Genomic DNA, 226613 nt, shown 5'->3' with positions numbered 1-226613 from the left:
GGTCCTGCGGGAGGAACGCCATGCCGATGGCGTAGTGCCCGGCGGGCGGGAGCTCGGCGTCGACCACGTCGCGCACGAAGGCGTCGGGGATCTGCGTGAGGATCCCCGCGCCGTCGCCGCTGTTCTCCTCGGCGCCCACCGCGCCGCGGTGGTCCAGGTTGAGCAGGGCCGTGAGCCCCGCGTCCACGATGTCGCGTCCGGGCGTGCCGCGGAGCGTCGCCACGAAGGCGACGCCGCACGCGTCGTGCTCGGCGGCGGGGTCGTACAGACCGGATGCCGTGGGAGGGGCGGACAGGGCGGGTGCCCGGTGCGCGTCCCGATACTGCGGCGTGGTCATCAACACCGTCCTCACAGGCGCCCGACCGAGACGGCCGGGCTGGTTCCAGCTGGGGGGGTTCGGGACGTCGTCGGCCCTGGTGGACATGACGGAACCACCGGGCGGTCGCCCGGCGGATTCGCCGTTGAGTGACGGAGGCTCAGCGACCGGGGTCTGGTCGCGCGGCATCTGCCTGCTCGGACTCCTCCGAGTCGTCGGAGTCCGCGGTCTTCTCGGGGTCCGCGGCGTCGGTCGACTCCTCGACCGGCTCCGTGGGCTCCGTGGCGGGCGCCTCGCCCGGCGCGTCGAGGGACACCGTCTCCTCGCGCCCGGGGTGGCGACGCCCGACAACGATAAACGCTACCAACGCACCGACACCGACCAGGATCGAGGTCCAGACGTTCAGCCGGAGACCGAGGACGAGCTCGGCCTCGTCGATGCGCAGCATCTCGATCCACACCCGACCGAGCGTGTAGACGAAGACGTAGAGCCAGAATACCCGACCGTGACCGAGCCGGAACCGACGGTCCAGGTAGATCAGGAGCAGGGCAGCGGCGATGTTCCAGACCATCTCGTAGAGGAACGTCGGGTGGAACAGCGTGCCCGGCGGGTAGCCGGCCGCGGCGGCGACCGAGTCGTCGACCCGCAGGCCCCACGGCAGCGTCGTGGGCGAGCCGAACAGCTCCTGGTTGAACCAGTTGCCGAGGCGGCCGACGGCCTGCGCGAGGAGCAGCCCCGGGGCGAGCGCGTCCGCGAACGCCGGGAAGCTCACGCGCTGGCGACGGCACCCGATGTACGCGCCGACCGCGCCGAGCGCGACCGCGCCCCAGATGCCGAGGCCGCCCTCCCACACGTACAGCGCGCGGACGGGGTCCCCGTTCGGGCCCCAGTACGGGTCGGGCGTCGAGAAGACGTGGTAGAGCCGCCCGCCGACGATCCCGAACGGGACCGCCCAGAACGCGATCTCCAGGACGTCGTCGGCCTCTCCCCCGCGCTCCACCCAGCGACGCCGCGTGAGCCACAGGGCGACGCCGATCCCGGCGAGGATCGCGAGCGCGTAGGCGCGGATCGGGAACGGCCCGAGGTACCAGGTGTGCTGGGGCGGGCTCGGGATCGCCGCGGGCAGGACGCCCGCGGCCTCCACGAGCTGCCCGACGGCGAGCGCGGCGCTCATGCGACCACCCCGCCGGGCGCCGTCGTGCCGGGCTGCTCCTGACGGGCGGACCGCACCCCGGCCGCCAGCGAGGCGGCGACCGTGCGGAGCGCGGCGAGTCGCTCGTCCCACGGGGCGTCGCCCAGCAGGGGCCGGACGAACGCCGAGCCGACGATGACGCCGTCGGCGTAGCGCGCGACCTCCGCGGCCTGCTCGGCCGTGGAGACGCCGAGGCCGACGCACACGAGCTCGGCGCCCGCCGCGCGCGTGTCGGCGACGAGCCGCGCGGCCTGGGGCCCGACGGCGGCGCGCACGCCCGTGACGCCCATCGTCGAGGCCGCGTAGACGAAGCCGCGCGACGCGCGCGCGGTGAGCCGGAGGCGCTCCGGCGTCGAGCTCGGCGCGACGAGGAACACGCGGTCGAGACCGTGCGCCTCGGCGGCGTCCAGCCACGCGCGACCCTCGTCGGGGACGAGGTCGGCCGTGATGAGCCCGGCTCCCCCGGCCGCCGCGAGGTCGCGCGCGAACGCGTCGACGCCGTAGCGCAGCACGGGATTCCAGTACGTCATGACGAGCACCGGCACGCGCCCGCCCGTGCGCTCGGTGACGGCCGCGACGACGCGGAAGACGTCCGCGACGCGCGCACCGCCGTCGAGCGCCGCCTGGGCAGCGGCCTGGATGACCGGTCCGTCCATGACGGGGTCCGTGTACGGGATGCCGAGCTCGAGCACGTCCACGCCCGAGTCCACGAGCGCGAGCGCCGCCTCGACGGAGCGGTCGACCGTCGGGAAGCCGACCGGCAGGTAGCCGACGAGCCCCGCGCGACCCTCCGCGCGCAGCTCGAGCAGGCGGCGTGCGGTGGCCGACGCCGTCCCCGGCGTCGACGCCCCGGGTGCGTCCTGGGTCTGGGCGGCGCTCACAGCTGTCCCTCCGTGCCCGTCGCCGTCTCGGCGATCGCGTCGTCGTCCACGAGGTCGAACCACCGGGCGGCGGTCGCCACGTCCTTGTCCCCGCGCCCCGAGAGGTTCACGAGGATCACGTGGTCGGTGCGGCCCGCGGCCGCGGCCTCGCGCCCGATCCGCAGCGCGCCCGCGAGGGCGTGGGCCGACTCGATCGCGGGGATGATCCCCTCGGTGCGGCACAGCAGCCGGAACGCGTCCATCGCCTCGGCGTCGGTCACGGGCAGGTACGTCGCGCGGCCGAGGTCGTGTAGCCACGAGTGGGCCGGCCCGACGCTCGGGTAGTCGAGACCCGCGGACACCGAGTGGCTCGGCAGGGTCTGGCCGTCCTCGTCCTGGAGGAGGTACGAGCGTGCGCCGTGCAGGACGCCCGGCGCGCCGCCGCTGAAGCGGGCCGCGTGGCGGCCCGTCTCGATGCCCTCGCCCCCGGCCTCGAAGCCGAAGAGCTCGACGCCCTCGTCGTCGAGGAAGGCGTTGAAGAGCCCGAGCGCGTTCGAGCCGCCGCCCACGCACGCGGCGAGCGCGTCGGGCAGGCGCCCGATGCGGTCGAGGATCTGCGTGCGCGCCTCCTCGCCGATGACGCGGTGGAACTCGCGCACCATCTCGGGGAACGGGTGGGGCCCGGTCACGGTGCCGAGCAGGTAGTGCGTCGTGTCGACGTTGGCGACCCAGTCGCGCAGCGCCTCGTTGATCGCGTCCTTGAGGGTGCGCTGGCCGATCGTCACGGGGACGACCTCGGCGCCGAGGAGGCGCATGCGCGCGACGTTCAGCGCCTGGCGCCGCGTGTCCTCCTCGCCCATGTAGACGACGCACTCGAGGTCGAGCAGGGCGGCGGCCGTCGCCGTCGCGACGCCGTGCTGGCCGGCGCCCGTCTCGGCGATCACGCGCTTCTTGCCCATGCGCTTGACGAGCAGCGCCTGGCCCAGGACGTTGTTGATCTTGTGCGAGCCGGTGTGGTTGAGGTCCTCGCGCTTGAGGAAGACGCGCGAGGCGCCGGCGTGCTCCGCGAAGCGGGGCACCTCGGTGAGCGGGCTCGGGCGGCCGGTGTACTCGCGCTGCAGGCGCGCGAGCTCGGTCACGAACGCCGGGTCGTCGAGCGCCTTGCGGTACTCGGTCTCGAGCTCGTCGAGCGCGGCGACGAGCGCCTCGGGCACGTAGCGCCCGCCGAACTCGCCGAAGTAGGGACCCTCCTGGGTCGCGAGGGAGCGCGTCAGGTCGGCGCGGACGGAGTGCGCGCCGCTCGGAGGGGTGGTCGATGGTGTCGAGTCGGGCACGGGGCCGGTCCTCCTGCGTGGTGGGGTGTGCTGGGCCGGGGCGCGGCGCCTGCGACGTGACGGACGGTGCCGTCGTGCCTCAGGGCCGCACGGACCACAGCGACGGGTGCGACCCGGCCGCGACGAGGTCGGCGACGGACGAGCGCGGCGCGTCGTCGGTCACGAGCGCCTCGCCGACCAGCACGGCGTGCGCGCCGGAGCGGGCGTAGTCCATGACGTCGTGCGGCCCGCGCACGCCGGACTCGGCCACGCGGACGACCTCGTCGGGGATCGCGGGCGCGAGGCGCGCGAAGGTCGTGCGGTCGACGTCGAGCGTCTTGAGGTCGCGCGAGTTGACGCCGACGACCCGCGCCCCGGCGTCGAGCGCGCGCGTGACCTCGTCGAGCGTGTGGACCTCGACGAGCGCGGTCATGCCGAGCGAGTGCACGCGCTCGACGAGCGACGTGAGCACCGTCTGCTCGAGCGCCGCGACGATGAGGAGCACGATGTCCGCGCCGTGGGCGCGCGCCTCCCACACCTGGTACGGCGTCACGACGAAGTCCTTGCGGAGCACGGGGACGTCGACCCGCGCCCGGACGGCGTCGAGGTCGGCGAGGCTCCCGTTGAACCGCCGCTGCTCGGTGAGCACCGAGATCGCGGCCGCGCCGCCCTTCTCGTACTCCCCCGCGAGCTCGGCCGGGTCGGAGATGGACGCGAGCGCGCCCTTGCTGGGGCTCGACCGCTTCACCTCGGCGATGACGGCCACGGCGTCGTCCGCCTTGAGGCGGCTCACGCACTCGAGCGCACCGGGGACGCGGGCGGCTCGTTCCTTGAGCTCGTCGAGCGAGGTCGTCGCCTGGCGTGCCGCGAGGTCCTCGCGCACACCCGCGACGATGTCGTCCAGCACCGTCATCGTCCCACCACTCCCCGTGTCGTCCCGCCCCCTGCCGGGCCGGTCGGCCGGCGTGCACCCACAGGTTCGGGCCGACCCGTTGACAGGGAGGTACCTGCCATCGTAGAGCCGCCCCCGAGTGACGATGACCACGGCCCAGCCCCCGAGACGCGCGCGGCGCGGCCGGTCGCAGTCACGGCCGCCGGCTCAGGCGGCCACCGGGCCGAGCCACGGGGCCAGAGCGGGCACGTTGCGCAGCACCCCGAAGAGCACGAGCACGGCGAGCGACGTCCACGCCACCCCCGCGGGCACACGCGGCGCGGGGCGGCCGCGCCACGCACGGGCGAGCCACAGGCCCCACAGCACGACGAGCAGGGGGGCGACGACGACCCACAGCGGGTTCATGGACCAGGCCGCGGCCAGGTCGAGGTGCACGAGGTCGTGCGTGGCGCGCAGGCCTCCGCACCCGGGGCACGCGAGGCCCGTCAGGGCGAGCAGCGGGCACGTGACGTAGTGGCCCGGGCGGTTCGGGTCGACTGCGCCCACGTACGCCGTCGCGGCCGCGACGAGCGCACCGACGGCGAGCGGCGCCACGGCCTCGCGCGGCACCAGCCGTCGGCGCACCGCCTCGGACGTCACGTGACCGCCCCGTCAGTACTGGTCGGGGATCGTGCCGACCCAGGCGAGGACGGCGGGGAAGAACACCAGCAGGAGCAGCAGACCGATCGCGGACAGGCCGATCGCGACCCAGCCGAGGATGATCCCCGCCGTCGCCATGCCGTCGTTGTCCGCCTGGCCCTCCGCGACGGCACGCTTCGCCGCGTTGCCCACGATGACCGCGGGGATGCCCGTGAAGAAGCCGCAGCTGAGCACGAACGCGGCGATGCCCAGGACGAGGGACCAGATCGCGAGGTTGTTCTTCGGGTAGTACGGCGGCGGCGCGTACGCGCCGGCCGGGTACTGCTGACCGGGGTACTGCTGGCCCGGGTACGCCTGCGCCGGGTGCTGCTGCTGGCCCGGGTACGGCTGGCCGGGCTGCTGCTGACCCGGGTACGGCTGGCCGGGCTGCTGCTGACCGGGGTAGCCCTGGTCAGGACCCTGCGGGCCGGGGTGCTGCGCGCCGCCGGGCACCGACGAGCCGTACGGCGCCTGCGACCCGTCCTGCGGGGGCGTGGCGTCGTGCGGGCCCGGTTCCGGCGGCTGCGTCACCGCGCGTCCTGCTTCTTCTGCCCGTAGCCCATGTTGCGGAGCACGAGGCCGCCGACGAGCGCCACGGCCACGACGCCCATGCCGACCCAGAACAGCCAGACGGCGGCGACCACGACACCGATCGCGGCCACGAGGGCGCCGACCATGATGCCGATCATGGTGAACCACGCGGCGACGGTGTGGCCGTGGTTCGTGGGCGGTGCCGCGGGCGGCAGGTAGGCGATCTCGGTGGTCTGCTGGTTCTCGGCCATGAGGGTCGTGCCTTTCGTCAAGATGTGGTCAGAGCCTATCGGACCGGGCCGGGGCCCGTCCCGTCGCGGGACGTCGGCGGACGTCGCGTGGGACACGTCCGCGCTGCTCAGCGGTCCGTGGGGTCCTCGCCGCGGGAGAGCGCGTCCCACGCGTCGTGGTCGGAGACGTCCTCGGCGTCGGCGGGGCCGGCCGCGCCCTTGGCCTCGGGCGTCCCGTCCGCGGGCGTGCCGGCTGCCGTCGCGGGCGCCGCCCCGGCCCGCTCGTGCCGCGTCGAGGCGCTCGCCCACGACCGCGCGCCGCGCGCCACCCACACCACCACGAGCACGGTGAGCACGCCGAGCACGGCCGCCACCCAGGGCGCCGCGGTGAGCTCGACCGGTGCGATCAGCTCCGTCACGCCCGTCGCCTCGGCCACCGCCGACCGGGCGGTCGGTTCCGGGTCGATCGCGACGCTCAGCGCCGACACCGTCGCGACGACGCCGCTCGCCGCCGCGACCGCCAGGACGACCCACCGGCCGACCCGTCCCACGAGGCCGAGCGCGAGCGCGGCCGCGACGAGCACGAGCGCGGCCGCGCTCACGCCGGGTGCGGCCGACGTGCCGGCCACCGCGACGTCGATCTGCGGGTCGAGCGCGGTGGCCCCCGTCGTGCGCAGCCACGTGGGCACGGCCGCCGCGAGGGTCGCGCCCCCGAGGAGCAGCAGGACCCAGATGGCCGTGCGGCGGGCCGGGCCGCCGGGGCGGCTCACGCGAGCCCCCGCAGCCGCGCCGCGACCTGCACGGCGCGGACCGCCGCGGCCGCCTTGTTGCGCGACTCCGCGTACTCGAGCGCCGGCACGGAGTCGGCGACGATCCCGCCCCCGGCCTGGACGCTCGCGCGCCCGTCGCGGATCAGCGCCGTGCGGATGGCGATCGCCATGTCCATGTTCCCGTCGAAGTCGAAGTACCCGGCCGTCCCACCGTAGATCCCGCGCGAGGCGGGCTCGAGCTCGTCGATGAGGGCGATCGCGCGCGGCTTGGGCGCGCCCGAGAGCGTCCCCGCGGGGAACGTGGCCCGGAAGGCGTCGAGCGCCGTCGCGCCGTCGCGCAGCGTGCCGACGACCGTCGAGCACAGGTGCATGATGTGGCTGAACCGCTTGGTCGCCATGAACTCCACGACCTCGACCGACGTCGGCTCGCAGACCTTGACGAGGTCGTTGCGCGAGAGGTCGACGAGCATGATGTGCTCCGCGAGCTCCTTGGGGTCCTCGCGCAGCTCCTCCCCGAGCGCGACGTCCTCCTCGGGCGTGGCGCCGCGCGGCCGCGAGCCCGCGATGGGGAACGTCGTGACCCGCCCGTCCTCGACCTTGACCAGCGTCTCCGGGCTCGACCCGACGACCGCGAAGTCGCGCCCGTCCGCGTCCGTGAGCTGGAAGTAGTACATGTACGGGCTCGGGTTGATCGTGCGCAGCGCCCGGTAGACGTCCAGCGGGTCCGCCGGGCAGTCGAGGTCCAGGCGCTGCGAGAGGACGACCTGGAAGACCTCGCCCTCGCGGATCGCGTCCTTGCCCGCCACGACGGACGCCTCGAACTCGTCGCGCGTCGAGCGGAACTCGAGCTCCGGCTCGACGGCGTCGGCGGCCACGACCGACGCGACGTGCGCACCGCCCGCGACGAGGCGCGCCTGCATCGCGTCCAGGCGCCGCACCGCGTCGGCGTACGCCTCGTCGACCCGTTCGTCCGTGTCGTCGAAGTTGATCGCGTTCGCCACGAGCCACACGCTGCCCTCCGCGTGGTCGACGACCGCGAGGTCCGTCGCGAGGCACAGCGTGAGCTCCGGCACGCCCAGCTCGTCGGGCGCGTGCGCCGGCAGCGTCGGCTCCCAGTGCCGGATGACGTCCCACCCGATCGCGCCGGCGAGCCCGCCCGTGAGCGGCGGGAGGCCGTCGACCGCGGGCGTGCGCAGCACGTCGAGCGTCGCCTCCAGCACCTCGACCACGTCGCCCTCGCGCGGGACGCCCGCGGGCACGTCGCCCGACCACACCGCCCGGCCGTCGCGCGCCGTGAGGGTCGCGCGGGACGCGACGCCGACGAACGAGTACCGGGCCCAGCGCCCGTCCGACTCCGCGGACTCCAGCACGAAGGTGCCGGGCCGACCCTGCGCGAGGGTGCGGTAGAGCCCGACGGGCGTGACGTCGTCGGCCAGGAGGCGCCGCACGACCGGGACGACCCGGCGGGAGCGGGCGAGCGCGCGGAAGCCGTCGAGCACGGGCCACGTCGTGCCCCACGCGGGCCCGCCCGCGGGGACGGTGGTGGTGCCGGCCGGGTCGACGGTCGTGCTCACTGGTTCTCCTCCTCGGGGTCCGGTCCGACGGCGGGCGCGGCCCCGGCGTCCGGGGCACCGGGCGCGGACGGCAGCTCGCCGACGACGGCGCCCAGGTCTCCCCCGGCCTCGAAGCACGTGCGGGTGCCCGTGTGGCACGCGGCGCCGACCTGGTGCACGCGCACGAGGAGCGCGTCGCCGTCGCAGTCGAGCGCGACCGAGCGCACCACCTGGACGTGGCCCGACGTGTCGCCCTTGCGCCAGTACTCCTGGCGCGACCGGCTCCAGAACGTCACCCGCCCGGTGGTCAGGGTGCGGTGGAGCGCCTCGTCGTCCATCCAGCCGAGCATGAGCACCTCACCGGTGTCGTGCTGCTGGACGATCGCGGCGACCAGTCCGGCGTCGTCGCGCTTGAGCCGCGCGGCGACCTCGGGGTCGAGCGCGGACGGGGTCGTGGTCTGCGGGCCGGTCGTGGAGTCGGGCACCCGAGAATCCTGCCAGACGCCGGGCCGCCGCCGGTCCCCCGTCTCGCCCGACCCGGCGTGACGTCGGTCGCCCGGCCGGGCAGGTCAGCGGGTCTGGGAGACCCAGGCGTCGTGCATGCGGGCGTAGACCCCGCCCGCGCGGGCGAGGTCGTCGTGGTGGCCCACCTCCACGACGTGCCCGGCGTCGACGACGACGACGAGGTCGGCCGCCTCGGCCGTGGAGAGGCGGTGCGCGATCGTCAGCGTCGACCGGCCCGCGGTGAGCGACGCGAGCGCCCGCGCGATCCGGACCTCGGTCGCCGGGTCGACGGCGGACGTCGCCTCGTCCAGGACGAGCAGGTCCGCCTCCGCGAGGTACGCCCGGACGAGCGCGACGAGCTGCCGCTCGCCCGCGGAGAGGGACTCGCCCCGCTGGCCGACCGAGGAGTCGAGCCCGTCCGGCAGGTCCGCGACCCAGTCGGTGAGGCCGAGCCGCTCGACGGCCGCCTCGATCCGAGCACGACGCGCGGCAGCCGGCTCCTCCTCGGCGGCGCCCCGGAGCCCGTAGGCGACGTTGTCGGCGAGCGTCCCGTCGAACAGGAAGCCCTCCTGGGGCACGAGCACGACGCGCTCGCGCAGGGACGCCACGGACAGGTCGCGCAGGTCCGTGCCGTCCAGGAGCACACGCCCGCCCGTCGGGTCCATGAGCCGCGTGACGAGCTTCGCGATCGTCGTCTTTCCCGAGCCGGTCGCGCCGACGACGGCGACCGAGGCGCGCGCCGGGAGGTCGAGATCGACGCCGTGCAGCACCTCGGGCCCGTCGGGGTAGGCGAACCGGACGCCCTCGAGGCGCACGTGGGCCGGGCCGCGCGGGCTGCGCACGCCGTCGGGGCCCTTGTCGACGACCTCGACCGGCGTCTCCAGGACCGCGAGGACGCGGCGCCAGCCCGCCACGGCGTTCTGCAGCTCGTTGAGGATCTCCGTCGCCATCTGGACCGGCCCGGTGAAGAGCTGGACGAGGAAGAGGAAGGCGAGGAGCTGGCCCACCGAGATGTCGCCCGCCACGCCGAGCAGCGACCCGACGACCACGACGACCGCGAGCACGAGGTTCGCCACGAGCACGCCGCTCGAGAACACGACGGCGACCAGCTTCTGCGCCCGGACCATCGCGCGCCGCGTCGCGTCGACCGCGGCGTCGACGCGGCGGGCCGTCCGGGCTCCGGCGCCGTACGCGCGGATGGTCTCCGCGCCGACGACGGACTCCGAGATCGCGCCGAGCATCGCGCCGACCCGCGCGCGGACCTGAGTGTAGGCGTCGTTGACCCGCGCCTGCGCGGGGCGCAGGACGAGGAACAGCGGCACGAAGCACGCCCACACCACGAGCGTGAGCTGCCACGAGTACACCGCCATGAGCGCCGTCGCGACGCCGATCTGCAGCACCGAGACGAGCAGCATGATGCCGCCCCACTGCACGAACAGCGAGATCGTGTCGACGTCGCTCGTGACGCGCGAGACGAGCGACCCGCGCCGCTCGGAGTTCTGGGTGAGCACCGACAGGTCGTGCACGTGCCGGAACGCGCGTACGCGCAGCGCGGCGAGGCCGGCCTCGGTCGACCGGAACAGGCGCACGTTGACGAGGGCCGAGCACAGCCCGGCGACGACGAGGATCACGGCGGCGACGCCCACGAGCACCGCGACGCGCGTCGTGTCCGGACCGCCGTCGGCGAGCACGCCCGTGTCGATGGTCTGCTGCACGGTCACGGGCACGACGACCCGGCCCAGCGCCGCGGCGACGGCGAGGCCGAGGGTCACCCAGATGCCGGCGAGGATCTGCGGCGAGACCTGCACGCCGCGACGCAGCGTCGCGAGGACGCCCAGGGAGCTCGCCGAGGCGATGCGCGCGTCGCCGGTGCGGACGTCCGCGCCGCCGTCGACGGCGGGGCCCGCGCCCCGGCGGGTCGACCGCCCGGGTCGTTCGGTCGTGGTCCGGGTCATTCCTCCAGCGCCCCCGTCTCGACGTGCCGCACGACGTCGTCCTCCTCCGTCTCCTCCTGGCGCGCGAGGTCGTCGTCCCGGCGACCGTCGCGGACCTGGTCGTCCTCGCCCGCGTCGCGCACCGAGTCGTCCGTCGCGTCGGCGCGCTCGTTCTCCCGGCGCTCCGCCTCGCGCGCGTACGCGGTCGCGAGCTCGCGGTACCCGGGATCGCGGGCGAGCAGCTCGTCGTGCGTCCCGACGTCCACCACCCGCCCCGACTCCACGTGCACGACGACGTCCGCGAGCGCGACGCTCGACATGCGGTAGGCGACCATGACGACCGTCGGGCGGTCGTCGCCGCCCCGCGCGACGCCCGCGAGGATCTCCTGCTCGACCCGCGGGTCGACGGCCGACGTCGCGTCGTCGAGGACGAGCAGGCGCGGACGCCGGACGAGCGCGCGCGCGATCGCGAGACGCTGGCGCTGGCCGCCGGACAGGTTGGCCCCCCGCTCCCCGAGCGGGGCGTCGAGGCCCTCCGGGAGCCGCTCGACGACGTCGTCCACGCGCGCGAGCCGCAGAGCCGCCCAGACCTCCGCGTCGTCCGGGCCGGGATCGCCGTCGTCGACGAGCGTGACGTTCGCGCGCACGGTGTCCTCGAACACGAACGCCTGCTGCGCGACGAGGGCGACCTGCGTCGTGAGGTCCGCCGCGCGCACGTCGCGCGCGTCGGTGCCGTCGAGGAGCACGCGCCCGCGCGTCGGGTCCGAGAGCCGCGCGAGGAGCGAGACGAGCGTCGTCTTGCCGGCGCCCGTCGGGCCGACGACGGCGACCGTCGTCCCCGGCGCCACGGTGAGGTCCACGCCGTCGAGCAGCGTGAGCTCGCGGCCGCCCGCCCGGACGTCGACACCGATGCCCTCGAGCCGCACGCCCAGCCCGGCACCCGTCCCGCTCAGGGCCGACGTCCCGGGACGCAGCACGCCCCCGGCGTCGACGACGCGGCTGATGCGCTCGTACCCGACGAGCGCGCGCGGGAGCTCGCCGAGGACCCAGCCGAACGCGCGGACCGGCACGGCCATCACGGTCAGGAGGTACGCGGCGGTGATGATGTCGCCGGGCGCGACGTCGCCCGCGGTGAGGCGCACGGTCCCGACGCCCAGCACGAGGAGCGTGCCGAGCGACGGCAGGAGCTCGATGACGGGGTCGAAGAACGCGCGCACGACACCGACCCGCACGTTCGCGGCGCGCAGCTCGTCGGTGCGCTCGGCGAAGCGGCGCTCCTCGCGGTCCGCGGTGCCGAGCGACGTGACGAGGAGCGCGGCCTCGAAGCTCTCGTGCGCGACGTCGGACACCTCGGCGCGCAGCTGCTGCGCCCGCGTGATGGCGGGCGACATGTAACGCTGGAACACGATGTTCACGGCGACGGCGACCGGGATGACCACGAGCGCCGCGCACGCGAGCCAGACGTCCACCCGGAAGAGCATCACGGCGGCGACGCCGATCATGACGACGACGCCCAGCGCGAACGGCAGCGGGTTGAAGACGCCCGTCGCGGCCTCGACGTCGGAGTTCGCGTTCGACAGGAGCTGCCCGGCCGGGTGCGAGCGGTGCCACGACATCGGCAGGCGCAGGTACTGGCGGGTCACCGCGGTGCGGTGGCGCGCCTGCAGCGCGGCGTACCCGTTGCCCGCGAAGATGCGCCGCGCGGCGACGCTCACCGCGAGCGAGAGCGCGATCCCGGCGAGCACGAGGCCCGCGACCCAGATGCGGCCGCGCGCGGCCTCGTCGCCCGCGAGCGCGGGCACCACGACCTCGTCGGTGACCCGGCCGACCGCGCCGCTCACGGCGACGGTCAGCGCGCCGAAGAGCGCGGAGGACCCGATCGCCAGCACGTACGTGCGGGGCTCGTCGCGGATGCCGCGCCCCATGAGCGCGAGCGAGCGGCGGACGCGGGAACCGGTGAGCGCGTGCGGTCGCCGGACCGACGGCTCGGCAGGGAGCCGGTCGCGGGGGCGGTCGTGCCGGGCGGCGGTGGCCGGCGGGTCGGTCGGGGCGGGCGGGGCGTCGGCGCCGGTGGGGCGCGTCCTGCTGCCGGGCACGGGACGGTCCTCGTCTTTCGTTCAGGGGGTGGCCCGATCCTCTCACGGGCTCCCGACACCGCCGCCGGGCGTCCGCGCCGGTCAGCGCACCTGCACGCCCTCGGCCCGCATCGCGTCCTTCACCTGACCGACGGTGAGGGCGCCGAAGTGAAAGACGCTCGCGGCGAGCACCGCGTCAGCCCCGGCGCGCGCCGCCGCCACGAAGTGCTCGGGCGTCCCCGCCCCGCCGCTCGCGATCAGCGGCACGCGCACCTCGGAGCGCACCGCGGCGAGCATCTCGAGGTCGAACCCGGCCGTCGTGCCGTCCGCGTCCATCGAGTTGAGCAGGATCTCGCCCGCGCCCAGCCCCGCGGCGCGCGACGCCCACTCCACGGCGTCGATCCCCGTGCCGCGACGCCCGCCGTGGGTCGTCACCTCGTAGCCGGACTCCGTCCGCACGTCGCCGGTCGTGCGGCGGGCGTCCACCGAGAGCACGAGCACCTGGCTGCCGAAGCGGTCCGCGATCTCCGCGATGAGCTCCGGGCGAGCGATCGCCGCCGTGTTCACGCCGACCTTGTCCGCGCCCGCGCGCAGGAGACGGTCCACGTCGTCCGCCGAGCGGACCCCGCCGCCGACCGTGAGCGGGACGAAGACCTGCTCGGCGGTCCGCCGCACGACGTCGTACGTCGTCTCCCGGTTGCCGGAGGACGCGGAGACGTCGAGGAACGTCAGCTCGTCGGCGCCCTCGGTGTCGTAGCGGGCGGCGAGCTCGACGGGGTCGCCCGCGTCGCGCAGGTTCTCGAAGTTCACGCCCTTGACGACGCGTCCCGCGTCGACGTCGAGGCACGGGATCACGCGGATCGCGACGGTCATGGGGAGTCTCCTCGGTCGGCCGGCGCTCCGCCGGTCGTGTCGGTGCCGGCCGTGCCGGTCGTGTCGGTGCCGGTGTCGGTGCCGGCTGTGTCGGCGGCCGTTCCGGTGTCGCCCGCGCTCTCCTCGGTCACGGGGAACTGGGCGTCGAGGATGTCGACGACGTAGACGAGCGTCTCGCCGGCCAGCGGGTTGGCGGTCGCGCCGTAGGCGAGGTCGGGCGGCACGACGAGGAGCACCTGGCTCCCCACCGACTGCTCGAGGAGCCCCTGCTCCCACCCCTCGATGACCTCGCCGATGCCGATCATCACCGACAGGGGCGCCGCGCCGTCGGTCCACGTCGAGTCGAAGACCTCGCCGTCGGACCAGCGCACGCCCGAGTACCGGACGGTGACCACCTGACCGACCTCGACCTGGCGCCCGTCGCCCCGGACGAGCGGCTGCACCACGAGGCCCGCGGGCGCCGCGGCCTCCGACGGGACGGTGACGCTCGGTGCGCCCTGCTCGTCGAGCGTCACCGTGGGCAGGCCGTCGACCGGCTCGACCGGCTCCCCGGACGCACGCGTCGGCAGGACGTCGACGACCAGGGCGACGGGGACGCCGTCGTCCACCTCGAGGCGCAGCAGGCGCGCTCCCACGCGCTGCCCGCGCAGGAGGTCGCGCAGCTCGCGGCCGACGGACTCGTCGGTCAGCGTGCGCCAGCGCGGCGCGTCCGTGTACGTGTTCTGCAGGACGGTGCCGTCGCGCAGGTCCTCCGCGTAGAGGTTGAGCAGCAGCGGGCCGCCGTCGACGAGCTCCGCCCCGGCGCCCGGCCACACGACCTCCGACCGCGCGTCCGGCACGTCGAGCGGCGCGCGGTACTCCAGCGCGGGCGGGGCGCCGGACGAGCCGGCGACCGTGAGGTCGGTGTTGAGCGGCGTCTCCGTCGCGTCCTCCGGCTCCGTGCACGCACCGAGCACGAGCGCCGCGAGGAGCGCCACGAGCAGCACGAGCGCGGCCCGGGACGCGGGCGCACGACGAGCGCGCCGGACGCCCCGAGGGCGCCCGGCCGCGAGGGCCAGGTTCGTCACATCACGTCCTGCATCACATCGACTCGATGAGGCGCTCCACGCGCTCGTCGACGTTCCGGAACGGGTCCTTGCACAGCACGGTGCGCTGCGCCTGGTCGTTGAGCTTGAGGTGCACCCAGTCCACCGTGTAGTCGCGGCGGGCCTCCTGCGCGGCGCGCACGAAGTCGCCGCGCAGCTTGGCGCGCGTGGTCTGCGGCGGCACGGCCGTCGACTCGAACACCTCGAGGTCGGTGGTGACGCGCTCGACCATGCCGCGCGCCGCGAGCAGGTTGTACAGCCCCTCGGTGCGCGAGATGTCGTGGTAGGCGAGGTCGAGGCGCGCGATCCGCGGGTCGTCGAGCTCGAGACCGTGCTTCGCCTGGTAACGCTGGATCAGGCGGTACTTGATGACCCAGTCCAGCTCGCGGTCGACGAGCGAGAGGTCGCCCGTCTCGAGGGCGCGCAGCCCGCGCTCCCACAGGTCGAGCACCTGCTTGACGACGGGCGTCGGCGCGACGTCCTGCTCGACGAACTCGCGCACGCGCTGGAGGTACTCGCCCTGGAGGTCGATCGCGGTGACCGTCCGGCCGCTCGCGAGCTGGACGGGCTGCTTGCCCGTCATGTCGTGGCTGATCTCGCGGATCGACCGGATGGGGTTCTCGAGCGCCAGGTCCCGCATGGGGACCCCCGCCTCGACCATGCGCAGGATGAGGTCGGTCGAGCCGACCTTGAGCATGGTCGTCGTCTCCGCCATCGAGGAGTCGCCGACGATGACGTGCAGGCGCCGATAGCTCTCGGCGTCGGCGTGCGGCTCGTCGCGCGTGTTGATGATCGGGCGCGACCTGGTCGTCGCGCTCGACACCGCCTCCCAGATGTGGTCGGCGCGCTGGGACAGGCAGTACACGGCGCCGCGCGGCGTCGCGAGGACCTTGCCGGCGCCCGTGAGCACCTGGCGCGTGATGAGGAACGGCACGAGGACGTCCGAGAGGCGCGCGAAGTCGCCCTGGCGTCGCACGAGGTAGTTCTCGTGGCAGCCGTACGAGTTGCCCGCCGAGTCGGTGTTGTTCTTGAACAGGTGGATCCGGCCGGGCAGTCCCTCGTGCTCGAGCCGCTGCTGCGCGTCCGCCACGAGGCCCTCGAGGATCCGCTCGCCGCCACGGTCGTACGCGACGAGCTGACGGACGTCGTCGCACTCCGCCGTCGCGTACTCGGGGTGCGAGCCGACGTCCAGGTACAGCCGCGAGCCGTTGCGCAGGAACACGTTCGACGACCGGCCCCAGGCGACCACCTTGCGGAACAGGTACCGCGCGACCTCGTCCGCCGAGAGCCCGCGCCCGTCGTCGGACGCGCACGTCACGCCGTACTCGGTCTCCAGCCCGAAGATCCTGCGGTCCATGCGGCGCTACCCCTCGTCCGTCGGGCCGGCGCCCGTCGTGTCGTCGGGCGCGCCCTCGGCGGTCCCGTCGGTGGTGGACGCCGCGTCGTCGTCCGCGAGGAGGCCCTCGAGGACGGAGCCCGTGAGACGGCGGAACGCGCGCCGGGGCCGGGTGCGGTCCAGGACGGCCACCTCGAGCTGCGCGGCCGGGATGGTGCGGGCGTCGTCCCCCTCGCCGCCGGACGCGAGCGCGTGCACCGCCAGGCGCAGCACCTCGGCGAGCCCGAGACCGGGCCGCCACGCGTCCTGGAGCACGCGACCGAGCTGGTCGGCCTGGCCGCCCATGACGACCACGCCCTGCTCGTCGGCGACGGAGCCGTCGTAGGAGATGCGGTAGAGCTGGTCCTGCTCCGCCGTGCGACCGACCTCCGCGACGACGAGCTCGACCTCGAGCGGCTTCGACTCCGTGGTGAACACCGTGCCGAGCGTCTGGGCGTACGCGTTCGCGAGACCGCGCGCGTTGACGTCCGTGCGGTCGTAGGAGTAGCCGCGCAGGTCCGCGTACCGCACCCCGGCGACGCGCAGGTTCTCGAACTCGTTGTACTTGCCCACCGCGGCGAACGCGATGCGGTCGTAGATCTCCGAGATCTTGTGCAGCGCGCGCGACGGGTTCTCCGTCGCGAACGCGATGCCGTCCTCGTAGGCGAGGACCACGACCGACCGGCCGCGCGCGATGCCCTTGCGCGCGAAGTCCGCCCGGTCCTTCATCAGCTGCTCGGGCGAGACGTAGAAAGGCATGTTCACGCGTCGTCACCTCCGGTCGGGCCGTCCTGCGGGCGGTCGTGCGGGACGGCCTCGGCGTTCGTCACCGGGGGACGGCCGCGCTCCACGCCCGCCCCGGAGCGCTCCGCCACGATCTGCTCGACGACCGCCGCGAGCTCGTCGTCCGGCACGCGCTCGTAGCCGTCGGCCGTGACGACCGCGACCACCGGCCAGATGCGGCGGACCGGGTCCGGGCCGCCGGTGGCCGAGTCGTCGTCCGCCGCGTCGTAGAGCGCCTCGACCGCGACGCGCACGGAGGCCGCCCGGTCGAGACCGGTGCGCCACAGCTTCTTCAGGGAGCCGCGCGCGAAGACCGAGCCCGACCCCACCGAGTGGTACGCCCGCTCCTCGTACCGCCCGCCCGTGACGTCGTACGAGAAGATCCGGCCGGCACCGCGGTCGAGGTCGAACCCGGCGAAGAGCGGCACGACCGCGAGGCCCTGCATGGCGAGGCCGAGGTTCTGCCGGATCATCGTCGACAGGCGGTTCGCCTTGCCGTCGAGCGAGAGCAGCGCGCCCTCGATCTTCTCGTAGTGCTCGAGCTCGAGCTGGAACAGGCGCACGAGCTCGACGGCGATCCCCGCCGTCCCGGCGATGCCCACGGCCGAGTACTCGTCGGCCGGGAAGACCTTCTCGATCTCCCGGTTCGCGATCATCGAGCCCATCGTCGCGCGGCGGTCCCCCGCCATCACGACGCCCGCGCCCACGCCCTCGGCGCCGAACGTCAGCGCCACGATCGTGGTGGCGTGCGGCGCGTCCGGAAGCGTGCCGGACGCCGCGTGCCCGGCCACGCGGTGCGACGGCAGCAGGTCGGGGGCGTGCCCGGACAGGAACTCCAGGAAGGACGACGACCCGGGGGTCGTGAACGCGTCGGGCAGGCGCCCGGGCTGGTCCGTGCTCATCGGGTTGCCGTCACCCTTCCTACTCGCCGCCCTTCTGCACGAAGCCCCGGACGAAGGACTCCGCGTTCGTCTCCAGGACCTCGTCGATCTCCTCGAGGAGCGCATCCACCTCGGCGTCGCGCGACTGCGCCTGCGGCGCGACCGGGGTCGCCGGGGCCTCGGGCTCGTCGTCGGGACGCCGGTCCTCGTGCGACGCGTGCGTGCGTTCGGTACCCGCCATGGCTGCCTCCTCGTCCGTCGGCCGGCCTCGCGCCGACGCTCTGTCCGTTCCAACCCCGTCCGGGCTCGCGCCCTTCCCGGCCCTGCTCGCACGCGGCGCCCCTCCCACGGAGGGCGGGCGCCGTCGTGCGTCCAGCCTAGTCGCCGCCGGTCACGACGGGCCTGCCAGACCCGCCAGCAGCACGGCGGCGTCCGGGCTCGCGTCGAGCAGCGCCCCGATGTGGGCGCGCGTCCCGCGCAGCGGGTCCATCATCGGGACGCGCTGGAGCGACGGCGCGCCCGGCACGTCGAAGATCACCGAGTCCCAGCTCGCCGCGGAGACCTCGTCGCCGTAGCGCGCCATGACCTCGCCGCGGAAGAACGCGCGCGTGTCCTCGGGCGCGTGGTGCACCGCCGCGCCGACCTCGCGCTCGGTGACCACCCGGTCCACGGCGTCGGCGGCGAGGAGGCGGTGGTAGATGCCGCGCTCGGGCCGCACGTCGGACCACTGGAGGTCCATCGCCGCGAGACGCGAGTGGCCCCAGTCGAGGCCGTCGCGCTCGCGCAGGCGGTCGAGGAGCCGGAGCTTCGCGACCCACTCGACGTCGCGCCCGCACGCGTCGCGGTCGGTCGCCAGGCGGTCGAGCACCGAGCGCCACCGCGCGAGCACGTCGCGCGTCGGGGCGTCGACCCCGTCCGGTCCCGCGAGGCGCTCCGCCGCGTCGGCGGCGACCTCCAGGTACTCGCGCTGGACCTCGAGCGCCGTCAGCTCGCGCCCGTCGGCGAGGGCGAGACGACGCGTCAGCTCGAGGTCGCGGCTCACGCGCTGGACGTCCGCGACCGGGTCCGCGAGGCGCAACCCGGCCAGGCGGGCGCGCACCTCCGGGCCGAGCTCCTCCAGGTGCTCGACGACGAAGAGCACGAGCGACGTCGTGCCCGTCTTGAGGTAGGTCGCGGTCTCGAACATGTTCGCGTCGCCGATGATGAGGTGCAGCCGGCGCCAGCGCTGCCGGTCCGCGTGCGGCTCGTCGCGCGTGTTGACGATGGGACGGCGCAGCGTCGTCTCCAGCCCGACCTCCGCCTCGACGTAGTCGGCGCGCTGGGAGATCTGGAACCCGTGCTCCTCCCCCGCCGGGCCGAGCCCCACGCGCCCCGAGCCGGCGAACACCTGCCGGGTCACGAGGAACGGCGTGAGCATCTCCACGAGGACGCCGAACGGCACCTCGCGGTCGACGAGGAAGTTCTCGTGGGTGCCGTAGCTCGCGCCCTTGCCGTCGACGTTGTTCTTGTAGAGCACGACGCCGCCGCCCGGCACCTGGGCCAGCTCGCGCGACGCGGCGAGCATGACCCGCTCCCCCGCCACGTCCCAGCACACGACGTCGTGCGGCACCGTGACCTCGGGCGAGGAGTACTCGGGGTGCGCGTGGTCCACGTAGAGCCGGGCGCCGTTGGTGAGGATGACGTTCGCCGCGCTCGGGTCGTCGTACTCCTCCGTCGTCGGTCGCGCCACCTCCTGGAGGGAGGCCTCGGCGCTGCCGCCCTCCGCGGCCCGGTCGACCGGACCCGACGGCGCGGGCCGCGACGGGTCGTCCGTGAGGAGGGACGGGTGCGCCGACGCGCGCGGCACGTGGAACCCCCGCGCGTCCTGCAGCGGGTCCTCGTCGTCGTAGTCCCAGCGCGCCCGGCCCCGGGCGCCGTCGCTGCGCGCGGCGAGCGCCCGGTACGTGGTGACGACCTGGCTCGACATGAGCATCGGGTTCGCCATCGGCTTCCCCGGCTGCAGGACGCCGTACTCCGTCTCGATCCCCATGACCCGTCGTACGCTCACGCGCTCACCCTATGTCCGCCCTCCGACGCCGCGCCGCGCCGTCCACGGGGCGGCGCGACCACGCCCCGCTACAGGTACTGGCCGGTGTTGGTGACCGTGTCGATGGTGCGCGGCGAGCCGCCCTCGCCCTTCTTCTGCACGATCGTGCGGATGAAGACGATGCGCTCGCCCTTCTTCCCGCTGATGCGCGCCCAGTCGTCGGGGTTGGTGGTGTTCGGCAGGTCCTCGTTCTCCTTGAACTCGTCGACGCACGCGGCGAGCAGGTGGTCGACGCGGATGCCGCGCTGTCCCGTGGCGAGGAGGTCCTTGATCGCCGACTTCTTCGCCCGGTCCACGACGTTCTGGATCATCGCGCCCGAGTTGAAGTCCTTGAAGTACAGGATCTCCTTGTCGCCGCTGGCGTAGGTGACCTCGAGGAACTGGTTCTCCTCCTCCTCGGAGTACATGCGCTCCACGACCGAGCGGATCATCGCGTCGAGGGCCTCGCGCTGGTTGCCGCCGTGCTCGGCGAGGTCGGCCGCGTGGATCGGCAGGTCCTCCGTGAGGTACTTGGCGAAGATCTCCTTGGCGCCCTCGGCGTCGGGCCGCTCGATCTTGATCTTCACGTCGAGGCGCCCCGGCCGCAGGATGGCGGGGTCGATCATGTCCTCGCGGTTCGACGCACCGATGACGATGACGTTGTCCAGCCGCTCGACGCCGTCGATCTCGGCGAGGAGCTGGGGCACGATCGTCGTCTCGACGTCGGACGACAGCCCCGTCCCGCGGGTGCGGAACAGCGACTCCATCTCGTCGAAGAACACGACGACGGGCGTCCCCTGCGACGCCTTCTCCCGAGCGCGGGCGAAGATCAGCCGGATGTGCCGCTCGGTCTCCCCCACGTACTTGTTGAGCAGCTCGGGGCCCTTGACGTTGAGGAAGTAGCTGCGCGCCGCGCCCGAGCCGTCCTCCACCTGCTCGCCGCGCGCCCGCGCCACCGTGTGCGCGAGCGAGTTGGCGACGGCCTTGGCGATGAGCGTCTTGCCGCACCCGGGCGGCCCGTACAGCAGCACGCCCTTGGGCGGGTGCAGGCCGTGCTCGCGGAACAGGTCGGGGTGCGTGAAGGGCAGCTCGACGGCGTCGCGGATCTGCTCGATCTGGGGCCCGAGACCGCCGATGTCCTCGTACTCGATGTCCGGGACCTCTTCGAGGACGAGCTCCTCGACCTCGGACTTCGGGATGACCTCGAACACGAAGCCGCTGCGCGTGTCGATGGTGAGCGAGTCGCCCACGCGGAGCGTCGTGCGCGCGACCGACCCGGCGAGCCGCACGACCCGCTCCTCGTCGGCCCGGCCGACGACGAGCACGCGGTCGGCGTCGAGGATCTCCTTGACCGTGACGATCTCGCCCGTGCGCTCGTAGCCGCCCGCGGCGACGACGGTCATCGCCTCGTTGAGCTTGACCTCCTGGCCCGGGCGCAGGCGCTGGACGTCGAGGCTGGGGCTCGCGCCGACGTGCATCTTGCGCCCGGCGGCGGACACGTCGACCGACCCGTCCGGGTGCGCGGCGAGGAACACCGCGTACGTCCCCGGGGGCTTGGCGAGGTCGTCGATCTGCCGCTTGAGGTCGAGGATCTGGTCCCGGGCCGCGCGCAGCGCCTCGGCGAGCCTCTCGTTCTTCGCGGACAGCAGCGCGAGCTCGCGCGCGCCGTCCTGCGGGGCCTGGTCGCTACGGCCGAATGTCTCGCTCATCGGGTGTCCCTCTCGCCGCCGGCTCGCCCGACCACGGGTGGACGGCGGACGACGGGCCTCGCGAGGCGCCCGTGCCGACCATCGTCCGGCGGTCGGGTGTAGACCTTAGGCACAAGTCTCGCCCGTGCACACGGACGACACCCAGGGTGAGACGGCGGCGCCCCGATCGTTACCGGACCGTCACGCGCCCGACACGTCGGGCGCCCCGTCGGCGTCTTCCGCGCCCTTCTGCACGCCGTGCTCCGCGCCCGGACCGGTCGTCTGCTCGGGGCCCTGGCCGACGTCGCGCCGCACGCGCCGGATCTTCTTCTCGGAGACCGGGCGCTCGCCCAGCTCCTCGGGCGACCACTGCTCGGCGTCGGTCGGGTACGCGCCCTTGGCCGGGCGGCGCTTGCGCTCGGGCGGCGCGACGCCGTCTGCGAGGCGCCGTGCGGTGAGCAGGAACCCGGTGTGCCCGATCATGCGGTGCTGCGGCCGCACCGCGAGACCCTCGAGGTGCCAGCCCCGCACCATCGACTCCCACGCGACGGGCTCCGCGTAGCGGCCGTCGGCCCGCAGGTCCTCCGCGAGGCGTGAGAGCTGGGTCGTCGTGGCGACGTAGCACACGAGGACGCCGCCGGGCACGAGCGCGCGCGCGACGACGTCGAGGTTCTCCCAGGGCGCGAGCATGTCGAGCACGACGCGGTCGACCGTGCCGTCCTCGGCGACGGTCGGGAGCACGTCGGCGAGGTCGCCCACGGAGAGCGTCCAGGCCGGGTGCTCGCCACCGAAGAACGTCTCGACGTTGCCGCGCGCGATCGCGGCGAAGTCCTCGCGCCGCTCGATCGAGTGGAGCTCGCCCGCGTCGCCGACGGCGCGCAGCAGCGACATCGTCAGCGCGCCCGACCCGACGCCCGCCTCGACGACGCGCGCGCCCGGGAAGATGTCCGCCATCGCGACGATCTGGCCGGCGTCCTTCGGGTAGACGACCGCCGCGCCGCGGGGCATCGAGAGCACGTAGTCCGCGAGGAGCGGACGCATCGCGAGGTACTCGATCTCGGCGGTGTTGCGCACGACGCTGCCCTCGGGGCGGCCGATGAGGTCGTCGTGCCGCAGGTAGCCCTTGTGCGTGTGGAACGTCGCGCCCGGCGCGAGCGTGATGGTGTGCAGGCGACCGCGCGGGTCCGTGAGCTGGACCTTGTCCCCCACGCGGAGCGGGCCGCGGCGCTCGTCCGCGCCCGTCGCACCGGGGCGGTCGGACGCGCCGTGCGCGGGGGCGGCTGCGCCGTCCCCACCGGGCTGCGGGGTCGGGTGGCCGGGCGTGGTGGCGGGCTCGGAGGTCACGGGCGACCATCCTACGGGCCGCCCGCCCCGCGCCCGACGCCGGTCGGTCGTGCGCGCGGACGACGCGCCGGTCACCGCCCGCGCCGGGCGTCCCGCAGCGCCGCGACGACCCGGGCGACCTCGAGCGCGCCGACGACGCGGCCGCCGTCGGTCACGACGACGACCGCCGCGTCCCGCCCGACGCGCGAGAGCTCGGCGAGCATGTCCTGCCCCGCGCTGTGGGCGTCGATCGTCGCGGCCCCGGGCAGGGGCACGGCGACGGCGCCGACCGGGGTCGTCTCGGCGGCGTCGGGCGGCACGGCCGCGGCCGCGGCGGGGTCCACGTACCCGAGGGGCCGGCCTGCGCCGTCCACCAGGACGGCCACCACGTGCGGGCCGCCCGCGAGCGCCACCGAGCGCCCGACCGCGCCGACCGTCGCCGTGGACGGCACGGCGACCGCGGGGCGCGCGAGGCTGCGGACGGTGAGCCCGGACACCGCCTCGCGGGTGCGCCCGACGGTGATGGCCTGCCCCGCGCCGCTCCACAGGAACGCCCCGATCAGCGCCGCCCAGGCGACGGTCCACAGGTCCGGCCGTCCGCCGTAGGCCAGCGGCCAGATGAGCGCCCACGCGACGACCCCGACGGCGACCGCGCGCCCGACCCATCCCGCTGCGACCGTGCCCTTCGTCCGCGACCCCGTCGCGGCCCACACGGCGGACTCGAGGATCTGGCCGCCGTCGAGCGGGAGGCCGGGCAGGAGGTTGAAGAACCCGACGAACGCGTTGGAGAACGCGCCCGCGTACAGCAGGAGGGCGGGCACGGAGAAGGTCGGCTGCGCCTGGAAGGTCACCCAGAACACGACCGCGAGCGCCAGGTTGGTCAGCGGGCCGACGACCGAGATGAGGAAGCCGTCGAGCGGGCGCGCCGACGTCCCGGAGTACGCCGTGTGGCCGCCCCAGAGCGTCACCGCGAGCTCGGTCACGTGCTGGCCCCGGGCGCGCGCGACGAGCGCGTGCGCGACCTCGTGCAGGAAGACGGACGCGAACAGCAGCAGCACGAACGCGAACGACACGAGGTAGATCTCGGGGCCGAGGTGCGGGGCGAGCCGCTGCACCGTCGGCGCGAACAGGACCGTGAGGATCGCCGCGGCGAGGAACCACGACGGTGTGAGGATCACCGGTGCGCCGACGACGCGGCCGATCACCCAGCCCTTCGTGCGCGGGCCTGCCGGTGCGGGCGTGCGGGGTGCTCGAGGTTCGGGTCCGTCCACCCTGAGAGCCTATGCGCTCGGCGGCTCCGTCCCGACGGCCCGCGCACCGTCGGGCAGGCCGTCCGGGCGCCTCAGGCGGCGTCGTCCTCCATGAGGTCGACGACGTCGCCCGCGACGAGACGCGACAGGAGCGCGACGTCGACGAGCTCGAGCGACGGCGTCCGGCTCAGGCCCGGCGCCGGGAGCACCGGGACCACGGCCTCGACGCCCAGGGTCGCGGCCCCCGCGGCGCGGGCCGAGGCGATCCCCGCGGGCGAGTCCTCGATCGCGACGCAGCGCGTGACGTCGACGCCGAGGCGCTGCGCGGCGAGGAGGTAGGGCTCCGGGTCGGGCTTGCCGCGCTCGACCTCGTCGCCGCAGACCAGCACCTGGAACGCGTCCGGCGGCGCCATCTCGGCGACGGGCTGGGCGAGCTCGCGGTAGGACATCGTGACGAGCGCGCACGGCACGCCCGCCTCGCGCAGCGCCGTGAGGAGCTCGCGCGCGCCGGGCTGCCACGGCACCTCGACGCGCACCTGCTCGATCACGCGCCCGATGAGGAACGCGACGATCTCGTCCACCGGCAGGTCGACACCGCCGCGCTCGCGCAGGATGCGCGCCGACTCGCGCAACGGGTTCCCGACGAGCGACATCGCGTCCTCGTGCGTCCACGTACCGCCGTGCGCGGCGACGAGCTCGTGCTCCGCCGCGATCCAGTAGGGCTCGGTGTCGACGAGCGTCCCGTCCATGTCCCACAGGACGGCCTCGGGCAACGCGGGGACCTCGGGACGCTCGGCAGAGCGCTGACCTGCGGACGTGCTGTCAGGACGAGAAGGCAAAGCGGTCTCCATCAACGGTCGTACGACGTACCCCTGCACCCTCGACCCTAACCGGGCGGCTCCGCCGCGAGCGCGCGCCGGAGTCACGGCGTGCGGTGGCGCGCGACGGCTTCTGGCGACGCCGATCCCGAACCCGCGCGCCGGTCGACAGAAGCGTGCGGCTTCCCTAGGCTGCTGAGCGCCCGCCACCGCCGTCGGGCCCGACGAAGGAGTCGCCATGTCCGCACCCCCCGTCCGCCGCCCGCTCGCGCTCGCCCTCGCCGGGGTGCTCGTGCTCGCCGGGACCACGCTCCCCGCGAACGCCGCCGTCCCCGACCCCGTGGTGACCGGCCCCGTGCCCACGACGACGGCGCCCGGCGACCCTGCCCACGGGTATCCCTTCCTCGCGACGGACTACGACCTGGCCGCGCGCGGCTACGTCGAGGAGGAGTTCTTCGTCGAGGGCGAGGCGACCCGCTACCAGGCGGACGGCGTGACGGACGCGACGGTCCTCAGCACCGGTCACGCGTTCCGCACGCGCGTCGTGGTGCGCCGGCCCGTCGACCCCGCGACGTTCAACGGCACGGTGATCGCCGAGTGGTACAACGTCTCGAACCAGTGGGACCAGGAGGTCGACTGGTTCCAGACGCACGAGCACCTGGTGCGCGAGGGCTACGCGTGGGTCGGGGTGTCGGCGCAGCGGGCGGGCGTGCACTCCCCCACCGGCCTGCGGGCCTGGAGCCCCGAGCGCTACGGCACGCTCGACCTCACCGACGGCGGCACCGTGACCGACGACACCCTCTCGTGGGACGTCTTCAGCCAGGCCGTGGCCGCGGTGCGCGACCCCGCGGGCACGGCGCCGCTCGGTCCGCTCGAGGCGGAGCGCGTGGTCGCGACCGGGCACTCGCAGTCGGCGGGGCGGCTGTGGTCGTACGTGAACTCGGTCGACCCGCTCGCGGGGGTCGTCGACGCCGTCGTGCTGCACGGCGGGGGCGGGCTGCTGCGCGACGACCTCGAGACGCCGGTGTTCAAGATCAACAGCGAGACCGACGTCGCGATCGACCTCCTCGGGGCGGCGCAGCGCCAGCCCGACACCGACGTGCGGCGCACGTGGGAGGTCGCGGGCGCGTCGCACGGCGACTGGAAGCTCATCACCGACTACGGGCGGCTGCGGATCCGCGACGTCGGCTCCGCGCCCGGCGGCTACCCCGGGACGCCGCAGACGTGCGAGGAGCCGTCCGGCTCCCGCGTGCCCCAGCACCTGGTCCAGGCGTCGGTGTACGACCACGTGGCCGCGTGGGTCGCGGACGGGACCACCCCGCCGTCGGCGGTCCCCATCACGCTGTCCGACCAGGCGCCGCGCCAGGTGGTGCGCGACGAGCGCGGCCTGGGCCTGGGCGGCGTCCGGCTCGCGCAGCAGGACGTCCCGACGCGGATCAACTCCGGCGCCAACGCCGGGCCCGGGTTCTGCTTCCTCGACGGCGGCTCGCGCCCGGTGGACGACGCCACGCTCGCGGCCTGGTACCCGGACGCCGAGGACTACCGCGACGCCGTCGTCGCGTCGACCCGTGCCGCGGTGGAGGCGGGCTTCGTGGGTGCCGACGTCGCGGCCGACCCCTCCTGGTACACCGACGTCGTCGACCTCGTCGACGAGCGCGTCGCCGCGGGCACGGTCGAGCCGGAGGCCGGGGCGCAGGTCCAGGTCCGGATGCGGCGCGCGCTCGAGGCCGCGGACCGGCGTGACTGGGACGCGGCGCAGACCCTGGTCCAGGAGGCGCTCGCTCTCGGCTCCACGGCGATCGAGGACGCCGGCGCGTCGGCGAGCGTCGTGCGCTCGACCACGGCCGTGCTCGGCGTCCTCGCGCTGTCCGCCGCACTCGACGGCCCCGACGTCTCCGCGACCGCCGTCCCGCGGTGCCTGGCCGGGCGGGCGTACGTCGCGGTCCGCGCGACGAACGACGGCGCGGTGCCCACGGACGTCACGCTGAGCACGCCGTTCGGCGAGCGCACCGTGGCGGGCGTCGCGCCCGGCGCGTCCGCGTACCAGTCGTTCTCGGCGCGCTCGGACACGCTCGACGCGGGCAGCGCGCGGGTGACGGCCACGGGAGACGGGCGGTCGTCGTCGGACGACGTCGCCTACCCGGCGCTCGACTGCGGCTGAGGCGGCTACGCCGGGCGCGAACCCGCCCCGACGCCGTCGGGCCCGGCCGCATAGGCTGGGGTGATGACCGAGAACGCGACCGAGGGCACCCGCCAGACCGTGATGATCGCGGCGTTCGAGGGCTGGAACGACGCCGGGAGCGCCGCCACGGCCGCCCTCCAGCACCTGCACGAGGTGTGGGGCGCCGAGGACGTCGACGAGCTGGACCCGGAGGAGTACCACGACTTCCAGGTGAACCGCCCGGTCGTCACGACCGACGACGACGGCCGCCGCGAGATCACGTGGCCCACGACGACGATCGCGTCGGCGGTCCTCTCGCCGACGGGTCGCCGCGTGGTGCTCGTGCACGGCATCGAGCCGTCCATGCGCTGGCGCCGGTACTGCCGCGAGCTGCTCGACGTCGCGGAGGAGCACGGCGTGCGCACGGTCGTGACGCTCGGCGCGCTGCTCGCGGACGTGCCGCACACGCGGCCCATCCCCATGACGGCGACGTCGGAGAGCGTGGGCCTGCAGGCCGTGCTCGACGTCGAGCCGAGCACGTACGAGGGACCGACGGGCATCGTCGGCGTCCTCCAGCACGCCGCGGCCGAGCGCGGGATGCAGTCGGTGTCGCTCTGGGCGGCCGTGCCGCACTACGTGGCGCACCCGCCGTCGCCCAAGGCGACGCTCGCGATCCTCGCGCGCATCGAGGAGCTGCTGTCCGAGCCGATCCCGCTGGGCGACCTGCCCGAGGACGCCGAGGCGTGGCAGCACGGCGTCGACGAGCTCGCCGCGGAGGACGCGGAGATCGCGGAGTACGTCCAGCAGCTCGAGGAGGCGAAGGACACGGCCGAGCTCCCCGAGGCGAGCGGCGAGGCCATCGCGCGCGAGTTCGAGCGCTACCTGCGCCGCCGCGACCGCGGCAACCCGGGCAAGGGCCCGACCGTCTGACGCACGGCCCGCGTCGCGGGCGGCGGTGTCAGCGCGGGGCTGCTCGTCAGAGCCGGACGCCCAGCAGGGCGTTCACCGCGCGCGCGACGACGCCCGGGGCGCCCTCCTCGTCGTGCGACGTGTCACGACCGGGGCGCAGCGACTCCGCGGCCCAGGCGTCCACGGCGGCGAGGGCCGTCGGGGCGTCGAGGTCGTCGGCGAGCGCGGCGCGCACGGCCGCGAGCGTCGCGGTCGCGTCCGGGCCACCGTTGCCGGACACGGCGTCGCGCCACGTCTCGAGACGTCGCACCCCCGCGGGCAGGTCGTCGTCGGTCCACTCCCACTCGCCGCGGTAGTGGTGCGCGAGCAGCGCGAGGCGGATCGCCATCGGGTCGACGCCCGTGGCCCGCAGGTTCGACACGAGCACGAGGTTGCCGCGCGACTTGCTCATCTTCTCGCCCTCGTACGCGACGAGTCCGGCGTGCACGTGCGCGCGGGGCGCACCGCCGCCCGCGAGCATGCGGTCGTGCGACGACGACATCTCGTGGTGCGGGAACAGCAGGTCGGCTCCCCCGCCCTGCACGTCGAACGGCAGGCCGAGCCCGTCGCGCGAGATGACCGCGCACTCCACGTGCCAGCCGGGGCGGCCGGTGCCGAGCGCGCCGCCGTCCCACGCGGGCTCGCCCGGGCGCTCGCGGCGCCACAGCAGCGGGTCGAGCGCGTCCTTCTTGCCCTCGCGGTCGGGGTCGCCGCCGCGCTCGGCGAAGAGGTGCTCCATGACGTCGCGCGCGAGGCGTGAGACCGAGCCGAACGCGCGGTCGGCAGAGAGGTCGGCGTAGACGTCGCCCAGCCCGGGGTCCGTGCCGCCGGCACCGGGCTCGACCGGGACGCGGTACGCGAGGCCCGCGTCGAGGAGCTGGGTCACCGCGTCCACGACGGCGGGGATCGTCTCCACCGCGCCCTCGTAGACGTCGGGCGGGACGACACCGAGCGCCGTCATGTCCTCGGCGAACAGCGCGGTCTGCTCGACGGCGAGCGCGCGCCAGTCGACGCCGGTCGCGGCGGCACGCTCCAGCAGCGGGTCGTCGACGTCGGTGACGTTCGACGCGTAGCGCACGCGGTGCCCGGCGTCCGTCCACGCGCGCACGAGCAGGTCGAACGCGACGTAGGTGGCCGCGTGGCCGATGTGCGTCGCGTCGTAGGGCGTGATGCCGCACACGTACAGGGTGGCGTCCTCGCCCGCGGCGGCGGCGACGACGAGCTCACGGGTCGACGAGTCGTGCACCCGGACCGGGAGGCCTCGTCCGGGGAGCTCGGGGATCTGCGGGGCGGGCCAGCTGTGCACGCGTCAACCTTAGCCGCCGGGGCGCCGCCGTCGGACCGCCGTCCGGCACGCGGGCGAGGCGCGGCGCCGCGCCCGACGGCGACCGGGCAGGTCCGTGCGGGGCGCGGGACAATGCGGACGTGACGAACCCCACCGAGCCGCGGACGGGCACCCCGCCCGACGGCGCGCCCGCCCCCGCGCCCCGACGACCGACCGTGCGCGCCGTCGCGGCGTGGACGGTCGAGCCCGGCGCCGACGGCGTGCACCCGGCCGATCCCGGCACCCTGGACACGCCTGGCGACCGGCACGCCGCCCGCGCCACGGTGACCTGGGCGCGTCTGGAGGACCTCGACGCCGTGCTCGACGCCGCGGCCCAGGTCACGACCGGGGTGGGCCCGACGCGGCAGGACCTCGCGCGGCACAACCGCCACCCCTTGGCGCACGTGCGCCGCGTCGCGGCGGACTGGCTCCTCCTGGTGACCCCGACGGCATGGTTCACCGAGTCGGACCGCCAGGTGCACACGGGCCAGTTCGCCGCGCTGCTCGGCCCGGGCCTCGTCCTCACCGCCGAGGAGGGCGACGCGGACGTGCACGCGATCATGCTCGACAAGGTCGCCGCGCCCGGCGACCCCCACGGCTCGCCCGTCCAGCGGATCGTCTCCGCCGCGGTCCTCGCCATCGTCGGCGGCGCCTCGCAGGTCGAGCTGGGCCTGGGCGACGCCGTCGCCGACACCGAGCGCGTGGTGTTCGACCAGCAGCGCGAGGACCCGGTCGAGCGCATCTACGACCTCAAGCGCGAGATCACCGAGGCGCGGCGCGCCCTGATGCCCGTCACGGCGGAGCTGCCCGAGCTGCTCGACCCGGACGTCCCCGACCACCTCGGGGTGAACCGGCGCATGCTCGAGCGCGTCGTGACGACGGTCGAACGGATCGACCGGCACCTCGACGCGCACGACGACCTGCTCTCGGACATGCTCCAGGTCCACATGACCCAGGTCTCGGTGCGGCAGAACGAGGACATGCGCAAGATCTCGGCGTGGGCGGCGATCCTCGTGTACCCGACGATCGTCGCGGGCGTGTACGGGATGAACTTCCGCAACATGCCGGAGCTGCACTGGGCGTTCGGCTACCCGTTCGCGCTCGCCCTCATGGCGGGCGGCTGCGTCCTGCTCTACCGCGTCTTCAAGCGCGTCGGCTGGCTCTGACCGCGGCCCGAGAGGGTCACGGCGTCGAGACGGCCGTCCCGCCCGGCTCCAGCACGCCCACGAGCAGGAGCAGCACGACGAGCGCCGCGAGCACGAGGCGGTAGACCACGAACGGCGTGTAGCTGAAGGTCGAGACGATCTTGAGGAACGCGATGATGACGAAGTACCCGACGACGAACGCGACGAGCGTCGCGATGAGGGTCGCCCCGGCGCCGGGGGCCCCGGGGGCCGGCTCGTCCGCGGACTTGAAGAGCTGGTAGAAGCCCGAGCCCATGACGGCCGGGATCGCGAGGAGGAACGAGTAGCGCGCCGCCGCCTCGCGCGTGAAGCCCATGAGCAGGCCGGCGGTGATCGTGCCGCCCGAGCGCGAGACGCCGGGGACGAGCGCGAGCGCCTGCGCGAAGCCGAACGCGACCGCCTGCCCGGCCGAGAGCTCGCGCAGCGTGCGCCGCTTGGCGCCGATGCGGTCGGCCCAGCCGAGCAGGAGCGCGAACACCGCGAGCATGAGCGCCGTGAGGTAGAGGTTGCGGAACGTGTTCTCGATCGCGTCCTGGAACAGCAGGCCGAGCAGCACGATGGGCACCGAGCCGAGCGCGATGTACCAGGCCATCGCGGCGTCGTGGTCGTGCCGGCCGAGCCGCGCCCGCCAGTCCGTGCCGTGGTCGCCGCGCACCGAGCGCCACCACGCGGCGCAGATGCGCGCGATGTCCCGCCGGAAGTACAGCAGCACCGCCGTCTCGGTCCCGATCTGCGTGATCGCCGTGAAGGCGGCACCCGGGTCCTGCGACCCGATCAGCTCGCCGACGATGCGCAGGTGGGCGCTCGACGAGATCGGGAGGAACTCGGTCAGGCCCTGGACGAGGCCGAGGAGGACGGCTTCCCACGCGTTCACGAGCGGTCACGATACCCGCTCGGGGCGCGGCAGCCGCGCACGTGCAGGCCCGCGACCGAGCGGGTGAACCTGGGCAGACCCGACGCCCGACCGCGCGCCCCGACGGTCGCCCGCGGGCCCCCGCCGGTACCCTCGGCAACCATGGAGAACCGCCACCTCGGCAGCACCGGCCTGCGCGTGTCCGAGCTCGGGCTCGGCACCATGACGTGGGCCCGGGACACGGACGAGCTCGACGCGGCCGAGCAGCTGCGGGACTTCGTGGACGCCGGCGGCACCCTCGTGGACACGGCCGCCTCCTACGCCGACGGCGACGCCGAGTCGCTCCTCGGGTCGCTGCTCGGGGCGAAGGTCGACCGGCGAGACGTCCTGCTCTGCACCAAGGCGGGGGTGCGCCACACGCCGTCGGGCCCCGTGGTCGACGCGTCCCGCGGCGCGCTCCTCGACTCGCTCGACGACTCGCTCGCGCGCCTGGGCACCGACCACGTCGACCTGTTCCTCGTGCACGCGCCCGACCCGCGCACGCCGTTCACCGAGACGCTGTCGGCGCTGCGCCACGCGGTGACCTCCGGGCGCGCGCGCTACGTCGGGCTGTCCAACCACCCGGGATGGGCGACGGCGCGGGCCGCGACCCTCCTCGGCGGGACCGACGACGTCGGCCTCGCCGCCGTCCAGCTCGAGTACTCGCTGCTCCAGCGCGGTGCCGAGCGCGAGGTCGTCCCGGCCGCCGAGTCGCTGGGCCTGGGCCTGCTCGCGTGGTCCCCGCTCGGGCGCGGCGTCCTCACCGGCAAGTACCGGCGCTCGCTCCCCGCCGACTCGCGCGGCGCGTCCCCGCACCTCGCCGCGTTCGTCGAGCCGTACCTCGACCACGCGTCGTCGGGGATCGTCGAGGCCGTCGTCACCGCCGCGGAGGGCCTGGGCCGCGCGCCGCTCGACGTCGCGCTGTCCTGGCTCCTGGGGCGCCCCGCCGTCGCGAGCGCGGTCGTCGGTGCGCGCACCCCGGCACAGCTGCGCACGTCGCTCGCCGCGACCGACCTCGTGCTGCCCGACGCCGTGCGCGCCGCGCTCGACGACGTGAGCGCGCTCGACGTCGGCTACCCCGAGCGGTGGTGACCCCGCCCCTCCCTCGGCGACCTCGGGCGGCTCAGCGCGCGCCGTCGGTCTCGAGCTCGCCGGAGAGGACGTCGTCGTCGAGCGTGTCGTCGAGGTCGTCGTCCTCCTCCGCGTCGTCGTCCTCGTCGTCCTCGTCGTCGTCCTCCTCCGCGAGGTAGAACGGCGTCGCCTCCCCGTGCACCTGTCCCAGCGCCTCGTCGTACACCTCGAAGGCGTCCCCGAGGACGTAGTAGGCGTCGTCGACCGCGGGGTCGTCCTCCCCGCGACGTGCGGCGACGGCGTTGTAGTGGGCTTCGAGCGCGGCGATGAACCGGTCGAGCGCGGCACGCGGGTCAGCGGTCATACCCTGACGGTAGCGCCGAGAGGGGCACAATGGCACTCGTTGGCCGGGTCGGTCCCACCACCCGGCCCGCGACCGAGACAGGCGAGAGAGGACGGTGGCACGTGGAGGAGAGGCCGACGTCACGCCGGAGGTCCGGATGGGCCGCGCACGGCGGGCAGTACGAGTACCGCGTCCTGACGATCGACCGCTCCACGAGCCGGTCGGACGCGAGCAGGCTCCTCACCGACGAGGCGGAGTACGGGCGCTGGGAGCTGGCCCGCACCCGGCTGTACGTCGGGGGCGAGCGCCGGGTCTGGCTGCGGCGCAAGATCATCCGGGTCAGCTCGACGCTGTGAGCACGAGCACGATCCGGTGAGAGCGGCCCGGTGAGCGGCGAGCACGAGGCGGCGCCGGCCGTCTTCACGAAGAACCCCGCCGTGGCCCCGGCGGGGTTCTTCCGCTGCGAGGCCGCCGGGCTGGCGTGGCTCGCCGTTCCGGGCGGGCCGCGCGTCGCCCGCGTGCTCGACGTCGGCGCCGACCACCTCGACCTGGAGCGTGTGCCGACGACCGCGCCGACCCGCGAGGCGGCCCGCGCGTTCGGGCGTGCGCTCGCCGTCGTGCACGACGCCGGGGCGCCGGCCTGGGGCTCGGCCCCGCCCGGGTGGTCGGACGAGGCGTTCTTCGGCCCGCTCGACGACCCGCTGCCGCTGCCCACCGGTGCGTGGCCGGACTGGCCGACCTTCTACGCCGAGGCGCGCCTCCTGCCGGTCGCGCGGCAGGGCCGCGACCGGGGCGCGCTCGACGCCGAGGACGCGCGGCTCCTCGACCGCCTCGTCGAGCGCCTGCCCGACCTCGCCCGCCCGGCGCTCGACGACGCGCCGGCGCGCGTGCACGGCGACCTCTGGTCGGGCAACGTGCTGTGGGCGCCAGGCCGGGGCGGCGGGCCGGACGACCGCACGGGCGGCTCGGCGGGCGCGGTCGAGGCGGTGCTCATCGACCCGGCCGCCCACGGCGGGCACCGCGAGGCCGACCTCGCGATGCTCGCGCTGTTCGGCGCGCCGTTCCTCGACGACATCCTCGCCGCGTACGACGCCGCGCACCCGCTCGCGCGCGGGTGGCGCCACCGCGTCGCGCTGCACCAGGTGTACCCGGTCGCGGTGCACGCGGTGCTGTTCGGCGGCGGGTACCGCGCGCAGCTGCGCTCCTCCGTCCGGGCGCTGCTCGGCGAGACCTGAGCGCGCGACGCCCGTCGGTCAGCAGGTGCGCAGGAGCCGGTCCAGGACGCGCACGCCGAACCGCAGCGAGTCGACGGGCACGCGCTCGTCGACGCCGTGGAACATGCCGGAGAAGTCGAGGTCGGCGGGCAGGCGCAGCGGCGCGAAGCCGTAGCCCGTGATCCCGAGGCGGGCGAGCGACTTGTTGTCCGTGCCGCCCGACAGCGTGTACGGCAGCACCGTCGCCTCCGGGTCCTCCGCGAGCAGCGAGTCCACCATGGCGTCCACCAGGTCGCCCTCGAACGGCACCTCGAGCGCGATGTCGCGGTGGATCTCCTCGACCCGCACGTGCTCGCCCGCGAGCGCGCGGAGCGTCGCGAACCCGTCCTCCTCGTGGCCCGGCAGGAGGCGCGCGTCGATCGCCGCCTCGGCGCGGCCGGGGATGACGTTCGCCTTGTAGCCCGCGGAGAGCTGCGTCGGGTTCGACGTGTGCCGCACCGTGGCGCCGACGAACCGCGACGCCGGGCCCAGCGCGGCCACGAGGGCCTCGATCGACCGGGAGTCCTCGGGGTCGTACCGCAGGCCCGTGAGGTCCGCGACGCCGCGCAGCAGCTTGTCGACCGTCGGCGTGAGCGTGTTCGGCCAGTGGTGCGTCCCGATGCGCGCGACCGCCTCGGCGAGCCGCGTCACCGCGTTGTCGTCGTTCACCTGCGACCCGTGCCCGGCGCGGCCCTCCGCGACGAGGCGCAGCCAGGCGATGCCCTTCTCCGCCGTCTGGAGCAGGTAGGCCCGCCGCCCCCCGACCTCGACCGAGAACCCGCCGACCTCGCTGATCGCCTCGGTCGCGCCCTCGAACAGCTCGGGCCGGTGGTCGACGGCGTAGCGCGCCCCGTAGGCGCCGCCCGCCTCCTCGTCCGCGAAGAACGCGACGACGACGTCGCGCGCGGGCTTGCGACCCTCGCGCACCATCTGGCGCACGACCGCGAGGATCATCGCGTCCATGTCCTTCATGTCGACGGCGCCGCGCCCCCACAGCAGGCCGTCGATCTCCTCGCCCGCGAACGGGTCCACCGACCAGTCCTGCGCCTGCGCGGGGACGACGTCGAGGTGGCCGTGGAGCACGAGCGCCGGTCGCGTCGGGTCCGCGCCCTCGAGCCGCACGACGACGCTCGCCCGGCCGGGCTCCGACTCGAACAGCTCCGGCTCGAGCCCGACCTCGTGCAGCAGCCCCATGACGTACTCCGCGGCGGCCCGCTCCCCCGGGCCCGACCCGTCGCCGAAGTTCGACGTGTCGATCCGCAGCAGCTCGCGGCAGATCCGCACGACCTCGTCCTCGGCGCGCGGCACCGCGCCGGGGGTCGCGTCGGTCGCCGCGGGGGCGCTGGCCAGGAAGTCCGGGTGCGGAGCGGTCATGAGCGACACGCTACCCGTCGCCGTCGGGCGTGCGGACCGCCCCGCCCCACCGCCCGTATGCCGGACACGCCGAGCGAGGACCCCGGTGGGCTGAGGTAGATCCCTGGTCACGCGAGATAGAGCCCTGGTCACGCGAGATAGAGCCGTGGTCACGCGAGGTAGAGCCCTGGTCACGCGAGATAGAGCCCTGGTCACGCGAAGTAGAGCCGTGGTCCACCGAAGCAGAACGCTGCCCGGTCGGGTAGAGCCGTGGTCGTGTCCGACGGCGGCCGGTCGCCCGTCGCGGTCGGGGCCACCATTGCGGCTGGGTCACCATCCGAGGTGGTCGGCCCCGCCGAGGGCCGTCGGGTCGCCCGGGCTGAACCCGGGCGGTGAGCGGCGCGGATCGGGCAAGCACCCGAACGCACCAGACGCACGAGACGCACGAGACGCGTCAAGATCACCTGCGCGCCGCCAGGGCGCGGCACCACGGTGCAGCCGTGAGCGCCGCTGAGCGACGCGAGAGAAGTGGACCGCGAAGCGCAAGTCGCGAGATCGACGGTCCCGCGGGCAGCCACCCGGGGCGAGCACAGACCGAGGCAAGACGACGCCGGGCGGGGTGGGTGGTGGTGCCGCGTCGTGGCGGGCTTGGCGGGAGCCGCGAGGAAAGAACGGCGGATGGTAGACGCGGCACCACCACCCACCACGACCACCCAGGGCGACCACACGCCGTCGGGCAGGGTGACCACGGCTCTACCTCGCACAACCACGGCTCTACCTCGCACAACCACGGCTCTACCTCGACGGGTCAGTGGTCAGGGTCGTGCTTCCCGTCCCGTGCGAGGGTGTGGCGGGGGCCGGTGCCGTCGCCCGGGAGCGCGTCGGCGTCGTGCTCCTGATGGGTGCCGCCGTCGGGGACGTCGATACGGGACGGCGCCTGCTCGCCCGGGGCGACGACGACGAGCTGGCCCATCATGCCGCGGTCCTCGTGCGTGAGGAGGTGGCAGTGGAACATGTACGGGGTGGTCGGATCGGTCGTGCCCTCGGCGGCGTCGAACCGGACGAGCAGGCGCGTCACGTGCCCCGGCTGGACGTAGACCGTGTCCTGCCACCCGGCGAGGTCCGGCCCGGGCCGCTGTCCTGCGACGTCGAGGACGCGGAACCGGACGTCGTGCACGTGGAAGTTGTGCGGGGTGTCGTCGAGCCCGGTGACCTCCCACACCTCGGTCTCGCCGACCGTGACGACCTCGTCGATCCGCGCCATGTCCATGGAGCGCCCGTTGATCGCGGTACCGGCGAGCTGGAAGCGGCGGGTGCGCACGGCGTCGGACTCGTCGAGCGCGTCCGCGGGGTCGGCGGCGCCGAGCGTGCCCGGGATGTCGGGGCTCGGCTCGAGCGTGCCGGCCGCGCGGAGCTCGAGGAGGTCGAGGGTGTCCTCGCCGCCCGAGAAGCGCTCGAACATCGGGTTGACGCCCAGCTCGGGCGGGAAGCTGCGCAGGACCGCGCGCTGCCCCGGGGTCATGGTCACGACGACCTCCGCCCGATCGCCCGGGGAGAGGCGCACGCGCTCGACCAACTGCGGAGCGGGGAGCAGCCCACCGTCGGTCCCGATGAGCTGGACCGTGCCGCCGTCGGCGAGGCCGACGTCGTAGACGCGTGAGTCGGAGCCGTTGAGCAGGCGCAGACGGACGCGCTCGGTCGCGACGTCGAGGTAGGGCCCCGGGGTGCCGTTGACGAGCACCGTGCCACCGAGCGGGCCGACCGGCGAGAAGAAGGAGACGGCGTCGTCGAGCCGCCCGTCGGCGTGGAAGCTCTTGTCCTGGAGGATGACGGGGACGTCGTCGACGCCGTACTCGTGCGGCAGGTCGGCGGCCAGGCCGTCGGCGGCGGCAGGGTCGTCGAGGAGGAACATCCCCGCTAGCCCGCGGTACACCTGGCTCGCGGTCTGCCCGTGCAGGTGCGGGTGGTACCAGAGCGTCGCGGCGGGCTGGTCGATCGTCCACGTGGGCGACCACGTTTCGCCCGGCTCGACCATCTGGTGGGGGCCGCCGTCCATCGCGGGCGGCAGGTGCATGCCGTGCCAGTGGAGCGTCGTCGTCTCGTCGAGAGCGTTAGTCACGTCGACGCGCACGCGCTCCCCGCGCGCGGCCCGCAAGGTGGGCCCCAGGTAGTCGCCGTTCAGCCCGATCGTCGGAGTGGGGGCGGACGCGCCGAGGTCGGCGACGCCCTCGCGCGCCTCGAGCTCGAAGACGCGCACGCCGTCCTCCACGCGCGACTCCGCGAGCGGCGGGACGGCGAGCGGCCGCGTGAACTCCACGGCTCCCGCCGTGCTCGTCGCGGCGCGCGCCCACGCGACGCCCACGACCACTGCGACGGCCCCGACGAGCAGGACGACGACGAGCCCGAGCACGAGGAGGACGCGGACGAGCGGGCCACGCCGCCGTCGTGGGCGACGTCCGGGCGGTCCGCCGGGTGCCCCGGAGGTCGGGGGGACGGCGGGCGGCGGGGTGGTGTGCGTGGTCGTCATCGGGTCTTCTCCAGGGTGGACGACGGCGGGCGGCGGGTGCGGTTCGACGGCGGCCCGGCGGTGCGGGCGACGCTGTCGACGCTAGGTACCGGGCGGTGCCGGGCGCGTCCGCTCGGCAGCGTACGCATGCCCGGAGCCGACCCCGAGCGCGCGCGGCCGCGGCTCGGGGTGGTGCCAGGGACGGGGCGGTCTCGGAGTCGGGGAAGCGGGGTGGCGCGGCGAGACGTCGGCTGGTGGGGTCTCAACGACGTCGGGCCGCGAGGAGACCGAGCGCCATGGCTCCCGCGAACGCGCCCCAGGCCGCGTTGGTGAGCAGCATCGGAACGATCGCGACGGGGTGCGCGACGGGGCCCTGGAGCTCGCCGGTGAGGATCGGCGACAGCAGGGCGCTGAGGATCAGCGCGAGGACACCGTAGGCGAGCCCGACGGCCACGCCGGTCGCGAGCGGGTGCGCCGGGCGGGCGACGACGATCGCGCCGACCCACAGGATCGTGAGCACGAGGGTCGCGAGCAGGGGCGCCGCGGGCCGTCCGATCGCGTCGTCGAGGCCGGTGACGCTCAGGAGCGGTCGGACGAGCGCGAGCGCGCCGAGCCCGAGGACGAGCGGCCAGCTCAGCGAGCGGACCGTCTCGCCGAGCGTGGGGCGCGGCGGGCCGGGCGGGACCGGGCGGTGGGGTGCGGGTCCGGGAGTCGGGTTCATGACGTCGACGCTAGGGAGCGGCGGTGCGGCGCCGCGTCCGCCCCGGCGCGTGACGCGATGCGTCGTCCCGCGCCCCGGGCGTACGCGTCTCGACGTAGCCGACCCCTGACCTGGACCCGCCCCACGACGGACGCGCGTCAGGGTGTGTCTTCCTAGACTCGGTGGTCGTGACGTCTCGCGATCTCCCGCACGACCGGCCCGCCGGGTCGCCTCCCGCGACCCGGCCGTCGCGCTCGTCGCCCCCGCCGTGGCTCGTCGACGCCCTGCTGGGGTTCGCGGTGTTCGACGTCGTCGCGTTCGCCATAGCCGCCGACGTCGGGGGCACGCGGGCCGACCCGTGGGTCGCGTACCCGATCGCCCTTGTGCTGGGGCTGCTCGTGCTCGGCCGGCGCCGCTTCCCCGTCGGGGTCCTCGTCGCGACCGCGCTCGTCATCTGCGCCTACTACACGCTGGACCTGCCCGCGATCGGCCTCGCCCTGCCCGTCTCGGTCGCCCTGTACTCGGCGGCCGTCGCGGGCCGGCTCGGCTGGGCCGTCGGGGTCGCGGCGGCGCTCGTCGTCACCTCGACGTACTTCCGGCTCGCCGAGGGCGACGACGTCCGGTACGTCATCGGCTACGAGCTGGCGACGACCGTGGCGCTCATGGCCGCGGCGATCGCCCTCGGGCACGGGTCGTTCACCCGCCGGCAGCGCGACGAGCAGCGGCGCCACGCGGACGCGCTGCGCGAGCAGACGCTCCAGCTCGAGGCCGCCGACCGGCTCGCGCACGACCGGGAGGCCGTCGCCCGCGACCTGCACGACGTCGTCGGGCACCACCTCGCCGTCGTCTCGCTGCACGCGAACGTCGCCCGCGAGGCACTCGACGACGTGGACGCCGTCGGTGCCGCACAGTCGGACGCGCTCGCGACCGCGCGGGCCGAGCTCGAGCTCGTCCGGACGGCCACGACGACCGCCTTGGCGGACCTGCGCGCCGCGGTGCGCGCGCTGCGCGGGACGGCCGCGCCCGCGGGGCTCGCGGAACAGGCGCGCATCGACCGGCTCGACGACCTCGCGCTCACGGCCCGGGCGGCCGGGCTCGACGTCACCCTCGACGTCGACCTGCCCTCGGGGACCGCGGAGGGTACCGCCGCGGGCGCGGCGGCGTACCGGGTCGTCCAGGAGGGCCTGACCAACGTGCTGCGGCACGCCGGAGCGCACGCCGCCGTCGTCCGCGTGGCGTTGGAGCGTGCGCCTGGTGCACCGGGCGACGTGCTCGCGGTCGAGGTGCGCGACGACGGCCCCGGGGCACGGGGCGGGGGTGACGCCACGGACCGTGGCGGGCTCGGGCTGCGCGGGCTGCGCGAGCGCGTCGCGGTCCTGGGCGGCACGGTCGAGACCGACGCACCCGACGGCGGCGGGTTCCGGCTGCGGGCGCGCGTGCCGGTCACGCCCGGCGCCGCGGTGCGCGGGACGGCCGCCGTGCGGGGCCCGCACTCCTCAGGCGGGGGTGCCCCGTGATCCGCGTCGTGCTGGTCGACGATCAGCCCCTCGTGCGGACGGGCATCCGCGCGCTGCTCGAGCGCGCGGACGACGTCGAGGTCGTCGGCGAGGCGGCCGACGGTCGCGAGGGCGTCGCGCTCGCGCGCCGCGTGCGCCCCGACGTCGTTCTCATGGACCTCCAGATGCCCGTGCTCGACGGGATCGCGGCCACTCGGCAGATTGTCGACGACGCGGCCCCCGGCTCGGGGCTACCGGACGGCGCGACGGGCGCGGACGGGGCGGCGGCCGGACCGCGCGTCGTGGTCCTCACGACGTTCGACGACGACACGAACCTCTTCGCGGCGCTACGGGCGGGGGCGTCGGGCTTCCTGCTCAAGGACGCGAGCCCGGACGAGCTGCGCGGCGCGGTGCGCACTGCCGCGGCGGGCGACGCGCTGCTCTCCCCCGCGGTGACGGCGCGCGTGGTCGCGCAGGCGGTGAACGCCGGGCGACGGGACGAGGCGCTTGTCGCCGCGGTCGCCGACCGGCTCACGGACCGCGAGCGCGAGGTGCTCGCGCACGTCGGCCGCGGCCTGACGAACGACGAGATCGGCGCGGCCCTGTTCATGAGCCCGGCGACGGCCCGCACGCACGTGGGCCGTATCCTCGCCAAGCTGGGGGTGCGGGACCGGGCCGGCCTCGTCGTCGTCGCCTACGAGACCGGCCTGGTCCGCCCGGGCACCCCGCCCAGGTAGAGCCGAGGTCCGCGAGGTAGAGGCGTGGTCATGACCAGGCCTCTACCTCGCGCTACCACGGCTCTACCTCGCGACGGGAGGGGCCCACACCTCAGGCGTCGAGGCCGCGGCGCGCGAGGAGCGGCGCGATGTCGGCGTCGCGGCCGCGGAGCTCACGGAACGACTGCAGCGGGTCCTGCGAGCCGCCGCGCGCGAGCAGCACGCGGCGGAAGCGCTCGCCGTTCTCGCGCGACAGGCCGCCGTTCTCGCGGTACCACTCGACCGTGTCGGCGTCGAGGACCTCGGACCAGATGTAGGAGTAGTACCCGGCCGCGTACCCGCCCCCGAACACGTGGTTGTAGTACGTCGTGCGGTAGCGCGGCGGGACGGGCGCGAACGCGACGCCCGCGGCCTCGAGCGCGGCGGCCTCGAACGGCACGACGTCCGCCTCCGACGCGGGGACGCCGTCGGGCCCGACCTGGTGCCAGGCCTGGTCGAGCAGCGCCGCGGCGAGGTACTCGGTCGTGCCGAAGCCCTCGTTGAACTGGCGCGAGGCGAGCATGGTGTCGACCCACTCGGCAGGCATCGGCTCGCCCGTGACGTGGTGCACCGCGTAGGAGCGCAGGACCGACGGCTCCCACGCCCACATCTCGTTGACCTGCGAGGGGTACTCGACGAAGTCGCGCGGCACCTCGGTGCCGGACTGCGACGGGTAGCGCACGTCGGAGAACAGGCCGTGCAGCGCGTGCCCGAACTCGTGGAAGAGCGTGATGACCTCGTCCCACACGAGCAGCGTGGGCTGGCCGGCCGGCGGCTTGACGATGTTGAGGTTGTTGACGACGACCGGCTTCTGCCCGAGCAGGTGGTTCTGGTCGACGAGGTTGTTCATCCAGGCGCCGCCGCGCTTGGACTCGCGCGTGTACCAGTCGGCGAGGAAGAGGCCCAGGCCCTGGCCCGGCTCCCCCGGCGTCTCGGCGTCGAACACCTCGAAGACGCGCACGTCCGGGTGGTACCCGACGAGGTCGTGGCGCTCGGCGAAGGAGATGCCGAACAGGCGGTTCGCGGCCAGGAACACGCCGTCGTGCACGACGCGCTCGAGCTCGAGGTACGGGCGCAGCAGCGCGTCGTCGAGCGCGTAGCGGTCCTTGCGCACGCGCTCGGCGTAGAACGACCAGTCGGACGCGCGCAGCGTCGCGCCCGGCTCGTCGGCCCGCAGCGCCGTCTCGAGGTCGGCCGCCTCGCGGCGCGCGTTCGCGACGGCGGCGGGAGCGAGCCGCCCGAGCATCGCGTTCACGGCCTCGGTCGTCTTGGCGGTCGCGTCCTCCGCGACGTACGCGGCGTGGTGCTCGTAGCCGAGCAGGCGCGCGCGCTCGGCGCGCAGGCGCACGGTCTCCAGCACGATCTCGCGCGTGTCGTGGTCGTCGCCGGTCGCACCGCGCGACTCCGACGCGTGCTGCACGCGCTCGCGCACGTCGCGGCGCGCGAGCGAGGCGAGGACGCCCTGCTGGGTGGGGAGCTGCATCTCCAGCAGCCACGCGCCCTCGTGCCCGCGCGCGGCGGCGGCCGCCGCCGCGCCCGCGACGGCGTCCTCGGCCAGGCCCTCGAGCTCCGTACGGTCGGTGACGAGCACGCTCGCGGCGTTCGCGCCCGCGAGCAGCTTGCGGCCGAACGCGGCCTCGAGCGTGGTCAGGCGGCCGTTGAGCGCGCGCAGGCGCTCCTGCTGCTCCGTGTCGAGCTCCACGCCCGAGCGGCGGAACCGGACGAGCAGCGTGCGGAGCAGCCACGCGGCGTCGGGCTCGAGGGTCTGCTCGCCGGCGTCCACCGCGTCCTGGAGCGCGCGGGCGCGGGCGTAGAGGCGCGCGTCCATGTAGATCGCGTCGTGGTGCGCGGCGAGCTCGGGCGCGAACTCCTCCTCGATCTGCTCCAGGCCCGGCGTCGCGTCGGCCGAGAGCTGGTTGTAGAACGCGTTGAGCACGCGCGCGAGGTCGCGGCCCGACCGCTCGAGCGCCTCGAGCACGCTCGCGGCGGTGGGCGGCGCGTCGTCGCTCGCGATCGCCTCGATCGCCGCGCGCTGCGCGGCCGTCGCGGCCCGCAGCGCCGGGAGGTAGTGCTCCTCACGGATGGCGTCGTAGTCGGGCAGCTCGTACGGCAGCACCGACGGCGCCGCGAACGGGTTGGCGGGGTCGAGGTCGAGAAGGGCCGGCGCGGTGGTGGGCGCGGGCGCGTCGGCGCGCGTCGTGGGCTCGGAGGTCATGGTGCCCATCTTGGCCCGCGGGCGGGCACGACGGAAACGGACACCCCGCCGCCCGGGAGCGCCGTGGCGGTACGGCGTCAGGCCGCGCGGCCCGACGGCGGCGCGTCCGCCGGCCACGGCTCCGCCGGCTCGCGCGGGTCGTCGGGCAGGAGCGTGCCGAGCCACGCGTCACGTCGCTCGCCGCGCTGCAGCGCGAAGCCGCGCACCGTGCCCTCGACCCGGAAGCCGAGGCGCCACGCGGTCCGGCGCGAGGGCCAGTTGCCGACGTACGCCTGCCAGAAGAGCCGCGCGAGACCCGCCCCCTCGGGGTCGAGAGCCCAGTCGACGACGAGGCGGCCCGCAGCCGTCATGAGGCCCCGGCCCCGGGCACCGGGGGCGGTCCAGTAGCCGATCTCGGCCGACCGCCGGCCCTCGGGCGCGTCGTCGAGGCTCAGGCCGATCATGCCGAGGACCGGGCCCACGCCGTCGGGGCCGGGGATGCCCGAGCGGCCCGCGCTCTCGCGCACGCCCCACGTGAGGACGTCCCCGCGCTCCCACCCGGGACCGACGTACTCCTCGACGAACTGCACCGCGTCCGCGCGCGTGTACGGCGACGGCACCACCGTCCATGCGGCGACGTCCGGGTCCTGGCACGCGGCCGTGATCGCGTCGACGTCGTCGAGGGTCGGGTTCGACAGGTGGACGTGGCCGTCGTCGAGGGCGAAGGGGTGCACCCGCCCGAGCCTGGCACGCCGCGCCGCACGGCGTCACCCGGATTCCCGGCCCGTGGACGCGCAGCGACGTCCGCTCTCGACCGTCCCGGACCCGGGTGCGTCACCGGCGCAGGGCGTCCTCCACGGGCGTCCACGGCAGGTCGTGCGCGGCGGCCACCGCCGCGTTGAGGAGCGTGCCGCGGTGGGTGGACGCCCCCGACCGCAGGAGCGGGTCCTCCCGCAGCGCGTCGACCCCGCCGTCCGCGAGCGCCGCGAGGTACGGGAGCGTCGCGCTGGTCAGCGCGAGCGTGCTCGTCACGGGAACCGCGCCGGGCATGTTCGCGACGCAGTAGAACGTGGTGCCGTGGACGGCGAAGGTCGGGTCGTCGTGGGTCGTGGGCCGCGACCCCTCGAAGCACCCGCCCTGGTCCACGGCGACGTCCACGAGCACGGCGCCGGGCCGCATCCGCGCGACGAGGTCGTCGGTGACGAGGCGCGGGGCGCGCGCCCCCGCGACGAGCACGGCGCCGACGACGAGGTCGGCCTCCAGCACCTCGCGCTCGATCGCGTACGCGCTCGACACGACGGTGCGCACGTGCCCGGAGAACTCCCGGTCGACGGCGCGCAGCACGGGCAGCGCGAGGTCGACGACCGTGACCTCGGCGCGCATGCCGACGGCGATCTCGGCGGCGTGGCGCCCCGCGGTGCCGCCCCCGAGCACGACGACCCGGCCGGGTCGCGTCCCGGGCACGCCGCCGAGCAGGACGCCGCGGCCGCCTGCCGGGCGCTGGAGGAGCCACGCGCCGACCTGGGTCGCCATGCGTCCGGCGACCTCGCTCATGGGCGCCAGGAGCGGGAGGGTGCCGTCCGGGGCCCGGGCGGTCTCGTAGGCGACCGCGGTGGTGCCGGCGTCGAGCAGGGCGCGCGTGCACGCCGCGTCGGCCGCGAGGTGGAGGTAGGCGAAGAGCAGGAGGTCGTCGCGCAGGAAGCGGTGCTCGCTCGCGACCGGCTCCTTGACCTTGCAGACGAGCTCCGCCTCGCCCCAGACCTCCTCGGCGGTCGGCACGATGCGCGCTCCCGCGCTCTCGAACTCCGCGTCGGGCAGGTGGGAGCCGGTCCCGGCCCCGGACTGGACGAGCACGTCGTGCCCGGCCCGTACGAGGTGGTGCGCGCCGGCGGGGGTGAGCGCGACGCGGTCCTCGTGGTTCTTGACCTCGGTGGGTATCCCGATCCTCATGGTCCAGTGTGGCCGCAGGCGGCCGTCGTGCGCAGGGTGGCAGGATCTTGTGCCTGCGTGTCCTGACTGCCACTCGTCCGGCCCCGCCGGCGTTGCCAGGGTGGGCGGGTGGATCCGACGACCTCCCGCACGACGACCCACCCCGCCCCGACGGGCGGCCCGCCCTCCCCCTCCGGACGGGATCTGCCCACCAGCCCGCCCGACTCCGCCCCAGCCCCAGCCCCGACCCCGGCGGGCACGCTGGGCCTCGCGCGCGGCAGCGCGCTGTACGTCGCGAGCGTCCTCGGGACCGGCGTCCTCGCGCTGCCGGGCCTCGCGACGCGCGTCGCCGGGCCTGCGTCCGTGCTCGCCGTCGCGCTCGTCCTCGTGGCGAGCGTGCCGCTCGCGGGGACGTTCGCCGCGCTCGCCGCACGGCACCCCGACCGGGGCGGGGTCGCGAGCGCGGTGCGTGCGGCGCTCGGCCCGACGGCGGCCCGCGCCACCGGGTACTGGTTCTTCCTCGGCGTGTGCGCGGGCGTCCCCGTCGTCGCGGTGCTCGGGGCCGAGTACGTCGTCGCCGTCGTCGGGGCGGACCGCGCCGTCGTCCCGGTCGTGGCGGTCGCGCTGGTCGTCGTGCCGGCGCTCGCCGTCGCGCTCGGGGTGCGCGTGGCCGGTGCCGTCCAGCTCGGTCTGACGACGCTCCTGCTCGCGGCCGTCGTCGCGGTCGTCGCGGCGGCGGCGCCGGCGGCGAGCGCCGAGCGCTTCACGCCGTTCCTCAGCGAGGGGTGGTCCGGCGTGGGGTCCGCCGTGAGCCTGTTCGTGTGGGCGTTCGCGGGGTGGGAGGTCGGCACGCACGTCTCGGCCGACTTCCACGACCCGCGGCGCACGATCCCCACCGCGACGGGCGTGGCGCTCGTCGTGGTCGGCGTCGCGTACCTGGCGCTCCAGGTCACGACGGTCGGGGTGCTCGGCACGGACGCGGGGACGGGGACGGTCGCGCTCCTCGACCTCGCGCGCGTGGGCGCGCCCGGCGCGGGTCCGGTGCTCGTGGGCGTCGTCGCCGCGGTCGTCACGTCCGGGGTGCTCACCGCGTACCTCGCCGCGTTCGCGAACCTCGGGCAGGCGCTCGCCCGGGACGGCGACCTCCCACGCCCCCTCGCCGCGCTCGCCGGCCGTGCGGGCGTCCCGCGCCGCGCGCTGGCCGTCACGCTCGCGCTCGCGACGGGCTACCTCGCGGTGCTCGTCGCCACGGGGCTCGACCTCGAGCCGTTCGTCCGCGTCCACACGAGCAGCATGGTGGCCGTCTACGCGCTGGGCATGGTGGCGGCGCTGCGCCTGCTCCCCCGACGCTCTCCCGGCTGGTGGCTCGCCGCGGTCGCGGCGGCCCTGACGGCGGTGCTGCTGCTCCTCGCGGGGGCGTCGCTCGTCGCACCGGCGCTGCTCGCCGCGGCCGCGGTCGTGGTGACGCTCGTCCGCCGCGGCGCCGCGCGCGGACGGGCCGCGGGCCGGTCCGCCGGGTCCGAGCGCGGCTGACCGGGCCGCGCGCAAGTCACCCGGGTGGCCCGTTCCCCGCGTCCGCGCTCTCCGCTACGGTCGACGCCATGCCCACGTGGACGGACCCCGGCCCGGTGGAGTTCGACGCCGTGGTGGTCGCCGCCGGGACACGGTCGGGAGCGTTCGTCACGCTCCCCGTCGACGTCCTCGACCTGTTCGGGACGCGCGGCCGGGTCCCCGTGCTCGCGGCGGTCGACGACGTCGCGTACCACGCGTCCCTCGTCGCCTACGGCGGTCCGCACCTGCTCGCCGTGCTGCGGTCCGTGCGAGCCGCGACCGGCAAGGACGTCGGGGACACCGTGCACGTCTCGGTCCGGCTCGACGCGGGGGTCTCCGCCGTCCCGCGGTGATCCCGGTCCCGGCCGCCCGGGCAGGGACGGCGCGAGGTCAGCTCGTCGCGCCCTCCGGGGGCGGCGTGACGCCCGGGCCGACGTCCCCGAGGGCGATCTCCTTCGCCGTCGGCAGCTCGTCCTCCATCGGTGGATCCTTGTGCCGCAGGTGCGAGAACACCGACCACGCGACCGCGACGAGCGGCACCGACACGACCGCGCCGAGGATCCCGGCGAGCAGGGTGCCGGCCGTCACGGCGATCGCGACCACCACCGGGTGGAGCGACACCTGCTTGCCCATGACGAGCGGCTGCAGCACGTGACCCTCGAACTGCCCGATGAGCGCGATGCCGATCGTCACGATCAGCGCGATGAGGAAGCCCTTGGCCGCGAGCGCGACGATCGCGGCGATGATCATCGCGAGCGGGGCGCCGATGATCGGGATGAACGCCCCGATGAACACCAGGACGGCGAGCGGCGCCGCGAGCGGGACGCCGAGGATCGCGAGGAAGATCCCCGCGAGGATGCCGTCGACGAGCGCGATGATCACCGTGCCGCGCGCGTAGCCGGAGAAGGTGTACCAGCCGGCGCCGCCCGCGATCTTCCAGCTGTCGCGCGAGCGCGACGGGAGCTGGTTGAGGAACCACGTCCACATGTCCTTGCCGCGGGCGAGGAAGAAGACCGTGCAGAAGATCGCGAGCGCGATGGCCGCGAACGCCTCGAACACGGAGCCCGCGCTCGCCGCGGCCTGGCTCGCGATGTCGCCGCCGTGCTCCGTGAGCCACTGGCGCCCGTTGTCGATCCAGCCGTTGACGTCGTCCGCGGTGATCGTGACCGGCAGCGGGCCGTTCTCGAGGAAGTCGAAGATCTGCTCGATGCCCTGGTCGAACTGCTCCGCGAGGCTCTGCCACTGGCCCGCGACCGACGTGATGACGTACGTCAGCAGGCCCGCGAAGAAGAGCAGTGCCGTGAGGATCGCGAGCCCCGTGGCCAGGCCGCGCGGCATGATCCTGCTGTAGAAGTCGGTCACCGGCCGCAGGACGGACGTGATGACGAGCGCGAGGAAGACCGCGACGAACACGAGCTGCACCTGCGCGGTCGCGAAGAAGACGAGCGCGACCGCCGCGACGATCATGAGCAGGCGCCACGACCAGCCGGCCGTCGTGCGCAGCCAGGCGGGCACGGTCTCGTCGTACCCCACCACCGACGGGTTGCGGCGCGCTCCCGCGACCTTGCGCGCGGCGCTCGACGCCCCGGCGAGGTGCTTGACCGACGCCGCCGAGCGGTCGGAGCCGGAGCCCGGCCGTGCTGTCGGTGCCGGGCCTGCCGCGGGTCGCTGCTCGTCCGTCACGCGTGCCTCCGTCGCGTCGTGGCCACCATCCGCCCAGTCTGCCCCAGGTCGTCCCCGCACGCCGGGCGCCGCGCACGGCCCTGGTCGAGCTGGACGACGAGGTCGAGGTCGAGGTCGCGGCCCTGGTCCGGGCCGTGACGGCGATGTGAGAACCACCCCCGAACCGTGCTATGTTTTTCCCCGCACCGGAACGGCGGAAACGCCGGGAAGGTCCACTCGTCCGGGTGGCGGAATGGCAGACGCGCTAGCTTGAGGTGCTAGTGCCCTTTATCGGGCGTGGGGGTTCAAGTCCCCCTCCGGACACCATGATCGAGGCCCCTGACCTGCGGAAACGCAGACCAGGGGCCTTCGTCGTCCCCGGGGCACACACCAGTCCCCTGGCGCGCACGTGGTGTCAGCGCCCCGGCGGGAGGACGACGTCGTCGCCCGAGGTGAGGATCGTCACGGCCTCGTCCGCAGGCAGGCCGGGCACGACGACGACGCTCGTGGACGGCGCGGTGTCGAGCGTGCAGGGGCGCTCGTCGGTGCCCGCCCGGCGACCGAGGCGGAAGCTCAGCGCGCGCTCCTCGGCGTCCCACGTGTAGTCGACCGGGACGAGCGGGCACGAGCTCGACCCGAACGTCACGACGTTCACGGTCTGCGGCTCGCCGCCGCGCGCGTAGCCGACGGCCGGGGTCTCGGCGTCGGACCACGGGTGCACCTCGCCGCCCTCGGCGGGCAGCCCGAGATACGTGCGGTCCGCGACGGGCGGGTCGATAGGGTCGGTGGCTGCCGCGCACGCGACGAGGGCGACCGCCGCGCCGATGCTCAGCACCGAGGTGCCGACGAGACGGGCCGTGCGGACGAGGACGGGCAGCTGCGGGTCGATGGCGGGCACGGTGCTCACGCTCGTCCTGAGGCGCCCCGTCCCGGATCGGTCGAACGCGCCGTCCCGACCCGCCCCAGGGCCTCAGCGCGCGCCGCACCTCCTCAGCCCCGGGGTGCTCCGAGCCTGAGGTGCCTGAGCACCGGAGGGGCCGTGCCCCACGCGTCGGCTCACGCCGTGACGTTGGCGCTGTCGCCGCCGGTGACCGCGAGGCTCGTGCCGCTGATCATGGACGCCTCCGGCGAGGCGAGGAAGACGACGGCCGGGGCGACGTCGTCCGGCGCGAGCCACGGCACCCCGAGGGGGAGCTTGCTCGCCAGCCCGGCGGCGGCCGCCTGCTCGTCGCGGGCGACGTCGCCGGTGGGCGCCTTCCCCGACGACTCCAGGGCCTGGGCGTACCGCTCCTCGTGGCGCGTCAGGGCGGTGTCGATCAGGCCGGGGATCACGGCGTTGACGGTGATCCCGTGGGGGCCGAGGTCGAGCGCCGCGGACTTCATCAGGCCGATGAGCCCCCACTTGGAGGCCGAGTACGCGCTGCCCTCGAGCGTGCCGTGCTGACCCTGGGTCGACGAGGTGAGGATGATCCGCCCGCCGCCGCGCTCGACGAGCAGCGGCGCCGCGACGCGCAGCACGTTCGCGGCGCCGGTGAGGTTGACGTCGATCGTGTCGTCCCAGAGCTCGTCGCTCATGTCGAGGACCGAGGCGAAGCCCTGGATCCCGGCGTTGGCGAACACGACGTCGAGGCCACCGAACCGCTCGACGACCTCCCCGAGCGCCGCGCGCACGGCAGCGAGGTCGCGCTGGTCGGCGACCAGCGGCAGCCACGACGCCCCGGCCTCCTCCACGAGCTCGCCGGTCCGCGCGAGATCGGCCGGGCTCGCGGGCTCGTACTCGAGCGCGCGGCTCGCGACGGCCGCGATGTCGAGGCCGGCGACCCGATAGCCCGCCCGCGCGAACGCAACCGCCGTCGCGCGCCCGATCCCGCGCGCCGCGCCGGTGACCACGACCACTCGTCCCTGGCTCATCCCGCTCTCCCTCCGAGGGTGCCGTCCCGCGAGGCTAGCCGCGGGACCGAGGGCTGGCAGCCGGAGCGCGGCTGAGGCGCCCGGCGAGCCCGTCGGGCGCGTCAGCGCGGCGCCACGGCGTCGTGGCGGCGGGCCAGGGCGAGCGTCGTCGAGCCGACCGCGACGAGGACGCCCGCCAGCAGCAGGCCGGCCGCACCGGACCACGACCGCACGACGACGGCGCCGACGGCCGCGCCCGTGCCCATCGCGAGCACGGCCCCCGCGCGTCGGGCCGCGCCCTCTCCGGAACCGCCCGCGAGCGGGCTGCTGAGGGCGAGGTTCACGAGCGTCGTGGTGACGACGACGGTCGAGACGTCCTGGACGTGGGCGCCCCGCGCGGCGACCGCCTGGGCGCCCATCACGAGCGCGAGGGCGGCGGTGAGGGCCAGGACCGCGGGCGTGGGCGGGCGCCCGACGGCGAGCCACAGCGCGCCGCCCGCGACCACGAGCACCGCTCCCCCGGCGAGCACGCCGAGCGCGCGCCGCGGCATCCGCGCGTCGTCGGCGCGCCCACGGAGCAGCACCCCGCACAGGGCGGCGCCGAGGACGAAGGCGACGAGCGCGACGACGTTGTTGAGCAGCGGGATCCCGCCCGCACCGGCGGCGGCGAACCCGACGAAGAGCACGTTGCCCGTCATGTTGCCGGTGAACACCTGGTCCAGCGCGAGGTAGCTCACCGCGTCGACGACGCCCGTCGCCACGGTCAGGACGAGCAGGCCGGCCACGTACGGCCGGTCGCGCGGGTCGGTCATCGTCCGACCGTACGGGCCGGGACCCGCCGCGGCGCGTCGGCGGGCGCCGCCCCGAGCCCGCGTGCGGCGTCACGCGTCGGCCGCGCGGTCCTCCACGTCGTCCGCCGGACGGTCGGCGACCACGACGGCGTCGTCGACGAAGCGGGGTCGGCAGGCGAACCAGCCGGCCACGACCCCGGGGACGGCGGTCGCGGCGAGCACGACGAGCGGGACGGACCACGAGCCGGTCGCCTCGCGCAGCAGGCCGAGCCCGAGGGGCCCGAAGCAGGCGATCCCGTACCCGATGCCCTGGACGAATCCGGACACGGCCGACGCCGCCTGGGCCGTCCGCGTGCGCCGGTTGATGAGCGTCATGCACAGGGGGAAGGTGCTCACCCCGATGCCGAGCGCGCACACCCACACCGCCGTGCCGTCGAGCGGGGAGAGCAGGAGGCCCAGGTACCCGGCGACGAGCACCACCGAGCACGCGACCACGACGACGAACGGGTTCGTCATCCGGGTGGCGACCTGGGGCACCACCAGCGCCGCGAGCACGCCCCACGCCGAGTACAGCGCGACCATGGAACCGCCGAGCGCGGCGCTGCCCCCGGCGTCGGTGAGGACCGCCGGCACCCACGTGATGATCGCGTAGTTCGACAGCGACATCATGGCGAAGAGGCCGACGAGGCCCCACGCGGTGGACGACCGGCCCACCCGGAGGCGCGCACCGGCCGCCGCGACGGGTGCGGGCGCGTGATGGGCGGCGGGCAGCCGGAGCGCGAGCAGCAGCCAGACGACGGCGGCCACGGCGGCCGGACCGGCCCAGAGCCCCACGGACAGGCGCCAGCTGCTCGCCTCGGCGACCGGCACCGCGAGCAGCGGGGCGGCGAACTGCCCCGTCTGCAGGAGGAGGAGGTAGAGCGAGGTCCACAGCGCGAGCCGGTCGGAGAACCAGGCCTTCACCAGCGGCACGATGACGACGTTGGCCGCCCCGATGCCCGCGAGCGCGAGCACCGTCGACAGGACGAGCACGGTCGTCGTCGGGGAGGACGCGCGCAGCACGAGAGACAGCGCGGTGAGAGCGAGGGCCACGGTCGCCGTCCGCTCGAGCCCGAACCGCCGCGTGACCGCGGGCGCGAGGAAGCCGAACACGGCGAACGACGCCGCGGGGACCGTGCCGAGCAGCCCCGCGACGGCGACCCCGAACCCGAGGTCGGCGCCCACCATCTCCAGCAGCGGGGTGAACCCGGTGACCGCCGTCCGGAGGTTGAGGGCCGTCAGCGCGACGGCGAAGCCCGCCCAGAGCGTGAGGCGTCCGGGGCGCACGCGGGGTCGGGAGGGAGAGAGGGTGGTCACGCTACACTCCACACTGAGGTCGGCGGATGATGGGATCATGGGATGAATATGGAGCAGTCTGGCACAGGCGGACCGATGCGTCGAGTAGGCCTCATCGACCAGGCCGCGGCGCGCTTCCGGGACGAGATCGTCTCGGGTCGCTGGGCGGTCGGCGAACGGATCCCCACGGAGGCCGCGCTCGTGGCGGAGTTCGGCGTCGGGCGCAACACCGTGCGCGAGGCGCTGCAGTCGCTCGTCCACGCGGGGCTGCTGCGCCGCGAGCAGGGCCGCGGCACGTTCGTCATCTCGAGCTCCGAGCTGACCGGCACCCTGGAGCGCCAGCTCGCGGGCGGCAGCCGCCGCCACTACCTCGAGCTCCGCCTCGCCCTCGACAGCACCGCCGCCTCGCTCGCCGCGGCGAGCCGCTCGGACGACGACGTCGAGCACCTGCGCGAGCTGCGCGACCGGCGGGAGGCGGCCTGGGAGGCCGACGACCGCGACGCCCGCGCGCGCGCCGACCTCGACCTGCACCGCGCGATCGTGGCCGCGACGCACAACCCGCTCTACGTCACGCTCTACTCGAGCATGCTCGACGTCTTCACCGTGCACATGCGCGACGAGGAGAACGCGGACGACGAGGCGGCGCACCGTCACCACCACGAGCTGGTCGAGGCCGTCGCACGGCAGGACGCCGCCGGGGCCGCGGCAGCGGTCGCCGCGATCTTCGACCCGTTCCTGCCGCTCGCGGACGCCGGACCCTCCCCTGTCCGCTGAGGCACGGCGCCCGGCCGGGCGGCAGGACGCGCCGGGACAGCGAGAGGCCCCGTCGTGTGGAGCGACGGGGCCTCTCGATCCGCTGTCTCATTCGGATCCCGCCGGCGCTCTCACGCCGGAAGCATGGCCCCGAGCCTACCGCTCCCGTCCGGGTTCGCGTGCCGTAGCGTCGGGGCGTGACCGCGCCCACCCCCGGCGACGACCGGGCGGAGCTCCTCTGGCTGCCCGTCGGGGCGGGGGGCCACGTCGTCCGCCGCACGAGCGCCGCGTGGGAGCGCGCCGCCGCGCTGCTCGCGCGGCGGCGCCCCCGCCGGCTGTTCCACGCGGCGCTGGGGCTGCGGTGCGACGGGGTGCCGTACGTCGTCGAGATGACCCCTGCGTGGGGCGGCCCGCCGTGCGACCGTGGCGTCGTCGTGACCGGCCCCGTGGGTCTGCGGCCGCTGGGCCGCTCCCGCTGGTTCCGGTACGAGGTGCGCTGCTGGGCGCACGGCGCGATCCCCGACCGGCAGCACGCCGTCGGGCCACCCGTCCTCGTCACGCGCGACGCCGCCGCGGTCGCGCGGATCCTGCGGGCCGTGCGTGGCGTCCCGCCGCTCACGTGGGGTCGGCGGCCGCCCGGCGGGGGCGAGATGTGGAACTCGAACTCGCTCGTCGCGTGGTCCCTCGCCCAGGCAGGGCTCGCGACCGACCACGTCCCCCCGGGCGGTGGGCGCGCACCGGGATGGGACGCGGGCGTCCGGTTGGCCGCGAGGACCGCCACCGCCTGACCGTCGTCGTCCCCGCAGGGGCCGCGCCCCGTCCCGCCCGGCCACCCCGTCCCGCCCGGCCACCCCGTCCCACCCGGGCACGACCTCCTCCTCCCCGAGGAGGAGGCGGGAGGGTCGCGGATCTCCGCCGACCGCCCGAGCCGGGGCCCCGCGGGCGTCCGTAGCGTCGACGGCGGCGGTGCCCGACGACCGGGCCCGCGGACGACGGGAGGACCGATGATCCAGGTGGAGGCGCTGACGAAGCGCTACGGACCCACGACGGCGGTGGACGGGCTGACGTTCACGGCGCGGCCGGGGACCGTGACGGGCTTCCTCGGCCCGAACGGTGCCGGGAAGTCCACGACGATGCGCGTCGTCGTCGGGCTGGAGCGCCCGACCTCCGGTACGGCGACCGTGGACGGTCGCCGGTACGCGGACCTGCCGGCGCCGCTGCGCGCCGTCGGGGTCATGCTCGACGCCCGCTCCGTGCACCCCGGTCGCACGGCGTTCCGCCACCTGACGGCGCTCGCCCGCACGCACGGAATCGGGCGGGCACGCGTGGACGAGGTGATCGGGATGACGGGCCTCGAGAGCGTCGCGGGGCGGCGTGCGGGCACGTTCTCGCTCGGGATGGGCCAGCGTCTCGGCATCGCGGGCGCGCTCCTCGGCGACCCGGGGACGCTCATCCTCGACGAGCCCGTCAACGGCCTGGACCCCGACGGCGTGCTGTGGGTGCGCGGTCTCGTGCGCGGCCTCGCGGCCGAGGGACGCACGGTGCTGCTGTCGTCCCACCTCATGCACGAGCTCGCGCTGTGCGCCGACCGCGTCGTCGTCATCGGCCAGGGCCGGCTGCTCGCCGACGCGCCGGTGTCGGAGCTCGCGGGCGAGGCGGGCTCGCTCGAGGACGCGTACCTGCGGCTCACCGCCGACGCCGTCCAGTACCGCGGCCGTGCCGCGGGCGAGACCGGCCTGGCGTCGGCCGGAGGTGCCCGATGACCGCACCTACCGCCCGGACCGCACCGACCGCGTCGTCGCGGCGTGCGCACCCGGCAGGACCCCGGCCCGCGATCGCCGGTGGCCCCACGCTCCCCCGCGCCGTCGCCGCGGAGTGGACGAGGCTGACGAGCCTGCGCTCGTCGTGGTGGGCGGCCACGCTCACCGTCGCCGTCTCGGCGGTGCTGACGTACCTCTCGGCGCAGGCGTCGTCCGTGGACCCGGGGTTCGACCCGCTCGGCTCCCTCACGTCGGGCCTGCTGCTGGCCCAGGTGCCGCCGCTCGTCCTGGGCGTCCTCGTCGGGACGGGCGAGTACAGCACCGGCACGTTCCGCACGACGTTCGTCGCGGAGCCGCGGCGCTGGCCCGTGCTCGTGGGGCAGACGGCGGCGACCGCCGCGTTCGCGCTGCTCACCGCGGTGATGGCGGTCGCGGCGGCGGTGCTCGCGCTGCTGCCGTCGGCGCGCTCGCGCGACCTCGCCCTCGACCTCGGCGGCGACGGCACGCCGCAGGTGCTCGTCGGCATGACGCTCCTGCTCGCCGGCATGGCCCTGCTCGGCCTCGCGATCGGCGCGCTGGTGCGGCGACCCGTGCCCGCCGTCACCGCCGCGGTGCTCGTCGTGCTCGTCCTGCCCGTCGCGCTCGTCCTCGCGGCCGATCTGTCGGGCGACCCGCTCGCCGCGCCCGCGGGGGTCTCGTCCGCGCAGGCCGCGGTGAACACGGTGGTCACGTTCCTGCCCACCGGGGCGGCGTCGCTGCTTACGGGCGAGGGTGCCGTCGAGGGCGCGCCCGACCTGGGCGCCGTCGGCGGCGGGCTCGTCCTGGCGGCGTGGGTCGTCGTGCCGCTCGCGCTGGCCGCCGTCCGCCTGCGCACGCGGGACGTGGTCTGACGTGGCGGCGACGATCCCCCCGTCGGACCCCGCGCCGACCCGCACCGCGCGCGCGCCGGACCGTCCGCAGGTGACCCTGCTCCGGGTGCTCGCGGCGGAGCGGGACAAGCTGGCGAGCCTGCGCTCGACGGCCTGGCTCGCGCTCGCGACCGTCGCCGCGGCGGCGGGGACGGCGTGGGCGCTGGGCGCGTTCGCCCGGCCCGACGCCGGGTCGTCGGGCGCACCGCTCGCCGTCGCGGGGTTCGTGCTCGCCCAGCTCGGCTTCCTCGTGCTCGGCGCGGGCGTCGGCGCCGGGGAGTTCCGGACCGGCACCGCGCGCGTGACGTTCGTCGCGGTCCCTCGCCGCCTGCCCGTGCTCGCGGCGCAGGCGCTCGTGACGGCGGCGGCCGCGCTCGCCGTCGCGGTCCTCGCGCTGGGCGCGGCGCTCGCCGCGACAGCCGGGCAGCGCGCCGACGCCGCGCTCGTGCTCGACCTCGCGGACCGGGAGACGCTGCGCGTCCTCGCAGGCTTCGTGCTCTACCTGACCGGGGTCGCCCTCGTGGGCCTGGGCCTGGGGTCGCTCGTGCGGCGACCGGACGGGGCGCTCGTGGGTGGGGTCGTGCTGCTCGTCGTGCTCGACCACGTGCTCGCGACGAACCCGGGCCGGGTCGCGGACACGGCAGGCGCGCTCCTGCCCGGGGCAGGGGCGCGCCTGCTGCAGGACGACGCCCGGCTCGCCGCGCTCGACGCGACGACCCTGGGCCCGCACCTCGGCACGTGGGGCGGGGGTCTCGTCCTCGCGGCGTGGGTCGCCGCGCTGCTCGCGGCGGCGGCGTACCGGCTGCGGCGCCATGACGTCGTCTGACGCGCCGCGCGACGGCCGATGGGAGAGTAGGCCCGTGCCCTCGTCGCCCCTCGCCCTCCCCTCCGCGCCCGGGGCGCACGACGGCGGACCGCGCGCGGAGCCCGACGTCCGGCGGCGCGGCGCCGTCGGCCGCGTGCTCGCGCGGCACCCCTGGGCGACCGACCTCGCGCTCGCGGGCGCGGTCGCGCTGCTCGGGCTCGTCACCGCGGCGGTCGCGCTCATGACCGTCGAGGGCTCCACCGGGCTGGGGCTGTTCCACGCCGACGCGCCCGTGGCGCAGGTGGTCGTCACGGCCTGGCTCGTCGGCGCCGCCCTCGGGGCGGCGCTGCTCCTGCTCCGGCGGTCGCGCCCGCTGACCGTCACGGCGATCCTCACCGTCCTGGCCGTCGTGTCGCTCGCGACGGCGGGGGTGCTCGGCGTGCTCGGCGTGTGCCTCGCGTGCGCGGTGCACGCCGTCGCCGCCGAGCGCCCGCCCCGCACGGCATGGGTCGTGTGCGGTGCGGTGCTGTGCGTCGTCGTGGCCGCGCTGTGGTGGAGCCAGGACATCGGGGTCGCCGAGATGCTCCTGTGGAGCGACCCCATCGTCCTGCCGGACGGCGACCCGGTGCGCGACCTCGCGCAACCGCCCTTCTCCCCCGGCAGGCGCTCCGCGTCGGTCTTCCTCCTCGTCGCGCTCCTGCTGCTGGGGATGGCCACCGGCTCGGGGGTGCGGGCGCGCCGGCTGCACGACGAGGACCTCGTCGCGCGCTACCGCGCCCTGGCGCGCGACCGCGACCAGAGCGCGGCGCTCGCCCGGGCCGCCGAGCGGGCGCGGATCGCGCGCGAGATGCACGACGTCGTCGCGCACAGCGTGTCCGTGATGGTCGCGCTGTCCGACGGCGCGGGCGCGGCGCTCGACCGGGCGCCGGACCGCTCGCGCGAGGCCCTGCACGAGCTCTCCCGCACGGGACGGGACGCGCTGGCCGACATGCAGCGCGTCCTCGGCGCGCTCGACCCCGAGGAGGGCAGCGACGGGGCGGGCACCCCGGTCGAGCCGACCGGGACGGACCTCGCGGCCGTCGTCGCACGGTTCCGCGCGGCGGGCGTGCCCGTCGCCGCGAGCGGCCTCGACGTCGCGCTGCCTGCGGACACGTCGCTGCGGCTCGGGGCCGTGCGCATCGTGCAGGAGGCCCTGACCAACGTGCTGCGGCACGCGCCCGGGACGCCCGCGGCCGAGGTCGTGGTGCGGCGCACCGCGCACGCGGTCGAGATCGACGTCCGCGACGACGGCGGCACGCGCCCGGCGACCGGCGGCGGGAGCGGGCGCGGCATCGTGGGCATGCGCGAGCGCGCCGCGCTGCTCGGCGGCAGCGTCGAGGCCGGCCCGCGGCCGGGCGGCGGCTGGGCGGTGCACGTCGTCCTGCCCTGCGACCCGGCCGAGGGCGGAGCCCGGAGCGCCCCCGCCCAGGAGCACCCGCACCGTGACGTGCACGACGACGAGGGAGGACGACCGTGACGACCGTGCTGCTCGTCGACGACCAGGCGCTGCTGCGGATGGGCTTCCGGCTCGTCATCGAGTCCGAGCCCGACCTCGAGGTGGTGGGCGAGGCCTCCGACGGACGCGTCGCGCTCGACCAGGTCGCGGCCCTCGCCCCCGACGTCGTCGTCATGGACGTCCGGATGCCCGGCATGGACGGCATCGAGGCGACCCGGCGCGTCGTCGCCGAGCACCCCGGGACGCGCGTGCTCGTGCTCACGACGTTCGACGTGGACGAGTACGCGTTCGCGGCGCTGCGCGCCGGGGCGAGCGGGTTCCTGCTGAAGAACGCGCGCCCGCACGAGCTCGTCGAGGCGATCCGCACCGTCGCGGCAGGGAGCTCGGTCGTCGCGCCCCGCGTGCTGCGCCGCATGCTCGACCTCTTCGCGCCGCACCTGCCCGCGGGCGAGCAGCCGGCCGTCGACGACGGCCTCGACCCCCGGCTGCGCTCCCTCACGCCGCGCGAGCTCGACGTCCTGCGGTGCGTGGCCGAGGGGATGTCGAACGCCGAGATCGCCGACCGCCTCGTACTGTCCGCGACGACCGTGAAGACGCACGTCGGCAACCTGCTGGCCAAGCTGGGCGTGCGCGACCGGGTGCAGGCCGTGATCGTCGCGTACGAGAGCGGGCTCGTGGGGTCGCGCGGCTGAGGCCCGGGCGGCACGCGCGTCGAGCGCGGGCGTCGGCGGCACGTCGCGCACCGGTGCCGCGCCGCCGCGGGGCGTTCACCCCCGCCGGGTGAGGACCCCGCCCGAGCCCGCTGCGACGGTGGGACGAGCGCCCGAGAGGAGCCGAGGATGACGGCTGCACCGATCCCCCGACAGCAGGCACCGGCCCCCACGGGCCCCTGGCACACGGCACCGCCCGAGGCGGTGTGCGCGGCGCTCGACGTCGACCCGGCCGTCGGGCTGACGTCCGCGCAGGTCGCCGAGCGGCGCGCGCGCTACGGGCCGAACGCGCTCGCGCAGGAGCGCAAGGAACGGCCGTGGCAGGCGTTCCTGCGCCAGTACCGCGACCTCATGCAGCTCGTCCTCGTCGGCGCGGCCGTCGTGAGCATCATCGCGCTCGGGGACGTGACGACCGGCGTCGTCGTGCTCGCCCTCACCGTCCTCAACGCGCTCATGGGCCTGCACCAGGAGGGCAAGGCGGCCCAGAGCGTCGCCGCGCTCCAGCAGATGCTCGTCATGACGGCCACCGTGCGCCGCGACGGGCGCCAGGAGCAGGTTCCCGCCGAGGAGCTCGTGCCGGGCGACGTCGTCGGGTTCGAGGCGGGCGGCAAGATCCCCGCGGACGGGCGGCTGCTCGTCGCCGCCTCGCTCGAGATCGAGGAGGCCGGGCTCACGGGCGAGAGCACGCCCGTCGCGAAGGGCGTCGCGGCGGTCACGGCCGACGACGCCCCCCTCGGCGACCGCACCGACATGGCGTACATGAACTCCCAGGTCACGCGCGGCCGCGGCGAGATGGTCGTGACCGCCACGGGCATGACGACCGAGGTGGGCCGCATCTCCGGGATGCTCAGCGGGGTCGAGCAGGACAAGACCCCGCTCACGCGCCAGCTCGACCGCATCACGGTGATCATCACGGTCATGGCGGCGGTCGCCCTCGTCGTGGTCGTCGTGCTGGGGCTCGTGCGCGGCGAGGACTTCGACAGCCTCTTCGTGGTCGGGATCAGCCTGGCGATCGCCGCGATCCCGACAGGGCTGCCCGCCGTCGTGACGATGCTCCTGTCGCTCGGCACGCGCCGGCTCGCCGAGGAGGGCGCGATCGTCAAGCGCCTCAAGTCCGTCGAGACGCTCGGGTCGACGTCGGCGATCTGCTCCGACAAGACCGGGACGCTCACGCTCAACCAGATGACCGCGCGCCGGCTCGTGCTCGCCGGGCGCCGGTTCTCCGTCGACGGCGAGGGCTACTCCACGACCGGCCGCATCCTCGCGGCGGCCGGGTCGACCAACGTCCCGCTCGAACCGGTCGCGCTTCCCCTGGCGCTCGCGAGCGACGCCGTCGTGCGCGACGGCGAGTGCATCGGCGACCCCACGGAGGGCGCGGTCGTCGTGCTCGCGGCCAAGGCCGGGCTCGACGTCGAGGAGACGCGCGCCGAGCACCCGCGCGTCGCGGAGGTCCCGTTCGACGCCGCGTACAAGCTCATGGCGACGTTCCACGAGATCGACGGCGAGCTCGTGTGCTTCGTCAAGGGCGCCCCGGACGTGCTGCTCGCCCGCTCGGCCCGGTACCTCACGGCCGACGGCGGGTCGGCGCCCCTCGACGACCAGGGCCGCGCGCGCGTCCTCGCGGAGAACGACGCGCTCGCGGGCGAGGGCATGCGCGTGCTGGCCGTCGCGCGGCGCACCGTCGCGCGCGACGAGCTCACGGGTGACCTGCTCGACGCGGTGCGCGACCTCGAGCTCCTCGCGCTCGTCGGGATCGTGGACCCTCCGCGCCGCGAGGCGCGCGACGCCATCGCCGAGTGCCGCGACGCCGGCATCCGGGTACGGATGATCACGGGCGACCACGTCACCACGGCCGCGGCGATCGCCGGGCAGCTCGGGATCGAGGGGCGCGCGCTCACGGGCGCCGAGTTCGCCGCGATGTCCGACGCGCAGCTCGAGGCGGAGGTCGGCGAGATCGGCGTGGTCGCGCGCGTGGCGCCGGAGGACAAGGTGCGGCTCGTCGACGTGCTCAAGCGCAAGGGCGACGTGGTCGCGATGACGGGCGACGGCGTCAACGACGCCCCCGCCCTGACGCGCGCGGACATCGGCGTCGCGATGGGGATCACGGGCACCGAGGTGACGAAGGACGCCGCCGAGATGATCCTCACCGACGACAACTTCGCCACGATCGTGGCGGCCGTCGAGGGCGGCCGTGGCCTCTACGACAACCTCTTGAAGTACATCCGCTTCCAGATGGTCGTCCTCGTCGGGTTCATCCTCACGTTCGTCGGCGCGGGCATCTTCACCGTGGCCGGGGGCACCCCGCTCACGCCGCTGCAGATCCTGTGGGTCAACTTCGCGATCGACGTGCTGCTCGCCGTCGGCCTCGGCTTCGACGCCGCGACGCCCGGTCTCATGCGGCGTCGGCCCCGCCCGCCCACCGAGCCGGTCATCGGGCGCGCGCTCGGCGTGCGGCTCGCCGTCGGGGGCGTGCTCATCGCCGTCGGCACGCTCGTCGCCGTCGCGTGGGGCGAGACCGACGCCGACCTCGCGGTCGCGACGACGATGGGCCTCACCGCGATGTCGCTCCTGCACGTCGTCGCCGCGCTCGAGTGGCGCGACCCGCGGGCGAGCATCCTGTCGTCCGAGACGCTCGCGAACGGCCGCTTCGTCGTGCTCCTGCTCGCGTCGCTCGGGCTCACGTTCCTCGTCACGACGCTCGACGGGCTCCAGCGGATCTTCGGCACCGTCGACCTCGACGGCGGCCAGTGGGGCGTGTGCGCGCTCGTCGCGCTCGCCTTCCTCGTCCTCGTCGAGCTCGGGAAGCTCGTGCTGCGCACCGTGGACCGGCGCCGCGCCTGAGGGCGTCTCCTCGGCAGACCCGTCAGGGCACGACGCCGAGCTCGCGGCCGCGCCGCACCGCCTCGCGCCGCGAGCCGACGCCGAGCTTGCGGTAGACCGACTTCAGGTGCGCCTTGACGGTGTTGACCGACACGAAGAGGTCGGCGGCCACCTCGGCGTTGCTCGCCATCGACGGCAGGACGGCGAGGACCGCGAGCTCGCGCTCGGTGAGCGGCTCGACGAGCGGGACCGGCTCCGGTGCCCGGCCCGGCGCGTCCAGGTGGGTGCGCAGCAGCGCGGCGAGGGCGTCGTCGCGGCGCGCGACCGCGCGCGCGAGCGGCTCGTCGAGCTCGGTGCCCCGGACGGCGAGGAACGGCCGGACGACCCGCTCGGCGGCGGCCAGGTCGAGGGCCCGCCCGAGCGGGGCGTCGACGCGGCGCGTGCCCGCCCGGGCGAGCGCGGACGCCTCGACGAGCGCCGCCTCCACCCGCACGACGACGTCTCCCTCCTCCCCCGGCGCGTCCCCGAGGCTCGCCACGGCGCGCTCCGCCGCCCCGGTGCGGCCCGCCGCGAGGAGCTCGCGCGCACCGCAGACCGCGACGACCGCGGCGCTCCCGAGGCGTTCGCGCGCGACGCGCGCCCCGAGCGCGGGGCCCGTGCCGTCGTCGACCAGACGCGCGGCCGCCGTGGCGCGCACCCACAGGTCCGCGAGCACGGGGGGCGTCGCGGACCGTCCCAGGGCGCGGTCCGCGGCGACGAGCGCCTGCCGCGCGGCGCGCGCGTGCCCGCGGTCCGCGGCGACGAGCGCCTGCAGCAGCCGCACGGCCGCCTCGGACGCGGGCTCGCGCCCGCCGGCGTCCGCCGCGAGGGCGTGCGCGAGGTGCCGGTCGAGCCCGTCGTCCGACGCCCGGAGGTAGCGCACCCACGCGCGCGCCGCGTGCGCGGGCCGCACGTGGGCGTACCCGTCCCAGCCGCGGCGCTCCGCCTCGACGAGCACCTCACGCGCTGCCGCGTCCCCCTCGTCGAGTCGACCGGCGGCCACGGCGAGGAGCGCCGCGGCGGCGCGCGCCCCGAGGACGTAGAGCTGCGGGGCGCGCCACGACCGGCCACCGGGGGCGGCGAGCGTCCCCGACGTCGTCTCCTCCGCCGGCTCGGGGCCGACCGCGCACCATGCGAGGCCCGCCGCGCGGTGCGCCCGCGCGAGGCCCCGGTACGTCTCGAGGGCGGGGAACGGGTACGGCACCGCGTCCGCCGCGGCGAGCGCCGCGCCCGCGGCCGTCGCGAGGGCCCGCACGTCGCCGGTCGACCGCGCGGCGGACGCGGCGAGCAGCTCGAGGAGCACCGCGGCGGCGGGATCGGCCACCGGGTCCGCGGCCGGGGCGAGGAGGTCGCGCGCCCGCGCGACGTGGAGCCGCACGGCGTCGAACCGCTCGTCGACGGACGCGAGCGCCCCCGCGCACAGGTGCAGGCGGGCGTCGGGCCGCAGGGTCGCGTACGGCACGCGCCGCAGGACCTGGGCGACGGTCTCGCGGTGCGGCCCCGCGAGCTCCGCCGCCGCGCCCTCGACGAACACCTCGCCGAGCAGCGGCCAGTCCTCCGCCGCCGCCGCGTGCTCCAGGGCGCGCAGCGCCTGCCCGTCCTGCGCGAACCAGCGCGCCGCGGCCTGGTGCGCCTCGCGCAGGCCCGCCGGGTCCTCGGTCCGCAGCTGGTGCAGGAGCATCTCGCGCAGCAGCGGGTGGTAGCGGTACCAGGTGCGCCGGCCGCCCGACGTCATGACGAAACCGTCCGCCGCGGCGAGGCCGGGGAGCAGCCGGTCCGTCGGCGCCCCCGGGTCGAGGACGGCCGCGAGGTCGGGGCACACCGCCGACGCCACGCTCGTGCGCAGGAGGAAGCGTCGGGCCTCGGGCCCCTGGCTGTCGAGGACCTCGGCGAGGAGGAACTCCGCCGCCGAGCGGGCGGCGCGCGCCCGGCTCGTCGCGTCGTGCTCCTCGACGCGCAGCCGCACCCCGACGGCCCAGCCGCCAGTCTCGCCGACGACCCGCCCGGCGTCGTCCGCGGCGAGGTCGCGGCCCTGCGCCGTCGCGAGCGCCGCGACCGCGGGGGCGTCGAACGCGAGCTCGGCGGCACCGACCTCCGTCATCTCGCCCTGCGCGCGCAGGCGCTGCAGGCGCAGGAGCGGGTCGACGCGGGTGAGGACCACGAGGTGCAGGGGCAGCCGGTAGCGCAGGAGGTCGTCCACCGTCGCCGCGACCTCGGCGCACGCGGCGTGGTGGAAGTCGTCGAGCACGAGGACCACGGGCTCGGGCAGCGCCTCGATCGCCGCGAGCACGCGGCGCAGGAGCGCCGGCGTGAGGCGCGGCGGGACGACGAGGGTCTCGAGCGGGTGCCCCGCGGGCACCGCCCCGGCCGCCCGCAGCGCCGCGAGCACGTCGGCCCAGAAGGCCGCCGGCTTGTCGTCGAACGGCTCGAGCGTCAGCCACGCGACCCGCGGGCCGGTGCCGCCGCGCGCCCACCGCGCCGCGACGGTCGTCTTCCCCCAGCCCGGGCCCGCCGACACGAGGGTGAGGCGGCGCGTGGCCGCCGCCGCGACGAGAGCCTCGACCTCCGGGCGGCCCACCGTGGACGGCGGCAGCTCCGGGACGGTGGTGCGGGCGCGCGAGGTCCCGGAGGCGTCCGTGACGTGCATCACGTCCTCCGGCTCGGCACGGGGCTCGACCGAGGCCATGGGGGCAGGGTATTCCCGGGGCCCCCGGACCGCAGGGCGAGCGGAGCGTGGGCTCGCCACGGGCCTCAGGCCGGACCGGGCCCGGCCGTCGGCGCGACCACGGCGGGCGGTCGGGCGAGGATCTCCACGACGACGAGGACGAGGCCCGCGACGAGCGCGACCCCCACGACGAGGCCGGGCGTCGGCGTGCCGGCCAGGAGCAGGACGAGCGCGGCGACCGCGACGATGACGACGCGCACGAACGCCTTGTGCCGCCCGAGCCAGTCGCCGACGGGCCCCGTCGAGACGCCCCGGCCCTCGCCCCAGCCGCGCACGGCGGCGCCCGCGCGCGCGAGCCCCGCACGCAGGCTGCGGGCCGACGCGCTCGGCCCGCCCACGTACGCGGCGAGCGCGACCACGAGCCCCAGCACGCCGACGGTGCGCAGCGTGAGGCGCAGGTAGCCGACGGCCTGGTCGAACACGACCTCCGCGGCGTCGAGCCGCACCACCTGCCCCGCGAGCGCGCCGAGGTACAGTCCCCGCGCGACGGCGAGCCCGACGCCCAGCGCGACCATCGCCCCCGTGAGGGCGAGCCCGGCCACGACGAGCGCGCGCGAGCGGTGGTTCGCGACCAGGACGCCCGCGGCCAGCAGACCGAGCACGACCCACGGCAGCCACGTCGTGAACGTCACGACCTGGGCGTACCGGTTCTGGAGCATGACGAGCTCGGCGGACTGCGCGACGGTGAACGTCGCGTCGACCGACGGGATGCGGGCCGCGACGTCCAGCCCACGGTCCACGAGGCGTTCCTTGAGCAGGTCGATCAGGCCGGAGAGCTGGATGGACAGGCGGCCGTCGTCGCTCACCTGCAGGACGTCGCCGTCCTCGCCGCGCATCACGGCGACGAGCTGCTCGTGCGCCACCCGGTTCGCCTGGAGCCAGGCGCCCTCGAACGCGTCGCTCTCCACGAGCCGCGTCGCCGTCTCGTGCACGAGCGACTCGACGGCGCTCGTGAGCGGCGCCTCCAGCGCGGCGAGCGCGCGCGTCGCGCGCGGCGGGACGTCGCGCTCCTCCAGCCCGCCGACGAGGTCGTCGACGAGCGCGGCCACGTCGATGCGCGACATGACGACCTCGGTGAGCCGCCCGGCCACCGCGGACTGCACGACGGGGTCGCCCGCGAGCGGTCCGACCGTCGCGACGTAGCGGTCGGTGTCCGTGAGCTCGCGCTGCGCCCACGCCGAGACCGCGCCGAGCGGCGCGAGGAGCGCCCCGAGCGTGATGAGGACCGCGCACGCCGCGGCCCGCAGCCCGCGCCGGGGCCGCCGCGCCGCCTCCGTCGGGGTCGCGTCGCCGTCCGGGCCAGAGGGCGCCGCGGCGGGCGGACGCTCCTCGAGCCGGCGGCGCAGCTCCGCGTTCTCGCGCTCGAGCGCGGCGAGGCGCGCGGCGACGTCGGACGCCTCGCGCCCCGGCGCGGTCTCGTCGGCCATCGCGCGTCCTCAGGCGAGCGCTCGGGCCTTGAGCCGGGCGAACTCGTCGGCGTCGATCGTGCCGGCGTCGTAGAGGGCCTTGGCGTCGGCGATCTCGCTCGCGGGCGACCTGCCGGAGCCGGCCGTGGCCCGCACGTAGTCGTCCATGACCTGGCGGCGCGCCAGCTGCTCCTCCGCGTGCCGCTCCGCCATGCCCCGCCCGCGCGCGATGACGTAGACGAGCGCGGACAGGTACGGGACGACGATCAGCGCGACGATCCACAGCGCCTTCCACCAGCCGCTGAGCGTCTTGTCGCGGAACAGGTCCGCGACGATCTGGAACAGCACGACGAGGTAGGCGATGAAGAAGAACCACCACACCATGAGCCAGAACCAGTCCCAGAATCCGTCCATCGGGCACCCCTCGTGTCGGGTCACGGCGGTCCCGTGACGCTCCCACTGTGGAGCGGCGCGGGTGCCCGCGTGCTCACCCGTCGGGGGTAGTCGGCCGCCGGAGGTCACGGGCCACCCCTACCGGGTGATCCGGCCCAGGCCCGCACCCCCGCATCCTGGACCGACGTGGGCGACCCGGGAGAAGGACGCATGGACCGCACGACGCTGGTCGAGGTGACGGTGCTGGGGCCGGTGGCGCTGCCCGAGCCCGACCTCGCCGAGCTCGGTGTGCGCCGGTCCGTGGAGTGCACGCGCCTCGAGGCCCGGGTCCGCGACCAGGCCGCGCTGTACGGGCTGCTCCAGCGGCTCGCGGCGCTGGGGCTCGACCTCGTCGAGCTGCGGACGGCGGCGCCCGGCGGCCGGCCCGACGTCGAGCTCGTCGTCCGCGGCCCGGTGGGCGCGCTCGTGCAGCAGATGCTCGACGACGTCGGTCGTGCGCAGCCGGCGACCAGCACGACGTACCGCGTGCGGGACACGGACCTCGTCGGCGTGCTCGGCGCCGTGACCGGGCTCCCCGACGACCGGTCCGGCGCGCACGTCGGGCCGCACGGCGGGACGCACGGCGGGACGCAGGGCGGGGCGCACGACCCCGGGCACGGCGGGACGGCCGCCCGGGGCGCGTCCGCGATGGACGTGCGCATCGCGCAGCTGCGCGACCTCGCCGCGCTGCGGGACCGGGGCGTCCTCACCGACGCCGAGCTCGCGGAGCAGAAGGCGCGCGTCCTCGAGCCCTGAGGACGGCAGGCCGGGCGGGCGGGCCGCGCACGGTCGGCCGATGCCCCGTTCGGGGTTCTTTCGCGTTACGTCGTCCCACTGAGCGAGACGATCGGGACCACGCTGGGGCCAACTGATGCACTAGCGCATAGTGGCAAGCACATCACGGCGCGCTTGCTCGTGTGTCAGACCCCAGGAGGACTCATGGCCATCTCACGCCGCTCGTCGGTCACCATCTCGCTCGTCGCGGCGGCGGGGATCCTCGCGGGCTGTGCGGGCGGGAGCGACCCGTCCGGCGGCGGGGACGACGCCGCGCCGCAGATCTCGTTCCTCTACTCCCCCTACGCGGACTACGCGCCGTTCTTCCTCGCGGAGGATAAGGGGTACTTCGAGGAGGCGGGCGTCGACGTCGAGCTCCTCGCCAAGGGTGGGACGTCCGGCGAGACCTACCAGCTCGTCAGCACGAACAACGTCACGGCCGGTGGCGCGACGTGGGGCGCGGGCCTGTTCAACGCCACCGAGGCCGGCGCGTCGCTCTCGGTGATCGCGAGCGTCTCGCGCGTGCCGGAGAGCGGACCGAACCCGGCCCCGTTCGTCGTCGCGGCCGACTCCGGCATCACGTCGATCGAGCAGGTCGCCGGGAGCCGCGTCGGGATCCCGGGCGACGGGGGCTTCGGCATCTACTCGGTGGCCAAGGCGCTGGAGGCCGGGGGCCTCACGCTCGACGACGTCGAGCTCGTCAACGTCGGCCCGCCGGAGACGGGCCCCGCGCTCGTCGGCGGCTCCGTCGACGCCGCCTGGTCGATCGAGCCCATCTCGTCGTCGCTCGAGAGCGAGGGCATCGCGTCCGAGATCCTCCCGATCGACTACCACGCGGGCACCGAGCTCGGCGCCCTGGTGTTCAGCACCGAGTACGTCGACGAGCACCCCGACGCGGTCGTCGCGTTCACGGCCGCCTACCTGCGCGCCGCCGCGGAGCTCGAGGCGGGCGGCTGGGACGACCCGGCGAACCAGGAGATCATCGCGCGGTACACCGAGCTCCCGGTCGAGACGCTCACGTCGCTCGCGCTCACGGAGCAGGACCCGACGGGCGAGATCGACTGGGAGGACGTGCACGCCCAGGAGCAGTTCTTCCGCGAGCGCGGCACGCTCGAGTACGAGGGCGAGGCGGACGTCGAGAGCATCTTCCGCGCCGACCTCCTCGACCAGGCGCGCGAGCGGGCTGCGGAGCTCGGCTCATGACGGCCGTCTCCGTCGAGGGCCTCTGGAAGGGGTTCCACGACCGCCGCCGCGACGACGTGCTCGTCGCGCTCCAGGACGTGTCCCTCACCATCGAGGACAACGAGTTCGTCTGCGTGCTCGGACCCTCCGGGTGCGGCAAGAGCACGCTCCTGCGCATCCTCGCGGGCCTGGAGGAGGCCGACCGCGGGACGGTGACGATGGCGGCGCGACCGTCCGTCGTCTTCCAGGACCACGGCGTGCTGCCGTGGCTCACGGTCGAGCAGAACGTCGAGTACCCCCTGCGCCTGCGCGGTGTGCGGCGCTCGGCCCGGCGCGAGCGCGTCGCCCCGCTGCTGGACATGGTGGGCCTCACGGAGTTCCGGGGCTTCTACCCGCACCAGCTCTCGGGCGGCATGCGGCAGCGCACGTCGGTCGCCCGGGCGCTGGCCGACGACGGCGCGACCCTCCTCATGGACGAGCCGTTCGGCGCGCTCGACGAGCAGACGCGCGTCGTGCTGCAGCAGGAGCTGCTCAAGATCTGGTCGCAGACCTCGCGGTCGGTGCTCTTCATCACGCACAGCGTCGACGAGGCGCTCGTGCTCGCGGACCGCGTCGTCGTCATGTCCGCGCGGCCCGGGCGCATCCTCGCCGACGTGCGGGTCCCCTTCGACCGCCCGCGCGACATCCTCGAGCTGCGCCGCGACCCGCGCCACGGCGAGATCACCTACGAGCTGTGGCGGCTCCTGCGGGACGCCGAGGCACAGGACGCTGCGGCGCAGGACGGGGCGGGAGCGGACGAGCGCTCCGCCGCGGGCGTCCGGGAGGCGGTCGCATGACGACCCCCACGGACGAGCGCGCCCCCGTCCGCCCGGGCGGCCACGCCGCGCCGGGCGGCGCCCCGGACGCGCCCCACGACGCCGACGACCGCACGGCCGAGATCACGCGCGAGCTGACCGAGGAGCTGCGCCGCCGGCGGACGGGTCGCCTCGTGCGGGTCGTCGGGCCCTTCACGCCGCTCCTGCTCCTCGCGGTGTGGGAGCTCGCGAGCCGGACGAACGTGCTCGACGCGCGGTTCTTCCCGCCGCCGTCGTCGATCGCCGAGACGTTCGCGCAGCTCGTCGGGAGCGGCGAGCTCTTCGAGCACGCGGGCATCACGCTCACGCGCATCGCGATCGGGTTCGTGCTCGGCGCCGTGCCCGGGCTGGTCCTCGGGATCGCGCTCGGGTCGGTCACGACGCTGCGCACGTTCCTCGGGCCGATCTTCGCGAGCCTGCTGCCCGTGCCCAAGGTCGCGATCTTCCCGCTGCTGCTCCTCGTGTTCGGCCTCGGCGAGGCGAGCAAGTACGTGATCGTCGCGATCGGCGTGTTCTTCTACGTCTTCTACAACGCGATGGGCGGCGTGCTCCAGACGCCGCAGATCTACTTCGACGTGGCGACCGCCAACGGCGCGGGCCGGCTCCAGCGCTGGCGCACGGTCGCGCTGCCCGCCGCGCTGCCGAGCATCTTCACCGGGCTCAAGCTCGCGGTGGGCGGCGCGTTCGTCATCATCGCGGCCTCGGAGTTCGTCGGGTCGCGCAACGGCCTGGGCTACCTCATCTGGAGCTCGTGGACGACGTTCGCCGTCGCGAAGATGTACGTGGGCATCGTCACCATCTCCGTGCTGGGCTACCTCTCCACGACCCTGGTCACGGTGCTCGAACGACGTCTCGTGCCCTGGTCCCGTCAGTAGGAGGCAGCATGAACCCACCCCACCACGACCCGTCCCGCGTGCCCGGGGCCGGCGCATGAGCGTCGTCCCGGCCGCGGACCGGATCTACCACGAGCTGCGGCGCCGGATCATCTTCACCGAGCTGCGCCCCGGTGAGGAGATCGACGTCACGGAGACGGCGTCCGAGTTCGGGACGTCGCGCACGCCGGTGCGCGACGCGCTGCACCGCCTCGACCACGACGGCCTCGTGGACGTGCGCCCGCGCGCGCTGTGCCGCGTCGCCCCGGTCACCCTCAAGACGCTCGTCGACGTGCTCGACGTGCGCGAGGCGACGGGACCGATGGCGACGCGCCTCGCGGCCGCCCATGCGAGCCCGGCCGAGGTCGACGAGCTCGCGGCGATCGCCGAGGGCACGTACCCGCAGGCGCAGGACGTGCAGTCGATCCTGTCGGCGTCGCACCTGTTCCACTGCCGGGTCGCGAAGTACTCGCGCAACCCCCGGCTGCACGCGATCACCGAGCTCGCGCTCGAGGACCTGGAGCGGGCGTTCCGGCTCTGCGGGCGCCAGCCGCTGGAGCCCGGGCCGCCGCTCGACGACCACCGGCTCCTCATCGAGGCGCTCCGCGCGGGCGACGGCGAGCGCGCGGCCCGCCTCGAGCTCGAGCACATCCGTCGCGGTCGCAGCGTCGTCATGGGCCTCGCGATCGACTCCGGGGCGTTCTTCGGCGACGACTGAGCGTCCCCGCGCGACGACCCGCGCGTCCCGCCCCACCCGCACGACCCGACCCACCGCCACCACCCGAGAGGACCGCCGTGCCCGCCACCCCCACCGTGCGCGTCGACGCCGCGGCCGCCCGTGCCCGGGCCCGCGCGGCGCTCGCCGCCCACGACCCCGCCGACGCCGACCTCGCGGCCCGCGCCGTCGTCGCGGGGGACGCGTCGGGGTGGCCGGAGTTCGGCCTCGCGCTCCTCGTCCGCGAGCTGCGGGACGCGCGCGAGCGGACGACGACGGGGCGCGCCGGGACCGGGGCGCCGTCCGCCGTCGTGACCGGGGCGACCGCGACGCTGGACGCGCACGACCTCCCCGGGCCGGTCGCGCTCGCCGCGGCGGTCCGCCGGGCGGCGGGGCTCGCCCGCGGCCTCGGCGTCGGCGTGGTCGCCGTGCGCCACGCGGGCGGGACGGGGCGCGTCGGCGCGTACGTCCGCGCGCTCGCCGAGGACGGGCTGGTCGGGGTCGCGCTCGCCCAGTCCCCCGCGACCGTCGCCCCGTACGGCGGGACCGCGCCCGTGGTCGGCACGAACCCGCTCGCCGTGGCGGTGCCGCGGGCCGGGCAGGGTCGTGCGCTCGTCGTGGACGCCGCGACGAGCGCCGTCACGCTCGCCGACGCGCGGCGCCGCGCCCGGGAGGGCACGCCCCTGCCCGACGGCGCGGCGCTCGGCCCCGACGGCGAGACCACCCGGGACGCGGCTGCCGTCGGCGCGCTGCTCCCCGCGGGGCTGCTCGGGTCCCTCCTCGGTCTCACGGTGGAGGCGCTCGCCGGGCTGCTGACCGGGGCGCGCGGCGACGCCGTGGGCCGCGGTCTCTGGGTGCTCGCGCTGGACCCCCGCGCGTTCGGCGCCGAGGACCTCGCCGACCGGGCCGACCGCCTCGGCGACGACTGGACGCGCGCCGGAGGGCGCGTCCCGGGCGACCGGCCGGACGCGGAGACGTTCGACGTCGACCGCGACGTCTGGGACGCGCTGGACCCGGCGACGGGAGGCACGCCGTGACGCTCCGGCTCACCGTCAGCCCCGCCGACGACCTGCTCGACGTCCCCCGCCGCATCGAGGTGACCGGCGCCGCCCCGGGCGCGCTCGTCACGGTCCGCGCGACGACGGACCGCTCCGGGACCGCGTGGTCCGCCCGCGCGACCTACCGCGCGGACCGGTCAGGCACCGTCCTGCTCGACCGCGACCCGCCGATGTCCGGCGACTACGGGCGCGTCGACGGGATGGCGCTCCTCACGTCGCAGCGGCCCGACCCGACGCCCGGCACAGCGGCCGGCCGGCCGGCCGCGACCGACGTCTCGCGCCCGCTGCGCACGCGCCTCGAGGCGTGGGACGAGTCCGACGCCACGCAGCGCGCGACGGCCGACCTCGTGCAGCGCTGGACCGGGCCCGGGGTGCGACGGCGCGAGGTCCGCGAGGACGGGCTCGTCGGCACGCTCTTCGTGCCGCAAGGCGACGGTCCGCACCCGACGATCGTCGTGCTCAACGGCTCCGGCGGGGGGATCAACGAGCAGCGCGGCGCGCTCTACGCGTCGCGCGGCGTGCAGGCGCTCGCGCTCGCCTACTTCGGCGCGCCCGGGCTGCCGGACCACATCACCCGCACGCCGCTGGAGTACTTCGAGACCGCGCTGCACCACGTGCACCGCGAGCTCGCGCCGCGCGGCGGCGTCGTCGTGGTGAGCGGCCAGTCGCGGGGCGGCGAGCTCGCGCTCCTGCTGGGCGCCACCTACCCCGGCCTGGTGGGCACCGTCGTCGCCTACGTACCCGGGGCCCACGTGCACGGCTCCCAGGGCGCCGCGGACCCCGCGCAGGGGTGGGACTCCCCCACGTGGACGCTCGACGGCGAGCCGCTCCCGCACCTGTGGCAGGACAACCCCGGCGTGACGTGGCAGCCGTGGACGGGCGGGCCGCCCCCGGACCGGTACCGCGACGTCTACGTCGACGGCCTGCGCGACCGCGAGTTCGCCAGCGCGTCGCGCATCCCCGTCGAGCGCATCGCGGGCCCCGTCGCGTGCGTCTCCGGCATGGCCGACGGCCTGTGGCCCTCGAGCATGTACGCCCGCCAGGTCGTCGAGACGCTGCGCGCCGCGGGCCACGCCCACGAGACGCTGCTGCTCGACTACCCCGATGCGGGCCACTCGATCGCCCTGCCGCACCTCCCCGTCGCGCAGGGCCCGACGCGCCACCCCGTGTCCGGCATCGAGCTGTCGGCCGGCGGGACCCCCGCGGGCAACGCGTTCGCCGACGCCGACTCGTTCGCGCAGGTGTGCGCGTTCGTGGAGCGCGCGACGCGCGTGCCCTGACCTGCGCCCCGACCCTGTCCCGACCTGTGACCCGACCTGTGACCTGACCCGTGACCCGAAACACCGACGAGAGGACCGACATGTCCGCAGTGAGCGCCGAGTACCGCCAGGAGTGGGAGCGGTGGCACCGCGCCCGGATCGACGAGCTGACGAGCCCGTACGGGTGGATGTCCATGGTCAGCCAGGACTGGCTGACGGGCGACGAGCCGCTGCAGGTCGAGGGCGTGCCCGGCAGCTGGTCGGTCCAGGACGACGAGGTCGTGTACACGCCCGACGGCAGCGGGGAGACGGTCACGCTCGACGGCGCCCCCGTGACCTCACCGACGCCCGTGTCGACCGGCCACAAGTACTCCCTCGTGCCCGCGTTCTACGGCGACCTGCGCGTCGAGACCATCCGCCGCACCGACGCGACCGGCCGCCAGATCTTCGGCGTGCGCGTCCGCGACCCGCGCGAGGCGGCCCGCAAGCGCCTCGACGACATCGAGACGTTCCCGCTCGACGAGCGGTGGGTCCTCCCGGCGCGGTTCACGCGGACGGCCGAGCAGGCGTCGGACTACCCGACGGTCGAGCGCGGCGTGTTCGAGGAGCAGCGCGTGATCGGCACCGTGACGTTCACCCTGGACGGGACGGAGCACACGCTCCTCGTCGCCGGGCGCCCGGACGACGACACGGGCATCGAGCGCGGCAACGCGCACTTCACCGACACCACGAGCGGCAAGGAGACCTACGGCAACGGCCGGCTCGTGCGCGTCCCCGACACCGAGCGGGACGGCGACACCGTGGTCGACCTCAACCGCGCCTTCTCCTTCCCGTGCGCGTTCACGAACTTCGTCACGTGCCCGCTCGCCCCGGCGCAGAACCGGCTGCCGGTCGCGGTGACCGCGGGCGAGAAGAAGCCACCGCTCCAGATCGACCGCATCCAGACCTTCGCGCAGGCCTCCTGACCCGTCCGCGCGACGCCCCCGACGGCGGGCGACCGGCACATCCGGTCGCCCGCCGTCGTCGTCCCGGCGGCCTCCCCGGCGTCAGCCGGCCGTCAGCACCGCCACGCCGCGCCGCAGGGCGAGCACGACCGCGCCCGCGACGAGGTAGTCCTGGTCGTCCTCGCGGCGCGCCGCCCGGACGCCGTCGTGCAGTTCCTGCGTCCGCGCCGAGAGCTCGCGCAGCGCGTCCGCGTCGGCGGGCTCCGTGCCGACGGACCGCAGCGCACCGGCGTAGGCGTCCAGGGCGCGGGCCGCGAGCGGCCGCAGGCGGGCGCCGAGCGCGGGGTCGTCGCGGTCCTCGCGCTCCCACTCGACGAGCAGCCGGACGAGCGACTCGACGACGTCGGCCGACCCCTCGAGCTCCTGCGCGCGCCGCACCTGCGACGCGGCCCAGTCGCGGTGGCGACGCAGCCGGATGTTGGCGCGCGCGGCCTCCCGGGTCCGCGCGACGGCGTCGCGCGCGCGGGTGAGCGTCGGCTCCACCTCGCGCCGCCGCTCCTCCCACTCCTCCGCCGACGGCGGGCGCTCGCCCGCGAGACCGTCGCCGAGCGCCTCGACCTGGTCGACGAGCGTGTCGCGCAGCCCGTCGAGGGCTTCCTCGGTCGGGGTGAGGGGCAGCGGGGGCACGAGCAGGTTGATGACGACGCCGATTCCCGCACCCACGACCACGAGACCGGCGTACGCGCCGACGAACTCGACCTTCGCGTCGTTGCCGATGATGAGCACGAACAGGGCCGACGTGACCGCCCACGTGCCCATCTCGCCGAACCGCCGCCACCCCGCGCACAGGAGCGCGAGGCCCACGACGACCGCCACGGACAGCGCGCTCGGGGCGAGGACGACGTCGACGCCGCGGGCGATCGCCGCGCCGACGAGGATCGCGAGGATCGCCTGGGTCGACTCGCGGACGGAGCGCGCGAGCGTGCTCGTCGTCGCGACGACCGCGCCGAGCGGGGCGTAGTAGGGGTACTCGGAGAACGGGGCCGGGGCAAGGACCCCGACGTACCACGCGACGGCCGCGGCGAGCGCCCCCTTGACGGCCAACGACCACCGGGGGTGGCGCACCCACTGCCGCTGCGCGGCCGTGACCGCGCGGCGCGCCCGTGTCCCTGCCTCCACCACCCGGGGTGCCCGGGCCGCGGGCGGGGTCGGTCCCGTCCTGCTCTCGTCTCGTGCCACGGGACGAGGGTGCCCCGCCCGGCGGGAGCCCGCACGCGCGCCCCGCCGTCCACGCGCCGGGCGCCGGGCCCGAGCAGCGGTTCGAGGTGTGAGCGGGCAGAGCCGGTGCTTCACTGACGGCGTCGGTGCAGAGAAACGCCGACGCCGTCGAGAACACGGTGGCGTCGCGCACCCCTGCCGTCCGCCCCGTGGCTCCCACGAGGAGGCAGATGATGGTCCGCCGACGCGGCGCGGCAGCCGCAGGAACGAGCATGGTGGTCGCGGCCCTGGCCCTGACGGGCTGTGCGCAGGGCACCGGTGACGACGGCTCGGACGTCGACTTCACGGCCGACGGGTCGCCGTCGGGCGAGCTCTCGGTCATGGGTTTCGGGACCGGCGACGAGATCGGCGAGGTCCGCTACGACCGCGCCGTCGAGGGCCTCGACGGCGTCGACGTGCGCCTCTCGGAGGGCGAGCTCGACATCCAGGCCTTCCTCTCGGCGGTCGCGTCGGGCAACCCGCCGGACGTGGTGTACGCGAACCGCGACCAGATCGGCACGTTCGCGTCGCGCGACGCGATCCTCCCGCTCGACGAGTGCGTCGCGGCCGAGGAGATCGACATGGACGCGTTCGTGGACACCGCCGTCGACCAGGTGACGTTCGACGGCAGCGTGTACGGGATCCCCGAGTTCAACCAGGTCCAGGTGACGATGGCGAACGCCGACCTGCTCTCCGCGGCCGGGCTCACCGTCGAGGACGTCAACGGCTCGGACCGCGAGGCCGTCACGGCGGCGAACGAGGCGCTCCTGCGCACCGACGGCGGGACGCTGAGCGTCATCGGGTTCGACTCGAAGCTGCCCGAATTCCTCCCGCTGTGGTCGAAGGCGGTCGGCGCCGACCTGCTCTCCGAGGACGGCCGCACCGCGCAGCTCGACGCCCCCGAGGTCGTCGAGTCGCTCGAGTGGGCGGTGGGGATCTACGACGCCCAGGGCGGCTTCCCGGCGGTCAAGACGTTCCGCGACTCCGCCGACTTCTTCGGCGCCGGGAACCAGTTCGCGACCGACGCGCTCGGCGCGATGCCGATGGAGCAGTGGTACATCAACGTGCTCAACGAGTCGTCGCCGGACGCCCCCATGGCGTTCGACGCCGTGCGCACGCCCGACGGCGACGCGATCGCGTTCGCGTCCGGCTCCGCCTGGGCGGTCCCGCGCGGGAGCGAGAACCCCGCGGCGGCGTGCCGGTTCGCGCGCCTCATGACGGAGACGGACGCCTGGGTCGAGGCGGCGCAGGCGCGCGCCGACGCGCGTGCGCAGGACGGCCTGGTCTTCACGGGCGTCCTCACCGGCAACGAGGAGGCGGACCAGCAGATCCGTGACGACCTCGTGCCCGACGACGCGCCCCAGCCGTGGCAGGACGCGATCGACGCGATGTACGAGGCGAACGACGCGACCTTCGCGCTCCCGGCGAACCCCGCGGACAACGAGTTCGAGACCGCGTGGCAAGACGCGGTGAACCGCGTGCTCAACGGCCAGCAGGAGCCGGCCGAGGCGCTCGCGCAGGCCCAGGACGAGGCGCAGAAGGCGCTCGACGACGCCTGGGCGCAGTGGGACGAGGAGGACTGAGGTGGCGGCAGCCGACGTCGCGCCGACCCTGCCGACCCCTCCCCCGGCGTCGGGCGGCCACCGCACGGCGCCGGACGGTCGCCGCCCGCGCCTGAGCGCGTCCGCGCGGCGGGAGCGCAACGCGGCGCTGCGCTTCATCAGCCCGTGGATCGTCGGGTTCCTCGTGTTCACGGCGTGGCCGATCCTCTACAGCGCCTACCTGTCGCTCACGGACTACGACGTCATCAACGACCCGACGTTCGTCGGTCTCGACAACTACCGGGAGATGGCGCAGGACCCGAAGGTCGCGCTGTCGCTGTGGAACACGCTCGTCTACACGGTGGTCCAGGTGCCCCTCTACACGGTCGCGGCGCTCGCGCTCGCTCTGCTCCTCAACCAGGCGGGCCGGTCGGCCGGCTTCTTCCGCACCGCGTTCTTCATCCCCAAGATGACGCCGCCGGTCGCCGTCGGCGTGCTGCTCCTGCTGCTGTTCAACGGCCAGTACGGCGTCGTCAACCAGGTGCTGTCCTGGTTCGGCGTCCAGGGGCCGTCGTGGACGACCGACCAGGCCTGGATCAAGCCAGGGCTCGTGCTCATCAGCCTCTGGACCGTCGGGTCGGCCGTGATCATCCTGCTCGCGGCCCTGCGCAACGTGCCGAACGACCTGTACGACGCCGCGCGCGTCGACGGGGCGGGGTTCTGGCGCCGGACGCGCGCCGTCACGGTGCCGATGATCAGCGGCGCGCTGTTCTTCGTCGTCGTCATCAACACGATCGCCGGGTTCCAGATGTTCACCGAGGCGTACTCGGCCTACTTCGGCGCCGGCAACTCCACCTACCGCAACGACGCCGCGCTGTTCTACGTGATCTACCTCTTCCAGGAGGGGTTCCAGGAGCTCCACATGGGGTACGCGTCGGCGCTCGCCTGGCTGCTGTTCGTCGTCATCATGCTCGTCACGCTCGTCCAGCTCGTCGTGTCCCGACGGCTCGTCTACTACGAGGGGGAGCAGCGATGACCACCGCACCCTCGTTCCCCCGCCCCGCCGTGAGCGGCCCGGGCGCCGCGCCGGACCCGGCCACGGGCGCGCCCGAGGCGCAAGGGCCGCCGCCCCCCGCCCGGACGCGCGGCGCCGGGCGCGGGCCGCGCCGCCGGTGGCTGCGCGCCGTCGTGCTCGCCGCGCTCGTGCTCGCCACGGTCGCGTTCGTGTACCCGCTGCTGTGGCTGCTCTCCGCGTCGTTCAAGCCTCGCGCCGAGGTGTTCGACAACCGGCTCGTGCCGCGCACGTTCACGCTCGACAACTACGTGACCGTCTGGCAGGAGGCACCGCTCGCGCTGTGGCTCGGGAACACCGTCGTCGTCACCGTGCTCGCGGCGGGCCTCGTCACGGTGTCGAGCGCGCTCGTCGCGTGGGGCTTCGCGTTCTTCCGCTTCCGCGGCCGGGGCGCCCTGTTCGCGCTCGTGCTCGCGACCATGATGCTGCCGGGCGCCGTGACGATGATCCCCACGTTCCTCATCTGGAACCAGCTCGGGCTCGTGGGGACGAACGTGCCGCTGTGGGCGGGGAACCTGTTCGCGAGCGCGTTCTACGTGTTCCTGCTGCGGCAGTTCTTCCTCGGCCTGCCGCGCGAGCCGTTCGAGGCCGCGCGCCTCGACGGCGCGAACAACTGGCAGATGTTCTGGCGCATCGCGGTGCCGCTGTGCCGGCCCGCCCTCGTCCTGACGCTCCTCTTCGAGGCCCAGGCAGCCTGGACGGACCTCATGCGCCCGCTCATCTACCTGCAGGACTCGTCGACGTTCACCATCCCGCGCGGCCTCAAGGCGCTCATCGACCAGTTCGGCCCCGGCGGCGAGTCGCAGTGGGAGGTCGTCGTCACGGCCTCCGTCATCACGACCCTCCCGATGATCCTCCTCTTCTTCCTCGGCCAGCGGCACTTCGTCGAGGGGGTGGCGACGACGGGGAGCAAGGGCTGAGCCCGCCGTCCCCACCCCGCACGCGCACCACGCACCACGCACACGCACCACCCACGGAAGGACGGCAGCACCATGCGAGCACTGACCTGGCAGGGACGCGAGAAGGTGAGCGTCGAGGACGTGCCCGACCCCCGGATCGAGCAGCCCACGGACGCGATCGTGCGCGTCACGTCGACCGCGATCTGCGGCTCCGACCTGCACCTGTACGGGGTCCTCGGGATGTTCCTCGACTCCGGCGACGTCCTGGGCCACGAGGCCATGGGCATCGTCGAGGAGGTCGGGCCCGAGGCGGGGAACCTCCGGGTCGGCGACCGCGTCGTCGTCCCGTTCAACATCGCGTGCGGGCACTGCTGGATGTGCGAGCGCGGGCTGCAGACCCAGTGCGAGACGACGCAGGTCCGGTCGCAGGACAAGGGCGCCGCGCTCTTCGGGTACACCAAGCTCTACGGCCAGGTGCCCGGCGGGCAGGCCCAGTACCTGCGTGTGCCGCAGGCCCAGTACGGGCCGGTCGTCGTGCCCGACGACGGCTCCCCGGACGAGCGCTACCTCTACCTCTCCGACGTCGTGCCCACCGCGTGGCAGGCCGTCGAGTACGCCGACGTGCCGCCCGGCGGCACGGTCGTGGTGCTGGGGCTCGGCCCGATCGGGCAGATGTCCGCCCGGATCGCGCTGCACCGCGGCGCGTCCCGCGTCGTCGGGATCGAGCGCGTGCCGGAGCGGCGCGCGATGGCCGAGCGTCACGGCGTCGAGACCCTCGACCCGTCGGCGGTCGACGACCTCGTCGGCGCGGTGCGCGACCTCACGTCGGGCCGCGGTGCGGACTCCGTCATCGACGCCGTCGGGATGGAGGCGCACGGCTCCCCCGTCGCCGAGGCCACCCAGAAGGTCGTCGGCGTCCTGCCCGACGCGCTCGCCGCGCCCCTCACCGAGCGCGCCGCGACCGACCGCCTCGCGGCCCTCTACACCGCGATCGACCTCGTCCGCCGCGGCGGCACGATCTCGATCTCCGGCGTCTACGGCGGGGCGAAGGACCCGCTGCCCATGATGCAGCTCTTCGACAAGCAGGTGACCCTGCGCATGGGCCAGGCGAACGTGCGCCGCTGGACCGACGACGTCCTCCCCCTCGCCGCGGACGTCTCCGACCCGCTCGGCGTGCTGGACCTGCGCACGCACCGGCTGCCGCTCGAGTCGGCGCCCGACGCGTACCGCACGTTCCAGCGCAAGGAGGACGGCTGCATCAAGGTCGTGCTCGACCCGTGGGCCTGACCACCGTCGACGCCGTCGTGGTCGGGGCGGGGCCCAACGGCCTCGTCGCCGCGAACGCGCTCGCCGACGCCGGGTGGGACGTGCTCGTCCTCGAGGCGCAGGAGACGTACGGCGGCGCGGTCCGCTCCGCCGAGGTCGCGGCGCCGGGGTACGAGACGGACCTCTTCAGCGCGTTCTACCCGCTCGCGGCGGGGTCACCGGTGATCCGGGGCCTGCACCTCGAGGAGCACGGCCTCACGTGGTCCCGCGCCCCGGACGTCCTCGCGCACGCCCTCGACGACGGCGGTGCCGCCGTCCTGCGCGCCCGCGCCGAGGACACGGCCGCCGGGCTCGACGAGGTCGCACCCGGCGACGGCGACGCGTGGCTCGAGCTCGTGGCGGGCTGGGACCGCGTGCGCGACCCGCTCCTCGACGCGCTGTTCAGCCCGCTCCCGGCGGCCGGGCCGGTGCTGCGCGTGCTGCGCCGGCTCGGCGCGGCGGGCACGCTCGACCTCGCCCGGCTCGCCGTCCTGCCCGTGCGCCGCCTGGCCGACGAGACGTTCCGCGGCGAGGGGGGCGGCCTGCTGCTCACCGGCAACGCCATGCACGCCGACGTCCCGCCCGACGCCGCGGGCAGCGGCGTGTTCGGCTGGCTGCTCGCCATGCTCGGCCAGGACGTGGGCTTCCCCGTCCCGACCGGGGGTGCCGGCCGGCTCCCCGACGCGCTCGTCTCCCGGCTGCGCTCCCGCGGGGGCGACGTCGTCACGGGCGCGCGGGTCGAGCGCGTGCACGTGGTGCGCGGTCGCGCGGTCGGCGTGAGCACGGCCGACGGGCGGCACGTGCGCGCCCGCCACGCCGTGCTCGCCGACGTCAGCGCGCCCGCGCTCTACCTCGACCTCGTCGGCGCCGACCGGCTCCCGGCGCGGCTCGTGCGCGACCTCGGCCGGTTCCAGTGGGACCACCCGACCGTGAAGGTGAGCTGGGCGCTCGACCGGCCCGTGCCGTGGACCGCGCCCGGGGCGCGCGGTGCGGGCACGGTGCACCTCGGCGTCGAACGGGCGGGGTTCGTCGACGTCGCGGCCTCGCTCTCGCGCGGCCACGTCCCCGAGCGGCCGTTCCTCGTCCTCGGGCAGATGACGACGTCGGACCCCACGCGCTCGCCCGCGGGCACGGAGTCGGCGTGGGCCTACACGCACGTGCCGCACGGCGTCCCGTGGACGCGCGAGCGCGTCACGGACGAGGTGCGCCGCGTGGAGGACGCGGTCGAGCGGGTCGCGCCCGGCTTCTCCGACACGGTCGTGGGTCGCTTCGTGCAGACCCCGGCCGACCTGGAGGCGGCCGACGCGAACCTCGCGGGCGGGGCGATCAACGGCGGCACGTCGGCCGTCCACCAGGAGCTCTTCCTGCGCCCGACGCCCGGCCTCGGCCGCCCCGAGACGCCCGTCGCGTCGCTCTACCTCGCGAGCGCGTCCGCCCATCCCGGCGGCGGGGTCCACGGGGCGTGCGGGTGGAACGCGGCGCGGGCCGCTCTCGCCGCCGCCGGACCGCGCGGGTCGCTGCGCCGCGCGCTCGTGCGCACCGCGTGGGCACGGCTGCTGCGCGACCCCTGACGCGGGGGCGCCCCGGGCACGGTGCTCCCGCGCTACGGGGTCCGGCGCTCCGCGAGGTACGCGAGCCGGCGCAGGGCCTCGACGTTCCGGGGGCCGATCACCGCGCTGCGCACCGGTCGGGGCACGAGCGTGCCCGGACCCTTCTCGGCGTCCTCCGTGATCCGCACGGTGCAGCCCTGCTCCGTCGGTCGCACCTCGATCCGCACGCGTGCCTCGCCCGCGGGCCAGCCGTGCGCCTGGAGGTCGATCCCCCGGTCCGGGTCCCAGGCGCGCACGACCGTCTCGTCGTCGAGCAACGCGGGCCACAGCCCGACCGAGTGCAGGATCCGCGACCCGGGCGCGGGCCACGTGTCGTCGACGGCACGGATGCGTGCCGTCCCGACGACCCACGTCGAGTACGACCAGCCGTCCGCGAGGACGCCGAGCACCGCGTCGGAGGGGCATCGCACGGCCCGAGTGACGGTCACCATGAGGCGACGCTAGTCGCGCGCCCCGCACTGGCAACCGCTCGCGCACCCCGGCGCGAGTGCGCGCGAGCGGGAGGCACCCGCCGTAGCGTGAGGACCTGCCCGCGTGGGCGCGGGCGCCGACCTCCAGGAGGGCACGATGGGCATCGCCAGCTTCCCGCAGGAGCTCGCGGACCGGGCCGCGACGATCCTCGGCCACGGCCTCGAGGTCAGCGTGACGATGCGCCAGGCCGGCGTGAGCGTGCGCGCGGGCAGCAGCACCGACGCCGCGGCGCGCTGCGACCAGGCCGAGGCGCTCGACGACGCCGGCCCCTGCATCGACGCGATGGACGACGGCGGCTCCCGGCTCGTGCCGTCCGTCGAGGAGTCGGTCGGCTGGGAGCGCTGGGCACGACAGTGCGCCGAGGAGGGCTTCGTCTCCTCGGTCGCCGTCCCCGCGATCGTCACCGCGGACGTCGCCGTCGCGCTCAACCTGTACTCGCGCGCACCCGACCCGTGGACGCCGGAGCTCCTGACCGCCGCCGACGCGTACGCCCAGCTCGTGGCGTCCGCGGTCGGGCTGCGGCTCGAGCTGGCGGTGCTCGAGGACTCGACCGCGGGCTTCTACCGGGACATGTCCGACGCCGTCGCCACGGAGCGTGCCGTCGGCGCGATCATGCAGACGAACCAGTGCTCCGCCGACGAGGCCCGCCGCATCATCGACTCGGCGTCCCGGCACCGGAACGTGAGCCCGCGCGAGGTCGCCGAAGCCCTCCTTCGCGCGCTCGTCGTCGAGGACGCCCCGGACCCCGCCGACGACGACCCGGGCCGCTCGTGAACGGCCCGGCCGACGCGGCGCGCGCGCACGACCGCCGGACCGTCCTGTCGGGCGTCCTGTTCGGTGCCGGGATCGCGGCGTCGATCATCGACCTGTTCGTGTTCCACCTGGGCCTGCAGTGGCACCACTTCTACGACCTGTCGACGACCCAGGTGGCGCTCGCCGCCGACGGCGTCTTCCACGCGGTGGGCTGGTTCGTCACCGTCTGGGGGCTGTTCCTGCTCGCCGACGTGCGCCGCCGCACGGAGGTGTCGTGGTCGCGCTGGGTCGGGGCCGTGGTCGTCGGCGTCGGGGGCTTCCAGCTCCTGGACGGCGTCCTCAACCACAAGATCCTCGGGATCCACCAGATCCGGTACGGCGTCGACCTCCTGGTGTACGACGTCGTGTGGATCGGGACGGCGGTCGTCGCGCTCGTCGTCGGGCTGGTCGTCCTGCGCCGCGCGCGGCCCGCTCGTGCCGGCGCCGCCGGGACCGCGTGATGCCCCCGCACCATCACGTCGCGACCGGCGGGCCCGCCGTGCTGACGGTCGTCGCGGTCGTCGCGCTCGCCGTGGGCGCCGCCGCCTACGCCGCCGGGCTGCGGGCGGCCCGGTCGCGCAGCCGGTGGCCCGTGCGGCGCACGCTGTCCTGGTACGGGGGGCTCGCGTGCGCGGGCGTCGCGACCGTCGGGCCGCTCGCGGAGGCGTCGCGGTCGAGCTTCACGGCCCACATGGCCGGGCACGTCCTGCTGGGCATGCTGGCGCCGCTGCTCCTCGTGCTCGCCGCGCCCGTCTCGCTGCTCCTGCGCTCGCTGCCGCCCGCCCGGGCGCGTCGCGTCAGCGCGGTGCTGCGCTCCCCCGTGCCGCGCGTCGTCGGCCACCCCGTGGTGGCCGGGCTGCTCGACGCGGGCGGGCTCTGGCTCCTGTACACGACAGGGCTGTTCCACCTCGCCCACTCCTCCGCCGTCGTGGGCGTGGTCGTGCACGCGCACGTCCTGCTCGCGGGCTGGTTGTTCACCGCGTCGCTCGTCGGACCGGACCCGCACCCGTCCCGCGCGTCCTTCCGGGTGCGCGCGGGCGTGCTCGTCGCCTTCGTCGCCGCGCACTCCGTGCTCGCGAAGTGGCTCTACGCCCACCCGCCGGCGGGCGTCTCCCCCGCCGACGCGCGCACGGGCGCGCAGCTCATGTACTACGCGGGCGACGTCGTGGACGTCACGCTCATGGTGCTCCTCGTGGCCGGGTGGTACGCGGCGACGCGGCCCCGGGAGATCCCGGCCGCGCGCGTGCGCACGCGACCCGGGCTCGCGTGACGGCGCCGCTCCTCACGTGCCGTCGTCGCCCGCGTCGAACGCCTCCCGGTAGAGCCGGCCCGCCTCCTCGACGACCCGCGGGTCGAGCGACGCGGCCGGCACGACGTCCACGAGGAGCGGCTCGCTGTCCGGGCCGCGCCCGGCGACCTCGCCCGTGAGGAGCCACGGGAAGCGCTCCGGCGTCATGAGGTGCGCGTACTGGCAGAGCTGGCGTGCCACCCAGTGCTCCACCGGGCGGTCCCACCACGGCTCGGGCGTCAGCGGGTTGACGCTGAGACCGGGCAGCAGGCACCCGCTCTCGTGGTCGCGGCTCACGCTCTCGGCATCCTGCTCCGGACCGCCGCTGAACCGCACGTAGAGGGGGCGCACCACCTCCACGAGCCCGGCGACCTCCGCGAGGCTCCGCAGGCGGGGCAGCGTGTCGAGCATGCTGGGCGCGTCGGGCATCGGGACCTCCTGGGCTGGCGTCGCTGCGTGCCGGCGGGGCCCCTTCTCGACTCTCCGTGACGGACGGGACCTGCCGGTCACGCCCGCCGTCCCCAGGCTACGAGCGGGTCCGCGGCCAGGCATCCCCAGCCCTGCGAGCGCCGGGAGGTCGTGCGACGGTGGCAGGACGCGCCGCCCGTCCGGGGCGCGAGACCAGCACGAGAGCCCGACCGAGGAGGCCGACATGAGCGAGAACGACGAGCGCGGCTACGACCCCGCCGAGGACCCGGACGCCGACCCGCGGTCGCTCAACCCGCGCGAGGGGCGGCAGGCGAGCGGCTCGGGGTCGGAGGACACGGACCCGGACGCCGAGCCGGGGAACGTCAACCCGCGCACCGGCGGGGAGGCGTCCGGCGACGCCTGACGCACGGCAGCACGAGGGCCCGGGTGCGGCGCACCCGGGCCCTCGTGCCGTCCGGGCGGTGCCTAGGCGGCCGCGCTCGTGGCGAGCTCGGCCCCCCGACGGGCGGTCTCGCCGCGCAGCCCGAACCGCAGACCGAGGTGGTCCATCGTCGGCGGGAGCGGGTCCTGGGCGAGGTAGCGGCCGCGCGCGACGGCCAGGTCGAGGCGCGCGACGCGCGCGAGCGTGTGCGACGCCAGGAGCAGCACGAGGTTGCGGCCGGGGCACGACACCGGACCGCCGCTGAACGGGACGAGGCCCCAGTCGGCGTCGGCCCGGCCGTCGAGCCACGCCTCGGGCGTGAACGCGTCGGCGAACGGCAGGCGGTCCGCTTCCCGGTGGAAGAACGCGCTGAGCACGACGAACCCGGTGCCCGCCGGGAAGGTGCGCGCGCCCCAGCGCACGGGGGCGGTCGCGTCGCGCAGGATCGCGAGCCTCGTCGGCCACAGCCGGACGGACTCGAGCACGCACCCGCGGGCGTACGGGAGGACGGCCGGACCGTCCCCGGCGGTCGCCGGCTCCGCGAGCAGCCGGTCGCGCACGGCGGGCCGCGCCGCGGCGACCGCGAGCGCGCGGAACGTCGCGGCGCCTGCCGCGTCGAACGCGAAGAGCCAGTGCGGGATCTGCCGGCGCACGGCGTCCGCCCCGCCCGCGTCGCGGCCGCGCGCCGCGAGGGTCCCCGGCTCGGCGACGGCCACGTGCTCGGCGATCCGCCGTTCGAGGGCGGCGCGGAGCCAGGGCCGGCGCGGCCGGAACCACGACCAGTTCCCGTCGCGACGCAGCGCGTCGAGGATCGCGACGAGGCGCTCGTCGTCGCGCGCCGCCCGGCCGAGGACGACCGTCCGCACGGTGCGCCACCACGACGCGGCGAACGTGTCCCAGTCGAGCCGGCCCGACGCGTCGACGGTCGCGACGAGCGCGCGGGTCTCGCGCTCGACCGCGGCGACGAACGCGTCCCCGTCGCGGTGCACGGGCTCGGACATGTCGAGCACCGCCTCGTTGTACGGGCGGCGCACCAGCCGCTCCGGGAGCGGCGAGATCAGCACGCCGTCCGGCTGGAAGTGGGCGAGCGCGCCCCGCTTCTCCCAGGACGCCGGCGTGAAGGGCTCGGGCGAGCCCGCCAGGATGCGCTCGACGTGCTCGGGCCGCGTGGCGAGCACGAGCCGCCGGCCCCCGAGGCGCACGACGAGCGGCGCGCCGTCGTACCGGGCGCGCAGCCGCTCGAGCACCCGGCGCGACGTGCGGTCGACCTGGCGTCGCTCCGCCCAGGCGGTCGCGCGGGGACGCCGCACGATGGCGCCCTGGGCGACGAGCGGACCGAGCACGTCCCGCAGGACGCGCCCGGTCTCGCTCGCCGTCAGGTCGACCGGGGTGTCCGTCACGCGGCCGTCCTCGTGGTCGGCGTCGCGGGACCGGTCTCCCGGCGTGCCGGCCACAGCGCGATGGCGAGGCCCGCGGCCGCGCTCACCGCGTGCAGCACGTTGTCCGCGCCGTTGATGTTGAGGACGTTCGCCTCCGGGTCGTTCACGACGACCAGCCCGTAGACGAACGCGGCCCCGTAGCCGATCGCGAGGATCCAGCCGTACGTCCTGGCGCTCGACGACCGGCTCCACAGCAGCACGCCGAGGAGGCCGATGACGAGGTGGACGACGTTGTGCAGCGGGTTGATCGCGAAGACCAGCAGGGTCTGCGAGTGGTCGTGCACGGTCCACCCGTCGAACCCCGTGACGGCGAACCCGACGACGCCCACCAGCAGGTAGACGATCCCGATGACGAGCGCCAGGTACTGGTGCACGCCCCGCGCCGGGCGGTCTGCCCGCGCGGCGTCCCGTGGTGCGGATGCGGCGGTCATGTCGGTCTCCCCCTCTCAGTCCTTGTGCAGGGCGTCCTTGACGGCACCCTTCGCCTTCTCGAGCGTCGAGGGCTTCCCGGTCGTGCCGTGGAAGCGCTCGTCCGGCGTCGTGGGCGGCGGCATCGGGACGCCCGCGGGCGGCTCGGCGACGTACGTGAACTCGCCCTTGCCGTCGGGGGTCGGGCCGCTCGCCCAGCGCCCCTCGGACGCGTGCTCGCCGTCGGAGAAGTTGATGTACTGGTAGGACACGTCGCGGTCCTCCTTCGACAGCGGGAACGTGCTGGGCACCGGCAGCTCCTCGACGCCCTCGTCGCGCAGCTCCTGCGCCGCCGCGAGCCACTGGTTCTGGTGCATCGTGTCGCGCGCGAGCAGGAACGCCAGCAGGTCCTTCACCCCCGCGTCGTCGGTCATGTGGTAGAGCCGCGCCACCTGCACGCGGCCCTGCATCTCGGCGTTGGCGTTGGCCGTGAAGTCGGCGAGCAGGTTCCCGCTCGCGGTCACGTACCCGGCCGACCAGGGGTTGCCGTTCGAGTCGACGGGCCGTGCACCGGCCCCCGCGACGATCGCGTGCTGCGGGTCCGTGCCGCCGATGATCGCCGCCACGGTCGGGTCGTTCTGGACCGCTCCCTCGACGGCGCCGACGGGCGCCTTCTCGAGGAGCTGCGCGATCATCGTCGCGAGCATCTCGACGTGCCCGAACTCCTCGGCACCGATGCCGTAGAGCAGGTCGCGGTACTTGCCGGGGATGTGGGCGTTCCAGGACTGGAAGCCGTACTGCATGGCCACGGTGATCTCGCCGTACTGCCCGCCCAGCACCTCCTGGAGCTTGCGGGCGTAGACGGCGTCCGGGCGGTCCGGCGTAGCCTGGTGCTGGAGCTCTTGACGGTGGAAGAACATGTTCTCTCCCTCGGGAGGTCGCCTCCCCGCACGAGCGTGCGCGGAGGACCACGGCACGCGCCCCGTTCTCGACGCGTCGAGCGTCCTCCCACCCTGTGGCCGTCCGCCGCCGGTCGCATCTGGGGGCCGCCGAGACGCGACACGCCGGATTTCACCCCCGGCGGGGAACGCCGCCGCGGGAGCCGAGCCCCTAGCGTGGTGCCCGTCGCGGGGCAGCCGGTGAAGAAGACCGCCGCACGCCTGCCCCGCGGCGAACCGCCCTCGTCCGGGCCCGCCGGGACGAGGGCGACGTGCGTCCGGGCCCACGCGCGCGAGCGCGCGCGAACGTGCCTACGGTCGACGCAGCTTCGAGAACGGGAGCTCGACGAGACCTGAGGAGCCACCATGCCCGACGCCCCCGGCACCGCCGTCCACGACGACTCCCCCGTCCTCCTGCGCCTCGCCCGGCGGCTCGAGGACTCGCCCGCGCTCGACGGGCTCTCCGGCACCGTGCGCGGCGTCGCGCTCGCCCTCGTCCCCTCGCACGGACGGCTGCGCGAGGAGCTGCACGGCCGCTCGCTCGGCCACGCCCTGCACGCGACCCTCACCGACGTGCCCGTCGGTCTCTGGACCAGCGCCGCCGTGCTCGACCTCGTCGGGGGCGAGCGCAGCGCGCCCGCGGCGCAGCGCCTCGTCGGGCTCGGTGTCCTCGCGGTCGCGCCGACCGCGCTCACGGGCCTCGCCGACTACCTCGACGTCGACCGCCGCGCGCGACGCGTCGGCGCGGTGCACGCCGCGCTCAACTCCGGCGTCTCGCTGCTCTACGGCGCGTCGTGGCTGCTGCGCCGCGGCGGCCGGCGCCGGTCGGGCGTCGCGGTGTCGCTCGTCGCCTACGGGCTCGCCGGGGCGAGCGCGTTCCTCGGCGGCCACCTGGCCCAGGCGCTGCGCGAGCCGCCCGCCGAGGTCGCGCTCGGCGACGACGACGTCCCGGACCTCCCGTGACGCCGCGTCCCCCGGCGGTCGTGCGGGACCGCGCGAACGCGCTCGTGACGGGTGCGACGAGCGGCATCGGCCGCGCGCTCGCGCACGAGCTCGCCCGGCGGGGCCACGACGTCCTGGTCGTGGCCGACCGCGACGTCGACGTCACCGTGGGCGAGCTGGCCGCGCACGGCGGGACGCACGAGGGCCTCACGGTCGACCTCACGACGCCGCGCGGCGTCGAGGCCACCGCCCGGCGGGCGCGCGAGCTCGGCGTCTCGACCGTCGTCCTCAACGCGGGCGTCGGGGTGCACGGCGCGTACGCCCGCACCCCGCTCGAGGCGCAGCTGCGGCTCGTGGACCTCAACGTGCGCTCGGTCGCGCACCTGACGCACCTGCTGCTGCCCGACCTCCTCGCCGAGGGGCACGGGCGGCTGCTCGTCACGGCGTCCGTCGCCGGCGAGATGCCGGCGCCGCACTTCGCGACCTACGCGGCGTCGAAGGCGTTCCTGCGGTCGTTCGCGTGGTCGTTGCGCGGCGAGCTCGCCGGCACGGGCGTGACGGTCACCGCGCTCCTGCCCGGACCCACCCGGACGCCGTTCTTCCGGGAGGCCGGCATGGAGCGCACGCACGTGGGGCGCCTGCCGAAGCCGAGCGCCGCCGCCGTGGCACGGCAGGCCGTGGACGCGCTCGTCCACGGCCGGCCCGAGGTCGTCCACGGTCTCCAGGGCAAGGCCATGCTGGCGGTCGCCCGCGTCCTGCCCCAGCCGGCGCGCGCCGCGTTCCACGGCTGGTTCTACGCGCCCGTCCCGCCGTCGCTGGCGGTCCCGCGCGCCCCGTCGTCGGGCTCGCCGCTGCGGTAGCCGTTCACCTTGTGCGTCCCGTCGCACCACGGGGGGATGGCCGTGCCGCCGCAGCGGCACAGGGCGACCGTCGCGCGGTGCCGCTCGATCTCACGACCCTGCTGGTCGACGAGCCGCGCGGGACCGCGCACGAGGAGCGGCCCGTCCGGGCACGCCGTGACGGTGACCTCCTCCGCCCGCGACCCCGCCCGGGACTCCTCGCGCGACGCACCCCCGGCGCCCGTCATGCGGCCACCGCCCGCGTCGTCGCGCCGCGCAGCGCGGCCGTCGGGTGCGCGGCCCGGCGGATCCGCGTGCCGGCGTACGGCACGCCGCCGTGCGCACGCCAGGCGACCGCGACCCACACGCACACCGCCCGCTCGACCAACCACGCGGGGGCCCACAGCGCCGACGACGCGGGCCACGCCGCGGTGCCCCCGGCACGCCGTCGTCCCGCCTCGGCGAACGCGACGGCGCCCGCGAGCAGCGCCACCAGCGTCCCCAGCCACGCCGCGCGCACCGCCCCGCGGCGCCGCACCACGCCGACGACGCACGCGGCGAGGAGCGGGGCGAGCGCGAGCTCCGCGACGAGCCGCACGGGCTGGGCGAACGAGTCGTACGCCTGGCGCACGCGCTGCTCGACGAACTTCCGCGTCGACGGCGGGCGCCGGGCCACGAGGAGGTCGGGACGGTGCGCGACCGTCCCGCCGCGGGCGCGCACGGTGCGCTCCAGCTCGAGGTTCTCGAACAGCACGCAGGCGTCGTACCCGGCGGGGCCGAGCGCGTCGCGCCGCAGCACCACCGTGCCGGCCCAGTCGTGACCGAGCGCGCGGTTCACGAGCGAGCGCGCGGTGTCCCAGCGCGCGTGCCACGGCAGCGGGTCGAACACGTTCTGCGGCACGACGGCGTCGGCGTCGTCGAGCGCCGCGAGCGCCCGGTCGAGCGTCGCGGCGTCCCAGCGCACGTCGTCGTCCGCCACCACGACGCGCGGTGCGGTCGTCGCGGCCAGGGCGGCGAGGACGCCGACCACCTTCCCGTTGCAGCCCGGGGGCGGCGGGCCGACGGCGACGGTGCGCGCCGCGCCGCCCCACGCGGCGGCGTGGCGCTCGCGGACGGGACCGGGCGACCCGTCCGCCACGACGACCTCGACGTGGCGCGCGAGGTCGTGCAGGTACGCGGACAGCTCGGCCGTCGCCGGCTCGTCGGGCTGCTCGCGGCGCAGCGGCAGCACGTAGGTCACGTCAGCCACGCGGCGCGTCGCCCTCCTGCGCCGCGGCGGGGCCGGTGCCCGGCTGCGGCTCGACGGCGGGTGCGAGCGGCTCGCGCAGCGCCGACGCGCCCTGCTGCCAGCGCTCGAGCGCGTGGGCGGCCACGTCGCCCTCCACGGCCAGGCACGCGGCCGCGCCGAGCAGGACGTCGTCGCGCAGCGCGGGCTCCTGCTCGACGAGGCGCCCCGCGAGGTCGCGCGCCGCGATCTGCTCGTGCACCGCGTCCGCCTCGACGTGCTCGTCGAAGTACCAGGTGGTGTCCGCGTCGTGCCCGAGGCGGCGGAAGCCGTTGCCGTACAGGCGGCTCGGCACCGACGACGTCATCTCGAACGCGGCGAGGTGGCCGACGATCGCGCCCCGCAGGCGCCGGTGCAGGCCGAAGAGCGACATCGTGTTCAGGGCCGCGAGCACGACCGCGGGCACGGCGTCGACGTAGCGGCCGTACGTGTCGTCGAGCCCGACGCCGCGCATCGCCTGCGCGAACAGCTCGGCGTGCATGCGGCCGGGCCGACCGCCGCCGTACTCGTCCGCCTGGATCTCCACGAGCGCCGCCTTCGGCACGCCCGCGAGCCGCGGGACCGCCCACGTGTGCGGGTCGGCCTCCTTGAGCTGGTAGAGGGACTTCAGCGCGAGGAGCTCGCGCGCCTGCCCGGTGTCCGCGCGCTTGGCGACGTACCGCGACAGGCTCGGGCCGTCGTCGGCCGCCGCGAGCTCGAACAGCCGTCGCGCGACGCCCGCCGCGTCGGTCGCGTCGCACGCCGGCTGACCCGCGCGCTCGCGCACCGCGGCCTCGAACGGGGCCTCCAGACGTGCCCGCACCGCCAGCAGCGCCGGGTCCCACTCCCAGTCGTCGTCGACGCCCTCGACCCCGCGGTAGTGGAGCTCGTAGAGGAGGGTGAGCGTGAGCTGGACGTCCTCGTCGCGCAGGATCGTCCCGGCCGCCGCGTCGAGCGCCGGCCCGACGGCGTCCTCGACCGGGCGCAGGCGGTCGGCCGCACCCGGGGGCTCGACGAGCGCGGCGAGGAGCGCGGCGCTCAGCGGGCCCCGCGGACGGGGCCGCGGCAGGCGGCCCGACCCCGGTGCCGGCGAGGCTCCGGGCGCGGGCTCGTCCGCCGGACCGGTCGTGGTCGCCGACCCGGCGGTGGGGACGTGGGCGGGGAGGGCGGTGGAGGTCATCACGGGTTCCTGACGCTCGCGCGGACGGCGCCCCTGCTCGACGCCACCGCCATGCTCCCCACGGACCGCCCGACTCGCGAGCCGAACCGGCTCCCGAGCGGGCGGCCGACGGTGCATCAGCCCTGCTGGGAGCCCTGCGGGGACGTCGCGGACGTGCCGTCCTGGGTCAGGTCGGCGAGGAAGCGGTGGCACTGCTGGGCCCGCTCGGAGTCCTCCGCCATCACCTTCTCGAAGAACGCGGCGATCTCCTCCTTGCCCGCGTTCCGGGCGTCGCGCACGTACTGGCCGTAGTCGTGCCCGGCCTTGAGCGAGTGGTACTGCACCGAGATGAGGTCGAACGTGACGTCGTCGAACCCGGTCTCTCCTGTGGCCATGGTCGAAACCTCCTGCGCCCGGGGGCGCGGTCGTGCTGCCGGGCCGGGCCCGGCGGGGGCGGCCGGCTGCTGGACCTCCTCCCACGGTCGCAAGGCCCCGTCCGCTCGCAACCCGCGGGGCGACCCCCGTTCCAGTTGTGTGCGCGCGGCCCGCGCCTAGCGTGGGAGGTGGTCCAGGAGGTGGCCGTACCGGCGGAGCGAGAGCCCGGCACGGCTACCGCTCCGTCATCAGTCACGCCGCACGAGCGGCGACGACGACGGGAGTCCGACCATGAGCGAGACGAACGTGCCGTACGGCTCGGGGCCCGGTTCGCCGGGTGTCGGGACGGCGCAGGGCACCGGGGACGGCGGCGGCGCCGCGTCCGGGGTGAAGCAGCGCGCGAGCGAGGCCGCGTCCCACGCGGGCGACGCCGGACGCGAGGTCGCGCAGGACGCGAAGGAGAAGGCGCGCGACGTCGCGCACGAGGCCACGGACCGCGCCCGCGGCCTGGTCGACCAGACGAGGACGGAGCTCAGCGACCAGGCGCGCACGCAGCAGGAGCGCCTCGCGAGCGGGCTGCGGTCCCTCGGTGACGAGCTCCGCCAGATGGCGGACGGCACCGAGGACCCGGGCTACGCGACCGACCTCGTGCGGCGCGCCGGGGACGCCACCGGGCAGGTGGCGCAGTGGTTCGAGGACCGCGAGCCCGCGTCGGTGCTGCACGAGGTCGAGGACTTCGCGCGGCGCCGCCCGGGGACGTTCCTCCTCCTCGCCGCCGGGGCCGGCCTGCTGGTCGGGCGCCTCGTGCGCGGGATGAAGGACGCACCGGACACCGGCTCCGACCGCGAGCAGAGCGGCGGCACCGGGTCGACGCCGTCCGCGACGCGCGGCGCGCACGCCGCACCGCTCGGCACGACCACGGGTACGGGCACGACCACCGGCGCGACGACCGGGACCACCGGGACCGTCGGCGGGACCGGCACGACCGGGACCACCGGCGTGCCGGGCACGACCGGCGGCACGGGCACGACGGGCGCGCCGGACATCGGCACGGCGGGCGCGTACCCGGGCCTCGCGAACGACCGCCTGGCGCACGACCCCGACGTCGCGACGTCGGCCGAGGGCGCTCCCCCGGCGCCGTCGTACCCGCCCACGACGCCCGGCTCGGGCGCCCGGCCGGGAGGTGGCCCCGATGTCGTACACCCCTGACCCGTTCGCCGCGGCGGGCACCGGTCGGCACACGACGGGCAGCGGCCCCGACCCGGGCCTCGCGGCCACGCCGCAGCCCGTGCGGACGTCGGCGGACCAGCAGGCCGAGCAGCAGAGCCTCGGCGAGCTCGTCGCCGAGGTGAGCCGCGACCTGTCGACCCTCATGCGTCAGGAGGTCGAGCTCGCCAAGGCGGAGGCCAAGCAGTCCGCGCAGCGCGCCGGGAAGGGCGCCGGGATGCTCGCCGGCGCCGGGGTGGCGGGCCACATGGTCCTGCTGTTCCTCTCCGTGGCGCTGTGGTGGGCGCTCGGCGCCGTCATGGGCCGGGGCTGGTCGGCCGTCGTCGTCGCGGTGCTCTGGGCGATCGTCGCCGCGGTGCTCGCGGCGCGCGGACGCAAGGAGCTGCGCACGGTCGAGGGCATGCCCGAGACCACGGACACCCTCAAGAAGATCCCGAACGCCGTCCGAGGACACGAGGAGAAGAACTCATGAGCACCAGCGATCCGGAGGAGATCCGGGCGGACATCGAGCGCACGCGGACCGAGCTGAGCCGCGACGTCGACGCCCTCGGGGAGAAGGTCAAGCCCGGCAACGTGGCGCGCCGCCAGGTGGACCGCGTGCGGTCGGGCGTGACGAGCGTCAAGGACCGCGTCATGGGCAGCGCGCACGACACGGTCGGCTCGGCCCGGGACACGTCGCACGGCGTCGCCGAGCGCGGGCGCGAGGCGGCCTCCTCGGTCGCCGACTCGGCGCGCAGCACGGCGTCCTCGGTCGCCGACACCGTGGGCTCCGCCCCGCGGGCGGTGCGCGAGCAGACGCAGGGCAACCCGCTCGCCGTCGGCCTCGTGGCCTTCGGCGTGGGCCTCGTCGTCGCCTCCCTCCTCCCGTCGAGCCGCGCCGAGCAGCGCGCCGCCGTCGGGGTCAAGGAGAAGGCGGCCCCGCTCGTCGAGGACGTGAAGTCCACGGCGCAGGAGGTCGTGCAGGACCTCAAGGAGCCCGCGAAGGAGGGCGCCGAGGCCGTCCGCGACGCCGCGAAGGACGCCGCGCAGTCCGTGGGGCAGCACGGCAAGGAGGCCGCGGCGGACGTCCGCGACCAGGTGAAGGAGGGCTGACAGGCCCGCACGACGGCGGCCCGGGTGACGCGTGCGTCACCCGGGCCGCCGTGCGTCCGGAGCGGGTCGGTGCCCGGACGTGCGAGCGCCGGGTGAGGCGGCGTCGGACGTCCGCCTCACCCGGCGCTCCTGCGCGTCAGGCCGGTGTCAGCCGCACGACAGCGCGTCGTGCTCGGCCGTGACCGTGGCCGTCCTCCCCTCGGCGTCGGTGGCGGTGACCGTGGCGGAGCCGGCCTCGACCTCGCCGGAGCGGACCGCGAACGACTGGTAGGCGTTCGCGCCCGGGGCGACGTTCTCGACCGTCTTCGTGCCGTACGGCGTCTCGAGCGTCACCGTGAGCGGCACGTCGTCCTCGTTGAGGGCACGGACCGCGACGTACGTCTTGCCCGCGAGGCAGCGCGCCTGCGCGGTCGCCGTGACGTCGGGCCCGGCCTCGCCGGCGGGGACGCCGGTGAGGTACTCGAAGCCGTGGGCCGCGAAGTCCTCGCCGTCGGGCGCCTGGTCCCACTCGAGGACGTAGTACGCGACGCCGGCCTCCTGCGCCGCCGTGAGGATCTCCTGGAGCGGCACCTCGCCCTCGCCCAGGTTGGTGAACGACGGGCGGCCGCCCGCGTTCAGGCCCGTGGCGTCCTTGACGTGGAGCAGCTCGATCCGGTCGCCGTACTGCTCGATGAGCGCCGGGACGTCGACGCCCGCGTGGGCGGCCCACGCGACGTCGAGCTGGAACGTCACGTACTCGGGGTTCGTCTCGCGGACCAGGATCTCCCAGGCCGAGAGCGTCTCCCCCTCGTGCTCGTACGTCGTGCGGAACTCGCCGTCGTGGTTGTGGCCGAAGAACTTCGTGAAGCCGGCGTCGACCGCCCGCTCCCCGAGCCGGTTCATGGCCTCGGCCGTCGCGAGCGTGTTCTCGTAGGTGCCGATCCCCGGTGCGGGCCAGCCGCCCGAGCCGACGTACTCCTGGCCGAGCGTCCCCACGTAGTCCAGGGTCGCGTCGAACGTGGCCTCGTCGACGTTGTAGTGCGACGACTTCACGCTCAGACCGTAGGAGTCGGCCAGCGCACGGAACTCCTCGGCGGTGTAGCCGGAGAAGTTGCCGCCGAAGGGCTCGATGTTCTTGAAGCCGATCTCCGACAGGCGCTCGAGGACGGCCGGGAGGCCCGCCTCGTTGACCCACGGGATGAGCGAGAACATCTGGATGGACACCTGCTCGGCCGGCACGACGACCGGCTCGGTGCTGCCCTCGCCCACGGCGAACGTCACCGCGTCGACGTCCACGCCGCCGGTGGTCGTCACGACGACCGAGCCGGTGCCCTCGGGCACGCTGCTCAGCGTCTGCGTGACGTCCTGCCAGCCCTCGCCCGTGAAGGCGAAGTCGGCCAGCGGCTCGGAGGACTCGGCCCCCGCACCCTGCCAGCTCAGCGTGACGGTGCCCTCGCCGCTGCCGCGGACGGTGACCTCGTCGACGGCCTCGCCCGTCGGGGCGTGGACGAGCGCGAGCGGCCGGTAGGTGAACGAGTCGCCCTCGTCGAACGAGGTGACGTAGCGGCCGGCGTTCGCCGCCGGGTCCTCGACGACCTCGACGCCCTCGGCCGCGTCGTACCACTCGGCCTGCTGCGCCTGCGGCTTGAGGATGTGCGTGGCCTCGCCGGTGATGGCGGGGACGTCACCCTGGGCCTTGTCCGTGTAGGTCACGACGAGCGTGCCGAAGATCTTCTCGCCCTCGCCGTGCTCGACGGCGTCGGGGCTCGTCTGGATCGTGAAGCCGCAGCCGTCCTCGGTGACCGCGGCGCGCCCGCTCACCTCGGGGTGGGCGTGCTCGTTGTGGCCGAGGCCGAACGTGTACTGGATGTTGGTGCACACCGGCTCGTCGCCGTCCTCGGCGTCGTGCACCGCGACGGTGTACGGGACGGCGTCGCCCCAGTCGAAGACCGCGCCGTCCGGCTGGCTCAGCGTGATCTCCGGGGCGGTGTTGCCGACGGTGACCTGCTGGATCGCGAGGCCGAAGTTGCCCTCCGGGTCCGTGACGCGCAGCTGCACGGCGAACCGGCCGCGCTCGGTGAACGTGTGCGTCACCGTCTCGCCCTGGGCGTCGTACTCGCCGTCGGCGTCGAAGTCCCAGTCGAAGGTCAGGCCCTCGTTCGGGGTCTCCGCGTCCGTGGTCGCCGAGGCGTCGAACGTCACCTCGAGCGGCGCGTCGCTGCCCGACACCGGGGTGGCGGAGATCGCCGCGCGCGGGGTCTTGTTCTCCGACCCGTAGGTGATGCGGTACAGCCCGGCGTCCGGGTTCTGGCGGAAGAAGCCGTCACCGTACTCCAGGACGTACATGGACCCGTCCGGACCGAACTCCATGTCCATGACGTTGTCCCAGATCGGCTGGTTCACCGTCTCCAGGTGCGCGTTGGGCAGGAAGTCCTCGACCGCGGTGACCTCACCGGCCGACGAGAGCTCGTCGAGCGTGAACGCGACGACGTAGTCCTGGGAGAACTCCGCCATGAACGGCTTGCCGTCCCAGTACGCGGGGAACTTGCCCGGCGCGTCGGGGTAGTCGGCGGAGCGGAAGATCGGGCCGCCCATGGGCGCCTGGCCGCCGCCGCCCAGCTCGACCAGCGGGTCGAGCAGCTCCGGCTGGTCGCCGGGGCGGTCGCCGTAGTAGACCTGCGGCGCCGTGGCCGGCGGGACGACGTCCAGACCGGTGTTCCACGTGGAGTTGTTCTTCGCGCCGGCCTCGCAGTCGAACCACTCGCCGGGCGTGCCCGTCGCGAAGTCCCACTCGTTGTAGTTCGCGTTGGGTCCGTGGCAGTAGGGCCAGCCGCCGTTCATCGGCTCGGTCGTGAGCTGCCACTCGACGTAGCCCATGGGGCCGCGGTCGGGGTTGGCGTTCGCCGCGTCGGGGCCGTAGTCGCCCCAGACGAGCGCGCCGGACTCGAGGTCGTAGTCGATCCGGAAGGGGTTGCGCACCCCCATCACGTAGATCTCCTCGCGCACCAGGTCCTCGGAGCCCTCGTACTGCGGGTCGTCGAAGAGGTTGCCCTCGGGGATCGTGTACGTGGTGCCGGGCCCGACCTCGGTGCCGGGGGCGATGTCCTCGATCGGGTTGATCCGCAGGATCGCGCCGCGCAGGTCGTTCGTGTTGCCCGCGCTGCGGCGGTCGTCGAACCCGGGGTTCATGCCGGGCGCGTTGTTGTTCGGGGCGTACCCGTCGGCGCCGGGGGCACCGGCCGGGGTGTTGTCACCCGTGGACAGGAAGAGGTTGCCCTCCGCGTCCCACGCCATGTCGGCGCCGACGTGGCAGCACTGGCCGCGCTGCGCGTCGACCTTGAGGATCGCGCGCTCGCTGTCCAGGTCGAGCGTGCTGCTCTCCGCGTCCCACGTGAACCGCGAGAGCTGGTTGTAGCCCAGCCACCGGTCCCAGTAGCTCTCGTCCTCGCCCGCGGGGAGCGAGTTCGGAGCGCTGCCCTGCGGCGTCGTCTCGGGGTACTCGACCCCGGTGGGCGAGGTGCCCTCCATGACGCGGGGCGCGTACACGAGGTAGACGAACCCGTTCTCCTCGAAGTCCGGGTCCAGGGAGATGCCCTGCAGCCCGTCCTCGGAGTTGGCGTAGACGTCGAGCTTCGCGATCTGCGTCGTCCGCCCGGTCGCGGTGTCGGTGAGACGGACGACGCCGTCGCGCGCGGTGTGCAGGACCCGCGAGTCGGGCAGCACGGCGAGGTCGATCGGCTCACCGGTGTCCTTGCTCAGCAGAACCTTCTCGTAGTTGTTCCAGTCGAGTGCCGCGTCGTCCTGCGCGGCCTCGGCGGCGGTCTCGCTCTCGTCTCCGCCGTGGCCGGGGTGCGCGCTCGCCCCGCTCATCGCGAGCGGGACGAGCAACGCGGCGGACAGCGCCGCCGCGGCACCTCGGGCGAGCCTGCGTCGGCTCGTGGATGGTCTGTGCACAACGTCCTCCTTGACGTGGATCGAGGAGCCCGTGGTCCCCGACCAGCAGCGCGGCACCTGTGCTCGGTGCCGCTGCTCGACGATCGCCGCTGATCGGTCGACCCGGATGGGTGGACGGCCCCGGGGACCGGGGCCTGCGCGGCGCCGTCCTGGCCCCGCGCTGCGTTCGACCCTAAGCGCGACTTTCGCTGATGCCAAGTCAGAAGTTGAAATATTGAGACGAAAAGTTGGGCCGGACCCCTCACGAAAACCGACCACAAGGTCGCTGTTCGTGGTGGGTCGCCGGGCGGCCCCCCGCGGTGGGCATCCGCCCGTCAGTCGACCCGGAGGTCGACCGTCGCGCCCCGCGCCACGGGCCGGATCTCGACCCCGGGCAGCTCCGGCGACCGCGCGAGGAAGTCGCGCAGCGGGCTGCGGAACACGCCGTAGTCGTCGTGGTGGATCGGGACGACGAGCGGCACGCCGACGCGCCGCACGAGGTCCGCTCCCTGCACGTCGTCCATGGTCACGGTCCGGCCGAGGATGCGCGTCCCGCCCAGGTGCGCGACCACCGAGTCCAGGTGCGGGAACGCGTCCGCGACGACGTCCACGTGGTCGCCCGTGAGCGTGTCGCCCGTGACGTAGACCTGGGTCTGGCGGTCGCCGTCCACGCGGTGCGTGTAGACGGTGCCCATGACCTCCGGCAGCAGCGAGCGCATGACGCCGCGCGCGTGGATAGCTGGGACCGACTCCACGTCGAGCGTCTCCTTGCCCGAGCGGAACGTCTCGATCGTGCCGGTCGGCATGCCGACCGTCGCGAAGTGGTACCGCGCCAGACGCCGCGCCGCGGACGGCGTGGTGAGGAGCGGCACCTGTCGCGTCAGGCCGCGCCGCGCGACCCGGTCGAAGTGGTCCCCGTGCAGGTGGGACAGCACGATCGCGTCGCGCGGCGGGAGGCCCGTCGGCCCGAGCGCGGGCTGGGTGCGGCGCCGCGACGCGAGACCCTTGCCGAGGTAGGCCCACTGGCCGCGGTGCAGGAAGTTCGGGTCGGTGAGCACGGTGAAGCGCCCGAACCGCAGGAGCGCCGTCGCCGTCCCGCCGAACGTGAGCGTCGCGCTCGCGCGGCGGCTCACGGCTCCCCCAGCGCTTCGAGGTGGACGGCCTTGCGCACGGTCATCTCGTCGAGCAGGTCCGGCCCGTACCCGGCCCCGCCGCCGCTGCCGCGCCGCGGGTCGGCGGACCCGCCCGGCGCGCCCCCGAACACGGCGTTCACCTTGACCGTGCCGACGTCGAGCACGTCCGCCGCGCGCAGCGCGTGCGCGAGCGACGGCGTGAGCACGGTCGCCGCCAGCCCGTACGCCGACGCGGACGCGCGGCGCAGGCCCTCGTCGAAGTCGGCGACGCGCACGACCGGCGCCACGGGGCCGAACGTCTCCGTCGTGAGCAGGTCCACGTCGTCCGGGCAGCGGTCGAGCACCGTGGGCGCGTAGTACGACCCGGCCCGGTCGAGCCGCCGGCCGCCCGTCACGACCTCGGCACCCGCCGCGAGCGCCCCCTGCACGTGCTCCTCGACGACGGCGAGCTGCGCGTCGTCGACGAGCGGTCCCATGGTCGTCGCGTCGTCGGCCGGGTCGCCCACCACGACCGCGTCCGCGAGACGCGCGAGCTCGGCGACGACCGCGTCCGCGACCTCCTCGACCACGTACGCCCGCTCGACGGCGGTGCACAGCTGGCCGCCGTTGGTGAACGCGCCGGTCGCGATCTGTCGCGCGGCGAGCACCGGGTCGACGCCCGCGTCCACGACGAGCGGGTCCTTGCCGCCGTTCTCGAGCAGCACCTTCGCCCCGCGCGCGCCCGCGGCGGCGGCGATGCGCCGGCCCGCGGCCGTGGAGCCGACGTGCGCGACCAGGGCGACGTCGTCGTGCGCGACGACGGCCGCGCCCGTCCCGCCGTCGCCGCTGACGACGCGCAGGACGTCCGGCGGGAGCGCGCCCGCCACGATCTCGGCGAGGCGCACGCCGGGCGCGTCGCTGCGCTCGGACGGCTTGTGCACCACGGTGTTGCCGGTCACGAGCGCCGCGGCGATCAGCCCGGCGGCCGCCGGGTAGGGGTCGTTCCACGGCGTGATCACCGCGACGACGCCGCGCGGCTCCCGCCGCACGACGTCCAGCGCGGCGGGGTCGCCCGCGAGCACCCTGCCCGCCCGGCCGAGGCCTGCCACGGCGGCCTCGTCGAGCAGGTCGGCGGCGACCTCGGCCGACGCGCGCGCCTCGGCCCGCAGCCGTCCGGTCGTCGTGCACAGGAGGTCGCCGAGCTCGTCGACGGCGGCGCGCACGGCGCGGGCGGCGGCGCGCAGGGCACCGGCCCGCTCCCCCGGCGGGGTCGCGCGCCACGCGGGCCCGGCGGCCGCGGCGGCGCGCACGGCGGCGTCGACCTCGTCGGCGCCCGCGCAGCGGACCGGGGCGGCGGGCCGACCCGTGGCCGGGTCGGTCCGGTCGAGCCGGCGCTCGCCCGCGGCCGGCGCGGCCGGGTCGGGGTGGGTGGTGGGTGCGGTGGTCGTGGTCATGCAGGCCTCCCGGGAATCACACGAAGAGAACTACCCATAGGTGCGACGTCGGCGTGCGAGAACCGCTTCTCCGGGTCAGGGTGAAGTCGGGTTGCAGCAGAGCCGACCCGCACGCGTCAGGTGGAGTGCCCCCGGTTTCTCGAGGCGCACCACGAGCCTGACCCGAACGAGGAAGGCTCGCAGCCCATGCGCGTCCTCGGAGTCAACGCCCTGTTCCACGACCCGTCCGCCGCCCTCGTCGTCGACGGCCGGGTGGTCGCCGCCGCGGAGGAGGAGCGCTTCTCGCGGCGCAAGCACGGCAAGCGACCGCTGCCGTTCGCGGCGTGGGAGCTCCCCGAGAAGGCGATGGCCTGGTGCCTCGAGGAGGGCGGGCTGCGCCCCCAGGACCTGGACGCCGTCGCGTACTCGTTCGACCCGGCGCTGGCCAAGCCCGCCGAGGAGATGGGCCTGCCGGACCCGTGGGACTGGCTGCGCGTGCAGTACGCCGAGCGCGCGCCGCAGTTCCTCGCCACCGCCCTGCCGGGCCTGTCCCCCTCGACGGTGCGGTTCGTGCCGCACGAGGTGGCGCACGCGGCGTCGGCCGCGCTGGCGTCGCCGTTCCCGGTCGCGAGCGTCCTGTCGCTCGACGGCCGCGGGGAGCGCTCGTCGCACCTCGCGGGCCGGTACGACCACGGCCGCCTCGAGGTGCTCGCGAGCCAGGAGCTGCCGCACTCGCTGGGGCTGGTCTACGAGTCGCTCACCGAGCACCTGGGCTTCCTGCGGTCGAGCGACGAGTACAAGGTCATGGCGCTCGCGTCGTACGGCGAGCCGCGCTTCCTCGACGACCTGCGCGAGGTGCTCTACGCGACGGGCGACGGCGGCTTCGTCGCCGAGGTGCCCGACTGGGAGCGCTGGGCGCCGCGCCGCACGGACGACGGCACGTGGGGCACCGCGCACGGCGGCCGGGCCGAGCACGCCGACCTCGCGGCGTCGGTGCAGGCGCGGCTCGAGGAGGTGCTCGTCGACCTCGCCACGTGGCTCCACGGGCAGACGGGCGACCGCGTGCTGACCATGGCGGGCGGCACGGCGCTGAACTGCGTCGCGAACTCGCGGGTCTGGCGCGAGTCGCCGTTCGAGGAGGTGTGGGTCCAGCCCGCGGCGGGCGACTCCGGCACGGCGCTGGGCGCCGCCCTCCAGCTCGCCGCGGAGGCGGGCGACACCGTCGAGCCGATGGGCTCGGCGGCGCTCGGCCGGGCGTGGGGCGACGAGGCGCTCGCGCGGTGGCTGCGCACCGCGCAGGTGCCGTTCACGACGCCCGACGACCTGCCCGGCGAGGTCGGGCGCATCCTCGCGGACAACGGCGTCGTGGCGTGGTTCGACGGCCGCGCCGAGCTCGGACCGCGCGCGCTGGGCCACCGCTCCCTGCTCGCGCACCCGGGACCGGTGGAGAACCTGGAGCGGCTCAACGACGTGAAGGGCCGCGAGCAGTTCCGGCCCGTGGCGCCGATGGTCCTGCTCGAGGACGCCGCGGAGATCTTCTCCGGCGGCCCCGTCCCGAGCCCGTACATGCTGTTCGTGCACGAGGTGGCGCCCGCGTGGCGCGACCGGATCGCCGCCGTCGTGCACGTGGACGGCACCGCGCGCATCCAGACCGTCGACGACTCGACCCCGCGCCTGCAGGCGACGATCCGGGCGTTCAAGGAGCTGACCGGGCTGCCGGTCGTCGTCAACACGAGCCTCAACACCGCGGGGCGCCCGATGGTCGACGACCCGCGCGACGCGCTCGAGCTCTTCGGGTCGGCCCCGGTGGACGCGCTCGTGCTCGGCCCGCACCTCGTGCGCCGGTCCGACGTGTTCGCCGCTCCGTCCGGGGCGACGGCGTGAGCGCGCCCGCGGGACGCCCCGCACGCCCGGTGCCGTACGCCGTCGTCGTACCCTCCATCGGCCGCCCGTCGCTCGACCGGCTCCTGGAGACCCTCGTCGCCCAGGCCGACGGCCCGGACTCCCCGGGGCCGGCCGAGGTCGTCGTCGCGGACGACCGCCGGCTGCCGCGACCCGGCACGACCCACCCGGTGCCCGACCCGCTCGACCTCGGGGACGCCGGCCGTGCGCTCGGCGCGCGCGTCGTGCGCACCGGGGGCCGAGGGCCGGCCGCCGCGCGCAACGCCGGGTGGCGCTCGACGACCGCGCCGTGGGTCGTGCTCCTCGACGACGACGTCGAGCTCCCCGCCGGGTGGGCGCGCCACCTCGCGCACGACCTCGCGGCGGCGACGCCCCGCACCGGCGGCGTGCAGGGCCGCCTGCACGTGCCGCTGCCCGCGCACCGCCGTCCGACCGACTGGGAGCGCGGGACCGCCGGGCTCGAGCGCGCGGCCTGGGCGACCGCCGACATGGCGTACCGGCGCGAAGCGCTCGAGCAGGTCGGCGGGTTCGACGAGCGCTTCCCCCGCGCCTACCGCGAGGACGCCGACCTCGCGCTGCGCGTGCGCGAGGCGGGCTGGGAGCTCGTGCGCGGCACGCGCACGACGACGCACCCCGTGCGCCCCGCGGACGACGCGGTGAGCCTGCGCGTGCAGGCCGGGACCCGCGACGACGCGACGTTCCGCGCCCTGCACGGGCCGGGGTGGCGCGAGCGGGCCGAGACGGGCCGCGGCCGTCTGGCGTGGCACGTCGCGACCGTCGCGGCTGCCGCGGTCGGCGTCGGCGGGCTCGTCGCGCGGCGCCCGCGCGTCGCGGCGCTCGGCGCGATCGGGTGGGCAGCCCTCACCGCGCAGTTCCTCGGGCGCCGCCTCGCGCCGGGGCCGCGGCCGGGCGACGACGCGTTCGGGCCCGAGCTGCGGCGCATGGCGTGGACGAGCGCCGCCATCCCGTTCGCCGCGGTGCGGCACCGCGTCGCGGGCACGCTCGCCGTCCGGCGCGGTCTCGAGCCGTGGCCGCCGCCGCTCGCGGCCGTGCTCCTCGACCGCGACGGCACGCTCGTGCACGACGTCCCGTACAACGGCGACCCCGCGGCGGTGCGTCCCGTCGAGGGCGCCCGCGCCGTGCTCGACGACCTGCGCGCCCGCGGGGTCCGGCTCGGCGTGGTGTCCAACCAGTCCGGCGTCGGGCGCGGGCTCCTCACCCGTGCACAGGTCGACGCCGTGAACGCACGCGTCGAGGAGCTGCTCGGCCCGTTCGACACGTGGCAGGTGTGCCCGCACGCGCCGGACGACGCGTGCGCGTGCCGCAAGCCCGGTCCCGGCCTCGTGCTCGCCGCGGCGGCCGACCTCGGCGTCGAGCCGTGGCGGTGCGCCGTCGTGGGCGACATCGGCGCCGACGTGGGCGCCGCGCTCGCCGCGGGCGCGACCCCGGTCCTCGTCCCGACGCCCGTGACGCGCGCCGAGGAGGTCGCCGCTGCCCCGTGCGTCGTGCCGGACCTCGCCGCGGCCGTCCGCGCGCTCGACGACCGCCTGCCCGGCCCGCCCCGGGAGCACGACACCGCGTCCTCCCCCGGCGCGTCGGTTCCCGGCACGTCCGCTCCCGGCACGTCCGCGCCGGCGCCGGACGAGGAGCGTGCGGCATGAGCGCCGACGTGCTCGCCGTGCGCCTCGACAGCGACGGCGACGTCCTGCTCACGGGTCCCGCGGTCCGGGCGATGGCGCACGCGGCCGCGCGCGACGGCGGCCAGGTGGACGTCCTGGCGGCCCCGGCCGGGCGTGCGGCGGCAGAGCTGCTCCCGGACGTGCGCGACGTGCTCGTCTTCGACGCCCCGTGGTCCGGCTACCGGCCCCCGCCCGTCGACCGCGCGAGCGTGCTCGACCTCGTCGCGACCCTCGCCGAGAGGCGCTACGCCGCCGCGGTCGTCTTCACCTCGTTCCACCAGAGCCCGCTGCCCGCGGCGATGGTGCTCAAGGTCGCGGGCGTCGGGCGCGTCGCCGCGGTGAGCGAGGACTACCCGGGCTCGCTCCTGGACGTGCGGCACACCCGCGCGGACGGCCTGCACGAGGTCGAGGCCGCGCTCGACCTCGCCCGCGCCGCAGGGTTCGGCGCGCCGCCCGACGGCGACCGGCTGCGCGTGCGCGGGCCGCTGCCCGACGTGTCGTCGCTCGTGCCCGCGGGGCCCTACGTCGTCGTGCACCCCGGCGCGTCCGTCCCCGCCCGGGCCCCGGCGCCCGACCACGCGCGCGACCTCGTCGCGGCGCTGGTGCGCGCGGGCCACGAGGTGGTCGTCACGGGCGGCCCCGGCGAGACGGACCTCGCGGCGCACGCCGCCGCCGGGCGCGCGCGGGACCTGTCGGGGCGCACGGACCTCGCGGGCCTGGCCGCGGTGCTCGCGGGCGCCCGGTGCGTCGTCGTCGGCAACACGGGGCCCGCGCACCTGGCCGCCGCGGTGGGCACGCCCGTCGTGTCGCTCTTCGCCCCCGTGGTCCCCGCGGAGCGCTGGGCGCCGTGGGGCGTGCCGACCGTCCTGCTCGGCGACCAGGAGGCCGCGTGCCGCGGCACGCGCGCCCGGGTGTGCCCGGTGCCCGGCCACCCGTGCCTCGGCGTCGACCCGGACGACGTCGTCGCGGCCGTCGACCGGCTCGTCGTCCCGCACGTCGTGGGGACGCCCGCGCCCCGCGCGACACCGCTCCGGACCGTGGGGGTGACCCGATGAGGATCCTCGTGTGGCACGTGCACGGGTCGTGGGCGACGTCGTTCGTCGCCGGCGGCCACGAGTACCTGGTCCCGGTCGTCCCCGACCGCGGGCCCGACGGCCGCGGCCGCGCGCGCACCTGGGACTGGCCGCCCGGGGCGCGCGAGGTCGCGCCGGACGAGCTCGCCGACCTCGCGGCGGACCGCGCGATCGACGTCGTGGTGCTCCAGCGCCCCGAGGAGGTCGAGCTGCTGCGGCGCTGGACCGGGCTCGTGCCCGGCCGCGACGTTCCCGCCGTCTACGTCGAGCACAACGCCCCGACCGGCCACGCGGCCGCGACCCGGCACCCGCTCGCCGACCTCGACGTCGTCGAGGAGGGCCTCGTGCCGATCGTGCACGTCACGGCGTTCAACGCGCTCATGTGGGACACCGGCGACGCGCGCACGCTCGTCGCCGACCACGGCATCCCCGACCCCGGCCCGCTGTACACCGGGGAGCGGGCGAGCGTCGGCGCCGTCGTCAACGAGCCCGTGCGGCGCTGGCGCGTCGCCGGGACCGACGTGCTCGTCGCGCTGGGGCGGCACGTGCCGCTCGACGTCTACGGCATGGGCGTCGGCAAGCTCGCCGAGCACCTCGCGGCGCCCGGCGCCGCGTCGCACGACCTGCCGCACGACCTCCCGCACGGCCTGCACGACGACGTCCCCCAGGCCGCGATGCACGCGCGGCTCGCGACGTCGCGCGCCTACCTGCACCCCTACCGCTGGACGAGCCTCGGGCTCTCCCTGCTCGAGGCGATGGCGCTCGGGATGCCCGTCCTCGCGCTGCCGACCACCGAGGCGCCGGTCGCGGTGCCCGCGTCCGCGGGGCTCCTCAGCGCCCGTCCCGACGAGCTCGCCGCGACCGCGCGGCGCTGGCTCGCCGACCCCGACGACGCCCGCGAGCACGGCCGGGCGGCCCGCGCCCACGTGCTCGAGCACTACTCCCACGTCGCGTTCCTGCGGCGCTGGGACACGGTCCTGACGGAGGTGACCTCATGAAGATCGCGATGATCTCGGAGCACGCCAGCCCCCTCGCCGCCCTGGGCGGCGTCGACGCCGGCGGGCAGAACGTGCACGTCGCGTCGCTCGCCACGCGGCTCGGCGCGCAGGGCCACCGCGTGGAGGTGTTCACGCGCCGCGACGACGCGTCCCTCCCGGAGCGCGTCCCGCTCTCCCGCGGTGTCGAGGTCGTGCACGTGGACGCCGGTCCGCCCGTGCCCGTCCCCAAGGACGACCTCCTGCCCCACATGGACGCGTTCGGCGCCGACCTCCTGCGGCGGTGGATCGAGCCCGGGCCCCGGCCCGACGTCGTCCACGCCCACTTCTGGATGTCCGGGATCGCGGGCCTGCTGTCCGCGCCCCCGCTCGGGGTCCCGCTCGTGCAGACCTTCCACGCGCTCGGCTCCGTCAAGCGCCGCCACCAGGGCGCGCACGACACGAGCCCCGCCGAGCGGGTGGCCCGCGAGCGCCTGCTGTGCCGCGCGGTCGACCGGATCGTCGCGACGTGCGCCGACGAGGTCGCCGAGCTCGTCGCGCTCGGCGCCGACCCCGACCGCATCGACGTCGTGCCGTGCGGCGTGGACCTCGGCCGCTTCCTGCCCGACCCGGACCGCACCGAGCACCTGCACCGCGAGCCCGGCCGCCTGCGCCTGCTCTCGGTGGGCCGCCTCGTCGAGCGCAAGGGCGTCGACACCGTCATCGAGGCGCTCGCCGCGCTGCCGGGCGCGGAGCTCGTCGTCGCGGGCGGCCCCGCGCCGGGCGCGCTCGACGACGACCCGGAGGTCCTGCGGCTGCGCGCGGTCGCGGTGGCCTCCGGCGTCGCGGACCGCGTGCGGTTCGTGGGCAGCGTGACGCAGGACGACGTGCGCGACCTCATGCACGCCGCCGACGCCGTCGTGTGCGACCCCTGGTACGAGCCCTTCGGGATCGTCCCGCTCGAGGCCGCCGCGTGCGGGCGTCCCGTCGTGGGCGCGGCCGTGGGCGGGCTGCTCGACTCGGTCGTCGACGGGCGCACGGGCCTGCTCGTCCCGCCGCGCGACCCCGGGGCGCTCGCCGCCGCGCTGCGCCGGCTCGCCGACGACCCGGCGTTCGCGGAACGCCTCGGCTCGGCCGCGCGGCTGCGCGCCGAGCACCTGTACGGCTGGGTCACGGTCGCCGAGCGCACCGCCGAGTCGTACGAGCGCGTCACCACGACCCGCCAGGCCGAGCGCGGCCGAGCCCGGCCGGTGGCGGCCGGGCGCACCGCCCTGCGGGCGGTGAGCGCACCGTGACCGCGCCCCGGACGCCCTCCGGCGACACGCCCGGTGCCGGGTCCGGCGACGGCCCGCACGACGCCGCGCGCCGCTGGCTGCGCGCGCACGCCGACGACCTGCACGACGGCCTCGACCTGCTCACCGCCGAGGCGGGCCGGATCGACGCGTGGGGCGCGCGGCTCGCCGACACCGTGCTCGCGGGCGGGCGGCTGCTCGTCGCGGGCAACGGGGGCAGCGCCGCCGAGGCGCAGCACCTCACCGCCGAGCTCGTGGGCCGCTTCGACGGCGAGCGCACCCCGCTGTCCGCGATCAGCCTGCACGCGGAGACGTCGAGCCTCACGGCGATCGTCAACGACTACGGCATCGCCGAGATGTACGCGCGCCAGGTCGCGGCGCACGGTCGCCCCGGCGACGTGCTCGTGCTCCTGTCGACCTCCGGCGAGAGCGAGAACGTCGTCGCCGCGGCCCGCCGGGCGCGCGAGCTGGGCCTCACGACGTGGGCGCTCACGGGCCCGCGGGACTGCGCGCTCGCCGCCGCGTGCGACGACGTGCTCGCCCTGCGCGGCGCGTCGACCTCGTCCGTCCAGGAGCTGCACCTCGTCGTCGTGCACGCGCTGTGCGCCGCGCTCGACGCGCACGTGCGCCACCGCGAGGCGCGCGCCGCGGCAGACCTCCCGGGCGCCGGGTCGGCCGACGACCGGCCGGCCCCGGCACCCGCACCGGCCTCCGCGGCGGCGAGCGGACCGCAGGTCGTCGTCGTCGGCGACGTGCTCCTCGACCGCGACGTCGACGGCCAGGTGACCCGCTTCTCCCCCGACGGTCCCGTGCCCGTCGTCGACACGCTCGGCGTCCGGCGCAGCCCGGGCGGCGCGGGGCTCACCGCGCTCCTCGCGGCCGACGGCGCGAGCGTGCGCCTCGTCGCGCCGTTCGGCGACGACGACGCGGGCACCGAGCTGCGGGCCCTGCTGCGCCCGCACCTCGACGTCGTCGCGCTGCCGCAGGTCGGCACGACGCGGCGCAAGACCCGCGTGCGCTCCGGCGGCCAGACCGTCGTGCGCGTCGACGACGGCGGCCCCGCCCGGCCCGGCGACCTGCCGGAGCGCGCGGCGCGGGCGGCGCTCGCGGGCGCCGACGTCGTGCTCGTGTCCGACTACGGCGCGGGGACGACCCACGCCGGGCCGGTCCGCGACGCGCTCGCGCACGCGGCCCGCACCGGGACGCTCGTGTGGGACCCGCACCCGCGCGGCGGCGCCCCGGTCCCCGGGACGGCGCTCGTCACGCCCAACCTCGCGGAGGCGCTCGACGCCGCGGAGGCGCTCGGCGTGGACGCGACGCCCGACGACCCCGGGGGCCTCGCGCGGTCGCTCGCGGCCGCGTGGGACGTGGGGGCGGTGTGCGTCACGGCGGGCGACCGCGGGGCGTTCGTCGCGCGCGCGGACGGCGAGCCGGCGTACGTGCCCGCGACCGTGGCGCACGGCGACCCGTGCGGCGCGGGCGACCGCTTCGCCTCGACGGTCGCGGTCGCGCTCGCCCGGGGCGAGGGCCTCGTCCCGGCGGTCGTCGCCGCCGTCGCCTCGGCCTCGGCCTGGGTCGCGGCGGGCGGCGCGGAGGGCTACCGGCGCCGGGCCGACTCCCCCGCCGACCGCACGCCGGGCGCGGCACGGGAGCACGCGCCGGACCGCGCGTCCGGCGCGCCGACCCCCTCCGGCGCGACGCAGGACGTCCCGCCGTCGGACCCCGACGGGCCCGAGGCCGTGGCCGCCCGGCTGCGTGCCGCGGGCGGCACCGTCGTCGCCACGGGCGGCTGCTTCGACATCCTGCACGCCGGGCACGTCGCGACGCTCGAGGCGGCCGCGCGCCTGGGCGACCACCTCGTCGTGCTGCTCAACGGCGACGCGTCCGTGCGACGGCTCAAGGGGCCGCAGCGCCCCGTCGTCGGGCAGGCCGACCGGGCCCGGGTCCTCGCCGCGCTCGACTGCGTGGCCGCCGTCGTCGTGTTCGACGAGGACGACCCGCGGGCCGCGCTCGACCGCCTGCGCCCCGACGTCTGGGCGAAGGGCGGCGACTACACGGAGGAGACGCTCCCCGAGGCGGAGACGGTCCGGCGCCACGGCGGCCGGGTCGTCGTCCTGCCCTACGTCGACGGCCGCTCCACGACCTCGATCCTCGAACGCTCCGGGCGGTTCGCGCCCGGGGTCCCCACCCTGACGGAGGAGACCACCGCATGACCACCACCACGTCCGCCCAGCGGACCGACGTCCCCGTGCCCCGCGAGCTCGGCACCGTCTACGTCACCGGGGGCGCGAGCGGCCTGGGGGCCGCGCTCGTCGAGGCGGTGACGGCGGCGGGCGGCAAGCCGGTCGTCCTGGACCGGGTCGCGCCCGCCGACGGCGTGCCGCACGCGGTCGTCGACCTGTCCGACTCCGCCGCCGCGGCCGCCGCGGTCGAGCGGCTCGCGCTCGAGGTCGGGCCGCCCGACGCCGTCGTCACGGCCGCCGGCACCGACGCGTGCGGGCGCCTCGACGAGATCGACGTCGAGACGTGGGAGCGCGTCGTGCGTGTCAACCTCTTCGGCACGGTCGCCGTCGTGCGCGCCGCGCTGCCGTTCCTCGAGGAGCGCCGCGGCACGGTCGTCACGGTGGCGTCGACGCTCGGCCTCAAGGGCGTCTCAGACGCGACCGCCTACTGCGCGTCGAAGTTCGCGGTGCGCGGGTTCTCCCAGGCGCTCGCCGCGGAGCTCGCGGGCCGCGTCGGCGTCACGTGCCTCGTGCCCGGCGGGATGCGCACCGCGTTCTTCGACGGCCGCACCGAGCAGTACAAGCCGGGGCCGGACGCCGACCTCAACGACCCGCGCGCGACCGCGGCCGCCGTCGTGACGGCGCTGCGCCAGCCGGTGGGCTGCGAGATCCGCGAGATGCTCGTCATGGCGTCCGGCGAGACGTCGTGGCCGTGACGGCGGGCGCGACGGAGCCGGCGCCCGACCTGCCGGGGCTCGCGGGGCAGGACGAGGGGACCGTCCTCGTGCTGCGCGCGCTCGGGCTCGGGGACGCGCTGACGGCCGTGCCCGCGCTGCGGGGCGTGCGGCGCGCGTGGCCCGGCCGGCGCGTGCTCCTCGCCGCACCCGCCGAGGTCGGCGGCTGGCTGCGCGACCTCGGCCTGGTCGACGGCGTCGTACCGACCCGCGGCCTCGAGCCGCTCGTCTGGGCGCAGGAGGCGCGGACGCTCACCGGTGCGGACCCCGGGCACGTGGCGGTGAATCTGCACGGCAGCGGCCCCGAGAGCCACCGGGTGCTGCTCGACACCGGCCCGGAGCGGGTCGTCGCGTTCGCGTCGGGCGACGCGGGGGTCGACGGGCCGGACTGGGACCCGGACGAGCACGAGGTCGACCGCTGGTGCCGGCTCGTCACCGCGGCGGGCGGCGCGTGCTCGCGCGAGGACCTGCGGCTCGACCCGCCGGGGTCGCGCGGGCGCCACGTCGTCGTGCACCCCGGCGCGGCGTCCGGCGCGCGCCGCTGGCCCGCGGACCGCTTCGCCGCGGTCGCGCGCGACCTCGCGGCCGCCGGTCACGACGTCGTCGTCACGGGCGGCCCCGACGAGCGCGACCTGTGCGCGCGGGTCGTGGCCGACGCGGACGCCGCCCTCGGCGGCCCCGCGGGGGCGCCGGACGGGACCGGCAGCGTGACCGACACGGCCGGGACGCTCGACCTGCCCGCGCTCGCCGACGTCGTCGCGACGGCCCGGCTCGTCGTCTGCGGGGACACGGGCGTGGCCCACCTGGCGACCGCGTACGGCACCCCGTCGGTGGTGCTGTTCGGCCCGACACCGCCCGCCACGTGGGGTCCCGCCGTGGACCCGGAGCGGCACGCGGTGCTCTGGCACGGCGACACGGAGCAGGGGCCGGCGCACGCGCCCGACGACGCGGCGCGCGGCTACCGGGGTGACCCGCACGCCGCCGACCTCGACCCGGCGCTCGGCCGCATCGCCGTCGCCGAGGTCGTCGCGGCCGCGCGGTCGCTCCTCGTGGGGCCGCAGGACCCTGCCGAGATGCGTGCGGGCGACGAGGTCCGGAGGGTCGAGTCATGACCTCTCCCGATCTCGACCCCCGCACCGCCCGGTCCGCGGCCCCCGCGGGCGAGGGAGCGCACGAGCGCCCCGTCGCCCTCGTCACGGGCTCGGAGTCCGGCATCGGACGCGCCACCGCCGTCGCCCTGGCGGCCGACGGTTTCGACCTCGGCCTGTGCTGGTACGCAGACGAGGAGGAGGCGCAGGAGACCGCGCGCCAGGTCCGCGAGCGCGGCGCGACGGCCGTGACGCGCCGCGTCGACGTCACCGACCTCGACGCGCTGGCCCCCGCCGTGGACGCGCTGGCGGCCGAGCTCGGGCAGGTCGACGCGCTCGTCAACGTCGCCGGGACGGGCACCGCGACGCCGTTCCTCGACCTCGACCTCGGGACGTGGCGCGAGGTGCTGACGACCGACCTCGACGGCCCGTTCGTGCTCACCCAGGCCGCCGCGCGGCACATGGTCGCGGGCGGACGCGGGGGCCGCGTGGTCAACGTGACCAGCGTGCACGAGCACGCGCCGCGCGTCGGGGCCGCCCCGTACTGCGCGGCGAAGGGCGGGCTCGGGCTGCTGACCCAGGTCGCCGCGCTCGAGCTCGCGGAGCACGGCATCACGGTGAACGCCGTCGCTCCCGGCGAGATCGCGACGGCGATGACCGGCCAGGAGGACGAGGACCCGCGCCCGACGGCGCGCCCGGGCGTCCCGCTCGGGCGGCCCGGGGACGCGCGCGAGGTCGCTGCCGTCGTCGCGTTCCTGTGCGGCCCGGCCGCGACGTACGTCACCGGGGCGTCCTGGCCGGTCGACGGCGGCATGCTCCGTATGGGGCCGATGGCCGGCTCGCACCTCGCCTCGGACGACTGGCGCCGCCCGTGACGCGCCGCCCCTGACGACCGCACCCGCAGCGACCAAGCACCACCGCACCGACGGAAGGACCGCACCATGACCGGACCCGCCTCCCCCGACCCCGACCCGCTGGACGCCTCGCACCGCTCGTCCGCGGCCGACTTCTCGGCGAGCGGCGACGTGCAGCCCGGCGAGACCCCGCCCGCTGAGGACCAGGTGAGCGCGCCGCAGGGCCACGAGGAGCACGGCCCGCACCGGGCCGTGCCGTGGGTCTGGATCGGGGTCGTCGGCGTGGTCGCCGTCGTGACGGCCCTGTTCTTCGTGGGCTACGCCGTGGGGCTGCTCGACTGAGGTCGTGCCGCACGCGGCGCGGCGACGCCGAGCGAGCGCACGTCCCACCCGGCGGCACGCCACCGCGCGCCGTCGACGGCGTTGCGCGCGTCCACGAGGCGCGGCGACCTCACCACGTCGGCCAGAGCACCGGGGTCGAGGTCGCGGTACTCGTCCCACTCCGTCGCGAGGACCACGACGTCGGCGCCGGTCGCCGCCTCGCGCGCGTCCGTGGCGTACCCGAGCTCGGGGGCGGCCGCCTGCGCGAGCGCGAGCGCCTGCGGGTCGGTGACGACGACGTCGGCCCCCTCGGCGGCGAGCGCCCGGGCCAGCGCGAGGGCGGGCGAGCTGCGCACGTCGTCGCTGTCCGGCTTGAACGCGGCGCCGAGCACCGCCACGCGTCGCCCTGCGAGGGAGCCGCCGCACGCGGTGCGCGCGAGCACGACGGCGCGCTCCCGGCAGCGGTCGTTGATGGCGTCGACCTCGTCGAGGAACGACACGGCCGGGCCGACGCCGAGCTCGCGCGCCCGGGCCGCGAACGCGCGGATGTCCTTGGGCAGGCACCCGCCGCCGAACCCCAGGCCCACGCCCAGGTACTCGCCGCCGATCCGGCGGTCGAGCGCCATGGTGCCGACGAGCGCGACCGCGTCGCCGCCCGCGGCCTCGCACACCTCCGCGACCGCGTTGGCGAACGAGATCTTCGTCGCGAGGAACGCGTTGGCGGCCACCTTCGCGAGCTCCGCGGTCGCGAGGTCGGTCACGAGGCGGGGCACGCCGTCGTCGAGCAGCCGCGCGTACACGGCGTCGAGGCGCTCGACGAGCGCGTCGCCGTCGTCGGGCACGCCGTAGACGAGCCGGTCCGGGTGCAGCGTGTCCGCGACCGCGTGCCCCTCGCGCAGGAACTCGGGGTTCCAGGCGAGCCGGACGCCGTCGGGCAGGCCCGTCGCGAGCCGGGCCGCCGTGCCGACGGGGACGGTCGACTTGCCGACCACCACCGCCCCCGGGCGCAGGTGGGGGCGCAGCGCCGCGAGCGCGGCCTCGAGCTGCTGCAGGTCCGCGACGCCGCTGCCCGCCGACTGCGGCGTGCCGACGCACAGGAAGTGGACGTCGGCGACGCCCGCGTGCGCGACGTCGGTCGAGAACGTGAGCGACCCCGCCCCGCCCGGGTCGGCGAGGAGCGCGGCGAGACCCGGCTCGAAGAACGGGGCGCGGCCCTCGGCGAGCGCCGCGACGCGGGCCGGGTCGACGTCGATGCCGACGACCTCGTGCCCCAGGCGCGCGAGGGCCGCCGCGTGGACCGCCCCGAGGTAGCCGCAGCCGTGCACGGAGACCCTCATGCCGGCTCACCCGCCTCGTCGGCGGCGCCGCCGCGCGCCGCACCGACCGCGACGGGCGTCTCGCCGCCGCCGTCGGCGCGGAACCACTCGACCGTCCGGGCGAGGCCCTCGGCCCACGGCGTGCGGGCCCGCCAGCCGAGCGTGCGCTCCGCGAGGCTCGTGTCCGGCCGACGGCGGCGCGGGTCGTCCTCGGGCAGGTCGACGTGCACGATCCCGGCGTCGCTCCCCGTCGCCGCGAGCACGTCCCGCGCGACGCGCTCCACCGTGAGCTCCGTCGGGTCGCCGAGGTTCACCGGGCCCGGGTGGTCGGTGCGCGCGAACGCGAGGATGCCCTCGACGAGGTCGTCCACGAAGCACACCGACCGGGTCTGCGACCCGTCGCCCGCGACGGTCAGCGGCTCGCCCGCGAGCGCCTGCCTCACGAACGTCGGGACCATGCGGCCGTCGTGCCCGCGCATCCGCGGCCCGTACGTGTTGAAGATCCGCACGATCCCCGTGTCCACAGCGCGGCTGCGGCGGTACGCGGCGGTGGTCGCCTCCGCGAACCGCTTGGACTCGTCGTAGACGCTGCGCGGGCCGACGGGGTTCACGTGGCCCCAGTAGTCCTCGCGCTGCGGGTGCACCTCCGGGTCGCCGTACACCTCGGACGTCGAGGCGAGCACGAACCGCGCCCCGGCACGCTCGGCCAGCTCGAGGCCGTGGCGCGTCCCCGCCGAGCCCACGAGCAGGGTCTCGAGCGGGAGCCGGAGGTAGTCCACGGGCGACGCGGGCGACGCGAGGTGCAGCACGAGGTCGACCCGCTCGGGGTCGGGCACGTCGATCCCGACGCTGACGTCTCCCTCGACGAAGCGGAACCGCGGCTCGTCGCGCAGCGCGTCGAGGTTGCGGACCCGCCCGGTCGACAGGTCGTCGACGCACACGACCTCGACGCCCTGTCCCACCAGCGCCTCGCACACGTGGCTGCCCACGAACCCGGCACCGCCCAGCACGACGGCGCGGCGCACGGTGCGGGCCGCGCTCGAGGTCTCCGGGGTGTCGCTCATGCTCGTCTCCTCGCGACGGAGCGCGACGCAGGCACGCGGGGACGTTCCGTCCCGCCGGTCGCGCTCGTGCGGACGGGCTCGTGGCTGGACCCGGGGCTCCCACGCTCACACGCCTCCTGTCGGCTCGCACGGCGGCTCGCACGCCGTGCCCGCGCGGGTTCGTCCGGGCGCACGGGACGGGCGCACGTGGCGGGAGCACGGTCCGGCACCGGGCGCGAGCGATCCGGGGTCGTGGCACGGTGACGCGATGAGCGCACCGACCGCACCCCAGCAGCAGGCCACCGACCCGGACACCAAGCTGTCCCGCTCGGTCGGGGGACGGCTCCTGTACCTCTTCATCCTCGGCGACGTGCTCGGCGCGGGCGTCTACGCGCTCGTCGGCGAGATGGCCGGCGAGGTGGGCGGCGCCGTCTGGCTGCCGCTCCTCGTCGCCCTCGGCCTCGCCCTGCTGACCGCCGGGTCGTACGCCGAGCTCGTGACCAAGTACCCGCAGGCCGGCGGCGCGGCCGTGTTCGCGGACCGCGCGTTCCGCAGCCCGCTCGTGTCGTTCCTCGTCGGGTTCTCCATGCTCGCCGCAGGGGTGACGAGCGCCGCGGGCCTCTCCCTGGCCTTCGCCGGCGACTACTTCGCGACGTTCGTCGACGCCCCCGGCCGCCTCGTGGCCGTGCTGTTCCTCGCCGTCGTGGCCGCGCTCAACGCGCGCGGCATCAAGGAGTCGCTGCGCGCCAACGTCGCGATGACCGCGATCGAGCTGTCCGGGCTCGTGCTCGTCGTCGTGCTGGCCGCCGTCGTGCTGGGGCGCGGCGAAGGATCGCCGGGCCGCGTCACGCAGTTCGCGGAGGGCACGACGCCGGCGCTCGCCGTCCTCGCGGCCGCCATCCTCGCGTACTACTCGTTCGTCGGGTTCGAGACGTCGGCGAACCTCGCCGAGGAGGTGCGCGACGTGCGCCGCACCTACCCGCGCGCGCTGTTCGGCGCGCTCGTCACCGCGGGCGTCGTGTACGTCGCGGTGGGCGTCGCCGCGGTCGCGGTCGTCGACCCCGAGACGCTCGCGGGCTCGACCGGGCCCCTGCTCGAGGTAGTCGACGCGGAGGGGTCGGTGCCCGCCTGGGTGTTCTCCCTCGTGGCGCTGATCGCCGTCGCGAACGGGGCGCTGCTCACGATGATCATGGCGAGCCGGCTCGCGTACGGCATGGCCGAGCAGGGCCTGCTCCCGGCCACGCTCGGGCGCGTGCTCCCCCGCCGCCGCACGCCGTGGGTCGCGATCGTCGTGACGACCGTGGTCGCGATGGGGCTCGTGTTCACGGGCGACGTCGCGGGCCTCGCCGAGACCGTCGTGCTGCTCCTGCTGCTCGTGTTCGCCTCGACGAACGTCGCGGTCCTCGTGCTGCGCCGCGACCCCGTCGACGCGCCGCACTTCCGCGTCGCGACGGTCGTGCCGGTGCTGGGCGTGGCGTCGTGCGTCCTGCTCCTGACGCAGCAGGACGCCGTGACGTGGCTGCGCGCGGGTATCCTGCTCGCCGTCGGCGCGGTGCTGTACGTCGTGATGCGCTGGACCCGCCGGGCCGCGGACGCACGCGCGGCGTGACGGCGCGGCGCGGCGCTCCGGCCCGGAGGAGGACCGAGGACCCGATCGGCCGAGAGCGTCGCCTGGTCCGCGCCGCCCGGCTCCTGGGCGCCGGCGTCGTGCTGCCGCTCCTCGCCTGGTGGCTCACCACCTGGGAGGGGAACTACCACCTCGGCTCGGTCTGGCACTACGTCAACCAGGCGGAGAGCCGAGCCGAGCCGTGGACCGCGGCGGCGATCGAGTCCAACCGGGAGCACCTGGTGGCCGCCGCCCTCCTGGCCGTCGCCGGCCTCGTGTGCCTCGTCGCCAGCCTGGCGGTGGCCGTCCGGGCACTGCGCGTCCCCGCGGAGGACCGCGAGCAGGACCGCTAGGAGAACGGGACGAACGGGGGTCGCTCCGGACCTGACAGCATCGACTGGAGCACGAGCGCCACGGTGAGCACGGCGACCGGGATCGCCACGCCGAGGAGGGCGCACCGAGCCGCGACCGCGGCCGTCAGCCCGCCGCGAGCCCGGGCGCGGACGGCCAGGCCGACGGCGAAGAGCGCGACGACGAGCAACAGGACGGCACCGACCAGCGCGCGGACGACGACCGGCCGGTCGGGCACCCCGTCGAGCAGCCCGCTCGACCCGGCGTCCAGCCAACACAGCTCCCACAGGTACTCGCTGGCCGCCCGGCCCAGCAGCACGGTGGGCACGGCGGCGGCGAGCGCGGCACCTCCCACGACGAGCGCGGCACCCCGCCGCCCTCGGCCCGGCCCGTGCTCCGAACCTGCGCGTGACGTCATGGCGGAAAGGCACCAACAGCGCAGAACGGACGAGCCGCCTCGTGGTCGCGGCATCGGGCGTCCGTGCTGCAGCCGTGCCGCCCGGCGGGCCCCGCCGTGCGAGAGGGCTGGCCTCAGCCGTCCGCGGGCCGGGCGACCGAGCCGCGCACGACGAGGTGCAGCGGCAGCACGGTGCGTGCGGGCGGGACCGCCGGCGGGGTGCCGGCCATCGAGCGCTCGATCGCGTCCATCGCGGCGAGCGCGAGCGCCGCGACGGGCTGCTCCAGCGTCGTGAGCTTGGGGCGCAGCCACTGGCCGACGCGGATGCCGTCGCACCCGACGACCGAGAGGTCCTCGGGGATGGAGATGCCGTGCAGCTCGGCGGCGCCCAGCATCCCGACGGCGACGATGTCGCTGCCGACGAACACGGCCGTCGGCGCGTTCCCGGGCCGCGTGAGGTAGGGGAACGTCGAGGCGCCGAACTGCTCGGTGTACGGGCCGTGGCGCACGAGGTCCGGGTCGACGTCGAGGCCGGCGTCGTGCATCGCGTCGACGTAGCCGCGCAGGCGGTCCTGGGTCGTGGACAGCTCCGCGGGCCCAGCGACGTGGGCGATGCGCCGGTGCCCCTGCTGCACGAGGTAGCTCGTGGCCTGGTAGGCGCCGCCGTAGTTGTCGACGGTGATCGTCTCGACGGGCAGGTCGAGGTCGACCTCCTCGTCGATGACGACGACGGGCAGCCCGTCCGCGACGGCGCGCGCGAGCCGGTCGTCGGTGCGGGACATCCCCACGTAGACGATGCCGCCGAGCGAGCCGTCGCTCGCGAGGAGCTGGCCCAGGCCTGACTCGGCGTCGCCGTGCCGCGTCGACAGCGCGACGACGAGCGGGACGCGGCGGTCGCCCGCCAGGCGCGCGACCTCCTCGGCGAGCGCGGTGAAGAACGGGTTGACGAAGTCGGGCACGACGAGCGCGACGACGCCCGTGCGGCGCTCGTCCTCGCGCGCGGCCGGGCCCGGCGCAGGCACGACGTACCCCACCTCGCGGACCGCGGCGTCGATGCGCGCCGCCGTCTCCGGCTGGACGTTGAGCTGTCCGCGCAGGTAGCGCGACGCCGTCGAGGCCGACACGCCGGCACGTTGCGCAACACGCGTGAGCGTCATGGCTCCCCTCCAACGGTACGCGTCCCAGAACCCTTGCACCCTACCGGCACCGCGTCGCACAGACGGTGTTGACAGGCCGAGCATCTCCAGCCTACGGTCTTGCGCAACGCCACACAACGTTGCGCAACGTCGTCGCCGACGTCGCCGCGCGACCTGATCGCAAGGAGGCCGGGATGAGCCGGGTTCTGCTCGCCGGGGAGTCGTGGATCAACGCGACCACCGACTACAAGGGGTACGACGCGTTCCCCCACGCCCAGCTCGAGATCGGGTGCGCGCGCCTGCTCGAGGCGCTGGCCGCCGAGGGCCACGAGGTCACGCACCTGCCCTCGCACCTCGTCGCCGAGGACTTCCCCTCCACGCTCGACGAGCTCGACGCCTACGACGTCGTGATCCTCTCCGACATCGGCGCCAACTCGCTCCTGCTCCCGCCGGTCGTGTTCTCCCAGGGGCGCCCGTTCCCGAACCGGCTCAAGCTCCTCGCCGAGTGGGTCCGCCGCGGCGGCGGCCTCATGATGGCCGGCGGCTACCTCAGCTTCCAGGGCTTCCAGGCCAAGGCCAACTACCACGGCACCGCCGTCGAGGCCGTCCTGCCCGTCGACATCCTCCCGTACGACGACCGCGAGGAGACCCCCGAGGGCATCGGCGGCACCCTGACCGACGTCGAGCACCCCGTCACCGCCGGCCTCGACCGCGAGTGGCCGATCCTCCTCGGCTACCAGCGCCTCACCGCCAAGGCCGACGCGACCGTCCTCGCCACCATCGAGGGCCGCCCGCTCGTCGCCGTCCGCACCGAGGGCGAGGGGCGCACGCTCGCGTTCGCCTCCGACATCTCCCCGCACTGGGCCCCGCGCGAGTTCATGGACTGGGCCGGCTACGGCCCGCTGTTCGGCCAGGCCGTCACCTGGCTCGCGGGCTGATGACGCCCGAGGTGGTGGTCGTCGGCAGCCTGAACATGGACCTCAGGCTGACCGTCGACCGCCTGCCCCGCTCGGGCGAGACCGTCTCCGCGACGGGCCTCGTCCGCTCCCCCGGCGGCAAGGGCGCCAACCAGGCGGTCGCCGCCGCCCGGCTCGGCCGTCGCGTCGCCATGGTCGGCGCCGTCGGCGACGACGACGACGGCCGCGCGATCCGGCGCCGTCTCGCCGTCGAGGGCCTCGTCCTCGACGGCCTCGCGACGGCGGACCGCCCCACCGGCGTCGCCGTCGTGCTGTGGGAGCAGCCCGAGTCGACGATCGTCATCGAGCCCGGCGCGAACGCCGTCGTCGACGAGGCGTTCGTCACGGAGCGCGCCGACCTCGTCCGCGACGCGGCCGCCGTCCTGTGCCAGTGCGAGACGCCGCTCGGCGCCCTGCGCGCCGTCGCCGCCACCGCGACGGGCACCACGGTGCTCAACCCGGCGCCCGCCGTCCCGCTGCCCGCCCCCGTGCGTGCCGCGTTCCGCGTGCTCGTGCCCAACCGGTTCGAGCTCGCGACCCTCGTCGGCGCGAGCGACGAGCCCGTCGGCACCGACGCCGTGCTCGCCATGGTCCGCGCGCTCGACCACCCCGGGGACGTCGTCGTCACCCTCGGGGCCGACGGCGCGCTCGTCGTCCCCGCGGGAGGCGCACCCGTCACCGTCCCGGCGGAGCGCGTCGACGCCGTCGACACGACCGCCGCCGGCGACTCGTTCTGCGCGGCGCTCGCGGACGGCCTCCTCCACGGCGGCGACCTCGTCGAGTCCGCCCGCTGGGCGGCGCACGTCGCCGCCTCCACCACCACCCGCCACGGCGCCGTCGACTCCCTGCCGCGCGCCACCGACCTGGCCCCCGAGGGCACCAGGATTCCGCTCCACAGCTAAGTCCGACGTACCGTCGGAGGAAGGCACGGTCACGCAATGAAGCACACCACGCCGGCGACCACCGGTTCCCCGTCCGGCACTCAGGGAGGTGCTGTGAGCCCGTCAGCCCGCCGCAGCAGGGTCAAGGACACCGCGACCGCCCTGCTCGTCGTCGCGACCGTCCTCGCGGGGGCCCTCGGCCCCATGCAGGCGGCCGTCAACGGCCAGCTGGGCAAGACGATCGGCGACGGGCACGCCGCCGCCCTCATCTCGTTCGGGACCGGCCTGGTCCTCATGTTCGTCGTCGTGTTCGCGCGCCCCGCGACCCGGCGCGAGGCGCTCGCGATCCCCGGCCTGATCCGCTCGCGCACCATCCCGTGGTGGAACTACCTCGCGGGCCTGTGCGGGGCCGTCATCGTCCTGTCCGAGGGCGTGACCGTCGGCGTCCTGGGCGTCGCGACGTTCCAGATCTCGCTCATCTCCGGTCTCGTCATCTCGGGCGTCATCTGCGACCGCCTCGGCGTCACGGCGTCGGTCAAGCAGCCGCTCACCACCACGCGCCTGCTCGGCGCGGCGCTCGCCATCGCGGCGACCGTCGTCGTCATCTCGCCGAGCTTCTCCGTGCCGCACACGATCGTCCTCGCGATCATGCCGTTCGTGGGCGGTCTGCTCGCGGGCTGGCAGCCTGCCGGCAACGCGGCCGTCGCCGACGTCACCGGGTCGATGCTCGTCTCGATCGGCTGGAACTTCCTCGTGGGCTTCACCGCCCTGCTGATCGCCTACCTCGTGCGCGCGGCCGTGGGCGGCGTCGACTTCCAGCTCCCGAGCGAGTGGTGGATGTACCTGGGCGGCCCGCTCGGCCTGCTGTCCATCGCGCTCATGGCGCTGCTCGTGCGCGGCCTCGGCCTCCTCCTGCTCGGCCTCGCCTCGGTCGCGGGCCAGCTCGTCGGCTCGCTCGTCCTCGACGCCGCGATCCCGGCGCTCGGCCACACCGTGCACGTCGCGACCGTCGTCGGCACGGTCATCGCGCTCGTCGCCGCCGGGATCGGCATGATCCCGTCCGGCAAGGCCGCGCACGCCGACGACCCGGACGCTCCCGGCGGCCCTGGCGGACCCGACGCGGGCGTCGCGGCGGCCGTCGCGGGCGGCGAGGCCGGCGAGACGAGCGCGCGATGAGCGTCACGCCCGCCGGCCACGTCCAGACGGTCACCGGCCGCGCCGCGGCTGCGGACCTCGGCCTCACGCTCCCCCACGAGCACCTCTTCAACGACCTGTCCGGGGTGCTCGACCCGCCGAGCTACCGCTTCTCCGAGGCGGTCGTCGAGGTCCCGGTCTCTGCGTCGGTCGCGTGGGCGCTGCGCCAGGACCCGTACTGCTGCGCGGACAACATCGCCGACAAGCCGGTCGCCGCGGTCGCGGCGGAGCTCGAGAGCTTCGCCGCGCTGGGCGGGCGCACGATCGTCGACGCGACGTCGAGCGCCGCGATCGGGCGCAACCCCGAGCGCCTCGCGGAGGTCGCGCGCCGCACGGGCCTGCACGTGGTCGCGGGCTGCGGCGCGTACCTCGAGAAGTTCGAGGGCGACCGCATCGCCGCCGCGGCCGTGGACGCCCAGGCGTCCGCGATCGTCGCGGAGCTCGCCGACGGGATCGGCGGGACCGGCGTGCGGCCCGGCATCATCGGCGAGATCGGCGTCTCGCCGTCGTTCACGCCGGGCGAGGCGGCGTCGCTGCGCGCCGCGGCCCTCGCGCAGCGCGAGCACCCGCACGTCGCGCTCCAGGTGCACCTGCCCGGCTGGCAGCGCCGCGCGCACGAGGTGCTCGACCTCGTGCTCGACGAGGTGGGCGTGCGCCCGGAGAAGGTCGTGCTGTGCCACATGGACCCGTCCGCCGACGACCCGGGCTACCAGCGGTCCGTGGCCGAGCGCGGCGTCTGGCTCGAGTTCGACATGGTCGGCATGGACATCACCTTCCCGAAGGAGGGCGTGTCCCCCGACCCGCACACGACCGCGACCGCGGTGCAGCGCCTCGTCGAGGCCGGTCACGCGGGCCAGGTGCTGCTCAGCCACGACGTGTTCCTCAAGCAGATGTGGGTGCAGCACGGCGGCAACGGGTTCGCCTACGTCCCGACGGTGTTCACCGAGATGCTCGCCGCGCGCGGGGTGCCGCGCGACGTGCTCGCGCGCCTCACGCACGACAACCCGGTGGCGATGCTCACCGCGTGACGCGACGCCGTCCGCCACCCGCACGGCCGGGGCCCGCCAGGGTCCCGGCCGTCGGCGCGCCCGGGACCTCCGGCCCTGGTCAGGGCGTCGCGCTCTGAGAGGATCGGCGCATGAGACGACGTGCCCTCCCGACCCTCGTGGCCGCCGTGGCCGCCACCGCCCTCGTGCTCGCCGGCTGCTCCGGCGGGTCCCCGGAGCCCTCCGCGCTGGACGCCCTGCTCGACCGCCACGACCTCGCCGGGCTCAGCGGCCAGGAGGTCGTCGACCGCCTGGAAGGGCTTGAGACCGCTGACCGGCCGACCGACCTCGTGGCCTCCGTCCGCGCGGCGGAGCTCGTGCTCGCCGACGAGTCGTACGAGACCACGGTCCCGCTGCCCGAGGACACGTTCTACCTCTCCGTCGCGCCCTTCGTGGACGAGACGCACGAGTGCTTCTACCACTCGCTCACCACGTGCCAGGGCGAGCTCGCGGGCGAGCCGGTCTCGGTGACGGTGGTCGTCGCGGCCACCGGCGACGTGCTCGTCGAGGAGGACACGACGCTCGGCGCCAACGGCTTCGTGGGCTACTGGCTCCCGCGCGACGTCGACGCGGAGCTGCGCGTCGAGCACGACGGCCGGGTCGGCACCACGACCGTCTCGACGCGCGACGACGACCCCACCTGCCTCACGACCCTCCAGCTCGCCTGACGCGCGACGGGCGCGCCCGGCGGCGTCCCGCCCCACGCACGACGACGCCCGCCGCACCGGGGTGCGACGGGCGTCGTGCCTGCTGGGCCGGGGAGGCGTCAGGCGGTGCCGCCGAAGTCGACCACGAGCTCCTCGGTGACCGTCTCGCCGTCGCGCTCGGCGGTGGCGGTGACCGTCACCTGCCCCGCCGGCACCTCGAGAAGGCGCGTCGCGAAGGCCTGGTAGGCGTTCTTGGTCGGCGCGACGGCCGCGAACTCCTTGGTCCCGTACGGCGTGGTGACCGTGAGGTCCACGGCCGTGTCGTCCTGGTTGACCACCCGGACCGCGAGGTACTGCTTGCCGCCCATGGTGCGCAGCTCGGCCTCGGCCGAGAGGTCGAGCGCGGGGCCGTCGTCGACGAGGGCCGACTGCCAGTCGACGAGGTCGTCGATCTTCGTGCCGAGCAGCGCGCGGTCGCCCGCCGCCGCCGACAGGTGGTCGACGAGCGAGCGCGCGCCGCCGAGCACCTGGACGGCCGTCGCGGGGTCGTCCGCGTCGGCCGCGCTGCGCGCGCTGCCGAGCAGCGACGAGATCGCGCCCGCGATGACGCCGTCGCCCACCGCGGACGTGTTCAGGCCCGCCACGAGCTCGTCGACCTCGCCGAAGGTGACGCAGTTGCCGCCGCCCTCGACGACGCCCGCGGTCCACTCGACGCCCTTGAGGACGTGCTCGAGGAACAGCGGGTCGGTCCACGAGGCGTCGGTGTGCCCGGCGCCCTCGTACCAGGAGCGACCGCCCTCGAAGTTCTGGCACCACGCGATCGGGTGGTCCTCGCCCATCGCGTTGTTGCCCGGGTTGTACGTCGACTCGTCGAGCGTGATGAGGACGTGGACGTCCTCGCGCGGGTTGGTCGTGTAGTTGTACCACTCGTCGAACCGCTCCCAGACGGCGGGCAGGTGCGCCGTCGAGGGGTGGCCCGGGCTCTCGACGCGCATCGTCGCCGTCTGCTGCTGCGGGTGGCTGACGAACCGCGCGCCGCCGCCCGTGAGCTGGCTGTACCAGGGCACGGTGTGCATCGTGTCCGTCGCCGCGTGCAGGCCCACGAACCCGCCGCCGCCCCGGATGTAGCCCTGGAACGCGGCGAGCTCGGCGTCGTCCAGGAGGCGCGGCGTGGCCGGGTTGAGGGAGTTGGTGTTGTCGACCGGCGACGCGAAGACGATGGTCGCGTACTGCGCGAGGTCCTCGGCGCTCGTGAACGGCGAGGAGTCCATCGTCAGGTCGGGCTGGCCGGGCGAGCCGCTGCCCCACCACCCCGCCGAGCTGTTCGGCGGGTCCCACACGTCGACCGTGAAGCCGTTCTCGGCGCCGAGCTCGATGAGCGCGCGGGTGGTGTCGTCGATGTGCGAGTGGCGGAAGCCGAGCGTCTCACCCACGACGAGGATCTTGTAGTCCTCCTCGTCGGCGGCCGCCGGGCCCGCGGTCATGAGCGTGGCACCGCCCACGAGCGGCAGCGCGGCGGCCGCAGCCACCGCCCGCCGGAACGTCATGCCGCTGAACAAATCCATGCGTGCTTCTCCCTCGTCGTCGAGAGCGCGAGCCGGAGGGTCGCCGACGGCGACCCCACGGGGCGACGCGCGCACTCCTGCGTGCGTGGACGTCGGCTGCTGCCGATGCAGCGAGTTTTGACGGCAGGCGCACAAAAGTCAAGGTTTCAACGGCTGGCGACTGCGGTTCTTCACCCCGACCCACGGGCGCGCGCCGGGCGGTGACCGGGCCGGCCTCGGGGCACAGCGAGCGCACAGGGTCACCACAGGCACGCCTCCGCGTCGCGCGCGACCCTGGGAGCATGACCGCAGCCCCCGCCCCCGTCGGCCGCCCGGACCAGCCGCGCCTCACGCGCCCGGACGGCTCCCCCGTCCGCGTGCTCGTGGTCGACGACGAGCCGAACCTCGCCGAGCTGCTCACCTCGGCGCTGCGGTACGAGGGCTGGGACGTCTCCACCGCGCTCGACGGGCACACCGCGATCCGCACGGCGCGGGAGACCGGGCCGGACGTCGTCGTGCTCGACGTCATGCTCCCCGACATGGACGGGCTCACCGTGCTGCGCCGCCTGCGCGAGCGCGACGCCGACGTGCCCGTGCTGTTCCTCACCGCGCGCGACGCCGTCGAGGACCGCGTCGCCGGGCTCACCGCGGGCGGCGACGACTACGTGACCAAGCCGTTCAGCCTCGAGGAGGTCGTCGCCCGGCTGCGCGGGCTGCTGCGCCGCGGCGGCGCGACCGCCCAGCGCGAGGACTCCGTGCTCGTCGTCGGCGACCTCGAGCTCGACGAGGACGCGCACGAGGTGCGGCGCGGGGGCGAGGAGATCCGGCTCACCGCTACCGAGTTCGAGCTCCTGCGGTACCTCATGCGCAACCCGCGCCGCGTGCTGTCCAAGGCACAGATCCTCGACCGCGTCTGGAACTACGACTTCGGCGGCCAGGCCAACATCGTCGAGCTCTACGTCTCCTACCTGCGCCGCAAGATCGACAAGGGCCGCGCGCCCATGATCCACACGCTGCGCGGCGTCGGGTACGTGCTCAAGCCCGCCGCCGACGCGGAGAGCGTCCGTGCCTGACCTCGGCGGGACCCGCCCGACGGCGACCGGCAGGGAGCGGCGGCCCACCGCGCTGCGCCGGCGCCTCGTGCTCGTGCTCGCGGTCGTCGTGCTGCTCGTCACCGTCGGGCTCGCCGTCGCGTCCGCCGTCGTGCTGCGCACCCAGCTTGTCGCCCAGGTCGACCACGAGCTGCGCCAGGCGAGCGACCGGCTCGCCCGCGGCGACGGCCCCGCGCAGCCCCCGGACGGCACCGGCGACGCGTCCGGGCCGGAGCCCGGCGGGCCCGACGACCCGTCACGCTTCCCCGCGGGCACCGGCCCCGGCAGCGCCGTGCTGCGGTACGACGGCGGCGAGCTCGTCCTCGCGGAGTACGTCACCCCGGACCTCCGGCGCGTGGCGCTCGACGACGCCCAGGTCGCGGCGCTCGAGGCCGTCCCCGTCGACGGCGCCGCGCACGACGTCGACCTCCCCGACCTCGGGTCGTTCCGCGCCGTGCACCGCACCACCGCGGACGGGCAGCCCGTCGTCGTCGCGTCGAGCACCGCCCAGGTCGATGCGACCGTCGAGAGGTACGTGCTCGTCGAGGCCGCGCTCGGCGCGGCCGGAGTCCTCGCGGCCGTACTTCTCGGCACCTGGCTCGTGCGGCGCTCGCTGCGCCCGCTCGACGACGTCGCCGCCGCCGCGGGCCGCGTCTCCGAGCTCGAGCTCGCGCAGGGCGAGATCGACGCCATCCCGCGCGTCCCGGACGACCTCACCGACGAGCGCACGGAGGTCGGCCAGGTGGGCGCCGCGCTCAACCGGATGCTCGAGAACGTCGAGACCTCGCTCCAGGCGCGCCACGACTCCGAGACCCAGGTGCGGCGGTTCGTCGCCGACGCGAGCCACGAGCTGCGCACGCCGCTCGCCTCCATCCGCGGGTACGCCGAGCTCGTGCGCCGCTCCCCGGACGACGTGCCGCCCGCGACCGCGCGCTCGCTCGACCGCATCGAGGCCGAGGCCGTGCGCATGACCGGCCTCGTCGAGGACCTGCTGCTCCTCGCCCGGCTCGACGCCGGACGCCCGCTCGACCGCGCGCCCGTTGACCTCGCCGTGCTCGCCGTGGACGCCGTCACGGACGCGCACGCCGCGGGACCCGACCACGACTGGGCGCTCGACCTGCCCGGCGCGGACGACCTCGACGTCGACCCGGCGTCCGGCGCCCCGGACCCGGACGACCTGCCGGACGACGCCGTCGACCTCGAGGTGACCGGCGACGAGGCCAGCCTGCGCCAGGTGCTGGCCAACCTCCTCGCCAACGCCCGCACGCACACCCCGCCCGGCACGCACGTGGACGTCCGGCTCACCGCGGACGCCGACGCCGTCGTGCTCTCCGTCGCCGACGACGGGCCCGGCATCCCCGCGGCCCTGCGGCCGACGCTCCTGCGCCGCTTCACCCGCGGCGACGACGCCCGCAACCGCACCGGCGGCTCCACGGGCCTCGGGCTCGCGATCGTCGACGCGATCGTCACCGCCCACGGCGGCACGATCACGGTGACCTCCACGACGGAAGACGAGCCCGGCCCCACCGGCACCACCGTCGCGGTCCACCTCCCCCGCAACCGCCCCTGACCGTCCCTCCGGGGCCGAGCAGGTGGTCCTGGCTCGTCCGGACCTCGGGACGCGCCAGGACCACCTGCTCGCCGCGCCGGGACCGCCTGGTCAGCCCTTGACGCAGAGGAGCGTCGTGAGCCGGGCGACGACCTCGACGAGGTCGGACTGGGCGCGGACGACCTCGTCGAGGTCCTTGTAGGCGGCCGGGATCTCGTCGAGCACCCCGGCGTCCTTGCGGCACTCCACGCCGGTCGTCTGGGCGGCGAGGTCGTCGAGCGTGAAGGTCTTCTTCGCCTTCGTGCGCGACATGCGACGGCCCGCGCCGTGCGACGCCGACCAGTACGACTCCGGGTTCCCGAGCCCGCGCACGATGTACGAGCCGGTGCCCATGGACCCCGGGATGAGCCCGAGGTCGCCCTTCCCGGCCCGGATCGCGCCCTTGCGGGTCACGACGAGCTCCTGGCCGTCGACGTGCTCGACCGCGACGTAGTTGTGGTGGACGTTCACGGCCTCGTCGAACGCGATCTCGCGGCCGGGGAACGACGCGCGCACGGCGTCGACGACGAGCGTCATCATGACCGCGCGCGAGCGCGCCGCGTACTCCTGCGCCCACCACAGGTCGGCGAGGTACGCGTCCATCTCCGGCGTGCCGCCGAGGAACACGGCGAGCTCGCGGTCGACGAGCCCCTGGTTGTGCTCCAGCCGCTTCGCGACCGCGACGTGCTGCTCCGCGAGCGTCTTGCCGATGTTGCGCGACCCCGAGTGCAGCTGGAGCCAGACCTGCCCGTCGGTGTCCGTGCACAGCTCGACGAAGTGGTTGCCCCCGCCCAGGGTTCCGAGCTGACGGCGCGCGCGGCCCTCGATGTCCGACACGCGCCCGTGCAGCCCGGAGAACCGCGACCAGAACGCGTCCGCGCCGCGCGCGACCTCGGCCGGGCCGCGGCCGGAGATCGAGCGCAGCCGGTGCGGGTCGACCGGCTCGTCGTGCGCGTGGAAGCCGACGGGGATCGCGGCCTCGATGCGCGCGCGGACCGGTCCGAGGTCGTCGGGCAGGTCCTCCGCCGTGAGAGACGTGCGGACGCCGATCATCCCGCACCCGATGTCGACGCCGACGGCGTTGGGCGACACGGCGTCGCGCATCGCGATGACCGAGCCGACGGTCGCGCCCTTGCCCAGGTGGACGTCGGGCATGACACGCACGCCCTCGACCCACGGCAGCGCGGCGATGTTGCGCAGCTGCTGCAGCGCGGCCGGCTCGACGGCGTGCTCGTGCGCCCACATGAGGGTGGGTGCCTTCGCGCCCGACAGCGGGACGGGGAACGTGTGGGCCTCGGTGCTCACGATGCTGACCTCCTCGGGTCGTCCTGACGATCATGACGCCGCCCCGGCTGGGGCGACGAGGTGCGCACGGGAGGACTCGAACCCCCGACGCCCGGCTCCGGAAGCCGGCGCTCTGTCCGCTGAGCTACGCGCGCTGGTGCTCCTTAACGTCGAGCAGACGGGACGCGAGCGTCCAGGTGCCCTCGGAGGGAGTCGAACCCCCGTCTCCGCTTCCGTAGAGCGGCGTCGTGTCCGTTGGACCACGAAGGCAGTGCTTTTCACCGCAGGCGCACGACAAATGCGCGCCGACGGCGGAGAGAAGAGAAAGACAGCACGAGAAATGCACCCCGACCGGGTGGATTCCCGCACAAGAAAAAAGGCCGCCCCGGCGATGTCCGGGACGGCCTGTCGTGACGACGCTGTGGTCAGACGACAGGACCGCCGGGGTAGCCGACGAGGAACGAGGACACGCTGAGATACGCCACGGGCAGCACGACGCGCGGCTGCTCGCAGGGCAGGACGGGACGTCGCCGGTCCTGCTGGACGGGTTCGCGCACGGCACTGCTCCTCTCGGTCGTGTCGGGTGGCCCACGCACCGGAATGTCGTCGACCGAGGTAGACCGTACGCGCCTTTCCCGAACCGCACAACCCCATTTCTCGAATTCGTCGGAGAATCTTCGACCGTGACCCGTGCACCACCCGGATATCCCGCCTGCCGGCCTTTCCTCACCGCAGACGAGCTCGCCCGCCCTGCGCCCCCCGTGCCACCCCCGGCTCCCCGCGCGCCCTCCGCGCAGGACACGGCCTCCGCCTCCCCCGTCAGGGCTCGGTCGGTCGGGCTCCGGCGACCGACCCCGGATGATGCTCGGCCGCTTGGCACACTTTTCTCCTCGCGGGCGCGAAGGCCCTCTGCGTTCCGGGCGGCCGACCGAGGCTGTCGGCGGCACCGGGTAGGGTTCCGGACGTTCCGGACAGACCTCCCGACGCCGACGAACCGCGCGCGGGCCCGACGACAGGAGATGCGCCGCCATGATGGGTGCCAACCACGCCGCGACCGGTGCGGCGGCGTGGATCGCCGTGACGTCGACGGCCCCGTTCGCCCTCGGCTGGCACCCCGTGTCGTCGGTCGGGGTCATGACGGGTGCGGTCGTGTGCGCCGGGGCCGCGCTCCTCCCCGACGCCGACCATCACAACGGCACGTTCGCGCACTCGCTGCCGCCCGTGAGCGAGTGGGTGTCCGACGCCGTGGAGACGGTCGCGGGCGGGCACCGCCAGGGCACGCACTCGTTCCTCGGCATCGCGGTGTTCACCGCGCTCGCCTGGCTCGCCGGGCTCGTCACGGTCGAGACGGGGAGCTTCGGCACGGTCTACGTCGGCGGCGGGCTGCTCGCGGTGCTGCTCGTCGCGCTCGCGCTCAAGGCGCTCAAGCTCACGCGGCGCGGCAAGCTCGTGCCGTGGGTGACGTCGCTCACCGTCGCCGTGCTCGTCGCCCTGTTCTCCCCGGAGGAGTGGAACTGGCTCCCCGTCGCGGTCGGGCTCGGCGTCGCGATCCACATCCTCGGCGACGTGCTCACGACCAACGGCGCGCCCCTGCTGTGGCCGGTGAAGATCCGCTCGCCGCGCTGGGTGCGGCGCTCGCTCGTCGTCGACGACGTGTGGCGCCCGAGCGGGAGCTTCGCCCTCCCCCTGCTCGGCTCCACGGGGTCGGTGCGCGAGTGGATCCTCGCGACGGCCGTCGGGATGTACGCGACGGTCGGGTTCGTGTGGTCGGCGCTCGACCAGATGGGCTTCGACACCCTGGGCACGTACGAGCGCGTGGTGGCGGCGATCCAGGTCCTCGCGTCCGGGGCGGCCTGAGCCCGTCCTCAGCCGACGGCGCGGGCGCGGGGGACGCGCGCTGTCGACCACCGCAGCGCCTCGGTGAGGAGGATCGCGAGCGAGCCGCACGCCAGGCCGACGCCGAGCGCGGCGGGGTCGGAGACGTCGAGCGACAGGAGCTCCCTCGCGGCAGGGACGCTGAAGAGCGCCACGTAGAACACCGCGCAGAAGCCGACCAGGACCACCTTCCACGCCGTGTACGGACGCGCCACGACGGCGAGCACCCACAGGGCGCCCACGAGCAGCGTGACGAGCGCGGCGGTGGACGCGCGGACCTCCGCCGGGGCGAGCGTGTCCGTCGGGCCGCCCAGCGACGCCCCGCCCGCGCCCGGGTCCACCACGAGGTAGCACAGGAAGGTCAGGACGCCGATCGACACGCCCGCGGGCACCGCGAGCCGGAGCACCCTCGGCACGAAGCCCGGGCGCGCCCGCTCGTCGTTGGGCGCCAGGGACATGACGAACGCGGGTACCCCGATGGTGAACCACGCCGCGACGGTCACGTGGATCGGCAGGAACGGGTAGGACACGGGCGCTCCCCCGAGGAGCCAGGCACCGACCCCGGCGAGGCCGACGAGGACGGCCAGCACCACCGCGTACACGGTCTTGGTGAGGAAGAGGTGCGCGACCCGTTCGATGTTCCCGATCACCCGGCGCCCTTCCCCGACGACGGACGGCAGCGTCGCGAAGCGGTCGTCCAGCAGGACGATCTGCGCCACGGACCGCGCGGCCGGGCTCCCCGACCCCATGGCCACGCCGATGTCCGCGTCCTTGAGCGCGAGGACGTCGTTCACGCCGTCGCCCGTCATGGCGACGGTGTGCCCGCGCGCCCGCAGCGCCCCGACGACGGCCCGCTTCTGGTCCGGTCGCACTCGGCCGAACGTCGTGGCGCCCTCGACGACCGTCGCGAGCTCCTCGCGGTCGGCGGGCAGGGTCCGGGCGTCGACCGACGTCTCGGGGCCGCCCAGGCCGAGGGACCGCGCGACCGCGGCGACGGACACCGGGTTGTCACCGGAGACGACCTTCACCGTGACGCCCTGGGCGTCGAAGTAGTCCAGCGTCTGCCGGGCGTCCGCGCGCACCCGCTGCTCGAGCGCGACGAGCGCCCGCGGGACGAGGTGCCCCGGGGCGCCTCCGTCCGGGGCGACGGCGTCGACCGGGGCGTCGGTCGACGCGACGAGCAGCACCCGCAGGCCGTCGGCGCCGAGCGCCGTCGCCCGGCGGGCCACGTCGGACCGGGGGTCCAGCAGCACGTCCGCGGCGCCGAGCACCCAGCTCCCCTGCGGGCCGTCGGCGTCCACGAACGACATGCCGGACCACTTCGTGGCCGACGAGAACGGGACGACGGCGGTCGCCCGCCAGCCCGGTGCGTCCGGGAACGCCTCCGCGACCGCGGCGACGGACGCGTTGGGCCGCGGATCGAGGGCGGCGAGCGCCGCCAGGGCGCGCTCCACCTCGTCCCGGGGGCCGTCGAGCACGTCCACCCGGGCGAGGCGCATCCCGTTCTCCGTGAGCGTGCCCGTCTTGTCCGCGCACACCACGTCGACGCGCGCCAGCCCCTCGATGGCCGGCAGCTCCTGGACGAGGCACCGACGCCGGCCGAGCCGGACCACCCCGATCGCGAAGGCGACGGAGGTCAGGAGCACGAGGCCCTCGGGGACCATGGGCACGAGGGCCGCGACCATGCCGAGCACGGACTGCCGGAACCCCTGCCGCGAGATGACGAGCTGGTTCACCACCGTGAGGACGCCTGCGGGCACCAGCAGCCACGTGATGACCCGCAGGATCGAGTCGATGCCGGACCGCAGCTCCGAGCGCACGAGCGTGAACGCGCTCGCCTCGTGCGCGAGCCGCGCGGCGTACGCGGCCGGGCCGACGTCCGTCGCCCGGTAGGCGCCCGACCCGGCCGCCACGAAGCTCCCGGACAGGAGCCGGTCCCCGGGCCTCTTCACGACGGGGTCGGCCTCGCCCGTGAGGAGGGACTCGTCGACCTCGAGCGAGGCGGACTCGACCACCGGGCCGTCGACCACGACCTGGTCCCCGGCGCCGAGCTCGACGACGTCGTCGACGACGACGTCCGCCTGGTCGACCTCCGTCACCGCCCCGTCGCGGCGCACGCGCACGGGCGCCCGCCCCACGATCGCCAGCGCGTCCAGGGTGCGCTTCGCGCGCAGCTCCTGGACGATCCCGATGCCGGCGTTGGCGAGGATCGCGAGACCGAAGAGGCTGTTGATGAGCGAGCCCGTGCTCAGCGCCAGCACGAGGAGCACCCCGAGCAGGGCGTTGATCCGCGTCGCGGTGTTGGCCCGGACGATGTCCCAGGTCGTGCGCCCCGAACGGGGCGGCAACCGGTTGACCCTGCCGTCGGCGACGCGCTCCGCGACGTCCCGCGACGTCAGTCCCGCAGCCCTCGTCGACGGCGCCGTCATGGGCGCGATCGTATCCGCCGTAATTCCGTTGCGCCGGGCCGCGCGGCGATGAGACGGTCGCAGCACGTCGCCCGCGTCGTCGGGCACCGGAGGAGAGGAGGAACGCCATGAGCTGGACGACCCCCGCTCGCGTGTCCACCACCCCCGGGAGCACCCCCCGCCGCTGACCGGTCCACGACCGCTCGCGACGACCGTCCCCGACCGCCCGCCCGGCGGCCACGGCGACGCGCGCTCCCCTCCCCCGAGGAGCCCCCGTGCCCGAGCACGACCTGCCGTACCCCGACCTCTCCCTCCCGCCCGCCCTGGCGCGCGACCCCCGCACTCCCCCGCCGCGCCGTCTGCGGCGCCTCGCCGACCTGGCCGACGCCGAGGCCGAGGCCGGCGTCCTCGACGCGGCGCTCGGCGACGACCAGCGCTGGTCCACGTGGTCCGCCGTCGAGAAGGGACAGCGCGGGCCGGAGCCGCGCCCCGACTGGGTGGTGACGGCCGACGCGGCCCTCGACACCGAGCTCGGCCTGCTCAAGACCGGCAAGGAGGCGGACGTCTTCCTCCTGGAGCGGGCCGTCCCCGGCGACCCCGCGCGCCGCAGCCTGCTCGCCGCGAAGCGCTACCGCGACCTCGACCACCGCTCGTTCCGGCGCGACACCGTCTACACCGAGGACCGCCGCGTGCGCCGGACGCGCGACCGTCGCGCCCTCGACCGCAAGTCGCGCTACGGCCGCCAGGTCGCGGCCGGGCAGTGGGCCGCGGCGGAGTTCGCCGCGCTGTGCGAGCTGTGGTCGGCCGGTGCGCCCGTCCCGTACCCCGTCCAGATCGACGGCGACGAGATCCTCATGGAGTTCGTCGGCACGTCCGACGGCGTCTCGCACGAGGCCGCGCCACGGCTCGCGCGCACGCGGCCCGACCGCGACCTCCTCGCGTCGTGGTGGGACCAGGTCCGCGACGCCATGGCCGTGCTCGCCCGGCTCGGCTACGCGCACGGCGACCTGTCGCCGTACAACGTCCTGGCGGACGGCGAGCGGATCGTCGTCATCGACCTGCCGCAGGTCGTGGACCTCGTGGCGAACCCGTTCGGCACCGAGCTCCTGCTGCGCGACTGCCGCACGATGTCCGCGTGGTTCGCCGGGCGCGGGCTCGAGACGGACGCCGACGAGCTCTTCGCGGTGCTGCTCGCCCAGGCGTGGTGACGACCGCGCCCGGACCAGCGTGCGACGATCGACCGCGTGCTGCGCCTCGCCCTCGTCGGTCTCGACTCGTCCCACGCCGACCACTACGTGCGGCTCGTGGCCGCCGAGCGGCGCTGGCCGGGCGTGCGGCTCGTGGCGCTCGTCGACGGGGAGCCCGGTCGCCGCGCGGAGCTCGCCGCGGCCGGCGGGCTGCGCCTGGACGCGGGCGACGCCACCGTGCCCGACGTCGTCGGGCGCGTCGACGCCGCCATCGTCGCCCACCGCGCGGGGCGGCGGCACGGCGCCGCGACCCGTGCGCTCCTCGCGGCGGGCGTCCCGGTGCTCGTGGACAAGCCGTTCGCCGCGTCGGTGGCCGACGCGCGGGCGACGCTCGACGCGGCGCGCGCGCACGGCACGGCCGTGACGACGGCGTCCGCGCTGCGGTTCGCGCCCGAGGTCGCGGCGGCGCGCGCCGCCCTCGCGACCGCCGACGGAGGTTCCGTCGCGCCGCGCGTCGCCGCGGCACCGGCGTCGCCACCCAAGCCAGCGGCGTCGCCGCCCGGGCCCGCCGTCGAGGTGTCCGGCCCGGCGGACCCGCACGACGAGCGCGACGGGCTGTTCTTCCTCGGCATCCACGTCGTCGAGGCGGCGCGCGCCGTCGCCGGTGCGCCGCCCGGGGCGGCGTGGTCGCCGCCCGCCGTGACGCGCTCGGCGGACGGCATCGTCGCCACGACGCGGCTGGGCGGTGTCGACGTCCGGCTGCTCCTCCTGGACCCGGGCGCCCACCCCACCGCGGGGTTCGCGGTCGCGGTGCGCACGCCCCGCGGCGTCGAGCGCACCGAGGTCGTGCTCGACGCCGACTACCTCGCCCCGGTGGTCAAGCACGGGCTCGCGGTCCTCGCGCCCGGGACCACCACGACGGCGCCTACCGCGGCGCGCACGACGGCGGACCCCGCCGACGACGCGGGCCGGGTCGCCGACGACGCGGGCCGGGTCGCCGCCGAGCACGCGACGATCCTCGCCGACCTCGCGCTCCTCGAGCAGGTCGGCGCGGCCCTGCGGCCCTGACCCCGGGCCCCGGAGCTCCCGCCGCCCGCGCCGGGGCGCGGCGGACGGGGTAGAACGGGACCATGGAGCCCTCCACCGAGTCCTTCGACGCCGACGACGTCCGCACGTTCCTCACGACCTACGGCGTCGCGCTCTCGACGGGCGACCTCGACACGATCGGCGAGAGCTACGCCTTCCCGGCGCTCGTCGTCGGCACGACCGGTTCGGTGCTCCTCGGCGACCCCGAGGACGTGCGCGCGTCGACGGCCGAGCTCGCCCGGGGGTTCCGCGAGCGCGGGCTCGTCGGCGTGGTCGCGCACCTCGTCGGGGTCGAGGAGGTCGGCGACGCGCTCGTCTGGGCGCACGCGCGCTGGAGCTACCGCGACGAGTACGCGAACGAGCAGGAGGCGCAGGAGGTGCGGTACCTGCTGCGCCGCGCACGGGACACGTTCGAGGTGTGCGTCGCGGTGCCGGTCGGCCCGTAGGCCGCGCCGACCCGCGAGCGCCCCGGGTCAGGACAGCCGGTTGTCCCGGTCCTCCCACGGCGACGCGGCGGGCGACCGCCCGGGCGGGGTGACGTCGTCGGGCTGGAGCGCGCGCACGACGAACGACCCCGCGGCGAGCACGACGCCCCCGGTGAACGCGACCTGCAGCACGGTGAGCAGCACGCCCACGAACCAGGTGCCCGCCAACGGATAGGCGAGGTTCATGAGGCCGACGTTCTGGACGAGCGCGCTCCCGACGGTCAGGCCGAGCCCGGTCCAGAGCATCGTGCGGGCGGTGAGACGGGGCGGCATCACGGGCTTCCTCTCGTCGGCGAGACGGTCCGGGGCCGCGACGTCGGCGGACGTACGGCACCCGGTCCGTTCCTACCACGCCGCCCGCGGCGCCGCGGTCCCGCCTCCCGCGTCAGCGGAAGTCGCGCGAGGTCGTGCCGACCTGGAGCGAGAGCGGCGCGAGGTGCTCCGCGACGAGGTTCGTGGCGCCGTCGGCCCGCTCGAGCCGCCCGCGCACGACGAGCGCCGCGGACCCGCGCGCGACCTTCCGGAACCGCTGCCACAGCCCGGGCGAGCACACGACGTTGAGGATGCCCGTCTCGTCCTCGAGCGACAGGAACGTCACGCCTCCGGCTGTCCCGGGCCGTTGCCGGTGCGTGACGACGCCGCCCACGGCGACGCGCGACGGCGGGTGCGGGCGCGTGCCCGGCACCTCGCCCGCCGCGCGCTCCGCCTCGTCGACCTCCTCGATCTCGCGCGACACCGCCACGGCACCGACGACGGTGAGCACCCCGGCCGCGGTGAGGCCGTCGCGGACGTACTGCGTCGGGTAGGAGTCGGTCGACACGCCCGTGGCCCAGACGTCGGCGACGGCGGTCTCGACGTCGGTCATGCCGGGCAGCGCCGGCGCGTCGACGCCGACGCTCACACCCGGCAGCGTCCCCGGACCCTCCTGCGCGAGCGCGCCGGCCGCCCACAGCGCCTCGCGTCGCGTCACGCCGAGGCCGTCGGTCGCGCCGGCGGTCGCGAGCCCTTCGAGCTGGGCGGTCGTGAGGTCGACGCGCCGCACGAGGTCGCGCAGGTCGCTGAACGCCCGCCCCTCCCCCGGTGCCCCGCGCGCCGCGACGACGCGCTCAGCCGCGTCCTTCCCGAGCCCGCGCACGCTCGCGAGCCCGAGCCGCACCGCGAGCCCGAGGTCGGGCTCCGGCCCGTAGCGGGTATCGACCCCCGCCTCCCCGCCGAGCATGCGGCTGTCGCCCGTCCGGGCGCCAGGGCGGTCCGTACCCGCATGCTCGGCGGGCGCAGCCGCATGGTCGGCGGGCAGCCGCTCGACCGTCGCCTCGACGTCGGACGCGTTGACGTCGGGGCGCAGCACGGTGACGCCGTGGCGGCGCGCGTCCGCCACGAGAGACTGCGGCGAGTAGAACCCCATGGGCTGCGCCGCGAGCAGCCCCGCGTAGAACGCGGCGGGGTGGTGCACCTTGAGCCACGAGCTCGCGTAGACGAGGAACGCGAACGAGTACGCGTGCGACTCGGGGAACCCGAAGTCGGCGAACGCCTTGAGCTTGTCGTAGATCTCCTCGCGCACGGCCGGGTCGGTGACGCCCTTCTCCCGCATCCCGTCCATGAGCCGCCCCCGCAGCTCCTCCATGCGCTCGACCGACCGCTTGGACCCCATCGCGCGCCGGAGCTGGTCGGACTCCTTCGGGGAGAAGCCCGCGACGTCGATCGCCATCTGCATGAGCTGCTCCTGGAACAGCGGCACGCCCTTCGTCTTGCCGAGCGACTTCTCCAGCAGCGGGTGCAGGAACGTCACCTCCTCCCGGCCCCGCGCCCGGTTGATGTACGGGTGCACGGAGCCGCCCTGGATGGGACCCGGGCGGATGAGCGCGACCTCGATGACGATGTCGTAGAACGTCCGGGGTCGCAGGCGCGGGAGCGTCGCCATCTGCGCGCGCGACTCGACCTGGAACACGCCGACGGTGTCGGCCGCGCACAGCAGGTCGTACACCGCCGGATCGTCCTCGGGCAGCGTGTGCAGCGCGAGGCGCGGGCCGCCCTCGTGCCGTTCCACGAGGTCGAACCCGATGCGCAGCGCCGTGAGCATCCCGAGGCCGAGGAGGTCGAACTTCACGAGCCCCGCGTCCGCGCAGTCCTCCTTGTCCCACTGCAGGACGGTGCGGCCCTCCATGCGCGCCCACTCGACGGGGCACACCTCGATGACGGGGCGGTCGCACATGACCATCCCGCCCGAGTGGATGCCCAGGTGCCGCGGGAGGCGCAGCATCCGGTCGGCGAGGTCGAGCACCGCGTCCGGGATCTCGCCCTCCTGCGCGGCCGACGGCGGCCGGTGCGCGGGCACGACGTCGTGCGTGTCGTCCGCGCGCAGGACGTCGCCCTCGTCCACGGCGAGCGGGTCGACGACGCGCGCGCCCCGGCCGGTGAGGTCGGGCGACCAGTCCCGGCTCCCCCACAGGCGCGACGTCGCGGCGTCCTTCCGGGCGGTCCGCGTCGTGACCCGCGGCGCGGCCGGGCCGGCGGACCCCGGGGTCTTCGCCGCGATCGCCCGCTCCTTCGCCGCCCGGTCGGCCGCGGGCGACGACGGGTCGGGACCGCGCAGCGACCCCCACCGCTCGATCGACTTGCTCCACGCGTCGGCCTGCCCGACGTCGTACCCCAGCGCCCGGGCCGCGTCGCGCACCGCCGACTTCGGCCGGTAGGAGATGACGTTCGCGACCTGCGCGGCGTGCGTGCGCCCGAACGTCGCGTAGACGTGCTGGATGACCTCCTCGCGCCGTGCCGACTCGATGTCGATGTCGATGTCCGGCGGGCCGTCGCGCTCGGGCGCGAGGAAGCGCTCGAACAGCAGGCCGTGCTTCACCGCGTCGACGGCCGTGATGCCGAGCGCGTAGCAGACCGCGGAGTTCGCGGCCGAGCCGCGCCCCTGGGCGAGGATCCCGTTCCTGCGGCAGAACTCGACGAGGTCGTAGACCACGAGGAAGTAACCCGGGAAGTGCAGGTCCTCGATGACGCGCAGCTCGTGGTCGATCTGCGCCCACGCGCCCGTGATCTTCTCCTGGCCGCGCGGCCCGTACCGGTCCTCGCCGCCGCGCCGCACGAGCTCGCGCAGCCAGGTCGCCTCGGTGTGCCCGTCCGGCACCGGGTAGGGCGGCAGGTCGGGTGCGACGAGGTGCAGGTCGAACGCGCACTCGTCCCCCAGCGCCGCCGCCGTCGCGACGGCCTGCGGGTGCCGGGGGTGGCGCGCGAGCATCTCCGCCGCGGAGCGCAGGTGGGTCGTCGGGGCACCGGGCAGCCAGCCGTCGAGGTCGTCGAGCGACGAGCGCGCGCGCACGGCCGCGAGCGCCCCCGCGAGGTCGGCGTCGCGCGGGTGGGCGTAGTGCGCGGCGGTCGTCGCGACGAGCGGCAGGCGGGCGTCGGCGGCGAGGTCGGCGAGCGCCGCGTGGAGGTCGGCGTCGCGCGGGTCGTCGGTCGTGGTGATCTCGACGGCCACGTTGTCGGCGCCGAAGAGGGCGACGAGACGGTCGAGCTCGCGGCGGGCCGCGGCGCGCCCGGACGTGACGAGCGCGCGCCGCACCGCGCCCTTGCGGCACCCGGTGAGCACGAGCCACTGCCCGGCGGCCTCCGCCGCGAGCTGCTCGAGGCGGTAGTCGGCGGCGCCCTTGGTGCCCGTCGCGAGGTGCGCGGTCGCGATGGCGCGCGACAGGTTGCGGTAGCCCTGCGTGCCGCGCGCGAGCACGAGCAGGTGGGTCGAGCGCGGGTCGGGGACGCCGGTGGGCGGGTCGAGCACGGGCGCGCCGGTCGCGGTCGGCGCGGGCAGGTGCAGCTCGGACCCGAAGACGGTGGGGAGACCGACCTTGCGCGCAGCCTCGGCGAAGCGCACGACGCCGTACAGGCCGTCGTGGTCGGTGACGGCGAGCGCCGACAGCCCGAGCCGCGCGCCCTCGGCGGCGAGCTCCTCGGGGTGGGACGCGCCGTCGAGGAAGCTGAACGCGGAGTGCGCGTGGAGCTCGGCGTAGCGCGGGCCGGTGGTCCGGTCAGTCATACAGGCCCTCCACGGTCCACCGCCCGCGCGCGCTCGCGAGGAGCAGGCCGCGGCCGTCGTCGAGCAGGACCTGCACGTGCACGCGGCGCCGGGGCGCGGGCGTCCACCAGCGCTCGGCGAGCGGCCACGGCCCGGCCCAGTCCACGACGGCGCGCGCGGACCCGGGCCCGGGCAGCGCCGTCTCGTCCCGGGGCGCCGCCGCACGGCGCGGGCCCTCCTCCGGCGCGGGGGCCGGCCACCGCACGGTCGCGGGCTCGCCGCTCATCGCGAGGCGCGCGTCGACGACGACGGGCCGCCCGGCGTCGTCGAGCACGACGACGTCCTGCGGCTCGACGGGCACGAGCGCGGGGGCGGGGCTCGGCAGCGCGCCGGGCCACGGCAGGGCCGGGTCGCGCGGGCGCACGACGTCCTCCCCGAACGGCACGAGGTGCACGCGGTCGGTCGCGTCGCGGCCGCCCTGGACCTGGACGCGCAGGACGGCGTCGCCCCCGAGGATGCCCTGCACGCGCCCGAGCGCGCGGTGGGCCCGCGCGTCCTCGCCGCTCGACGCGCCCCACAGGCGCGGCTGCTCCGCCCCCGCGGGCACGACCTCCTCGGCCGTGAGGGACAGGCGGGCCAGCGGCGCGACGCCCGGGACGACGTCGGCCCCGCCGGGCGAGCCGCCCCGCTCTCCTCCGCGACCGGCCCGGGCCGCGCGCCCGGCGCGGACGGACGTGGTGGTGAGCCAGCCCTCGAGCTGCCACCGGACCTTGTCCGTGAGGCGCGCCGGGCTCATCGCGCCCGGCCCGTCGAGCCGCCAGGTGCGCTCGAGGTCGTCGCCCTCGACGGTCCGCGCCGTGATGCGCAGGCGCCCGGCGACGAGCGAGCGCGCGACGAGCTGGTCGTGCAGGTCCTCGGAGAGCCGGCGCGCGGCGAAGGTCGCGACGTCGACGCGCTCGGCGGGCGGGTCGAGCTCGGCGCTCACCGCGACGTCGGGCTCGACGCGGCGCCGCGCGGGCGGGCGCAGGTCCTCGCCGCGCGCGAGCCGGTGCGCCCACGCGCCGAGGTCGCCGAAGCGCCCCTCGACGGTCGCGGGCGGCAGGGCCGCGAGCGCCCCGAGGGTGCGCACGCCGAGCCGGCCCAGGAGGTCCACGAGCTCGTCGACCGCGACGGCGGCGTCCGGACGGGCGGTGACGTGCACGAGGTCGCGCGCGGGCCGCGGCGCGAGGAACGCGGCGGAGCGGCCGGGCGGGACGACGGCGGCGTCCCGCGCGGCGAGCACGGCGGCGAGGATGCCGTCGGCGACGCCCACCTGGCTCTCGTGGCCGGTGCGCTCGGCGACGCGCGCGACGAGCGCCTCCGCGAGCGCGGCGTCGGACCCGTGGTACCGGCTCGCCCCGGCGGCGGGCAGGAGCAGCAGGCCGGGTCGGGTGATCTCCAGCCCCGCGACGACGGTCTCGGCCGCGAGCGCGACGGGCTCGAACTCGCGGGCGTCGCGCGCGTCGTCGACGTCGAGCAGCTCGAGCTCGGGGCAGCACTCGCGGGCCCGACGGCGGCGCATGCCCCGGCGCACGCCGTGGGCGCGTGCGGTCGCGGAGACGGCGACGACGCGGCGGCCGTCGTGCGTCGCGGCGGGGACGTGCGCGGGGACGTCGCGCACCGCCATCGCCGCGAGCACCGGCCAGTCCGGCACCCACAGGGCCGCCGTGCGGGTCGGGCTCGTGGTCATCCGACGAGCCGGAGCCGGGAGGGCCGGTCGGGGTCGTCGGCCCGGGCGGTCTCGTGGGCGGTCTCGGCGGTCCCGGCCGCGGTGGCGCCGGTCCCGACCGCGGGCCGGGTGCCCCGGGCGTCCTCGGCGAGGAACGCGGGCCAGTCCTCGTGGACGAGCGGGAGCTCGACCTCGAGGCGCGTGGGGCGCGCGGCTCCCCCGCGGCCCGCGCGCTCGACGACGAGGGTGCGACGGCGCAGCCAGCCCGCGCCGCGGTCCGCCCCGGACCAGCCGCCGCCCGTCACGGTGAGCGCGACGTGCGCGCCCGGCCACGTCCCCGCGGCGACGAGCAGCGCCCCGCGCTCGCGCGCCCGCGCGGCCAGGCGCCGTCGGTCGGGGTCGGTGAGGGCGGCGTCGGGCCCGACGACCACGACGTCCAGGCCGTCGACGAGCGCCGAGATCGCGAGCGCCGCGTCCGGGCCGGGCCGCGGGACGAGCACGACGCGGTCGAGGTCGGCGCCGGCGTCGGCGGCCGCGAGCAGCCCGACGGCGGGGAACCCGACGGCGGCGGTCCACGCCCCGGCCCGCGACGGCCGTGCGACGAGCGCGAGCAGGAGGCTCGTCGAGCCGCGCACCGCCAGCACGGTGCCGCGCTGCAGGGCGCCGAGCGGGAGGAGCGGCGCGAGCGCGTCGTGCACCGGCCACACCCGCTCGTCCGTGCCCGCGTCCCGGCTCGCGCCCGAGGTCCGGACGTGGCGGGTGCGGGCGCGCGCCGGAGGGTCGGGCGGTGCGGGGGCGGGCCGCACGACCGGCGAGGCGGCGTCCGCGAGCGGGGCCATCTCGGCGAGGAGGGCGGTGCCGGCGCGCGGGACGACGGCCGGCGCCGCCGGGGCGGTGAGCGGTTCCGGGGCCGCGGGGGCGACGACGGGACGGTGTCGGCGGACGCCCGTACGCTCCTCCGCACGGCGCAGGACGGCACGGGCGCGCTCGGCCTTGTCGACGGCCGCAGCCGTCGGGCCTGGTGCCCCCGCCCGTTCGGCGGGGTCGGCGAGAAGGGTCATCTCGCCTCCCGGGGTGGTGCTCGGACGGGACGCGCACCGCGCGTCGACTGCTGCGGGCGGTGTGCTGCACCCGCTGGGTGTTCGAACAAACGTTCGAACACTTCCAGTGAACGACCGCCGCTCCGAGGTGTCAACTCCGCAGGTCGGGGCGCCTGCTTCGTCCGAGATGCCCACCCCAACCTTCGACCCCCACTGGAGACTTGCCCGAAACCCTCGACCTCTACCTGACCCTCCTCCCCCGCCGACCATGCGGCTGTCGCCCGTCCGGCGGGCGGCACGGGCTGCGACCGCATGCTCGGCGGGCTCGAGGGGCTCCGGGGTGTGTTCGGCATCCGGCCTCTCCCGCGCGGCGGCCCGCAGGGATGGCAGGCTGACGCCATGGACGCCCGCACGACCCTGCCCACGCTCGGCTCGCTCACCTGGGAGCCGGCGCTCGACCACCTCGACCTCGTCGCCCCCGTGACCGCCGACGCGCTGCGCCGGTGGGTCGACGCCGACCCGGACGTCGCGGCGCTCGTCGCCGTGACGGAGATCGACCCCGACCTCGCCGACACCGCGACGCTCAACACCGCGTTCGACCTGCCCGTCGAGGCGTCGGCGAACTGCGTCGTCGTGGGCGGCACCCGGGCGGGCGACGAGCGCATCGGCGCCGCCGTCGTGCGGGCCCACACGCGCGCCGACGTCAACACGCGCGTCCGCAAGCTGCTCGACGTGCGCAAGGCGTCGTTCCTGCCGACCGACCGCGCGACGGCGGAGTCCGGCATGGAGTACGGCGGCATCACGCCCGTCGGGCTGCCCGAGGGGTGGCGCGTGCTCGTCGACTCCCGCGTCGTGACCGACGGCGCGCTCGCGCTGATCGGCAGCGGCGTGCGGCACTCGAAGCTGCTGCTCCCCGGCGACCTGCTGGGCCGCCTGCCCGGCGTGGAGGTCGTCGAGGACCTGGCCGTCCCGGTCGCCTGACCCGTCCCACCCTGCCGAGCACGACCTGAGGCGCCCCGGGCACCCCCACCGGCCCTCAGGTCGTGCGCGGTGGTCAGCCTTCGAGGACGACGAGCCGCTGCGTCGCGCGCGTCATCGCGACGTAGCGGTCCACGGCGCCCTCGACGCCGTCGCCGAACGCCTGCGGCTCGACGAGCACCACGAGGTCGAACTCGAGGCCCTTCGCCGTCTCGGGCGTGAGCCACCGCACCCGCGCGGACCTCTCGCCCTCGCCACCGACGTCACCGACCCTGCCGTCCGACTCCTCGCCGGACGACCCGGACGGCCCGGACGGCTCGGTGGCGCCGATGACGCACGCCGTGCCGTCCGCGTGCTCGGCGAGCCACGCGCCGAGGACCGCGTCGAGGTCCGCGACCGCCCCGTGGGCGACGGGCACGCCCGTGCTGCGCACCGACGTCGGGACGTTCGCGTCCGGGATCGCGGCCCGGACGACGGGCTCCGCCTCGGCCATGATCTCCCGCGGCGTGCGGTAGTTGACGCTCAGCGACGCCTCCTCGACGCGGGCGAGGCCCACGCGCGCGAGCCGCTCGCGCCAGCCCTCGGGGAAGCCGTGGCGGGCCTGGGCCCGGTCCCCGACGACCGTGACGCTGCGCAACGGGCAGCGGCTGAGGACCATCTGCCACTCGGCGTCGGTGAGCTCCTGCGCCTCGTCGACGACGACGTGCGCGAAGGGCCCCGCGAGGCGGTCGGGCGTCGCGACGACGAGCGCGCCGTCGTCCACGAGCGCGTCGCGCAGGTCCTGGCCGCGCAGCATCTGCATGACCCCGAGCTCGCTGTCGTCGGTCGCCACGAGGTGGTCGACGACGTCGTCCATGCGCGCGCGCTCCGCCGCCACGGCGGCCTCGTTGCGGCGGCGTCGGCGTGACGCCTCCGGGTCGCCGAGCCGACGGCGCGCGGCGTCGAGCAGCGGGAGGTCCGCCGTCGTCCACGCGTGCGCGTCCGGGCGCTGGAGCGCGCGCACCTGCTCGGGCGTGAGCGACGGCGCGCACAGCCGCAGGTAGGCGGGCACGGACCACAGGTCGGCCACGAGGTCCGTCGGCTCCACGAGGGGCCACGCGCGGTCGAACGCGGCACCGAGCCCGCGGTGGCCGCGCAGGGCGCGGCGCACGTCGTCGGCCTCGACGTCGGCGCCGTCCTCCGCGGCTCCCCCGCAGGCCTTGTCCACGAGGATCTCGACGAGCGCGGCCCAGACGTCGTCGCGCGCCTCGTTGTGCGGGGTGCCCGGGTCGACGGACTCGAACGCCTCCGCCCAGTCGGCGGTGGAGAGCCAGACGCCGGCCCACGGCGTCTCGACCTCCATGCCCTCGGCGGGCGGACGTTCGGAGAACCGCACGGCGGGCTCGATCGCGGCGACGAGCTCGGCGGACGCCTTGAGCCGGGCCACCTCGGGGTCGGCCTCCGCGCGCGCCGTCGCGCCCTCGGAGACGAGGTCGCGCAGCGTGCAGGTCTGCACGCCCTCCTCGCCGAGGCCGGGCAGCACGTCGGCCACGTACGCGAGGTAGGGGCGGCTGGGCCCGACGACGAGCACGCCGCCGCGCCCACCACCGTGCGCGCCGCCATGCCCGCCAGCGTGCCCACCACCGTGTCGGCCCCCGTGCCCGCCGCCCACGTGCGGGTCGGCGTACAGCAGGTAGGCCGCGCGGTGCAGCGCCACGACCGTCTTGCCCGTGCCGGGGCCGCCGTCGACGACGAGCGCCCCGCGCGAGCCCGCGCGCACGATCGTGTCCTGGTCGGCCTGGATCGTGCCGAGCACGTCGCGCATCCGCGGCGACCTGCTCGCGCCGAGGCTCGCGACGAACGCCGACTGGTCGTCGAGCGCCGCGCTCGACCCCGCGCCGTCGGGCACGAGCTCCTCGTCCCAGTAGTCGGTGACGCGCCCGCGCGCCCACCGGTACCGGCGCCGCGCCGCGAGGCCGAGCGGCTGCGCGGGCGTGGCCGCGAAGTACGGCTCGGCGGCGCGCGAGCGCCAGTCGACGAGCAGGCGCTCCCCCGCCGGGTCGGTGAGGCCCACGCGGCCCACGTACACCGGCGCGGAGCCGTCGGCGAAGGTCATGCGGCCCAGGCACAGGTCGACGCCGTAGCGCTGGAGCAGCCGCAACCGGCTGCTGAGGCGGTGGATCTCCTGGTCGCGCTCGAGCGCCTCGGTGCCGCTCCCGCCCGGCGCGCGCCGGGCCGCGTCGAGACGCTGCGCGAGGTCGGCCACGGAGTGCTCGAGGCTCGCGGCGATCGCCGCGAAGTGGCGCTCGTCGGGGTCGACCAGCGCCGGGTCGGCCTTCGGGGCCAGCCGCGCGGGCAGGTCGAAGAACGGCGCGGGCCGCGGGTCCTGGTCCGCGGTGGAGTGGGTCGACGAGCGGCGGGACGGGTCGGTGGTGGCGGTCACGGGGGCGTCGGGCAACGTCATCAGCTCCGGTCCGGGTCCTGCGGAGGGACGCACGGGCCACGACGACCCGCGCACGAGCGGAGATTCTGCGCCCCCGAGGGGGCCTTGCCGCAAGACCCCCGGTGCGCTATACCTTGGAGAGGGAGGCCGGTCGAGCCTCCCTTTCTCGTTGCCGGACGTCGTGCCGGTGCGCTCGGTGCCGACGCTCTCGGCCCGGTCGTCGACCGCCCAGCGTCTGCGCGGCGCCGCACAGCCGACATGCGAGAAGTGGCCCCCTACCGTGCTCGGTGGGGGCCACTTCTCGTGTCTCGACGGGACCCTCGACAGGATCCCGGGAACGCCTCAGCTCTCGGCGCGGCCCTCGCGCCAGTAGCCCATGAACGCGACGGCGCGGCGGTCGACGCCGAGGTCGGCGACGAGGTGGCGGCGCAGCGTCTTGATGGCGCTCGCCTCGCCCGCGAGCCACGCGTAGAGGACGGTCTCCTCGTCGAGGAGCCCCGGGACCTCCCAGAGGATCGACGCGTCGACGTCGACGTCCTCGAGGTCCTCCGCGGTGCGGCACTGGACGGGCGGGTCCGTCCCGAGGACGCCCGCACCGAGCATGCGCGCGGCGGCCTCCTTGACGGCCGGCACGAGGCGCGCGCCGTGGGCGTCGTGCGGCCCGCCGGGGACGTCGTCGCGCGCGAGAAACGTCACGCGCACCCCGGGCGGGGTCACGAGGTCGCGCGCGTCGCCCACGTGCGGGACCTCGACGTAGACCTCGCCCCACGCGTCGGCGGGCAGGTCCTCGCAGATCGCCGCGATGGCGGGCAGCGCGGTCTCGTCGCCCGCGAGCAGGAGCGCGTGCGGGCGGGTGGGCGGGCGGAACTCGATGCCGCCGGCCGGGCCGTCGAACGTGGCGTCCGGGCCGAGCAGGACGAGCGGCGTGCCGACCTCGGCGGCGAGAGCCCAGCGCGACGCGGGGCCGGCGTCGCCGTGCAGCACGACGTCGACGTCGACCTCGCGCGCCTCGGGGCGCACCGCGACGGTCGTGTAGGTGCGCAGCGGGTTGCGGCGCTCCTCGGGCTGGTCGCGCCACGCGGCGTACCAGGACTCGGCGTCGCGCACGAGGTGCTCGTAGCCGCCGTCGGGCGCGGGGAGCACGAACTTGATCCGGACGTCGAGCCCCGGGTCGCCGAAGAGGTCGAGCTCCGGGCCGGTGAAGGTGAAGCGGCGGAAGCTCGGCGAGAGCTGCTCGACCCGCGCCACCTCGACGTCGAAGAAGCGCCAGGGGGCGGTCGCACGGGCGACGGGACGACGAGCGCGGGTGCGGGGTGCGACGACGGTCTGGCTCACACAGGTGAGGCTAACCTACGCGCCCACGGCGGGGTCAACCCGTCCGGGACGCGGACCTGCGCCCGGAGGGGTGAGACACGTCACGCTCCGCGGCCGCGGCTGCGCCAGAGCAGGTAGACGAAGTACGGCGCGCCCAGCAGCGCGGTGCCGAGACCCGCCGGGATCTGCCCGGGCGCGATGACGACGCGGCCCAGCGTGTCCGCGACGGACACGAGGAGGGCCCCGAGCAGCATCGCGACGGGCACGACCCGGGAGTGCCGCGACCCGACGAGCGCGCGGGCGGCGTGCGGCGCGACGAGGCCCACGAACGCGAGCGCCCCGATGGCGCACACGGCCGCGGCGGTGAGCAGCGCGGCGACGCCGAGCAGGAGCAGCCGCGTGCGGTCGAGCGCGACGCCGAGGACGCGCGGCGTGTCGTCGTCGAGCGCCACGACGTCGAGGTCGCGCCGGAACACCGCGGTGAGCGGGGTGAGCACGAGCAGCGCGAGCGCGACGGGGATCAGCTGCTCGAGCGTCCGCCCGTACGTGGAGCCCGACAGCCACGTGAGCGCGAGGTTGACGTCCCACGGCGCGACGACGACGACGAGCAGCGTGATGATCGCCATCACCCCGGCCTGGGCGCCGATGCCGATGAGCACGAGCCGGTCGGAGCTCAGCCCGCCGCGGTAGGAGAGCCCGTAGACCAGCCCGAACACGGCGAAGGCCCCGATCGCGGCGGCGGCGGACATCGGCCAGATCCCGACGCCGGGAACGAGCAGGATCATCGTCACGGCACCGAGGCCGGCGCCCGACGTCACGCCGAGCAGGCTCGGCTCCGCGAGCGGGTTGCGGCACACGGCCTGCACGATCGTGCCGGCGAGCGCGAGCGCGGCGCCCGCGAGGAGGGCCGCGAGCACGCGCGGGACGCGCTGGTCGAGCACGAACGTCACGTGCCGGCCGGCGACGCCGGCCCACCAGTTCGCGACGTCGCCCAGCAGCACGACCCGGTCGCCGAGCAGGAGGCCCGCGACGGCGGCCGCGGCGACGGCGAGCGACAGGACGACCACGACCACGACGACCGCGCGCCGCGAGCGCGGCCGGCTCAGCGCACCGTGCCCGCCGCGCGACGACGCGGGCCCCGAGTCGCGCAGGCGGCGCGCGAGCCACACGAGCAGGATCGCGCCGAGGACGGTCGTGACGATGCCCGTCGGCACCGCGATCGAGAGCGTCCCGGGCAGCAGGAGGCGGAGCAGGACGTCGGCGCCGAGCACGACGACCACGCCGACGAGGGCCGCGAAGGGCAGGAGGAGCACGTGCCGCCCGAGCCCGGGCACGCGACGCGCGACGAGGCGGGCCACGACGGGCGCCGCGAGACCGACGAACCCGACCGGACCGGCGACGGTCACGGCGATCGAGGCGAGCAGGACGGCGACGAGCACCGAGGCGACGCGCGTGCGGCGCACGTCGACGCCGAGGACGGTCGCGGCGTCGTCCCCGAGGCCGAGGAGGTCGAGCCGGCGCGCGAGCACGAGCGCGGCGAGGACGCCGACCACGACGACGGGCGTGGCCAGCGTGACCGTGCGCGTGCCCGACTGGACGATCGAGCCGCTCCCCCACGCGAACAGGCCCATCGTCTCCTGCTCGAACAGCACGAGGAGGACCGTCGTCAGCGAGTGGAGCGCGAGCATGATGGCCGAGCCGGCGAGCACGAGCCGGGTCGGCCCGTCGGCGCCGCCGCGCGCCAGGACGAGCACGAGCCCGGCCGCGGCGAGCCCGCCGAGGAACGCGAGGCCGCCCTGGAGGTAGAACGGGACGGAGAGGCCGAACGCGGCGACCACGACGACCGTGAGGTAGGCGCCCGCGTTGACCGCGAGCGTGTCGGGCGACGCGAGCGGGTTGCGCGCGACCGACTGCAGCACCGCGCCGGCGACGCCGAGCGCGACGCCCAGGAGCAGGCCGGCGAGGAGCCGTGGCACGCGCGACGCGACGAGGACCGCGACCGTCTGGTCGACCCCGTCTCCCCCGGTCGCGAGGCGCAGCAGGTCGAGCGGGCCGACGTCGGCCGTGCCCTGCGTGAGGTGCACGGCGGCGAGCACGAGCGCGACGACGACCGCCGCGAGGAACGCGCCCGCGACCCCGCGGCGCGACGTCCGCGCGCGGGGGGCGGCCGCCGTCGGGCCCGGGGCGGTGCCGGTGCCCGGAGGGACGCCGCCCTCCGGGCCGTCCGCGCCGGGGACGACGGCCGGAGCCGGGTCCTCCAGGAGGAGGGTGTCCGGCTCCGGCGCGGTGCGCTGCTCTCGCCTGCTCACAGTGGGTCTCGTCAGCCTTCTCGTCGTCCTGGCGTGGTACGCGCCCGGGGGTGCCGCGTCAGGCCGTCAGGGCCTCGACGACCGCGTCGGCGTAAGCCGCGGCGGACAGCGGGCCGCCGAACATCCAGATGCCGTCGGGCAGACGGTGCACGTCGCCGGCCGTGACGAACGGGAGCTGCTCCCACACGGCGTTGCCGGCGAGGCCCTCCTCGAACGGGTTCGCCTCGGAGTCGCTCGCGACGTAGAGGAACTGCACGTCGCCGAGCTGGGTGAGGCCCTCGACGTCGGTCTGCGCGAGGCCGTAGTCGGGGTCGCCGCCCTCGGTCCAGGCGTTGACGAGGCCGATCTCCTCGCCGATGGCGCCGAAGAACGAGCCCGGCGTGTACATGCGGATCGAGACCGCGCCGTTCGTCACCCAGCCGTCGGCCATCGTGAACTCGGCCCCGGCGAGGCCCGCCTCGTCGAGCGCGGTGGTGGCCTCGGCGATCTTCGCGTCGTACTCCTCGAGCGCGGCGGCCGCCTCGTCCTCGCGACCCGTCACGGTGCCGAGCGTCTCGACCGTGGAGCGCATGTAGCCGATGGGGTCCTCACCGTCGGAGCCGCGCAGCGCGAGCACCGGCGCGACCTCCTCGATCTGCGCGATGACGTTCTCCGGCAGGTCGGTGGTCGTCACGACGAGGTCCGGCTCGAGCGCCGAGATCGCGTCGAGGCTCGGCTCGCCGCGCGTGCCGACGTCGGGCGTGCTCGCGTCGATGGGCGCGACGGTGTCCCACGTGTTGTAGCCCTCGACGTCCGCCTGGCCGACGGGCTCGACGCCCAGCGCCACGAGGTTCTCCGTGAGGCCCCACTCGAGCGAGACGATGTCGGTGGCCGGGGCGTCGAGGGTGACCTCGCCGCGCTCGTCGGTGACGGTGACCGGGCCGGACGCGGCGTCGGTCGTCGCGCCGTCGGACGAGCCGCCGGTCGCGGGCTCCTCGGTCGTGCCGCACGCGGTGAGCGCGAGCGCGGTCGCGAGCGCGACGGCGCCCACGGCGAGGGAACGGGTGGTCGAGCGCATGGGTGTCCTTCGGGTTCGGTGCGGAGACGGTGCGGAGGAGTACGAAGAGGCGCGGAGAGTCGCGGCCCGGCGGCCGGACGCCGCGGTCAGACGAGGACGGCCGCGTCCAGCCGGGCGGCGTGCCGACCGAGCGGCTCGCAGCACGTGCGCCCCGTGAGGGGGTGCGTGTAGACGTCGACGTGGATGCCGTAGACCTCGGTGAGGAGCTCGGTCGTGAGCACGTCCTCGGCCCGGCCCGTGGCGCGCACGACGCCGCCGTGGAGCAGGACGACGTGGTCGGCCACCGCGGCGGCCTGGTTGAGGTCGTGCAGGACGACGCCCACGGCCACGCCGTGCTCGCTCGCCAGGTCGCGGACCAGGTCGAGCAGCTCGACCTGGTAGCGCAGGTCGAGGTACGTCGTCGGCTCGTCGAGCAGGAGCACCTTCGTGTCCTGCGCGAGGCACGTCGCGAGCCACACGCGCTGCAGCTCGCCGCCGGAGAGCTCGTCCACGCCGCGGTCGGCCATCGCGGTGATGCCCGTGACGTCCATGGCGTGCGCGATCGCGCGCGGGCCGTCGGGGTCGTTCGAGCGGAACCGGCCGCGGTAGGGGTGGCGCCCGTAGGCGACGACGTCGCGCACGCTCACGCCCGACGGCGTGGGCCGGCTCTGCGACAGGAGCGTCACGCGCCGCGCGAAGTCCTTGGCGTGGAGCGCGAGCGCGTCGGGCACGTCGTCCAGGGCGACGGTCCCGGCGTCGGGCCGGTGCAGGCGCGCGAGCGAGCGCAGGAGGGTCGACTTGCCCGAGCCGTTGGGCCCGATGAGGGCCGTGACGGCCCCCGGGGCGAGCTCGAGCGCGGCGCCGTGGACCACGGTGCGGTCGTCGTAGGACAGCCGCAGGTCGTGACCCGCGAGCGCCGGGGCGCCGGGCAGGCCCGGCGCGACCGAGGCAGCTGAGGTTCCACTCACAAAGGTGAGGCTAATCTATGTCGCCCGCCCAGAACCAGCCCCTCACGTCCGTGTGACGGGGCTCACGAACGGCGTCGGTCAGCCCTCGGCGGCCCGGCCGGCCCGCCGTCGCGGCTCTCCCGCGCCCGCGGTGGGCGGCGCGTGGTCCTCGTCCGCCGCGTGCGCGCGCGTCGGGGACGCGTGCCGCTCCCCGCCGAGCGCGACGGGCACGACGAGCGCCCGGTGGTCCGACAGCCCCGTGTCGACCGCGACGGCGGGCGCCGTCGCCCGGACCGGGCCGTGCGCGAGCACGTGGTCGAGCTGGCGCGCGGGCTCGCCGACGGGGAACGTCGGCGCGGAGGCGAGGGGGCGCCACCCGCTCGTGCGCGCGGCCTGGGGCGCCTCGATGTTGAGGTCGCCGAGCAGGACGACGGGCTCGCCGTCGGGCACGTCGGCGGCGAGCTCCCGGGTGAGCCGCACGAGCTGCGTGAGGTTGCGCCCGGGCACGAAGGTCAGGTGCGTGCACACGACCGTCACCGGCCCGCCCGGCGCCTCGACGCGCGCGACGAGGGCCGCGCGCGGCTCGTCGCGCACGAGCGTCGGCAGCCGGCGCCCGGGGAAGCGCACGGGCACGCGCGTGCGGGGCGCGGGCAGCAGGACGGTGCGCCACGCCGTGACGGGGTACCGGCTCACGACGGCGATCCCGTAGGCGGCGCGGCCCGGCTGGTGCTCCCCCGTCGGCGCGGTCCACACGCCCGGCTCGCCGACGAGCGTCGCGACGAACCGGTGGTCGACGGCGCCCGCCGCCTCGGCCGCGACCGCGGTGAGGTCGGCGCGGTGCGAGCGGGGCTGGTCCCGGTCCACCTCCTGGAGCGCGAGGACGTCCGCGTCGAGGGCCCGGACGGCACCGGCGAAGCGGTCGACGTCGACGCGGTCGTCGACGAGCGACCGCCCGTGCAGGATGTTGAACGTCGCGAGGCGCACCCTCCCGATTGTGGGGACCACGGCCCGACGCCGCACGCGCTCGGCAGGGCGGCCGCTCCCCCGTGGCGACGTGCCAGCACCCCCGGGGTGGTGTAGACCCTGGGCATGGTGGACGACAGGGACGCACTGCACGACGGCCTCCGGATGACCGCCGCGGCGCTGGCCGAGGCCGAGATCCCGCACGCGCTCGTCGGCGGCTACGCGGCGTGGGCGCGCGGGGCGCCGGAGCCGAGCCACGACGCCGACTTCGCGATCCGCGAGGTGGACGTGGACCGCGCGCGCGAGGTGCTGCGCGAGGCGGGGCTCGAGATCACGGAGCCGACGGAGAACTGGCTCTTCAAGGCGTACCACGGGGGCGAGCTCATCGACGTCCTGTACCGGATGGTCGGCGAGCCGATCGACGACGACCTGCTCGCGCGCACCGACGAGCTCGAGGTCCTCGCGGTCCGCATGCCCGTGCTTTCCGCGACCGAGATCATGGCGTCGAAGCTGCGCGTCCTCGGCGAGCACTACTGCGACTTCTCGCGGCTCCTGCCGGTCGCGCGGGCGATGCGCGAGCAGATCGACTGGTCCGACGTCCGGCAGCGCGTGGACGACAACCCGTACGCCCGCGCGTTCCTGTTCCTCCTCGACGAGCTCGCCGTCGTGGACGCGCAGGACATGGGCGACGACTCCCTCGGCTCGCGCACCGACGCGGCCGAGCCGGCGTCCGGAGACCCGTCGAGCGCGCTGGAGTGAGGCCGACCCCCGTTCGCCGCGCGAGCAGGACGGACCCCGGGAAGGGTGTGGTCGTACCGCCCGCCAACCACAGGAGGTATCACCGATGAGCACGGTCACCCAGTCGATCGACGTCGACGTCCCCGTCCGCACGGCCTACGACCAGTGGACCCAGTTCGAAGAGTTCCCCCGCTTCATGGAGGGCGTCGAGGAGATCCGCCAGCTCGACGCGACGCACACGCACTGGAAGACGAAGATCGGCGGCGTCGAGCGCGAGTTCGACGCGGAGATCACCGAGCAGCACCCCGACGAGCGGGTGGCGTGGAACAGCACGTCGGGCCCCGACCACGCGGGCGTCGTGACCTTCCACCGGCTGAACGACACGCAGACCCGCGTCACGGTCCAGCTCGACTGGACGCCGGAGGGGGTCGTGGAGAAGGTGGGCGACGTCCTCCAGCTCGACGAGCGCCGCGTCAAGGGCGACCTCGCCCGGTTCAAGGAGTTCATCGAGTCCCGCGGGGCCGAGACGGGCGCGTGGCGAGGAGACGTCAGCTGACGACCCGGAGCACGTCGTCGGCCACGGCCGGCGATGACACCCAGCACGTCACGGAGCGGGTCCGGTTCGCCCGGGCCCGCTCCGGCGCGTCGTCCGCGCCGTCGACGGTGTCGGCGGCGTCGGCGGCGTCGGCGGCGGCAGCGTCGGCGGGCACCGCGGAGGCGCGCTGCGCGGTCGGCGACCTCACCGCCGTCGTGCACGTGTCCGGGGCGGACGCGCCCGACGTCGTGGTCGTGCTCGTGCACGGCGTCGGGTCATCGGCGCGCGCGTTCGACCCGGTGCGGCGCGCGCTCCTGCGGCCGCGCGCGCTCCCCCGGGTCGCGGTGCACGCGGTCGACCTGCCCGGCTTCGGCGCGGCGCCCCGCGCGCCGCGCGACGTGTCGATCGAGGAGCACGCGGCCGTCGTCGCGGAGCACGTGCGCCGCCACGTGCTCGACCTGCCCGACGGCGCCCCGCGACCCGTCGTCGTGCTCGTCGGCCACTCGATGGGCGCGCAGGTCGTCGCCCAGGCGATGGCCGACCACCCCCGCGAGGCGCCCGCGGGCGTGCTCGTCGGCCCGACGGCGGACCGCCACGCCCGCAGCGCGCCGCGCCAGGCGCTGCGGCTCGCGCGCGACGCGGTGGGCGAGCGCCCGCGCGCGCTCGCGACGCTCGCCGTCGACTACGTGCTGCGCTGCTCGCTGCCGCACTACGCGGTCCAGGTCCGGCACATGCTGAGGCACCGGCTCGAGGACGTCGTGCCGCGCGTGCCGGGGCGTCTCGTCGTGGTGCGGGGCGCGCACGACCCGATCGCTCCGCGCCGGTGGTGCCGCGAGCTCGCGCTCGCCGCGCCGCGCGGCATGTTCCGCGAGGTCCGGGGACGCCACCATGCGATGGACGCCGACCCGGAGGGGATCGTCGCCGCCGTGCGTGATGCCGGTGGACTGCCGCGCGGACTGCCGCGAGACCTGCCCCGAGGCCTGCCCCGGGACCTGCCGTGAGGGCGCCCCGCTGGCCCCGCTCCCTGCGGCTGCGCGACCGCGCGGTGGACTACGCGTACGTCGCCGCGCGCCAGGTCCAGGGCGCCCTGCGCGCGCGCCGACCCGTCCCGACCGGCCCCGGCGGCGCGAGCCCCGTCGTGCTCCTGCCCGGCGTCTACGAGACCTGGCAGCTCCTCGGGCCGGTCGCGACGGCCCTCGCCCGAGCCGGGCACCCCGTGCACGCCGTGCCCGGCCTCGGCTACAACCGGCGCCCGTTCGCCGAGGCTGCCGACCGCACGGCGGCGTTCCTCGAGCGGTCCGACCTGCACGACGTCGTCCTCGTCGCCCACAGCAAGGGCGGCCTCGTCGGCAAGCGCGTCATGCTGTCGGCCGCCGGGCCGCGCGTCGCCGGCATGGTCGCCGTGGCGACGCCGTTCCGCGGCTCGCGCTACGCGCAGTACCTCCTCGGGCGCACGCTGCGCGCGTTCTCGCCGCGCGACGCCGCGCTGGTCGCGCTCGCCGCCGAGCGCGGGGTCGACGCGCGCATCACGGCCGTGTACCCGCGCTTCGACCCCCACATCCCCGAGACCGGCCGCCTCGAGGGCGGACGGAACGTCGAGCTGCCGCTCGCCGGGCACTTCCTCCCGCTCGGCGACCCGACGCTCGTCGAGGTCGTGGTGCGGGAGGTCGACCGGTTCGCCCGGTCGGCGCCCTCGGACTGAGCGCGGCCCTCAGGCCGAGCGGGCGGGCTCGCCCACCGCGACGCGCACGAGCTCCTGCGTGCACCGGGTCATCGCCACGTACAGCCCGTTCCACCCGCGCGGCTCGGCGGCGACGCCGTCGGGGTCCACGACGACGACCGCGTCCCACTCGAGGCCCTTCGCCTCGGACGTCCCGAGGACGGGCACGCCCTCGACCGCCGCGCGCAGCGTCGCGAGGCGCGCGACCGGCGCCACGACGCCCACGGTCCCGCCGTCGTACCGGGCCGCGAGGCGTGCGACCTCGGCGGCGACCGTCTCACCCAGGCGTCCCGGCGCACCGTCCGGCACGACGACGTCCCGCGGCTCGACCCCCGCGTCCCGCACCGCACGCGGCGGGTCGTTCCGGCTGCCCGCCGCGCGCAGCACCGGCCCGACGAGCGCCATGACCTCGCGCGGCGTGCGGTAGCAGATGGTGAGGTCCGCGCGCCGCCAACGCTCCCCGAGGACGGGGCCGACGGCGTCCGCCCAGTCCGTGTGCCGGTGCGGCGCCTCGGTCTGGTCGACGTCCCCGACGGCCGTCACGGACCGCGTCGGGCAGCGGCGCAGCACCATGTGCCACTGCATGGGCGAGAGCTCCTGCGCCTCGTCGACCACGACGTGCCCGTAGACCCAGTCGCGACGTGCGGCCGCCCGCTGCGCGAGGAACTTGCCCTGCTCGCCGGGCGCGTCGGGAGCCCCCAGCGCGTCGGCGAGCGCGTCGAGCAGCGGCACGTCGCTCGGTGCGAGCGCGGGCGGCTCGCTCGTGACGTGGCGCACCTCGGCCGTCGTCAGGTCGGGCGCGTGGCGCGCGAGGAGCGCGGCGTCGCCCAGCAGGTCCGCGAGCGCGGTGCGGACGTCCGTGACGGGCCACCAGGCGTCGACGGCGGCCGCGAACCCGGCGTCGCGCGCGAGGTCCTCCCGGAGCCGGTCGAGGTCCTCCTCGGTGAGCTCGCCGTCGACGTCGCCGCCGCGCGCGCCGGTCGTGGGGGCGCGGTCGTCGCGCGCGGCGAGCCCGGCGTCGAGCTTCCCGAGCACGTCCTCGAACCCCTCCTCGACCCGTTCGAGCAGCTCGGTGTGGCGTTCCGCGGCCTCGTCCACGAGAGCGTCGAGCAGCAGGTCCACGGCCCGGCCCCGCGCGGCCAGCACGCTGCGGCCTCCCGCGCGAGAGGCACGCAGGACCTGGGCGACGCGGGCCGGGTCGAGCGTGAGCGGCTCGCCGTCGAGGCGGACCGTCAGGGCTCGCGCGTCCGGGACGAGGGAGTCCGCGTACCGGGCGACGACGTCCTGCCACAGCGCGCGCCCCTTGATCTCCGCGACGTCGCGCCCCTCCTCCCGCTCGGGCGCGACGCCGGGCACGAGCGTGTCGCACGTCGCCGAGACGACCGCCGTCTCCCCGAGCGCGGGCAGCACCTGCGCCACGTACTCGAGGAAGCGCGACGACGGCCCGAGCAGGAGGACGCCCCGCTCGGCGAGGTGCGGGTAGGTGAACAGCAGGTATGCGACGCGGTGCAGCGCGACGACGGTCTTGCCCGTCCCCGGGCCGCCCTGCACGACGAGCACCTGGTCCGCCGGGGCGCGCACGATCGCGTCCTGCTCCGTCTGGAGGGTCGCGACGGCGGTGCCCATGCGCCCGGTACGGCGCTCCGACAGCGCCGCGAGCAGCGCGCCCTCGCCGACGAGCCCGCCCTCCTCCTCCGCCCCGGTCGCCGAGCCGTCGAGCGGCTCGTCGTCCACGCCGGTGACCCGGTCCCTCGCGGTCCGCACGTGCCGACGCCGCGCAAGACCCTGCGGCTCGCGCGCTGTCGCGGTGTAGAAGGCGCGTGCACCGTCAGCACGCCAGTCGAGCACGAGCGGGTCCGCGTCGTCCTCGGGCGCAGTGATCCCGACGCGCCCGACGTGGCGCGTGGCCCCGTCGACGGTGTCGACGCGGCCGAAGACGAGCCCGCTCTCCGCGCGCTCGAGCTCGGTGCGACGGCGGCGCAACCCAGCGCGCCGCGCGCGCTCGACGACGGACTCGGCACCGGCCGGGTCCGAGACCGCGTCCCGGTAGGCAGCGCCGTCGGCAGGAGCGGTGAGCTGTGCGTCCAGCTCGGCGAGCAGGTCCGCGCGACGGGCGAGCGCGGCGTCGAGGTGCTGCTGCTCCTCGGCGATGGCATGCGCCGCAAGGTCGCGCCCGTGGTGGGGGCGGGTGGTGGCAGGCAGGGACGGGGAGGGCTGGACCGGCACGGGACCTCTTCTCGTACGACGTACGGACACGGGCCCAACGCGTCGGGGAGCATCGTTGTTCCCGTCTCTCCCGCCGCGACCGACGAGTCAGGGGACGCGCGTCGCCCAGAACGCGACGGCCGACGCCGCGGCGACGTTGAGCGAGTCCACTCCCCCCGCCATGGGGATCGTCACGACCCGGTCGGCCGCCTCGATCGCGCCGCGCGACAGGCCGTCGCCCTCTGTGCCGAGCACGAGCGCGAGCCGCTCGGGCGGGTCGGCCACGACGTCGTCGAGGCTCATCGCGTCGTCGGCGAGGGCGAGCGCCGCAACCGTGAAACCCTCGTCGCGCAGCAGGTCCAGCCCGCCCGGCCACGTCTCGAACCGCGTCCACGGCACCTGGAACACCGTGCCCATGCTCACGCGCACCGAGCGGCGGTAGAGCGGGTCGGAGCAGCGCGGCGAGACGAGGACGGCGTCGACCCCGAGCGCGGCGGCCGACCGGAAGATCGCACCGACGTTGGTGTGGTCCACGACGTCCTCCAGCACCGCGACCCGCCGCGCACCCGTCCCGCCGCGCGCCGCGGAGAGCAGGTCGCGCACGGGGACCAGCGGCGGGCGGTGCATCGCCGCGAGCGCCCCGCGGTGCAGGTGGAACCCGGTGATCGCCTCGAGCACGTCGGGCGCACCGACGTACACCGGGACCTGCTCGCCCGTGCCGCCCGGGGCGTCGTCGACCGGCAGCGCGGCGATGTCGTCGGCGAGGTCGTCGAGCCAGCGCTCGGCCATGAGGAACGACCGGGGCCGGTGCCCGGCGGCGAGCGCCCGCCGGATCACCGTCGAGCTCTCGGCGATGTACAGCCCCTTCTCCGGCTCGTGCTTGGACCGCAGCGCGACGTCGGTCAGGCGGTTGTAGTCCGCGAGGCGGCCGTCGGCGGGGTCGGTGACGTGCACGACCCGCAGGCCGGCTCGGGTGCTGGTCTCGCTCACGTCGTCGATTCTCCCAGGCATGCCACGCGCCTTGATCCCCGGCTCCGTCCTGTCTAGTCTGTCCAGACAGGACGAGGAGCGGGGGTCCCATGAGCTGGCAGGTGCAGGACGCGAAGCAACGCCTGAGCGAGGTCTTGCGAGAGGCCGAGAACGGTCCACAGGTCATCACCCGGCACGGCAAGGAGATCGCCGTCGTCGTCGGGATCGACCTCTATCACGAGCTCACCGGGGTCCGGGTGGAGCTCGCCGACTACCTCCTCGAGGCACCCACGGCGGACGACCTCAACCTCACCCGTGACCGGACTCCGTTGCGCGAGCTCGATCTCGGGGCCGACGCGTGAGGTACCTGCTCGACACGAACGTCGTGTCCGAGCTCGTGCGAACCCGACCGGACGAGCAGGTCGTCGCGTGGCTCCGCGGGCTGCGAACGCCTCAGATTTACCTCTCGGTGCTGACCGTCGGCGAGATCCGCACCGGGGTCCAGCGCCTCATGTCTCGCGACGCCGCGCGGGCGACCGCGCTCGAGACGTGGGTCCACGGTCTCGAGGAGACGTACGGGGACCGCATCCTGCCCGTCACGCTCGAGATCGCGCAGCGATCGCCGGCCGTGCACGCGGCGCACCCGCTGCCCGTCGTCGACTCCCTGCTCGCGGCGACCGCGCTCGCCCACGGGCTCACGGTGGCGACACGGAACACCCGGGACTTCGTCGACTGCGGCGTCCCGGTCGTGAACCCGTTCTCCTCACCCTGACCGGCGGCCGCTGGCGTGTCGCGGGTCACGGTCCTTCGCCCCTCGCGCGATCCGGGCATCGGGGGTCGAATAGGGGCATGGGATCCGCGCCGGACGCTGCACCGACCCCCGCCACGGCGGCCTCCTCGACCTCGGCGAGCACGACCGAGCGCTCGCTCGACGCGCCGTGGTCGCGCCCGCCCGACGCCGTCCTCGCCGAGCTCGGCACGGACGCGGGCGGCCTCTCCAGCGCCGACGCCGCGACGCGGCTCGCGGAGGTGGGGCCCAACCGGCTGCCGCCGCCGCAGCGCGACCCGTTGTGGAAGCGGATCCTCGTCCACTTCGACGACATCCTCATCTACATCCTGCTCGTCTCGGCGGTGCTCAAGGCGATCCTCGGCGACTGGGTCGACTTCACGGTGATCCTCGCGGTCGCGGTGATCAACGCGGCGATCGGGTTCATCCAGGAGGGGCGCGCGGAGAGCGCGCTCGAAGGCATCCGGAACATGCTGTCCGTCAACGCCGAGGTGCGGCGCGACGGCGCGTGGGCCCGCGTGGACGCCGACGACGTCGTGCCCGGCGACGTCGTGCGCGTGCGCTCGGGCGACCGCGTGCCCGCGGACGTCCGGCTGATCCAGGCGACGAACCTGCGCGTCGAGGAGTCGGCGCTCACGGGCGAGTCGGTCGCGGCGGCAAAGTCGGTGGCCCCGGTCGGGGCGGACGCGGGCGTGGGCGACCGGTCGAGCATGCTGTTCTCGAGCACGCTCGTGGCCGCGGGCCAGGGCGTGGGCGTCGTCACCGCGACCGGGACGGCGACCGAGATCGGCCGGATCCAGACGATGATCTCCGAGGTCCGCAGCCTCGCGACGCCGCTGACGCGCCAGCTCGACCGGTTCGGCAAGCTGCTCGCGGTGCTCATCCTCGCGATGGCCGTCGTCATGGTGATCATCGGCCGGGTCGTGCACGACTTCTCGGTGCCCGACCTCGTCTCGGCGTCCATCGGCTTCGCCGTCGCCGCGGTGCCCGAGGGCTTGCCCGCGCTCGTGACGATCACCCTCGCGCTCGGGGTGCAGCAGATGGCCCGGCGCCGCGCGATCACGCGCAAGCTCCCCGCGGTCGAGACGCTCGGCTCGGTGACCACGATCTGCTCGGACAAGACCGGCACGCTCACCAAGAACGAGATGACGGCACGCACGGTCCGCACGAGCGGGCGCACGTTCGCGGTCGCGGGCGCGGGGTACGCGCCCGTGGGAGACGTGACCGTGCCCGACGACGCACCCCGCCCCAGGTCGACCGGCGCACCCGGCGAGGTGGACGGCGCGGGCGAGGGACCGGCGTCGGGCACCCGGCACGCGGACCTCGCCGACGACCGCGACCTCGCGGCCCTCGCGACGGTCATGATGCTGTGCAACGACGCGCGGATCGTGCCCGACGGCGAGGACACCGACGGATGGCGGCTCGTCGGCGAGCCGACGGAGGGCGCGCTGCGCACGCTCGGCATGAAGGCCGGCGTCGACCCGACGGGGTGGCGGCGCGTCGCCGTCGTGCCGTTCGAGTCCGAGAACAAGTTCATGGCGACGCTCGACGCAGACCCCGACGGCGGCCTGCACGTGCACGTCAAGGGTGCGCCCGACCGCGTCCTCGACCGCTGCGCGACCCAGCTCGGCCCGGACGGCGGCAGCGAGCCGCTCGACCGCGCGTTCTGGGACGCGCAGATCGACGCGCTCGGCGGGCAGGGTCTGCGCGTGCTGGCAGCCGCGCGACGCCCGGCCGCCGACAGCACGGCGGACCTCGACGTCGCCGACGTCGCGGACGGCCTGGAGCTGTGCGGGCTCGTCGGCATCGTGGACCCGCCGCGCCCCGAGGCGATCGAGGCCATCGCCGAGTGCCGCGACGCGGGCATCCGCGTGAAGATGATCACCGGCGACCACGCGGGCACCGCGCTCGCGATCGGCCGCGAGATGGGCATCGTCGACGCCCACGACGGCTCGTCCGCGCCGGCCGTGCTCACCGGCCCCGAGCTCGAGGAGATGAGCACGGAGAAGCTGCGCCAGGTGGTGCGCGACGTCGACGTGTACGCGCGCACGAGCCCCGAGCACAAGATCCGCATCGTGTCCGCGCTCCAGTCGCACGGCGAGGTCGTCGCGATGACGGGCGACGGCGTCAACGACGCCCCCGCGCTCACCCAGGCGGACGTCGGCGTCGCGATGGGCATCAAGGGCACCGAGGCGACCAAGGAGGCCGCGGAGGTCGTGCTCGCCGACGACAACTTCGCGACCATCGAGCGGGCCGTGAAGGAGGGTCGGCGGATCTACGACAACATCCGCAAGTCCGTCCTGTTCCTGCTCCCGACCAACGGCGCGCAGTCGCTCGTCATCCTCGTCGCGGTCCTGTTCGGCCTCACCCTGCCGCTCCAGCCGGTCCAGGTGCTGTGGATCAACATGATCACCGCGGTCACGCTGTCGCTCGCGCTCGCGTACGAGAAGGCCGAGCCCGACGTCATGCGCCGCGCCCCGCGCGACCCGAAGGCGTCGATCCTCGACGGCGCGTACGTGCGCCGCATCCTGCTCGTGTCGCTCCTCATCGGCGGCGCGACCATCCTGCTGTTCTACGTCGAGCGGGCGCAGGGCGTCCCGCTCGCCGAGGCCCAGACGACGGCGGTCACGATGCTCGCGCTCGGCCAGCTCGCCTACCTGTTCAACTGCCGGTTCCTCGACCGGTCGAGCCTCACGCTCGACGTGCTGCGCGGCAACCGGGTGGTCTGGGTCTCGGCGGCGACGCTGCTCGCGCTGCAGGCCGTCTTCGTCTACGCACCGTTCATGCACTCGTGGTTCGACTCGGCGCCCATCGCGCTCGCGGAGTGGGGCAAGACGCTCGGGCTCGCGCTCGTCGTCTTCCTGCTCGTCGAGGTCATCAAGTGGGTCGGCCGGCGCTGGACGGCGCGCGACCACGTGCCCGCCCTCGTCGAGCGCGACGCCGGTCAGCGCTGAGAGGCGCGAACACCACGCGCCGCTGCACCTCGTAGCTCGTCGCGACGAGCACGGCGTCGGTGCCGACCTTGGCCGCGAGGAGCGGCAGGCCGATCCCGGTCAGCAGCGCGAGCAGCCCGTAGCTCGCCGCGAGCAGCACGGCCGCGAGCGCCACGTACCGGGCCGCCGCGACGCGCAGCGGGAGATCGCGCCCGCCCGGGAAGACCAGGCGGCGGTTCACGGCGAAGTTCACGCCCGCGCTGAGCAGACGCGCGCCCACCACGGCCGCGAGGAGCGACCCGGTGAGCGCGTGCAGCGCGAGCAGCGCGACGACGTCGACCGCGGCCGAACCGAGCGACGACGCCGCGAACCGCAGCAGCGGCGCCCACACGCGCAACGAGTCGGCGACGGGCCGGAAGTGCGAGGACGCGTTGTCGTCGAGGTACACCGTCGCGACGTCCACCTCGACGATCCGGCGGCCCGCGCGGGTCGCCTCGAGGAGCGCGCGCAGCTCGTACTCGTACCGGTCCCCGCGCACGGCGAGGAGATCGTCGAGCAGGCCCGGCCCGTAGGCGCGCAGCCCGGTCTGGGTGTCCCGGACACGCGTGCCGGTCGTCGCGGCGAACGCCCAGCGGGTCGCGGCGTTGCCCACGCGGCTGCGCACCGGCACGTCGCCCGCGAAGCGGCGCGCGCCGAGCACGACGGCCTCGGGCTCGGCCTGCGAGCGCGCGGCGACCCGCAGCACGTCGACCACGGTGTGCTGCCCGTCCGCGTCGGCGCACACCACGCCGTGGCCGGGCAGCCGGTCGTGCACCCACCGGATCCCGGTCCGCAGCGCGTGGCCCTTCCCACGGTTCACCGGAACGGTGAGCACCACGGCGCCCAGCGCCCGCACCGCGCGGAACACTCCCCCGCACCGCCGGTCGCTGCCGTCGTCGACCACCACGACCGGGGACTCGGGGACGGCCGCCCGCAGCGCGTCGACGAGCGCGACGAGCCGCGCGTCGGGCTGGTACGCGGGCACCACGACGGCGGTCCGCGCGACGCTCGTCGCCGGGTCCGCGGGCTGCTCGCGCGTGGTCGCGCCGGTCATCAGGCACCGTCCGCGACGTAGAGGACGTCGGACGTGCCACGCTCACGGCCCTGTGACGGGCTGTTGACGACCTCGCCGTCGAACCAGAGGGTCGAGGACCCGCCGCCGTCGATGTTGTAGGCGGTCGTCGCGCCGAGGTCCTGCAGGATCTCGGCGAGCTCGGTCGTCGTCGCGCCGCGCGAGTAGCCCTCCTGACGGCCGTCCACGACGACGAGGAGGAGGTGGTTCTCGTCGACGACCCCGATCGCCGTGCGCGGCTGCTCGCCCTGGATCGAGTGGTTCCCGACGTTCGTGTCGACCTCGACGTCGTCGATCCCGGCCACGATCTCGCCGTCCTCGACGAGCGCGGGCCCGAACGACAGCGTGTTCCACACCCCGGCGTCGACGAGGCTCTGCGCGTCCGTCGTCGTCTCGTCGTAGACCTCGACGTGGCCGTCGCGGTAGAGCGCGAGGCCCTCGCGCGCACCCTCGTCCCGGTACACGACACCGTTGCGGATGACGATGCCGGTGTCGCGGAACCCGTAGTAGTCGCCGTTGACCGCGAGGACGGCGCCGTTGTCGGCAGCGATGTCCGACGTCGTCTCCGTGATGTTCGTGCCGAACGCGTCCTGCGCGAACGCGGAGCGCAGGTCCGTCATGTCGGAGAGCACGACGTCGGCCACGTAGTACGTCAGGGTGTCGTCCCCCGACCCGGTGGTCACCCGGGAGACCGTGATGCTCGTGGCGTCGGACGTGTACGTGTCGCCGTCGACCGTCCCGGTGCCCGCGGAGGTGGCCGCCGAGGTGCCGGTCGAGGCGCCTGCGCCGTCGTCCGCGGTCGCCCCCTGGCCCGATGCCCCGCCCGCGTCGAGGCCCTGCGAGGCTTCGTACGCCGACACGTCGTCGATCTCGACGTGCTCGACGACGAACCGGTCCAGCGCCCACGCCGTGGCGCCACCCAGCGGGAGCAGCACCGCGAGGGCGGTGACGAGCGCGGCACGCCACCGTCGTCGGCGCCGGGACGCGGGCGGCACGGGCGGCACGGGCGGCACGGGCGGCACGGGCGGCACGGGCGGCACGGGCGGCACGGGCGGCACGGGCGAGGCTGACGAGGCGAGGTGCGAGGTGGGGTTGCTCATGGGCCGTGTCTACGGAGCAGGCGTGTGCTGTGGGGATGCCACGGCTGTCCGTCGGCTGTGAGCGGCGCGCGCCACTGCCCGGCGCGTCCGGTGACCGACCTCTCAGCCCGTCCATTTGCCGTGGGGGATACCCCCCGGGGTATCGTCGGAGCATGATCCCCTCGACCCCCGGCTCGACGACCCACCCGTCCGACCCCGACGGCGCCCGCCGCATCGTCGTCGTCGGCGGCGTCGCGGGCGGCATGAGCGCCGCCGCGCGCGCCCGCCGTCTCGACGAGCGCGCGTCGATCATCGTGCTCGAGCAGTCCGACCACGTCTCGTTCGCGGGCTGCGGCCTGCCGTACCAGGTGGCGGGCGAGATCGCGGAGCGCGACGCCCTGCTGCTGCACACGCCCGCCTCGCTCCGCGCGAGCCTCGACCTCGACGTGCGGACGCGTCACCGCGTCACCGCGATCGACCGCGCGGCGCGCACGGTCACCGTCGCCGCCGAGGACGGCACGTACGAGCTCGGCTACGACGCGCTCCTCCTGGCGCCCGGCGCGACCACCGTCCTCCCGCCCGTCGCGGGCCTCGACCACCCGGCCGTGCACACGCTGCGGACCATGTCGGACCTCGACGCCCTGTCGGCCCGGCTCGCGCAGCTCGAGGCGGAGGTCGCCGCGGGTCGCACGGCCCCGCTGCGGGCCGTCGTCGTCGGCGCGGGCTTCATCGGGCTCGAGGCCGTGGAGGCGCTCGTCGGCCGCGGCCTCACGGTCGACGTCGTCGAGCGCGCCGACCAGGTGCTGCCGCCGCTGGAGCCCGACCTCGCGCCGCTGCTCGCGGACGAGCTCCGCGACCACGGCGTCGGGCTCCACCTCGGGACCTCCGCGAGCGCCGTCGTGCCGCAGCCCGAGGGCGCGGACCACGCCGTCGCGCTCGAGCTCACGGACGGCAACGCCCTCGACGCCGACGTGGTGCTCGTGAGCGTCGGGGTGCGGCCCGCGAGCGACCTCGCGGCGGCGGCCGGGCTCGCGCTCGGCGAGCGCGGAGGGATCCGCGTCGACGCCGACCAGCGCACGTCCGACCCGCACGTGTGGGCCGTCGGCGACGCCGTCGAGGTCGTGCACGCGGTCACCGGAGCGACGGGCCCCGTCCCGCTCGCCGGCCCGGCCAACCGCCAGGGCCGGCGCGCCGCGGACTCGATGCTGGGCCACCGGACGACACCGCAGGCGCCCGTGCTCGGGACGGCGATCGTGCGCGTGTTCGGGCTCACCGCCGCCGTGACCGGGCCGAGCCACGCGACCCTGGCGGCGGCCGACGTCGTGCACGAGCAGGTGCGCGTCCACGCGGCCCACCACGCGGGCTGGTTCCCCGGCGCCGAGCCGGTCCACGTGACGGCGAGCTTCGCGCCCGACGGCCGCCTGCTCGGCGCGCAGGCCGTGGGCCGCGCGGGGGTGGACAAGCGCATCGACGTGCTCGCGACCGCGCTGCGCGCCGGGCTCACGGCCGACGACCTCGCGGAGCTCGAGCTCGCGTACGCCCCGCCCTACGGCGCCGCCAAGGACGTCGTCAACATGCTGGGGTTCGTCGCGCAGAACGTGCTCGACGGCACCATGCCGCAGTGGCACGCGGCCGACCTCGACGAGGTCGTCGCGACGTCGCTCGTGCTCGACGTCCGGTCGCCCGCCGAGCACGCCGGCGGCCACCTCGACGGCGCCCTCAACGTGCCGCACACCGAGCTGCGCGAGCGGCTCGACGAGGTGCGCACCGCCGCGGCGGGGCGCCCCGTCGCCGTGCACTGCGCGAGCGGCGTGCGGTCCTACCTCGCCACCCGTGTCCTGCTCGCCGCCGGGCTCGACGCGCGCAACCTCTCCGGCGGCTGGCTCACCCTGACCACCACGCCGCGCGCCGCGCGCACCCTCGAAGGAGTCCCCGCATGATCGACCGTCTCCGCCGCCTGTTCTCCCGCTCGTCCGACGACGGCGGCGTGCGCCCGACCGTCGACGCCGCCACCGCGGTGCAGCTCGTCCGCGACGGCGCGACGCTCCTCGACGTGCGCGAGCGCGACGAGTGGCGCGCCGGGCACGCGCCCCAGGCCGTGCACGTGCCGCTCGCCGACGTCCCCTCCGCCGCGCCGCGGCGGCTGAAGGACGGCGCGACCGTCGTCGTCGTGTGCGCGTCGGGGATGCGCTCGCGCACCGCGGCGCGCCAGCTCCGCTCGCTCGGCTACGCCGCGACGAGCCTGTCCGGCGGGCTCGGCGCGTGGCAGGCCGCGGGCGGAGCCGTGCGACGCTGATCCTGCGCCACCACGCGCGGGCCGCCCCCGGCCCCGCCAGACCCCGACCCTCGCACCACCGATCGACCCCCACACCCGAGGAGACCCACCATGTGCAGTCCCGCCCTGTGCCGCACGTGCGGCAAGACCACCTGGACCGGCTGCGGCATGCACGCCGACGAGGTCATGGCCGAGGTGCCGCCCGAGCAGCGCTGCACCTGCGCCTGACCAGGCACGCCGCGACGAGAACCGACAAGAACACCGACGAACGCAGGAGGACGACCGTGGAGCTCGACCCCACCGACATGAGCAAGGTCGCCAACCGGCTCAAGCGCGCCCAGGGCCAGCTCGCGGCCGTCGTGCGCATGCTCGACGAGGGGCGGGACTGCGAGGACGTCGTCACGCAGCTCTCCGCCGTCTCGCGCGCCCTGGACCGGGCCGGGTTCGCGATCATCGCGTCCGGCATGCGCCAGTGCCTCACCGAGCCGACCGAGGACGGCGAGGACCCGACGCTCGACGTGGCCAAGCTCGAGAAGCTCTTCCTCTCGCTCGCCTGAGCGCGACGGCACCGGGACGCACGCGGCCCGCACCTCGCCTCACCCCTCGGGGTGGGCGTGGTGCGGGCCGCGGCGTGTCAGCGTCCCGCGGGAGCGCCCACGCCCTCCGGGTCCTCCGCCTCGGCGTCGAGCGGCGCCGCGAACTGGCTCTCGTACAGCCGGGCGTACGCGCCGCCGGCCGCGAGCAGCTCGTCGTGGGACCCCTGCTCGACGATCGAGCCGTGCTCCATGACGAGGATCGTGTCCGCGTCGCGGATCGTCGACAGGCGGTGCGCGATGACGAACGACGTGCGGCCCTCGCGCAGCGCGTTCATCGCCTGCTGCACGAGCACCTCCGTGCGCGTGTCGACGGAGCTCGTCGCCTCGTCGAGCACGAGGATCGCCGGGTCGGCGAGGAAGGCACGCGCGATGGTGAGGAGCTGCTTCTCCCCCGCGCTCACGCTCGAGCCCTCGTCGTCGATCACCGTGGCGTACCCGTCGGGCAGCGTGCGCACGAACGGGTCGACGTGCGTCGCGCGCGTCGCGGCGAGGAACGCCTCGTCGTCCACGGTGAGACCGTCGCGGACGCCGTAGCGCAGGTTCTCCTCGATCGTGCCCTGGAACAGCCACGTGTCCTGCAGGACCATCCCGATGTCGGAGCGCAGGTCGTCGCGCGTCATGTCCCGCGTGTCCACGCCGTCGAGCGTGATCCGGCCCCCGTCCACGTCGTAGAACCGCATGAGCAGGTTGACGAGCGTCGTCTTGCCCGCACCCGTCGGCCCGACGATCGCGATCGTCTGCCCCGGCTCCACCACGAGGTCGAGGTGCTCGATGAGCGGGACGTCCGGGTCGTAGGAGAACGAGACGTCCTCGAACGCGACGCGGCCGCGCACCGGCTCGACCGTCTTCGCGGGCGACGGGTCCGGCGTCTGCTCCTGCGCGTCGAGCAGGTCGTACACGCGCTCCGCCGACGCGACGCCCGACTGGAGCAGGTTCATCATCGACGCGATCTGAGTGATGGGCTGCGTGAACTGCCGCGAGTACTGGATGAACGCCTGCACGTCACCGAGGGTCATCGTGCCCGACGCGACCCGCAGGCCGCCCACGACCGCGACGATCACGTAGTTGAGGTTCGCGAGGAAGCCCATCGCGGGCTGGATGGTGCCCGAGATGAACTGCGCGCGGAAGCTCGCGTCGTAGAGCGCCGCGTTCTCCCGCTCGAAGTCGTCGATCGCGGCCTGCTGGTGGCCGTACACCTTGACGAGCGTGTGGCCGGTGTACATCTCCTCGATGTGCGCGTTGAGGCGGCCCGTCGCGGCCCACTGCCGGATGAACTGCGGCTGGGAGCGCTTCGCGATCTGCGCCGTGACCAGGACGGACAGCGGCACGGTCACGAGCGCGACGACCGCGAGCAGCGGCGAGATCCAGAACATCACGCCCAGCACGCCCACCACCGTGAGCACCGACGTCACGAGCTGCGACAGCGTCTGCGTGAGCGTCTGGGAGATGTTGTCGATGTCGTTCGTCACGCGCGAGAGGATCTCGCCGCGCGCGTTGCGGTCGAAGTACGACAGCGGCAGGCGCGCCAGCTTGGCCTGCACCTCGCCCCGCAGCCGGTAGACCGTGCGCTGCACGACGATCGCCGTGATGCGCCCCTGGAGCCAGCCGAAGAGGAACGAGCCGACGTACACGGCGAGCACCCACGCGAGCACGGTCGCGAGCGCGGTGAAGTCGATGCCCTCCCCCGGCACGAGCCCCGGCACGCCGGAGACCAGGTCGGCGACCTGGTCCTGGCCCTGCGCCCGCAGCGCCTCGACGGCCTGCTGCTGGGTGACGCCGGCCGGGAGCTGCGAGCCGACGACGCCCGCGAAGATGATGTTCGTCGCGTTGCCGAGGAGCTTCGGCCCGGCGACCGCGAGCGCCACGGACACCACGCCGAGGATCACGACGGCGACGATCGGCACGCGCTCGGGGCGCAGCGATCCCACGAACCGGCGCAGGGAGCCCTTGAAGTCCAGCGCCTTCTCCCCGGGGACGCCCATGCCGCCCATGGGGCCGTGCCCGCCGCCACCGCGGGGTCGGCCCGCGAGCCGGGTCGCGGCGACGTCGCGCCCGCCGCCCGCCGCGGGTGCGCCGGTCTCGGGAGCGCCGTCGCCCGACGTCGCGGGCGTGCGCGAGGCGTCCTGCTCGCCGCTCATGCTGCCTCCTCGATCGAGAGCTGGGAGTAGACGATCTCCTGGTACGTCTCGTTGGACTCGAGGAGCTCGGCGTGCGTGCCGCGACCGACGATGCGGCCGTGGTCGAGCACGAGGATCTGGTCGGCGCCCCGGATCGTCGCGACGCGCTGCGCCACGACGATCACGGTCGAGCGCCGGGTGCGGGGCGCGAGCGCCGCGCGCAGGCGGGCGTCCGTCGCGTAGTCGAGCGCGGAGAACGAGTCGTCGAACAGGTAGACCGCCGGGTCGCGCACGATCGCGCGGGCGATGGCGAGCCGCTGACGCTGCCCGCCCGAGAAGTTCGTGCCGCCCTGCGCGACCGGTGCGTCGAGGCCGCCGTCGAGCGCCTCGACGAAGTCGCGCGCCTGCGCCACCTCGAGGGCCTCCCACATCTGCTCCTCTGTGGCGTCCGGTCGGCCGTAGCGGAGGTTGTCGGCGACCGTCCCGGAGAACAGGTAGGCCTTCTGCGGCACGAGGCCGAGGAGGGAGCCGAGGTCTGCGCCGGTGAGGTCGCGCACGTCGGTCCCGTCGATCCGCACGGCGCCGCCCGTCACGTCGAACAGCCGCGGGACGAGGTTGAGCAGCGTGGTCTTGCCGGAGCCGGTCGAGCCGATGATCGCCGTCGTCCGCCCGGGCTCGGCGACGAACGAGACGTCGTGGAGCACGGGCTCCTCGGCCCCCGGGTAGCGGAACTCGACGCCGTCGAGCTCGACACGGCCCGTCCGCGTGGTGAGGGCGACGGGCCGCTCGGGCTCGACGACCGTCGCGCGGGTCTGCATGACGTCGGTGATGCGCTCCGCGGAGACGGCCGCGCGCGGCACCATCATGAACATCATCGTCGACATCATCACGGCCATGAGGATGTACATGAGGTACGACAGGAACGCGGTGAGCGCGCCGACCTCCATGTCGCCGGCGTCGATCTGGCGCCCGCCGAACCACAGCACCGCGATGCTCGACGCGTTCATGACGAGCATGACGGTCGGGAACATGAGCGCCATGAGCTTGCCCGCCTTGAGCGAGACGTCGAACAGGGCGTCGTTCGCGACGTCGAACCGCTCGGCCTCGCGACGCTCTCGCACGAACGCGCGGATCACGCGGATGCCGGTGATCTGCTCGCGCAGCACGGCGTTGATGCCGTCGATCTTCTTCTGCATCTGCCGGAAGTAGGGCACCATCCGCCAGATGATGAGCCCGACGCTCACCCCGAGGACGGGCACGATGACGAGCAGCAGGCCGGAGAGCTCGACGTTCTCCTGCAGCGCCATGACGACGCCGCCGACCAGCATGATCGGCGCCATGACCATGATGGTCAGCGAGAGCAGCACGAGCATCTGCACCTGCTGCACGTCGTTCGTCGTGCGGGTGATGAGGGACGGCGCCCCGAACTGGCCCATCTCCTGGGCGGAGAAGCGCTGCACGTTGGTGAACAGCCCGGCGCGCACGTCGCGGCCGAACGACATGGCGACCCTGGCGCCGAAGTAGACGGCCGCGACCGCGCACACGACCTGGCCCAGGCTCACGAGGAGCATGAGGCCCCCGGTGCGCATGATGTAGGCGGTGTCGCCCTGCGTGACGCCCTGGTCGATGATGTCGGCGTTGAGGCTCGGCAGGTAGAGCGACGCGAGCGTCGCGAGGAGCTGGAGCACGAGGAGGACGACGATCGGCGTCCGGTAGGGACGCAGTCGCGTCCGCAAGAGGCTGACGAGCATGGGCTTCCTGTCCGGGAGGGGGCTGCGGGACGAGGGCGCGAGCCGCGGGTCGCGGGTGCGCGGGGCGGGCGGCACCGGACGAGGGTGCGCGCGCGTCGTGGACGGGCCGCCGGTCAGGGCGACGGGTCGGTCGTGACGTCCGCCCCGATGCCGCCGAGGATGAGGTCGGCGAGCTGCACGGCGTCGAGCCTGTCACCGCCCGAGAGGTGCGGCAAGGCGTTTCCGAAGACGAGCGAGAACAGCGCCCGCGCGGCCAGCGCCGGGTCCACGCGCAGCTGCGTCCGGTGCGCCGCGAGCTTGCTCTCGATCGCCGCGACGATCTCGCGCGCCGACCGCTCCCGGGCGTCGAACCCGGCCCGACGGGCGTCCCGGCCGTCCCCGGCTCGCATCCGGCGCACGGCCTCGGCGCGGTCCGCCGTCGCGCGGTGCGGGTCGAGCACCTGGTGCGCCGCGGCGAAGATGCGCATGCCGACGCGCTGCGCCTCGAGCAGGAACTCGACGATGCTCACGACGAGCGGGCGCAGCCCGTCGTCGTCCGGGAGCGTGCCGATCGCGGCGACGGCGGGCGCCGGGTCGAGCGAGCGCACGACCGCCGCGTGGAGGATCTCGTCCTTGTCCGCGAACGCGCGGAACAGCGTGCCCTCCGCGACGCCCGCGGCGTCGGCGATCTGGCGCGTCGTCACGGCGGCGCCGTGCTGGACGAGCAGCGGGATCGTCGCGGCGGCGATCGCGTCGCGGCGCTCCTCGCGCGAGAGCGGCCGTGCGCGGGTGCGCTCCGGGGTGGACGCCTCGGACCGCGCGCCCGAGGGCGCGTCGAGAGGAGCGTCGGGCGGGGCGTCGGAGGGAACGGAGACGGGGACCACGCTTCGACCGTAACTGAGTGAGCACTCACTCTCAAGGTCGTCCGCTCCCGGCGAACCTCCGCGGGCGGCACGACGACGCCCCCGCACCCGGGTGGGTGCAGGGGCGGCGTCGTGCGTGGCCGGGACCACCGCGGCCGCTCGGGCTGCGCGGTGGCGCCCCGTCAGTGCCGCGGCGAGAAGGACGGCGGCCCGCCGGCGGGCGGCTCGTCGCGCGGGGGCTCGTCCGTGGTCGGCGCGTCCTCGACGATCGGCTGCGGAGGCGGCGGCGCGTACTGGGACGGCCCGCCCAGCGGACGCGGCGTGGCGGTCCCGGGCTCCGGCGCGGCCGCGTGGTGCTCGCCGGGGCCACCCGGGTGCTGGCCCCGCTCGGTCTGCGGGTCGAACGGCAGGCCCGACCGCGTGCCCGAGCTCGTCGCGTCCGCGGTCGCGGCCTCCGCCTGACGCCGCGCCTCGGCGAGGGCCTCGGCGGGGTCGGTGAGCGACGGGACGCCGAACCTCACGCGGTCGCGGTCGCGCTCACGACGCGCCTCGGCGCTCGCCTCGGCCGCTTCCGCGTCCTCGGCAGGGCCCCCGCTCGGCACTCCCCCGCCGTCGATCCCCGGCACGCCGCCGAACCCCTTGGCGATCGAGCCGAGCGCCGCCGTGAACTCCGTCGGCACGACCCACAGCTTGCTCGCCGTGCCGTTCGCGATCTGCGGGAGCATCTGGAGGTACTGGTAGGCGAGCAGCTTCGGGTCCGCGTCGCCCTCGTGGATGGCGTCGAAGACCTGGAGGATCGCGCGCGCCTCGCCCTCGGCCCGGAGGATCTGGGACTGCGCGTCACCCTCGGCCCGGAGGATCGCCGCCTGCTTCTCACCCTCGGCCGTGAGGATCTGCGACTGCTTGACACCCTCCGCGGTGAGGATCGCGGCGCGGCGGTCACGCTCGGCGCGCATCTGCTGCTCCATCGAGCCCTGCACGCTGGGCGGCGGGTCGATCGACTTGAGCTCGACGCGGTTCACGCGGATGCCCCAGCGCCCGGTCGCCTCGTCGAGGACGCCACGGAGCTGGCCGTTGATCTGGTCGCGGCTCGTGAGCGTCTGCTCGAGGTCCATCGAGCCGATGACGTTGCGCAGGGTCGTGACGGTGAGCTGCTCGATCGCGGTGATGTAGTTCGCGATCTCGTAGACCGCGGACTTCGGCTCGGTGACCTGGAAGTAGATCACCGTGTCGATGCTCACCACGAGGTTGTCGGACGTGATGACCGGCTGCGGCGGGAACGACACGACCTGCTCGCGCAGGTCGACCGAGGCACGGACGCGGTCGATGAACGGCACCAGGAGGTGCAGGCCCGGCTCGAGCGTGCGCGAGTACCGGCCCAGGCGCTCGACGATGATCGCGACCGCCTGCGGCACGATGCGCACCGCCTTGACGAGCGCGACGATGACGAAGATCAGGATCAGCGCGAGGACGACGTACGCGAGGATCGTTCCGGGACTGGGGTCGTTCATCGACTGCCTCCTGGTCGTCGCTCGCGCGACCGGTCGCCCGGCGGCGCGGTGCGGGTGTGCCGGCTGGTCACGACCCGGTGGGGTGCTGGGCGGGCAGCGGCGCGACGACGGCCGTCGCGCCGTCGATCCGGACGACGCGCACCTCCGTGCCCACGGGGATCTGCGGCGCGTCGGGCTCGGTCCGCGCGGTCCAGACCTCGCCGACGAGCTTCACGCGGCCGCCGAACTCGCTCACGCGGTCGACGGCGAGCGCCGTGCGGCCGACGTGCGCCGCGACGTTCGTCTCCGTGAGCGGGACGCGCGAGCGCAGGTGCCGCAGGAGCCACGGGCGCAGCGTGAGGAGCAGGATGACGCTCACGACCGCGAACGCGACGATCTGGAGCCAGAGCGGCCCGCCGGCGGCGTTGACGCCGGCGGCGGCGAGCGATCCCCCGGCGAGCATGATGAGCACGAGGTCGAGCGAGATGATCTCCACGAGACCGAGGAGCAGTGCCGCTCCGACCCACCACAGCCAGTCCATCTCGACCCCCGATCCCACGTGCGCGCTTTACGTGTACTTTACCGAATTTCCGCCCGCGGTGCACGCCCCGGGCGCGTGCCGCGCTCGGAGGTCACGCCCGCGCGGCGCGCGCCATCCACCGGCCGCCGCCGTGCGCGACGAGCAGCGGCACGCCGAACGCGTCGCTGAGGTTCTCCGCGGTGAGCACATCGCGGATCGGGCCCGCGGTGTGCACGACGCCGTCCTTGAGCAGCAGGACGTGCGTGAAGCCCGGCGGGATCTCCTCGACGTGGTGCGTGACGAGCACGAGGACCGGCGACGCCGGGTCTCCGGCGAGCTCCGCGAGCGCGCCCACGAGCTCCTCGCGGCCCCCGAGGTCGAGGCCCGCGGCGGGCTCGTCGAGCAGCAGGAGCTCCGGGTCCGTCATGAGGGCGCGCGCGATCTGCGTGCGCTTGCGCTCCCCCTCGGACAGCGTGCCGAAGGTGCGGTCCGCGAGGTGGTCGACGCCGAACGCGGCGAGCAGGTCGTCCGCGCGCTGCGCGTCGAACTCCTCGTACTCCTCGCGCCACCGCCCCGTGACGCCGTAGGCGGCGGTGAGCACGACGTCGCGCACGGTCTCGTCGCCGGGGATGCGGTCGGCCAGGGCCGCGGACGCGAGCCCGACGCGCGGGCGCAGCTCGAACACGTCGACGCGGCCGAGCCGCTCGCCGAGGACGTCGGCCGTGCCGGCCGTGGGGTGCATGCGTGCGGACGCGATCTGCAGGAGCGTCGTCTTGCCGGCGCCGTTGCGGCCCAGCACGACCCACCGCTCGCCCTCGTTCACCTGCCAGTCCACCGCGTCGAGGATGGTCTTGGGGTGGCGTCGGACGGTGACGCCCTTCAGGTCGAGAACCGCGCTCATGGTCACCGACCCTATAGGTTGGCCGTCGTGGTCTCACACTCGTCCGGGGGTCCGCACGACGCCCCGCAGCCCGCCCCGGGCCCCGGCTCCGCGTCGAGCACGGGCGCCCTCCCTCGCAGCGCTCTGCTCGCGCTCTGGCTGCGCGCCGCGCGCCCCGGCGACGACGACGGGACGGCCCGCCTCGTGCGCGCCGTGGAGCGCGACGACGAGCCGCACGTGGTGTCCGGGGCGCTCGGTGACGTCCGGCTCGCGGACCTCGCGGGCGCGTGGGCCGGCGACGCGCGCGAGGTCGTCGCGCTCGCACCCGTCCCCGGCGACGTGTCGGGCGTCCCGCCCGAGGCCGCCGCACGCGCGACGGACGCGGGCGAGTGCGTCGTGATCACGACGTCGTCCGGGTCGTGGGCGCTCGTGCCCGAGGTCACGGAGTTCGGCAGCGACCTGGAGCCGGGCCACCTCGTCACGTGGCACGTCACGCAGGTCGGGCCGTGGAGCGCGCGCGTGCTCGGCGCCGTCGGGTCGCTCCCCGAGGCGGAGCGCGACCTGCGCACGGCGCTGCTGCTGGCCACGCGCGCCCTCGACGAGCTCGACGTCGCCCGCTGGCGCGACGACGCCGCGGGCGCCATCGCCGACCTGCGCGCGGGCGGCGCCCCGACCTGGCAGCTCCCGCCCGGCGTCCCGCCGCGCGCCGTCCAGGTCCTCGTGCAGGCCGTGCGCCTGCGCGCGATCGTCGACCTCGCGACCGCCGACGACGGCGGCGCCGTCAACCTCTGGCAGGCCGACCAGCGCTCGACGGCGCTGCGCGAGGTCGACCGCGCGTCCCGCCACGCCGTGGGCGCCGCCACGTTCTGGGCCGCCACCGCCTGACCCGGACCGCTGACCGCCACCGCCCGGCCCGGTCCGCGCGGCGTCGGCCGTCAGGCGCGCGACGTCACGTAGGCGTCGAGGTGGGCGAGCGAGGAGGCCATCCCGGCGGCGTGGTCCGCCGGGGAGATGCCCGGCGGCACGCCCGTCGCGCGGACCGTGACGCGCGCGCCGTCCCCGACCGGCTCGACGGTCCACGTCATCGTCATGGTCCCGGCGAACGCCGAATCGTCCGCGGCGAAGACGACCTGCTGCACGACGCTCCGGCCCGGGACGAGGTCGACGACCGCGACGTCGACGACGTCGGTCCCCTCGCCCGTCTTCCCGGGGTCGGCCTGCGGGTCGTCGTAGGCGAGGACCATGCGGTAGCCGCCGCCGGGGCGCAGGTCGAAGCGCTCGAAGCTCCCCGTCATGCCGTCGGGCGGCAGCCAGGCCGCGAGCGCGTCCTGGTCGACGAGCGCGCGGTACACGGCGCGGGGCGCGGCGGCGACGAGGCGCGACGCCTCGTCGACCCGGTCGCTCCCCGCGGTGGTCACGACTGCCCCAGCACCGTCCGGTAGACCTCGAGCGTGCGCTCGCCGATCGCGTCCCACGCGAAGTGGTCCTCGACGCGCTGCCGGGCCGCGCGGCCCATCGCGGCGGCCCGCTCGGGGTCGCTCACGACCTGCGTGAGCGCGGCGGCGAGGTCGGCGACGAAGCGGTCGGGGTCGAGCGGCGTGCCCGTGCCGTCGTCCGCCTGGTCGATCGGCACGAGGAGGCCGGTGACGCCGTCGTCCACGACCTCGGGGATGCCGCCCGTGGCGGTCCCGACGACGGGCAGCCCGACGGCCATCGCCTCGAGGTTGACGATGCCGAGCGGCTCGTACACGGACGGGCAGACGAAGACGGTCGACGCGGCGAGCACCGCGACGAGCTCGGCGCGCGGCAGCATCTGCTCGATCCAGACGACCCCGCTGCGCTCGGCCTGCAGCTCGGCGACGGCGCCGCTCACCTCCGCGGCGATCTCCGGGGTGTCCGGGGCGCCCGCGCACAGGACGAGCTGGACGTCGTCGGGCAGCGAGCGCGCGGCCCGCAGCAGGTACGGCAGCCCCTTCTGGCGCGTGATCCGCCCGACGAACACCACGGCGGGCCGCCCGGGGTCGATCCCCAGGTCGCGCACGACGCGGTCGGCGACGTCCTGCTGCACGCCCGGCTCGGGACGGCGCCAGCCGTCGAGGTCGATCCCGTTGTGCACGACGTGCACCTTCGCCGGGTCGACCTGCGGGTAGACGCGCAGGATGTCGTCGCGCATCCCGCCGGAGACCGCGACGATCCCCGCCGCGCCCTCGTACGCGGTGCGCTCCGCCCACGACGACAGCGCGTACCCGCCGCCGAGCTGCTCCGCCTTCCACGGCCGCAGCGGCTCGAGCGAGTGCGCGGACAGCACGTGCGGGACGCCGTGCAGCAGCCCCGCGAGGTGGCCCCCGAGGTTCGCGTACCAGGTGTGCGAGTGCACGAGGTCGGCGCCCGCGACGTCGTCCGCCATCTGCAGGTCGACGCCGAACGTGCCGAGCGCGGCGTTCGCCCCGGACAGGACGCCGGGCACGGAGTAGCCGGTCACGCCGTCGTCGCCGCGCGGGCCGTCGAAGCAGCGCACGCGCACGTCGACGTGGCGCCGCAGCACCGCGGACAGCTCGGCGACGTGCACGCCGGCCCCGCCGTAGACGTGCGGCGGGTACTCACGGGTCAGGAGGTCGACTCTCACGCGCCACACCGTAGCCGAGTCGCCCGCCGCCGACCCCCGGTGGGCGGGGCCGACGCGAACCGCGCCCAGGATGCGGGTCCTGCTGCGTGGTCCCGCCCCGAGGGGCTACCGTCTGGGCATGGCCGCCGCACCCCGAGTCCTCGCCATCGTCCTCGCCGGGGGCGAGGGCAAGCGCCTCATGCCGCTCACCGCCTCGCGGGCCAAGCCCGCGGTGCCGTTCGGGGGCATCTACCGCCTCGTGGACTTCGCGCTGTCCAACCTCGTGAACTCGCACTACCTGCACATCATCGTGCTCACGCAGTACAAGTCGCACAGCCTCGACCGGCACATCACGAAGACGTGGCGCATGTCGTCGCTGCTCGGCAACTACGTCGCGCCGGTGCCCGCGCAGCAGCGCGTCGGCAAGCACTGGTACCTCGGCAGCGCGGACGCGATCTACCAGTGCCTCAACATCATCGACGACGAGCGTCCGGACATCGTCGTGGTCGTGGGCGCGGACCACGTGTACCGCATGGACTTCTCCCAGATGGTCGACGCGCACGTCGAGTCGGGCGCGCAGCTCACCGTCGCGGGCATCCGCCAGCCGATCTCGATGGCGGACCAGTTCGGCGTCATCGAGACGGACCCGAAGGACCCGACGAAGATCGCCGCGTTCCGCGAGAAGCCGTCGGACCCGGTGGGCCTCGCCGACTCCCCGGACGAGGTGCTCGCCTCGATGGGCAACTACGTCATCGACACCGACGCGCTGGTCGAGGCCGTCACGTCCGACGCCGCGAACGCGGACTCCCGCCACGACATGGGCGGCGACATCGTGCCCGCCTTCGTCGAGAAGGGCACCGCGGCGGTCTACGACTTCATCCGCAACGACGTGCCGGGCTCGACCGACCGCGACCGCGACTACTGGCGCGACGTGGGGACGATCGACTCGTACTACGACGCGAACAAGGACCTCATCGCCGTCACGCCGGTCTTCAACCTCTACAACGAGGAGTGGCCGCTGCACACCGGCTACACCGGTCTGCCGCCCGCGAAGTTCGTGCACGCGGGCCGCGGCCGCCTGGGCCACGCCGCGGACTCGATCGTCTCCCCCGGCGTGATCATCTCGGGCGCGACGGCGGTCGGCTCCGTCCTGTCGCCCGGCACCTACCTGCACTCGTGGTCGTCCGTCTCGGACTCCGTGCTCATGGACGGCGTGCAGGTGCACCGCCACGCGCAGGTGCACCGCGCGATCATCGACAAGAACGTCGTCGTCGGGGAGCAGGCCCGCATCGGCCTCGACCCGGAGCAGGACCGCGCGCGCGGCTTCACGGTCACCGAGTCCGGGATCACGGTCGTCCCCAAGGGGACGGTCGTCGAGTGACGCCTTCCCCGACCGGCGTCGTGCACGTGCCCGACGCCGCGCCGAGCCCTGCCCCGCCCGCGACCGCCAGCCCGAGGAGCCCTCGCGTGACCCCCGACCCGCCGAGCGCCCCCGTGCGGCTCCTCGTCATGGACGTCGACTCGACGCTCATCGAGCAGGAGGTCATCGAGCTCCTCGCCGACCACGCCGGCACGCGCGGGGAGGTCGCGGCGGTGACCGAGCGCGCGATGCGCGGCGAGATCGACTTCGGCGCCTCGCTGCGCGAGCGCGTCGCGACCCTCGCGGGCGTGCCCGTCGAGGCGTTCGACGACGTCCGCGCGCGCGCGACCTTCACCCCCGGCGTCCGCGAGCTCGTCGCCGAGGCTCGACGCCGCGGCTGGGAGGTCGCGCTCGTCTCGGGCGGCTTCGAGGAGGTCGTGGCCGGGCTCGCAGCCGAGCTCGGCATCACGCGCTTCCGCGCGAACCGGCTCGAGGTCTCCGCCGGGCGGCTCACGGGCCGCACGACCGGGCCAGTGGTCGACCGTGCGGCGAAGGAGGCCGCGCTGCGCGAGTTCGCGGCCGAGCTCGGCCTGCCCATGAGCGCGACGATCGCCGTGGGCGACGGCGCGAACGACCTCGACATGATCGGCGCCGCGGGCGTCGGCATCGCCTTCGCGGCCAAGCCCGTCGTGCGCGAGCAGGCCCCCTACGGCGTCGACGGACCGCGTCTCGACGCGGTGCTCGCGGTCGTCGACCAGGTCGACGCCGCGCGCTGACCCCGGACGCACGAGAGCCCTGGCACCGTGGGGTGCCAGGGCTCCGTCGTGCGGGTGCGCCGCGACCGGGTCAGGACGGGCGGCCCACGTAGGTCAGCAGGGCGGCCTGCGGCTCCCACGCGTCCCACGACGCCCCGGACTCCAGGACCGAGTACGTCGCGGTCGGCACGCCGACGCGCACCTGGGCGAGCGCGCCGCCGTCGGACGCCGGGTCCGCCAGGTACGACGCGGTGGCCGCCATCGTGGGCTCGTGCCCGACGACGAGCAGCGTGCGGACCCGCGGGTCCGTGGTGCGCAGGAGGTCCAGGACGTCGGCGACGTCGGCCGCGTAGAGGCTGTCGCTCACGAGCACGTCGGGCGCGACGTCGCCCAGGTGCGCCGACAGGAGCTCCCACGTCTGACGCGTGCGCAGCGCGGAGGAGCACAGCACGCGCTCGGGGACGAGCCCCGACTCGCGCAGCGCCGCACCGACACGCACCGCCTGCCGGCGGCCGTTCAGCGCGAGGGGGCGCAGCACGTCGTCGACGTTCCCGCCGCCGGGCTCGGCCTTCGCGTGGCGCAGCAGGACGAGGCGGCGCGTGCCGCCGTCGGGGGTCTGCGCGCCGTTGCGCTCCTCCGCGGTCACTGCCCCATGGCGTGCACGCCGCCGTCGACGTGCACGATCTCGCCGGTCGTCGCCGGGAACCAGTCGGACAGGAGCGCGACGACCGCGCGCGCGGCGGGCTCCGCCGTCGTCTGGTCCCAGCCGAGGGGCGCCCGGTTCGGCCAGGCGTCCTCCATCTGCGCGAAGCCCGGGATGGACTTCGCCGCCGTGGTGCGGATCGGGCCCGCGGAGACGAGGTTGGCCCGGATGCCGTCGGGGCCGAGGTCGCGCGCGAGGTAGCGGTTCGCGGACTCGAGGCCCGCCTTCGCGACGCCCATCCAGTCGTAGACCGGCCAGGCGAACTGCGCGTCGAACGTGAGGCCGACGACGGCGCCGCCGTCGGTCATGAGCGGCTTCGCCGCGACCGCGAGCGACTTGTAGGAGAACGTCGAGACCTGGAGCGCGGTCGCCACGTCCTCCCAGGTGCCGGAGAGGAAGTTGCCGCCCATGACGCTCTGCGGCGCGAAGCCGATGGAGTGCACGACGCCGTCGAGGCGGTCCGTGTGCTCACGCACCGCGTCCGCGAGGCCGGCGAGGTCGTCGTCGTTCGTGACGTCGAGCTGCACGACGGGCGCCTCGACCGGCAGGCGCTTCGCGAAGGCCTGCGTGAGCTTCATCTGGCGGCCGAACGAGGAGAGCACGACCTCGGCACCCTCCTCCTGCGCGAGCCGCGCCGCGTGGAACGCGATCGAGGAGTCGGTGAGCACTCCCGTGACGAGGAGCTTCTTGCCGTCGAGCAGACCCATCGGTTTCCTTCCGTCGTGCGCCCGCTGTGGGCGCGCTGAGGCGAGCGTACTGAAAGAGAGGTGGGGCGGGCGCGTCGGTGACGGCGCCGCGGGGCGGGCGCGGGAGGCGCCGCGAGGTGTGGTCAGTGGCCCATGCCGAGGCCGCCGTCGACGGGGATCACGGCCCCCGAGACGTACGCCGCGTCGTCGGACGCGAGGAACTGCACGACCCCGGCGACCTCGTCCGCCTGGGCGAACCGGCCCGCGGGGATGGCGGACTTGTACGCGGCCTGGCGCTCCTCGGGGAGCTCGGCGGTCATCGCGGTGTCGATGAAGCCGGGCGCCACGACGTTCGCCGTGATGTTGCGCGACCCGAGCTCGCGCGTGATCGAGCGCGCCATGCCCACGAGCGCGGCCTTCGAGGCGGCGTAGTTGACCTGGCCCGCGCCGCCGTAGAGGCCGATCACGGACGACACGAGCACGATGCGCCCGCGGCGCAGCCGGATCATGCCCTTCGTCACCCGGCGCACGCAGCGGAACGTGCCGGTGAGGTTGACGTCGATCACGGACTCGAAGTCCTCGTCGGTCATTCGCAGCAGGAGCTGGTCGTGCGTGACGCCCGCGTTCGCGACGAGCACCTCGACCGGGCCGAGCTCCTTCTCGATCTCGGAGAACGCGGCGTCGACGGCGGCGGTGTCGGTGATGTCCGCCACGGCGCCGAAGACGCCCGCGGGCAGGTCACCGCCACGGTAGACGGTCGCGACGCGGTCGCCGTTCGCGACGAAGCGCTCGGCGATGGCACGGCCGATGCCCCGGTTCGCGCCGGTGACGACGACGGTGCGCGGGGCGGGGGCGGTGGCTTCGGACACGTGCGGCTCCTCGGGACGGTCGGGTGGGTCGGCGGCCGGGGACGGGTCCCGCACGGCCGGTGCCGGGTGGGCCCTGCCGGGCCCGGCGCGACGGCGCCGCACCGACCGTACCGTGCGCAGGCCCCGCGGTGCGCGGTGCGCCCAGGTCACACCGCTCCCCCACACTTTGTGGGGTCCCGACAAACGTAGACTGGACAGGTGACCACACGACGCGCCGCCCGGAGGTCGGCCGAGGCGGTCCCGAGCATCACCGCCGCACCGGAACCGCTCGCCGCGGACCAGGCGCGCCGGGAGCGCAAGTACCTGATCCAGATGGGCATCCGGCTCGTGTGCATCTTCGGCGCCATCCTGGCGCAGGGCAGCTGGGTGACGTGGGTCCTCGCCGTCGGCGCGGTCGTGCTGCCGTACAGCGCGGTGCTCGTCGCCAACGCGGGCCGCGACCAGGCGCACTACGACACCTCCCCCATGGAGCACCGCGCGCTGCCCACGGCGGGTGCGCCCGGGAGCCACGGCATCGGGGGCGCCGAGCCCCGCGAGCCGCACGACGACGAGGAGGACCGCCGGTGACCGACGTCCTGGGCCTCGCCGACCCTGTCGGCGAGGACGAGCTGGTGTGCAGCGCCAAGGGCTGCCAGGAGGCCGCCGCGTGGGGCCTGCTGTGGAACAACCCCAAGATCCACACGCCCGAGCGGCGCAAGGTGTGGCTCGCGTGCGACGCGCACCGGGAGCACCTGGAGACGTTCCTCGGCGCCCGCTCGTTCTGGCGCTCGACGGTGCCGGTCGACGAGCTCGAGCGCCGGGCGGCCCCGTGACGCAGGCCGCACCACCGCAGGTCCCCGCGGGCCCGACGCCGCAGCGCGCCACCGCGGACGCCCACCAGCCGCGCACCCCGCGCCAGTGGGCGACGCTCGCGGTCGGGGTCCTCGTCCTCGTCGCGCTGTGCCTCGTCGCAGGCCGCTGGCAGTGGAACCGCTACGTCTCGCGTGACGCCGAGATCGAGCGCATCGAGGCGAACTACACGTCGGACCCGGTCCCGGTGGACGACGTGCTGCCCGCCCCGGGTGCCGAGCTCGACGAGGCCGACCTCTGGCGGCCGGTGACCCTCGAGGGACGCTACGAGACGGACGCCACGGTCCTGCTGCGCAACCGCCCGGTGGGCGGTAGCCCCGGCTTCCACGTGCTCGTCCCGTTCGTGACGAACCCCACGCCGTCCGCCCCGGACGGGCTCGTCATCGTCGTGGACCGCGGGTTCGTGCCGCTGGGGACCGACGCCGTCACCCCCGGGGACGTGCCTCCGCCCCCCGCGGGCGACGTCGAGGCGACCGTGACGCTGCGCGGCGACGAGCCGCCGTCGGGCCGGGACGCGCCCGCGGGCCAGGTGCAGGCCATCGCGACCGACCAGGTCCTCGCCGCCGGCCCGGACGGCGGCGGCTGGGCCGAGGGCCGCACGGTCGGCGCCTACGGGCAGCTGCGCACCGAGGTGCCGCCCGCGGCGCAGACCCTGGAGGCGCTCCCGAAGCCGGACACCGACCCCGGCTCGCACCTGTCGTACGCGTTCCAGTGGGCGGTGTTCGCCCTCGGCGCGGTCGCCGGCTTCTGGCTCCTCGTGCGCCGCGACCGGCGCGACGCGCGCGGGGAGGAGACCACGCTCACCGCCGGCGACCTCCTCGCGGCCCAGGACCCGGACGCCGCGCGGGCCCGGCGGGAGCCGCGCTCACGCCGTCCGAGCGCCGAGGACGAGGAGGACGCGCTCATCGACGCGCAGCTCGACGCCCGGCAGGGGCCCGCCCCGCGGTAGCCCCGGTCCCGGCGACGAGCGGCCCGGTCAGGCCAGCGAGACGAGCTCCGCGTACTCGTCGCTCCACAGGTCCTCGTCGCCGTCGGGCAGCAGGAGGACGCGCTCGGGCTCGAGCGCCTCGACCGCGCCGTCGTCGTGCGTGACCATGACGACCGCGCCCTCGTACGTCTTGAGCGCCCCCAGGATCTCGGCGCGCGACGCGGGGTCGAGGTTGTTCGTCGGCTCGTCGAGGAGCAGCACGTTCGCCGCCGAGACGACGAGCGTCGCGAGCGCGAGGCGCGTCTTCTCCCCGCCGGACAGCACGTTCGTCGGCTTGTCCGCGTCGTCGCCCGAGAAGAGGAACGACCCGAGCACGGAGCGCACCTGCGTGTCCGTGAGGTCGGGCGCCGCGTGGCGCAGGTTCTCGACGACGGTCGCGTCCATGTCGAGCGTGTCGTGCTCCTGGGCGTAGTAGCCGATCTTCAGGCCGTGACCCGGGTGCACCTCGCCCGTGTCCGGCTGCTCGACGCCGCCGAGGATGCGCAGGAGCGTCGTCTTGCCGGCACCGTTGAGGCCGAGCACGACGACGCGGCTGCCGCGGTCGATCGCGAGGTCGACGCCCGCGAAGACCTCCTGCGAGCCGTAGGCCTTGGACAGCCCGCTCGCCGTGAGCGGCGTCCGTCCGCACGGCGCGGGCTTCGGGAAGCGCAGCTTCGCGACCTTGTCGCTCTGGCGCTCGCCCTCGATGCCGGCGAGCATCTTCTCGGCGCGGCGCATCATCTGCTGCGCGGCGACGGCCTTGGTGGCCTTGGCGCGCATCTTCTCGCCCTGGGCGAGGAGCGCGCCCGCCTTCTTCTCGGCGTTCTGCCGCTCGCGACGACGACGGCGCTCGTCGGACTCGCGCTGCGCGAGGTAGGCGTCCCAGCCGAGGTTGTACTGGTCGAGCTCGCCGCGGTTGGCGTCCAGGTGGAACACCTTGTTCACCGTCGCGCGCAGCAGCTCGACGTCGTGCGAGATCACGACGAAGCCGCCGCTGTACGACTTGAGGTAGTCGCGCAGCCAGACGATCGAGTCGGCGTCGAGGTGGTTCGTCGGCTCGTCGAGGAGCAGCGTCTCGACGCCGGAGAAGAGGATGCGCGCGAGCTCGATGCGGCGGCGCTGGCCACCGGACAGCGTGCTCAGCGGCTGCCCGAGCACGCGGTCGTCGAGACCGAGGTTGCTCGTGATGCGGTGCGCCTCGCTCTCGGCCGCGTACCCGCCGGCCGCGAGGAACCGCGCCTCGAGCTTGGGGTAGCGCTCCATCGCGGCCTCGTGGGTCTCCGCGTCCGCGCTCGCCATCGCGCCCTCGGTCTCGCGCATCTGGCGCACGATCTTGTCGAGGTTGCGTGCCGAGAGGACCCGGTCGAGCGCGATGACGTCGAGGTCGCCGGTGCGCGGGTCCTGGGGCAGGTAGCCGATGTCGTTGCCGCGCGTGATCTTGCCCGCCGTGGGCTGGGTCTCGCCCGCGAGGGTCTTGGTCAGGGTCGTCTTGCCGGCGCCGTTGCGGCCGACGAGGCCGATCCGGTCGCCCGCGGCGATCTGGAACGTCGCCTCGTGCAGCAGGACGCGGGCGCCGACGCGCAGCTCGACGCCGTGGGCGGTGATCACGTGCAGGTCCTCTCCGAAGGGTGACCCCGGTGGATCCAGCCTGGTGGGGCGATCCGATCGACGGGGCCCGACGATTCTACGGGCCGCGCGCCCGCTCCCGCGCGGTCTTTCTCTCGACGCCCCCGGACCGCCCCACGGCGGTCCCACACACAGGGAACAGAACGGGACAATCAGCCCATCGTGCTAGCCTCCGGACGTCCCGGACCGCCGAGGAGATGGCGGGGGGACCCGAGCAAGGAGAGCACGTTGAGCAACGCCGAAGCAGCACTGAGCAAGGTCCTCGAGCTGGACGGGGCGATCGCGATCGCGGTCGTCGACTACAGCAGCGGCCTGGCCCTGGTCCAGAAGCAGGCCGCCCCGTTCGACCTCGAGCTCGCCGCCGCGGCGAACACCGAGGTCATCCGCGCGAAGCTCCGGGCGATCGAGCAGCTCGGGCTCGAGGACGGCATCGAGGACATCCTCATCACGCTCGGCCGCCAGTACCACCTCATCCGCCTGTCGCAGCGCGAGAGCCTGCGGGGCACCTTCTCCTACCTCGTGCTCGAGCGCGGACGGGCGAACCTCGCGCTCGCGCGCCGCGGCCTGGCCCAGCTCGACGAGTCGCTGTCGCTCTGACGCCCGTGGTCGCGGACGCCCTCGACCAGCGCGGGCGGGTCGCCCCCCGCAGCGTGGTGGACGTGCTGCGGGGCATCGACGACGCCCTCGACCACGAGGCGCACGTGCTCGCCCTCGGTCCCGGTGGCCGGGTCCTCGGCAGTGCCGGCCCCTCTCCCGGCCCGGTCGTCGAGGTGGCGCGGGCCGTCGCCGCGGCCCTCACCCAGGGCCCGGCCGTCCCGGGCAGCTCGGCGCGCTGCATCCTCAACACCGCCGAGGCGTGCGTCTTCGTCTACCTGCTGGGGCAGGACCTGTCGGTCATCCTCGTGGGCCCGACGGACTGGAACATCGCCCTCACGAGCCGCCGCGTCGAGCGATTCCTCGTCGACTTCGTCGACACCTACCTGGCCGAGACCGTTGCCGAGGCACCCGGCGACGACCCCGGCACGCTGCCGCGTCGCGAGCCGCCGGCGCCCGTCGTCGGGCCCGTCGAGCGGCACGAGCACCGCGGCGACCACGACCTGCTCGCGCGGGTGCTGCGCGCGCTGGTCCGCTTCTGAGGCCTGCGACCGCGCCCGGGGGTAGCGTTCCCCTGTGACATTCCAGGAGGGCGGATCGTTCGAGGGCGGACGCGTCCGCAAGGGTGGCGGCCGCGGGCGCGGCCCGATGATCGCGGGCGGCGGGATCGGCGCGGTGCTCGTCGCGCTGCTCATCGCGTTCGTCGGCAACCAGACGGGCGTCGACCTCAGCGCGCTGACCGGCGGCGACGGGTCGGACTCCGGCGCGTACGGCGACGGCCAGCAGGAGTACATCGACACGTGCACCGCCGAGCAGGCGAACACGACGCGCGAGTGCCGGCTCAACGGCACCGTCCAGTCGCTCGACGCCTACTGGACCGAGGCCCTCCCCCAGCAGGCCGGCGTCGAGTACGCGCTGCCCGAGGTCGTGAGCTTCACCGGGCAGGTCTCGACGGGGTGCGGCGCGGCGACGAGCGCCGTCGGGCCGTTCTACTGCCCGCCCGACCAGACGGTGTACATCGACCTCGGCTTCTACGACGACCTGACGAACCGCTTCGGTGCGAACGACGGCGGCCTCGCGGAGATGTACGTCGTCGCGCACGAGTTCGGGCACCACATCGAGCAGCTGACCGGCGCCATGGACTCGGCGGACCGGCAGGGCACGGGCCCTGAGTCCGACTCCGTGCGCATCGAGCTCATGGCCGACTGCCTCGCCGGCATGTGGGCGGGCCACGCGGCGACCACCGTCGACCCGGACACCGGCGTGACGTTCCTCGCACCGATCACCAAGCAGCAGCTGGACGACGCGCTGTCCGCGGCGTCCGCCGTCGGCGACGACCGCATCCAGGAGGCCGCGACCGGCCAGGTGAACCCCGAGGGCTGGACCCACGGGTCGAGCGAGCAGCGCCAGCGCTGGTTCACGACCGGCTACGAGGGCGGCACGCTCCAGGACTGCGACGCGCTCTCCGCCTCGACGCTGTGACCGCTCTGGCCGAGCTCGCTCAGAGCTCGATCGAGTACATGCGCGAGCCGGTGACCTTCTCGTAGCCGAGGCTCGCGTAGAGGCCGTGCGCGCCGGACGGGTTCTCCGTGTCGACGTCGAGCGCGGCGTACTGCATGCCGTCCGCCGCGAACGCGCGCATCGCGGCCGCGAGCGCCGCGACGGCGACGCGGCGCCCCCGGTACGCGCGCCGGACGCCGAGGAGCTCGGTGTACCCGAACGTGTACCCCCGCACGGGGAAGTCCTCGTCGTACCGGCCCGCCATCTCGTAGCCGACGACGAGCGGCTCGCCGGCGCGCAGCGCGGCGGCGGTCTCGGGGTCGGTGGCCGGGTCGGCGAGGAGCGCGTCGGCGTCGGGCGCGTCGTCGACCACGAGGAACGACCACTGCGGCGCGAACTCGCTGCGCCCGTGCGTCCACGCCTCGGCGGTGCGGGGCTCGCTCCCCCAGTGGTCGCGGAAGGCGTCGTTGTGCGCGAGGCGCGTCGCCTCGTCGAGCTCGGCGGACCACGGGACGACGTGCAGGGAACCGTCGAGCGGGACGTCGGGCACGGGGGCCGCGAGGTCGCGACGCAGGTCGGAGTAGAAGCGGCGGGCGACGAACCCGAACCGCGCGTAGAGCCGCGCCTTCTCGGGCGGGTCGGTGTCCTCCCCGAAGACGGCGAGCCGCGCGGGCAGCTCCTTGCCGCTCGCGGCGAGCACCTGCCGGGCACGGGCCACCTGCCAGGCGAGCACCTCGCGCCCGATCCCGCGCCCCCGGTGGGTCGGGTGGACGCCGCCGCCGAGGAAGGCCCGCACGGTGCGCGCGTCCCCCGGGTTGGTGTCGACCATCCCGTAGGCGCGCAGCGTCCCGTCGGTGTCGACGCCGACGATCGAGTCGGCCGCGACGTCGCGCCACGGCGCGGTGAAGATCTCCTCGATCTCCGCGAGCGTCTCGCGGTACGGCTCGTCGTCCGCCTCCGCGATGTCGTTGCGCAGCGTGAGCAGGGCCGGCGCGTCGGCAGGCGTGGCGGAGCGCCACGTGAGCCCGCCCGCGGTCACCGGCGGCAGGGTCGAGGGCGCGGCGGCGCGCTCGGCGATCGGGGCGAGCGTCGGGGGCGCCGCCTCGGCGCGGTCGGTCGTCGAGGGAGAGGACATGGCGACCACGGTAGGGGGGCCCGCGCCGTCGGGCACGTGCTTTTCCCGTTCAGTCCGCGCGCGGCGCGTCGGCCCGCTGAGACGGCTCCCCGTGCCGTGCCGCACGCGATCTACGCTGCGAGCATGCCGACCGTCGTTCCTCAGGACCTCGCCGACGCCCGCTCCCGGGCCCTCGCGGAGGCGCTGCGCACGCGCGTCGTCGTGGCCGACGGCGCGATGGGCACGATGATCCAGGCGCAGGACCCGACGCTCGAGGACTACGAGGGCCTCGAGGGCTGCAACGAGATCCTCAACGTCTCGCGACCCGACATCATCGCCGCGGTGCACGACGCGTACCTCGAGGTCGGGGTGGACGCGATCGAGACGAACACGTTCGGCGCCAACTGGTCCAACCTGTCGGACTACGACATCGACGACCGGATCCGCGAGCTCGCCGCCGCCGGGGCGCGGATCGCGCGCGAGCGGGCGGACGCCCACGCGACCGCCGACCACCCGCGCTGGGTGCTCGGTTCGATGGGTCCCGGGACCAAGCTGCCGAGCCTCGGGCACACGACGTACGCGCACCTGCGCGACACGTTCGCCGAGCAGGCCGCAGGCCTCCTGGAGGGCGGGGCCGACGCGATCCTCGTCGAGACGAGCCAGGACCTGCTCCAGGCGAAGGCCGCGGTGACGGGCTCGCGGAACGCGATGCGCGACGTCGGGCGCGAGGTGCCCGTGATCGTCCAGGTGACGGTCGAGACCACGGGCACGATGCTCATGGGTTCCGAGATCGGGGCCGCGCTGACCACGCTCCAGGCGCTCGGCGTCGACGCGATCGGGCTCAACTGCGCGACCGGCCCGGCCGAGATGAGCGAGCACCTGCGGCACCTGTCGCGGCACGCGGAGATCCCCGTGACGTGCATGCCCAACGCCGGGCTGCCGGTGCTCGGCCCGAACGGGGCGACGTACCCGCTGACGCCCGACGAGCTCGCCGCGGCGCACACCCAGTTCGTCACCGAGTTCGGCCTGGGCCTCGTGGGCGGCTGCTGCGGCACGACGCCCGAGCACCTGCGCCGCGTCGTCGAGGCGGTGCGCGCGCGGCCGGTCGTCGAGCGCCACCCGGAGCGCGAGAACGGCGTCGCGAGCCTGTACTCGCACACGGACCTGCACCAGGACGCGTCGTTCCTCGCGATCGGCGAGCGCACGAACGCCAACGGGTCGAAGGCGTTCCGCGAGGCGATGCTCGCGGAGAACTGGGACGAGTGCGTCGAGATCGCGCGCGCCCAGACGCGCGACGGCGCGCACCTGCTCGACGTGTGCATCGACTACGTGGGGCGCGACGGCGTCGCGGACGTGAAGCAGGTCGTCTCGCGCCTCGCGAGCGCGTCGACGCTCCCGCTCGTCATCGACTCGACGGAGCCCGAGGTCATCGCGGCGGGCCTCGAGCTCGTGGGCGGGCGCGCCGTCGTGAACTCGGTGAACTTCGAGGACGGCGACGGGCCGACGTCGCGGTTCGCGCGGATCATGCCGCACGTCGTCGAGCACGGGGCGGCCGTCGTCGCGCTGACGATCGACGAGGAGGGCCAGGCGCGCACCGCGTCGGGCAAGGTGGAGATCGCCACGCGGCTCGTCGAGACGCTCACGCGCGACTGGGGCATGCGGGTCGACGACATCATCGTCGACGCCCTGACGTTCCCCATCGCCACCGGCCAGGAGGAGACGCGGCGCGACGCGATCGAGACGATCGAGGCGATCCGCGAGATCACGCGCCGCTACCCCGGCATCCACACGACGCTCGGGGTGTCGAACGTGTCGTTCGGCCTCAACCCCGCCGCGCGCACCGTGCTCAACTCGGTCTTCCTCCACGAGGCGGTCGAGGCCGGGCTGGACTCTGCGATCGTGCACGCCGCGAAGATCCTGCCGCTCGCGCAGATCCCCGCCGAGCAGCGCGAGGCCGCGCTCGACCTCGTGTGGGACCGGCGGCGGTACGACGACGAGGGGAACCTCGTGCACGACCCGCTCGCCCGGCTGCTCGAGCTGTTCGACGGCGTGGACTCGGCGGCGCTCAAGGACCAGCGCGCGGCGGAGCTCGCGGCGCTGCCCGTCGGCGAGCGGCTGGAGCGGCGGATCGTCGACGGCGCGCGCAAGGGTCTCGAGGAGGACCTCGACGCGGCGATGGCGTCCGGGATCAAGGCGCTCGAGATCGTCAACGACCACCTGCTCGAGGGCATGAAGGTCGTGGGCGACCTGTTCGGACGCGGCGAGATGCAGCTCCCGTTCGTGCTGCAGTCCGCCGAGGTCATGAAGACCGCGGTCGCCTACCTCGAGCCGCACATGGAGAAGATCGAGGGCTCGAGCGGCTCCAAGGGCACGATCGTGCTCGCGACCGTGCGCGGCGACGTGCACGACATCGGCAAGAACCTCGTCGACATCATCCTCACCAACAACGGCTACACGGTCGTCAACATCGGCATCAAGCAGCCGATCTCCGCGATGATCGAGGCCGCCGAGGAGCACGACGCCGACGTCATCGGCATGTCCGGGCTGCTCGTGAAGTCCACCGTCGTGATGAAGGAGAACCTCGCGGAACTCACGTCGCGCGGGCTCGCCGGCCGCTGGCCGGTCCTGCTCGGTGGCGCGGCGCTCACCCGCACGTACGTCGAGGACGACCTCGCGGGCCAGTTCCCGGGCGTCGTCCGGTACGCGCGCGACGCGTTCGAAGGCCTGCGCCTCATGGAGCCGCTCGTGCGCGTCGCGCGCGGCGAGTCGCCCGACGACGTCGGGCTGCCCGCGCTGAAGAAGCGGCGGCACGCCGTGGTCACCGTGACCGAGACGCCCCTCGAGGACCTGCCCGCGCGGTCCGACGTCGCGGCCGACAACCCGGTCCCCGCTCCCCCGTTCTGGGGCACGCGCCTCGTCAAGGGCGTCCAGCTCGCCGAGTACGCGGCGTTCCTCGACGAGCGCGCGACGTTCATGGGCCAGTGGGGGCTCAAGCCCGGCCGGGGTGACGACGGAGCGTCGTACGAAGAGCTCGTCGAGACCGAGGGGCGCCCGCGCCTCAACGCCTGGTACGAGCGGATCCGCACCGACGGCGTTGTCGACCCGTCGGTCGTGTACGGGTACTTCCCGGTGTGGTCGGAGGGCGACGACGTCGTCGTCGCACACCACGGCGCCGGGCTCGCGGGGATCGGCGCGCCCGACGGCGGGTCCGGCGGCGAGCCGGGGACCGAGCGGCTGCGCTTCACGTTCCCGCGCCAGCGCCGCGACCGGCACCTGTGCCTCGCCGACTTCGTCAAGCCGCGATCGTGGGTCGAGGAGACGGGCCAGTACGACGTGCTGCCCGTCCAGCTCGTCACCATGGGCGCGAGCGTCGACCAGCACACCGCGAAGCTGTTCGCGGGGAACCACTACCGCGAGTACATGGAGCTGCATGGTCTGTCGGTGCAGCTCACCGAAGCGCTGGCCGAGATGTGGCACTCGCGCGTGCGCGCCGAGCTCGGGTTCGCCGACGAGGACCCGACCGAGGTCGAGGGCATGTTCAAGCTCGAGTACCGCGGCGCCCGCTTCTCGCTCGGGTACCCCGCCTGCCCGGACATGGAGGACCGGACGAAGGTCGTCGAGCTCCTGCGGCCCGAGCGTGTGGGTGTCGAGCTCTCCGCGGAGCTCCAGCTCCACCCGGAGCAGTCGACGGATTGTTTTGTGTTTCATCACCCCGAGGCCAAGTACTTCAGCGTCTGACGATCGCCAGCCGCGGGGCGTCCTTCCGGGGCGACCGGGGAGCAGCGTCAGGACCACGTCCACGTGCCCGTGACCTGCTCGATGAGCTCGTCGCCGTTGTCGTAGGGGGTGACGATCGCGATCACGAAGAACTGGACCTCGTCCGTGCCCGACGCGAACCGCTCGGGTGCGAAGGCGGTGATGAAGGCCTTCGTCCGCGTCTCCTCGAAGCTCCCCTCGACCCGGGTGATGTTCGCCGGAACGCCGTCGAGGGTGGTCGCCTCGTGCAGGCTGAGGATGCTGCCGTTCTCCGCGAAGTACGAGTCCGCGAGGAGGTCGACCGCTCCCCCGAGATCGGTCCCGACCCCCACGCCTCGGACGTCGCGACCCGCACCGGTTCGACCGACACCTGCCCGTAGACCGCCCCGACGCCCGTGGGCACCACCGCCCCGTCGACGACCTCGCCCCAGAGCTCGAGGGCACCGTGGCAGTGTTCCTCCTGGTCCGAGGAGACGTTGTTCACGAACGCCTTCGGACCCTCGTAGGACCAGCAGGGCGTCCGCACCGGCTGGCCCGAGACGATCGCGTACCCGGCCCCGGAGGGGGTCGCCGGCTCGCCCTCGCTCTGGGGCTTCACCGCCGCCGCAGGGGTCGCGCCGTCGTCGGTCTCGACGAAGGGCAGCGCGCAGCCGGGAACGACCGTGAGGACGACGGCGACCCCCAGTCCCGAGAGCACGCGACCGACGGTGGCTCTCCGACGCGTGGCGAGGCGAGTACGGGAACGGTGCCCCGTGCGAGGGACCGCGGTCGTTCGCTCGTGCTGGCACGTGCGCTCGTGCTGGTCGAGCATGATGATCCTCCTGGTCGTGGGCTCCTGGACCGGACGGTAGACGCCGCGACGGCGAGGGCACCCGTTATCCACAGGCCAGGATCCGCAGGATCTTGGGACGCCACGCTGTGACTCGGCTGATCGACCGCTCCGCGGACGAGAGAGCACCCGGGGCCGACGCCGCCGGCGGACGGGTACAGCGGATACCGCCCGGCCGCGCGCTTCCCCCTTCGCGCAACGGGTCGTGTCTCGGTCGTTGACAGAGCCGTCTCATCTATCGACAATCGATAGATGAGACCTCCCCTCGTCGCGTGCACACGAGCACTCCTGGTCCTCGTGGCCCTCGGCACCGCGCTGTCGATGTTCCTCGCCCCCCTCCTCGCCGCCGAGGTCGGGGCGCAGTACCCGGAGGTCCGCGGCCTCGTGGTCCCGTACTCCGTGCTGGCCGTGCTGGCGTTGCTCGCGGTCGAGGTCGCCCTCGTGGCGGTGTGGCGCCTGCTCGGCCTCGCCGCCCGCGACGAGGTGTTCGACCCGCGCGCGCTGCGCTCGGTCACCGTGGTGATCGGGTGCGTGGTCACGGTCGCGATCCTCGCCGCGACGGTGTTCGGTCACCTGACGTTCGGGGCGCAGCTCGGCGGGCCGCTCGTGCTCCTCGGCCTCCTCGGCTCGCTCGTGGGCGGGGGCGCGCTGGCCCTGCTCGTCGTGGTGCTGCGCGCGCTGCTCCGCGCCGCGACCGCCGACCGCCGCGAGCTGGCCGCGGTGATCTAGGTGCCGATCGTCATCGACCTCGACGTCCTCCTGGCGCGGAGGCAGATGTCCGTCGGCGACTTCGCCGCCGCGGTCGGCATCACGCCGGCGAACGTCGCCGTCCTGAAGAACGGGCGCGCGAAGGCCGTGCGCTTCTCGACGCTGGACGCCGTCTGCCGCGTCCTCGGGTGCCAGCCCGGAGACGTCCTGCGGTGGGTCCCGGACGAGCCCGACGACGCAGGACCGCCCGCCACCTGACCCGCCCGGCCGCCGCGTCGATGAGTTCGGCGACCGGACGACGTCTTACCCGTGACCGAGACCACGACGCCGCGGGAGCCGAGCCATGGGAAGCATCGAGATCGAGCTGTTCACGACCCTCGACCTCGTCGGGCAGGCGCCCGGCGGGCCGGAGGAGGACTCGGAGGGCGGGTTCGCGTTCGGCGGGTGGCAGGCGCCGCTGCTCGACGACGTCGCGGGCGAGCAGATCGCCGCGGCGTACGAGGGCACGGACGCGCTGCTGCTCGGACGCCGCACGTACGACATCTTCGCGTCGTACTGGCCGTTCCAGGAGGGCGGGCAGGACGACGACTTCGCGGCTCTGTTCAACCGCATCCCCAAGTACGTGGCGTCGCGCGGCACGCCGGACCTGCCGTGGGCCGGGTCGACGCTGCTCGGCCCGGACCTGCCCGCCGCGGTGCGCGAGGTGCGCGACCGGCACGAGCACGTCAAGGTCGTGGGCAGCCTCGACCTGGTGCAGACGCTGCTGACCGAGAGGCTGTTCGACCGCCTCGACCTGTGGGTGCACCCCATCGTGCTCGGCGCGGGCAAGACCGTGTTCGACGGCGGCGCCGTCCCCACCAACCTCACCCTCCTCGAGCCTCCCGCACCGAGCCCGACGGGCACGGTCCTGCTGCGCTACGGCCTCGCGGACGGCACGCCGGGCACGGGCGACATGAGCGAGCCGGGGCGCGGCGTCGGGCAGGACGCCTGACGCCCTGCTCGGCGCCGGACCTCACCGGCACCCCGGACGACCCACCGACCCCAGCACCTCAGGAGGCACCCGTGGCGATCCAGCGCCTCGACAACGTGGCCGTCGTCGTCGACGACCTCGACGCGGCCATCGCGTTCTTCGCCGAGCTCGGGATGGAGCTCGAGAACCGGATGACGATCGAGGGGCGGTGGGCGGAGCGCGTCGTCGGGCTCGACGACCTCCGCTCGGAGATCGCGATGATGCGCGTCCCCGGCGGCCCCGGGCGGCTGGAGCTCACGCGGTACCACGCGCCGGCGCCGCTCGACCTGGGGCTCGGCACCGCCCCGCCGAACGTGCTCGGCCTGCACCGGGTGATGTTCGCCGTGGACGACCTCGACGACACGGTCGAGCGCCTCGCCCGCCACGGCGGGGCGGTGCTGCGTGAGGTCGTACGCTTCGAGGACGCGTACCGCCTCTGCTACCTGCGGGGGCCCGGCGGCATCATCGTCGGGCTCGCGGAAGAGCTCGGGTGAGCCGCGGGCGCCGCTAGGAGGCGGTGGCCGCCTCGCCGCGCAGGATCGACGACATCTTCTTGCCGCGCGCGACCTCGTCGACGAGCTTGTCGAGGTAGCGCACCTTCTGCATGAGCGGGTCCTCGATGTCCTCGACGCGGACGCCGCAGATCACCCCGGTGATGAGCGAGGCGTTCGGGTTCCACGCAGGCGCCCGGTCGAAGAACTCCTCGAGCGTGATCTCGTCGGCGATCGCCTGCGCGAGGCCGGCGTCGTCGTAGCCGGTGAGCCAGCCGACGACCTGGTCGAGCTCGTCCTTCGTGCGCCCCTTGCGCTCCACCTTGGTCACGTAGAGCGGGTAGAGGCTCGCGAAGCTCATGCCGAAGATCCGGTGTCCCGCCATGGGTGTCCTCCTCCTGCCCCGGCCGAGCCCGTCGCGGGCTCAGCCCGTGCGGCGCCCGGTACCAACCACGCTACCGCGCGGCGGGGACGGCGCGGGCGCCGACCATCCCGTGCGACGCCTCGAGCCGGTCCACGAGCAGCGTCCCGGCCGCGACCAGCGGCACGAGCACGAGGTTGCCGAGCAGCATGGTGCGCAGGAACGGCAGACCCGCGACGTAGCTCGCGACGAGCCCGTCCGCTCCCGCCGGGTACCAGCCGCCGCGGCCCTGCAGCCAGACGCCGAAGTTCGTCCACGCGAAGAACCACAGCGAGCCCGCGACGCCGAACGCCGCGCCCGCGCCGACGCGGCGCCACCCGGTCGTGTTCCGCGCGAGCAGCGAGCCCAGCCCGACGACGAGCCACGCGCTCCACGTGAACAGCGCGATCGCCGTGTTGCCGAGCACGACGTCGGACACGACCGTCACCGCGAGCGGCACGACGAACGCCCACCGCGAGCGCAGCAGGATCGTCGCCGCGAACGTCGCCGCGGTGACGAGCTCGAGGTTCGGGGGTGCGCCGAGGTCGGCGCGCACGAGCCGCCACACGACGGCGAGCGCCGCGAGCGTGACGACGAGCGCCGGCCGCCACCAGCGCAGCGCCGTGCTCTCCGAGCGCGTCACGAGGTGAACGTCTCGAGCTTCCACGTGATCTCGTCCCCGTCCTTCGTCTCGAGCGAGCCTGCACCCACGGTAGCCATCTCGCCGTTCACGTACAGGGCCCAGAACTCGCTGTCCGGGTCGGCGGCGACGCCGTCGATCGCCGTGACGAACGCGTTCTCGCCCTCACCGGTCACCTGGGCGGACGGGTCCGCCTCGAGGAGCAGGTCGAGGGCCGTCGCGCCCTCGCGCCCCTCGTAGGAGAGCTCGGGCGCGTCCTCGTCGTCGCCGGACTCGTCGCCGGGCGCCTCGTCCGTCGCGTCGTCGGCCGGGGCGCTCGACTCCTCGCCCGCGGTCGCCGTGGAGGTCGACGTGGTGTCGGCGGCGGGCTCGTCGGCGGACGAGCACCCGGCCAGCAGGCCCGCGGTGAGCAGGACGGCGGTCAGGGCGGTGAGCGGGCGCGCGGACGTGGCGCGGAGCGTTCGGAGGGTCACGTCGCCAGCGTACGGAGCGCCGCCCGGCTCGCGCCGGGTCGCCCGCCTGTCGGACGACGGCCCCTCACCCGATCTCCTCGCCCGCGACGGCCCTGGCCGCCAGCCGCTCCTCCTCGCTGACCTCCCACACCTCGTACGCGGAGTGGCCCGCGAGGAGGATGATCCCGCACCCCAGCACGAGGTCCGGCCAGCCGGACCCGGTCCACGCGGTCACGAGCCCCATCGCGATGACGGCGACGTTGACGAGCACGTCGTTGCGGGCCGACAGGAACGCGGCCCGGCTCAGCGACCCGCCGTGATGGCGGACGCGGACGAGGAGCCACGCGCACACCCCGTTGACCACGACCGCGCCGAGCGAGGCGAGGACGATCGGCAGCACCTCGGGTGCGGGCGGGTCGCCGAACCGGCGCACGACCTCCCACGCCGCGAACAGCGCGGGGACGAGGATGAGCAGCGCCAGCGCCTTGCCCAGGACCGCGCGCCGCGCGAGCGGGAAACCCAGCGCGACGGCGATGAGCAGGTTGATCGCGGTGTCCTCGAGGAAGTCCACGCTGTCGGCGAGCAGCGACACCGAACCCGCCGCGAGCGCGACGGTGAGCTCGACGACGAAGTACGCGAGGTTGAGCCCCGCGACCAGCAGGACGGTGCGCCGCAGCAGCCCGACCAGGTCGGGGTCGCCCGCCCGTCGCGCGTCCTGCCCGGCGGACATCGTCAGACGTCGATGCGGGCGTGATCCAGCTCGGCCGCGCCGGCGACGATGAACTCCTTGCGCGGCGCGACGTCGCTGCCCATGAGCAGCTCGAACACGCGCTCCGCCGCCTCGGCGTGCTCGGCCGTGACGCGACGCAGGGTGCGGTGGCGCGGGTCCATCGTCGTCTCGGCGAGCTGATCGGCGTCCATCTCCCCCAGGCCCTTGTACCGCTGGATGTCGTCCTTGTAGCGGCGGCCGGCCTTGTCGAGCTTCTTGAGCGTCGCGGCGAGCTCGGCCTCGGAGTACGTGTAGATGTACTCGTTCTTGCGGCGCCCGGCGCCGATGACCTCGATGCGGTGCAGCGGCGGCACGGCAGCGAAGACGCGGCCCGCCTCGACGAGCGGCTTCATGTACCGGTAGAAGAGCGTGAGCAGCAGGGTGCGGATGTGGGCGCCGTCGACGTCGGCGTCCGTCATGAGCACGATCTTGCCGTAGCGCGCGGCCTCGAGGTCGAACGACCGCCCCGACCCGGCGCCGAGCACCTGGATGATCGCGGTGCACTCGGCGTTGCGCAGCATGTCGCTCACGGACGCCTTCTGCACGTTGAGGATCTTGCCGCGGATGGGCAGCAGCGCCTGGAAGTCGGAGCTGCGCGCGAGGCGCGCGGTGCCGAGCGCGCTGTCGCCCTCGACGATGAACAGCTCGCTGCGCTCGACGTCGTCGCTGCGGCAGTCGACGAGCTTGGCCGGCAGGGACGACGTCTCGAGCGCGTTCTTGCGCCGCGAGATCTCCTTCTGCTTGCGCGCGGTGATGCGCGCGCGCATCTCGGCGACGACCTTGTCGAGCAGCAGCGCGGCCTGCGTCTTCTCGTCGCGCTTGGTGGAGGTGAGGAGGGCGTTCAGCTCCTTCTCGACGACACGCGCCACGATGCCGCGCACCGGCGCCGTGCCGAGGACCTCCTTCGTCTGGCCCTCGAACTGCGGCTCGGCGAGGCGCACGGTGACGACGGCCGTCAGGCCGGCGAGCACGTCGTCCTTCTCGATGCGCTCGGACGCGTCCTTCGTCGACACCTTGAGGCGGCGCGCGTTCGTCTCGACCGCCTTGCGCAGCACCTTGAGCAGACCCTGCTCGAAGCCGCCGAGGTGGGAACCGCCCTTGGGCGTGGCGATGATGTTGACGAAGCTGCGGACCTCGGTCTCGTAGCCGGTGCCCCAGCGCAGCGCGACGTCGACCTCGCAGTCGCGCTGCACCGCCTGCGGGGTCATGTGACCCCGGTCGTCGAGCACCGGGACGGTCTCCGTGAACGAGCCCGAGCCCGTGAGGCGCCACGTCGCGGTGACGGGGGTGTCCGGCGCGAGGAAGTCGACGAAGTCGACCGACCCGCCCGTGTGCACGAACGTCTCCTCGTGCGGCCCGGACTCCCCCGGCGTCCCCGGCACGCCGCGCTCGTCGCGCACCGTGATCTCGAGACCGGGGACGAGGAACGTCGTCTGGCGCACGCGCGTGACGAGCTCGTCGTAGGAGAAGACGGCCGTCTTGAGGAAGATCTGGCGGTCCGCCCAGTAGCGGACGCGCGTGCCGGTGACGCCGCGCTTCGTCTTCCCGACGACCGCGAGCTCGGACCCGGACACGAACGGCTCGAACGGGGCGTCCGGCGTCGGGCCCGTCTTCGGGTCGCTGAACACGCCCGGCTCGCCGCGGTGGAAGGTCATGCGGTGCGTCTTGCCGCCGCGGTCGACCTCGACGTCGAGACGCGAGGACAGCGCGTTGACGACGGACGCGCCGACACCGTGCAGACCACCCGACGCGGTGTACGACCCGCCGCCGAACTTGCCGCCCGCGTGCAGCTTGGTGAAGACGACCTCGACGCCGGACAGGCCCGTCTTCGGCTCGATGTCGACGGGGATGCCGCGGCCGTCGTCCTCGACCGTCACGGAGGTGTCGGCGTGCAGCACGACCCGGATCTTCGAGCAGTTGCCCGCGAGCGCCTCGTCGACCGAGTTGTCGATGATCTCCCAGAGGCAGTGCATGAGACCGCGCGAGTCGGTCGTGCCGATGTACATGCCCGGGCGCTTGCGCACGGCCTCGAGGCCCTCGAGCACGGACAGGTGCCGAGCGGTGTAGCTGGACTCAGCGGAGGTGGTCGTCACGGCGGCAAGCCTAGACGAGGGCGCCCACAGCGCGGTGCTGCCCCGCCGCGCTGCCGCGGACGCCGCGCGATCGGGCGGGATGCGGCGGGATGCGTGAGATGCCGGCGGGAGACGACGGCGCCGGGTGAGCGCGCTTCGCGGGTAGCGAACCCGGCCCTCCCCCGGGACGAAACCTCAGGAGGGGATGGTTTGATGTTCATGTGACTGCTACGACGACCACCACCGAACCGCTGACCGCGGCCGACCGCTGCGACCGCTGCGGGGCCCAGGCGTACGTCCGTGTGGTCCTGCCGAGCGGCGAGCTGCTGTTCTGCGGCCACCACGCGCGGGCGCACGCGGATGCCTACACCGACCTCGCGACGTCCATCCAGGACGAGACCGACAAGCTGCTCGCGGAGCACGGCGCGCGCTGACGCGCCGGTCCGCCGAGCACCGTCCCGCGCCAGGAGCGCACGACCGCGGGGACCGGCTCCACCGCCCGGTCCCCCGCGACGACCACCTCAGAGACAGACCTCAGACACGACGAAGGCCCCGAGGAGATCTCCTCGGGGCCTTCGTCGTGCGACGGACGGCGGGCGGCCGGTGGTGCGCACCGGCCGCGCGCCGCGACGCGTCAGTCGAGGTAGTCGCGCAGCACCTGCGAGCGGCTCGGGTGGCGCAGCTTCGACATCGTCTTCGACTCGATCTGGCGGATGCGCTCGCGCGTCACGCCGTAGACCTTGCCGATCTCGTCGAGCGTCTTGGGCTGCCCGTCCGAAAGGCCGAACCGCATCGAGACGACGCCCGCCTCGCGCTCGCTCAGCGTGTCGAGCACCTGGTGCAGCTGCTCCTGCAGGAGCGTGAAGCTCACCGCGTCCGCCGGGACGATGGCCTCGGAGTCCTCGATGAGGTCACCGAACTCCGAGTCGCCGTCCTCGCCGAGCGGCGTGTGCAGCGAGATGGGCTCGCGGCCGTACTTCTGGACCTCGACGACCTTCTCCGGGGTCATGTCGAGCTCCTTGGCGAGCTCCTCGGGGGTGGGCTCCCGGCCCAGGTCCTGCAGCATCTGACGCTGCACGCGCGCGAGCTTGTTGATGACCTCGACCATGTGCACCGGGATACGGATGGTGCGCGCCTGGTCCGCCATCGCGCGCGTGATCGCCTGCCGGATCCACCACGTCGCGTACGTCGAGAACTTGTAGCCCTTGGTGTAGTCGAACTTCTCGACCGCACGGATCAGACCGAGGTTGCCCTCCTGGATCAGGTCCAGGAACAGCATGCCGCGACCCGTGTACCGCTTGGCCAGCGACACCACCAGACGCAGGTTCGCCTCCAGCAGGTGGTTCTTCGCCCGCTTGCCGTCGTGCGCGATCCACTGCAGCTCACGCTTGAGCTTGCGGTCCAGGTCGTCGCCCTCGGCCGCGAGCTTCTCCTCCGCGAACAGACCGGCCTCGATCCGCTTCGCGAGCTCGACCTCCTGCTCCGCGTTCAGCAGCGCGACCTTGCCGATCTGCTTGAGGTAGTCCTTGACCGGGTCGGCCGTCGCACCCGCGGTCACGACCTGCTGGACCGGGGCGTCGTCCTCGTCCGCGTCGGAGACGACGAAGCCGGTCTCCTCGGGCTCGTCGCTCGGCGCGGCGGCGGCAGCCTTCTTGGCACCCGGCTCCGCGGCCTCCTCGTCCTCGGTCACGTCGATCTCGAGGTCCTCGATCTCGACCTCGGCGTCGTCCTCGTCGTCGTCCTTCTTCTTGGCGCGCGCGGGCGTCGCCTTGGACTTGGCGGGGGCCTTGGCCGCGGTCTTGCGGGCGGCGGGCTTGGCGGGGCCGGTCGACGAGGTCTCCGCACCCTCGGCGTCGGCAGCCGGGGCGGCCTTCGTCGTGGTCGTGCGCTTGGTCGCCGACGCGGACTTCGTCGCGGCGGGCTTGGTGCGCGCGGTCGTCGTGCTGCGCGGGGAAGCCGCCGCGGCCACCTTCGTCGTGGTCGGGATGTCGACCTCGACGCCGGCGCCCGCGAGCGCGCGGAAGACCGCCTTCAGCCGCTTGGCGTCGTTGACGGCAGCCTGCTCGCACGCGGTGCGGAAGCTCTCGGCGTCGACGCGACCGTTCGCGCTGCCGCGCCGCAGGAGCTCCTGCAGGGCGGGGTGCTCGAACTCTCGCGGGAGTGCGGAAATCGGGGTTGAGGGCGCCACAAACCGACCTTTCGGCAATCATGGGGGGCGGTAGGGCCGCCGGAGCGGGGACGTGAACCGTGAAGTGCGGGCTGCTCTGGACTCTCACGGTGAGTCGTCGGGCTCTGGCGGACTACCTATATTGTACCGGCGATCCGTGCGCCGGACGCCGCGACACGGGGTGATGTCGGACCTGGCCGTCTCCCGACGGCCCGGCGCACCACGTCGTCACGACGTTCGTCACCCGGATTCGTGACGTGTACAACGGGCCGGGGCCCCGGAAGATTCCCCTGACCGCGCTGCCCTCACCCTGCGCGCTCCGCGCGCCGGACCGCAGGGATCCCCGTCTGCGCCGACGCGCGGGCCGGGTCAGACGCCGGCGGGCCGCTCGGGCTTGACGGCCAGCACGGGGCAGGGCGCGTCGAGCAGGATGCGCTGGGCGTTCGAGCCGAGGATGAGCTTGCCCACGGGGCTGCGCCGACGCAGCCCGATGACGATGAGGTCCGCCGACGACCGCTCCGCGGCGCCCACGAGGTCGTCCGCGAGGTCCGACGAGCCCTGCTCGCGGCGCAGCGTCGTGCCCGTCCCCTCGAGGCGTGCCTCCACGCGTCGCAGGTCGTCCTCGTGCGCGGCGACCAGCTCGGGAGTCGCCATGGAGGCCTCGGTCACGACGACGACGAGGTCGGTGCCGCGCCGGACGGCCTCGGTGGCCGCGCTGTCGAGAGCCTCGCGGCCCTCGGGCGTGCTCAGGTGCGCGACGACGACGCTCATGTGTCCTCCGGAGACGGCTCGTGGGTGCGGCCGGCCGCGGGGGCGACCGCAGGTCGTGTTGCGTCGAACCTACCCGACGTCGTGCGTGTCGGCGCACGCGTCGGCGCGGACCCAGCCCGGCGGGACGCCGGCGTCGAGCGCGCTCGCGAGCAGCAGCGCGAGCCGGTACGTCGGGTCCTCCGCCAGCGCCTCGGCGAGCCGCCGACGGGCCCAGCCGCCGTCGCCGTGCCACCAGGCCACGAGCGCCAGGAGCGTCAGCGCGGGCGCGGTGCTCCCGCGCGGCGCGTGGGCGACGACGGCCTCGAGCACGGCCCTCGCCGGTCCGGTGACCGCTGGGTCGGGCGCGAGGCCCGCGCCTGGGTCAACGACGGCCGCGATGGCGCGGCCCGTCCCGGCGTCCACGTCGCCGCCCCGCACCGTGCGGTCCGGCAGGTCGTCGGTCCCCGGCACGAGGGAGAGGAGCACGGCGTCGCGCACGGGGACCGACTCGAGGCCCGCGGCCAGGCGCCCGAGGACCGTCGCGGCGGGCACCGCGGCACCGGCGCCGTCGTCGACCGGCCCGCCGTCCCGCGCCCGGTCGCGCGCGACGACCTGCGCGACCGCGGTCCGCCACAGCGCGAGGGCGGAGACCCGCGCCGCGACCCGGGACGCGACGTCGTCGCCGGCCGCCACGGACCGGTCGCGGTCGCGCACCCGCCGTGCCGCGCGCGCCGCACGGCGCCGCGCGTCCGCGCCCGCGGGCGGGATCCGCAGCGCCTCCTCGCGCGAGTCCGCGAGCGCCGCCCCGGACAGCACCATGTGCGCGCCGACCTCGCTCGACTCGAGCTCGCGCAGCGACCTTCCCTCCGGCGGGCAGCAGTCGTCCTCGGCGCAGTCGAGCGCGTACCAGCCCGTCGACGACACGACCCACGCCTCGACGGGCCCGTGGTGCGGCTCGGCGGCCTCGCGGCAGTGCTCGACGGCGGCCCGCACCCGCGCCGCGACGCCCGCCGCGCGCAGCGGCGCGTCGGAGTAGACGACGAGCACGACGCGGCGTGCGCCGTCGGCCGCGAGGTGCCCCACGACGGACCGCGCGAGCTGCGGCCCGTGCTCGACGTCCGCCGCGTCGGCGACGTCGACGCGCACGACGAGACCGATGCGGCCGCGCGGTGGCCGCAGCCCCACGAGGACGACGCTGTCCTGCGGTCGGTAGCCGAGCCGGAAGGGGACGTAGGCGAGGAGCTCGCGCGGGCCCTGGGCCCGGATGAGGGTCGTCATGCGCCCATCCCAGTCGGTCGGGGCGGCGTGCGGGGCGCCCGCCGCCCGGCTGTGGACGACGCGGGGCGGGCACCCGGGGCTGTGGTCGGCCCCCGACCTCGGTGGTGGCTCGCGCACGCGCGGGTGACTACGGTGTGCGCGTGCCACCACGAACCCGCGCCGCCGCGCACCCGGCGCTCTCCCCCGTCGGCCGGGCCGCCGTCGTCCTCGTCGCGGCCGTGCTGGGCTCGACGCTCGCGGGGTGCCAGGCGGACCTGGGCGACGTGCAGAGCGCCGCGGCACCCCGGGAGGAGCAACCGGCGCCGGACGCCGACTCCGGCGCGCCGGGCACGCCGCTGCCCGACTACGACGCCGCCTCGGCGGTCGGGGACCTGGTGGAGGGGTTCCCCGCCGCGCTCGTCCCGGTGGCGCCGGGCGCCGAGGTGCTCGCGAGCTCGGCGCGGCCGTCGCAGGACGGCGCGCTCGTGGACGTCACGCTGAACCTGCGCTCCACGGACACGGTCGAGGCGCTCACCGCCTACTACACCGACACGCTGGGCGTGGCCGGTTTCGCGGTGTCGCCGTCGACCGTGCCGAGCGCGCTCACCTCGCTCACCACGTTCGTCCGCACGACGGCGCCCGAGGCCCCGACCGAGTCGGTCGCCGTCGGCGTCTTCGACGACGAGACGGAACGCCTCGTGACGATCAGCGGCCAGGTCGCCGCCGGCTGAGGTGCCGCGCCGCCCGACCGCCACCAGACCGGGCGGGCAGGGTGGCGCTCGCTCCGCATAGGCTGCCCCCGTGCCCAACCCGTCGCTGCCGACCTCGCCCTCCGTCCCTCCCCAGGCGTCGGAGGACCTCACCGACCCGAGCCCCGCCGCGCTCGTCGACCGCGAGGGGGTGCGCACCGGCGTCGACGACGCCCTGCACGCCTCGACCGCGGCGCTGCGCGCCGAGCTCGCCGGGACCCACCCGGACACGGATCTGCTCGCCGACGCGACGCAGGAGCTGCTCGCGGGCGGCAAGCGCCTGCGCGCCGCGTTCTGCTACTGGTCGTGGCGCGCGCACGGCGGTGACGCCGCGGGCCCGCACCGGACCACGGTGCTGCGCGCCGGCGCGGCGCTCGAGCTGTTCCAGGCGGCGGCGCTCTTCCACGACGACGTCATGGACTCCTCTGACACCCGGCGCGGCCGCCCGACGGCGCACCGCGCCTTCGCGGCGCGCCACCGCGACCTCGGCTGGTCCGGCGACGGCGCGCGGTACGGCGAGAACGCCGCGATCCTGCTCGGCGACCTCGCGCTCATCGCGAGCCACCGGGAGCTCGGCGACGCGCTCGACGACCTCGCACCCGCGGTCGCCACGCGGTCGCGACGCGTGTTCGGCCGCATGCAGACGGAGGTCACGGCCGGCCAGTACCTCGACGTGCACGCGCAGGTCCTGCCGTGGGGCGAGGACCCGGCGGCCGACGAGGAGCGGGCCCGGGCCGTCATCCGCTCGAAGTCCGCGCGCTACAGCGTCGAGCACCCCATCGCGCTCGGCGCGGCGCTCGCCGGTGCCGACGACGACGCGGTCGCCGCGACGAGCGCGTTCGGCCTGCCCGTGGGCGAGGCGTTCCAGCTCCGCGACGACGTGCTCGGCGTCTTCGGCGACGCGCAGGTCACCGGCAAGCCGGCCGGCGACGACCTGCGCGAGGGCAAGCGCACGGTGCTCGTCGTGCGCGCGCTGGCCGCGGCGACGCCCGCGCAGCGCGAGCTGCTGCTCACGCACCTGGGCGACCCGGACCTCGACCCGACCACGGTGGAGGACCTGCGCGCCGTCCTCGTCGAGACAGGCGCGCGCGACGCCGTCGAGTCGCTCATCGCGGAGCTCACCGAGCGCGCCGCGGCCGCCCTCGACGGGGCCGGGCTCGCGGAGCCGGGCGCGACGATGCTCGCGCTGCTCGCGCGCGCCGCCGTCGAGCGCACGGCCTGACCGCACCGCCGCCCGTCGGCCCGGCACAGGCCCGGACGATCGGGGCGGCGGGCGGAACGCGTCAGAGCTCGGACTGCGCCACGCGGCGCACGCGCGCCTTGTGCCCGCTGAGGAGCGTGTCGAACGGGGCCTCGCCGAGCTCGTCGTGCGGGGTGAAGAGCCACTCGAGGATCTCGGCGTCGTCGAAGCCGGCGTCGGTGAGGACGACGATCGTGCCCTGCAGGCTCGACAGGACACCCACGCGGCCGCTCTCGTCCGGGCGGCCGGCGTTCGCCGGGTCGACCAGGTGCAGCGGAACGAGGAAGCGCGCCGGGACCTGGAACGTCGTGCGCTCGCCGCGCTTCACGCCCACGACGCGCCGCTCCTGCACGAGACGGCGCACCTTGCCGACGTCGGTGCCGAGCGCCTCGGCGACGTCGGGGAGGGTCAGCCACTCGCCGACGAGGTCGTCGAGCGTGGGGCGGGGGCTGGTGTCGCGATCGGTCACCGGGCAAGCCTACGGCGTGCCTCCACACGACACCCACGCCGTGCGCGCCGCGCTCACCGGATCGTGACACCCGGCCACCTAGACTCTCCCCGTGGCCACCGTGACGACCGATCCCCTCGTCGGCCGCCTGGTCGACGGGCGGTACGAGGTCGTCTCGCGCATCGCGCGAGGCGGCATGGCGACGGTGTACCTCGCGGTCGACCGTCGGCTCGAGCGCGAGGTCGCGCTCAAGGTCATGCACCCCCACCTCGCCGAGGGCGCGTCCGGCGCCGACTTCGTCTCCCGCTTCCGCCGTGAGGCGCGCGCCGCGGCCCGCCTCACCCACCCGGGCCTCGTCGCCGTGTACGACCAAGGCCTCGACGGCGACACCAGCTACCTGACGATGGAGTACGTGGCGGGGTCGAACCTGCGCCGCACCATGCTCACCGAGCGCACCCTGACGCTGGGTCGCACGCTCGACGCGCTCGACCACGTGCTCGACGCGCTCGCCGCCGCCCACCGCGCAGGGCTCGTGCACCGCGACATCAAGCCCGAGAACGTCCTGCTCGACACCGAGGGCCGGCTCAAGGTCACCGACTTCGGTCTCGCCCGCGCCGTGAACGAGGTGACCGCGACGACGACGGGCACGATCCTCGGGACCGTCGCCTACCTCTCCCCCGAGCTCATCGCGACCGGCACGTGCGACGCCCGCACCGACGTCTACGCGGCGGGCATCCTCGCGTACGAGATGCTGCTCGGCACCGTCCCGCACACCGGCACGACGCCGATCCAGGTCGCGTTCCAGCACGTGAACAACGACGTGCCGCCGCCGTCGGACGTCGCCCCGTGGATCCCGCCCGAGGTCGACGACCTGCTGTGCGCGCTCGCCGCGCGCGACCCCGCCGACCGCCCGGCCGACGCCGGCGCCGCGCTCGCGCTCGTGCGCTCGACCCGCGCGGCGCTCGACCCGGCCGACCTCGAGCGGCGCGTCGACCCGCCCGCCGGGGGGTCCGCCGTCGTGCCGCCCCCGCCGGGTCCGGGCCCGCGGACCGAGCCCGACGACCCGTCCGCCGCCGCGACCGCGTCCCTCGCGGCGCTCAGCCTGCGCGACCGCGAGGCCGCGGGCCTCACCGAGCCGCTCGCCGTCGGGCACGTCGTCGCGCCGACCACGCGGCCCGGCCCGCCGCCCCCTGCTGCCCCGACCCCGGCGCGGCGACGCGGTCACGGCCGCGTGGTCGTCTGGTCGCTCGTCGTGCTCCTCGTCCTCGCGGGCGTCGGCGGCGGCGCCGCGTGGTGGTTCTCGTCCGGGCCGGGCGCCTACACCCAGGTCCCGGACGGCCTCGTCGAGGCGGCGCGCCCGGAGGCCGTCGCGATCCTCGACGACGCGGGCCTCTCCCACACGGTCGAGGAGCGCTACGACGACGCCGTGCCCGAGGGCGCCGTGGTGGCGACCGACCCGGCGTCCGGCGAGGACGTGCGCAAGGACGGCAGCGTGCGGCTCGTCGTGTCGAAGGGCGTGCGGATGCTCACGGTGCCGACCGGCCTCGTGGGCGCGACGCAGGAGGAGGCGACCGCCGCCATCGAGGGCGCCGACCTGACGCTGGGCGACCCCGTCGCCACGCCGCACGACGAGGTGCCGTCGGGCCAGGTCATGGCCGTGAAGGACCCCGACGGCAACGTCATCGAGGAGGGCGCCACGATCCGGCACGACGTGCCGGTGGTGCTCACCGTCTCGTCCGGGCCGGCGCCCGTCGTCGTGCCGCAGGTCACGGGCTCCGCGAAGGACGCCGCGGTCGCCGCGCTCGAGGAGCAGGGCCTCGTCCCCGCCGTCACCGAGGAGTACTCCGAGACCGTCGGCGCAGGGCTCGTGATCCGCCAGGACCCCGAGCAGGGCTCCGACGCCCACCGGAAGGACACCGTGAACGTCGTAGTGTCGCTCGGACCCCCGCTCGTCGAGGTCCCGAACGTGAGCACCCGCAACGTCGCCGACGCCGAGAAGGCCCTGAAGGACGCAGGCTTCCAGGTGGAGATCCGCTACCCGCAGGGCATCCACCCGCTCAACATCGTCTACGCCCAGGACCCTCCGGGCGGCGACGGGCGCACCGCGCCCAAGGGCTCGACGATCGTCCTCAACGTCTTCTGACCTCCCGCGCCGCGCAGACGGCCGTGGCCCGCCCCGACCACGGGACGGGCCACAGCCCTGTGCTCGACGGGAGACGCCGTCTCCCCCGCGCCCTCAGCCGCGCAGCATCTCCGCGACCTGGAAGGCCATCTCCAGCGACTGCTGGTGGTTGAGGCGCGGGTCGACGAGCGTCTCGTAGCGCAGGGCGAGCCCCGCGTCGTCGATCTCCTCGCTCCCGCCCAGCACCTCGGTCACGTCGTCGCCCGTGAGCTCGACGTGCAGCCCGCCCGGCACGGTCCCCGCGGCGCGGTGCACCTCGAAGAAGCCGCGCACCTCGTCGAGGACGTCGTCGAACCGGCGCGTCTTGTAGCCGCTCGCGGACGTGATGGTGTTGCCGTGCATGGGGTCCGTGACCCACGTGACGGGCACGCCCGCGCGCGCGACGGCCTCGACGAGCGGCGGGAGCGCGTCGCGCACGTTGCCCGCGCCCATGCGCGTGACGAAGGTCAGGCGGCCCTCGACGTCGTCGGGGTTGAGACGGCGGGCGAGCTCCAGCGCGACGTCGGGCGTCGTCGTCGGGCCGAGCTTGACCCCGATCGGGTTCGCGACGCGCGAGAGGAAGTCGACGTGCGCGCCGTCGAGCTGGCGCGTGCGCTCCCCGATCCACAGGAAGTGGGCGGAGGTGTCGTACGCGTCCCCCGTGCGCGCGTCGCGGCGCGTGAGCGCGCGCTCGTAGTCGAGCACGAGCGCCTCGTGGCTGACGAAGAACTCGACGGTGCGCAGCGCGTCGAAGTCGGCGCCGCACGCGTCCATGAAGCGGATCGCGCGGTCGATCTCGGACGCCGTCCGCTCGTACCGCGCGTAGGCCGGGTTGCGCATGAAGCCGCGGTTCCACTCGTGGACCTGGCGCAGGTCCGCGAAGCCGCCGGTCGTGAACGCGCGCACGACGTTCCACGTCGCCGCGGAGATCTGGTACGCCTGGACGAGGCGCTCCGGGTCGGGCATCCGCGCCTCGGGCGTGAAGGCGTGGCCGTTGATCATGTCGCCCCGGTACGCGGGCAGGGTCACGCCGTCGCGCGTCTCCGAGTCGGAGCTGCGCGGCTTGGCGTACTGCCCGGCCATGCGGCCCATCTTCACGACGGGCATGCTCGCGCCGTGCGTGAGGATGACCGCCATCTGCAGGATGGTGCGGATCTTGTTGCGGATCCGGTCGGCGTTCGCCTCGGCGAACGTCTCGGCGCAGTCGCCCCCCTGCAGGAGGAACGCCTCGCCCCGCCCGGCCGCGGCCAGGCGGGAGCGCAGCGTGTCGGCAGCCGCCGGCACCACGAGCGGCGCGGAGGCCGCCAGCCGGTCACGGACGGCGTCGAGCGCCGCCTCGTCCGGCCACGTCGGCTGCTGGAGCGCGACGAGCGTGCGGAAGTGGTCGAGCCCGGAGTCGGTCCCCGGCTCGCTCGTGGTGGTCATACGGCGTCCCCTGACGAGGTTCCTGGTGCGGTGGTGCCGGTCAGTGGGCTGCGGGCGCCGCGGGCACGAGCGGCTGGCCGATGCCCTCGAGGAGCTCGCCGAACCACTGCTGCGACACGTCGAACGCCTTGCCGCCGGCGATGCGCGGGAACTCGATGGCGCGCAGGCGGTCGCCGTTCTCCTCGTCGTGGCCGATGACGCCCGACTCGCCGCGCAGCGCGCACTCGACCGCGAGGTCGGTCATCGACTTGATGAGGCGCAGGTCCTCGGCGTTCGCGGCGGCCGCGCGCGAGAAGTAGCCGGACTTCTGGACCATGACCTTCTCGGCGCCCAGCTTCTCGGCGAACTGCTTGGCGAACCACTGGCCGGGGTTGACCGTGTCGAGCTTGACGTGGCCGAACGGGTCGCGCTGGACCTCCTCGCCCGCCGCCTCGAGCTGCGCCACGATCTCGTGCATGCCGGCGCCCTCGGACAGGAAGATGTTGACGTTGCCCTGCTCGTCCATGATCGCCTTGAGGCGCTCGGCCTCGGCGTCGATGTCGAGCGCGAGCTCCGGCAGGAAGACCGCGTGGACGTCCCAGCGCTCGCGCGTCAGGCCGAGGGCCGGGGCCCACTCCTGCGCGTCGAGCCACTTGCGGTACTCGGCGGCGGACGCCGCGGTGAGCCAGCCGCAGTGCCGACCCATGACCTCGTGCACGATGAGCATGCGCGGGCCCGAGCGGTGCTCGCCGATGACGTTGGCGGCGAAGCCCGCGGCCTCCTCGGCGGCGGTCCACGCACCGAGCGACTGACGGATCGGGATCACGTCGTTGTCGATCGTCTTCGGCAGGCCCACGACCGTGAGCTCGTAGCCGTTCTCGTGGAGGTACGCGGCGAGGTCGGCCGCGGTCGTGTTCGTGTCGTCGCCGCCGATCGTGTGCAGCACGTCGACGCCGTCCGCCTTGAGCTGCTCCGCGGCGACCTGCAGCGGGTCCTGGCCCTCCTGGACGAGGCCGCGCTTGACGCAGTCGGCCGCGTTGGTGAGCTTGACGCGCGAGTTGCCGATCGGCGAGCCGCCGAAGCGGTGCAGGATCCCCGCCTGCTTGCGCCCCTCGGAGTCCACGACGATCTTCGTGCCGGTCAGCAGGCCGTGGTAGCCGTACTGGTAGGCGATGATCTCGATCTCCGGGTCGAGCTCCGTGTACCGCTCGATGAGACCCCCGACCGCGGAGGACAGGCACGGGGCGAAACCGCCCGCGGTGAGGAGGGCGACGCGACGAACCGACATGTGAACTCAGAACCTCTCGTAGGACGGATCCTGGCCGGACGGACGCGGTCCGGCGGGGTGGCGGCGACGGGGCTCGGGCCCTGCACGGGCCCGGCGCGACCGGCCGTCGCTCAGTCTACTGACGCCGCGCCGGGCTCCGGCGGCGGTTCCGGGACCTGGACGTCCGGGGCGGGACGCCCGCCGGGGGCTCCGCCCGCCACCTCGGACTCGGTGTGGCCGGCCGCGAGGCGCGCCTTGGCCGTGGCCGCGTAGATGTCGACGTACTCCTGGCCGGACAGCCGCATGATCGCGTACTGGATCTCGTCGGCGACGGCGCGCAGGATGAAGCGGTCGTTCTCCATGCCGCGGTAGCGCGAGAAGTCGAGGGGCTCGCCGATGACGACCCCGATGCGCATCGGCGTGGGGATGACCTTGCCGATCGGCTGCGCGATGTTCGTCCCGACCATCGCGACCGGGACCACCGGGGCGCCCGACTCGAGCGCGAGGCGCGCGACGCCCGTCTTGCCGCGGTACAGCCGTCCGTCCGGGCTGCGCGTGCCCTCCGGGTAGATGCCGAACAGGTCGCCCTCGCGCAGGACGCGCAGGCCCGTCTCGAGCGCGGCCTCGCTCGCCTTGCCGCCCGCGCGGTCCACGGGGATCGTCCCGACGCCGCGCATGAAGCCCGCGGTCAGGCGGCCTTTGACGCCCGTGCCCGTGAAGTAGTCGGACTTGCCGAGGAACTGGACCTTGCGGTCGAGGACGAGCGGCAGGATGAACGAGTCGATCACCGCGAGGTGGTTGCTCGCGAGGATGGCACCGCCCTCGTCCGGCACGTGCTCGACGCCCCGCGTCCAGGGACGGTACAGGAGCCGCAGGATCGGGCCGACCATCACCTGCTTCATGAACCAGTAGAACAACGTTCCTCCTCGCGGGGTCCCGGCGCGGGACGTGCATCCGACTCTAGAGTGATTCCCATGGCCGCACCGAACGCCCAGCCGGACTCCCCGCAGCCCGACGACGTCCCCGACCCCACGCCCGACGACGCGGCGCCGGGTGCGGACCACCCTGCCGCCGACGACGGGGAGGCGACGGCGCCGCGCGACGAGTCGCCCGAGCCCGCGCTCGACGTCGACGCCCGGTGGGCCGGCATCGTGGCCGAGCTCGCGGACCTGTCCGAGCTCGACCGGTCCGAGCCGGGCGCCCGGCCAGGCGACGACCCCCGGGCCGCGCAGGACCCGACGGCCGGAGCGCCCGAGGGCTCCCCGCGCAGCGGCCGCGACGTGCTCGGGTCCGTGCCCGTGGCGCCCTGGGTGCGCCCGACGGGGCCGCGGGACTGGCCCACGACGCCCGAGGTCGAGGACCTCGAGGAGGCCGAGAGCCACTTCGTGCCGCCGGACCCGCCGCTCGTCCTCGGGCGCGACCCGCTCCTGACGATGGCGTGGGCGCTCGTCGTCGGCGTGCCGATCCTGCTGCTCGTCGTGCTGGTCGTGGCACGCCCGTACCCCGTGCTCGTCGCGCAGGTGGGCGGCGGCGTCTTCCTCGTGGGGCTCGCGATCCTGCTCTGGCGCATGCCGCACCGGCGGGACGACGACGACCGGGGGCCGGGCGCCGTCGTCTGACGCCCGCGCCTCCCCCGCACCGCGCCCGCGCCGCCCGTCAGCGGCGCGCGAGGTCCGCGGCGCCGACGATGCCCGCCTCGTTGCCGTGCTCGGCGAGCTCGATCCGCGCCTCCGGGCGGTGCCCGCGCGCCGAGAGCTGGTCGGCGAACGCGCGCCGCACCGGCTGGAGCAGGAGGTCGCCCGCCGCGCCGACGCCGCCGCCGATGACGATGAGCTCGGGGTCGAGCAGCGCCGTGACCGACGCCGCGCCCTCGCCGATCCAGCGGCCGAGGTTCGCGAGCAGCTCGACCGCGAGGTCGTCGCCCTCCTGCGCGGCCTGCGTGATCTGGGGGCCGTTGAGCTTGTCCGGGTCTCCGCCACAGATCTCGAGCAGGCGCGTCGCGCGGTCCGGCTGGGCGATGAGGGCGTTCTGCCCGTCGCGCACGAGGGCGCGCCCGGACGCGTACTGCTCCCAGCAGCCCTCGTGGCCGCAGCCGCAGTAGTGCCCGCCGGGGACGACGCGCATGTGGCCGACCTCCGCCGCGACGCCCCACTTGCCGCGCACGAGCTCGCGGTCGACGACGATCGCGCCCCCGAGCCCCGTGCCGACCGTGAGCATGAGCATGTCGGTCGCGTCGCGCGCGACGCCGAACTGGAACTCCGCCCAGCCCGCCGCGTTCGCGTCGTTCTCCACGACGATCGGGACGTCGACGTCGCCGATGAGCTCGCGCACGTTGCGCGCCAGCGGGTACTCGCGCCACGCGATGTTCGGCGCGAAGAGCACCGAGGTGCGGTCCGGGCTGACGAAGCCGGCCGCCGCGAGGCCCATCGCGCCGACCTCGTGGTCGGCGGTGAGCTCGGCATAGACGTCGGCGATGGCGCGGTCGATGCTCGCGACGTCGTCGGGCTCGGTGTCGCGGCGCGTCTGGACGAGGATCTCGCCCTTCTCGTCGACGACCCCGGCCGCGATCTTCGTCCCGCCGATGTCCACCCCGATGGCGTGCATGTCCCGTCCTCTACTCGCTCGGTTCCGCTGACTGCAAGGTCTCGCTGCGGGTGCTCGCCCGCTCACGGACCACGCACGACGACGGGGCCTCGACCCCGCGCCACGGGTCGGGCCACCGGAACTCCGCGCCCGCGCGAAACGTTGCGCAAGCAGCGCACAGCACCTGAAGCCTACCGACAACGGCAGGTCTCGGGCACACGCCGCCACTGGGTAGGGTTCTCCCACCGTCGACTACTGCCACTGGAGCCAGAATGGACGAGATCAGCGCCCCACGGATCGTCGAAGTCGATCCCTCGAAGAACCTCAACGACCTCCTCGCGAGCCGCGTCGCGGCCGACCCGGCCGCGCCGATGGTCGAGCGCCGCACGGGTGCCGACGGTGCGTGGCAGGCGCTCAGCGCGCGCGAGTTCGACGCCGAGGTCGTCGCCGTCGCGAAGGGGCTCGTCGCCCGCGGCATCCAGCCGGGCGACCACGTGGGCATCATGTCGCGCACGCGCTACGAGTGGACGCTGCTCGACTGGGCGACGTGGGCGGCGGGTGCCGTGCCCGTGCCGCTCTACGAGACGTCGAGCCCGGAGCAGGTGCAGTGGATCCTCTCGGACGCGGACGTGCGCCTGCTCGTCGTGGAGACCGAGGCGCACGCGGCGACGGTCGAGGAGGTGCGCGACCAGGCCCCGGCCCTGCAGGACGTGCTGGCGATCGACGCGGGCGCGATCGCCACGCTCACGGCCGACGGCGCCGGCGTGGACGACGCCGAGATCGTGCGCCGACGCGGCCTGGCCGACCTCGCGGACGTCGCGACGATCATCTACACGTCCGGCACGACCGGCCGCCCCAAGGGCGCGGAGCTCACGCACCAGAACTTCTACTCCCTCACGGTCAACGCCGTGGCCGCCGTGCCCGAGGTCTTCGGGGAGCCGGGCGGCCGCACGCTGCTGTTCATGCCGCTCGCCCACGTGTTCGCGCGGTTCATCGGCGTGCTCGTCGTGGCCGGCGGCACGGTGCTGGGCCACACGCCGGACACCAAGACGCTGCTCGAGGACCTCGGCACGTTCAAGCCGACGTACATCCTCTCGGTGCCGCGCGTCTTCGAGAAGGTCTACAACTCCTCGGAGCAGAAGGCGGCCGCGGGCGGCAAGCTGAAGATCTTCCACTGGGCCGCCGCGACCGCGATCGCGTACTCGCGCGCGCTCGACGAGCCGTCGGGGCCGGGCATCGGGCTGCGCCTGCAGCACAAGGTCGCGGACGCGCTCGTCTTCAAGAAGCTCCGGCACGCGCTCGGCGGTCGCGCGAAGTACGCCGTCTCCGGCGGCGCGCCGCTCGGCGAGCGCCTCGGCCACTTCTACCGCGGCATCGGCGTGCGGATCCTCGAGGGCTACGGCCTCACCGAGTCGACGGCGCCGACGAGCGTCAACCGCCCGGGGAACACGAAGATCGGGACCGTCGGCGAGCAGCTCCCCGGCTGCGGCGCCCGGATCGCCGAGGACGGCGAGATCCTCCTGCGCGGGGACCACATCTTCCGCGGCTACCACAACAACGAGCAGGCGACCGCGGACGCGTTCGTCGACGGCTGGTTCCGCACCGGCGACCTCGGCTCGCTCGACGAAGACGGCTTCCTGCGCATCACCGGGCGCAAGAAGGAGATCATCGTCACCGCGGGCGGCAAGAACGTCGCGCCCGCCGTCCTCGAGGACCGGATCCGCGCGCACGCGCTCGTCTCGCAGTGCGTCGTCGTGGGCGACCAGAAGCCGTTCATCGGCGCCCTGGTGACGCTCGACCCGGAGGGCCTGCCCGGCTGGGCGAGCATGCACGGCAAGGAGCCGCTGACCGTCGAGCAGGCGGCCAAGGACCCGGACGTCCTCGCCGCCCTCGACGCCGCGGTCACGCGCGCGAACCAGGCGGTCTCCCGCGCCGAGTCGATCCGCAAGTTCACGGTCCTCACGACGGACTTCACGGTCGAGAACGGCTACCTCACGCCGTCGCTCAAGGTGAAGCGCAGCGAGGTGCTCAAGGACTTCGCGGTCGACGTCGAGGCGATCTACGTGGACGGGCCCGCACCCGTCCGCTGACACGGCCCGGGGCCCTCGTCCCCGCGCACCACGGCCCTCCCCGGCAGCATGCCGGGGAGGGCCGCGTCGTCAGCGGCGGGCGAGCCGCGCCAGGAGCGCGTGGGCCGGGACGCACGCCGCGCCCATCGCCTGCACGTCGTCGGCGACGGCGCGGTCGCTCGTCACGACGACGACCGGGCGCCCGGGCGGCTCGGCGGCGACCAGGCGCCGGATGAGGTCGTCCGCGATCTCCCCCGACGAGAACAGCACGCGCACGCCGCGCGGGGCGTGCACCGGCCGGGGGCCGCCGTCGGCGCCGTCGAAGCACACGGTGACCTCCGTGCCGGCGGCGGCCACGCGGAGCAGGCCGGCGAGGAGCCGGTCGCGCTGGTCCGCGAGCGACAGCTCGCCGTAGCCCGTCTTCGTCACGTTGTAGCCGTCGACGACCAGGTGCGTCCGCGGGACCGACAGCAGGTCGTCCACGAGCGCCGGGTCGTCCGCCGCGCGGCCGCGCGAGCCCGGCCGGGGACGCACCACGTCCGGCAGCCCGGCCGCGACGTCGTCCGCCGGGGTCGTGGTCGACGGGCCGAGCGCGAGCTCGCGCCGGAGCCCCGCCGCCGCGTCGACCACCGTGTCCAGCAGGAGCCGCGCCCGGGCCGTCGCGAGGTCGGCCGACGACGTCCGCGCCCGGCGTGCCTCGTCCCGCTCCGCGCGCGCCCGGGCCAGCTCCACGGCGGCCGCGCGACGTTCCTCGCGCGCGTCCCGCAGCGCGACCTCGGCGGCGTCCCGCTCCCCCTGCGCCGCCCGCTCGGCGGCCCGCGCCTCGGCCCGCGCCCGGTCCGCGTCCGCGCGCAGCCGCCGCTCGGTCCGGCGTACCACGGCGAGCTCGGCCGTCGCGGCCTCCGCGCGCGCGTCGGCGTCGCGGGCACGCGCCTGGAGCTCCTCGACCTGGCGGGCGAGCCGGTCGCGCTCGACGCGGAGGCGGGCCGCGTCGTCCCGGGCCGACCGGTCCGCCCGGAGGGTGTCGTCGAGCGAGCGAGCCCGCTCCACCTCCGTCTGCCAGCCGTCGGGCCGCAGGAGGAAGGCACCCGCCGCCTGCTCGCGCACCTGCGCCGGGGACAGGCCGTCCGGGGGCGCGGCGTCGGGCTCCGGCTCGCTGTCGTGCTCGCGGGACCAGGCCGCGGCGACCGCGTGCCGGAACCCCGCGTCGTCGACCAGGGCCCGCCACAGGGGCGCCGCGCCGGCTGTCGCCCGCCGCCGGGGCGCGAAGGCCCGCACCCGCTGGAGCGCGACCGGGACCAGGGCCGTGTCGAGCGCTCCGAGCGCGTCCGCCGCGGCGGCCACGAGGAGGCTGCGGACCGACGGCGGCACGTCCGGCTCCGCGGGCAGGGCGTCCTCCGGTCCGTCGGCCACCATGTGCCGCGCCTCCTCCGCACCTCGTCCGCGGGTCACCACGGGCGCTTCGTCCGTGATCGTCCTGATTCTCTCGGTCCCACCCTATGCCGCCCGGGGACGCGCGCCCCGGCTCCCGGCCTTCGTGTCGGCGGGCGACCGACGGACCTCGCGGCGGCGGTGTCGGTGGCCCTCGCTAGCCTCGCCGCCATGTCGTCCGGACCCGCCCTCGCCGCACCCCGCGCCGGGTCCGCACCGCAGGGCGTCCCCGTCCAGCCCACGCTCGAGGACCTCGGCACGCCGCTGCACGAGGTGACGTTCGTCGTCGTCGACCTCGAGACGACCGGCGGCTCCCCCGCGGGCGCCGGGATCACGGAGATCGGCGCGGTGAAGGTGCGCGGCGGCGAGGTGCTCGGCGAGTTCCAGACGCTCGTCGACCCCGGGGTGCCCGTCCCCGCCTTCGTCGCCCGGCTCACCGGCATCACGTCGTCCATGGTCGCCACCGCGCCCCGCATCGAGGCCGTGCTGCCCAGCTTCCTCGAGTTCGCGCGCGGCGCCGTGCTCGTCGCGCACAACGCCCCGTTCGACATCTCGTTCCTCAAGGCCGCGTGCCGCTCCGCGGGCTACGACTGGCCCGGGAACCAGGTGCTCGACACCGTGCCCCTCGCCCGGCGGGTCGTCACGCGCGACGAGGCGCCGAACCACAAGCTCGCGACGCTCGCGGCCCTCTTCCGCGCCACCGTCACGCCGGACCACCGCGCGCTCGCCGACGCACGCGCCACCGTCGACGTGCTGCACGCGCTCCTCGGCCGCCTCGGCCCGCTCGGCGTGACGCACCTGGAGGACCTCGCCGGGGCGACGGACCCCGTGCCGCAGGACGTGCGCCGCAAGCGCCACCTCGCCGACGGCCTGCCGGACGCGCCCGGCGTCTACCTCTTCCGCGGCCCCGGCGACGAGGTGCTGTACGTCGGCACGTCGACGTCGATCCGGCGCCGCGTGCGGTCGTACTTCACGCGCTCGGAGAAGCGCGGGCGCATCACCGAGATGGTGCGCATCGCGCACGCCGTCACGCCCGTCGTGTGCGCGACGCCGCTCGAGGCGCAGGTCCGCGAGCTGCGCCTCATCGCCGAGCACGCGCCGCGGTACAACCGCCGGTCGCGGCACCCGGAGCGCATGACGTGGGTCCGGCTCACCGACGAGGCGTACCCGCGCCTCTCGCTGGTCCGCGACGTCCGTGCACCGGCGGCACACATCGGCCCGTTCGCCTCGCGGCACCAGGCCCAGGCCGCCGTGGACGCCCTGCACGACGCCTTCGCGCTGCGCCAGTGCACCCGGCGTCTCCCCGTCGTCGCCTCGCCCGGCGCGACGGCGTGCGTGCTCGCCGAGATGGGCCGCTGCTCCGCCCCGTGCACGACGACCGAGCGCGACGCGGGCTACGGCGACGTCGCGGCGGGCGCACGCGAGGCCTTCGAGGGCGACCCGTCGCGCGTGGTCGCCGAGCTCGGGCGCCGCATCGTGGCGCTCTCGCGCGACGAGCGCTTCGAGCAGGCCGGCGAGCTCACCCAGCGCCTGCGCGCCTTCCTCACGGGCGCGGCGCGTGCGCAGCGGCTCGCCCCGCTCGCCGCGTGCGCCGAGCTCGTCGCCGCGCGCCCGACGGACGCCGGTGGGTGGGAGGTCGTCGTCGTGCGGCACGCGCGGCTCGCCGCGACCGGTGTCAGCGCCCCGGGCACCGACCCGTGGCCGCTCGTGCACGCGCTCGTCGCGACGGGCGAGACGGTGGCACCACCCGTGCCGCCGGCCCCCGCGAGCCATCCGCACGAGGCCGAGATCCTGCTGTCGTGGCTCCAGGAACCCGGGGTGCGGATCGTCGACGTCACGGGTCCCTGGGCGTGCCCGGTCCGCTCGGCCGGGTCGCACGTGGACCTCGCGGCCACGGCCCGCCACGTCGCGCGCCACGCGGACGCCGACGGCGTCGACCTGGCCCACGCGTCGGCCGGGCCGACCGTAGAGTGGTCGCCTGACGACGACCCGTCCCCGGAGGAACCATGCTCACCGCCATCGTCCTGATCGACACCGACCCCGCACGCATCCCCGAGGTGGCGTCGGAGGTCGCGGACCTGCGCGGCGTCAGCGAGGTCTACTCGGTGACGGGCAAGGCGGACCTCGTCGCGATGGTGCGGGTCCAGGAGCACGACCAGCTCGCCGACGTCATCGCGGACCGCATCAGCAAGGTCCAGGGCGTCGTGCGCACCGAGACGTTCATCGCGTTCCGCGCCTACTCGAACGTCGACCTCGAGCAGGCGTTCGCCCTCGGCCTCGACGACTGACCGGCGGTCAGTCGCGCGCCGGCTGACCGGCGGTCAGTCGCGCGCCGCGGCCTCCGCCCAGCGGGCGAGCGCCGAGCGCGCGCCGCCGGAGTCGACGCTGCGCGCCGCGACGTCGTAGGCCGCGCGCAGCCGCTCGACGAGCGAACCCTCCGCGGTACCGGGCAGCGTGCCGTCGGCGACGAGGCCAGCGGCCGCGTTGAGCAGCACGGTCTCGCGCACCGCGCCCGGCTCGCCCGCGAGGAACCGCCGCGCGACGTCGGCGTTGTGCGCCGCGTTCCCGCCCCGCAGGTCCTCGACGGTGACGGGCGTCAGCGCGAGGTCGGCGACGGGGTCGAGGCGGTGCTCCGTCACGGCGCCGTCGCGCACCTCCCACACCGTGGCGCCGCCGGTCGCCGCGAGCTCGTCGAGGCCGTCGTCGCCGCGGAACACGAGCGCCGACGTGCCGCGCCCGGCGAGCACGCCGGCGATGAGCGGCGCCATCCGGGCGTCGGCCACGCCGATCGCGGCCGCGCGCGGCTGCGCGGGGTTCGTCAGGGGGCCGAGCACGTTGAACGCCGTCGGGATGCCGAGCTCCTTGCGCGCGACGCCCGCGTGCCGCATCGACGGGTGGAACACCATGGCGAAGCAGAAGGTGATCCCCGCCTCCTGCACGATGCGCGCCACGCGGTCGGGACCGTGGTCGAGCCGGATCCCGAGCTCCTCGAGCACGTCTGCGGCCCCGGACGACGACGTCGCGGCGCGGTTGCCGTGCTTGACGACGCGCACGCCCGCGCCCGCGATGACGAGCGACGCCATCGTCGAGATGTTCACGGTGTGGGCGCGGTCGCCGCCCGTGCCGACGATGTCCACGGCGGGCCCGTCCACGGAGAAGCGGCTCGCGTGCGCGAGCATCGCGTCGGCGAGACCGGTGAGCTCGGCGACCGTCTCGCCCTTCGCGCGCAGCGCGACGAGGAAGCTCGCGAGCCTCACGGGCGAGACCTCGCCCGACATGACCTGGTCCATGGCCCACGCGGTGCGCTCGGCGTCGAGGTCGTTCCCCGCGACGAGCTCGGTGAGCAGACCGGGCCAGGTGAGCCCCGCACCCGTCGAGTCGCTCGTGGTCGAGGCGGCAGGGTGCGGGGTGGCGGTCACGGGTGGCCCTTCGGCTGGTCGGTCTCCTGGTCGGCTACCGCGTGCCGGAGGCGCGCAGCAGGTCGGCGACGGCGCGCTGGAGGGCGACCGCGTCGAACGGCCGGGGCACCGCGTCGTCGGCGAGCGACCACGATGCTAGCCAACCGTCCTGCGGCCTGCCGGTGAGGACCAGGACCGGCGGGCAGGCATAGATCTCGTTCTTGAGCTGGCGGCACAGACCCATGCCCCCGGCCTTGTCGGCCTCGCCGTCCAGGACCAGCAGGTCCCACCCGCCGGCGTCCGCCGACGCCACGACCGCCGCCGGGGTGGCCACCTCGTGCCACTCGATCTCCGGCTGCCCCGCGCCCAGCCGCCGCCCGACGGCGAGCAGCACCTGCTCGCGCACGGTCACGTCGTCGCTGTAGAGCAGGATGCGCGGCGCGCGCGGGGTCACGTCCGTGTCCCCGTGCGTCGTCGTCACGGTCGTCGTCATCGTCGTCACCGTCGCCTTCGTCGTTCCCTCGGGTGGGCCCGGGAGCGCGCGGCGCCGCGTGTGCGAACGCACGTCCCGACTGGCATCTTGGCACGTCGGAGCGCTCCGCAGCACCCCTGCGGCGGGACGCGCGCCGACCGGCGGCGGACCGGGGACCAAGGGCCCTGGCCCGCGCCCCGGACGCCCGGGTTTCATGGCACTCGGACGGTTTCCGTCACCAAGTGCAGGTCTCCGTGGGAAGTTCTGGAGACATTGTGAGATTCACCGCCTCCGGGCTGCCGTCTGCGTGCCGCGAAGCTGAGGTTCGTCGGCCATAATGGCTCCTGTGTCGACCGCAACGGCTGCCCCCCACGCCCATCAGCACGTGAGCGTCAACCGACCGAACCCCGTCTCGGTCGGGACGATCGTGTGGCTGGCCAGCGAGCTCATGTTCTTCGCCGGCCTCTTCGCCATGTACTTCACGGTCCGCGCCGTGATGCCCGCCGACGAGTGGGCCCTCGAGGCGGACAAGCTCAACCTGACCTTCGCGGCGATCAACACGACCGTCCTGGTGCTGTCGTCGGTGACGTGCCAGATGGGCGTGTGGGCCGCCGAGCGCTTCCAGCCCGTCCGCACCGGCTCGATCCTCCAGGTGAACCGCTGGGGGATGAACGAGTGGATGACGCTGACGTTCCTCATGGGCGCGTTCTTCATCGGTGGTCAGATCTTCGAGTACGCCGAGCTCGTCGAGCACGGCGTGTCGATCTCCTCCACGCCCTACGGCTCCGTCTTCTACATCACGACCGGGTTCCACGGCCTCCACGTCGTCGGCGGCCTGATCGCCTTCCTGTTCCTTCTCGGCCGCTCGTTCTCGGCCAAGAACTTCGGGCACCACGAGGCCACGACGGCCATCGTGACGTCCTACTACTGGCACTTCGTAGACGTCGTGTGGATCGCGCTCTTCTTCGTGATCTACATCTTGCGCTGACGTCGCGCCCGGGGTCCGCCCCGGACCGCCCACCCGCCCCCTGCTCCCCCACCTGCGAGACGAGGATCATTTCGTGAAGGCACTCGCCGCCCGCAGACACCACCGCTTCGCGCCGGTCGTGCTGCTGCTGCTGGCGCTGCTGGTCACCGGTGGCGTCTACGCCGCCTTTGCCCCGACTTCGGCCAACGCCGAGACCGCCAGCACCGAGGACATCGAGACCGGCCAGAAGCTGTTCCAGGCCAACTGCGCCACGTGCCACGGGCCGAACGCCGAGGGCACGGCCACCGCGCCCTCGCTCGTCGGTGTCGGCGCCGCGTCGGTCGACTTCCAGGTGTCCACCGGCCGCATGCCCATGCAGATGGACGGTCCGCAGGCCATCCAGAAGCCGCGCCAGTTCGACGAGGAGCAGACGGCGCAGCTCGCCGCCTACGTCGCGTCGCTCGGCGCGGGCCCCGCGATCCCCACGGACGAGCAGGTCGACGCAGCGCTGGGCGACCCGGCCAACGGTGCCGCGGTCTTCCGCACCAACTGCGCGATGTGCCACAACGCGATCGGTGCGGGCGGCGCCCTCTCCGAGGGCAAGTTCGCTCCCCCGCTGTGGGACACCTCGGAGCGCAACATCTACCAGGCGATGCTCACCGGCCCGCAGTCGATGCCGGTCTTCAACGACGCCACCGTGACGCCCGAGGAGAAGCGGGACGTCATCGCGTTCCTCGCCGAGCAGCGCGACGGCTCTGCCGGCGGCCTGTCGCTCGGGTCGCTCGGTCCGGTCAGCGAGGGCCTGTGGGCATGGATCGTCGGAATGGGCCTCCTCATCGGGGCCGCAGTGTGGATCGGAGCGAAGTCCTCGTGAGCGACTACCAGAGCCCCCGCTCGTCCGAGTCCTCGCACCGCGAGGTCGGGCACCGCGAGGAGCACGGCACCCTCGACACGTTCCCGGACCCCGGTCTGCCGGAGCACAAGAGCCGCATGGCCGACCGCGACCCGAAGGCGTCGAAGCGCGCCGAGCGTCAGGTCGCCGCCCTCTTCGGGATCTCCGTCATCGGCACCATCGCGGCCCTCGTCGTCTACTTCGTGATCCCGCCGGACGGGACCACGGCGGGCGTCCGCCTCTCGACGGTGGCGCTCGGCGTCGCCATCGCGTTCGCCCTGCTCGGCATCGGCTTCGGCGCGGTGCACTGGGCCAAGGTCCTCATGTCCGACCACGAGAAGGTGGACGAGCGCCACCCCATCGCGAGCGACCCCGAGACGCGCACCGCCGCGCTCGCCGAGCTCGACGCGGGCGTCAAGGACTCGGGCATCGCCCGCCGCGGCGTGCTCAAGGGCGCGGTCATCTCCGCCCTCGCGCTCTTCCCGCTCACCATCGCGGTCCCGCTCGTCGGGAGCGTCGGTGGCGACTGGAACGTCTCCAAGTTCAAGCACACCCTCTGGCAGCGGGGCACGCGCCTCGCGATCGATCCCTCGGGCCGGCCCATCAAGGCCGCCGACGTCACCATCGGCTCGGTGGTCCACGTCATCCCCGAGGCCTCGCAGGAGGAGATGCAGTCCCACGAGTGGATCACGGAGAAGGCCAAGGCCGTCGTCCTCCTGGTCCGTCTCGACCCGCGCGACATCGTGTCCGAGCAGTCCCCCGCCGGGGAGAGCTGGTCGTACGACGGCATCGTCGCGTTCTCCAAGATCTGCACGCACGTCGGCTGCCCCGTCGCTCTCTACGAGCAGCAGACGCACCACCTGCTGTGCCCGTGCCACCAGTCGACGTTCGACGTGGCCGACAGCGCCAAGGTGGTCTTCGGCCCCGCGAAGCGGCCCCTGCCGCAGCTGCCGATCACCGTTGATGACGAGGGCTACCTGGTTGCGCAGAGCGACTTCCACGAGCCCATCGGCCCGAGCTTCTGGGAGCGTCTGAAGTGACCACCAGCACCGGAACCGCCGCACCTCGGGCGGCCGCACCGAAGTCAGCCGCGCCGACGACCCCCGCCGGGAAGGCCGCGGACTACCTCGACCAGCGCACCGGCATCGGTGTCGCCGTCAAGGAGTTCGCGCGCAAGGTCTTCCCCGACCACTGGTCGTTCCTCCTGGGCGAGATCGCGCTCTACTCGTTCGTCGTCCTGATCCTCACCGGCATCTTCCTGACGATGTTCTTCGTCCCGAGCATGTCCCTGGTGACCTACCACGGCGAGCCCGCCTCCATGGACGGCGTGCTCATGTCCGACGCGTTCGCGTCGACGCTGCACATGTCGTTCGAGGTCCGCGGCGGTCTGCTCATGCGGCAGATCCACCACTGGGCCGCGCTGATCTTCATGGCGTCGATCGTCACGCACATGATGCGCGTGTTCTTCACGGGCGCGTTCCGCAAGCCCCGCGAGGTCAACTGGCTCGTCGGCATGCTGCTCATGATCATGGGCCTCGCCGCCGGCTTCTCCGGCTACTCGCTGCCCGACGACGTCCTGTCGGGCAACGGCCTGCGCATCACCGACGGCGTCGTCAAGGCGATCCCGCTCATCGGCTCGTACATGTCGTACTTCATCTTCGGCGGCGAGTTCCCGGGCGAGCACATCATCCCGAGACTGTTCACGGTCCACATCCTCCTGGTGCCGGGCCTGATCCTCGCGCTGGTCGCGCTCCACCTGTTCTTCGTCGTGCTCCACAAGCACACGCAGTACCCGGGTGGCGGCCGCACGGACACCAACGTGGTCGGCTTCCCGCTGTTCCCCGTGTACGTCGCGAAGGCCGGCGGCTTCTTCTTCGTCGTGTTCGGCATCCTCGCCCTCATGGGCGGCACGATGGCGATCAACAACGTCTGGAACTACGGCCCCTACGATCCGTCACCGGTCTCCGCGGGAGCACAGCCCGACTGGTACATGCTGTTCCTCGAAGGGTCCTTGCGACTCATGCCGGGGCAGACGGAGTTCGTCATCGGCGGGTACACGCTGTCGCTGAACGTCCTCATCCCCGCGGTCGTCGTGCCGGGCCTGCTGTTCACGTTCCTCTTCGTCTACCCGTTCCTCGAGTCCGCGGTGACGAAGGACAAGCGCGAGCACCACGTCCTCGACCGCCCGCGCAACGTGCCGGTTCGCACCGGCCTGGGCGTCGCGTTCCTCACGGCGTTCATCATCCTGGCGCTCGCCGGGTCGAACGACCTCATCGCGACGCACTTCCACATGTCGATCAACACGATCACCTGGGCCTTCCGGATCCTGATCTTCGTGGGCCCCTGGTTCGCGTTCTGGGTCACCAAGCGCATCTGCCTCGGGCTGCAGCGCAAGGACCGCGAGCTCGTGCTGCACGGCCACGAGACCGGCCGGATCGTCCGGTTCGCGCACGGCGAGTACATCGAGGTCCACCGCCCGCTCGACGAGCAGGAGCGCTGGCTGCGGGTCAACTACTCCGCCCACGCCCCGCTCGAGATCGAGCCGGCGACGGACTCACGCGGCGTGCGTCGCAAGGGCTACAAGAAGGACAAGCGTCTCCAGCGCCTGTCGCGGTTCTTCTACGAGGACCGCATCGAGCCCGTGACGCCGGCCGAGCTCGCCGCCGCCCACTCGCACGGTGAGCACGACGCCCTCGAGAGCACGAGCCACGAGCAGATCGAGGCCGGGACCGCCCCCGTCGGCGGCGGTCGGGACCTCGTGGAGCCGGAGAAGGGCGCCGACGAGCGCTGACCTCCGCGTTCCTGCACAGTAGGACGATGACCCGCGACCAACCCCCTCTTCCAGGCGGGCAGGTCGCGGGTCATCGTCGTCTCTGCCCCCGGGGCGCGGCAGCGCCCGCTTAAGGCGGCAGGGACACCGTCAGTTCACTGCCCAGGGACCGTCGGACCACCTCCGGCGGTCCGTACCAGGAGGTACATCCGGATGCCCGCTTACACCCTG

General features: G+C 75.2%; 206 protein-coding genes and 3 tRNA genes (1 of these 209 running past the window's edge). 101 read left to right on the top strand and 108 right to left on the bottom strand.

Annotation, left to right across the window (positions count from 1 at the left end; translation table 11 throughout):
• The 24 genes from gltB to ACPCUX_RS00930 all read right to left on the bottom strand — a co-directional run.
• On the bottom strand, positions 1-337 hold the beginning of the coding sequence (gene gltB / locus ACPCUX_RS01045) for a glutamate synthase large subunit (protein WP_061267745.1). It extends 4247 nt beyond the left edge of the window; the window shows 337 of its 4584 coding nt (coding positions 1-337); the start codon lies at positions 335-337; its stop codon lies off the left edge, out of view.
• Between the two features lie 139 nt (positions 338-476).
• Positions 477-1490, bottom strand: a complete 1014-nt coding sequence (lgt, locus tag ACPCUX_RS01040; protein WP_085387877.1) for a prolipoprotein diacylglyceryl transferase — start codon at positions 1488-1490, stop codon at positions 477-479.
• Positions 1487-2389, bottom strand: coding sequence for a tryptophan synthase subunit alpha (gene trpA / locus ACPCUX_RS01035; protein WP_423387992.1), 903 nt, complete (start codon positions 2387-2389; stop codon positions 1487-1489). Before trpA ends, lgt begins: the two co-directional genes overlap by 4 nt.
• Positions 2386-3642: a tryptophan synthase subunit beta gene (gene trpB, locus ACPCUX_RS01030; protein ID WP_043651228.1), complete on the bottom strand. Its 1257-nt coding sequence runs from the start codon at positions 3640-3642 to the stop codon at positions 2386-2388. Before trpB ends, trpA begins: the two co-directional genes overlap by 4 nt.
• Positions 3643-3781: 139 nt before the next feature.
• Entirely contained in the window at positions 3782-4594 is an 813-nt protein-coding gene (trpC, locus tag ACPCUX_RS01025; RefSeq protein WP_043651188.1) for an indole-3-glycerol phosphate synthase TrpC, read from the bottom strand.
• A gap of 186 nt (positions 4595-4780) precedes the next feature.
• Entirely contained in the window at positions 4781-5212 is a 432-nt protein-coding gene (locus ACPCUX_RS01020) for a DUF2752 domain-containing protein (protein ID WP_168945483.1), read from the bottom strand.
• A gap of 12 nt (positions 5213-5224) precedes the next feature.
• The gene (locus tag ACPCUX_RS01015) at positions 5225-5782 is read right to left on the bottom strand and encodes a DUF4190 domain-containing protein (RefSeq protein WP_114553731.1); all 558 of its coding nucleotides are present in this window, start codon (positions 5780-5782) and stop codon (positions 5225-5227) included.
• The gene (locus tag ACPCUX_RS01010) at positions 5779-6054 is read right to left on the bottom strand and encodes an HGxxPAAW family protein (protein WP_228075274.1); all 276 of its coding nucleotides are present in this window, start codon (positions 6052-6054) and stop codon (positions 5779-5781) included. The genes ACPCUX_RS01015 and ACPCUX_RS01010 overlap by 4 nt, the downstream gene beginning before the upstream one ends.
• 86 nt (positions 6055-6140) lie before the next feature.
• On the bottom strand, positions 6141-6782 hold the full coding sequence (locus ACPCUX_RS01005) for a Trp biosynthesis-associated membrane protein (RefSeq protein WP_423387991.1): 642 nt from the start codon (positions 6780-6782) through the stop codon (positions 6141-6143).
• On the bottom strand, positions 6779-8356 hold the full coding sequence (locus ACPCUX_RS01000; protein ID WP_061267739.1) for an anthranilate synthase component I: 1578 nt from the start codon (positions 8354-8356) through the stop codon (positions 6779-6781). Before ACPCUX_RS01000 ends, ACPCUX_RS01005 begins: the two co-directional genes overlap by 4 nt.
• Positions 8353-8820, bottom strand: a complete 468-nt coding sequence (gene hisI / locus ACPCUX_RS00995) for a phosphoribosyl-AMP cyclohydrolase (protein WP_076404777.1) — start codon at positions 8818-8820, stop codon at positions 8353-8355. Before hisI ends, ACPCUX_RS01000 begins: the two co-directional genes overlap by 4 nt.
• An 84-nt stretch (positions 8821-8904) precedes the next feature.
• Complete coding sequence (locus ACPCUX_RS00990) at positions 8905-10794, bottom strand: ABC transporter ATP-binding protein (protein WP_423387990.1); 1890 nt, start codon at positions 10792-10794, stop codon at positions 8905-8907.
• On the bottom strand, positions 10791-12698 hold the full coding sequence (locus ACPCUX_RS00985; protein ID WP_423388038.1) for an ABC transporter ATP-binding protein: 1908 nt from the start codon (positions 12696-12698) through the stop codon (positions 10791-10793). The genes ACPCUX_RS00990 and ACPCUX_RS00985 overlap by 4 nt, the downstream gene beginning before the upstream one ends.
• 252 nt (positions 12699-12950) lie before the next feature.
• The gene (gene hisF, locus ACPCUX_RS00980) at positions 12951-13721 is read right to left on the bottom strand and encodes an imidazole glycerol phosphate synthase subunit HisF (RefSeq protein ID WP_043651192.1); all 771 of its coding nucleotides are present in this window, start codon (positions 13719-13721) and stop codon (positions 12951-12953) included.
• On the bottom strand, positions 13718-14788 hold the full coding sequence (locus ACPCUX_RS00975; protein WP_249355906.1) for an FKBP-type peptidyl-prolyl cis-trans isomerase: 1071 nt from the start codon (positions 14786-14788) through the stop codon (positions 13718-13720). Before ACPCUX_RS00975 ends, hisF begins: the two co-directional genes overlap by 4 nt.
• Positions 14789-14801: 13 nt before the next feature.
• Positions 14802-16163, bottom strand: coding sequence for a Pup--protein ligase (gene pafA, locus ACPCUX_RS00970; protein WP_021479769.1), 1362 nt, complete (start codon positions 16161-16163; stop codon positions 14802-14804).
• A gap of 6 nt (positions 16164-16169) precedes the next feature.
• Positions 16170-16946: a proteasome subunit alpha gene (gene prcA / locus ACPCUX_RS00965; RefSeq protein WP_171467938.1), complete on the bottom strand. Its 777-nt coding sequence runs from the start codon at positions 16944-16946 to the stop codon at positions 16170-16172.
• On the bottom strand, positions 16943-17866 hold the full coding sequence (gene prcB, locus ACPCUX_RS00960) for a proteasome subunit beta (protein WP_082774448.1): 924 nt from the start codon (positions 17864-17866) through the stop codon (positions 16943-16945). The genes prcA and prcB overlap by 4 nt, the downstream gene beginning before the upstream one ends.
• Positions 17867-17885: 19 nt before the next feature.
• Positions 17886-18086 (bottom strand): ubiquitin-like protein Pup, encoded by a 201-nt coding sequence (locus ACPCUX_RS00955; protein WP_021479766.1) that lies wholly within the window; start codon positions 18084-18086, stop codon positions 17886-17888.
• 150 nt (positions 18087-18236) lie between these two features.
• Positions 18237-19874, bottom strand: coding sequence for a depupylase/deamidase Dop (gene dop / locus ACPCUX_RS00950; protein ID WP_423388037.1), 1638 nt, complete (start codon positions 19872-19874; stop codon positions 18237-18239).
• Positions 19875-19960: 86 nt separating this feature from the next.
• Entirely contained in the window at positions 19961-21619 is a 1659-nt protein-coding gene (gene arc / locus ACPCUX_RS00945; RefSeq protein ID WP_021479740.1) for a proteasome ATPase, read from the bottom strand.
• A 180-nt stretch (positions 21620-21799) separates the two neighbouring features.
• A complete protein-coding gene (locus tag ACPCUX_RS00940; protein WP_081599748.1) occupies positions 21800-22942 on the bottom strand; it encodes a tRNA (adenine-N1)-methyltransferase in 1143 nt (380 codons plus the stop codon).
• A 71-nt stretch (positions 22943-23013) separates the two neighbouring features.
• Positions 23014-24192 (bottom strand): site-2 protease family protein, encoded by a 1179-nt coding sequence (locus tag ACPCUX_RS00935; RefSeq protein WP_423387989.1) that lies wholly within the window; start codon positions 24190-24192, stop codon positions 23014-23016.
• A 71-nt stretch (positions 24193-24263) separates the two neighbouring features.
• Positions 24264-24944, bottom strand: coding sequence for an HAD family hydrolase (locus ACPCUX_RS00930; RefSeq protein WP_043652642.1), 681 nt, complete (start codon positions 24942-24944; stop codon positions 24264-24266).
• 283 nt (positions 24945-25227) lie between these two features.
• Between ACPCUX_RS00930 and ACPCUX_RS00925 the strand changes: the two genes are divergently transcribed.
• Together ACPCUX_RS00925 and ACPCUX_RS00920 are read left to right on the top strand one after the other, a co-directional pair.
• The gene (locus ACPCUX_RS00925; protein ID WP_423387988.1) at positions 25228-27150 is read left to right on the top strand and encodes an alpha/beta hydrolase domain-containing protein; all 1923 of its coding nucleotides are present in this window, start codon (positions 25228-25230) and stop codon (positions 27148-27150) included.
• A gap of 63 nt (positions 27151-27213) precedes the next feature.
• A complete protein-coding gene (locus tag ACPCUX_RS00920; RefSeq protein WP_021482086.1) occupies positions 27214-28080 on the top strand; it encodes a PAC2 family protein in 867 nt (288 codons plus the stop codon).
• Positions 28081-28126: 46 nt separating this feature from the next.
• Here the strand turns inward: ACPCUX_RS00920 and mshC are convergent, their stop codons facing one another.
• Positions 28127-29404: a cysteine--1-D-myo-inosityl 2-amino-2-deoxy-alpha-D-glucopyranoside ligase gene (mshC, locus tag ACPCUX_RS00915; RefSeq protein ID WP_423387987.1), complete on the bottom strand. Its 1278-nt coding sequence runs from the start codon at positions 29402-29404 to the stop codon at positions 28127-28129.
• 119 nt (positions 29405-29523) lie between these two features.
• On the opposite strand from mshC, the gene ACPCUX_RS00910 reads away from it, so the two are divergent.
• Complete coding sequence (locus ACPCUX_RS00910) at positions 29524-30588, top strand: magnesium and cobalt transport protein CorA (protein ID WP_076404770.1); 1065 nt, start codon at positions 29524-29526, stop codon at positions 30586-30588.
• 16 nt (positions 30589-30604) lie between these two features.
• On the opposite strand, the gene ACPCUX_RS00905 is transcribed toward ACPCUX_RS00910, so the two are convergent.
• Complete coding sequence (locus ACPCUX_RS00905; RefSeq protein WP_021482775.1) at positions 30605-31480, bottom strand: undecaprenyl-diphosphate phosphatase; 876 nt, start codon at positions 31478-31480, stop codon at positions 30605-30607.
• A 141-nt stretch (positions 31481-31621) separates the two neighbouring features.
• On the opposite strand from ACPCUX_RS00905, the gene ACPCUX_RS00900 reads away from it, so the two are divergent.
• Entirely contained in the window at positions 31622-32590 is a 969-nt protein-coding gene (locus tag ACPCUX_RS00900) for an aldo/keto reductase (RefSeq protein WP_034651393.1), read from the top strand.
• Positions 32591-32621: 31 nt separating this feature from the next.
• On the opposite strand, the gene ACPCUX_RS00895 is transcribed toward ACPCUX_RS00900, so the two are convergent.
• Positions 32622-32933 carry a hypothetical protein gene (locus ACPCUX_RS00895; RefSeq protein ID WP_034651396.1) on the bottom strand — a complete coding sequence of 104 codons (312 nt, stop codon included), beginning with the start codon at positions 32931-32933 and terminating at the stop codon, positions 32622-32624.
• Between the two features lie 101 nt (positions 32934-33034).
• Between ACPCUX_RS00895 and ACPCUX_RS00890 the strand changes: the two genes are divergently transcribed.
• Entirely contained in the window at positions 33035-33268 is a 234-nt protein-coding gene (locus ACPCUX_RS00890; RefSeq protein ID WP_009861400.1) for a DUF5703 family protein, read from the top strand.
• A gap of 30 nt (positions 33269-33298) precedes the next feature.
• Complete coding sequence (locus ACPCUX_RS00885) at positions 33299-34147, top strand: fructosamine kinase family protein (protein WP_423387986.1); 849 nt, start codon at positions 33299-33301, stop codon at positions 34145-34147.
• A gap of 18 nt (positions 34148-34165) precedes the next feature.
• Here ACPCUX_RS00885 and ACPCUX_RS00880 read toward each other — a convergent pair whose 3' ends face one another.
• The 3 genes from ACPCUX_RS00880 to ACPCUX_RS00870 all read right to left on the bottom strand — a co-directional run bounded on the left by ACPCUX_RS00880 (position 34166) and on the right by ACPCUX_RS00870 (position 38745).
• Positions 34166-35539 carry a M20/M25/M40 family metallo-hydrolase gene (locus tag ACPCUX_RS00880; protein WP_423387985.1) on the bottom strand — a complete coding sequence of 458 codons (1374 nt, stop codon included), beginning with the start codon at positions 35537-35539 and terminating at the stop codon, positions 34166-34168.
• 787 nt (positions 35540-36326) lie between these two features.
• Positions 36327-38045: a multicopper oxidase family protein gene (locus ACPCUX_RS00875; RefSeq protein WP_144723269.1), complete on the bottom strand. Its 1719-nt coding sequence runs from the start codon at positions 38043-38045 to the stop codon at positions 36327-36329.
• 241 nt (positions 38046-38286) lie between these two features.
• On the bottom strand, positions 38287-38745 hold the full coding sequence (locus tag ACPCUX_RS00870; protein WP_198163064.1) for a hypothetical protein: 459 nt from the start codon (positions 38743-38745) through the stop codon (positions 38287-38289).
• A gap of 167 nt (positions 38746-38912) precedes the next feature.
• Between ACPCUX_RS00870 and ACPCUX_RS00865 the strand changes: the two genes are divergently transcribed.
• On the top strand, positions 38913-40241 hold the full coding sequence (locus ACPCUX_RS00865) for a sensor histidine kinase (RefSeq protein WP_423387984.1): 1329 nt from the start codon (positions 38913-38915) through the stop codon (positions 40239-40241).
• The gene (locus ACPCUX_RS00860; RefSeq protein WP_423387983.1) at positions 40238-40957 is read left to right on the top strand and encodes a response regulator; all 720 of its coding nucleotides are present in this window, start codon (positions 40238-40240) and stop codon (positions 40955-40957) included. The genes ACPCUX_RS00865 and ACPCUX_RS00860 overlap by 4 nt, the downstream gene beginning before the upstream one ends.
• A gap of 91 nt (positions 40958-41048) precedes the next feature.
• Here ACPCUX_RS00860 and ACPCUX_RS00855 read toward each other — a convergent pair whose 3' ends face one another.
• From ACPCUX_RS00855 to ald, 3 genes are all read right to left on the bottom strand, one after another.
• Complete coding sequence (locus ACPCUX_RS00855) at positions 41049-43190, bottom strand: M3 family metallopeptidase (RefSeq protein WP_423387982.1); 2142 nt, start codon at positions 43188-43190, stop codon at positions 41049-41051.
• A gap of 77 nt (positions 43191-43267) precedes the next feature.
• The gene (locus ACPCUX_RS00850) at positions 43268-43903 is read right to left on the bottom strand and encodes a GNAT family N-acetyltransferase (protein WP_144723273.1); all 636 of its coding nucleotides are present in this window, start codon (positions 43901-43903) and stop codon (positions 43268-43270) included.
• A 100-nt stretch (positions 43904-44003) separates the two neighbouring features.
• Positions 44004-45119, bottom strand: coding sequence for an alanine dehydrogenase (gene ald / locus ACPCUX_RS00845; protein ID WP_061267724.1), 1116 nt, complete (start codon positions 45117-45119; stop codon positions 44004-44006).
• Between the two features lie 108 nt (positions 45120-45227).
• Here ald and ACPCUX_RS00840 point away from each other — a divergent pair, with 108 nt between their 5' ends.
• Positions 45228-46631: an APC family permease gene (locus ACPCUX_RS00840; protein ID WP_423387981.1), complete on the top strand. Its 1404-nt coding sequence runs from the start codon at positions 45228-45230 to the stop codon at positions 46629-46631.
• Between the two features lie 68 nt (positions 46632-46699).
• Positions 46700-47002 carry a DUF1905 domain-containing protein gene (locus ACPCUX_RS00835; protein WP_076404766.1) on the top strand — a complete coding sequence of 101 codons (303 nt, stop codon included), beginning with the start codon at positions 46700-46702 and terminating at the stop codon, positions 47000-47002.
• A gap of 37 nt (positions 47003-47039) precedes the next feature.
• Here ACPCUX_RS00835 and ACPCUX_RS00830 read toward each other — a convergent pair whose 3' ends face one another.
• Positions 47040-48332, bottom strand: coding sequence for an AI-2E family transporter (locus ACPCUX_RS00830; RefSeq protein ID WP_255438188.1), 1293 nt, complete (start codon positions 48330-48332; stop codon positions 47040-47042).
• 218 nt (positions 48333-48550) lie between these two features.
• On the opposite strand from ACPCUX_RS00830, the gene ACPCUX_RS00825 reads away from it, so the two are divergent.
• Positions 48551-48638: transfer RNA gene (locus ACPCUX_RS00825), tRNA-Leu, on the top strand.
• Between the two features lie 88 nt (positions 48639-48726).
• Here ACPCUX_RS00825 and ACPCUX_RS00820 read toward each other — a convergent pair.
• The 4 genes from ACPCUX_RS00820 to ACPCUX_RS00805 form a co-directional block, all read right to left on the bottom strand.
• Positions 48727-49218: a hypothetical protein gene (locus tag ACPCUX_RS00820; protein ID WP_144723274.1), complete on the bottom strand. Its 492-nt coding sequence runs from the start codon at positions 49216-49218 to the stop codon at positions 48727-48729.
• Positions 49219-49367: 149 nt separating this feature from the next.
• On the bottom strand, positions 49368-50222 hold the full coding sequence (locus ACPCUX_RS00815) for an SDR family NAD(P)-dependent oxidoreductase (protein ID WP_409141679.1): 855 nt from the start codon (positions 50220-50222) through the stop codon (positions 49368-49370).
• Between the two features lie 101 nt (positions 50223-50323).
• The gene (locus ACPCUX_RS00810; protein WP_137280583.1) at positions 50324-51013 is read right to left on the bottom strand and encodes a YoaK family protein; all 690 of its coding nucleotides are present in this window, start codon (positions 51011-51013) and stop codon (positions 50324-50326) included.
• 69 nt (positions 51014-51082) lie between these two features.
• A complete protein-coding gene (locus ACPCUX_RS00805; protein WP_423387980.1) occupies positions 51083-52348 on the bottom strand; it encodes a CynX/NimT family MFS transporter in 1266 nt (421 codons plus the stop codon).
• 75 nt (positions 52349-52423) lie between these two features.
• Here ACPCUX_RS00805 and ACPCUX_RS00800 point away from each other — a divergent pair, with 75 nt between their 5' ends.
• The 8 genes from ACPCUX_RS00800 to ACPCUX_RS00765 all read left to right on the top strand — a co-directional run bounded on the left by ACPCUX_RS00800 (position 52424) and on the right by ACPCUX_RS00765 (position 61599).
• Positions 52424-53101, top strand: a complete 678-nt coding sequence (locus ACPCUX_RS00800; RefSeq protein ID WP_423387979.1) for a FadR/GntR family transcriptional regulator — start codon at positions 52424-52426, stop codon at positions 53099-53101.
• A gap of 176 nt (positions 53102-53277) precedes the next feature.
• Positions 53278-53868, top strand: a complete 591-nt coding sequence (locus ACPCUX_RS00795) for a hypothetical protein (RefSeq protein WP_251176271.1) — start codon at positions 53278-53280, stop codon at positions 53866-53868.
• 216 nt (positions 53869-54084) lie between these two features.
• Entirely contained in the window at positions 54085-54843 is a 759-nt protein-coding gene (locus ACPCUX_RS00790) for an ABC transporter ATP-binding protein (RefSeq protein ID WP_074806831.1), read from the top strand.
• Entirely contained in the window at positions 54840-55730 is an 891-nt protein-coding gene (locus ACPCUX_RS00785) for an ABC transporter permease subunit (protein WP_171467954.1), read from the top strand. Before ACPCUX_RS00790 ends, ACPCUX_RS00785 begins: the two co-directional genes overlap by 4 nt.
• A 70-nt stretch (positions 55731-55800) precedes the next feature.
• Positions 55801-56574 carry a hypothetical protein gene (locus tag ACPCUX_RS00780; RefSeq protein ID WP_423387978.1) on the top strand — a complete coding sequence of 258 codons (774 nt, stop codon included), beginning with the start codon at positions 55801-55803 and terminating at the stop codon, positions 56572-56574.
• A 34-nt stretch (positions 56575-56608) separates the two neighbouring features.
• Complete coding sequence (locus ACPCUX_RS00775) at positions 56609-58069, top strand: sensor histidine kinase (RefSeq protein WP_423387977.1); 1461 nt, start codon at positions 56609-56611, stop codon at positions 58067-58069.
• Complete coding sequence (locus tag ACPCUX_RS00770) at positions 58066-58740, top strand: response regulator transcription factor (RefSeq protein ID WP_061267712.1); 675 nt, start codon at positions 58066-58068, stop codon at positions 58738-58740. The genes ACPCUX_RS00775 and ACPCUX_RS00770 overlap by 4 nt, the downstream gene beginning before the upstream one ends.
• Before the next feature lie 147 nt (positions 58741-58887).
• A complete protein-coding gene (locus tag ACPCUX_RS00765; protein ID WP_423387976.1) occupies positions 58888-61599 on the top strand; it encodes a cation-translocating P-type ATPase in 2712 nt (903 codons plus the stop codon).
• A gap of 22 nt (positions 61600-61621) precedes the next feature.
• On the opposite strand, the gene ACPCUX_RS00760 is transcribed toward ACPCUX_RS00765, so the two are convergent.
• From ACPCUX_RS00760 to ACPCUX_RS00750, 3 genes are all read right to left on the bottom strand, one after another.
• Positions 61622-64303 (bottom strand): LuxR C-terminal-related transcriptional regulator, encoded by a 2682-nt coding sequence (locus ACPCUX_RS00760; protein ID WP_423387975.1) that lies wholly within the window; start codon positions 64301-64303, stop codon positions 61622-61624.
• Between the two features lie 65 nt (positions 64304-64368).
• On the bottom strand, positions 64369-65769 hold the full coding sequence (locus ACPCUX_RS00755; RefSeq protein ID WP_415296120.1) for a hypothetical protein: 1401 nt from the start codon (positions 65767-65769) through the stop codon (positions 64369-64371).
• A gap of 9 nt (positions 65770-65778) precedes the next feature.
• On the bottom strand, positions 65779-66162 hold the full coding sequence (locus ACPCUX_RS00750) for an SHOCT domain-containing protein (protein ID WP_074806851.1): 384 nt from the start codon (positions 66160-66162) through the stop codon (positions 65779-65781).
• Positions 66163-66351: 189 nt separating this feature from the next.
• On the opposite strand from ACPCUX_RS00750, the gene ACPCUX_RS00745 reads away from it, so the two are divergent.
• The 8 genes from ACPCUX_RS00745 to ACPCUX_RS00710 all read left to right on the top strand — a co-directional run bounded on the left by ACPCUX_RS00745 (position 66352) and on the right by ACPCUX_RS00710 (position 73859).
• Positions 66352-66936, top strand: a complete 585-nt coding sequence (locus ACPCUX_RS00745; RefSeq protein ID WP_415296123.1) for an SHOCT domain-containing protein — start codon at positions 66352-66354, stop codon at positions 66934-66936.
• A 183-nt stretch (positions 66937-67119) separates the two neighbouring features.
• Entirely contained in the window at positions 67120-68157 is a 1038-nt protein-coding gene (locus ACPCUX_RS00740) for an ABC transporter substrate-binding protein (protein WP_354050311.1), read from the top strand.
• A complete protein-coding gene (locus ACPCUX_RS00735; RefSeq protein WP_051028594.1) occupies positions 68154-68972 on the top strand; it encodes an ABC transporter ATP-binding protein in 819 nt (272 codons plus the stop codon). The genes ACPCUX_RS00740 and ACPCUX_RS00735 overlap by 4 nt, the downstream gene beginning before the upstream one ends.
• Entirely contained in the window at positions 68969-69865 is an 897-nt protein-coding gene (locus tag ACPCUX_RS00730; protein ID WP_423387974.1) for an ABC transporter permease, read from the top strand. The genes ACPCUX_RS00735 and ACPCUX_RS00730 overlap by 4 nt, the downstream gene beginning before the upstream one ends.
• A 55-nt stretch (positions 69866-69920) precedes the next feature.
• Positions 69921-70580, top strand: coding sequence for a GntR family transcriptional regulator (locus tag ACPCUX_RS00725; RefSeq protein WP_021483335.1), 660 nt, complete (start codon positions 69921-69923; stop codon positions 70578-70580).
• A 77-nt stretch (positions 70581-70657) separates the two neighbouring features.
• Positions 70658-71614 (top strand): Ldh family oxidoreductase, encoded by a 957-nt coding sequence (locus tag ACPCUX_RS00720; protein WP_171467961.1) that lies wholly within the window; start codon positions 70658-70660, stop codon positions 71612-71614.
• Complete coding sequence (locus ACPCUX_RS00715; protein WP_423387973.1) at positions 71611-72915, top strand: acyl-CoA thioesterase/BAAT N-terminal domain-containing protein; 1305 nt, start codon at positions 71611-71613, stop codon at positions 72913-72915. The genes ACPCUX_RS00720 and ACPCUX_RS00715 overlap by 4 nt, the downstream gene beginning before the upstream one ends.
• An 80-nt stretch (positions 72916-72995) precedes the next feature.
• Complete coding sequence (locus ACPCUX_RS00710; protein WP_423387972.1) at positions 72996-73859, top strand: DUF1684 domain-containing protein; 864 nt, start codon at positions 72996-72998, stop codon at positions 73857-73859.
• 81 nt (positions 73860-73940) lie between these two features.
• Here ACPCUX_RS00710 and ACPCUX_RS00705 read toward each other — a convergent pair whose 3' ends face one another.
• Entirely contained in the window at positions 73941-75077 is a 1137-nt protein-coding gene (locus tag ACPCUX_RS00705; RefSeq protein ID WP_423387971.1) for an FUSC family protein, read from the bottom strand.
• A gap of 212 nt (positions 75078-75289) precedes the next feature.
• Here ACPCUX_RS00705 and ACPCUX_RS00700 point away from each other — a divergent pair, with 212 nt between their 5' ends.
• From ACPCUX_RS00700 to ACPCUX_RS00680, 5 genes are all read left to right on the top strand, one after another.
• Positions 75290-76678 carry an extracellular solute-binding protein gene (locus tag ACPCUX_RS00700; protein WP_043659040.1) on the top strand — a complete coding sequence of 463 codons (1389 nt, stop codon included), beginning with the start codon at positions 75290-75292 and terminating at the stop codon, positions 76676-76678.
• Between the two features lies 1 nt (position 76679).
• Positions 76680-77672: a carbohydrate ABC transporter permease gene (locus ACPCUX_RS00695; RefSeq protein WP_423387970.1), complete on the top strand. Its 993-nt coding sequence runs from the start codon at positions 76680-76682 to the stop codon at positions 77670-77672.
• A complete protein-coding gene (locus ACPCUX_RS00690; RefSeq protein WP_085387839.1) occupies positions 77669-78628 on the top strand; it encodes a carbohydrate ABC transporter permease in 960 nt (319 codons plus the stop codon). Before ACPCUX_RS00695 ends, ACPCUX_RS00690 begins: the two co-directional genes overlap by 4 nt.
• A 72-nt stretch (positions 78629-78700) precedes the next feature.
• A complete protein-coding gene (locus ACPCUX_RS00685; protein WP_043659378.1) occupies positions 78701-79894 on the top strand; it encodes a zinc-dependent alcohol dehydrogenase in 1194 nt (397 codons plus the stop codon).
• The gene (locus ACPCUX_RS00680) at positions 79885-81483 is read left to right on the top strand and encodes a phytoene desaturase family protein (RefSeq protein ID WP_423387969.1); all 1599 of its coding nucleotides are present in this window, start codon (positions 79885-79887) and stop codon (positions 81481-81483) included. The genes ACPCUX_RS00685 and ACPCUX_RS00680 overlap by 10 nt, the downstream gene beginning before the upstream one ends.
• A 32-nt stretch (positions 81484-81515) precedes the next feature.
• Here ACPCUX_RS00680 and ACPCUX_RS00675 read toward each other — a convergent pair whose 3' ends face one another.
• Positions 81516-81953 carry an SRPBCC family protein gene (locus ACPCUX_RS00675; protein ID WP_423387968.1) on the bottom strand — a complete coding sequence of 146 codons (438 nt, stop codon included), beginning with the start codon at positions 81951-81953 and terminating at the stop codon, positions 81516-81518.
• Between the two features lie 103 nt (positions 81954-82056).
• On the opposite strand from ACPCUX_RS00675, the gene ACPCUX_RS00670 reads away from it, so the two are divergent.
• The 3 genes from ACPCUX_RS00670 to ACPCUX_RS00660 are packed head-to-tail and all read left to right on the top strand — an operon-like array spanning position 82057 to position 84055.
• A complete protein-coding gene (locus tag ACPCUX_RS00670; RefSeq protein ID WP_423387967.1) occupies positions 82057-82767 on the top strand; it encodes an ANTAR domain-containing protein in 711 nt (236 codons plus the stop codon).
• Positions 82764-83246 (top strand): DUF2243 domain-containing protein, encoded by a 483-nt coding sequence (locus ACPCUX_RS00665; protein ID WP_085387837.1) that lies wholly within the window; start codon positions 82764-82766, stop codon positions 83244-83246. Before ACPCUX_RS00670 ends, ACPCUX_RS00665 begins: the two co-directional genes overlap by 4 nt.
• Positions 83246-84055 (top strand): cytochrome c oxidase assembly protein, encoded by an 810-nt coding sequence (locus ACPCUX_RS00660; RefSeq protein WP_423387966.1) that lies wholly within the window; start codon positions 83246-83248, stop codon positions 84053-84055. The genes ACPCUX_RS00665 and ACPCUX_RS00660 overlap by 1 nt, the downstream gene beginning before the upstream one ends.
• Positions 84056-84067: 12 nt before the next feature.
• On the opposite strand, the gene ACPCUX_RS00655 is transcribed toward ACPCUX_RS00660, so the two are convergent.
• On the bottom strand, positions 84068-84502 hold the full coding sequence (locus ACPCUX_RS00655) for a DUF6098 family protein (protein ID WP_085387835.1): 435 nt from the start codon (positions 84500-84502) through the stop codon (positions 84068-84070).
• A 223-nt stretch (positions 84503-84725) separates the two neighbouring features.
• On the opposite strand from ACPCUX_RS00655, the gene ACPCUX_RS00650 reads away from it, so the two are divergent.
• Positions 84726-84905: a hypothetical protein gene (locus tag ACPCUX_RS00650; RefSeq protein WP_021482207.1), complete on the top strand. Its 180-nt coding sequence runs from the start codon at positions 84726-84728 to the stop codon at positions 84903-84905.
• Between the two features lie 62 nt (positions 84906-84967).
• Here the strand turns inward: ACPCUX_RS00650 and ACPCUX_RS00645 are convergent, their stop codons facing one another.
• Genes ACPCUX_RS00645 through ACPCUX_RS00635 form a run of 3 tightly spaced genes read right to left on the bottom strand, consistent with a single transcriptional unit; the run spans position 84968 to position 87690 of the window.
• The gene (locus ACPCUX_RS00645) at positions 84968-86323 is read right to left on the bottom strand and encodes a cytochrome P450 (protein WP_423387965.1); all 1356 of its coding nucleotides are present in this window, start codon (positions 86321-86323) and stop codon (positions 84968-84970) included.
• Positions 86320-86793: a DUF4383 domain-containing protein gene (locus ACPCUX_RS00640; RefSeq protein ID WP_021483047.1), complete on the bottom strand. Its 474-nt coding sequence runs from the start codon at positions 86791-86793 to the stop codon at positions 86320-86322. Before ACPCUX_RS00640 ends, ACPCUX_RS00645 begins: the two co-directional genes overlap by 4 nt.
• Before the next feature lie 15 nt (positions 86794-86808).
• Positions 86809-87690, bottom strand: a complete 882-nt coding sequence (locus ACPCUX_RS00635; RefSeq protein WP_076405000.1) for a manganese catalase family protein — start codon at positions 87688-87690, stop codon at positions 86809-86811.
• A 384-nt stretch (positions 87691-88074) separates the two neighbouring features.
• Here ACPCUX_RS00635 and ACPCUX_RS00630 point away from each other — a divergent pair, with 384 nt between their 5' ends.
• The gene (locus ACPCUX_RS00630) at positions 88075-88671 is read left to right on the top strand and encodes a DUF2231 domain-containing protein (protein ID WP_051876724.1); all 597 of its coding nucleotides are present in this window, start codon (positions 88075-88077) and stop codon (positions 88669-88671) included.
• Entirely contained in the window at positions 88668-89510 is an 843-nt protein-coding gene (locus tag ACPCUX_RS00625) for an SDR family NAD(P)-dependent oxidoreductase (protein WP_137280603.1), read from the top strand. The genes ACPCUX_RS00630 and ACPCUX_RS00625 overlap by 4 nt, the downstream gene beginning before the upstream one ends.
• Here the strand turns inward: ACPCUX_RS00625 and ACPCUX_RS00620 are convergent.
• The 4 genes from ACPCUX_RS00620 to ACPCUX_RS00605 form a co-directional block, all read right to left on the bottom strand.
• A complete protein-coding gene (locus ACPCUX_RS00620; protein ID WP_051028329.1) occupies positions 89444-89737 on the bottom strand; it encodes a CDGSH iron-sulfur domain-containing protein in 294 nt (97 codons plus the stop codon). The two genes, ACPCUX_RS00625 and ACPCUX_RS00620, sit on opposite strands and share 67 nt — an antisense overlap.
• On the bottom strand, positions 89734-90738 hold the full coding sequence (locus ACPCUX_RS00615) for a glycosyltransferase (protein WP_144723310.1): 1005 nt from the start codon (positions 90736-90738) through the stop codon (positions 89734-89736). Before ACPCUX_RS00615 ends, ACPCUX_RS00620 begins: the two co-directional genes overlap by 4 nt.
• Positions 90731-91933, bottom strand: coding sequence for an iron-containing redox enzyme family protein (locus ACPCUX_RS00610; RefSeq protein WP_144723312.1), 1203 nt, complete (start codon positions 91931-91933; stop codon positions 90731-90733). Before ACPCUX_RS00610 ends, ACPCUX_RS00615 begins: the two co-directional genes overlap by 8 nt.
• Positions 91934-92049: 116 nt before the next feature.
• Positions 92050-92307, bottom strand: a complete 258-nt coding sequence (locus tag ACPCUX_RS00605) for a hypothetical protein (protein WP_034654615.1) — start codon at positions 92305-92307, stop codon at positions 92050-92052.
• Between the two features lie 271 nt (positions 92308-92578).
• Between ACPCUX_RS00605 and ACPCUX_RS00600 the strand changes: the two genes are divergently transcribed.
• The 3 genes from ACPCUX_RS00600 to ACPCUX_RS00590 are packed head-to-tail and all read left to right on the top strand — an operon-like array spanning position 92579 to position 94606.
• Positions 92579-93496, top strand: a complete 918-nt coding sequence (locus ACPCUX_RS00600) for a hypothetical protein (RefSeq protein WP_076404741.1) — start codon at positions 92579-92581, stop codon at positions 93494-93496.
• Positions 93480-93986, top strand: a complete 507-nt coding sequence (locus tag ACPCUX_RS00595; RefSeq protein ID WP_415296144.1) for a phage holin family protein — start codon at positions 93480-93482, stop codon at positions 93984-93986. Before ACPCUX_RS00600 ends, ACPCUX_RS00595 begins: the two co-directional genes overlap by 17 nt.
• Complete coding sequence (locus tag ACPCUX_RS00590; RefSeq protein ID WP_034654612.1) at positions 93983-94606, top strand: DUF3618 domain-containing protein; 624 nt, start codon at positions 93983-93985, stop codon at positions 94604-94606. Before ACPCUX_RS00595 ends, ACPCUX_RS00590 begins: the two co-directional genes overlap by 4 nt.
• A 147-nt stretch (positions 94607-94753) precedes the next feature.
• On the opposite strand, the gene ACPCUX_RS00585 is transcribed toward ACPCUX_RS00590, so the two are convergent.
• From ACPCUX_RS00585 to ACPCUX_RS00575, 3 genes are all read right to left on the bottom strand, one after another.
• On the bottom strand, positions 94754-98539 hold the full coding sequence (locus ACPCUX_RS00585; protein WP_354805229.1) for a PQQ-dependent sugar dehydrogenase: 3786 nt from the start codon (positions 98537-98539) through the stop codon (positions 94754-94756).
• 314 nt (positions 98540-98853) lie between these two features.
• Positions 98854-99651: an MBL fold metallo-hydrolase gene (locus tag ACPCUX_RS00580; protein WP_423387964.1), complete on the bottom strand. Its 798-nt coding sequence runs from the start codon at positions 99649-99651 to the stop codon at positions 98854-98856.
• Positions 99648-101084, bottom strand: coding sequence for an aldehyde dehydrogenase family protein (locus tag ACPCUX_RS00575; protein ID WP_423387963.1), 1437 nt, complete (start codon positions 101082-101084; stop codon positions 99648-99650). Before ACPCUX_RS00575 ends, ACPCUX_RS00580 begins: the two co-directional genes overlap by 4 nt.
• Positions 101085-101270: 186 nt before the next feature.
• Between ACPCUX_RS00575 and ACPCUX_RS00570 the strand changes: the two genes are divergently transcribed.
• The 10 genes from ACPCUX_RS00570 (at position 101271) to ACPCUX_RS00525 (ending at position 113223) form a co-directional block, all read left to right on the top strand.
• Positions 101271-102947, top strand: a complete 1677-nt coding sequence (locus ACPCUX_RS00570; RefSeq protein ID WP_423387962.1) for a carbamoyltransferase — start codon at positions 101271-101273, stop codon at positions 102945-102947.
• A complete protein-coding gene (locus ACPCUX_RS00565; RefSeq protein WP_423387961.1) occupies positions 102944-104626 on the top strand; it encodes an HAD-IIIA family hydrolase in 1683 nt (560 codons plus the stop codon). Before ACPCUX_RS00570 ends, ACPCUX_RS00565 begins: the two co-directional genes overlap by 4 nt.
• Complete coding sequence (locus tag ACPCUX_RS00560; protein WP_085387826.1) at positions 104623-105699, top strand: glycosyltransferase family 9 protein; 1077 nt, start codon at positions 104623-104625, stop codon at positions 105697-105699. The genes ACPCUX_RS00565 and ACPCUX_RS00560 overlap by 4 nt, the downstream gene beginning before the upstream one ends.
• On the top strand, positions 105696-106715 hold the full coding sequence (locus ACPCUX_RS00555) for a glycosyltransferase (protein WP_085387825.1): 1020 nt from the start codon (positions 105696-105698) through the stop codon (positions 106713-106715). Before ACPCUX_RS00560 ends, ACPCUX_RS00555 begins: the two co-directional genes overlap by 4 nt.
• A complete protein-coding gene (locus ACPCUX_RS00550) occupies positions 106712-107986 on the top strand; it encodes a glycosyltransferase (protein WP_061267402.1) in 1275 nt (424 codons plus the stop codon). Before ACPCUX_RS00555 ends, ACPCUX_RS00550 begins: the two co-directional genes overlap by 4 nt.
• Entirely contained in the window at positions 107983-110196 is a 2214-nt protein-coding gene (locus tag ACPCUX_RS00545) for a PfkB family carbohydrate kinase (protein WP_391515461.1), read from the top strand. Before ACPCUX_RS00550 ends, ACPCUX_RS00545 begins: the two co-directional genes overlap by 4 nt.
• Positions 110193-110921 (top strand): SDR family oxidoreductase, encoded by a 729-nt coding sequence (locus ACPCUX_RS00540; protein WP_034652895.1) that lies wholly within the window; start codon positions 110193-110195, stop codon positions 110919-110921. The genes ACPCUX_RS00545 and ACPCUX_RS00540 overlap by 4 nt, the downstream gene beginning before the upstream one ends.
• Entirely contained in the window at positions 110912-112051 is a 1140-nt protein-coding gene (locus ACPCUX_RS00535; RefSeq protein ID WP_423387960.1) for a glycosyltransferase family 9 protein, read from the top strand. The genes ACPCUX_RS00540 and ACPCUX_RS00535 overlap by 10 nt, the downstream gene beginning before the upstream one ends.
• Positions 112048-112902 carry an SDR family oxidoreductase gene (locus ACPCUX_RS00530; RefSeq protein WP_423387959.1) on the top strand — a complete coding sequence of 285 codons (855 nt, stop codon included), beginning with the start codon at positions 112048-112050 and terminating at the stop codon, positions 112900-112902. The genes ACPCUX_RS00535 and ACPCUX_RS00530 overlap by 4 nt, the downstream gene beginning before the upstream one ends.
• A 66-nt stretch (positions 112903-112968) precedes the next feature.
• The gene (locus tag ACPCUX_RS00525) at positions 112969-113223 is read left to right on the top strand and encodes a DUF6480 family protein (RefSeq protein ID WP_043654002.1); all 255 of its coding nucleotides are present in this window, start codon (positions 112969-112971) and stop codon (positions 113221-113223) included.
• On the opposite strand, the gene ACPCUX_RS00520 is transcribed toward ACPCUX_RS00525, so the two are convergent.
• Together ACPCUX_RS00520 and ACPCUX_RS00515 are read right to left on the bottom strand one after the other, a co-directional pair.
• Positions 113199-114539, bottom strand: a complete 1341-nt coding sequence (locus ACPCUX_RS00520) for a UDP-glucose dehydrogenase family protein (protein WP_423387958.1) — start codon at positions 114537-114539, stop codon at positions 113199-113201. The two genes, ACPCUX_RS00525 and ACPCUX_RS00520, sit on opposite strands and share 25 nt — an antisense overlap.
• A complete protein-coding gene (locus tag ACPCUX_RS00515; protein WP_423387957.1) occupies positions 114536-115582 on the bottom strand; it encodes an NAD-dependent epimerase/dehydratase family protein in 1047 nt (348 codons plus the stop codon). The genes ACPCUX_RS00520 and ACPCUX_RS00515 overlap by 4 nt, the downstream gene beginning before the upstream one ends.
• 247 nt (positions 115583-115829) lie before the next feature.
• Here ACPCUX_RS00515 and ACPCUX_RS00510 point away from each other — a divergent pair, with 247 nt between their 5' ends.
• Complete coding sequence (locus ACPCUX_RS00510; RefSeq protein WP_423387956.1) at positions 115830-117170, top strand: APC family permease; 1341 nt, start codon at positions 115830-115832, stop codon at positions 117168-117170.
• Positions 117167-117520, top strand: a complete 354-nt coding sequence (locus ACPCUX_RS00505; RefSeq protein ID WP_423387955.1) for a hypothetical protein — start codon at positions 117167-117169, stop codon at positions 117518-117520. The genes ACPCUX_RS00510 and ACPCUX_RS00505 overlap by 4 nt, the downstream gene beginning before the upstream one ends.
• Here the strand turns inward: ACPCUX_RS00505 and ACPCUX_RS00500 are convergent.
• Both ACPCUX_RS00500 and ACPCUX_RS00495 read right to left on the bottom strand, forming a co-directional pair.
• On the bottom strand, positions 117517-117936 hold the full coding sequence (locus tag ACPCUX_RS00500) for a hypothetical protein (protein ID WP_423387954.1): 420 nt from the start codon (positions 117934-117936) through the stop codon (positions 117517-117519). The genes ACPCUX_RS00505 and ACPCUX_RS00500 overlap by 4 nt on opposite strands.
• Before the next feature lie 113 nt (positions 117937-118049).
• Positions 118050-119072 carry a LacI family DNA-binding transcriptional regulator gene (locus ACPCUX_RS00495; protein WP_409141648.1) on the bottom strand — a complete coding sequence of 341 codons (1023 nt, stop codon included), beginning with the start codon at positions 119070-119072 and terminating at the stop codon, positions 118050-118052.
• A gap of 173 nt (positions 119073-119245) precedes the next feature.
• On the opposite strand from ACPCUX_RS00495, the gene ACPCUX_RS00490 reads away from it, so the two are divergent.
• The 5 genes from ACPCUX_RS00490 (at position 119246) to ACPCUX_RS00470 (ending at position 123796) form a co-directional block, all read left to right on the top strand.
• Entirely contained in the window at positions 119246-119989 is a 744-nt protein-coding gene (locus tag ACPCUX_RS00490) for a glutamine amidotransferase (protein WP_074806944.1), read from the top strand.
• Positions 119989-120909, top strand: a complete 921-nt coding sequence (locus tag ACPCUX_RS00485; protein ID WP_043653989.1) for a ribokinase — start codon at positions 119989-119991, stop codon at positions 120907-120909. The genes ACPCUX_RS00490 and ACPCUX_RS00485 overlap by 1 nt, the downstream gene beginning before the upstream one ends.
• 93 nt (positions 120910-121002) lie before the next feature.
• Complete coding sequence (locus ACPCUX_RS00480; RefSeq protein WP_423387953.1) at positions 121003-122064, top strand: DMT family transporter; 1062 nt, start codon at positions 121003-121005, stop codon at positions 122062-122064.
• Entirely contained in the window at positions 122061-123110 is a 1050-nt protein-coding gene (locus ACPCUX_RS00475; protein WP_085387813.1) for a phosphotriesterase family protein, read from the top strand. The genes ACPCUX_RS00480 and ACPCUX_RS00475 overlap by 4 nt, the downstream gene beginning before the upstream one ends.
• Before the next feature lie 110 nt (positions 123111-123220).
• Complete coding sequence (locus ACPCUX_RS00470) at positions 123221-123796, top strand: CueP family metal-binding protein (RefSeq protein WP_423387952.1); 576 nt, start codon at positions 123221-123223, stop codon at positions 123794-123796.
• A 98-nt stretch (positions 123797-123894) separates the two neighbouring features.
• Here ACPCUX_RS00470 and ACPCUX_RS00465 read toward each other — a convergent pair whose 3' ends face one another.
• Positions 123895-125340, bottom strand: a complete 1446-nt coding sequence (locus tag ACPCUX_RS00465) for a ThuA domain-containing protein (RefSeq protein ID WP_423387951.1) — start codon at positions 125338-125340, stop codon at positions 123895-123897.
• Positions 125341-125621: 281 nt separating this feature from the next.
• Here ACPCUX_RS00465 and ACPCUX_RS00460 point away from each other — a divergent pair, with 281 nt between their 5' ends.
• Together ACPCUX_RS00460 and ACPCUX_RS00455 are read left to right on the top strand one after the other, a co-directional pair.
• On the top strand, positions 125622-126392 hold the full coding sequence (locus ACPCUX_RS00460) for a response regulator transcription factor (RefSeq protein ID WP_043653980.1): 771 nt from the start codon (positions 125622-125624) through the stop codon (positions 126390-126392).
• A complete protein-coding gene (locus ACPCUX_RS00455) occupies positions 126385-127980 on the top strand; it encodes a sensor histidine kinase (RefSeq protein WP_423387950.1) in 1596 nt (531 codons plus the stop codon). Before ACPCUX_RS00460 ends, ACPCUX_RS00455 begins: the two co-directional genes overlap by 8 nt.
• A gap of 90 nt (positions 127981-128070) precedes the next feature.
• Here the strand turns inward: ACPCUX_RS00455 and ACPCUX_RS00450 are convergent, their stop codons facing one another.
• The 4 genes from ACPCUX_RS00450 to ACPCUX_RS00435 all read right to left on the bottom strand — a co-directional run bounded on the left by ACPCUX_RS00450 (position 128071) and on the right by ACPCUX_RS00435 (position 129839).
• Positions 128071-129243 (bottom strand): RtcB family protein, encoded by a 1173-nt coding sequence (locus ACPCUX_RS00450; RefSeq protein ID WP_086150699.1) that lies wholly within the window; start codon positions 129241-129243, stop codon positions 128071-128073.
• 121 nt (positions 129244-129364) lie between these two features.
• Positions 129365-129437, bottom strand: a tRNA-Arg gene (locus ACPCUX_RS00445).
• Between the two features lie 43 nt (positions 129438-129480).
• Positions 129481-129552 (bottom strand) — tRNA-Arg (locus ACPCUX_RS00440).
• 155 nt (positions 129553-129707) lie between these two features.
• On the bottom strand, positions 129708-129839 hold the full coding sequence (locus tag ACPCUX_RS00435; RefSeq protein WP_255376401.1) for a hypothetical protein: 132 nt from the start codon (positions 129837-129839) through the stop codon (positions 129708-129710).
• A gap of 472 nt (positions 129840-130311) precedes the next feature.
• Between ACPCUX_RS00435 and ACPCUX_RS00430 the strand changes: the two genes are divergently transcribed.
• A complete protein-coding gene (locus ACPCUX_RS00430; RefSeq protein ID WP_423387949.1) occupies positions 130312-131139 on the top strand; it encodes a metal-dependent hydrolase in 828 nt (275 codons plus the stop codon).
• 8 nt (positions 131140-131147) lie between these two features.
• On the opposite strand, the gene ACPCUX_RS00425 is transcribed toward ACPCUX_RS00430, so the two are convergent.
• The gene (locus tag ACPCUX_RS00425; RefSeq protein ID WP_423387948.1) at positions 131148-133586 is read right to left on the bottom strand and encodes an HAD-IC family P-type ATPase; all 2439 of its coding nucleotides are present in this window, start codon (positions 133584-133586) and stop codon (positions 131148-131150) included.
• 356 nt (positions 133587-133942) lie between these two features.
• Between ACPCUX_RS00425 and ACPCUX_RS00420 the strand changes: the two genes are divergently transcribed.
• The 3 genes from ACPCUX_RS00420 (at position 133943) to ACPCUX_RS00410 (ending at position 136284) form a co-directional block, all read left to right on the top strand.
• Entirely contained in the window at positions 133943-134773 is an 831-nt protein-coding gene (locus ACPCUX_RS00420) for a serine protein kinase RIO (protein WP_228074523.1), read from the top strand.
• Positions 134774-134809: 36 nt separating this feature from the next.
• A complete protein-coding gene (locus tag ACPCUX_RS00415; protein ID WP_423387947.1) occupies positions 134810-135820 on the top strand; it encodes a Gfo/Idh/MocA family oxidoreductase in 1011 nt (336 codons plus the stop codon).
• Between the two features lie 62 nt (positions 135821-135882).
• Positions 135883-136284 carry a hypothetical protein gene (locus ACPCUX_RS00410; RefSeq protein ID WP_034653570.1) on the top strand — a complete coding sequence of 134 codons (402 nt, stop codon included), beginning with the start codon at positions 135883-135885 and terminating at the stop codon, positions 136282-136284.
• 27 nt (positions 136285-136311) lie between these two features.
• Here the strand turns inward: ACPCUX_RS00410 and ACPCUX_RS00405 are convergent, their stop codons facing one another.
• The 4 genes from ACPCUX_RS00405 to ACPCUX_RS00390 form a co-directional block, all read right to left on the bottom strand.
• Complete coding sequence (locus ACPCUX_RS00405; protein ID WP_395412897.1) at positions 136312-136596, bottom strand: hypothetical protein; 285 nt, start codon at positions 136594-136596, stop codon at positions 136312-136314.
• A 112-nt stretch (positions 136597-136708) separates the two neighbouring features.
• The gene (locus tag ACPCUX_RS00400; RefSeq protein WP_423387946.1) at positions 136709-140359 is read right to left on the bottom strand and encodes an error-prone DNA polymerase; all 3651 of its coding nucleotides are present in this window, start codon (positions 140357-140359) and stop codon (positions 136709-136711) included.
• Entirely contained in the window at positions 140352-142067 is a 1716-nt protein-coding gene (locus ACPCUX_RS00395; protein ID WP_085387802.1) for a DNA polymerase Y family protein, read from the bottom strand. The genes ACPCUX_RS00400 and ACPCUX_RS00395 overlap by 8 nt, the downstream gene beginning before the upstream one ends.
• Positions 142064-143107, bottom strand: a complete 1044-nt coding sequence (locus ACPCUX_RS00390) for a hypothetical protein (protein WP_423387945.1) — start codon at positions 143105-143107, stop codon at positions 142064-142066. The genes ACPCUX_RS00395 and ACPCUX_RS00390 overlap by 4 nt, the downstream gene beginning before the upstream one ends.
• A 378-nt stretch (positions 143108-143485) precedes the next feature.
• Between ACPCUX_RS00390 and ACPCUX_RS00385 the strand changes: the two genes are divergently transcribed.
• Entirely contained in the window at positions 143486-144067 is a 582-nt protein-coding gene (locus tag ACPCUX_RS00385) for a YbaK/EbsC family protein (protein ID WP_415296196.1), read from the top strand.
• A 73-nt stretch (positions 144068-144140) separates the two neighbouring features.
• On the opposite strand, the gene helR is transcribed toward ACPCUX_RS00385, so the two are convergent.
• The 6 genes from helR to ACPCUX_RS00355 all read right to left on the bottom strand — a co-directional run bounded on the left by helR (position 144141) and on the right by ACPCUX_RS00355 (position 153076).
• Complete coding sequence (gene helR, locus ACPCUX_RS00380) at positions 144141-146402, bottom strand: RNA polymerase recycling motor ATPase HelR (RefSeq protein WP_423388036.1); 2262 nt, start codon at positions 146400-146402, stop codon at positions 144141-144143.
• A gap of 426 nt (positions 146403-146828) precedes the next feature.
• Positions 146829-147821 carry a siderophore-interacting protein gene (locus tag ACPCUX_RS00375; RefSeq protein ID WP_043656901.1) on the bottom strand — a complete coding sequence of 331 codons (993 nt, stop codon included), beginning with the start codon at positions 147819-147821 and terminating at the stop codon, positions 146829-146831.
• 80 nt (positions 147822-147901) lie between these two features.
• On the bottom strand, positions 147902-150061 hold the full coding sequence (locus ACPCUX_RS00370) for an iron ABC transporter permease (RefSeq protein ID WP_423388035.1): 2160 nt from the start codon (positions 150059-150061) through the stop codon (positions 147902-147904).
• 106 nt (positions 150062-150167) lie between these two features.
• Positions 150168-151166 (bottom strand): iron-siderophore ABC transporter substrate-binding protein, encoded by a 999-nt coding sequence (locus tag ACPCUX_RS00365; protein ID WP_043656895.1) that lies wholly within the window; start codon positions 151164-151166, stop codon positions 150168-150170.
• Between the two features lie 86 nt (positions 151167-151252).
• The gene (locus ACPCUX_RS00360) at positions 151253-152113 is read right to left on the bottom strand and encodes an ABC transporter ATP-binding protein (protein WP_269467728.1); all 861 of its coding nucleotides are present in this window, start codon (positions 152111-152113) and stop codon (positions 151253-151255) included.
• Positions 152114-152191: 78 nt separating this feature from the next.
• A complete protein-coding gene (locus ACPCUX_RS00355; RefSeq protein ID WP_082774365.1) occupies positions 152192-153076 on the bottom strand; it encodes an endonuclease/exonuclease/phosphatase family protein in 885 nt (294 codons plus the stop codon).
• Between the two features lie 105 nt (positions 153077-153181).
• Between ACPCUX_RS00355 and ACPCUX_RS00350 the strand changes: the two genes are divergently transcribed.
• The 4 genes from ACPCUX_RS00350 (at position 153182) to ACPCUX_RS00335 (ending at position 156030) form a co-directional block, all read left to right on the top strand.
• Positions 153182-153814 (top strand): nucleotidyltransferase family protein, encoded by a 633-nt coding sequence (locus ACPCUX_RS00350; RefSeq protein WP_114554211.1) that lies wholly within the window; start codon positions 153182-153184, stop codon positions 153812-153814.
• A gap of 85 nt (positions 153815-153899) precedes the next feature.
• Complete coding sequence (locus tag ACPCUX_RS00345) at positions 153900-154349, top strand: SRPBCC family protein (protein ID WP_021483430.1); 450 nt, start codon at positions 153900-153902, stop codon at positions 154347-154349.
• Complete coding sequence (locus ACPCUX_RS00340; protein WP_423387944.1) at positions 154328-155329, top strand: alpha/beta fold hydrolase; 1002 nt, start codon at positions 154328-154330, stop codon at positions 155327-155329. Before ACPCUX_RS00345 ends, ACPCUX_RS00340 begins: the two co-directional genes overlap by 22 nt.
• Positions 155326-156030 carry an esterase/lipase family protein gene (locus ACPCUX_RS00335; RefSeq protein WP_081895927.1) on the top strand — a complete coding sequence of 235 codons (705 nt, stop codon included), beginning with the start codon at positions 155326-155328 and terminating at the stop codon, positions 156028-156030. The genes ACPCUX_RS00340 and ACPCUX_RS00335 overlap by 4 nt, the downstream gene beginning before the upstream one ends.
• 9 nt (positions 156031-156039) lie before the next feature.
• Here ACPCUX_RS00335 and ACPCUX_RS00330 read toward each other — a convergent pair whose 3' ends face one another.
• Both ACPCUX_RS00330 and ACPCUX_RS00325 read right to left on the bottom strand, forming a co-directional pair.
• The gene (locus tag ACPCUX_RS00330) at positions 156040-158274 is read right to left on the bottom strand and encodes a HelD family protein (protein ID WP_423387943.1); all 2235 of its coding nucleotides are present in this window, start codon (positions 158272-158274) and stop codon (positions 156040-156042) included.
• 87 nt (positions 158275-158361) lie between these two features.
• Positions 158362-159243 carry a TrmH family RNA methyltransferase gene (locus ACPCUX_RS00325; protein ID WP_423387942.1) on the bottom strand — a complete coding sequence of 294 codons (882 nt, stop codon included), beginning with the start codon at positions 159241-159243 and terminating at the stop codon, positions 158362-158364.
• Between the two features lie 89 nt (positions 159244-159332).
• Here ACPCUX_RS00325 and ACPCUX_RS00320 point away from each other — a divergent pair, with 89 nt between their 5' ends.
• The 3 genes from ACPCUX_RS00320 (at position 159333) to ACPCUX_RS00310 (ending at position 162963) form a co-directional block, all read left to right on the top strand.
• On the top strand, positions 159333-159584 hold the full coding sequence (locus ACPCUX_RS00320) for a type II toxin-antitoxin system Phd/YefM family antitoxin (RefSeq protein WP_396051934.1): 252 nt from the start codon (positions 159333-159335) through the stop codon (positions 159582-159584).
• Positions 159581-159994, top strand: coding sequence for a type II toxin-antitoxin system VapC family toxin (locus tag ACPCUX_RS00315; protein WP_423387941.1), 414 nt, complete (start codon positions 159581-159583; stop codon positions 159992-159994). Before ACPCUX_RS00320 ends, ACPCUX_RS00315 begins: the two co-directional genes overlap by 4 nt.
• Positions 159995-160071: 77 nt before the next feature.
• Complete coding sequence (locus ACPCUX_RS00310) at positions 160072-162963, top strand: cation-translocating P-type ATPase (protein ID WP_423387940.1); 2892 nt, start codon at positions 160072-160074, stop codon at positions 162961-162963.
• Here ACPCUX_RS00310 and ACPCUX_RS00305 read toward each other — a convergent pair.
• A complete protein-coding gene (locus tag ACPCUX_RS00305) occupies positions 162887-164035 on the bottom strand; it encodes a glycosyltransferase (protein ID WP_194216383.1) in 1149 nt (382 codons plus the stop codon). The two genes, ACPCUX_RS00310 and ACPCUX_RS00305, sit on opposite strands and share 77 nt — an antisense overlap.
• Positions 164035-165048, bottom strand: coding sequence for a phosphodiester glycosidase family protein (locus ACPCUX_RS00300; protein ID WP_423388034.1), 1014 nt, complete (start codon positions 165046-165048; stop codon positions 164035-164037). The genes ACPCUX_RS00305 and ACPCUX_RS00300 overlap by 1 nt, the downstream gene beginning before the upstream one ends.
• Before the next feature lie 257 nt (positions 165049-165305).
• On the opposite strand from ACPCUX_RS00300, the gene ACPCUX_RS00295 reads away from it, so the two are divergent.
• The 3 genes from ACPCUX_RS00295 to ACPCUX_RS00285 all read left to right on the top strand — a co-directional run bounded on the left by ACPCUX_RS00295 (position 165306) and on the right by ACPCUX_RS00285 (position 167964).
• A complete protein-coding gene (locus ACPCUX_RS00295) occupies positions 165306-167072 on the top strand; it encodes an FAD-dependent oxidoreductase (protein WP_423387939.1) in 1767 nt (588 codons plus the stop codon).
• On the top strand, positions 167069-167428 hold the full coding sequence (locus tag ACPCUX_RS00290) for a rhodanese-like domain-containing protein (RefSeq protein ID WP_076404703.1): 360 nt from the start codon (positions 167069-167071) through the stop codon (positions 167426-167428). The genes ACPCUX_RS00295 and ACPCUX_RS00290 overlap by 4 nt, the downstream gene beginning before the upstream one ends.
• Before the next feature lie 263 nt (positions 167429-167691).
• Positions 167692-167964, top strand: a complete 273-nt coding sequence (locus ACPCUX_RS00285) for a metal-sensitive transcriptional regulator (protein ID WP_021482683.1) — start codon at positions 167692-167694, stop codon at positions 167962-167964.
• Between the two features lie 77 nt (positions 167965-168041).
• On the opposite strand, the gene ACPCUX_RS00280 is transcribed toward ACPCUX_RS00285, so the two are convergent.
• The 6 genes from ACPCUX_RS00280 to ACPCUX_RS00255 form a co-directional block, all read right to left on the bottom strand.
• Positions 168042-170141, bottom strand: a complete 2100-nt coding sequence (locus ACPCUX_RS00280) for an ABC transporter ATP-binding protein (RefSeq protein ID WP_423387938.1) — start codon at positions 170139-170141, stop codon at positions 168042-168044.
• Positions 170138-171871 (bottom strand): ABC transporter ATP-binding protein, encoded by a 1734-nt coding sequence (locus ACPCUX_RS00275; protein WP_021483161.1) that lies wholly within the window; start codon positions 171869-171871, stop codon positions 170138-170140. The genes ACPCUX_RS00280 and ACPCUX_RS00275 overlap by 4 nt, the downstream gene beginning before the upstream one ends.
• A 113-nt stretch (positions 171872-171984) precedes the next feature.
• Positions 171985-172734 (bottom strand): TetR/AcrR family transcriptional regulator, encoded by a 750-nt coding sequence (locus tag ACPCUX_RS00270; protein ID WP_423387937.1) that lies wholly within the window; start codon positions 172732-172734, stop codon positions 171985-171987.
• Between the two features lie 161 nt (positions 172735-172895).
• The gene (locus ACPCUX_RS00265) at positions 172896-174224 is read right to left on the bottom strand and encodes an SPFH domain-containing protein (RefSeq protein ID WP_137280636.1); all 1329 of its coding nucleotides are present in this window, start codon (positions 174222-174224) and stop codon (positions 172896-172898) included.
• Between the two features lie 67 nt (positions 174225-174291).
• A complete protein-coding gene (locus ACPCUX_RS00260) occupies positions 174292-174762 on the bottom strand; it encodes an NfeD family protein (protein WP_319946773.1) in 471 nt (156 codons plus the stop codon).
• A gap of 73 nt (positions 174763-174835) precedes the next feature.
• On the bottom strand, positions 174836-175624 hold the full coding sequence (locus ACPCUX_RS00255; protein WP_137280637.1) for an ABC transporter ATP-binding protein: 789 nt from the start codon (positions 175622-175624) through the stop codon (positions 174836-174838).
• A gap of 27 nt (positions 175625-175651) precedes the next feature.
• On the opposite strand from ACPCUX_RS00255, the gene ACPCUX_RS00250 reads away from it, so the two are divergent.
• Positions 175652-176488: a hypothetical protein gene (locus ACPCUX_RS00250; RefSeq protein WP_423387936.1), complete on the top strand. Its 837-nt coding sequence runs from the start codon at positions 175652-175654 to the stop codon at positions 176486-176488.
• A gap of 50 nt (positions 176489-176538) precedes the next feature.
• Here the strand turns inward: ACPCUX_RS00250 and ACPCUX_RS00245 are convergent, their stop codons facing one another.
• Together ACPCUX_RS00245 and glgA are read right to left on the bottom strand one after the other, a co-directional pair.
• Positions 176539-177021, bottom strand: coding sequence for an SRPBCC domain-containing protein (locus ACPCUX_RS00245; protein ID WP_137280638.1), 483 nt, complete (start codon positions 177019-177021; stop codon positions 176539-176541).
• On the bottom strand, positions 177018-178229 hold the full coding sequence (gene glgA / locus ACPCUX_RS00240) for a glycogen synthase (RefSeq protein ID WP_034655639.1): 1212 nt from the start codon (positions 178227-178229) through the stop codon (positions 177018-177020). Before glgA ends, ACPCUX_RS00245 begins: the two co-directional genes overlap by 4 nt.
• A gap of 118 nt (positions 178230-178347) precedes the next feature.
• Between glgA and glgC the strand changes: the two genes are divergently transcribed.
• Both glgC and serB read left to right on the top strand, forming a co-directional pair.
• Positions 178348-179589, top strand: coding sequence for a glucose-1-phosphate adenylyltransferase (glgC, locus tag ACPCUX_RS00235; RefSeq protein ID WP_034655614.1), 1242 nt, complete (start codon positions 178348-178350; stop codon positions 179587-179589).
• A gap of 86 nt (positions 179590-179675) precedes the next feature.
• On the top strand, positions 179676-180344 hold the full coding sequence (gene serB, locus ACPCUX_RS00230; RefSeq protein ID WP_415296226.1) for a phosphoserine phosphatase SerB: 669 nt from the start codon (positions 179676-179678) through the stop codon (positions 180342-180344).
• Positions 180345-180414: 70 nt separating this feature from the next.
• On the opposite strand, the gene ACPCUX_RS00225 is transcribed toward serB, so the two are convergent.
• The 3 genes from ACPCUX_RS00225 to fabG all read right to left on the bottom strand — a co-directional run bounded on the left by ACPCUX_RS00225 (position 180415) and on the right by fabG (position 182581).
• The gene (locus ACPCUX_RS00225) at positions 180415-180969 is read right to left on the bottom strand and encodes a SixA phosphatase family protein (protein WP_423387935.1); all 555 of its coding nucleotides are present in this window, start codon (positions 180967-180969) and stop codon (positions 180415-180417) included.
• Positions 180966-181733 (bottom strand): enoyl-ACP reductase FabI, encoded by a 768-nt coding sequence (gene fabI, locus ACPCUX_RS00220; RefSeq protein ID WP_021483251.1) that lies wholly within the window; start codon positions 181731-181733, stop codon positions 180966-180968. The genes ACPCUX_RS00225 and fabI overlap by 4 nt, the downstream gene beginning before the upstream one ends.
• A gap of 122 nt (positions 181734-181855) precedes the next feature.
• Complete coding sequence (gene fabG, locus ACPCUX_RS00215) at positions 181856-182581, bottom strand: 3-oxoacyl-ACP reductase FabG (protein WP_043653054.1); 726 nt, start codon at positions 182579-182581, stop codon at positions 181856-181858.
• Positions 182582-182779: 198 nt separating this feature from the next.
• On the opposite strand from fabG, the gene ACPCUX_RS00210 reads away from it, so the two are divergent.
• Genes ACPCUX_RS00210 through ACPCUX_RS00200 form a run of 3 tightly spaced genes read left to right on the top strand, consistent with a single transcriptional unit; the run spans position 182780 to position 184379 of the window.
• Positions 182780-183148, top strand: a complete 369-nt coding sequence (locus ACPCUX_RS00210; RefSeq protein ID WP_009863593.1) for a DUF3099 domain-containing protein — start codon at positions 182780-182782, stop codon at positions 183146-183148.
• Entirely contained in the window at positions 183145-183393 is a 249-nt protein-coding gene (locus ACPCUX_RS00205; protein WP_009863594.1) for a hypothetical protein, read from the top strand. Before ACPCUX_RS00210 ends, ACPCUX_RS00205 begins: the two co-directional genes overlap by 4 nt.
• A complete protein-coding gene (locus tag ACPCUX_RS00200) occupies positions 183390-184379 on the top strand; it encodes an SURF1 family protein (protein WP_423387934.1) in 990 nt (329 codons plus the stop codon). Before ACPCUX_RS00205 ends, ACPCUX_RS00200 begins: the two co-directional genes overlap by 4 nt.
• Before the next feature lie 27 nt (positions 184380-184406).
• On the opposite strand, the gene ACPCUX_RS00195 is transcribed toward ACPCUX_RS00200, so the two are convergent.
• Positions 184407-186005 (bottom strand): ABC-F family ATP-binding cassette domain-containing protein, encoded by a 1599-nt coding sequence (locus tag ACPCUX_RS00195; protein WP_034655609.1) that lies wholly within the window; start codon positions 186003-186005, stop codon positions 184407-184409.
• A 246-nt stretch (positions 186006-186251) separates the two neighbouring features.
• On the opposite strand from ACPCUX_RS00195, the gene ACPCUX_RS00190 reads away from it, so the two are divergent.
• From ACPCUX_RS00190 to ypfJ, 3 genes are read left to right on the top strand one after another with little or no spacing between them, the layout of a single operon-like run.
• A complete protein-coding gene (locus tag ACPCUX_RS00190) occupies positions 186252-186620 on the top strand; it encodes a hypothetical protein (RefSeq protein ID WP_021481118.1) in 369 nt (122 codons plus the stop codon).
• A gap of 5 nt (positions 186621-186625) precedes the next feature.
• A complete protein-coding gene (locus ACPCUX_RS00185; protein ID WP_051876952.1) occupies positions 186626-187159 on the top strand; it encodes a hypothetical protein in 534 nt (177 codons plus the stop codon).
• A gap of 34 nt (positions 187160-187193) precedes the next feature.
• Entirely contained in the window at positions 187194-188099 is a 906-nt protein-coding gene (gene ypfJ, locus ACPCUX_RS00180; protein WP_085387780.1) for a KPN_02809 family neutral zinc metallopeptidase, read from the top strand.
• 19 nt (positions 188100-188118) lie between these two features.
• Here the strand turns inward: ypfJ and ACPCUX_RS00175 are convergent, their stop codons facing one another.
• Complete coding sequence (locus ACPCUX_RS00175) at positions 188119-189252, bottom strand: GNAT family N-acetyltransferase (protein ID WP_168945932.1); 1134 nt, start codon at positions 189250-189252, stop codon at positions 188119-188121.
• Positions 189253-189375: 123 nt separating this feature from the next.
• Between ACPCUX_RS00175 and metH the strand changes: the two genes are divergently transcribed.
• Positions 189376-192969, top strand: a complete 3594-nt coding sequence (gene metH, locus ACPCUX_RS00170) for a methionine synthase (protein ID WP_423387933.1) — start codon at positions 189376-189378, stop codon at positions 192967-192969.
• A 47-nt stretch (positions 192970-193016) separates the two neighbouring features.
• On the opposite strand, the gene ACPCUX_RS00165 is transcribed toward metH, so the two are convergent.
• Positions 193017-193319, bottom strand: coding sequence for a hypothetical protein (locus ACPCUX_RS00165; protein WP_423387932.1), 303 nt, complete (start codon positions 193317-193319; stop codon positions 193017-193019).
• A 749-nt stretch (positions 193320-194068) separates the two neighbouring features.
• On the opposite strand from ACPCUX_RS00165, the gene ACPCUX_RS00160 reads away from it, so the two are divergent.
• From ACPCUX_RS00160 to ACPCUX_RS00145, 4 genes are all read left to right on the top strand, one after another.
• Positions 194069-194545: a DUF2975 domain-containing protein gene (locus tag ACPCUX_RS00160; protein ID WP_423387931.1), complete on the top strand. Its 477-nt coding sequence runs from the start codon at positions 194069-194071 to the stop codon at positions 194543-194545.
• A complete protein-coding gene (locus ACPCUX_RS00155) occupies positions 194546-194782 on the top strand; it encodes a helix-turn-helix domain-containing protein (protein ID WP_034655601.1) in 237 nt (78 codons plus the stop codon).
• Between the two features lie 85 nt (positions 194783-194867).
• A complete protein-coding gene (locus ACPCUX_RS00150) occupies positions 194868-195515 on the top strand; it encodes a dihydrofolate reductase family protein (RefSeq protein WP_415296238.1) in 648 nt (215 codons plus the stop codon).
• Positions 195516-195586: 71 nt separating this feature from the next.
• Positions 195587-196027 (top strand): VOC family protein, encoded by a 441-nt coding sequence (locus tag ACPCUX_RS00145; RefSeq protein ID WP_171468011.1) that lies wholly within the window; start codon positions 195587-195589, stop codon positions 196025-196027.
• Between the two features lie 13 nt (positions 196028-196040).
• Here ACPCUX_RS00145 and ACPCUX_RS00140 read toward each other — a convergent pair whose 3' ends face one another.
• The 5 genes from ACPCUX_RS00140 to ACPCUX_RS00120 all read right to left on the bottom strand — a co-directional run bounded on the left by ACPCUX_RS00140 (position 196041) and on the right by ACPCUX_RS00120 (position 200378).
• Complete coding sequence (locus ACPCUX_RS00140) at positions 196041-196409, bottom strand: DUF2200 domain-containing protein (RefSeq protein WP_363374675.1); 369 nt, start codon at positions 196407-196409, stop codon at positions 196041-196043.
• Positions 196410-196479: 70 nt separating this feature from the next.
• Positions 196480-197067, bottom strand: coding sequence for a DUF6580 family putative transport protein (locus ACPCUX_RS00135; protein WP_171468013.1), 588 nt, complete (start codon positions 197065-197067; stop codon positions 196480-196482).
• Positions 197064-197537, bottom strand: a complete 474-nt coding sequence (locus ACPCUX_RS00130) for a DUF4430 domain-containing protein (protein ID WP_171468014.1) — start codon at positions 197535-197537, stop codon at positions 197064-197066. The genes ACPCUX_RS00135 and ACPCUX_RS00130 overlap by 4 nt, the downstream gene beginning before the upstream one ends.
• A 64-nt stretch (positions 197538-197601) precedes the next feature.
• Entirely contained in the window at positions 197602-198246 is a 645-nt protein-coding gene (locus ACPCUX_RS00125) for a cation transporter (protein WP_415296240.1), read from the bottom strand.
• Positions 198247-198248: 2 nt separating this feature from the next.
• Positions 198249-200378 carry a DNA gyrase/topoisomerase IV subunit B gene (locus ACPCUX_RS00120; protein WP_031315183.1) on the bottom strand — a complete coding sequence of 710 codons (2130 nt, stop codon included), beginning with the start codon at positions 200376-200378 and terminating at the stop codon, positions 198249-198251.
• A gap of 200 nt (positions 200379-200578) precedes the next feature.
• Between ACPCUX_RS00120 and ACPCUX_RS00115 the strand changes: the two genes are divergently transcribed.
• Entirely contained in the window at positions 200579-200791 is a 213-nt protein-coding gene (locus tag ACPCUX_RS00115; protein WP_021479923.1) for a DUF7455 domain-containing protein, read from the top strand.
• 200 nt (positions 200792-200991) lie between these two features.
• Here ACPCUX_RS00115 and ACPCUX_RS00110 read toward each other — a convergent pair whose 3' ends face one another.
• The 3 genes from ACPCUX_RS00110 to ACPCUX_RS00100 form a co-directional block, all read right to left on the bottom strand.
• Positions 200992-202545, bottom strand: coding sequence for an RNA polymerase sigma factor (locus tag ACPCUX_RS00110; RefSeq protein ID WP_021479922.1), 1554 nt, complete (start codon positions 202543-202545; stop codon positions 200992-200994).
• Positions 202546-202893: 348 nt separating this feature from the next.
• Positions 202894-203295 carry a universal stress protein gene (locus ACPCUX_RS00105; protein ID WP_085387770.1) on the bottom strand — a complete coding sequence of 134 codons (402 nt, stop codon included), beginning with the start codon at positions 203293-203295 and terminating at the stop codon, positions 202894-202896.
• A gap of 69 nt (positions 203296-203364) precedes the next feature.
• A complete protein-coding gene (locus ACPCUX_RS00100) occupies positions 203365-204552 on the bottom strand; it encodes a DUF4192 domain-containing protein (protein ID WP_423387930.1) in 1188 nt (395 codons plus the stop codon).
• A gap of 140 nt (positions 204553-204692) precedes the next feature.
• On the opposite strand from ACPCUX_RS00100, the gene ACPCUX_RS00095 reads away from it, so the two are divergent.
• Both ACPCUX_RS00095 and ACPCUX_RS00090 read left to right on the top strand, forming a co-directional pair.
• Positions 204693-205262, top strand: a complete 570-nt coding sequence (locus tag ACPCUX_RS00095; RefSeq protein ID WP_423387929.1) for a hypothetical protein — start codon at positions 204693-204695, stop codon at positions 205260-205262.
• 70 nt (positions 205263-205332) lie between these two features.
• On the top strand, positions 205333-206502 hold the full coding sequence (locus ACPCUX_RS00090; RefSeq protein WP_232322551.1) for a polyprenyl synthetase family protein: 1170 nt from the start codon (positions 205333-205335) through the stop codon (positions 206500-206502).
• A gap of 61 nt (positions 206503-206563) precedes the next feature.
• Here the strand turns inward: ACPCUX_RS00090 and ACPCUX_RS00085 are convergent, their stop codons facing one another.
• The gene (locus ACPCUX_RS00085) at positions 206564-206989 is read right to left on the bottom strand and encodes an Rv2175c family DNA-binding protein (RefSeq protein WP_034655478.1); all 426 of its coding nucleotides are present in this window, start codon (positions 206987-206989) and stop codon (positions 206564-206566) included.
• Between the two features lie 91 nt (positions 206990-207080).
• Here ACPCUX_RS00085 and pknB point away from each other — a divergent pair, with 91 nt between their 5' ends.
• Positions 207081-209111: a Stk1 family PASTA domain-containing Ser/Thr kinase gene (gene pknB / locus ACPCUX_RS00080; protein WP_423387928.1), complete on the top strand. Its 2031-nt coding sequence runs from the start codon at positions 207081-207083 to the stop codon at positions 209109-209111.
• A gap of 93 nt (positions 209112-209204) precedes the next feature.
• Here pknB and ACPCUX_RS00075 read toward each other — a convergent pair whose 3' ends face one another.
• The 3 genes from ACPCUX_RS00075 to ACPCUX_RS00065 all read right to left on the bottom strand — a co-directional run bounded on the left by ACPCUX_RS00075 (position 209205) and on the right by ACPCUX_RS00065 (position 212717).
• The gene (locus ACPCUX_RS00075) at positions 209205-210554 is read right to left on the bottom strand and encodes a class II 3-deoxy-7-phosphoheptulonate synthase (RefSeq protein WP_085387766.1); all 1350 of its coding nucleotides are present in this window, start codon (positions 210552-210554) and stop codon (positions 209205-209207) included.
• Positions 210555-210594: 40 nt separating this feature from the next.
• Complete coding sequence (locus ACPCUX_RS00070; protein ID WP_074807116.1) at positions 210595-211821, bottom strand: pyrophosphate--fructose-6-phosphate 1-phosphotransferase; 1227 nt, start codon at positions 211819-211821, stop codon at positions 210595-210597.
• 110 nt (positions 211822-211931) lie between these two features.
• A complete protein-coding gene (locus ACPCUX_RS00065; RefSeq protein WP_228075234.1) occupies positions 211932-212717 on the bottom strand; it encodes a lysophospholipid acyltransferase family protein in 786 nt (261 codons plus the stop codon).
• A 57-nt stretch (positions 212718-212774) separates the two neighbouring features.
• On the opposite strand from ACPCUX_RS00065, the gene ACPCUX_RS00060 reads away from it, so the two are divergent.
• The gene (locus ACPCUX_RS00060) at positions 212775-213419 is read left to right on the top strand and encodes a hypothetical protein (RefSeq protein ID WP_423387927.1); all 645 of its coding nucleotides are present in this window, start codon (positions 212775-212777) and stop codon (positions 213417-213419) included.
• Positions 213420-213456: 37 nt separating this feature from the next.
• Here ACPCUX_RS00060 and ACPCUX_RS00055 read toward each other — a convergent pair whose 3' ends face one another.
• Complete coding sequence (locus ACPCUX_RS00055; RefSeq protein ID WP_043658218.1) at positions 213457-214404, bottom strand: ROK family glucokinase; 948 nt, start codon at positions 214402-214404, stop codon at positions 213457-213459.
• 251 nt (positions 214405-214655) lie between these two features.
• Here ACPCUX_RS00055 and ACPCUX_RS00050 point away from each other — a divergent pair, with 251 nt between their 5' ends.
• A complete protein-coding gene (locus ACPCUX_RS00050) occupies positions 214656-216473 on the top strand; it encodes an AMP-dependent synthetase/ligase (protein ID WP_085387764.1) in 1818 nt (605 codons plus the stop codon).
• 69 nt (positions 216474-216542) lie between these two features.
• Here the strand turns inward: ACPCUX_RS00050 and ACPCUX_RS00045 are convergent, their stop codons facing one another.
• Positions 216543-217904, bottom strand: coding sequence for an NYN domain-containing protein (locus ACPCUX_RS00045; protein ID WP_423387926.1), 1362 nt, complete (start codon positions 217902-217904; stop codon positions 216543-216545).
• A gap of 150 nt (positions 217905-218054) precedes the next feature.
• On the opposite strand from ACPCUX_RS00045, the gene ACPCUX_RS00040 reads away from it, so the two are divergent.
• Both ACPCUX_RS00040 and ACPCUX_RS00035 read left to right on the top strand, forming a co-directional pair.
• Positions 218055-219911 carry a DEDD exonuclease domain-containing protein gene (locus ACPCUX_RS00040; protein ID WP_423387925.1) on the top strand — a complete coding sequence of 619 codons (1857 nt, stop codon included), beginning with the start codon at positions 218055-218057 and terminating at the stop codon, positions 219909-219911.
• Positions 219890-220171 carry an Lrp/AsnC family transcriptional regulator gene (locus ACPCUX_RS00035; protein ID WP_034654744.1) on the top strand — a complete coding sequence of 94 codons (282 nt, stop codon included), beginning with the start codon at positions 219890-219892 and terminating at the stop codon, positions 220169-220171. The genes ACPCUX_RS00040 and ACPCUX_RS00035 overlap by 22 nt, the downstream gene beginning before the upstream one ends.
• Positions 220172-220204: 33 nt before the next feature.
• Here ACPCUX_RS00035 and trpD read toward each other — a convergent pair whose 3' ends face one another.
• Both trpD and ACPCUX_RS00025 read right to left on the bottom strand, forming a co-directional pair.
• Positions 220205-221302 (bottom strand): anthranilate phosphoribosyltransferase, encoded by a 1098-nt coding sequence (gene trpD / locus ACPCUX_RS00030; RefSeq protein WP_409141621.1) that lies wholly within the window; start codon positions 221300-221302, stop codon positions 220205-220207.
• A gap of 34 nt (positions 221303-221336) precedes the next feature.
• A complete protein-coding gene (locus ACPCUX_RS00025) occupies positions 221337-221774 on the bottom strand; it encodes a response regulator transcription factor (protein WP_021481151.1) in 438 nt (145 codons plus the stop codon).
• A 316-nt stretch (positions 221775-222090) separates the two neighbouring features.
• Between ACPCUX_RS00025 and ACPCUX_RS00020 the strand changes: the two genes are divergently transcribed.
• From ACPCUX_RS00020 to ACPCUX_RS00005, 4 genes are all read left to right on the top strand, one after another.
• Positions 222091-222741 carry a cytochrome c oxidase subunit 3 gene (locus ACPCUX_RS00020; RefSeq protein WP_081600224.1) on the top strand — a complete coding sequence of 217 codons (651 nt, stop codon included), beginning with the start codon at positions 222091-222093 and terminating at the stop codon, positions 222739-222741.
• A gap of 73 nt (positions 222742-222814) precedes the next feature.
• Entirely contained in the window at positions 222815-223594 is a 780-nt protein-coding gene (locus ACPCUX_RS00015; RefSeq protein ID WP_021481149.1) for a c-type cytochrome, read from the top strand.
• Positions 223591-224652, top strand: a complete 1062-nt coding sequence (locus tag ACPCUX_RS00010) for a ubiquinol-cytochrome c reductase iron-sulfur subunit (RefSeq protein ID WP_251176215.1) — start codon at positions 223591-223593, stop codon at positions 224650-224652. Before ACPCUX_RS00015 ends, ACPCUX_RS00010 begins: the two co-directional genes overlap by 4 nt.
• A complete protein-coding gene (locus tag ACPCUX_RS00005) occupies positions 224649-226403 on the top strand; it encodes a cytochrome b (RefSeq protein ID WP_021481147.1) in 1755 nt (584 codons plus the stop codon). Before ACPCUX_RS00010 ends, ACPCUX_RS00005 begins: the two co-directional genes overlap by 4 nt.
• The last annotated feature ends 210 nt before the right edge of the window (positions 226404-226613 follow it).

The sequence above is a fragment of the Cellulosimicrobium sp. AB352 genome, from assembly GCF_049538415.1.
Classification (GTDB): Bacteria; Actinomycetota; Actinomycetes; order Actinomycetales; family Cellulomonadaceae; genus Cellulosimicrobium; species Cellulosimicrobium funkei.
The sequence above is the reverse complement of the archived record's forward strand: the minus strand, read 5'-3'. Positions and strand labels throughout refer to the sequence as shown.

Excerpts from the sequence above, each read along its gene's own strand:
- lgt (WP_085387877.1), bottom strand. The coding sequence starts at position 1,490 with ATGAGCGCCGCGCTCGCCGTCGGGCAGCTCGTGGAGGCCGCGGGCGTC.
- trpC (WP_043651188.1), bottom strand. The coding sequence starts at position 4,594 with ATGACGGTGCTGGACGACATCGTCGCGGGTGTGCGCGAGGACCTCGCG.
- ACPCUX_RS00990 (WP_423387990.1), bottom strand. The coding sequence starts at position 10,794 with ATGACCCGGACCACGACCGAACGACCCGGGCGGTCGACCCGCCGGGGC.
- ACPCUX_RS00985 (WP_423388038.1), bottom strand. The coding sequence starts at position 12,698 with ATGGGGCGCGGCATCCGCGACGAGCCCCGCACGTACGTGCTGGCGATC.
- hisF (WP_043651192.1), bottom strand. The coding sequence starts at position 13,721 with ATGACCGTCGCGATCCGCGTGATCCCGTGCCTCGACGTCGACGCGGGA.
- pafA (WP_021479769.1), bottom strand. The coding sequence starts at position 16,163 with ATGGACCGCAGGATCTTCGGGCTGGAGACCGAGTACGGCGTGACGTGC.
- prcB (WP_082774448.1), bottom strand. The coding sequence starts at position 17,866 with ATGAGCACGGACCAGCCCGGGCGCCTGCCCGACGCGTTCACGACCCCC.
- ACPCUX_RS00955 (WP_021479766.1), bottom strand. The coding sequence starts at position 18,086 with ATGGCGGGTACCGAACGCACGCACGCGTCGCACGAGGACCGGCGTCCC.
- dop (WP_423388037.1), bottom strand. The coding sequence starts at position 19,874 with ATGGGGATCGAGACGGAGTACGGCGTCCTGCAGCCGGGGAAGCCGATG.
- arc (WP_021479740.1), bottom strand. The coding sequence starts at position 21,619 with ATGAGCGAGACATTCGGCCGTAGCGACCAGGCCCCGCAGGACGGCGCG.
- ACPCUX_RS00925 (WP_423387988.1), top strand. The coding sequence starts at position 25,228 with ATGTCCGCACCCCCCGTCCGCCGCCCGCTCGCGCTCGCCCTCGCCGGG.
- ACPCUX_RS00920 (WP_021482086.1), top strand. The coding sequence starts at position 27,214 with ATGACCGAGAACGCGACCGAGGGCACCCGCCAGACCGTGATGATCGCG.
- ACPCUX_RS00900 (WP_034651393.1), top strand. The coding sequence starts at position 31,622 with ATGGAGAACCGCCACCTCGGCAGCACCGGCCTGCGCGTGTCCGAGCTC.
- ACPCUX_RS00895 (WP_034651396.1), bottom strand. The coding sequence starts at position 32,933 with ATGACCGCTGACCCGCGTGCCGCGCTCGACCGGTTCATCGCCGCGCTC.
- ACPCUX_RS00880 (WP_423387985.1), bottom strand. The coding sequence starts at position 35,539 with ATGACCGCTCCGCACCCGGACTTCCTGGCCAGCGCCCCCGCGGCGACC.
- ACPCUX_RS00875 (WP_144723269.1), bottom strand. The coding sequence starts at position 38,045 with ATGACGACCACGCACACCACCCCGCCGCCCGCCGTCCCCCCGACCTCC.
- ACPCUX_RS00870 (WP_198163064.1), bottom strand. The coding sequence starts at position 38,745 with ATGAACCCGACTCCCGGACCCGCACCCCACCGCCCGGTCCCGCCCGGC.
- ACPCUX_RS00855 (WP_423387982.1), bottom strand. The coding sequence starts at position 43,190 with ATGACCTCCGAGCCCACGACGCGCGCCGACGCGCCCGCGCCCACCACC.
- ald (WP_061267724.1), bottom strand. The coding sequence starts at position 45,119 with ATGAGGATCGGGATACCCACCGAGGTCAAGAACCACGAGGACCGCGTC.
- ACPCUX_RS00835 (WP_076404766.1), top strand. The coding sequence starts at position 46,700 with ATGCCCACGTGGACGGACCCCGGCCCGGTGGAGTTCGACGCCGTGGTG.
- ACPCUX_RS00815 (WP_409141679.1), bottom strand. The coding sequence starts at position 50,222 with ATGAGCCAGGGACGAGTGGTCGTGGTCACCGGCGCGGCGCGCGGGATC.
- ACPCUX_RS00810 (WP_137280583.1), bottom strand. The coding sequence starts at position 51,013 with ATGACCGACCCGCGCGACCGGCCGTACGTGGCCGGCCTGCTCGTCCTG.
- ACPCUX_RS00800 (WP_423387979.1), top strand. The coding sequence starts at position 52,424 with ATGCGTCGAGTAGGCCTCATCGACCAGGCCGCGGCGCGCTTCCGGGAC.
- ACPCUX_RS00790 (WP_074806831.1), top strand. The coding sequence starts at position 54,085 with ATGATCCAGGTGGAGGCGCTGACGAAGCGCTACGGACCCACGACGGCG.
- ACPCUX_RS00785 (WP_171467954.1), top strand. The coding sequence starts at position 54,840 with ATGACCGCACCTACCGCCCGGACCGCACCGACCGCGTCGTCGCGGCGT.
- ACPCUX_RS00765 (WP_423387976.1), top strand. The coding sequence starts at position 58,888 with ATGACGGCTGCACCGATCCCCCGACAGCAGGCACCGGCCCCCACGGGC.
- ACPCUX_RS00760 (WP_423387975.1), bottom strand. The coding sequence starts at position 64,303 with ATGGCCTCGGTCGAGCCCCGTGCCGAGCCGGAGGACGTGATGCACGTC.
- ACPCUX_RS00755 (WP_415296120.1), bottom strand. The coding sequence starts at position 65,769 with ATGGCCGACGAGACCGCGCCGGGGCGCGAGGCGTCCGACGTCGCCGCG.
- ACPCUX_RS00750 (WP_074806851.1), bottom strand. The coding sequence starts at position 66,162 with ATGGACGGATTCTGGGACTGGTTCTGGCTCATGGTGTGGTGGTTCTTC.
- ACPCUX_RS00745 (WP_415296123.1), top strand. The coding sequence starts at position 66,352 with ATGGACCGCACGACGCTGGTCGAGGTGACGGTGCTGGGGCCGGTGGCG.
- ACPCUX_RS00740 (WP_354050311.1), top strand. The coding sequence starts at position 67,120 with ATGGCCATCTCACGCCGCTCGTCGGTCACCATCTCGCTCGTCGCGGCG.
- ACPCUX_RS00735 (WP_051028594.1), top strand. The coding sequence starts at position 68,154 with ATGACGGCCGTCTCCGTCGAGGGCCTCTGGAAGGGGTTCCACGACCGC.
- ACPCUX_RS00730 (WP_423387974.1), top strand. The coding sequence starts at position 68,969 with ATGACGACCCCCACGGACGAGCGCGCCCCCGTCCGCCCGGGCGGCCAC.
- ACPCUX_RS00725 (WP_021483335.1), top strand. The coding sequence starts at position 69,921 with ATGAGCGTCGTCCCGGCCGCGGACCGGATCTACCACGAGCTGCGGCGC.
- ACPCUX_RS00710 (WP_423387972.1), top strand. The coding sequence starts at position 72,996 with ATGTCCGCAGTGAGCGCCGAGTACCGCCAGGAGTGGGAGCGGTGGCAC.
- ACPCUX_RS00700 (WP_043659040.1), top strand. The coding sequence starts at position 75,290 with ATGGTCCGCCGACGCGGCGCGGCAGCCGCAGGAACGAGCATGGTGGTC.
- ACPCUX_RS00690 (WP_085387839.1), top strand. The coding sequence starts at position 77,669 with ATGACCACCGCACCCTCGTTCCCCCGCCCCGCCGTGAGCGGCCCGGGC.
- ACPCUX_RS00685 (WP_043659378.1), top strand. The coding sequence starts at position 78,701 with ATGCGAGCACTGACCTGGCAGGGACGCGAGAAGGTGAGCGTCGAGGAC.
- ACPCUX_RS00675 (WP_423387968.1), bottom strand. The coding sequence starts at position 81,953 with ATGGTGACCGTCACTCGGGCCGTGCGATGCCCCTCCGACGCGGTGCTC.
- ACPCUX_RS00660 (WP_423387966.1), top strand. The coding sequence starts at position 83,246 with ATGCCCCCGCACCATCACGTCGCGACCGGCGGGCCCGCCGTGCTGACG.
- ACPCUX_RS00655 (WP_085387835.1), bottom strand. The coding sequence starts at position 84,502 with ATGCCCGACGCGCCCAGCATGCTCGACACGCTGCCCCGCCTGCGGAGC.
- ACPCUX_RS00650 (WP_021482207.1), top strand. The coding sequence starts at position 84,726 with ATGAGCGAGAACGACGAGCGCGGCTACGACCCCGCCGAGGACCCGGAC.
- ACPCUX_RS00640 (WP_021483047.1), bottom strand. The coding sequence starts at position 86,793 with ATGACCGCCGCATCCGCACCACGGGACGCCGCGCGGGCAGACCGCCCG.
- ACPCUX_RS00635 (WP_076405000.1), bottom strand. The coding sequence starts at position 87,690 with ATGTTCTTCCACCGTCAAGAGCTCCAGCACCAGGCTACGCCGGACCGC.
- ACPCUX_RS00630 (WP_051876724.1), top strand. The coding sequence starts at position 88,075 with ATGCCCGACGCCCCCGGCACCGCCGTCCACGACGACTCCCCCGTCCTC.
- ACPCUX_RS00620 (WP_051028329.1), bottom strand. The coding sequence starts at position 89,737 with ATGACGGGCGCCGGGGGTGCGTCGCGCGAGGAGTCCCGGGCGGGGTCG.
- ACPCUX_RS00610 (WP_144723312.1), bottom strand. The coding sequence starts at position 91,933 with ATGACCTCCACCGCCCTCCCCGCCCACGTCCCCACCGCCGGGTCGGCG.
- ACPCUX_RS00605 (WP_034654615.1), bottom strand. The coding sequence starts at position 92,307 with ATGGCCACAGGAGAGACCGGGTTCGACGACGTCACGTTCGACCTCATC.
- ACPCUX_RS00600 (WP_076404741.1), top strand. The coding sequence starts at position 92,579 with ATGAGCGAGACGAACGTGCCGTACGGCTCGGGGCCCGGTTCGCCGGGT.
- ACPCUX_RS00595 (WP_415296144.1), top strand. The coding sequence starts at position 93,480 with ATGTCGTACACCCCTGACCCGTTCGCCGCGGCGGGCACCGGTCGGCAC.
- ACPCUX_RS00590 (WP_034654612.1), top strand. The coding sequence starts at position 93,983 with ATGAGCACCAGCGATCCGGAGGAGATCCGGGCGGACATCGAGCGCACG.
- ACPCUX_RS00575 (WP_423387963.1), bottom strand. The coding sequence starts at position 101,084 with ATGACCACGACCACCGCACCCACCACCCACCCCGACCCGGCCGCGCCG.
- ACPCUX_RS00570 (WP_423387962.1), top strand. The coding sequence starts at position 101,271 with ATGCGCGTCCTCGGAGTCAACGCCCTGTTCCACGACCCGTCCGCCGCC.
- ACPCUX_RS00560 (WP_085387826.1), top strand. The coding sequence starts at position 104,623 with ATGAGCGCCGACGTGCTCGCCGTGCGCCTCGACAGCGACGGCGACGTC.
- ACPCUX_RS00555 (WP_085387825.1), top strand. The coding sequence starts at position 105,696 with ATGAGGATCCTCGTGTGGCACGTGCACGGGTCGTGGGCGACGTCGTTC.
- ACPCUX_RS00550 (WP_061267402.1), top strand. The coding sequence starts at position 106,712 with ATGAAGATCGCGATGATCTCGGAGCACGCCAGCCCCCTCGCCGCCCTG.
- ACPCUX_RS00540 (WP_034652895.1), top strand. The coding sequence starts at position 110,193 with ATGACCACCACCACGTCCGCCCAGCGGACCGACGTCCCCGTGCCCCGC.
- ACPCUX_RS00530 (WP_423387959.1), top strand. The coding sequence starts at position 112,048 with ATGACCTCTCCCGATCTCGACCCCCGCACCGCCCGGTCCGCGGCCCCC.
- ACPCUX_RS00525 (WP_043654002.1), top strand. The coding sequence starts at position 112,969 with ATGACCGGACCCGCCTCCCCCGACCCCGACCCGCTGGACGCCTCGCAC.
- ACPCUX_RS00520 (WP_423387958.1), bottom strand. The coding sequence starts at position 114,539 with ATGAGGGTCTCCGTGCACGGCTGCGGCTACCTCGGGGCGGTCCACGCG.
- ACPCUX_RS00515 (WP_423387957.1), bottom strand. The coding sequence starts at position 115,582 with ATGAGCGACACCCCGGAGACCTCGAGCGCGGCCCGCACCGTGCGCCGC.
- ACPCUX_RS00510 (WP_423387956.1), top strand. The coding sequence starts at position 115,830 with ATGAGCGCACCGACCGCACCCCAGCAGCAGGCCACCGACCCGGACACC.
- ACPCUX_RS00500 (WP_423387954.1), bottom strand. The coding sequence starts at position 117,936 with ATGACGTCACGCGCAGGTTCGGAGCACGGGCCGGGCCGAGGGCGGCGG.
- ACPCUX_RS00495 (WP_409141648.1), bottom strand. The coding sequence starts at position 119,072 with ATGACGCTCACGCGTGTTGCGCAACGTGCCGGCGTGTCGGCCTCGACG.
- ACPCUX_RS00490 (WP_074806944.1), top strand. The coding sequence starts at position 119,246 with ATGAGCCGGGTTCTGCTCGCCGGGGAGTCGTGGATCAACGCGACCACC.
- ACPCUX_RS00485 (WP_043653989.1), top strand. The coding sequence starts at position 119,989 with ATGACGCCCGAGGTGGTGGTCGTCGGCAGCCTGAACATGGACCTCAGG.
- ACPCUX_RS00475 (WP_085387813.1), top strand. The coding sequence starts at position 122,061 with ATGAGCGTCACGCCCGCCGGCCACGTCCAGACGGTCACCGGCCGCGCC.
- ACPCUX_RS00470 (WP_423387952.1), top strand. The coding sequence starts at position 123,221 with ATGAGACGACGTGCCCTCCCGACCCTCGTGGCCGCCGTGGCCGCCACC.
- ACPCUX_RS00465 (WP_423387951.1), bottom strand. The coding sequence starts at position 125,340 with ATGGATTTGTTCAGCGGCATGACGTTCCGGCGGGCGGTGGCTGCGGCC.
- ACPCUX_RS00460 (WP_043653980.1), top strand. The coding sequence starts at position 125,622 with ATGACCGCAGCCCCCGCCCCCGTCGGCCGCCCGGACCAGCCGCGCCTC.
- ACPCUX_RS00450 (WP_086150699.1), bottom strand. The coding sequence starts at position 129,243 with ATGTGGGCGCACGAGCACGCCGTCGAGCCGGCCGCGCTGCAGCAGCTG.
- ACPCUX_RS00430 (WP_423387949.1), top strand. The coding sequence starts at position 130,312 with ATGATGGGTGCCAACCACGCCGCGACCGGTGCGGCGGCGTGGATCGCC.
- ACPCUX_RS00425 (WP_423387948.1), bottom strand. The coding sequence starts at position 133,586 with ATGACGGCGCCGTCGACGAGGGCTGCGGGACTGACGTCGCGGGACGTC.
- ACPCUX_RS00410 (WP_034653570.1), top strand. The coding sequence starts at position 135,883 with ATGGAGCCCTCCACCGAGTCCTTCGACGCCGACGACGTCCGCACGTTC.
- ACPCUX_RS00405 (WP_395412897.1), bottom strand. The coding sequence starts at position 136,596 with ATGCCGCCCCGTCTCACCGCCCGCACGATGCTCTGGACCGGGCTCGGC.
- ACPCUX_RS00400 (WP_423387946.1), bottom strand. The coding sequence starts at position 140,359 with ATGACTGACCGGACCACCGGCCCGCGCTACGCCGAGCTCCACGCGCAC.
- ACPCUX_RS00395 (WP_085387802.1), bottom strand. The coding sequence starts at position 142,067 with ATGACCACGAGCCCGACCCGCACGGCGGCCCTGTGGGTGCCGGACTGG.
- ACPCUX_RS00390 (WP_423387945.1), bottom strand. The coding sequence starts at position 143,107 with ATGACCCTTCTCGCCGACCCCGCCGAACGGGCGGGGGCACCAGGCCCG.
- ACPCUX_RS00385 (WP_415296196.1), top strand. The coding sequence starts at position 143,486 with ATGGACGCCCGCACGACCCTGCCCACGCTCGGCTCGCTCACCTGGGAG.
- ACPCUX_RS00365 (WP_043656895.1), bottom strand. The coding sequence starts at position 151,166 with ATGCGCTCGACCACCCGTTCCCTCGCCGTGGGCGCCGTCGCGCTCGCG.
- ACPCUX_RS00350 (WP_114554211.1), top strand. The coding sequence starts at position 153,182 with ATGGTGGACGACAGGGACGCACTGCACGACGGCCTCCGGATGACCGCC.
- ACPCUX_RS00345 (WP_021483430.1), top strand. The coding sequence starts at position 153,900 with ATGAGCACGGTCACCCAGTCGATCGACGTCGACGTCCCCGTCCGCACG.
- ACPCUX_RS00320 (WP_396051934.1), top strand. The coding sequence starts at position 159,333 with ATGAGCTGGCAGGTGCAGGACGCGAAGCAACGCCTGAGCGAGGTCTTG.
- ACPCUX_RS00310 (WP_423387940.1), top strand. The coding sequence starts at position 160,072 with ATGGGATCCGCGCCGGACGCTGCACCGACCCCCGCCACGGCGGCCTCC.
- ACPCUX_RS00305 (WP_194216383.1), bottom strand. The coding sequence starts at position 164,035 with ATGACCGGCGCGACCACGCGCGAGCAGCCCGCGGACCCGGCGACGAGC.
- ACPCUX_RS00295 (WP_423387939.1), top strand. The coding sequence starts at position 165,306 with ATGATCCCCTCGACCCCCGGCTCGACGACCCACCCGTCCGACCCCGAC.
- ACPCUX_RS00290 (WP_076404703.1), top strand. The coding sequence starts at position 167,069 with ATGATCGACCGTCTCCGCCGCCTGTTCTCCCGCTCGTCCGACGACGGC.
- ACPCUX_RS00280 (WP_423387938.1), bottom strand. The coding sequence starts at position 170,141 with ATGAGCGGCGAGCAGGACGCCTCGCGCACGCCCGCGACGTCGGGCGAC.
- ACPCUX_RS00275 (WP_021483161.1), bottom strand. The coding sequence starts at position 171,871 with ATGCTCGTCAGCCTCTTGCGGACGCGACTGCGTCCCTACCGGACGCCG.
- ACPCUX_RS00265 (WP_137280636.1), bottom strand. The coding sequence starts at position 174,224 with ATGAACGACCCCAGTCCCGGAACGATCCTCGCGTACGTCGTCCTCGCG.
- ACPCUX_RS00255 (WP_137280637.1), bottom strand. The coding sequence starts at position 175,624 with ATGAGCGCGGTTCTCGACCTGAAGGGCGTCACCGTCCGACGCCACCCC.
- glgC (WP_034655614.1), top strand. The coding sequence starts at position 178,348 with ATGGCCGCCGCACCCCGAGTCCTCGCCATCGTCCTCGCCGGGGGCGAG.
- fabI (WP_021483251.1), bottom strand. The coding sequence starts at position 181,733 with ATGGGTCTGCTCGACGGCAAGAAGCTCCTCGTCACGGGAGTGCTCACC.
- ACPCUX_RS00175 (WP_168945932.1), bottom strand. The coding sequence starts at position 189,252 with ATGTCCTCTCCCTCGACGACCGACCGCGCCGAGGCGGCGCCCCCGACG.
- metH (WP_423387933.1), top strand. The coding sequence starts at position 189,376 with ATGCCGACCGTCGTTCCTCAGGACCTCGCCGACGCCCGCTCCCGGGCC.
- ACPCUX_RS00160 (WP_423387931.1), top strand. The coding sequence starts at position 194,069 with ATGAGACCTCCCCTCGTCGCGTGCACACGAGCACTCCTGGTCCTCGTG.
- ACPCUX_RS00150 (WP_415296238.1), top strand. The coding sequence starts at position 194,868 with ATGGGAAGCATCGAGATCGAGCTGTTCACGACCCTCGACCTCGTCGGG.
- ACPCUX_RS00140 (WP_363374675.1), bottom strand. The coding sequence starts at position 196,409 with ATGGCGGGACACCGGATCTTCGGCATGAGCTTCGCGAGCCTCTACCCG.
- ACPCUX_RS00125 (WP_415296240.1), bottom strand. The coding sequence starts at position 198,246 with ATGTCCGCCGGGCAGGACGCGCGACGGGCGGGCGACCCCGACCTGGTC.
- ACPCUX_RS00105 (WP_085387770.1), bottom strand. The coding sequence starts at position 203,295 with ATGAGCGTCGTCGTCGCGCACCTGAGCACGCCCGAGGGCCGCGAGGCT.
- ACPCUX_RS00100 (WP_423387930.1), bottom strand. The coding sequence starts at position 204,552 with ATGACGACCCTCATCCGGGCCCAGGGCCCGCGCGAGCTCCTCGCCTAC.
- ACPCUX_RS00075 (WP_085387766.1), bottom strand. The coding sequence starts at position 210,554 with ATGACCACCACGAGCGAGCCGGGGACCGACTCCGGGCTCGACCACTTC.
- ACPCUX_RS00070 (WP_074807116.1), bottom strand. The coding sequence starts at position 211,821 with ATGTCGGTTCGTCGCGTCGCCCTCCTCACCGCGGGCGGTTTCGCCCCG.
- ACPCUX_RS00060 (WP_423387927.1), top strand. The coding sequence starts at position 212,775 with ATGGCCGCACCGAACGCCCAGCCGGACTCCCCGCAGCCCGACGACGTC.
- ACPCUX_RS00055 (WP_043658218.1), bottom strand. The coding sequence starts at position 214,404 with ATGCACGCCATCGGGGTGGACATCGGCGGGACGAAGATCGCGGCCGGG.
- ACPCUX_RS00050 (WP_085387764.1), top strand. The coding sequence starts at position 214,656 with ATGGACGAGATCAGCGCCCCACGGATCGTCGAAGTCGATCCCTCGAAG.
- ACPCUX_RS00040 (WP_423387925.1), top strand. The coding sequence starts at position 218,055 with ATGTCGTCCGGACCCGCCCTCGCCGCACCCCGCGCCGGGTCCGCACCG.
- ACPCUX_RS00035 (WP_034654744.1), top strand. The coding sequence starts at position 219,890 with ATGCTCACCGCCATCGTCCTGATCGACACCGACCCCGCACGCATCCCC.
- ACPCUX_RS00025 (WP_021481151.1), bottom strand. The coding sequence starts at position 221,774 with ATGACGACGACCGTGACGACGACGCACGGGGACACGGACGTGACCCCG.
- ACPCUX_RS00020 (WP_081600224.1), top strand. The coding sequence starts at position 222,091 with ATGGCTCCTGTGTCGACCGCAACGGCTGCCCCCCACGCCCATCAGCAC.